At 46.0% G+C, this 230,686-nt stretch carries 182 protein-coding genes (2 of these 182 running past the window's edge); 100 read left to right on the plus strand and 82 right to left on the minus strand.

The features are described 5' to 3' along the window. The 18 genes from ACJJH9_RS03195 to ACJJH9_RS03280 form a co-directional block, all read left to right on the plus strand. Positions 1–3,641: the 3' portion of a glycosyltransferase gene (locus ACJJH9_RS03195; protein WP_444924283.1), read on the plus strand. The gene continues 193 nt to the left of window position 1, outside the view; the window shows 3,641 of its 3,834 coding nt (coding positions 194–3,834); the start codon falls outside the window, past its left edge; its stop codon occupies positions 3,639–3,641. Next, entirely contained in the window at positions 3,634–4,791 is a 1,158-nt protein-coding gene (locus ACJJH9_RS03200; RefSeq protein WP_444924284.1) for a glycosyltransferase, read from the plus strand. The genes ACJJH9_RS03195 and ACJJH9_RS03200 overlap by 8 nt, the downstream gene beginning before the upstream one ends. Before the next feature lie 3 nt (positions 4,792–4,794). Further along, positions 4,795–6,333 carry a heparinase II/III domain-containing protein gene (locus ACJJH9_RS03205; RefSeq protein ID WP_444924285.1) on the plus strand — a complete coding sequence of 513 codons (1,539 nt, stop codon included), beginning with the start codon at positions 4,795–4,797 and terminating at the stop codon, positions 6,331–6,333. A gap of 17 nt (positions 6,334–6,350) precedes the next feature. Further along, entirely contained in the window at positions 6,351–7,289 is a 939-nt protein-coding gene (locus ACJJH9_RS03210) for a hypothetical protein (RefSeq protein WP_444924286.1), read from the plus strand. A gap of 32 nt (positions 7,290–7,321) precedes the next feature. Beyond that, positions 7,322–8,926 carry a hypothetical protein gene (locus ACJJH9_RS03215; protein WP_444924287.1) on the plus strand — a complete coding sequence of 535 codons (1,605 nt, stop codon included), beginning with the start codon at positions 7,322–7,324 and terminating at the stop codon, positions 8,924–8,926. Between the two features lie 38 nt (positions 8,927–8,964). After that, positions 8,965–9,945 (plus strand): hypothetical protein, encoded by a 981-nt coding sequence (locus ACJJH9_RS03220; RefSeq protein ID WP_444924288.1) that lies wholly within the window; start codon positions 8,965–8,967, stop codon positions 9,943–9,945. A gap of 152 nt (positions 9,946–10,097) precedes the next feature. Next, on the plus strand, positions 10,098–11,900 hold the full coding sequence (locus ACJJH9_RS03225) for a hypothetical protein (RefSeq protein ID WP_444924289.1): 1,803 nt from the start codon (positions 10,098–10,100) through the stop codon (positions 11,898–11,900). 32 nt (positions 11,901–11,932) lie between these two features. Beyond that, positions 11,933–13,366 carry a mannose-1-phosphate guanylyltransferase/mannose-6-phosphate isomerase gene (locus ACJJH9_RS03230; protein WP_444924290.1) on the plus strand — a complete coding sequence of 478 codons (1,434 nt, stop codon included), beginning with the start codon at positions 11,933–11,935 and terminating at the stop codon, positions 13,364–13,366. Positions 13,367–13,582: 216 nt separating this feature from the next. Next, positions 13,583–14,347 carry a class I SAM-dependent methyltransferase gene (locus tag ACJJH9_RS03235; RefSeq protein WP_444924291.1) on the plus strand — a complete coding sequence of 255 codons (765 nt, stop codon included), beginning with the start codon at positions 13,583–13,585 and terminating at the stop codon, positions 14,345–14,347. A 512-nt stretch (positions 14,348–14,859) separates the two neighbouring features. Next, positions 14,860–19,323, plus strand: a complete 4,464-nt coding sequence (locus tag ACJJH9_RS03240) for a hypothetical protein (protein ID WP_444924292.1) — start codon at positions 14,860–14,862, stop codon at positions 19,321–19,323. A gap of 91 nt (positions 19,324–19,414) precedes the next feature. After that, a complete protein-coding gene (locus ACJJH9_RS03245; RefSeq protein WP_444924293.1) occupies positions 19,415–22,306 on the plus strand; it encodes a glycosyltransferase in 2,892 nt (963 codons plus the stop codon). 997 nt (positions 22,307–23,303) lie between these two features. After that, complete coding sequence (locus tag ACJJH9_RS03250) at positions 23,304–25,514, plus strand: glycosyltransferase family 2 protein (protein ID WP_444924294.1); 2,211 nt, start codon at positions 23,304–23,306, stop codon at positions 25,512–25,514. A 690-nt stretch (positions 25,515–26,204) separates the two neighbouring features. Continuing rightward, positions 26,205–27,977 (plus strand): SLC13 family permease, encoded by a 1,773-nt coding sequence (locus tag ACJJH9_RS03255; protein WP_444924295.1) that lies wholly within the window; start codon positions 26,205–26,207, stop codon positions 27,975–27,977. A gap of 34 nt (positions 27,978–28,011) precedes the next feature. After that, on the plus strand, positions 28,012–28,932 hold the full coding sequence (locus ACJJH9_RS03260) for a glycosyltransferase (RefSeq protein WP_444924296.1): 921 nt from the start codon (positions 28,012–28,014) through the stop codon (positions 28,930–28,932). A 29-nt stretch (positions 28,933–28,961) separates the two neighbouring features. Then, positions 28,962–30,974, plus strand: coding sequence for a capsule polysaccharide biogenesis protein (locus tag ACJJH9_RS03265; protein WP_444924297.1), 2,013 nt, complete (start codon positions 28,962–28,964; stop codon positions 30,972–30,974). A 136-nt stretch (positions 30,975–31,110) separates the two neighbouring features. Continuing rightward, positions 31,111–32,181, plus strand: a complete 1,071-nt coding sequence (locus tag ACJJH9_RS03270; RefSeq protein ID WP_444924298.1) for a phytanoyl-CoA dioxygenase family protein — start codon at positions 31,111–31,113, stop codon at positions 32,179–32,181. A gap of 690 nt (positions 32,182–32,871) precedes the next feature. Continuing rightward, positions 32,872–34,125 carry a capsule polysaccharide biogenesis protein gene (locus ACJJH9_RS03275; protein WP_444924299.1) on the plus strand — a complete coding sequence of 418 codons (1,254 nt, stop codon included), beginning with the start codon at positions 32,872–32,874 and terminating at the stop codon, positions 34,123–34,125. A 221-nt stretch (positions 34,126–34,346) separates the two neighbouring features. Beyond that, on the plus strand, positions 34,347–36,116 hold the full coding sequence (locus ACJJH9_RS03280; protein ID WP_444924300.1) for a DEAD/DEAH box helicase: 1,770 nt from the start codon (positions 34,347–34,349) through the stop codon (positions 36,114–36,116). Between the two features lie 81 nt (positions 36,117–36,197). On the opposite strand, the gene ACJJH9_RS03285 is transcribed toward ACJJH9_RS03280, so the two are convergent. After that, a complete protein-coding gene (locus ACJJH9_RS03285) occupies positions 36,198–36,737 on the minus strand; it encodes a cytochrome b (protein ID WP_444888162.1) in 540 nt (179 codons plus the stop codon). 101 nt (positions 36,738–36,838) lie between these two features. Then, a complete protein-coding gene (locus ACJJH9_RS03290) occupies positions 36,839–37,774 on the minus strand; it encodes a LysR family transcriptional regulator (RefSeq protein ID WP_444924301.1) in 936 nt (311 codons plus the stop codon). 181 nt (positions 37,775–37,955) lie between these two features. Between ACJJH9_RS03290 and metE the strand changes: the two genes are divergently transcribed. Further along, a complete protein-coding gene (gene metE / locus ACJJH9_RS03295; RefSeq protein WP_444924302.1) occupies positions 37,956–40,187 on the plus strand; it encodes a 5-methyltetrahydropteroyltriglutamate--homocysteine S-methyltransferase in 2,232 nt (743 codons plus the stop codon). A 79-nt stretch (positions 40,188–40,266) separates the two neighbouring features. Here the strand turns inward: metE and ACJJH9_RS03300 are convergent, their stop codons facing one another. Together ACJJH9_RS03300 and pepQ are read right to left on the minus strand one after the other, a co-directional pair. Further along, complete coding sequence (locus tag ACJJH9_RS03300; protein ID WP_444924303.1) at positions 40,267–42,318, minus strand: amidohydrolase family protein; 2,052 nt, start codon at positions 42,316–42,318, stop codon at positions 40,267–40,269. Positions 42,319–42,597: 279 nt separating this feature from the next. After that, positions 42,598–43,911 (minus strand): Xaa-Pro dipeptidase, encoded by a 1,314-nt coding sequence (pepQ, locus tag ACJJH9_RS03305; protein ID WP_444924304.1) that lies wholly within the window; start codon positions 43,909–43,911, stop codon positions 42,598–42,600. Between the two features lie 83 nt (positions 43,912–43,994). On the opposite strand from pepQ, the gene purU reads away from it, so the two are divergent. The 5 genes from purU to ACJJH9_RS03330 all read left to right on the plus strand — a co-directional run bounded on the left by purU (position 43,995) and on the right by ACJJH9_RS03330 (position 50,789). Continuing rightward, positions 43,995–44,831 (plus strand): formyltetrahydrofolate deformylase, encoded by an 837-nt coding sequence (purU, locus tag ACJJH9_RS03310; protein ID WP_444924305.1) that lies wholly within the window; start codon positions 43,995–43,997, stop codon positions 44,829–44,831. Positions 44,832–44,863: 32 nt separating this feature from the next. Further along, on the plus strand, positions 44,864–45,316 hold the full coding sequence (locus ACJJH9_RS03315) for a hypothetical protein (protein ID WP_444924306.1): 453 nt from the start codon (positions 44,864–44,866) through the stop codon (positions 45,314–45,316). 108 nt (positions 45,317–45,424) lie between these two features. Next, on the plus strand, positions 45,425–46,156 hold the full coding sequence (locus ACJJH9_RS03320) for a PAS domain-containing protein (protein WP_444882582.1): 732 nt from the start codon (positions 45,425–45,427) through the stop codon (positions 46,154–46,156). Between the two features lie 462 nt (positions 46,157–46,618). Beyond that, positions 46,619–49,357: a TonB-dependent receptor gene (locus tag ACJJH9_RS03325; protein WP_444924307.1), complete on the plus strand. Its 2,739-nt coding sequence runs from the start codon at positions 46,619–46,621 to the stop codon at positions 49,355–49,357. A gap of 112 nt (positions 49,358–49,469) precedes the next feature. After that, the gene (locus ACJJH9_RS03330; protein WP_444924308.1) at positions 49,470–50,789 is read left to right on the plus strand and encodes a glycosyl hydrolase family 18 protein; all 1,320 of its coding nucleotides are present in this window, start codon (positions 49,470–49,472) and stop codon (positions 50,787–50,789) included. A 252-nt stretch (positions 50,790–51,041) separates the two neighbouring features. Here ACJJH9_RS03330 and ACJJH9_RS03335 read toward each other — a convergent pair whose 3' ends face one another. Then, positions 51,042–51,386: a hypothetical protein gene (locus tag ACJJH9_RS03335; RefSeq protein WP_444924309.1), complete on the minus strand. Its 345-nt coding sequence runs from the start codon at positions 51,384–51,386 to the stop codon at positions 51,042–51,044. Positions 51,387–51,498: 112 nt separating this feature from the next. Beyond that, the gene (gene gcvP / locus ACJJH9_RS03340) at positions 51,499–54,390 is read right to left on the minus strand and encodes an aminomethyl-transferring glycine dehydrogenase (protein WP_444924310.1); all 2,892 of its coding nucleotides are present in this window, start codon (positions 54,388–54,390) and stop codon (positions 51,499–51,501) included. Between the two features lie 1,398 nt (positions 54,391–55,788). On the opposite strand from gcvP, the gene ACJJH9_RS03345 reads away from it, so the two are divergent. From ACJJH9_RS03345 to ACJJH9_RS03355, 3 genes are all read left to right on the plus strand, one after another. Beyond that, positions 55,789–57,000 (plus strand): hypothetical protein, encoded by a 1,212-nt coding sequence (locus tag ACJJH9_RS03345; RefSeq protein ID WP_444924311.1) that lies wholly within the window; start codon positions 55,789–55,791, stop codon positions 56,998–57,000. A 1,069-nt stretch (positions 57,001–58,069) separates the two neighbouring features. Beyond that, complete coding sequence (locus ACJJH9_RS03350) at positions 58,070–59,071, plus strand: helix-turn-helix domain-containing protein (protein WP_444882576.1); 1,002 nt, start codon at positions 58,070–58,072, stop codon at positions 59,069–59,071. Next, positions 59,058–60,287 (plus strand): MFS transporter, encoded by a 1,230-nt coding sequence (locus tag ACJJH9_RS03355; protein WP_444925202.1) that lies wholly within the window; start codon positions 59,058–59,060, stop codon positions 60,285–60,287. Before ACJJH9_RS03350 ends, ACJJH9_RS03355 begins: the two co-directional genes overlap by 14 nt. Positions 60,288–60,343: 56 nt before the next feature. Here the strand turns inward: ACJJH9_RS03355 and ACJJH9_RS03360 are convergent, their stop codons facing one another. The 10 genes from ACJJH9_RS03360 to moeB all read right to left on the minus strand — a co-directional run bounded on the left by ACJJH9_RS03360 (position 60,344) and on the right by moeB (position 74,600). Further along, entirely contained in the window at positions 60,344–61,510 is a 1,167-nt protein-coding gene (locus tag ACJJH9_RS03360) for an acyl-CoA dehydrogenase family protein (protein WP_444924312.1), read from the minus strand. 57 nt (positions 61,511–61,567) lie between these two features. Beyond that, the gene (gene pigE / locus ACJJH9_RS03365; RefSeq protein ID WP_444924313.1) at positions 61,568–64,072 is read right to left on the minus strand and encodes a prodigiosin MAP biosynthesis aminotransferase PigE; all 2,505 of its coding nucleotides are present in this window, start codon (positions 64,070–64,072) and stop codon (positions 61,568–61,570) included. A 16-nt stretch (positions 64,073–64,088) separates the two neighbouring features. After that, positions 64,089–66,506 (minus strand): hypothetical protein, encoded by a 2,418-nt coding sequence (locus ACJJH9_RS03370; protein WP_444924314.1) that lies wholly within the window; start codon positions 66,504–66,506, stop codon positions 64,089–64,091. A gap of 29 nt (positions 66,507–66,535) precedes the next feature. Then, positions 66,536–67,651, minus strand: a complete 1,116-nt coding sequence (locus tag ACJJH9_RS03375; RefSeq protein WP_444924315.1) for a hypothetical protein — start codon at positions 67,649–67,651, stop codon at positions 66,536–66,538. 1 nt (position 67,652) lies between these two features. Continuing rightward, positions 67,653–68,846 (minus strand): MFS transporter, encoded by a 1,194-nt coding sequence (locus ACJJH9_RS03380; protein WP_252084775.1) that lies wholly within the window; start codon positions 68,844–68,846, stop codon positions 67,653–67,655. 51 nt (positions 68,847–68,897) lie between these two features. Further along, positions 68,898–70,577: a class I adenylate-forming enzyme family protein gene (locus ACJJH9_RS03385; protein ID WP_444924316.1), complete on the minus strand. Its 1,680-nt coding sequence runs from the start codon at positions 70,575–70,577 to the stop codon at positions 68,898–68,900. Continuing rightward, entirely contained in the window at positions 70,574–72,487 is a 1,914-nt protein-coding gene (locus ACJJH9_RS03390) for a CoA transferase (RefSeq protein WP_444924317.1), read from the minus strand. Before ACJJH9_RS03390 ends, ACJJH9_RS03385 begins: the two co-directional genes overlap by 4 nt. A gap of 211 nt (positions 72,488–72,698) precedes the next feature. Next, complete coding sequence (locus tag ACJJH9_RS03395; RefSeq protein ID WP_252084778.1) at positions 72,699–72,971, minus strand: MoaD/ThiS family protein; 273 nt, start codon at positions 72,969–72,971, stop codon at positions 72,699–72,701. 21 nt (positions 72,972–72,992) lie between these two features. Then, complete coding sequence (locus ACJJH9_RS03400; protein ID WP_252084779.1) at positions 72,993–73,403, minus strand: M67 family metallopeptidase; 411 nt, start codon at positions 73,401–73,403, stop codon at positions 72,993–72,995. A 27-nt stretch (positions 73,404–73,430) separates the two neighbouring features. Beyond that, positions 73,431–74,600, minus strand: a complete 1,170-nt coding sequence (gene moeB / locus ACJJH9_RS03405; protein ID WP_444924318.1) for a molybdopterin-synthase adenylyltransferase MoeB — start codon at positions 74,598–74,600, stop codon at positions 73,431–73,433. 527 nt (positions 74,601–75,127) lie between these two features. Here moeB and ACJJH9_RS03410 point away from each other — a divergent pair. From ACJJH9_RS03410 to ACJJH9_RS03425, 4 genes are read left to right on the plus strand one after another with little or no spacing between them, the layout of a single operon-like run. Further along, positions 75,128–76,138 (plus strand): class I SAM-dependent methyltransferase, encoded by a 1,011-nt coding sequence (locus ACJJH9_RS03410; protein ID WP_444924319.1) that lies wholly within the window; start codon positions 75,128–75,130, stop codon positions 76,136–76,138. A gap of 52 nt (positions 76,139–76,190) precedes the next feature. Beyond that, positions 76,191–78,518, plus strand: coding sequence for an efflux RND transporter permease subunit (locus tag ACJJH9_RS03415; protein WP_444924320.1), 2,328 nt, complete (start codon positions 76,191–76,193; stop codon positions 78,516–78,518). Positions 78,519–78,538: 20 nt separating this feature from the next. After that, positions 78,539–79,315, plus strand: coding sequence for an outer membrane lipoprotein-sorting protein (locus ACJJH9_RS03420; protein ID WP_444924321.1), 777 nt, complete (start codon positions 78,539–78,541; stop codon positions 79,313–79,315). A gap of 9 nt (positions 79,316–79,324) precedes the next feature. Next, complete coding sequence (locus ACJJH9_RS03425) at positions 79,325–80,506, plus strand: hypothetical protein (RefSeq protein WP_444924322.1); 1,182 nt, start codon at positions 79,325–79,327, stop codon at positions 80,504–80,506. Between the two features lie 116 nt (positions 80,507–80,622). Here ACJJH9_RS03425 and ACJJH9_RS03430 read toward each other — a convergent pair whose 3' ends face one another. From ACJJH9_RS03430 to argS, 3 genes are all read right to left on the minus strand, one after another. Next, a complete protein-coding gene (locus ACJJH9_RS03430; RefSeq protein ID WP_444924323.1) occupies positions 80,623–82,092 on the minus strand; it encodes a nucleoside hydrolase in 1,470 nt (489 codons plus the stop codon). A gap of 205 nt (positions 82,093–82,297) precedes the next feature. Then, positions 82,298–83,185 carry a dTDP-4-dehydrorhamnose reductase family protein gene (locus ACJJH9_RS03435; RefSeq protein WP_444924324.1) on the minus strand — a complete coding sequence of 296 codons (888 nt, stop codon included), beginning with the start codon at positions 83,183–83,185 and terminating at the stop codon, positions 82,298–82,300. 163 nt (positions 83,186–83,348) lie between these two features. Continuing rightward, positions 83,349–85,085, minus strand: a complete 1,737-nt coding sequence (argS, locus tag ACJJH9_RS03440; protein WP_444924325.1) for an arginine--tRNA ligase — start codon at positions 85,083–85,085, stop codon at positions 83,349–83,351. 135 nt (positions 85,086–85,220) lie between these two features. Between argS and sbcB the strand changes: the two genes are divergently transcribed. The 4 genes from sbcB (at position 85,221) to ACJJH9_RS03460 (ending at position 90,201) form a co-directional block, all read left to right on the plus strand. Beyond that, on the plus strand, positions 85,221–86,672 hold the full coding sequence (gene sbcB / locus ACJJH9_RS03445) for an exodeoxyribonuclease I (protein WP_444925203.1): 1,452 nt from the start codon (positions 85,221–85,223) through the stop codon (positions 86,670–86,672). A gap of 110 nt (positions 86,673–86,782) precedes the next feature. Next, the gene (locus tag ACJJH9_RS03450; RefSeq protein ID WP_252084788.1) at positions 86,783–87,799 is read left to right on the plus strand and encodes an aspartate carbamoyltransferase; all 1,017 of its coding nucleotides are present in this window, start codon (positions 86,783–86,785) and stop codon (positions 87,797–87,799) included. A 118-nt stretch (positions 87,800–87,917) separates the two neighbouring features. Continuing rightward, positions 87,918–89,351: an NfeD family protein gene (locus ACJJH9_RS03455; RefSeq protein WP_444898924.1), complete on the plus strand. Its 1,434-nt coding sequence runs from the start codon at positions 87,918–87,920 to the stop codon at positions 89,349–89,351. A gap of 85 nt (positions 89,352–89,436) precedes the next feature. Beyond that, on the plus strand, positions 89,437–90,201 hold the full coding sequence (locus ACJJH9_RS03460; protein ID WP_252084790.1) for a slipin family protein: 765 nt from the start codon (positions 89,437–89,439) through the stop codon (positions 90,199–90,201). 82 nt (positions 90,202–90,283) lie between these two features. Here ACJJH9_RS03460 and pgi read toward each other — a convergent pair whose 3' ends face one another. From pgi to nhaC, 4 genes are all read right to left on the minus strand, one after another. Beyond that, on the minus strand, positions 90,284–91,906 hold the full coding sequence (gene pgi, locus ACJJH9_RS03465) for a glucose-6-phosphate isomerase (protein WP_444924326.1): 1,623 nt from the start codon (positions 91,904–91,906) through the stop codon (positions 90,284–90,286). 311 nt (positions 91,907–92,217) lie between these two features. Next, the gene (locus tag ACJJH9_RS03470; RefSeq protein WP_252084792.1) at positions 92,218–92,412 is read right to left on the minus strand and encodes a hypothetical protein; all 195 of its coding nucleotides are present in this window, start codon (positions 92,410–92,412) and stop codon (positions 92,218–92,220) included. Between the two features lie 489 nt (positions 92,413–92,901). After that, complete coding sequence (locus tag ACJJH9_RS03475; protein WP_444924327.1) at positions 92,902–93,978, minus strand: DUF3549 family protein; 1,077 nt, start codon at positions 93,976–93,978, stop codon at positions 92,902–92,904. Further along, on the minus strand, positions 93,971–95,476 hold the full coding sequence (gene nhaC, locus ACJJH9_RS03480) for a Na+/H+ antiporter NhaC (protein WP_444885882.1): 1,506 nt from the start codon (positions 95,474–95,476) through the stop codon (positions 93,971–93,973). The genes ACJJH9_RS03475 and nhaC overlap by 8 nt, the downstream gene beginning before the upstream one ends. Before the next feature lie 327 nt (positions 95,477–95,803). Here nhaC and ACJJH9_RS03485 point away from each other — a divergent pair, with 327 nt between their 5' ends. The 6 genes from ACJJH9_RS03485 to ACJJH9_RS03510 all read left to right on the plus strand — a co-directional run bounded on the left by ACJJH9_RS03485 (position 95,804) and on the right by ACJJH9_RS03510 (position 103,234). Next, the gene (locus ACJJH9_RS03485; RefSeq protein ID WP_444924328.1) at positions 95,804–96,973 is read left to right on the plus strand and encodes a 1-acyl-sn-glycerol-3-phosphate acyltransferase; all 1,170 of its coding nucleotides are present in this window, start codon (positions 95,804–95,806) and stop codon (positions 96,971–96,973) included. A gap of 115 nt (positions 96,974–97,088) precedes the next feature. Further along, positions 97,089–99,227: an ATP-dependent DNA helicase DinG gene (gene dinG / locus ACJJH9_RS03490; protein WP_444924329.1), complete on the plus strand. Its 2,139-nt coding sequence runs from the start codon at positions 97,089–97,091 to the stop codon at positions 99,225–99,227. Positions 99,228–99,332: 105 nt separating this feature from the next. After that, positions 99,333–99,656: a YqcC family protein gene (locus ACJJH9_RS03495; protein ID WP_444924330.1), complete on the plus strand. Its 324-nt coding sequence runs from the start codon at positions 99,333–99,335 to the stop codon at positions 99,654–99,656. 283 nt (positions 99,657–99,939) lie between these two features. After that, positions 99,940–100,632: an ATP-dependent zinc protease family protein gene (locus ACJJH9_RS03500; protein ID WP_252084798.1), complete on the plus strand. Its 693-nt coding sequence runs from the start codon at positions 99,940–99,942 to the stop codon at positions 100,630–100,632. A gap of 55 nt (positions 100,633–100,687) precedes the next feature. After that, a complete protein-coding gene (locus tag ACJJH9_RS03505; RefSeq protein ID WP_444924331.1) occupies positions 100,688–102,220 on the plus strand; it encodes an inactive transglutaminase family protein in 1,533 nt (510 codons plus the stop codon). Positions 102,221–102,229: 9 nt separating this feature from the next. Continuing rightward, on the plus strand, positions 102,230–103,234 hold the full coding sequence (locus ACJJH9_RS03510; RefSeq protein WP_444924332.1) for an alpha-L-glutamate ligase-like protein: 1,005 nt from the start codon (positions 102,230–102,232) through the stop codon (positions 103,232–103,234). 52 nt (positions 103,235–103,286) lie between these two features. Here ACJJH9_RS03510 and ACJJH9_RS03515 read toward each other — a convergent pair whose 3' ends face one another. Together ACJJH9_RS03515 and ACJJH9_RS03520 are read right to left on the minus strand one after the other, a co-directional pair. Then, positions 103,287–104,390 (minus strand): acyl-CoA desaturase, encoded by a 1,104-nt coding sequence (locus ACJJH9_RS03515; protein ID WP_444924333.1) that lies wholly within the window; start codon positions 104,388–104,390, stop codon positions 103,287–103,289. Positions 104,391–104,619: 229 nt separating this feature from the next. Beyond that, on the minus strand, positions 104,620–104,943 hold the full coding sequence (locus ACJJH9_RS03520) for a hypothetical protein (protein ID WP_444924334.1): 324 nt from the start codon (positions 104,941–104,943) through the stop codon (positions 104,620–104,622). Positions 104,944–105,505: 562 nt separating this feature from the next. On the opposite strand from ACJJH9_RS03520, the gene ACJJH9_RS03525 reads away from it, so the two are divergent. Then, a complete protein-coding gene (locus tag ACJJH9_RS03525; RefSeq protein WP_444924335.1) occupies positions 105,506–107,509 on the plus strand; it encodes a hybrid sensor histidine kinase/response regulator in 2,004 nt (667 codons plus the stop codon). Positions 107,510–107,561: 52 nt separating this feature from the next. On the opposite strand, the gene ACJJH9_RS03530 is transcribed toward ACJJH9_RS03525, so the two are convergent. Continuing rightward, positions 107,562–108,365: an inositol monophosphatase family protein gene (locus ACJJH9_RS03530; RefSeq protein WP_252084804.1), complete on the minus strand. Its 804-nt coding sequence runs from the start codon at positions 108,363–108,365 to the stop codon at positions 107,562–107,564. A gap of 135 nt (positions 108,366–108,500) precedes the next feature. On the opposite strand from ACJJH9_RS03530, the gene trmJ reads away from it, so the two are divergent. The 23 genes from trmJ to ACJJH9_RS03645 all read left to right on the plus strand — a co-directional run bounded on the left by trmJ (position 108,501) and on the right by ACJJH9_RS03645 (position 133,084). Further along, positions 108,501–109,292, plus strand: coding sequence for a tRNA (cytosine(32)/uridine(32)-2'-O)-methyltransferase TrmJ (gene trmJ / locus ACJJH9_RS03535; RefSeq protein ID WP_444924336.1), 792 nt, complete (start codon positions 108,501–108,503; stop codon positions 109,290–109,292). Positions 109,293–109,398: 106 nt separating this feature from the next. Further along, positions 109,399–109,875: a Fe-S cluster assembly transcriptional regulator IscR gene (iscR, locus tag ACJJH9_RS03540; RefSeq protein ID WP_252084806.1), complete on the plus strand. Its 477-nt coding sequence runs from the start codon at positions 109,399–109,401 to the stop codon at positions 109,873–109,875. A 64-nt stretch (positions 109,876–109,939) separates the two neighbouring features. Next, positions 109,940–111,154: an IscS subfamily cysteine desulfurase gene (locus ACJJH9_RS03545; protein WP_252085971.1), complete on the plus strand. Its 1,215-nt coding sequence runs from the start codon at positions 109,940–109,942 to the stop codon at positions 111,152–111,154. Positions 111,155–111,181: 27 nt separating this feature from the next. After that, positions 111,182–111,604, plus strand: a complete 423-nt coding sequence (gene iscU, locus ACJJH9_RS03550) for a Fe-S cluster assembly scaffold IscU (RefSeq protein WP_252084807.1) — start codon at positions 111,182–111,184, stop codon at positions 111,602–111,604. A gap of 51 nt (positions 111,605–111,655) precedes the next feature. After that, positions 111,656–111,967: an iron-sulfur cluster assembly protein IscA gene (iscA, locus tag ACJJH9_RS03555; RefSeq protein ID WP_435583629.1), complete on the plus strand. Its 312-nt coding sequence runs from the start codon at positions 111,656–111,658 to the stop codon at positions 111,965–111,967. Between the two features lie 122 nt (positions 111,968–112,089). Further along, positions 112,090–112,617, plus strand: coding sequence for a Fe-S protein assembly co-chaperone HscB (gene hscB, locus ACJJH9_RS03560; protein ID WP_444898918.1), 528 nt, complete (start codon positions 112,090–112,092; stop codon positions 112,615–112,617). A gap of 81 nt (positions 112,618–112,698) precedes the next feature. Beyond that, positions 112,699–114,570, plus strand: coding sequence for a Fe-S protein assembly chaperone HscA (hscA, locus tag ACJJH9_RS03565; RefSeq protein ID WP_444924337.1), 1,872 nt, complete (start codon positions 112,699–112,701; stop codon positions 114,568–114,570). Positions 114,571–114,647: 77 nt separating this feature from the next. Further along, positions 114,648–114,986, plus strand: coding sequence for an ISC system 2Fe-2S type ferredoxin (gene fdx / locus ACJJH9_RS03570; protein WP_152451921.1), 339 nt, complete (start codon positions 114,648–114,650; stop codon positions 114,984–114,986). Between the two features lie 29 nt (positions 114,987–115,015). Beyond that, complete coding sequence (gene iscX / locus ACJJH9_RS03575; protein ID WP_444885872.1) at positions 115,016–115,210, plus strand: Fe-S cluster assembly protein IscX; 195 nt, start codon at positions 115,016–115,018, stop codon at positions 115,208–115,210. A gap of 199 nt (positions 115,211–115,409) precedes the next feature. Continuing rightward, positions 115,410–115,838: a nucleoside-diphosphate kinase gene (ndk, locus tag ACJJH9_RS03580; RefSeq protein WP_108731991.1), complete on the plus strand. Its 429-nt coding sequence runs from the start codon at positions 115,410–115,412 to the stop codon at positions 115,836–115,838. Positions 115,839–115,901: 63 nt separating this feature from the next. After that, a complete protein-coding gene (rlmN, locus tag ACJJH9_RS03585) occupies positions 115,902–117,020 on the plus strand; it encodes a dual-specificity RNA methyltransferase RlmN (protein ID WP_252084812.1) in 1,119 nt (372 codons plus the stop codon). A gap of 211 nt (positions 117,021–117,231) precedes the next feature. Beyond that, positions 117,232–119,187: a cytochrome-c peroxidase gene (locus ACJJH9_RS03590; protein ID WP_444924338.1), complete on the plus strand. Its 1,956-nt coding sequence runs from the start codon at positions 117,232–117,234 to the stop codon at positions 119,185–119,187. A gap of 518 nt (positions 119,188–119,705) precedes the next feature. Beyond that, positions 119,706–121,640 carry a cytochrome-c peroxidase gene (locus ACJJH9_RS03595; protein WP_444924339.1) on the plus strand — a complete coding sequence of 645 codons (1,935 nt, stop codon included), beginning with the start codon at positions 119,706–119,708 and terminating at the stop codon, positions 121,638–121,640. Between the two features lie 358 nt (positions 121,641–121,998). Further along, a complete protein-coding gene (pilW, locus tag ACJJH9_RS03600) occupies positions 121,999–122,778 on the plus strand; it encodes a type IV pilus biogenesis/stability protein PilW (protein WP_444885869.1) in 780 nt (259 codons plus the stop codon). Beyond that, the gene (locus ACJJH9_RS03605) at positions 122,768–123,736 is read left to right on the plus strand and encodes a RodZ domain-containing protein (RefSeq protein WP_444924340.1); all 969 of its coding nucleotides are present in this window, start codon (positions 122,768–122,770) and stop codon (positions 123,734–123,736) included. The genes pilW and ACJJH9_RS03605 overlap by 11 nt, the downstream gene beginning before the upstream one ends. A 100-nt stretch (positions 123,737–123,836) precedes the next feature. After that, positions 123,837–124,949 (plus strand): flavodoxin-dependent (E)-4-hydroxy-3-methylbut-2-enyl-diphosphate synthase, encoded by a 1,113-nt coding sequence (gene ispG / locus ACJJH9_RS03610; protein WP_252084817.1) that lies wholly within the window; start codon positions 123,837–123,839, stop codon positions 124,947–124,949. Positions 124,950–125,012: 63 nt separating this feature from the next. Next, positions 125,013–126,281: a histidine--tRNA ligase gene (hisS, locus tag ACJJH9_RS03615; RefSeq protein ID WP_444924341.1), complete on the plus strand. Its 1,269-nt coding sequence runs from the start codon at positions 125,013–125,015 to the stop codon at positions 126,279–126,281. A gap of 69 nt (positions 126,282–126,350) precedes the next feature. After that, on the plus strand, positions 126,351–127,055 hold the full coding sequence (locus ACJJH9_RS03620; RefSeq protein ID WP_444924342.1) for a YfgM family protein: 705 nt from the start codon (positions 126,351–126,353) through the stop codon (positions 127,053–127,055). Next, positions 127,055–128,218 (plus strand): outer membrane protein assembly factor BamB, encoded by a 1,164-nt coding sequence (bamB, locus tag ACJJH9_RS03625; RefSeq protein ID WP_444924343.1) that lies wholly within the window; start codon positions 127,055–127,057, stop codon positions 128,216–128,218. Before ACJJH9_RS03620 ends, bamB begins: the two co-directional genes overlap by 1 nt. 139 nt (positions 128,219–128,357) lie before the next feature. After that, positions 128,358–129,752, plus strand: coding sequence for a ribosome biogenesis GTPase Der (gene der, locus ACJJH9_RS03630; RefSeq protein WP_252084821.1), 1,395 nt, complete (start codon positions 128,358–128,360; stop codon positions 129,750–129,752). 138 nt (positions 129,753–129,890) lie between these two features. After that, on the plus strand, positions 129,891–131,354 hold the full coding sequence (locus ACJJH9_RS03635; RefSeq protein ID WP_444885865.1) for an NAD-dependent succinate-semialdehyde dehydrogenase: 1,464 nt from the start codon (positions 129,891–129,893) through the stop codon (positions 131,352–131,354). A 53-nt stretch (positions 131,355–131,407) separates the two neighbouring features. Then, positions 131,408–132,097 (plus strand): tRNA (N6-threonylcarbamoyladenosine(37)-N6)-methyltransferase TrmO, encoded by a 690-nt coding sequence (tsaA, locus tag ACJJH9_RS03640; RefSeq protein WP_444924344.1) that lies wholly within the window; start codon positions 131,408–131,410, stop codon positions 132,095–132,097. A 165-nt stretch (positions 132,098–132,262) separates the two neighbouring features. Then, the gene (locus ACJJH9_RS03645) at positions 132,263–133,084 is read left to right on the plus strand and encodes an MBL fold metallo-hydrolase (RefSeq protein WP_444924345.1); all 822 of its coding nucleotides are present in this window, start codon (positions 132,263–132,265) and stop codon (positions 133,082–133,084) included. 115 nt (positions 133,085–133,199) lie between these two features. Here the strand turns inward: ACJJH9_RS03645 and ACJJH9_RS03650 are convergent, their stop codons facing one another. Further along, complete coding sequence (locus ACJJH9_RS03650) at positions 133,200–133,994, minus strand: class I SAM-dependent methyltransferase (RefSeq protein WP_444924346.1); 795 nt, start codon at positions 133,992–133,994, stop codon at positions 133,200–133,202. Between the two features lie 92 nt (positions 133,995–134,086). Between ACJJH9_RS03650 and ACJJH9_RS03655 the strand changes: the two genes are divergently transcribed. After that, positions 134,087–134,569: a GFA family protein gene (locus ACJJH9_RS03655; RefSeq protein WP_444924347.1), complete on the plus strand. Its 483-nt coding sequence runs from the start codon at positions 134,087–134,089 to the stop codon at positions 134,567–134,569. A 57-nt stretch (positions 134,570–134,626) separates the two neighbouring features. Here the strand turns inward: ACJJH9_RS03655 and ACJJH9_RS03660 are convergent, their stop codons facing one another. Next, the gene (locus ACJJH9_RS03660) at positions 134,627–136,255 is read right to left on the minus strand and encodes a di-heme oxidoredictase family protein (protein ID WP_444924348.1); all 1,629 of its coding nucleotides are present in this window, start codon (positions 136,253–136,255) and stop codon (positions 134,627–134,629) included. A gap of 1,088 nt (positions 136,256–137,343) precedes the next feature. Here ACJJH9_RS03660 and ACJJH9_RS03665 point away from each other — a divergent pair. From ACJJH9_RS03665 to ACJJH9_RS03695, 7 genes are all read left to right on the plus strand, one after another. Continuing rightward, on the plus strand, positions 137,344–138,501 hold the full coding sequence (locus tag ACJJH9_RS03665) for an NAD-dependent epimerase/dehydratase family protein (RefSeq protein WP_444924349.1): 1,158 nt from the start codon (positions 137,344–137,346) through the stop codon (positions 138,499–138,501). 93 nt (positions 138,502–138,594) lie between these two features. Further along, entirely contained in the window at positions 138,595–139,623 is a 1,029-nt protein-coding gene (locus tag ACJJH9_RS03670; protein ID WP_444908891.1) for a glycosyltransferase family 4 protein, read from the plus strand. A gap of 970 nt (positions 139,624–140,593) precedes the next feature. Further along, on the plus strand, positions 140,594–142,627 hold the full coding sequence (locus ACJJH9_RS03675) for a protein-disulfide reductase DsbD family protein (protein WP_444924350.1): 2,034 nt from the start codon (positions 140,594–140,596) through the stop codon (positions 142,625–142,627). An 82-nt stretch (positions 142,628–142,709) separates the two neighbouring features. Further along, on the plus strand, positions 142,710–143,213 hold the full coding sequence (locus ACJJH9_RS03680) for a protein disulfide oxidoreductase (RefSeq protein WP_444924351.1): 504 nt from the start codon (positions 142,710–142,712) through the stop codon (positions 143,211–143,213). 148 nt (positions 143,214–143,361) lie between these two features. Continuing rightward, positions 143,362–144,180, plus strand: coding sequence for an MBL fold metallo-hydrolase (locus tag ACJJH9_RS03685; RefSeq protein WP_444924352.1), 819 nt, complete (start codon positions 143,362–143,364; stop codon positions 144,178–144,180). A 112-nt stretch (positions 144,181–144,292) separates the two neighbouring features. Next, entirely contained in the window at positions 144,293–145,003 is a 711-nt protein-coding gene (locus ACJJH9_RS03690; RefSeq protein ID WP_444924353.1) for an aspartate/glutamate racemase family protein, read from the plus strand. 504 nt (positions 145,004–145,507) lie between these two features. Further along, entirely contained in the window at positions 145,508–148,030 is a 2,523-nt protein-coding gene (locus tag ACJJH9_RS03695) for a TonB-dependent receptor plug domain-containing protein (protein ID WP_444924354.1), read from the plus strand. 68 nt (positions 148,031–148,098) lie between these two features. On the opposite strand, the gene ACJJH9_RS03700 is transcribed toward ACJJH9_RS03695, so the two are convergent. The 15 genes from ACJJH9_RS03700 to ACJJH9_RS03770 all read right to left on the minus strand — a co-directional run bounded on the left by ACJJH9_RS03700 (position 148,099) and on the right by ACJJH9_RS03770 (position 165,109). Continuing rightward, the gene (locus ACJJH9_RS03700) at positions 148,099–148,557 is read right to left on the minus strand and encodes a hypothetical protein (RefSeq protein WP_252084835.1); all 459 of its coding nucleotides are present in this window, start codon (positions 148,555–148,557) and stop codon (positions 148,099–148,101) included. 82 nt (positions 148,558–148,639) lie between these two features. Further along, complete coding sequence (locus ACJJH9_RS03705; protein ID WP_252084836.1) at positions 148,640–150,181, minus strand: NADH-quinone oxidoreductase subunit N; 1,542 nt, start codon at positions 150,179–150,181, stop codon at positions 148,640–148,642. Continuing rightward, the gene (gene nuoM, locus ACJJH9_RS03710; RefSeq protein ID WP_444924355.1) at positions 150,178–151,770 is read right to left on the minus strand and encodes an NADH-quinone oxidoreductase subunit M; all 1,593 of its coding nucleotides are present in this window, start codon (positions 151,768–151,770) and stop codon (positions 150,178–150,180) included. Before nuoM ends, ACJJH9_RS03705 begins: the two co-directional genes overlap by 4 nt. Then, complete coding sequence (nuoL, locus tag ACJJH9_RS03715) at positions 151,767–153,605, minus strand: NADH-quinone oxidoreductase subunit L (RefSeq protein WP_444924356.1); 1,839 nt, start codon at positions 153,603–153,605, stop codon at positions 151,767–151,769. Before nuoL ends, nuoM begins: the two co-directional genes overlap by 4 nt. 1 nt (position 153,606) lies before the next feature. Then, on the minus strand, positions 153,607–153,924 hold the full coding sequence (gene nuoK / locus ACJJH9_RS03720; protein ID WP_435583630.1) for an NADH-quinone oxidoreductase subunit NuoK: 318 nt from the start codon (positions 153,922–153,924) through the stop codon (positions 153,607–153,609). Next, entirely contained in the window at positions 153,914–154,438 is a 525-nt protein-coding gene (nuoJ, locus tag ACJJH9_RS03725) for an NADH-quinone oxidoreductase subunit J (RefSeq protein WP_252084839.1), read from the minus strand. The genes nuoK and nuoJ overlap by 11 nt, the downstream gene beginning before the upstream one ends. 166 nt (positions 154,439–154,604) lie before the next feature. Further along, positions 154,605–155,123, minus strand: coding sequence for an NADH-quinone oxidoreductase subunit NuoI (gene nuoI, locus ACJJH9_RS03730; RefSeq protein WP_444885850.1), 519 nt, complete (start codon positions 155,121–155,123; stop codon positions 154,605–154,607). A gap of 40 nt (positions 155,124–155,163) precedes the next feature. Beyond that, on the minus strand, positions 155,164–156,120 hold the full coding sequence (gene nuoH / locus ACJJH9_RS03735) for an NADH-quinone oxidoreductase subunit NuoH (RefSeq protein ID WP_252084841.1): 957 nt from the start codon (positions 156,118–156,120) through the stop codon (positions 155,164–155,166). A 3-nt stretch (positions 156,121–156,123) separates the two neighbouring features. Next, entirely contained in the window at positions 156,124–158,964 is a 2,841-nt protein-coding gene (gene nuoG, locus ACJJH9_RS03740) for an NADH-quinone oxidoreductase subunit NuoG (RefSeq protein ID WP_444924357.1), read from the minus strand. A gap of 56 nt (positions 158,965–159,020) precedes the next feature. Then, positions 159,021–160,295 (minus strand): NADH-quinone oxidoreductase subunit NuoF, encoded by a 1,275-nt coding sequence (nuoF, locus tag ACJJH9_RS03745; RefSeq protein WP_444924358.1) that lies wholly within the window; start codon positions 160,293–160,295, stop codon positions 159,021–159,023. Further along, positions 160,273–160,839, minus strand: coding sequence for an NADH-quinone oxidoreductase subunit NuoE (gene nuoE / locus ACJJH9_RS03750; protein ID WP_444924359.1), 567 nt, complete (start codon positions 160,837–160,839; stop codon positions 160,273–160,275). The genes nuoF and nuoE overlap by 23 nt, the downstream gene beginning before the upstream one ends. A gap of 130 nt (positions 160,840–160,969) precedes the next feature. Further along, complete coding sequence (gene nuoC / locus ACJJH9_RS03755) at positions 160,970–162,775, minus strand: NADH-quinone oxidoreductase subunit C/D (RefSeq protein WP_252084845.1); 1,806 nt, start codon at positions 162,773–162,775, stop codon at positions 160,970–160,972. 41 nt (positions 162,776–162,816) lie between these two features. Continuing rightward, positions 162,817–163,464: a NuoB/complex I 20 kDa subunit family protein gene (locus tag ACJJH9_RS03760; RefSeq protein ID WP_444924360.1), complete on the minus strand. Its 648-nt coding sequence runs from the start codon at positions 163,462–163,464 to the stop codon at positions 162,817–162,819. Positions 163,465–163,482: 18 nt separating this feature from the next. Then, positions 163,483–163,896 carry an NADH-quinone oxidoreductase subunit A gene (ndhC, locus tag ACJJH9_RS03765; RefSeq protein ID WP_252084847.1) on the minus strand — a complete coding sequence of 138 codons (414 nt, stop codon included), beginning with the start codon at positions 163,894–163,896 and terminating at the stop codon, positions 163,483–163,485. 454 nt (positions 163,897–164,350) lie between these two features. Continuing rightward, complete coding sequence (locus tag ACJJH9_RS03770; RefSeq protein WP_444924361.1) at positions 164,351–165,109, minus strand: DUF3885 domain-containing protein; 759 nt, start codon at positions 165,107–165,109, stop codon at positions 164,351–164,353. Positions 165,110–165,630: 521 nt separating this feature from the next. Between ACJJH9_RS03770 and ACJJH9_RS03775 the strand changes: the two genes are divergently transcribed. Continuing rightward, positions 165,631–167,040 carry a YdgA family protein gene (locus ACJJH9_RS03775; RefSeq protein ID WP_444924362.1) on the plus strand — a complete coding sequence of 470 codons (1,410 nt, stop codon included), beginning with the start codon at positions 165,631–165,633 and terminating at the stop codon, positions 167,038–167,040. A gap of 259 nt (positions 167,041–167,299) precedes the next feature. On the opposite strand, the gene ACJJH9_RS03780 is transcribed toward ACJJH9_RS03775, so the two are convergent. After that, on the minus strand, positions 167,300–167,533 hold the full coding sequence (locus ACJJH9_RS03780) for a DUF5062 family protein (RefSeq protein WP_252084850.1): 234 nt from the start codon (positions 167,531–167,533) through the stop codon (positions 167,300–167,302). A 607-nt stretch (positions 167,534–168,140) separates the two neighbouring features. Here ACJJH9_RS03780 and ACJJH9_RS03785 point away from each other — a divergent pair. Genes ACJJH9_RS03785 through ACJJH9_RS03800 form a run of 4 tightly spaced genes read left to right on the plus strand, consistent with a single transcriptional unit; the run spans position 168,141 to position 168,923 of the window. After that, positions 168,141–168,449 (plus strand): hypothetical protein, encoded by a 309-nt coding sequence (locus ACJJH9_RS03785; protein WP_444924363.1) that lies wholly within the window; start codon positions 168,141–168,143, stop codon positions 168,447–168,449. Further along, positions 168,347–168,601 carry a reverse transcriptase domain-containing protein gene (locus tag ACJJH9_RS03790; RefSeq protein ID WP_444925204.1) on the plus strand — a complete coding sequence of 85 codons (255 nt, stop codon included), beginning with the start codon at positions 168,347–168,349 and terminating at the stop codon, positions 168,599–168,601. The genes ACJJH9_RS03785 and ACJJH9_RS03790 overlap by 103 nt, the downstream gene beginning before the upstream one ends. Further along, a complete protein-coding gene (locus tag ACJJH9_RS03795; RefSeq protein ID WP_444924364.1) occupies positions 168,531–168,686 on the plus strand; it encodes a hypothetical protein in 156 nt (51 codons plus the stop codon). The genes ACJJH9_RS03790 and ACJJH9_RS03795 overlap by 71 nt, the downstream gene beginning before the upstream one ends. Before the next feature lie 30 nt (positions 168,687–168,716). Further along, positions 168,717–168,923 carry a hypothetical protein gene (locus tag ACJJH9_RS03800; protein ID WP_444924365.1) on the plus strand — a complete coding sequence of 69 codons (207 nt, stop codon included), beginning with the start codon at positions 168,717–168,719 and terminating at the stop codon, positions 168,921–168,923. A 262-nt stretch (positions 168,924–169,185) separates the two neighbouring features. Here ACJJH9_RS03800 and ACJJH9_RS03805 read toward each other — a convergent pair whose 3' ends face one another. The 14 genes from ACJJH9_RS03805 to ACJJH9_RS03870 all read right to left on the minus strand — a co-directional run bounded on the left by ACJJH9_RS03805 (position 169,186) and on the right by ACJJH9_RS03870 (position 179,963). After that, positions 169,186–170,430 carry a cytochrome-c peroxidase gene (locus ACJJH9_RS03805; protein ID WP_444924366.1) on the minus strand — a complete coding sequence of 415 codons (1,245 nt, stop codon included), beginning with the start codon at positions 170,428–170,430 and terminating at the stop codon, positions 169,186–169,188. Further along, on the minus strand, positions 170,424–170,681 hold the full coding sequence (locus ACJJH9_RS03810) for a hypothetical protein (protein ID WP_444924367.1): 258 nt from the start codon (positions 170,679–170,681) through the stop codon (positions 170,424–170,426). Before ACJJH9_RS03810 ends, ACJJH9_RS03805 begins: the two co-directional genes overlap by 7 nt. Before the next feature lie 331 nt (positions 170,682–171,012). Continuing rightward, positions 171,013–171,297, minus strand: coding sequence for a transposase (locus tag ACJJH9_RS03815; RefSeq protein WP_444924368.1), 285 nt, complete (start codon positions 171,295–171,297; stop codon positions 171,013–171,015). Between the two features lie 268 nt (positions 171,298–171,565). Continuing rightward, a complete protein-coding gene (locus ACJJH9_RS03820; RefSeq protein WP_444924369.1) occupies positions 171,566–172,186 on the minus strand; it encodes a class I SAM-dependent methyltransferase in 621 nt (206 codons plus the stop codon). A 622-nt stretch (positions 172,187–172,808) separates the two neighbouring features. Continuing rightward, complete coding sequence (locus ACJJH9_RS03825) at positions 172,809–173,054, minus strand: VF530 family protein (RefSeq protein WP_444924370.1); 246 nt, start codon at positions 173,052–173,054, stop codon at positions 172,809–172,811. Positions 173,055–173,537: 483 nt separating this feature from the next. After that, complete coding sequence (locus ACJJH9_RS03830) at positions 173,538–174,020, minus strand: YcxB family protein (RefSeq protein ID WP_444924371.1); 483 nt, start codon at positions 174,018–174,020, stop codon at positions 173,538–173,540. 658 nt (positions 174,021–174,678) lie between these two features. Next, a complete protein-coding gene (locus ACJJH9_RS03835) occupies positions 174,679–175,101 on the minus strand; it encodes a GNAT family N-acetyltransferase (RefSeq protein ID WP_444924372.1) in 423 nt (140 codons plus the stop codon). An 18-nt stretch (positions 175,102–175,119) separates the two neighbouring features. Further along, on the minus strand, positions 175,120–175,608 hold the full coding sequence (locus tag ACJJH9_RS03840; protein WP_444924373.1) for a hypothetical protein: 489 nt from the start codon (positions 175,606–175,608) through the stop codon (positions 175,120–175,122). A gap of 568 nt (positions 175,609–176,176) precedes the next feature. After that, positions 176,177–176,353, minus strand: a complete 177-nt coding sequence (locus tag ACJJH9_RS03845) for a hypothetical protein (RefSeq protein WP_282933997.1) — start codon at positions 176,351–176,353, stop codon at positions 176,177–176,179. Continuing rightward, positions 176,350–176,892 carry a hypothetical protein gene (locus tag ACJJH9_RS03850; RefSeq protein WP_444924374.1) on the minus strand — a complete coding sequence of 181 codons (543 nt, stop codon included), beginning with the start codon at positions 176,890–176,892 and terminating at the stop codon, positions 176,350–176,352. Before ACJJH9_RS03850 ends, ACJJH9_RS03845 begins: the two co-directional genes overlap by 4 nt. 792 nt (positions 176,893–177,684) lie before the next feature. Further along, a complete protein-coding gene (locus tag ACJJH9_RS03855; RefSeq protein WP_444924375.1) occupies positions 177,685–178,023 on the minus strand; it encodes a hypothetical protein in 339 nt (112 codons plus the stop codon). After that, positions 178,014–178,424, minus strand: coding sequence for a hypothetical protein (locus ACJJH9_RS03860; protein ID WP_444924376.1), 411 nt, complete (start codon positions 178,422–178,424; stop codon positions 178,014–178,016). The genes ACJJH9_RS03855 and ACJJH9_RS03860 overlap by 10 nt, the downstream gene beginning before the upstream one ends. A gap of 1 nt (position 178,425) precedes the next feature. Then, a complete protein-coding gene (locus ACJJH9_RS03865; protein ID WP_444924377.1) occupies positions 178,426–179,043 on the minus strand; it encodes an HNH endonuclease signature motif containing protein in 618 nt (205 codons plus the stop codon). Between the two features lie 176 nt (positions 179,044–179,219). Beyond that, entirely contained in the window at positions 179,220–179,963 is a 744-nt protein-coding gene (locus ACJJH9_RS03870) for a hypothetical protein (protein WP_444924378.1), read from the minus strand. A 905-nt stretch (positions 179,964–180,868) separates the two neighbouring features. Here ACJJH9_RS03870 and csrA point away from each other — a divergent pair. After that, positions 180,869–181,057 (plus strand): carbon storage regulator CsrA, encoded by a 189-nt coding sequence (csrA, locus tag ACJJH9_RS03875; protein WP_444908923.1) that lies wholly within the window; start codon positions 180,869–180,871, stop codon positions 181,055–181,057. Positions 181,058–181,158: 101 nt separating this feature from the next. Here csrA and ACJJH9_RS03880 read toward each other — a convergent pair whose 3' ends face one another. From ACJJH9_RS03880 to ACJJH9_RS03905, 6 genes are all read right to left on the minus strand, one after another. Beyond that, positions 181,159–181,563 (minus strand): ABZJ_00895 family protein, encoded by a 405-nt coding sequence (locus ACJJH9_RS03880; RefSeq protein WP_444924379.1) that lies wholly within the window; start codon positions 181,561–181,563, stop codon positions 181,159–181,161. 96 nt (positions 181,564–181,659) lie between these two features. Further along, positions 181,660–182,283, minus strand: coding sequence for a suppressor of fused domain protein (locus tag ACJJH9_RS03885; protein WP_444924380.1), 624 nt, complete (start codon positions 182,281–182,283; stop codon positions 181,660–181,662). Positions 182,284–182,831: 548 nt separating this feature from the next. Continuing rightward, on the minus strand, positions 182,832–185,606 hold the full coding sequence (locus ACJJH9_RS03890; protein WP_444924381.1) for a valine--tRNA ligase: 2,775 nt from the start codon (positions 185,604–185,606) through the stop codon (positions 182,832–182,834). 148 nt (positions 185,607–185,754) lie between these two features. After that, positions 185,755–186,600, minus strand: coding sequence for a hypothetical protein (locus ACJJH9_RS03895; RefSeq protein ID WP_444924382.1), 846 nt, complete (start codon positions 186,598–186,600; stop codon positions 185,755–185,757). 15 nt (positions 186,601–186,615) lie between these two features. Next, positions 186,616–187,047, minus strand: a complete 432-nt coding sequence (locus ACJJH9_RS03900) for a DNA polymerase III subunit chi (protein ID WP_444924383.1) — start codon at positions 187,045–187,047, stop codon at positions 186,616–186,618. Positions 187,048–187,136: 89 nt separating this feature from the next. Continuing rightward, complete coding sequence (locus tag ACJJH9_RS03905) at positions 187,137–188,603, minus strand: leucyl aminopeptidase (RefSeq protein WP_444888249.1); 1,467 nt, start codon at positions 188,601–188,603, stop codon at positions 187,137–187,139. A 187-nt stretch (positions 188,604–188,790) separates the two neighbouring features. On the opposite strand from ACJJH9_RS03905, the gene lptF reads away from it, so the two are divergent. Together lptF and lptG are read left to right on the plus strand one after the other, a co-directional pair. After that, complete coding sequence (gene lptF, locus ACJJH9_RS03910) at positions 188,791–189,921, plus strand: LPS export ABC transporter permease LptF (RefSeq protein WP_444885814.1); 1,131 nt, start codon at positions 188,791–188,793, stop codon at positions 189,919–189,921. After that, positions 189,914–190,975, plus strand: coding sequence for an LPS export ABC transporter permease LptG (lptG, locus tag ACJJH9_RS03915; RefSeq protein WP_444888251.1), 1,062 nt, complete (start codon positions 189,914–189,916; stop codon positions 190,973–190,975). The genes lptF and lptG overlap by 8 nt, the downstream gene beginning before the upstream one ends. Positions 190,976–191,002: 27 nt before the next feature. Here lptG and ACJJH9_RS03920 read toward each other — a convergent pair whose 3' ends face one another. The 3 genes from ACJJH9_RS03920 to ACJJH9_RS03930 all read right to left on the minus strand — a co-directional run bounded on the left by ACJJH9_RS03920 (position 191,003) and on the right by ACJJH9_RS03930 (position 193,164). Next, a complete protein-coding gene (locus ACJJH9_RS03920) occupies positions 191,003–191,500 on the minus strand; it encodes an RDD family protein (protein WP_444888252.1) in 498 nt (165 codons plus the stop codon). Between the two features lie 76 nt (positions 191,501–191,576). Next, positions 191,577–191,924, minus strand: coding sequence for a hypothetical protein (locus ACJJH9_RS03925; protein WP_252084881.1), 348 nt, complete (start codon positions 191,922–191,924; stop codon positions 191,577–191,579). Positions 191,925–192,474: 550 nt separating this feature from the next. After that, entirely contained in the window at positions 192,475–193,164 is a 690-nt protein-coding gene (locus tag ACJJH9_RS03930) for a class I SAM-dependent methyltransferase (RefSeq protein WP_444924384.1), read from the minus strand. A gap of 83 nt (positions 193,165–193,247) precedes the next feature. On the opposite strand from ACJJH9_RS03930, the gene ACJJH9_RS03935 reads away from it, so the two are divergent. The 4 genes from ACJJH9_RS03935 to ACJJH9_RS03950 all read left to right on the plus strand — a co-directional run bounded on the left by ACJJH9_RS03935 (position 193,248) and on the right by ACJJH9_RS03950 (position 196,635). Further along, positions 193,248–194,882 (plus strand): GMC family oxidoreductase, encoded by a 1,635-nt coding sequence (locus ACJJH9_RS03935; protein ID WP_444924385.1) that lies wholly within the window; start codon positions 193,248–193,250, stop codon positions 194,880–194,882. Continuing rightward, positions 194,879–195,682 carry a putative RNA methyltransferase gene (locus tag ACJJH9_RS03940; protein ID WP_444924386.1) on the plus strand — a complete coding sequence of 268 codons (804 nt, stop codon included), beginning with the start codon at positions 194,879–194,881 and terminating at the stop codon, positions 195,680–195,682. Before ACJJH9_RS03935 ends, ACJJH9_RS03940 begins: the two co-directional genes overlap by 4 nt. Before the next feature lie 73 nt (positions 195,683–195,755). Next, positions 195,756–196,211 (plus strand): tRNA adenosine(34) deaminase TadA, encoded by a 456-nt coding sequence (tadA, locus tag ACJJH9_RS03945; protein ID WP_252084885.1) that lies wholly within the window; start codon positions 195,756–195,758, stop codon positions 196,209–196,211. Continuing rightward, positions 196,198–196,635, plus strand: a complete 438-nt coding sequence (locus ACJJH9_RS03950) for a potassium channel family protein (protein ID WP_252084886.1) — start codon at positions 196,198–196,200, stop codon at positions 196,633–196,635. Before tadA ends, ACJJH9_RS03950 begins: the two co-directional genes overlap by 14 nt. Positions 196,636–196,811: 176 nt before the next feature. Here ACJJH9_RS03950 and ACJJH9_RS03955 read toward each other — a convergent pair whose 3' ends face one another. Next, positions 196,812–197,861 (minus strand): glycosyltransferase family 25 protein, encoded by a 1,050-nt coding sequence (locus tag ACJJH9_RS03955; RefSeq protein WP_444924387.1) that lies wholly within the window; start codon positions 197,859–197,861, stop codon positions 196,812–196,814. Positions 197,862–198,344: 483 nt separating this feature from the next. Here ACJJH9_RS03955 and ACJJH9_RS03960 point away from each other — a divergent pair, with 483 nt between their 5' ends. After that, complete coding sequence (locus ACJJH9_RS03960) at positions 198,345–199,544, plus strand: multidrug effflux MFS transporter (protein WP_444924388.1); 1,200 nt, start codon at positions 198,345–198,347, stop codon at positions 199,542–199,544. 113 nt (positions 199,545–199,657) lie between these two features. Beyond that, positions 199,658–200,302, plus strand: a complete 645-nt coding sequence (locus tag ACJJH9_RS03965; RefSeq protein WP_252084889.1) for an SGNH/GDSL hydrolase family protein — start codon at positions 199,658–199,660, stop codon at positions 200,300–200,302. Positions 200,303–200,375: 73 nt separating this feature from the next. Here ACJJH9_RS03965 and ACJJH9_RS03970 read toward each other — a convergent pair whose 3' ends face one another. After that, positions 200,376–200,879 carry a lactoylglutathione lyase family protein gene (locus ACJJH9_RS03970; protein WP_252084890.1) on the minus strand — a complete coding sequence of 168 codons (504 nt, stop codon included), beginning with the start codon at positions 200,877–200,879 and terminating at the stop codon, positions 200,376–200,378. Positions 200,880–200,972: 93 nt separating this feature from the next. On the opposite strand from ACJJH9_RS03970, the gene ACJJH9_RS03975 reads away from it, so the two are divergent. Both ACJJH9_RS03975 and ACJJH9_RS03980 read left to right on the plus strand, forming a co-directional pair. After that, on the plus strand, positions 200,973–201,842 hold the full coding sequence (locus tag ACJJH9_RS03975; protein ID WP_444924389.1) for a LysR family transcriptional regulator: 870 nt from the start codon (positions 200,973–200,975) through the stop codon (positions 201,840–201,842). 25 nt (positions 201,843–201,867) lie between these two features. Continuing rightward, on the plus strand, positions 201,868–202,707 hold the full coding sequence (locus ACJJH9_RS03980; RefSeq protein ID WP_444924390.1) for a nucleoside deaminase: 840 nt from the start codon (positions 201,868–201,870) through the stop codon (positions 202,705–202,707). A gap of 398 nt (positions 202,708–203,105) precedes the next feature. On the opposite strand, the gene ACJJH9_RS03985 is transcribed toward ACJJH9_RS03980, so the two are convergent. Next, positions 203,106–204,107, minus strand: coding sequence for an AraC family transcriptional regulator ligand-binding domain-containing protein (locus ACJJH9_RS03985; RefSeq protein ID WP_444924391.1), 1,002 nt, complete (start codon positions 204,105–204,107; stop codon positions 203,106–203,108). An 860-nt stretch (positions 204,108–204,967) separates the two neighbouring features. On the opposite strand from ACJJH9_RS03985, the gene ACJJH9_RS03990 reads away from it, so the two are divergent. Further along, on the plus strand, positions 204,968–208,273 hold the full coding sequence (locus tag ACJJH9_RS03990; protein WP_444924392.1) for a DUF5060 domain-containing protein: 3,306 nt from the start codon (positions 204,968–204,970) through the stop codon (positions 208,271–208,273). A 155-nt stretch (positions 208,274–208,428) separates the two neighbouring features. Next, positions 208,429–209,433 carry a hypothetical protein gene (locus ACJJH9_RS03995; protein ID WP_444924393.1) on the plus strand — a complete coding sequence of 335 codons (1,005 nt, stop codon included), beginning with the start codon at positions 208,429–208,431 and terminating at the stop codon, positions 209,431–209,433. 626 nt (positions 209,434–210,059) lie between these two features. Here ACJJH9_RS03995 and ACJJH9_RS04000 read toward each other — a convergent pair. Together ACJJH9_RS04000 and ACJJH9_RS04005 are read right to left on the minus strand one after the other, a co-directional pair. Further along, on the minus strand, positions 210,060–210,320 hold the full coding sequence (locus ACJJH9_RS04000) for a hypothetical protein (RefSeq protein ID WP_444924394.1): 261 nt from the start codon (positions 210,318–210,320) through the stop codon (positions 210,060–210,062). Further along, positions 210,286–211,344 carry a CAP domain-containing protein gene (locus ACJJH9_RS04005; protein WP_444924395.1) on the minus strand — a complete coding sequence of 353 codons (1,059 nt, stop codon included), beginning with the start codon at positions 211,342–211,344 and terminating at the stop codon, positions 210,286–210,288. The genes ACJJH9_RS04000 and ACJJH9_RS04005 overlap by 35 nt, the downstream gene beginning before the upstream one ends. 793 nt (positions 211,345–212,137) lie before the next feature. Here ACJJH9_RS04005 and ACJJH9_RS04010 point away from each other — a divergent pair. Both ACJJH9_RS04010 and ACJJH9_RS04015 read left to right on the plus strand, forming a co-directional pair. Beyond that, positions 212,138–212,944, plus strand: coding sequence for a hypothetical protein (locus tag ACJJH9_RS04010; RefSeq protein WP_444924396.1), 807 nt, complete (start codon positions 212,138–212,140; stop codon positions 212,942–212,944). Between the two features lie 20 nt (positions 212,945–212,964). Then, entirely contained in the window at positions 212,965–213,861 is an 897-nt protein-coding gene (locus ACJJH9_RS04015) for a fatty acid desaturase family protein (RefSeq protein WP_444924397.1), read from the plus strand. A gap of 40 nt (positions 213,862–213,901) precedes the next feature. Here the strand turns inward: ACJJH9_RS04015 and ACJJH9_RS04020 are convergent, their stop codons facing one another. Next, positions 213,902–214,804, minus strand: a complete 903-nt coding sequence (locus tag ACJJH9_RS04020; RefSeq protein ID WP_444885796.1) for a LysR family transcriptional regulator ArgP — start codon at positions 214,802–214,804, stop codon at positions 213,902–213,904. Between the two features lie 119 nt (positions 214,805–214,923). On the opposite strand from ACJJH9_RS04020, the gene ACJJH9_RS04025 reads away from it, so the two are divergent. Then, entirely contained in the window at positions 214,924–215,544 is a 621-nt protein-coding gene (locus ACJJH9_RS04025) for a LysE/ArgO family amino acid transporter (protein ID WP_444908945.1), read from the plus strand. Between the two features lie 142 nt (positions 215,545–215,686). Here ACJJH9_RS04025 and ACJJH9_RS04030 read toward each other — a convergent pair whose 3' ends face one another. Then, entirely contained in the window at positions 215,687–216,778 is a 1,092-nt protein-coding gene (locus ACJJH9_RS04030) for an acyltransferase family protein (protein ID WP_444924398.1), read from the minus strand. A 312-nt stretch (positions 216,779–217,090) separates the two neighbouring features. Next, entirely contained in the window at positions 217,091–217,975 is an 885-nt protein-coding gene (locus ACJJH9_RS04035) for a DUF4396 domain-containing protein (RefSeq protein ID WP_444924399.1), read from the minus strand. Between the two features lie 489 nt (positions 217,976–218,464). Here ACJJH9_RS04035 and ACJJH9_RS04040 point away from each other — a divergent pair, with 489 nt between their 5' ends. Further along, entirely contained in the window at positions 218,465–219,115 is a 651-nt protein-coding gene (locus tag ACJJH9_RS04040; protein WP_444924400.1) for a class I SAM-dependent methyltransferase, read from the plus strand. 207 nt (positions 219,116–219,322) lie between these two features. Here ACJJH9_RS04040 and ACJJH9_RS04045 read toward each other — a convergent pair whose 3' ends face one another. Continuing rightward, positions 219,323–220,348, minus strand: coding sequence for a patatin-like phospholipase family protein (locus ACJJH9_RS04045; RefSeq protein ID WP_444924401.1), 1,026 nt, complete (start codon positions 220,346–220,348; stop codon positions 219,323–219,325). Positions 220,349–220,809: 461 nt separating this feature from the next. Here ACJJH9_RS04045 and ACJJH9_RS04050 point away from each other — a divergent pair, with 461 nt between their 5' ends. After that, on the plus strand, positions 220,810–222,756 hold the full coding sequence (locus ACJJH9_RS04050; protein WP_444924402.1) for an aconitate hydratase: 1,947 nt from the start codon (positions 220,810–220,812) through the stop codon (positions 222,754–222,756). A 72-nt stretch (positions 222,757–222,828) separates the two neighbouring features. Here the strand turns inward: ACJJH9_RS04050 and ACJJH9_RS04055 are convergent, their stop codons facing one another. After that, positions 222,829–223,773, minus strand: a complete 945-nt coding sequence (locus ACJJH9_RS04055; RefSeq protein ID WP_444924403.1) for an alpha/beta fold hydrolase — start codon at positions 223,771–223,773, stop codon at positions 222,829–222,831. A gap of 176 nt (positions 223,774–223,949) precedes the next feature. Between ACJJH9_RS04055 and ACJJH9_RS04060 the strand changes: the two genes are divergently transcribed. Beyond that, on the plus strand, positions 223,950–224,669 hold the full coding sequence (locus ACJJH9_RS04060) for a helix-turn-helix transcriptional regulator (RefSeq protein ID WP_444924404.1): 720 nt from the start codon (positions 223,950–223,952) through the stop codon (positions 224,667–224,669). An 868-nt stretch (positions 224,670–225,537) separates the two neighbouring features. Here ACJJH9_RS04060 and ACJJH9_RS04065 read toward each other — a convergent pair. Continuing rightward, positions 225,538–226,011 (minus strand): LabA-like NYN domain-containing protein, encoded by a 474-nt coding sequence (locus ACJJH9_RS04065; protein WP_444898857.1) that lies wholly within the window; start codon positions 226,009–226,011, stop codon positions 225,538–225,540. A gap of 760 nt (positions 226,012–226,771) precedes the next feature. Here ACJJH9_RS04065 and ACJJH9_RS04070 point away from each other — a divergent pair. Both ACJJH9_RS04070 and ACJJH9_RS04075 read left to right on the plus strand, forming a co-directional pair. Then, positions 226,772–226,906, plus strand: coding sequence for a hypothetical protein (locus ACJJH9_RS04070; RefSeq protein ID WP_444924405.1), 135 nt, complete (start codon positions 226,772–226,774; stop codon positions 226,904–226,906). Positions 226,907–226,949: 43 nt separating this feature from the next. Further along, positions 226,950–227,207 (plus strand): hypothetical protein, encoded by a 258-nt coding sequence (locus ACJJH9_RS04075; RefSeq protein ID WP_444885786.1) that lies wholly within the window; start codon positions 226,950–226,952, stop codon positions 227,205–227,207. Positions 227,208–227,563: 356 nt separating this feature from the next. Here ACJJH9_RS04075 and ACJJH9_RS04080 read toward each other — a convergent pair whose 3' ends face one another. From ACJJH9_RS04080 to ACJJH9_RS04090, 3 genes are all read right to left on the minus strand, one after another. Then, on the minus strand, positions 227,564–227,995 hold the full coding sequence (locus ACJJH9_RS04080) for a GFA family protein (RefSeq protein ID WP_444924406.1): 432 nt from the start codon (positions 227,993–227,995) through the stop codon (positions 227,564–227,566). A gap of 585 nt (positions 227,996–228,580) precedes the next feature. Next, positions 228,581–228,832 carry a hypothetical protein gene (locus tag ACJJH9_RS04085; protein WP_444924407.1) on the minus strand — a complete coding sequence of 84 codons (252 nt, stop codon included), beginning with the start codon at positions 228,830–228,832 and terminating at the stop codon, positions 228,581–228,583. Between the two features lie 93 nt (positions 228,833–228,925). Further along, positions 228,926–229,381, minus strand: a complete 456-nt coding sequence (locus tag ACJJH9_RS04090) for a hypothetical protein (RefSeq protein WP_444904082.1) — start codon at positions 229,379–229,381, stop codon at positions 228,926–228,928. Between the two features lie 388 nt (positions 229,382–229,769). Between ACJJH9_RS04090 and ACJJH9_RS04095 the strand changes: the two genes are divergently transcribed. Further along, positions 229,770–230,042, plus strand: a complete 273-nt coding sequence (locus ACJJH9_RS04095; protein WP_444904083.1) for a hypothetical protein — start codon at positions 229,770–229,772, stop codon at positions 230,040–230,042. Positions 230,043–230,233: 191 nt separating this feature from the next. On the opposite strand, the gene ACJJH9_RS04100 is transcribed toward ACJJH9_RS04095, so the two are convergent. Continuing rightward, a protein-coding gene (locus ACJJH9_RS04100; protein ID WP_444924408.1) for a hypothetical protein crosses the window boundary here: on the minus strand, positions 230,234–230,686 show its 3' portion. It continues 3 nt past the right edge of the window; the window shows 453 of its 456 coding nt (coding positions 4–456); its start codon lies beyond the right edge, outside the window; the stop codon is at positions 230,234–230,236.

A 230,686-nucleotide genomic window follows, 5' to 3' on the forward strand; every position in this document is an offset into this window, starting at 1 on the left:
GTCCTGGAAGACCATGGGAATTAGGTTCACTGAAGAATAAAGTTGACCCTGAAATAGTGATTGATGGAGTCCGCTATATACACAGCCGTTGGAAAAAAGATCAAGCTCCAAATGACGAAAGAGATCATCTCGAATCAAGTGTTGCTCGTTTTTGTGAGCTTTTTAAAATTTATAGACCCGAATTCGTATTAGCTGCGTCAGATTATATTGTGGGACTTCCAGCATGGGTTGCTGCTAAGCGCCTTGGTATACCTTTTTATTATGAGGTGCGTGGATTCTGGGAATTATCCCGAGCTGCTCGAGAACCAGGATTTGATAAAACCTCAATATTTAAAATAGAGGCAGAACGTAATACATTCGTTTGTAAGAAAGCTATAAAGGTATTTACACTTAATCATTTGATGAGAACAGAATTAAGTGTTCGTGGTATAGAAATTGAAAAGATTAATATTCTTCCTTTAGGAATTAATAGGTTACCTATCAAAAAGCATGCTGACCCCGAAGTAAAGAAAAGATTAGGTATAGATCCAGATGATATAGTGATAGGCTATATAGGTAGCTTCAATTCTTATGAGGGTATAGACACTCTTATAGAAGCTTGTAAAGAACTTAATAATCGGCGCGCTCATTATAAGCTTTTACTTGTGGGAGATGAGAACCCAACTAACCAACTAGTTCATTCACAACGTCAACTTGCAAACAAATCATGGATAATTCAGGTAGGCAGAGTAGAACATGAGAAAGTTGCAGATTATTATGCTCTAATTGACGTAATTGTAATTCCTAGAAAGAAATTTCAGGTATCTGAATTAGTATCACCAATGAAGGCTCTAGAGTCAATAGCGTTTGGTAAAAGGCTAGTCGTATCAGATGTGGAGCCACTATTAGAAATTTCTGCTAAGTATGATGGAGTTGTTTCATTTGAAGCAGCTAATGTGACTAGCCTAAGAAATGGGATTCAACAAGTATTAAGTATGCCGGTATCTTCTAACAGGATACCATCAATGAATGAACAATTGAGTGTACTGGTAAATTCTTTACGTGAGAAATTTACTGACAATGTAGAGAGTGTTTCCCAAAGTAGATCCTCAATTGATGTAACTGAACTTATTAATACTGCAAAAGAACTAATAGAACAACCTATAGATACCAAAATTGTTCCAGTTAATAAATGTGTAGCATTTGTAGGAAGTTATAACCCCGATAATGTAAAAGAGGGTTATGCTAAGCGAATTATAAAAATGGCAAAGCTACTCCAAATAAGAGGTTATAAAACTTTCTGCTTTATTAGATCAGAAAATAGATTGGATAAGGGGAAAAGGTCTGAGTTATATAAAAGAGAACTAACGATAGATGGAATACCACATATTCTATATGATGAAGTTGGTAACAGATATGTAAAGAATCATAAATCTTACCTACAAGCAGAAGTTGACGCTTATATAGAGATGTTCAAGATTCATCGTCCATCTATCCTAATCGCCTCAGGAAATTTCTCAACATCTTTACCAGCAATAATATCAGCAAGAAAAGTTTCCCTACCGGTAATTAAAGAGCATTTGTTTTATGCAGATGCATTTATTGATGAAAGTACTTGTTCATATTATTCGAATATTAATTTCACTGATAAATATAGAATCGAGAGAACTTGTGAAGAGTTTTCTGATTACAGCTATTATCTATTTCCAAATGATCCAGATAATAGAGATGCATTTTTAAAACTCATCAACAGAATTGAAGGGTCTTCAAATTACAATGACCCAATAAAGGTTCTTTCCCCAAAAACAATTTTTACAATAAGTCAAACAATCGATAGTAGCGGTCTTTACTATCTTGAATTAGAGGTTAATGATGAAACTGGTGGAAACTCAAAGGGTATAGTTGCCAGTTTTAGATTCTTCGATAAAAGTGGTAAACAGCTTAAAGGTAAAATATCTGGATTTGCTGCTTCAAAAGCATACCCTCACTATCAATACGTGGACACAACTAAAGAAAAAGGGGCTTTAAGGCTGCTAATATTTACTATTCCTGAGAACTCAAGTTATTCAAAGGTAGAGGCTGATATTGTTGCTTTTTCTACAACTGGAAAAATTCAAATACAAAAAGCAAACCTTGGAAAAGTACGCGTAGAGGATACTGCGCGTTGGCTTAGTCAAAAAATTCCAGGTACGCATTGGGTTAAGGCAATAGAACCATTTATTCATAAAGAGGGCGCTACGAGTTTAAGGCTTGCCCTATTAGGCTATAAATATAAGGTCTCAGGTCACCAAAATGATTTGAATCAGCTCAATAGTGCTATACAGGAAATGGTTGAGTTAGATCGAACCTGGGTACCAAATCTCATTCAAAATGACAGAATTTTAAAAATTAAAGAAAACGATAAATTAACAGTTGCTCATCTACACAAAACAGCCTACCCATATGAGAATACAGGTGGAGCTATCCGTTGCTTGAATACGGTTATTTCTCAAAAGAGAATTGGAATCGATCCTTTTATTATCTCTCCAGTAGGGTATCCAAGGTCTGCTGGTATCTCTGGTGTGAGGAATTATGAAAAAATAGAAGGAATAGAACATTTTCGTATTGGTGCAAATACAGACGGTCTTAGAGGCATTTCACTTGCCGATCGAAGCAGTTACTCAGCATTTCATATTGCTATGATCCTTAAAGCACGTGGTGCTCATTTAATACATGCTGCATCGGGTGTTCGAGGATATGAGTTGGCACTTCAAGCACTAGCTATAAAAAGAGCTACAGGATTACCTCTCCTGTACGAAGTCCGTTCATTTCATGAGCATACCTGGACTCCAGTTCGTGGTGACGTGATGGAGCTAGAGAAAACAAAGTTGAGAATAATTAAAGAAGACTTTTGTATGGCTCAGGCAGATTTCGTGACCACAATTTCATATAGTATGAAGAAAATTCTAATTGAGAGAGGTGTTGCACCAGAAAAGATTGGAGTGATACCAAATGCAATTGATGAGAGTAAATATCTCGAAAAAAAATATAAGCCTGTAGAAATACCTGAGTTGCAAGACGCCGATTACGTGGTTGGATACATTTCAAACATGTCCCGTCGAGAAGGACATCAATATTTAATTTTGGCAATTAAAAGACTACGCGAGATCTCTGGATTGAATATTAGAGGGCTTTTAGTTGGTGATGGTCCCGAACGACAAAATTTACAGAACTTAGCTGATCAATTGGAACTTTCTGGAATTATTCATTTTTCAGGTGAAGTTGATCATAGTTTGATTAATTCTTACTATAAAGCAATCGATCTATTTGTTATTCCACGTATACCAGATTATGCTGCGGATTGGGTTACCCCACTCAAACCCTACGAAGCAATGGCTCTAGAGAGACCAATCATAGTAACAGACCTGCCAGCTCTTAAGGAAGTAGTGGGAGAGAATGGAGATAGAGGATTAATTGCAAAACCTGCAGATGTGAATAGCCTAGTGGATCAACTACTAATTTATATTAACGATCCAGCTTTGAGGCAGAATAAAGTAAAAATAGCTAAGGACTGGGTCTTTTCTGAGCGTACCTGGAGTGCTAATGCTATTCGTTATAAAACAATATATAAAGGATTGATCTCACAGGTAAATATGATTGAAGAGGAAGTTCTTCATGCTTAAAGTTATTGATATACCAGAAAAACTATGGCAAAGCTGTGCTGAGCTTTCAAAAAAAAGTACTGTATTAGAATCGGAGCTGTTTAATACCAGTAATGATCACTGGATTTTAGCCTATGGGCCTGTAGCTCAGAGGAATCAATATCAGGCTTTATTATATTCTGCGCATACTGAATATAATGTTAGCCTTCTACCTATCCATAAACTAGATCTATGCGGCGAAATACCATGGCCCGGAAAAGTCATTTGTCATTTTCACTGGCTTCACGATAACACGAAGTGCGCTAAAACTGAAGATGATGCCAATAAGGCTGTAGTGTATTGGGAAAAACTCATCAGAAGAATTAAAGATAACGGTCATAAAATAGTGTGGACGGTACATAATGTAATGCCACATGAAACGGTTTGGATTGAGCAAGATAAAAAAATACATCAATTAGTTGCAGATGCCGCAGATTCTGTGCACATCATGGCAAGTGATAGTGTAAAGCAGACGAGTCATTACTATTCACTAAATGAGAAGAAAACCTTTTTAGTTCCACACCCCAGCTATGAGGGAGCCCAGCCTGATACAATTTCACGAGATCAAGCAAGAAACCAATTGGGAATTACTAGTGATGATTTTGTTTTTCTCTGCTTTGGGGCAGTTATGGAGTATAAAGGTTATGACCGATTGATGAAATCCTATGAGTTTGTCAGGAAAAGGGCAAAAATTAAAACTCGGTTAATTATTGCAGGACTTCCTACAGATGGTCGTTTGGTTGGAGAGATTAAGTATTGGGCTTCAGAGAAAAGTGATGTTATTTTGGACATGACACCTGTTCCTCATGATAAGTTACAGGTTTATTTTCGTTCAGCTGATTTAGCAGTATGCCCCTACTATCGGACAATGAATTCTGGTGCTGCTATGATGGCCATAACTTTTAATGTTCCTGTGCTTGGACCAAATAGTGGTGGCTTTCAAGATCTTGAGCAACGGGGATTTGGCATCACATTTGATAATCATGCTGAAGATTCACTTGCGAAACAAATGTTGTTATATACAGACAAAAAAAATATTTCATTAAATGTTTTTACTGAATCTAAGAGGTCTATTTCCCCTTCTTATGTTTCGCGATTATTTTTTGATAATATAAATAAAATGGTGATCTAGTTGGTGGAATATAAACCCTCTCCATACGTGTCCTGGATTAAACACCTGGACGATTATAATGATAAGAATAAAGTCATTTCTTTAATGAGTAACTGTACAGAGATTCTTGTCCATCCATGCCATAAACCATTATCGATTGAATCAGAAAGTGATGTTTATCAAGCTTTGGATAAAGAAGACAAGACAATACAGCTGTACTTCTACTCTCTTGCTTGGATAATTCCAGTATTAGAAAGTAGTGATTGTGAGAAAATTATAGCTGCTTTACAAATTATTCATAAGGTACTTGATATAACTCCCGAAGAAGAACGAATGGGAGCCTGGAATATGCTGTGGGATGATCATGCAATATGTGAGCGTTCATGCGTATTGCTTGAAATTAGAAAATACTGTGATGCGTTGAATTTAGACAATAATCTTTCCAAGAAAATTGACGCCCATATTGATGAAATTCAAAATCGGTTGAATAGTTTCATAAAAGATGACAAGTGGGCCAACAATAACCACAGAATATTTCATCTTTTAGCTGCGTTTATTAATTCAGATTCTAATGGAGATCTTAATAGAAAGGAAGAGTTAAGATTTTGTATAGCTGATTTTATAAATTCTCTGATGGACCGTGATACGGGTTTTGCCCTCGAACAATGTATTGCTTATTGTTTTTTTGACTTAATTGTTATTAAGAACGTAATTGAAACCATGTCCCTTCTGTCAGCCGAATTGGATTTTGATGTTGGATTAATTGAAAAAAATATGAATGCTCATATGGCTTCATTATCATTTCCTGATGGAACACTCCCCGCTTCCGGTGACACTACCCTTGGAAGAAATCTTAGCGGCCATCAAAAAAAATTCACCCCCGAACCAAATCAATTGGTCTCTTATTGGGAGCGACTTGATAAAATAGGATATTTTCGAGGTCGGGCGAATGATGACTCTGTGCATTTTTTGACACTATCTCATAATGCAGAAAGTGCTCACGGGCATTTTTCACCTCTTCATACAGATGTTTGGTTTCAGGATTTCGGATGTTTGATAGTTGATTCTGGCGGTCCTTATAAATATGGTTCCAAACTGAGATATAATTGGTTTAAAGCAGCTAATGGTCACAATTCATTAGCTATAAAAAACAATAATCATCAGGATATTGTCGATATATCCCTTGTAGCATTAATTAATCGTACAGGATTTGTAGGGCATTCAAAATCAAAATCATCGAATCATCTTAGATCCATTTTTACGTATAGTGACACAATAATTATTCATGAATCCATTACATCTGATAGTGATTGGTCACTGTATTATAATTTTTCAGAAAGTTGTGAATTAAGACAGGTTCAAGACGGTGTATTTGAAATAACTAAATCAGATTGTATAAATAAAATTATTATTCGACTTACGATAGATAATACGGATATTAATATCATTGAAACCGAACGCTGTGTAGGCCATTCTAAAATAGTTAAAGCACCATCATTGGTAGTTAGTTCGTCTATCAATGAGAGCAACTTTTTTTTCGTCTGCTCTAAAGTCTCTTGTTAGAAGCTATTGGTACTCTTATGGGTGTGAATAATTTTATTAATATTCTAAAAGGTTATCTCTTTAACCCTGAAGTTTTTTGGCCTGATGACACCCTGTTTCATAGGAGAAATCGTGAAAAAATTGCGAAAGCTATAGATAATGTGATGGGGTTTAGCAGGCAGGAGTTGGTCAATCAGCTTGTTGAAGATTTGCAGAAAAGATATGAAAACAAAAATAAAACTCTTTATGTAATAAGTTGTGGTTCTTCCGGGTGCCACTTACTTGGAGAGATTCTCTCATCCATCGGAAAATTTAATCTGATTAAAGAGGTTTATTACCCTCCTGCTTTACTATCTCTTTGTGCAGGAAGTGGAACAGGGTTGTCCAAAAAAGAAAGGAAGATGCTTTTTGATATGGTAAGCTACTTCCCTTCCTCAGGGCTGCGAGATAAAAATTATAATATCGTACCTGTGAATATTATGCACTTAAGGGATGATACGCCAACATCCTTAGTACAGGATATGGGTGAGCAACATTTAATTCTTTTGATGAGAAACCCATTTGATATAGCTTACTCAAGATCTTTTAGGAAAGACGTTTATAGAGTTGAAGCAGATCCAGATGCCTCGGATAGAGAATATTTAATTAAACAGGTGAATAATGTTAAACGCTTCTTCAAATTAGCTTTTGAAGAAGAAAATATTTTTGATGACATTGTACGATATGAAGACCTAATAAGTAATTCCTACACTGCCGTCTATGATTTGCTTTTCGCTGCTAAAGAAAAGTTCCCTGAAGCCTGGAAAGAAAGAAATGCATTAATAAAAGCTGGAGAGCATATTGGAAGTAGTTCCTCAATAAATTATAACTCGAGAAAAAAAGAAAAATTGTGCAATGATTATTCTTTAATCTTAAAGAGTAACCTACAGGATTTGTCTGATTTATTAGGGTATCAATGTCCAGATTATATTGCATGATAGAAATTCTGTAATTAATTGTGGAGGCGTGCGTGATTGTCCAAAGATTTAATCTCGGAACTCTTGGGTCGTTATATTTCTACTACTTAGGGAAAGAAGAACAATCGAAATTTAAATTAAATGATTTTATAATTTTACCTGATGAATCTGTACTATATTTTGATGATTTAAAGTTAAAATATAATTCTCTTTATATCGGTGGCGAATTGGCAGTTTCTTATAATGAAATAATGAATAGAATTGAGATTTTCGATTTCAATGATGATTTTAAAAATATTAATAACTTTAAAATTAATAATGTCTACACGATCTCTGATAAGGTTCAAGAAACTGTAAGCTCTTTAAATTTAGAAGGGGCAGCTTTTACAGAATTGAGAAAGATAGCTCTTGTAAAGGTTCCCGTCCTTACATGTTTTTTTGCGATAAAAATTTTAATTTCGAATGGAGTGAATGAGTTTTCTAATGCCAAAGTTTTACTTTTGGCATGTGATAATTTTCGCAGATTAAATCTTTTTTCCTTTACACGCCATATTGCACAGCCCTATATTAAAGAGGCTAAAGATTTAAAAGTTAAACTTAACCAAAAAATATTCGACTTGTACTGCGATGCCCAAAAATATGATAGTTCCATTTTAAAGGATATTTATTACTTTTTAAGACTGGTGGGTGACAATTATTATTTGCTTGTAAATTTAGGAACTATTTATTTCAATTTGGGTGAGCTTGAACTATGTGATCTATATTACAAAAAAGCACGTTTAGCATTGAGAAAGACAAAAATCGATGTTGATTCTATCACACCATTTAACAAGGGATTTATAAATTGGATATCTCTTAATGAATGGAACAAGGAATTGATGCCCCCAATACATAAGGAATATCAATTATTTCCCGTCAATAGAAATCAAGTTTCATGTGTGCATATGGTTAGTGCAGATGTATCATACTTTAATCTCTATGGAGAAAGTTTAATAAACTCTAGCTTAGATAATGCATTTGATGGCTTTGTAGTTCATATTAATGTTATTAATCCTAGTGATCAAATAATCACTAAGTTACAAACATTTCAAGATTTATATCCATCTATTTTTTCTTATTCTGTAGAAAGGATTCCGGATGAGAGATGTAGTAAAGCTTACTATGCATCAAGTAGATATATCCATCTGTATAAATTGATGAAGCTATATAAATCCGCAATATTTGTTACAGATATCGATATGAGAGTCAACACTCCCTGGGCAATAACATATCAAAAATATAGAAAATATGATATATGCTTACATAGTAAAAAAAATGTTGATTTAAAAAACTACTTATCAATACAAGGTCGTCCTTGGTCAATTCCAGCAGGTTATGTCTTTATCAATGCAAAAGAACCTGGTGTCAAATTTAGTAATTATATTGCATCATATATTCTATCTAATTATCGAGTTGAAAGTAAAAATCATACCAACTGGGTTATCGATCAAGTTGCAATACGTAGATCTTTAGACGCCCTAATTAATGAAAACCAAAATTTTTTAGTTGGGCGGTTGAGTTGTAATTTTATGAATGCACCAAGAAAGTCAGTTGAAACTAAATTATCATGGATTAATAATGTCAATGAAGATTTGATCTCAGATAAAACAAGTATCTAGAAGTGATATTTCCTACAAAATATCTAAAGTGAAAAAATGTGAGAAAAATATATTTGCATATCGGTACACATAAAACAGGAACCTCATCCATTCAGAAGTTCATGTCAGATAATTACTCAAATTTAATCAAATATGGTTTTCTGTATCCAAAAGTGGCAAGAGTAAGCCATGGGTCTCATCATAATTTACAGTTCCAAATAACAAATGATCCACGCTATAAAACTAAGTTAGGAGGGTGGGTTGAGTTACTGAAAGAAATTAATGAATCAAATTGTGAAAATGTAGTATTAAGTTGTGAAGCATTTTCAACTTTACAAGGGGGTGATCTTATGCCCCACTATATCTATAGCTTTGCACAAAAATTTAGATTTGATGTTGAGGTCATATGTTATCTAAGACCTCAATATGAGCTGATTGAGTCTTTGTGGTTGCAGGAAACAAAATCTGGACAGAATATTCTATCTTTCGATGATTATGTAATTAAGCAAATGCTCAAGCCAAGATTTAATTATTTGAAACTTTTCCAAGCTTGGTCAAACTACTTTAAAACTTCATTCTATATGTTCGATGAAAATGTAAAAGATAAAGGCATAATCCCCTGTTTTATTTCTGCAATTGGTGCATCTTTAATTCCTTCTTATGAGGAAGAACTTAATGTAAATAATAGAGTAAGTTATGAGCTTACAGAAATAATTAGGGGTCTTACGGCTAGACTTTGGAAAAAAGGGTTTACCAAGGCACAAACAGAGAGATGGGCACATAAATTTAGGTTCAAACATTCTGATTATGGTAGTAGGTATGGCGTCTTAACAAATAGAAATGCTATTAAAATTTTTGATTATTTTGAGAAATCAAACAAAGAATTATCCTACCAGTACCCAGAACTTCAGAAGTTGTCAAGGCCTCCGGTTGAAAAACTGAAAATACAAAAATTAGATAATTTAATCTTATCTGAAAGAGAATGTTTTTTTATGGATATCATTTCTGATTTATCATCTCCTGACCTTAAAGCAAAATAATTTTTATATAATGTAAAGGATAAACATATTAAATACTGCGTAAATTTAACCAGTTTTTATAACCAGTTGTAAATCAACAATGTTGATTGATGAACCATTAGGTAGTTGTTTCTTCATTATTTTAATATACATAATTTTTTTTGGAAAATGATATGATAAAGCCCCCATCTTTTTATCCACATCAGGGCGTACACAGAGATTTCTTTATTATATCAAAATCTAAAGAAACAAACAGAATTCGACTTGATTTAGAAGCGCTAGGAGGTATGCGTTTCGAAATCGGGAAATTCCTTTTATATATTTGGAATGTACAATTCTCAAATATAATGCTTTTTGGTTATGGTATTCTCGATGGCGTTTTTAAAGTTGGACCAGAATCGCTAGATAAAGCACCGAAATCTCCCGGCGCCGGTGCATACGTAGTTATAACTATCGATAATGATTTAATAAATATTAAAACGGACTTTGGCGGACTGCATGTATTATATTATTCAGACGATATTGTAACAAACAGGCTATATTTAAGCGCCTTGGCTGCTAATAGAATCGATTATAAAGCTATTGCATCTGTGTTCCATAGTAATCATATGTTTTGCCAGCAGTTCAACGTGTTGAATATGCCCATAAAAGGACTAAAGATCGCTCTCCCTGGGAAGCAAATTTGTATAAAAGAAAAAATAGACTTTGTTGATGATTATGCCAACTCAAATGTTGATCTAGGGAGCAGTTTAATAATAACTCCAGATGAATATCATTTCTTAATTCGTCAGGCGGCGACAGAAATTGTTAACAATGTAAATTCAATATTAGACTCTGGGTTACCTGTTATCTGTGACTTGACTGGTGGCCGTGATAGCAGAATTGTTCTTGCCGCTTTGATAGCCTCTGGACGGGTTAGAGATGTTATATTTAACACCAAGTTTTCACTACCTGATGCGAAACTAATTAGTACAGTATCTAAGTCTGAAGAATTTAAGAAGAAAACACTTGATCGAAATATTGCTACCGGTCTTGTAAAAAAATATGGTGGTGAATATGGCTGTAAAATTGAAGCAGAAACATTTTATCATTATTCGTTAAGCGATAAAATTAATGCAAGAAGAAGTCAGCTTTTTGGTGCTTATCATTTTGTACATCCATCTCAGTTGAATTCCGTTTCTGCAATTTTCCCTACTCCTAGAATAAGAATGATGGGAGGATGTGGCGAGGTTTACAGAGATTACTACCAGAATTTCTTTGGGCATAATCTATCTGAACATGATTATATTAATGTTCTCGATAGTGCTTTATTAAATAGATCTCTGATTAAAGATGGCAATTTAAGTTACGATGTTTCAAGGGAAAGTTTTTTTGAAACTTTTGAAAAACTACCAGGGGTCAGCTTTTCAGAAAAACTGGATAGTCATTATTTTGTTTTTAGAAATAGATTTCATTTTGGCTCTAACAACTCAACAGTATCAAAGGACGTTAATATAAGTCCGATATTGGTTCCATCATTATTTGCTGCATCAAGATTATTGCCCAGAAAAGAGAAAAGAACTAGTCGTATATTATTTGATATAACAAAGGAGCTTTGTGAGGAGCTGGCCTATTGTGAGTATGACAAGCCGAATGATTTTGATCTCATAAATTCTCAATATCATAAAAAATCAAAATATGATGGACATCTAATTCCAATTGACCCAGCGCCAGAATTACTGACAAATTTAAATAATAATTGGAAGTTAAGAAAGTTAAGGCCATCGGCTGAAAAATTTAATTATACAGATTTATGCAAAAAAGAAATTGATAAATCTTTATCATATATAGCATCACGAAGCAATTCAAGCTCGAGGCATATTGATAGAGAATTATCTTTATTCATGAATAATTTTCATAAAAACATTCCTACGAGACTTGGTTCGATTATGTCAAAGTTCCATGGACTAGAAGATTATTTCAAATTTTTGTATTAATTTTCTTAGAATTCCCTAAGATGGAGGATGCTATGCATATCGTGATAATAGCCGGTGGTTCGGGTTCTCGTTTATGGCCTGTATCAAGAGAGGCAAACCCTAAGCCATTTATAAAAATGAATGATGGGCTTTCACTTCTTCAGAAAACATTCCTTAGAGGAATTTCTATAGATTCCGTGGAAAGTGTTATCACAGTAGCAAATACGGAACTTTTTTTTCGTATTGAAGACGAGTATCGTGAACTATCACCCACCATACCACTTCATTATTTATTAGAACCCTGTGGCCGTAATACTGCACCTGCGATTTATTCTGCAGCTTTGGAGTTACAGCTTCGCTATGGTAGTGATGCATTGATGTTGGTCCTTCCAGCTGATCATTTGGTAAAAAATCAAGATGCCTTTATAAAAGCAGTTAATATTGCTTCCGAGGTAGCTAATGAGGGTCGACTTGTTACTTTTGGAATTCAACCAACATGTGAAGAAACAGGTTTTGGGTATATAGAAATAGCTGAGGGGTGTGACACTTCGGGCCGACATGCATTCAATGTAGAACGCTTTGTAGAAAAGCCAAATCATAGCTTGGCTAAGCAATACTTTTCGAGTGGGCGCTACTTATGGAACTCAGGGATGTTTTGTTTCCGTGTAGGTACATTATTGGAAGAGATGTCTACTCACTCACCAAGTCTTGCTGAGAGTGTAGATAGTGCCTTCGAATTCTGTCATCGCAGTGAGGGAAGAGGTTCTACGTTGGCTCGGTTTGACCCAGAAATTTTTGCCAGGGTAGAAGAGGATTCCATCGATTATGCACTGATGGAGAAATCTTCAAGAATATCTGTGGTTCCTTGTAGCCTGGGTTGGAGTGATATTGGCTGTTGGCAAGCCATGTCTAAACTGGTGGAATCTGACAGCAATGGAAATCGAGTAGTCGGTATTGCTGAACTTGAGGATTGCTCTAATATCTATATTCAAAGTTCATATCGACTAACGGCTGCGGTAGGTGTTGAAGATCTTATGATTATCGATACACCTGATGCCCTACTGGTAGCTAATCAAGATAGTAGTCAGAAAGTCAAGCAAATAGTAAAGCGTCTTAAGGATAGCGGTGGAGAATTGCATCATCAACATGTAACTGCTCATCGACCCTGGGGAACCTATACCGTACTAGAGGAAGGCGAAGGTTTTAAGATGAAGCGTATTGAGGTTAAGCCTGGAGCTTCTCTGTCTTTACAAATGCATCATCATCGAAGTGAGCATTGGATTGTTGTAAAAGGCACGGCTAAGGTAATCAATGGTGATAAAGATATTCTTCTGAGGACCAATGAATCTACCTACATCCCAGCTGGGCATCGACATAGATTAGAAAATCCTGGAATAATTCCACTCATTATGATTGAAGTGCAAAGTGGTGAATACTTGGGAGAAGACGACATTGTACGTTTCGAAGATAGTTATGGGCGATGTTAATTATGTCTAAAAAAGACAAACATAGAGAATTTAATTGTGTTATTGTCCAATGCAATTGTATTTAGCTAGATTGATTATTTTTTAAAATTTAAATGTTATTATTATCAATAAATTAAAAACCAAAGCTTTATGAATGCATGGCATTATCCAGTTCACCATTTGGGATAATATCATTAACCTTAATTCTCATGAAACTCTGAGGGGTTATCTACCATTATGTCTGAAACTCAAATGGATACCCTGAATGAGTTAATGGAAAAAATAGAAAGTAAGATCTGTGTGGTTGGTAACGAAAATTCTAATAAGTTCACCCGAGACCTTATTAGGGTTCAGGATCGGCTTTATATGCAATTAGAGGCCCTTAGCTGGCTACAGCAACGGTTATCTATTAAGGGACAGTTGCCACCACTGAGAGGTTGGGCTACATCTCCAGATATTTTACTAAAGCTCCATACTCATATTATGACACACCGTCCAAAAGTGATTGTTGAATTTGGTAGTGGAGCCTCTACATTAGTGATGGCAGACGCACTGCGTCAAAATGGACTTGGCAAGCTAATCTCTATTGAGCATAGTATTCACTATGGTAAGCAGACACAATCTGCTCTCGAAATAGAGTATCTGCAATCATGGGTAGATCTTCGCATTGGAGACTTAGAAGTCTGGAATGGGGAACATCTGCATAAAAATGATAAAATGACCATGCCTTTACTCTGGTATCCTCTATCACTATTACAAGGGATTGAATTTGTAGATCTAGTTTTGGTGGATGGGCCTCCCGGTGCAACATGTCGGCATAGCCGCTATCCTGCACTACCAGCTTTGTCAGATAAGCTATCGTCTAAGGCTGAAATATGGATGGATGATACTATCCGTAAAGAAGAGCGAGAGATCTGTGAACAGTGGTCGAAGAAATACGGTTTAATTTTGGAATACTATCCAATGGAAAAGGGCTTGGGCCGTCTTATTTCACCAAAATAAAATTACCCGCCAAAGGAAAATTTCCTTTTGTCATAAGTAAAACCAAGTGAGATACTTGCTACTTCCGTTTTTTAGTGGATATAAATATAAAATTTGAGTGTGCCATGCATTTACGGATGAGAGAAATTTAAAAATATATTGTTGTCGCATATTACATTCATAAGATTCATTTATTTTAATGAGAACAATAGCTAGAAAATTTAGTCTTCATGACATCTAAATTCATCTTTAGATTTATATATGTAGGGATATTAAAACTAACTTGACTGTTGGCGCTCGTTTGTTTTAATTATTTTGTGTGTTTTTATTAATTTCAAGAATTACACCATATTTAATTTTTTTATCTGAATATTTGTTAAGAATACAGCTTCAATAACAAAAATATTTTTGCTTGACATGCTGATTTTTATAATTTTTTCAATTGTATGTATTAGTCACCTATAAAGCATTTATTGTTACAAATCTAATGTATCTTTTAAGAAGTACACTAGGCCGATAAGGGAACTATTGAAATGCAATCTGATCTGGCGTTAAAACCCGCAATAAATAACTTGGCCCAAAGTTCAATGTTTTGGGCGCCAACTTTTCTTCGTAAATCCTTATGGTTAGAGCATGTTCCCTTTCTTTTTTGGTTGATGGAGGCACATCAGCCAAGGATTTCAATGACCTTAGGATTGGAAACTGGTGTTGCTCATCTTGCACTTTGTCAAGCAGTTCAAAGATTGAGAATGGAGACGCGTTGTTATGTGACTTATCCACAGGTTGTGAATGATCTAGAATCTTCAAGTTTTGAAGCTATAAATTTCAATGATCAGAACTATGATAGTTTCTCTCTTAGGTTAGATAGTAGCCTGCTAAAAGCTGCTAGTCAGTTTAAAGACAGAACTATTGATCTTCTCTTAGTGAATCCCACTGAGGAAGAGGATCTAGATGGCTTATTAACACGTTGGAAGTCAAAACTCTCTCCCTACGGAATACTGCTTATACCTGGTGTTTCAAAATTGGCACCAAACTGTGAAATTAATCATGTCTTTCAGGAATTTTCAAAAGAATATCCAACTTTTACATTTCATCATGGCGAAGGGTTGGGTGTTGTTTCTGTAGGTGGTGAATTAGGCCCTCTAATGACTAATTTGTTTGATAGGGTTGATTCAAATTCCTCCTTGCAAGTAGTCAGAGATGTGTTTGCCCGTCTAGGCAGGACTTGTAAAGATGCATTACAGGCTAAAGAATATCAACAAAAAGCTGAAATATTGGAGACTAATTTAGGCGAGCAAGAAAGTAAATTGAAGCGGTTGGGGGAAGATTATGGAGATGCTCAGATTCAACTGGATTCTAAAAAAAGAGAGTTGGAAAATTTTAGCTTGCGCATGGAGAAAATTGTTGAACAAAACGCTCATGAGCGTGGCCAATTGGCTGAGAGAGTCAGTGTTTTACAGGAGTTTCGTGATGATCTGAAAGTTGAAGTTGAAAAACTACGTCAGAGGCTAGATGAACAATACCAACAAGTAAATGAGCGTAATCAACAACTTTTACAGCTTCATGCAGAAGGTATTGAGCTGAGACAAGAGTTAGCAAAATATCAAGTACGCTCAGAATATAGCACTGAAGAAAAGAATAAAGTTCAGTCTGAGCATCAACGGTTGAAAGAGTTGTTAAAGCAGCAAAAAGATGAATCTGAAAAATTATCAACAAATATCAAGGATTTAGAGCATAGGCTTTCCTTAAAAGATGAGTTATTAAAACAATTAAAAGATGAAGGTACTAAAAATCTTGAAGAGATTAACTCACGAAAAGAGGAGTTAACTAAGCGGGATGAGAAGTTGCAAGCTATAAAACATGAATTAGCAAGTGAACGGGATTTCCACAAAAAAAAAGACAATGAGGTTGCAGCTTTAAAGCTAAAGCTTGAGGAGAATGAAAAGGCAAAAATAGAACTCCAAGACGTTATCTCTAAGAACGATGAAACATTAAATGCACAAAGATCTATAAATGATGTTCTAAAAACAGATTTATCAATACAGGAACAGCAGCAAAAAAAGGTTCAAACCAGAGCTGAAAAACTGGAGAAAGAGCTAGAGGAAGTTTTATGCCAATCTGTTAGTGCCGTAGCTTCTAAAACAGAACTTGAGCAAAAGTTGAAAAAATTACAGGCAGAAGAACAGATTAGAGTTCAGCTCCAGAAAAACTATTCGGAATTGGAAGCTAAATTTTCTGAAATTAAGGCTAAATACGATATTAATGTCCTGGACAAGAAAAAATTTGATGAGGAGCATCAAAAATTTCAGGAAGAAAAACGGATCAGGGAGAAAGCTGAAGAAAGTGTTTTGAAGCTTGAAAAGAATCTCGCTGAGGTTATCAACAAGTCTAAAATTATTGACTTAGATAAGAAGAAACTTGAAGAACAAGTTCTGAAGTTAAAGGGTGAAGAACAACTTAAGAAACAGGCACAAGATCAAGTATATCAACTAGAAAATAATCTATCTCAAGCTAAGAAAGATTCGGTCAGTATTGCTTTAGAGAAGAAGAAGCTTGAAGAAAAAATACAAAGTTTAGAAGGGGAGCAGAAGCTAAGAAAGCAAGTACAAGACTGTTTAGCTCAGTTAGAAAAAAATCATACTGAGCTTGTTAAAGAGTCAGAGAGAACGATTTTAGAAAACAAAAAGCTTCAGGATCAGATAAAGAAATTAAGTGAAGAGCAAAAGCTTAAACAAATAGCTCAAGATCGCGTTTCCAAGCTTGAAAAAAATATTGTTGAGTTCAAAAAGGCTTCTGATAATCATGCTCAAGAAAAGAAAATATTAGTAGAGCAGGTGAATTCCCTAAAAGGAGAGAAGCAGTTAAGAAAGCAGGCCCAAGATTGTGTGGTTCAACTTGAGAAGAGTCTCACCGAGATAGGTAAAAATTCTGAAAGCATTTTTGCCGACAATAAAAAACTTCAAGAACATCTGGCAAAATTAAAGCGCGAGAACCAGTTGCTTCTAGACTCGAAAGAGCAGTCGACGCAACTGAAGAAAAAAGTTTCTGACCTTGTGAGAGATTTAGAAAATGAATCCAGGGAAAAAGTTGCTTCTGAGTTTAAGGTTAAGAAATTAGAGGAGGAAAAGCTTCAGTGGAAGGAGGTAAAAAGCAATTCAGAAAAATTGCATAAAACTATAGAAGATATTGAGCTTAAGCTTAAAGTTTCTTATTCAGAGAATGCAAAGTTGTTGCAACGAACACAGAATCTAGTGCAAGAGCAAAGCAAATGGAAAGAGACCAGAACTCGTGCTGAGAAGCTAGAAAGTACTCTTGCTGAAATGGAATCTAACTATAAGAAAATTTCATCTGAAAAAAATCAACTTTTCACTCAGTTGGATTCTCTCAATAAGGAAAAAGAAATCTGGCACAAAGCACAAGAACAGGCTAAAAAAGTTGAATCAAATTTGATTGATCTACAAAGTAAGTTTAATGCTGTTGATCAAGAAAAAATAAAAATTGAACAAAAGCTCACAGTATTCGAGGAAGCTCAACAACAGTGGCTACAGACTCAGGAGTATGCAGAAGAACTTGAGCGTGATCTCGCGAAAGCTGAAAGTAAGTTAGAAGCCGTCTTAATTGAAGAAGGCGAGCTTGATGAGTGGATACAAGCTCTAGAAGAGGAAGAGGAGAGAAGAAAAACAGCACAGGATCTCACAAAAAAATTGGAACTGGATCTAGAGGAGCTCAAGGAAAAATCAAGTTTTACTTATGCTGAAAAAACTAAACTTGAAGATAGAGTCCTGCTATTAGAACAGGAAATCGTGGAGATCCAAAGAAAGTGTGAGAATAAAGACTTAGAAAAATCAGAGTTGGAAATTAGGGTAGGTGTACTCCATGATGAGTGGCAGAAAGCACAAAACATTGAAAAACAACATAGGAGTGAAATCGATCAACTCAAGACTAGGATTGATGAGGTTAAGTCAGGTAAAAGTTTATTTCAGAGTAAAAGCCAAAAACTGGCTCAGGAATTAATTGAAAAAGAGTCTTTGTTAAAGGATTGTTCTAATGAAATATCAAACCTTAATGAGTTGTTAACTATTTCTGAAAAACAGAAGACCGATTTAGAGTCTAATTATGAAGAAAAGAATCTTAATTTGAATAATAATATTAAACATCTTGAGAATGAGTTGATAGATCGAAATGAGGATCTCGTTGAGTTTAAGAAAATTCATGATCGACAACAGGCGGCCCTTGAACAATTGAAGAAAGATTTATTGACGAGAGATATGCACTCTCAAAAAGATCAGGACCGTGTACTTCAGCTAGAACAATCACTTAAGTCCACTGAAGAAAATCTAAGGCAATCTAGGCATGAAAGACAAGAGATAGAAAAATCATGTGAGGAACTTAGTTCTCGATGTAAGAGTTTAGACCAGGGACTGAAGTCAGTCGAAAATGAACGGGATACACTTTTGCAATCGAAACAACAGTTACAGCTCCGTATTCAATCCTTAAAGTCGGATTTAGCTGGTGCAAAAGGGGCTGTTGATGAACGTTTTAAAGAACTTGCATTACTGACTCGTTTATTGGAAGAAAAAGAAGAAGAAATGACTAGTCTTCGTATGAAGATAGATGGAAATCTTGAGAAGTGCCTAAGTGAGGTTGAGCAGGTGGGCAATAAAAAGGGTCTTCCAGTTGCTATTCCTTTTAGTAAACGTGCGAAGAAAATGCGCAAGCAGAAAAAAGACTTAGATCAAATTACTCATTCAGGCTTGTTCAATGCCGAATGGTACTTAAACTCCTATCCAGATGTAGCAGAAGATAAAAGCTCAGCAAGTAATCCAGCTTTACATTACCTAAATTTGGGTGCCTTCGAGGGACGTAATCCAGGGCCTGATTTTGATAGTCAGTGGTACCTTGATAGTAATCCTGATGTTAAAGATAGCGGATTTAATCCTTTGATTCACTACATCTCTATGGGAAAGGATGAGGGCCGACAGCCACTACCCTGTTGAGTTATTCTATCCTGTGTTTTGTATCAAGCGCCTATTTCGTATGCTAAAAGGCAAATTTTCAAAATCCTATTCTACAAGGAATGAGGATCTTTTGATTACTGCCGAACAGTTCGACTCGGATTGGTATCTCAATACCTACCCAGATGTTGCTGCTGCAGGAGTCAACCCTTGGATTCACTATATTAACCATGGTAGATTTGAGGGGCGACGCCCCTTTCAAAATCGAGTTATCGCATGGGAATATCATCTGTGGAGGGGAGGCGATAGAATACTTTTACCCAGACTAGAGCACTTTTTATTAGAGACCAATGCAATTGAGCAAGAGCGTCAATATGCAATCTGGACTATAGCACGCTGGTATGCAGTACATAATGAGTGGTTGAAGGTGTTGAACTCTCTTCAACTGCTTCTAACTTCTCATCATTTCTATCCCTCTCATGCCGGCCCCTATCTGCTTTTATTTGAAGCTGCATTGCAATGTAATAGATGCCATACAGCTAAGAAAACGTTTGAAATACTTTCTCGGCGTTTTGGAAGTCAGATTGATGTATCTCTTGCAGAGATTAATTTACTTTCTTCTAGAATCATTAACGGTTTTGGCGATAGAAACCTAGATGAATCACGTTTAACTATACTGAATAGAATTTTTTTACAGCATGGACTGTATACTCTAGATGCAAAAAGCAATGCGACTCTAAATCTCGATTCCCTCTATCTAAAAAAATCATTACCAGTTACTAAAGATTGTGAGGGAATAAAGGTATCGGTGATAGTTCCTGTTTATAATGCTGAACGGACTCTAATTACGGCACTTCGTTCATTGTGTGAACAAACTTGGCGAAATTTAGAAATTTTGATAATTGATGATGCCAGTGAAGATAACACTTGGCAATTAATACAAAATTACATAATAAATACTTCTTTACAGCCTGGTATAGCAATTAGATTGCTACGTCATAACAAAAATTTAGGAACCTATGCCGCTCGAAATACAGGACTTTCTGTTGCTGAAGGTGACCTGATTACAACTCATGATAGCGATGATTGGTCACACCCTCAAAAGATCGAATATCAGGCTAACGCCCTATTATCTAATCCTGATAAAGTTGCCTGTACCTCTCATTGGGTACGGACCACAGAAAATTTTCTTTTTTCGCACTGGAGGTTGGAGGATAGTTGGGTTTACCGCAATATTTCTTCTTTAATGTTTCGTCGCTCAGTTTTTAACGCACTGGGCTATTGGGATAGGGTATCTGTTAATAGTGATACTGAGTATTACCTAAGAATTATCAAATATTTTGGGGGCGATGCTTTAACCGAAATTTTACCCGGAGTACCTCTTAGCTTTGGTCGTATTCACAAGGATTCTTTAACTCTTTATGACGAGACTCACCTTATTACACGTTATTATGGTGTTAGAAAAGACTATGAGGATGCGGCTAGGCGCTGGCATTCAGAAATTAAGTCCCTAAATGATCTTTATTTACCTGAAATACCTAAGGTTAGGCCTTTCCAGGCTCCTTTCGCAATCTGTACTACCAGAAAAAATGAAAATATATCTAACCCTATGGATCTGGTACAACAGTCTGGTTATTTTGATCCTGCATGGTATCTGGAGCAGTACTCAGATTTGCAAGATGCAACGGTAGATCTATTTGAGCATTATTGGAAAGTGGGTTCTATGGAGGGGAAGGATCCAGGTCCATTGTTCAGTACCTCTTACTATGAGTATCGTTTTCCTCAGGCTAGGGCGGAAAATTTGCCCGTATTACATCATTTTTTAACTGTGGGATGTGTACAAGGATTAAAACCTCTGGATGTATTACCTGGAAATCAATTACAGCGTACTGGAGCACTGAATCTTTTAATATGTGCACACCAGGCTGGTAAGCACTTATATGGAGCTGAACGTAGCTTACTAGATGTGCTTAAAGTTTTAAATGAATTGGGAGTAAATCTATTTGTTGTACTGCCAAGCGCTATCAATGCTGAATACATTAAGTCTATTAGGTCTAAGGTGGTAGCACTTACAGTTATTCCTTATGGTTGGTGGAAGGCTGGGCGAATTATTAACTCCCTTACTCTGGAGATGTTTAAGTGCCTGATCAAGAGATTTGATATTCGGGCTGTCTATGCCAATACATTAGTACTTGATGAGCCATTGATAGCTGCTCGACTGTTGAATATTCTTAATATTGTACATGTGCGAGAGCTGCCATTCGCTGATGAGGCACTCTGCCGGATTTTGGGTGCAAGTCCTGAATTAATCACTGAACGAGTGCGCAAATTAGCTGACATTGTTTTGGTAAATTCTCTGGCTGCTGAGCGTGAAATTGCTTCAAGTAACACTGTTGTGGTGCCAAATATAGTCGATGTTTCCAAATTTGAGTCTATTCATTATCCAATTGCCCCTGAAAATAAGCTTATTACCATTGCCCTTATTAGCAGTAACTTACCCAAGAAGGGACTGGCAGATTTTGTAGAATTAGCTGATATACTTGAGCAACGAGAGGTACCCGTAATTTGTAAATTGATTGGCCCAGAGACTGAGTATATCAAGTCTTTACAAATCAAGAAGCGTAATGGTGAGGTATCAAAATATTTAGAATTTAATAACTATACAGCCTGCCCATGGCAAGCGTTAACTAATGTGGATATAGTGGTGAATTTATCAAACTTTCAGGAGTCATTCGGTCGTACTGTATTGGAGGCTATGGCTGCTGGGTTACCAGTTGTTGCATATCACTGGGGAGCTCTACCAGAGCTAATAGTCAATGGAAAGACTGGCTTCCTGGTTCCATTTAAAAATTTGAATTCTGTAGCTGACAGAATAATTGAATTAGTTCAGAGTAAAGACCTACGTCTGAATTTTGGTAAAGCAGGCCGTATACATGCGAGAAAATACTTTAGTGAAGCCGTATTGCGTGATCGATTAAATACAGTGCTATCGATGGTTGTTGATCAGACATTTTTGCCGCAATAAAATATTTGACCTTTCTTCCTGTTGTATCATGTTCGATGATATGGCTTGAATTTACTTCAAAGCAGTCTTTACATACTCTTCTAAAAATATAGAATCTTTGTAAGCTGAAGAAAATATTGCTTTGCAATAAATTTCTTTATTAGTTAGGTATAAACTAAAAAAATTTAAAAATAGTTCACTTCAAATCTAAGGAATTATGTCAAGATGGATTGTATTTAAATTAAACATTAAAAAATATGAGGGCCTAATTTTTATCTTATGCTTTATTATAAATAGAGAATCCTCATGAACTGTCAACATTAACTAGACACGTGTGCCCTGATCAAATTATTTCTTGAAAATGTTATTTCTTGACATCCTTCGCAGGCTGTTAACCTATCACTTATTTGTTAATTTCTAATTTAACTTTAAGTAAATTCAACTATGAGAGTTAACTATTGCACAGGCTCCTAATCCCTCTTTGCTTCTTTAATAAGCTAATATTATTGGGATATTTATTGATCGATTTGTGTGTTGACAGCGGTAATAGCTTCCATCACTAGTAGCACTCTCGTTTTTTTAGTTAAAAGCTCTTTAGAGTCGATTGTGACGTAAAATTCCTCACAAAGTTTTTATTGTGATTTATGTTTATACTTGATTGCTAGTCCATAGATGGTGATTGGTTTTATCGTGCTTTGTATTCAATCGATTACTCGCTTTATCTCTGATATTTGTTATGTCGGCACCATGTTATATTCAAAAAAATTATATAGTCAGTCTAAGTGTAATGAAAAAATTTTAAGATGGTATTTCTGTCATCTGTTTTTACCCCCTTTTTTTGTATCAATTTATAAATGATTGGAGTTATAAAATAATCCATAGAACTCTTCCAATAATTAATTCGTCTAAAAATTTAATTTCTACGGGTTTTATTTGTGAATAATTATTAATAATATTTAAAAGTTTATTCATAGTATTAGCCTGAGATGCAACGTACATATAATGGGAGCTTGTGGGGATGTATATGGAGGCTAAACATTTAAGAATTACTGTCCCTCATTTTACTAGATACGACCTACGACCATTGTTGCAGCCGCTTCAAGGCATCAAAATCAATAAAAGTGTTGATGGTTGTATTATTGGAAAATCTACCTCTTGTCAATCTAAATTTTCTATTACTAATGATGGGTTTTCTCGTGGTTGGTACATGGTAGAAGTTTTAATTGAGTCGGATCATAGCTATTTAGACTCTAGCTTTATACTTCAACATCAAGGCCGACGAAGGTCCCAGTATCTTCGTTTGCCTGTTCGTAATGCACGCATATCCAAGCGTTTGCTTTGGTTTGCCAGGGGAGGAGAGGAATTACAGTTTTCTCCGGCTCAAACTGAGTGCAAATTTACAATTCGTCAATTAACCCTTATTCGTGTGTCATTACTTTTTGCTCGTGATCGAATGCGTTCACGACTTAAGCGCCGCCAATTACAAGTGCCATTCAGGCTCACAAACCGCTGGGCTTGTTACGATGCCACATTTAGACCAGCTGGGGTACGGGTATCTTATAGAGATTGGGTGAATAAAATAGAACCAACTTTTTGGCCCGATTCGCTTGACTCCCCGGATAAAGTAAAATTTTTATTGTTAATGCCCATTAATAAAAGTGACTCCCTAGGCTCTATTAGAAGTACCATCGATTCTGTTCTGGACCAAGATTATAAAACTTGGCAACTTTTTATTTTACTTTCAGATGACATTAAAAAAGACACTTTTAATGTACTTGATAAAATTGTGAGTGAAAGTAATCAGATTAAATGGTTTGATAAAACTATATCTATAAATCAATTTGAAAATCTTATTTCTTTTGATACTTATCACCTTTTATGTCCCCCGCGTGCATCACTTGCTTTCAAAGCACTCACTTGTCTACAGCATGTCTTGCAGAGCAAGCCGCATGCAAAACTAATCTATGCGGATGAGGATTTTCTTAATGAAGCTGGGAAAAGATGCCTGCCTGATTTCAAGCCTGCCTGGAATCCTGATCTTTTCTTTTCAAGGAATTATATTGGTGAATTTGTCCTCTTTGCTCCCGGCTTGTTAGAACTCTCTGAAATTTATAAATTATTTTCTGAAGAGGCATGGGATTATTCGTTATTTCTCCTGGCTTTACGAAAGCTAAAGAAACCGCAACGGGAAATTATCCATGTTCCCAGAGTCCTTTTTCACAGGCAGAAATCCTTTGACAATACAAGATATCTACCAAAGAGTCAGCATATTTTAAAGGCGTATTTAAATGATGTAGGATGTAGGAATGTTGAAGTAAAGCCTGTTAAAAACCATAAGGTACTTAAAGTTCGTTGGCCTCTTCAAAAAGAAGAACCCCTGGTTTCTCTTTTGATCCCCACACGAGATATGTTATCGATACTTCGTCAATGTATCGAAAGTATTCTTTCTCGAACCATCTATAAAAACTACGAAATACTGGTTCTGGACAACCAAAGTGTTGATCCGAAAACACTAAAATATTTTTCTGCGTTGAAAAGATATCCCAATGTAAGAGTACTTAAGTACGATGCGCCTTTTAATTACTCGGCAATCAACAACTTTGGCGTCCAACATGTTCGTGGTGATATTATTGGCCTGATAAACAATGATATCGAAGTGATTTCTCCTGACTGGCTGAATGAAATGGTTTCCCACGCCTTAAGGCCAGATATAGGTTGTGTTGGCGCCAAACTGTATTATGGCGATGGCCGTATTCAACACGCCGGTGTTGTTGTTGGTCTTGGTAGATTAGCAGGTCATGCCCATAAGTTTTATCATCGCAACGAAGAAGGTTATATGAATCGTTTGATGTGCACACAAAATTTTTCTGCTGTTACAGCGGCTTGTTTAGTGGTCCGTAAGAGTATTTATGAATCTGTTGGGGGGCTAGATGAGGAACATTTTGAGGTGGCCTTTAATGATGTCGATTTCTGTTTGAAGGTTAAGGAAGCTGGTTATCGCAATCTATGGACACCTTGGGCAGAAATGTATCACCATGAATCCATCAGTCGCGGTATTGATAATACTCCAGAGAAACGGGCTCGATTTGATCGTGAGGCAATGAGTTTGAAGACACGGTGGTCTACAGATGAGGGAAAAGACCCTTACTACAGTCCATTTTTGACTCACACTAGAGAGGATTTTTCTCTAGGCCTTAATGAGAGAACAAAAGCCCCTTTGTGGCGTTGAGTAATCAAATTAGTCGACAAATGTCAGGGGTTATGGTTTGCTCGGTTGATGGTCTTTCAAAACGGTAATATTAACTCTGACTATAGCATTTGAGTAGCTATTCAGGATGCTAAGCGCTCCAGTTTAGGAGTACGAAAAAAAGCTGAAAGACAGCTCGATGAGGGTTAAACTAAAATTTAGGATTTGTTTTAAGCTTCTAAGTCTTTTGTAGATGTAATATCAGTTTGCCCGAATATGCCGGCTCTATAAAGCTGCCCCTCTAAATTACTCGATCGCGAGATGATTAAGTTCCCAGCTATCAATAAGATTTCGTATATACGATAGTATATAGATTTATAGCTGATACTCCCTATCATACAGCCGCTTTCATACTCATTGCCAAATTTCATATGAGGCTTTAATGAGTGTTCACGGGCGAAATCAATTTATCCTATGATGACCCTCTGGGTTGGTATATTGCTTTATGTGGTTATGTTTTAACCAGATTGTAACTTTCGCGGTGAGAATCATGTTTGCGGTATTGAGAACCGGCTCCCTCATTAGTCTCTCTAAGGAGTTCTCTGAAAAACATGACCGTATGAACTCCTTTGATAGAAGAGCTGAGTTAATCTTGAGGATGGGAGAAAAGCTAATCGTTGGGTGTTGGCAACAGATTTAGTATAGTTTGCCTTTGCCAAAGATATCTATCAGGTGAAGTATCTACCTAGGTTACCAGAGCGACACTCCAACTTTATGACTTTCTCCCAATTCTTTGTTGCCGGCACTTTCGTTCTAGTTATCTTTACTTTGATTTTTAGTCGCGTTCGTCCCTCTCTGGTTTTTGCCTCTGCTGCTACTGTATGTTTTTTGACCGGCTTGGTTCCTGTCGAGTCGGTTCTACAAAAAGCAGTTAATCCCGGCCTGGTGACATTGGTCGTGTTACTACTAATCTCTATTGGCTTGGAGAAAGCACGCTGGCTCAGGGCGATCTCTGATGGATTGATCGGTGGGAGGTTGAAATCCAGCTTACTAAGACTTACTAGTGCTACAGCCTTGAGTTCTGCTTTTTTAAATAATACAGCTATTGTCGCGGCGTTGGCATCCAGCGTTAAGGCTCAGAAGCGCCACCCCTCAGGTAAGCTGCTGTTGCCGTTATCTTATGCGGCTATTCTCGGTGGTACGCTGACACTGATAGGTACCTCCACAAATTTGATTGTGAATAGCTTTGTTCTGGATAGGGGGGAAGCGTCACTGGACTTTTTTGCTTTCCTACCTATTGGTAGTGCTGCGGTTGTGGTCGGGCTGGTAGTATTGTTTCTGTGCAATCGTCTGCTCCCCGAAGGAGGCGCTGTAGAGGAGGAGGCGGCTCAATATTTGTTGGAGGCTGAAGTCACTCCCGCTTCACCGTTGGATGGTCGTAGTGTCGAGCAAAACAATTTGCGCCAACTCGAAACACTTTACCTAATCGAGATTGTCCGTGGAGGGCAGAGTATTAGCCCTGTGGCCCCCACCGAACTTATTCGTAGTGGTGACAAGCTGATTTTTAGTGGTGATGTACGTGACATACAAAGGCTCCAGGCCATAGAGGGGCTGCATTTGTTTGCATTGGATGATGATACTCTGCATATGGACCTGACAGAGGTCGTTCTAACTCCCAATTCCAGTATCGTCGGTGAAACCTTAAAAAGTTGTCAGTTTCGAACTCGTTTCGATGCAGCCGTGGTGGCAATGCGCCGAGGCGGTGATCGCCTGTCCGGAAAGCTTGGTGAGATTGAGCTTCAACCTGGAGATGCCTTACTTTTGGCGGTAGGACAGGATTTTAAGCACCATCGTAATATTGATAAGAACTTCTATGTAATCAGTGGTACTGATGTACAGCGCCAACTAACTTCTAGGGACAGCTGGTTACTGGGGCTGGGGTTCGCCAGTGTTGTGGCAGGATCAGCTCTGGGGTTTTTTTCACTACTAAAAGGCTTGGTGGTATTGCTAGGTTTTATGGTGATATTGAACATCGTTACTACCACTGAACTACAGCGGCGCTTTCCATTCCAGATCTGGATCATTATTGCCAGTGCGTTAGTCTTAGCAGAAGCTTTCTCCGGTAGTGGACTGGCAGATAGTCTTGCTGTGTCAATGCGAGATTCACTCCAGGGGGCCGGGCCATTTGTTGGGGTTATTGGTATTTTTTTGTTAACTCTGTTGTTAACCGAATTGATGACCAATAATGCTGCAGCGGCGCTCACATTTCCATTAGCCTGGAGTTTAGCCGATAGCTTTGGCGTTAGTTGGATGCCGTTTGTGATGGCTGTAGCCTATGGGGCCAGTGCAAGCTTCCTGACACCTTTTGGCTATCAAACTAATTTAATTGTACAAAACTTGGGTGGTTACCATTTACGTGACTTCTTACGTGCAGGCTTACCCCTCACAATTGCCTATTCAATTACAGTTTTGATACTACTGCCAATCATATTTCCTTTTAAGTGATGACCCTATATTTACCTGAACTATTGGAGTATGAATGGAAGTAGTCAGCCGTTGGATCGTTGTAGAGGAGGGGCCTAATCCCTCGACCGATTACTTTGTTATTCCCTACTTACGCAAGCTTGGGGTAAATATCAAGCGCTTGAATTTCAATGAGCTTCCTTCTGAAGGTGAGCTCAAAGGGGCGCAGCTCATTTTTGTACGTTATATTTCTCGTTCCTGGCAATCACTGATACAACAGAATTTAAGCAAGTTATCTGGCGTTTCGGTATTTCTTGATGATGATTTGTTGGATTGGTCGGCCTTCGCGAGGATGCCAGTGCGCTATCAGGCCAAAATCCTGCGCTATAGCTGGTCCAAACAGCGTTGGCTAAAGTCTATAGGGGCGAAATTACTGGTCTCAACTCCATTTCTACAGAATAAATATCGGGATTGGTCCCCTGAATTATTGTCGGCAGAGCCACTGGATCTAGATAAAGGACAGCAACTTTCTGTTTTTTATCATGGATCAGCGTCCCACTATGAGGACATCAACTGGCTCTATCCAATTATCAAAGAAGTAATGGCGGAAAATCCGGATCTGAGCTTTGAAATTATTGGAGATAAACATGTAAATCGTTTATTTAGTGGTGTACCAAGAGTGCGGGTACTGTACCCCATGAAATGGACTACTTATTTATCCTTGCTACGGAGGCCGGGACGTTCTATAGGCTTGGCTCCTCTTTTGGACAGCCCCTTCAATAGGGCAAGATCCCATACCAAATTTTATGATATTACACAGGCAGGTGCGGTGGGTATTTATGCGGAAGGGGATATCTACGGTAAGGTGGTTCGACATCAGGAGAATGGGATTCTATTGCCTATGGAGCCATCACTCTGGATAGAAGGCATTTTACAATTGGCCGCTGATGATGCTTTGAGAGGAAAACTGCTGAGTGAGGCAAAAAGATGCCTGTAGTTGGGCACTGCTCTTTAGGGCTTAGCAGAATGCGTACCCTAGAGCGTTTTCTTGGTGCTAAGTGTCAATATGTATTTTCCAGGCCTAATAGAAACGTAAGCCAAATGGTGGGCTGGGGGCTTAAGGCTACGTCGATAAAGGCAAAGCGAATAGCCTCACGGAATGGACTCCCTTACTTCTGTATTGAGGATGGTTTTTTACGCTCCCTGGGATTGGGAGTGGAGGGAGCACAAGCACATAGTTTGGTCGTAGATTATACCGGTATTTATTACGACGCCTCTCGCCCCAGTGATCTTGAGGGCTTGATCAGTGCGAGTGATTTTAGCGTTGAAGAACTCAATAGGGCTGAAAATGGACTTCATCTTCTTCGTACCCACCGTTTGTGCAAATATAACAAATCGGTTGATATCCCTCTGGATTTAGAAGGTGAGCGTCAGGCGATCCTGGTGGTAGACCAGACTTATGGTGATATATCAATTACCGCTGGGTTGGCTTCCGAGAGGCACTTCCGGGAAATGCTGCGAAGTGCGATTACTGAAAATCCAGGTGCTGAGATTTGTGTCAAAGTGCATCCCGACGTTATTTCAGGCAGAAAACGTGGTTATTTGCAAGAGCTTGCAAAGCAAGAAGGCTGTAGGATTATTGGACAGGATTTATCTCCGTGGTCAATATTTGACCGCGTTGAAAAAGTCTATGTAGTTACCAGTCAGCTGGGTTTTGATGCATTGATCGCAGGTAAGGAAGTGCACTGTTTTGGTGTTCCTTTCTATGCAGGCTGGGGGCTCACAAAGGATCGCCAGCTTGTTAACAGACGCAATGTAAAACGAACACTGGCTGAAATTTTCTGTGCGGCCTATCTTCGCTATTGCCATTATATCAATCCTTATACGGGTGTTACATGCGAATTTGAAGATACGCTGTCATTGATTTTGGAACAAAAAAGACAGTGGCAACGTTTTCAGGGGACATGGTTAGGAATTGGATTTTCCCCATGGAAACGCAGTTTTATTCCCAATTTTTTGGGGGATAAATCTAGGATTACTTTCTTCAAATCTCTTGATAGGGCTGCAATAACCAGACCTAATACCAATATTTTGGTGTGGGCCAGTAAGGTTACAGATACTTTGGTTGAGCAGTGTCAACAAAATCAATTAAATTTATGGAGAATTGAAGATGGTTTTCTACGCTCAGCGGGTTTGGGTGCTGACCTGGTAAAACCAAGCTCATTGGTGCTGGATGCGTGTGGTATTTATTTTGATGCCCGCTATTCCAGTGATCTGGAAGTGTATCTCAATAGTGCTAGATTTCCATCGGAAAGTTTAATTCAAGCAAAAATATTGCGAGATAATTTAATAAATAAAAGAGTAACTAAATATAACATTGGTCGAGAATTGTCACCTTATGAGCTGGAGATTCCGAGGGGTAAAAAAATTATTCTAATTCCCGGTCAAGTTGAGAGTGATGCTTCCATTGCCACTGGATCGCCACTAATAAAAAGTAACTATGCCTTGTTGAAAGAGGTGAGGACGAGAAATCCTAGTGCCCATATTATCTATAAGCCCCACCCAGATGTTGTTGAAGGTGCAAGAGAAGGGGGGATGCCTGTAGGTGCAAAATCCCTTTACGACAGTTTAATTGAAAAAGGTGATATTTCTCTGCTTTTGGATAAAGTGGATGAAGTGCATACCATGAGTTCACTGTGTGGTTTTGAGGCTTTGTTGCGAGAAATCAAAGTGGTAACTTATGGGCTTCCTTTTTATGCTGGTTGGGGGCTTACAGAAGATATACTTCTCAGTGCGCCAGTATATGACGCTTTCGATTTTCAGTCTTTTAAACTTCGGCGGCAAAGAGCGTTAAGTTTGGAGCAATTAATCGCTGGTAGTCTGCTTTTTTATCCTGTATATGTGGATCCGGTGAGCGGTGAATTTATTGATGCAAAAACCAACATTGAGATCTTGCAAAAAAACCGCAAATCTGAACAATCGGCGAGCTTTTTCTTGCAGATGTTTCGTTGGTATCGGAGTCGATTTTTAAAGTATTGAATTTCAGCTCAATACTTTTTATCTATTGATGTGGCAACAAATATAGGTCGGTTTTGAGTGTTTGATTTTGTTGGGCCTCCCTCTTTTTTGTGGGGGTTAAAACCTGCTTAGAACATATTTTAATTTGGGGAGTGTTATGTGGCGTTCTATGGTTGGGCTAAGCTGGAAAGTACCAAAGTGGATTTTTGAGTTGCTCAGCTGGGGTAAAAGCTTTAAGAATAATCCCCTGCTGGGCAATAGCTTTTTAAATCGCTGTGGGTTACATGTGATCAGAGTTATTCTGGCCCACCTGCTTTTTCGATTTCGTCTTTTACTACTATCTCCTTTGGTCTCCTCAGAAGATCGACGTGAATTCATACGTAATGGTTTTTTACTTAAGAAAAATTTTCTTTCTCAGGCTGAGTTTCAGGACTTGACTAAAGAGTTGATTGAGCTGAAGGCCCCTGTCAGAGAGGTTATTGAGGGAACTACCATTACTCAACGGGTCTTTATGGACTCTACGGAGAGAGCTAAAACACCAAACTTTCAAAGGCTTTATTCCCATAAAGGTTTGGATAGATTGATGCGTTATTGCTCTTCAAAGAATCGACCACCACTCTTTTATATTGAAAATTTATGTAACCATGCGAACGTCACTCCACGTCCAGATCCTCAGCGGGATTTGCATGCAGACACCTTTCATCCATGTGTAAAAGCCTGGTTATACATAGATGATTCTTCAGATACTAATGGCTCATTTGTTTATGTTCCCGGTTCCCACCGGTTGACATGGAAGCGGCTCAAATGGGAATACAGGCAGAGTTTGGAAGCATGTAAGAAAGGAGCCGATCGTGCTCCAGGGCGCTATTGGGATGGCTCATTTCGCGTAAGTGCTCCGGAACTGGCTGAAATGGGTTTTAAAGTGGAGAAGCTATCCGTGCCGAAAAATACGCTTATCATTGGCAATGTTTATGGTTTCCATTGCCGTGGTAGGGCGCTACAAAAGTCACACCGAATGACGGTTTGGATGCAGGCGCGTGATAACCCATTTAACCCCTTGTTCACCCCTTTTCCGAGATCAACAGCGTTGCTATTTGAGTGGATATGGAAGAAGGCGTTGAGGAAGATTGATAGCCGGAAAACAGAGGGAGGAGAACAGAGTAACTATTTTGGTACCTTTAATCGTGCTAAAAGTGTGATGGCTTCCAAAATACTTGAGTCTGAATAATTCTGAGTGCAATCGATTGAAATACATTTTATTTTAAGTTGGGTCTGTAGTGCAGAGAAAAAGTTAGCTCTTGAAAAAGTGAGCGCGCATCAAGTTATTTGAAATATATTAGAGGATTTTAAACCTGCTAGAGACGAACATTGCTAGCGAATTCCTCGTGTAATAGGCTGTCTTGGCATTATTTTCTTTACTCTCTAGAATAGCCGTCCGTGAAGTACGCCACACTCTTCAAATGAGCAATCTCAGAGAGTCATCTGTTCTGCTATATATAAAGTGAAGGCTACTGGTGTCTATTCCGTTTCCTATAGAGCCTGCTTCCAACCCCATTACTGAAATGAATTTTGAATCTGCATCAATTTACCAGAGAAGTATCCACAGGCCCGCATCGTTTTTTAACGGGCAAACTTGTCTCTAAAGGTGGCTTTTCAGGCTATCGCCTGATGGATAAATTTGCAGTAATGTATCCTGAAGGCCTGTTTATGCCGCTAAATTAGTGCCTGTACAATCGATGTTCGTTTTTTGTTCAGAAATTCTTGGGCTATTGTATGACCAGCTTTGTGTTTCTTGTTGCGATGTTTATTGGTCTGCTATAGCAGTGGTTTGTATGTGATGAGTTATCGATCGTACCCTTGATGTTTCATTATTCAGTTTCAATGCCCCTAGTAGGGTGACTCCGGAGTAGGCCTATTCATGTCTGTGGCAGTATTTTTACAGGGACCGCATGGCCCGTTTTTTGCCCAGCTGGCAAAGCGGTTTTCGCAACTCGGTGTTGTTACCCACAAGATCAACTTCAATGGAGGCGATCGCTACTTTGGCTGGGGGAACTACCAAGTAGATTTCACCGGTAGAGAAGCTGACTGGCCATCTTTTTTTCGTCGTTATCTTTCTGAGCATGGCGCTGATACGGTTTTTGCATATGGCGACTGCAGAAGGCTGCATGAAAGCGCCAAAAAAGTATGCCAATCAATGGGAGTTGCTTTTATCGTTTTCGAGGAAGGCTATCTGCGCCCCGATTTTGTCACTATGGAGTGGGGTGGGGTTAATGCTTTTTCCTCAACTGACTGGTCCAGGCAGGCAATAGATCAATATCTACCTAGAGGCCGTACCCCGGCGGCGCCAGTTGGTCATACTTTTTGGCGGCGTGCCTACTTCGCATCTGCTTATTACTTGGCTATGCGTTTTGCCCAATCAGAGTTTGCCAGTTATCGCCATCACCGGAATCGCAGTTGGTTACAGGAAGGCGTCTGTTGGCTGAGAAGCTTTTATCGTAAGGGCCTCTATAAGTTCAACGAACGCGGCCTTATCCGCCAGATGACTGGGAAGTACAGTGGCCGTTTTTACCTGTTTCCTTTGCAGACCTGCGATGATTTTCAGTTGCGCAAGCATTCTGACCTGCTCTCGATTGAGAATGCGATAGATGTCGTGTGTAAATCTTTTGCACGAAATGCGCCTGAAGATACGGTTATTGTTTTTAAGCACCATCCGATGGACCGCGGCTTTTGCCACTATCAAAGGCTGATCAGTGTACTGGAAGCGCGTTATCGGATAAGTGGGCGGGTGATTTATTGTCATGATCTGCATTTACCGACCTTGTTGGACCATACAAGGGGTGTGGTAACTATCAACAGTACTGTGGGCATTTCCGCACTGCTTCACAAGGTGCCTACCAAGGTAATGGGGCGGTCCTTATATGATTTGCCGGGTTTGACGCACCAGGGCAGCCTTTCTAGTTTCTGGAAACAGCCAGAGCCGGTAGACATCAATTTTTTCCGGCGTTTTCATACTTATCTGTATGAGCGCACACAGGTGGATGGCAGCTTTTCCCGAGGGCTTAAGTCGACAGTGGACAGGGTTTGTGCCCGTTTGAAGGAAGTTGGTAGAAAAGACTCCATTTTGCCGCTATCAAAGCCTGTCGGCACTAATATCAGGACCGATGCAAAATGAGTGTTCAGTGGTTTTTTCACTAGATTGCGGCCCCTTCCTGGTCTTTTCTCTTCTATCATTCTCCCACTATGGGGCCGAGATTTCGCAGCTGTTGTGGCTTTCTTCTGATATCTGCTTAAAAAACAGGCTGATCTGGGACGCCTAACCTGTTAGACTGCGCGACCTTTTGACCCACCGCTCCGGTCCCACGACAGGGACTTAGGCTTCAAGTGAATTCCGAAATGACCGATACCCCAAAACCGGCCGGCTTCGACCAGCTGGGCCTGCCGCCTGAAATCCTAACTGCCATCGAAAAACTGGGCTATGAGACCCCCTCTCCGATTCAGGCACAGACAATCCCCTCCCTGTTGGAGAATCGCGATGTGCTGGGCCAGGCCCAGACCGGCACCGGCAAAACAGCTGCTTTTGCACTGCCTTTACTGTCCAAACTGGACCTGAAAAACCGTCGGCCGCAAGCTTTGGTACTAGCGCCGACTCGTGAATTGGCTATCCAGGTAGCTGAGGCTTGCCAGGCTTATGCTTCTAACCTGAAAGGCTTCCATGTGGCTCCAATTTATGGCGGTGCCGACTATCGTGGACAGATCCAACAATTAAAACGCGGTGTGCAGCTAGTGGTGGGTACCCCTGGCCGAGTGATGGATCATATGCGTCGCGGTTCCCTGGATCTCTCCAATCTGAGTACCTTGGTGCTGGATGAGGCCGATGAAATGTTGCGCATGGGTTTTATCGACGATGTGCAGTGGGTATTGGAACAGATTCCGGAAGAGCGCCAGATCGCGCTGTTCTCCGCCACCATGCCCAAAGAGATCGCTCGGATAGCTCGCGAGCATTTACACGAGCCAGTTGAAGTCAAAATCCGTGTCAAGCAAGAGACTGCGGAGACCATCCGCCAGCGCTACTGGCCCGTGGGCGGTTTGCATAAACTGGATGCCCTGACTCGTATCCTCGAAGCCGAGCCGGTAGATGCCACGATTATTTTCGTACGCACCAAAAACAGCACTGTTGAGCTTGCAGACAAGCTGGCCGCGCGCGGTTTTGCCAGTGCCGCCCTGAATGGCGATATGGCGCAGAACCTGCGCGAGCAGGTAATCGATAAGCTTAAGAACGGCAAGCTCGATATTGTTGTGGCCACTGATGTGGCAGCGCGCGGACTGGATGTGAAACGTATCAGCCACGTGATCAACTACGACATCCCTTACGATACCGAAGCCTATATTCATCGTATCGGTCGTACCGGCCGCGCCGGTCGTGAAGGGGATGCCATCTTGTTTGTGGCGCCGCGTGAACGCCGTATGCTACGTGTTATTGAGAAGGCCACCAAGAAACCCATTGAGAAGCTGGAGTTACCCAGTGCCGAGATGGTTAACAGTGCCCGTATGCAGCGCTTCCGCGAGCGTATTACCGCAACCCTGGAAGGCCAGACAGACCTGGCACCCTACCGCTTGCTGGTGGAGGAATTCCTCGCCCAGAATGAAGTGGACCCACTGGATGTCGCTGCTGCCTTGGCCTCCATGGCCCAGGGTGACCAGCCGCTGCTGATCAAAGAGCAGGAGTCCAAGCCGCGCAGGGAAAGGGAGCGCCGCGAGCGGGACGATGATTTTGAAGGGCGTCGCCGTAAGAAAGACAGTTATGAAAAAGACCGCAAGATGCCAGTACCCGATGAGGGGCTGGAGCGCTACCGTATCGAAGTTGGTCGCGAGCACGGTGTGCGTCCGGGTGGTATCGTTGGTGCCATTGCCAACGAGGTGGATCTGGATAGTTCCTATATAGGTCGTATTGAGATCTATGGAGACTTCACCACCGTGGACCTTCCGGAAGGTATGCCCAAGGAAATCTTCCAGCATCTGAAGAAGGTACGGGTGGCTGGTAAGCCCATGAAGATTTCCCGTTTCGATGAGTCGGCCGTTAAGGCGAAGGGCAAACCTAAAGGTAAGCCCAAGGGCAAACCCAAGGGCAAGCCCAAGTTCAAACGGGATAATGGCGGGGAGTAATCTTTTCCCAGCGAATCCCGAGGCATAAAAAACGGCGCTTATAGCGCCGTTTTTTATGCCGCAAATCTAGGGTAGCTGTGCTTAGCGCTGCGGTAGCATACGGGTCAGAGTGCTGTCGCGCATGACGAAGTGGTGCCAGAGCGCGGCAGCGATATGCAGTCCCACCAATATCAGCAGGGCCGGCCACAGAACATCCTTGTGCAGGAAACCGAGCTGCTTGCCCAGGTCTGAATTCTCTGCTAGTAGGCGCGGTAGGGCAAAAAGGCCAAAAAACTCTGTATCCCTGCCGAACAGCTGACGCATCGCAATACCCGAAACCGGCATTGCCAGTAAAACCAAGTAGAGAGCACCATGGGTCAGGTTGGATAAGGCCTTCTGCCAGGAGCGGCCCTGGATCTGCGGGCGCTTGTGGCGCGCACGCCAGTAGAGACGAACTGCCAGCAGCATTAACACCGCGACACCCAGAGAGAAGTGCAGGCGCATAAACCAGCCGCGCATTGGATCGTCGCGTTCAAAGAATTCGTGCAGCTCTACGGCGCCCCATACCGCCAGTAGTAGAATCACAAACAGCCAATGCAGGCCTTTACTCACTGAGTTCCAGCGATCATTCGTTGTGGACATAGAACGTCTCCTGTAAAGCAGCGCCCAGCGCGGGCGTTAGGTTGCGGCGGGCGTGTGCACCCGCTCCAGTTATCTGTTGCTGATAGTAGTGGCTAGTTCGCTTAACTCGCCGCGCGAATCCCGTTTAGATGGCTAAAACAGGTATCCCGGGCGGTCCGCAGAAAGTCAGCGGCATAGGCTTGCTCCAGCATTTCCTCGCGTACGGCGGCATAAAGAGTACTCCATAGACCCTTTTCCCCCAGACGCAGCTGCGCCACAAATCCTTTTTGCAGATATTCGTGCAAGGCCCAGTTGGGCAGGGCGCAGACACCGCGGCCACTGGCCACCAGCTGCACCATCATAACCGTCAACTCTGCCGTGCGTACACCCGCGGGCTCGATGCCAGCGGGCTCGAGGAAATTCTGGAAAATATCCAGCCGCTCCCGCTCCACCGGGTAAGTGATCTGTACCTCCCCGGCCAACTCCCCGGGAGTCACCCAGCGGCGTTTGGCATCATCTTGCAATAGTGGATGTTTGCGGCTGAGTGCCAGGCACATCTCAAAGCTAAATAGTGGCTGATAGTGGATGCCTTTCAAATCCTGGTCTGGATTAGAGGTGACCACCAGATCCAAGTCACCGCGGGTAAGGGCTGGCAGCGGTGCGAAGTGAAAGCCACTGCACAGATCCAGCTCCACCTCGGGCCAGTCGTCGCGATAAGTATTCAAAGCCGGCATCAACCACTGGTAACAGCTGTGGCATTCGATGGCGATATTCAAGCGTCCCGACTGGCCGGAGGCCAGCCGTGCCAAGTCTCGCTGGGCTAGAGCCGCGCGCGGCAATATGTCATCGGCCAGCTGCAGCAGGCGCAAGCCGGCGCTGGTAAAGCGCAGAGGGCGGGATTTACGCACAAATAGTGGCAGGTTGTGGCGCTCCTCCATTTCCCGGAACAGATGAGAGAGGGCCGATTGGGTCAGGTGTAGATGCTCAGCGGCGCGCACCAGGCTGCCAGTCTCGCGCAGAACAGAGAGGGCGCGCAGATGGCGCATTTCTATCATCATTAAAATTATTCATGTTCATTGCAAAAAATATGAAATTGATTGAATAACACTGCAGGCACACAATCAAGTCCTAAGCCTCACAAGTGGTGAAGCCGCAATCGGTAGACAAATAGCGCCGACATGTGTGGGCAGGAAAAAAGGGCTTGGCCCTCTCACAGGAACGGACTTGGGAAAGTAGAAAATGGTGCAAACGCATGTCCTCGGTTATCCGCGCATCGGCGCTGATCGCGAACTAAAGAAAGCTCAGGAAGCCTATTGGCGCGGTGAAATATCTCAGCAGCGGCTACTGGAGGTTGGTGAGAGTATTCGCCGGGAGAACTGGCAGGCCCAGGCAAGTGAGGGGCTCAATTTAGTGACGGTTGGCGATTTTGCCTGGTATGACCAGGTGCTCAATCATTCGCTGATGTTTGGTGTGGTTGCTGAGCGCTTTGCCGAAGGGGCTGCGAGCAATAAATTGGACCAGTACTTTCGTCTGGCCCGCGGCCGCGCGCCCTCCGGTCAACCGGTTGCGGCGAGTGCCATGACCAAGTGGTTCGATACCAATTATCACTATTTAGTGCCAGAGCTTCACGAGAAGCAAACTTTTACCCTGGATAGTAATTGGTTGCTGGAAGAAATACGTGAAGCACAATCCCTGGGTTATAAGGCCAAGCCGGTGGTTCTTGGGCCGCTCACTTACCTCTGGTTGGGGCGGGGTGTTGATGATGTTCTGGATTTGCTCGCCAATCTATTGCCTTCCTATGCCGAGCTGTTTTCTCAGTTTGAAAGCCTGGGGGTGGAGTGGGTGCAAATTGATGAGCCGATTCTCGGCTTGGATTTGCCAGAGCAGTGGCGCAAAGCGTTTCACGCTGTGTATGCCCAACTCAACCACACGGCAAATTTGCAATTGTTGCTGACGACCTATTTTTCCCCGTTGCGGGAAAACCTGCAGTTGGCTTTTTCCCTGCCGGTTGCGGGAGTACACATTGACTGCGTACGGGCGCCAGAGGAGCTTGCGGAAGCCGCGCAGTTGCTTGGGGAAGATCAGGTACTTTCCGCGGGGGTACTGAATGGCCGCAATGTTTGGCGAGCGGATTTGCAGAAGTGGCACTCACAGCTGAAACCTCTGGCGGATCGTTTGGGCGAGCGCCTATGGGTTTCGGCCAGCTGTTCACTACTGCACAGTCCGGTGGACTTGGATAACGAAACATCGTTGCCGGCTGAGCAAAAACAAAAGCTTGCCTTCAGTCGCCAGAAGTTAGCGGAGTTGGCCCAGTTGCAAAAACTATTGGCCGAGCCAGTTCCATCAACGGCCACTCCTGTAGAGAATCCTATCGCCGGCAACTCCGTCACCGAGCGCTTACAGGACAGCTGGCGTGCACAGCGCTATCAGGAGCGCGCGGTACTGCAGGAAAAACGCTGGCAGTTACCACTGTTGCCGACCACCACGATCGGTTCTTTTCCACAAACGGACCTATTGCGCAAGGTACGTCGCCAGCATCGCAGCGGTGAGATCAGTGAGTCGGATTACACCCAGCATTTGCGTGCGGAGATTGCCGAGGCGATCCGTCGCCAGGAAATTCTTGGCTTGGACGTGTTGGTACACGGTGAAGCCGAACGCAACGATATGGTGGAGTATTTTGGCGAGCAACTGCAGGGGTTTGTGCATACTGGCAATGGTTGGGTACAGAGCTATGGGTCCCGCTGTGTAAAACCGCCCATTATTTTCGGTGACATTTCTCGTCCACAGGCTATGACGGTGGAGTGGAGCCGCTATGCCCAGAGCCTGACCCAAAGGCCGGTAAAAGGCATGCTCACAGGTCCAGTGACGATTCTCAACTGGTCCTTCCCTCGTGAGGACATCCACCGAAGTGAAAGTTGCTTGCAGATTGCCGAGGCATTACGCCAGGAAGTATTGGATCTTGAGAATGCGGGTATAGGAATCATTCAGATTGATGAGCCGGCTTTGCGCGAAGGGGTTCCCCTGCGTGAATCCGAGCATGCTGATTATTTTGCCTGGGCGGTGGGATGTTTTCGTTTTACCTGCAGCGAGGTAAAAGCGGAAACCCAGATTCACACCCATATGTGTTATAGCAATTTCAATGCAATCATGGAGGCGATTGTCTCCTTAGATGCGGATGTCATTACTATCGAATCAGCCCGCTCAGACCTGCGTCTGCTCAGTGCTTTTGCCGATAGGAATGGCGGTTACCCCAATGAAATAGGGCCGGGAATTTATGATATCCACTCCCCTAATGTGCCTGAGCGGGAGGAACTGGTTGAGCGTCTAAAGAAAATTGCCGAAGTAGTGCCGATACAGCGGCTTTGGGTGAACCCAGATTGTGGCTTAAAAACCCGCAGCTGGGCCGAAGTGGGCTCCTCCCTATTGAACATGGTGGAAGCGGCGCGCACTGTGCGCAGCGAGTTGGCTTAATATTTGGCTTTAAAAAAAACCGGCAGTCTTTTTGACTGCCGGTTTTTACTTTTCTTTTTTTGCTTGCCGCTTTGTCTTTTTATTCAGACTTGGCTGCAATGGTAGTCGTACCATTTATTTCAAATGGTACCGAGGGGTGAAATGGTTTGATGCCCAGGGCTTGATACAGTTCATCAGGGCGATAGAGATTTTGCCCTTCAATAACCAATGCGGTGCGACGCAGTGCGCTGATGTCTTCCAGCGGATTACCTTCCAGTAAAACCAAGTCTGCATTTTTACCCACGGTGATACTGCCAGTATATTGATCCGCTCCCATTACCTGGGCAGGTACCAGTGTGGCAGTACGTAGTACATCCATAGCGGGTATACCGGATTTGGCATAGAGCTCCAACTCGCGCAGCAGGGTAAACCCGGGAATACCATCGGAACCCGCTACCATGGTCACCTTGTGCTCATGCAGTTTACGCATCATTTTCAGCAGGGCATCGGCGGAGAGGTCGTAGTCATCCCTGTGTTCCGGTTTTACATCCAGCTCGGCACCGACAAATGCGCGCTGAATATTCACCGGTAAATGGCCGGCGATATCTTCAAACTCCGGATCTATTTTGCCAGGTTGGCGCAGCAACATAGAGCTAAATACGGTAGTCGTGGCATCTACCACTGTACCTTTCTCAGCGAGTTTATCCAGGAATTCATCAACCTCTGCACTTTCCAAGTCCAGCTCGTGGGCATGTTCACCAATTTCGGTAAAACGTAGTTTTTTGCGGGTGTCGATCTTGCCCATAAAATTGAGGAACAGCATATTGATATGCTGGATTTCATCAAAGCCGGCATCCACCGCTTCCTCTGCGGTCATAAAGGCGGGGATATGCCCGGATAAGCGCATGCCGTTTTCGTGGATATGTTTGGCTAAGGGTGCGATCCACTCGGGCTCCATGGAGCTGTAGGTTTTTATCTGCTGGTAGCCATGTTCCGCATACCACTCGACAATTTCCTTGGCTTCTTCCAGGCTATCTGCCGTTTTACCCATGCGCATGGCATTTTCACTTTCCCTGTCCATAAAGCCCGCACGGAACAGGTCACCGCCGATAATCTGTTCGGATTCATACAGGCCGGAGATGCGCATAATATTTTCGTGGGTATTACCGATATCGCGCACATTAATAATACCGGCGGCCATATTCAGGGCACCATCAGTGGGTGATAGGTGTGCGTGCATATCCCACAGCCCGGGAATCAGGGTGTGGCCTTTGGCATCGATACGGGTGGCGTTTTGGACTTTGATTGGGCGGCGGCTAATCTTGGTGATTTTGCCGTTTTCCACCAGTAGGTGGCGACGCTTGCGAAGCTTGCCCGCTTCTACATCGACCAGATTGACGTTGCTAATCAGGATCGGTTGGGCGGAGGTATGGGTGTGCTTTTCGGCGATATCCAGTAAATACTGGTCGGAAGCGGCAACCTGGCGTTCTTTGAGCTGTTGCAGGTGGGATTTATCCCAGCCTTTGCGCAGTATGGCGAACCAGCCTCCTTCATCGGCAGCAAACAGATCACCGGATTCATCGTACCAGGCCAGGTCCGGAGTAAAACCCAGGCCACTCACACCGTAGAGATACACGGTTTTCTTCTCATCGCCCTGCTCAAGAGTGAGCTGATCCAGCTTGTTTAGCTGAGCTTGTCCTTGGGGTAGTAAACCTATGCTGTGATCCTTATCGGCAAGTAGCGCTTTTACCAGCTGGGTTTGTACGGCCAGAGTCGAGTTTTTGGGAATATAAAACTGCGCTTCGGAAGTCTTTGCGCTGCCGTGTTCATCGGTGCCTTGCCAAGTGGCCACACCATCTTTCAGTGTAAATTCTTCATTAACTGGCGCGCCAAAGGGGCTGATACCTTCAATGTGGACCTGCTCGGGCATTTTGGCAGCGCCGATCGTGAAGCTCTCCTTTAGATTGAGTCGGCGGTTATTCCAACCGAGCTTTAATTCTCCGGAAATTTTCGAGCCCTTTTGTTCGATCACCTCGCTGCCGGCGATACCCTCTTTATCGTAAAAGATATATTCGATTGATTTTGCATAGGCGCAATTGGCAGTGGTAAATACCGCTGCGGCGACCAGTGTCGCTAGCCTGGACTTATTCATAGGGTGAACCTTTCTTGTTGTTTTTGCGCAGGGGAGGTTGGCTGTTTTTTTCTATTCAGGCAAGAGATAGCAGTACAGAGAGTGATGGCTTTAGGAGTAATTTCGGCAGAAGGATGAATCAGGGCGACAGGGCGTTGGGATAAACCTCAGTGGTTTTTACTTTACCTGTTAAGGGTGAGGGAGAGCTTGAGGAGGTCCGGCAACCTGGAAGACAGCAAAACCTGCCAGATTGCCTTACTCTTGGCGAGAGCGAGTTAGAGTATCTGTTTACCTATGGCATTAATACTTTGCCTCGCAGGCGCGGGTGAGGTTCTCGTTCGCTTCGGCACCCACCACAATATTGTCTTCAATACGCACGCCGCCGTAGGGGCGGAACTCTTCAACCTTATTCCAATTAACTTCACTGGCAAGGGAGGAGGCTTTCAATTCTGCCAGCAGACTATCGATAAAGTAGAGCCCCGGCTCAATAGTAAACACTTGGTTTTCTTCAATAGTGCGGCTGGTGCGCAGGAAAGGGTACTCCGCAGGTGGGGGTGTGGTACCGCCATCGGGGCCACTTTGGTGACCACCCACATCATGTACCTGCAGACCGAGGAAGTGGCCCAGACCATGAGGCATAAATGGCCGGGTTAATCCGGACTCCACCGCACTCTCGGCAGAAGATTTGATGATATCGAACTGGGCCAGTAACTCGCCAACTTTCAAGTGGCACTGGCGGTGTAGATCCGGGTAGGGCAGGCCGGGTTTGAGGCCGTCCACCAGCTGCAGCTGCTTTTCATCCATTGCCGCCACTAGCTGAGCAAACTCGCTGTCGGCATAGCTATAGGTGCGGGTGATATCCGCACAATAGCCGTTGCAATCGGCCCCTGCGTCTATCAGAAAGGTCTTTAATTCTGTGCCGGGCAGGCGCTGGGTGGAGAGGTGGGTGTAGTGCAGTATCGCCGCGTGTTCATTGAGGGCCACGATATTGCCGTACGGCATGGTGTTCTCGCCCTGGCCGGTAGCACTCAAGTAGGCTTGGTTGATCTCGAACTCGCTGGCGCCACCGCGGAAAGCCAGTTCAGCGGCTCGATGTCCTGCTACAGCAATGCGATTGGCTTCACGCAGGCAGGCGACTTCATAGGGGGTCTTGTAGGCGCGCGCCCAATGTAGACGGTTGATCAGGGTTTCGGGGTTGATCTCGCCGAGTGGCCAGTCCTGGAACCTGTCGGCCTCACCAATGAAGGCGGCGTTATCCGCGTTTAGGAATTCCCGGGCATCTGCAGGCTTACTCAACAGCTCGATATCGTAGAGCTCACTCCAGAAGGTCTGTGGCGCGGGTGGGACATAGTGCCAGAAGTCCACCGGGCGGTAGAACAAGAGTTTGGGCTTCTGCCCACGCCTGTAGATCACCCAACTGTTGGGGTTGTCGGTGATTGGTACCAGGGCCTTGAACTGGGGATTGACCTTAAAAGGGTAGGGATTGTCATCCAGAAACTGCATCCTGGGTACACCGCTGAATACATTCAGGGTATCGAAGCCGCAGGACTCCAATATTTCATCGTAGCGGCGGCACAGGGTGGCCATATGATCTGCGTAAAGGTTTTTATCCATGTTCTCCCCGGAATGGATCGCTGAATCGATTAGACGGCATAGTGTATAGTCTGAACTCTGGATATTTGGCCTGAAATTCGACCATGGAAAAGAAGATACTGCTAACCGACTGCCCCGATGATAAGGGCCTGATCGCGAAGATTACCAATATTTGCTACAAGCACCAGCTCAATATCATCAAGAATGATGAATTTGTAGACCGCGCGGAGGGCCGCTTTTTTATGCGCACCGCCCTGGAAGGTATCTTCAACGACACTACCTTCCTGGAAGATTTGGATATGGCCTTACCGCAGGGGGCCGAGCGGCGCCTGGTGTCCACCAAACGCAAGCGCCTGGTGCTGATGGTGACACGCGAGCCTCACTGCCTGGGTGACATCTTGATGAAGTGCTATTCGGGCGCACTGGATGTTGAGATAGCCGCTGTGATTGGCAACCATCCAGACCTGGGTGGGTTGGTAGAGAAGTTTGATACTCCCTTCCACTGTGTACCGGCACAAGACCTGAAACGCAGCGAGCACGAGGAAAAAGTGGCTGCCCTGGTAGATGAGTACAATCCGGATTACCTGGTTCTGGCCAAGTATATGCGGGTACTCACCCCGGAGTTTGTCGCTCATTATGCTGGCCGAATTATTAATATTCACCACTCTTTCCTGCCGGCCTTTATCGGGGCCAAGCCTTATCAGCAGGCCTATGAGCGCGGAGTTAAAATTATTGGTGCCACCGCCCACTTTGTGACTGATGATCTGGATGAGGGCCCGATTATTGAACAGGATGTAATACATGTGGATCATGCCTACTCGGCGGAGTCCATGGCGGATGCGGGCCGCGATGTGGAAAAGTTGGTTTTGTCCCGCGCACTGCAGTTACTGTTGCAGGAACGGGTATTTATCCATGGCAATAAAACCGTGGTATTCAAATAATTGATAAAGTCTCCTGAGGCTAATAGCCTTTTATGGAAGCTATTGATGAGCCAAGAGGGCTTGCTGTGCTGAATAAAAATAAATTTAACTCCTCATTTTCCCCAATACGACTATTTGGGGGCTTGGCAATTGCCCTGATATTGACAGGTTGTACCAGTAACAGCCCGATACCAGGAATGAAAGAATCCTTTGAGACAGAAGTTGCTCCCAATGGCGCCAAGCGTTTTACTTTTACGTTAAAGGGAAAGCAGCGTGATATCCCTGCGCCAGTTGTGGCAGGTTCCAGTGCTCAGTCCCGTATGCCGAGAGGGCCAGTGGAGAGCGGAGGCCCTTCAAGTCGTCGGGTAGAAGCCTATTTTGATTGGGCTCTGGAGCAGAAGTTGATAGAAACCGGTTTCTGCGAGCGTGGTTATTTTGAAATTGAGCGAATTATCTCCCCATATGGGGGAGAAGTGCGGGGTGAGTGTAGAGAGGGGGCATTTTGATACTTTTAGTGTCTTGATTAGAATAACTTATTGAGTTTGTTAATTTTTAAGAGGTTAGTCAGTAAGCTCAGCTATATTCCAGTTTTATACAAAATGTAAATAAGAATAATGAAGTATAAATCAGTCTTGGAACAGGTCTCTACGCAGCAGATCATTGCAGTGTTTGACCTTATATCAGATATTATTTTCTGGGTAAAAGATGAATCCGGCTATGTGGTGCATTGTAACCGGGAATTTATTGAGCATGTCGGCTGCAGGTCATTACATCAGGTAGTTGGCCGTTCAGATATGGATTTTTCCCCTTCTTATCTCGCTAAAAACTATATACGTGATGACAAAAGGGTGATGTCAGGAGAGACGATTACAGATCGTCTGGAATTGAATATTGGTAAAACAGGCGAGTTAGTTTGGTTTACGACATCAAAGCGCCCATTAAAGAGTGCCAATGGAGAAATCATAGGAACCTATGGTGTAGCTCGAGACCTTAAAGAAACGGTTAAGACTCTCTCTAGAATGGATAAACTTAAAAGGCCAGTTGAATACATAAAAAATAACTATAGTCAGCCAATTGCCGTTGAAGATTTGGCAGAGGTCGCGAGTTTATCGGTTAGTGCACTAGAGCGGCGATTCAAAAAATATCTGGATAAAACACCCATGCAATTCGTTCGTGAAGTCAGATTAGAGAACTCTCGTCGTATGTTGGTGGAAACACAAAGCCCAATATCTGAAATTGCTTATCGGGTTGGCTTTACATCTCATAGTTACTTCAGTAGACACTTCAAAGGCATGTTTGGACAGCTTCCAGCAAATTATCGTAGTGAAGTTCAGTCCAATATATAAACACCGAACAAGCTGAGTGTCCTCAGCTACTTTAGAGAGAGCTGTGTGTTAACTTCCCCCGATGAGTTGACAGCCGCCCATTTCATTCATTTCCGGAAATTCTAGACCCCAGTTTGACTTGGGATTTTATTCCTTAAAACAGGTAGTTAGCCGATTCATTTTTGGCTTCCTGTGACTGCTTGTTTTTTCTTAAAAATCTAAAACGCCGATTTTGTTTCATTAGTATCCCAGTATTGATTACCTCTCCATCAAGGTTTTTTTTTAGGGTTTTAGTGCTCAACAAATGAACTGTCTTTTTGGGGTTTAGGGTCCCCTGACAGTTTTACGCCAGTCCTTTGAAAGGGGCTGGCATTTTTTGAACCGGTGAGAGAAAAAATAGAAAGTTGGGATGCTATGAAAATAATGAAGAATAATAGCCGAAAAAGGGTTAATACCTGGAGCAGAGGTTTCAGGCAGAAGTCTATGGTTACTGCTATCTCGCTGGTCGTAAGTAGCATGGCGATCGCGGAAGATACTTCGGACTCTGATGAGAGAATTGAAGAGGTTCAAGTCATTGGAATTCTTGAGAGTGCTACCAAAAACCTTGAAATCAAACGTGATTCCCTTGCTGTAGTAGATGCTATTACTGCAGAAGATATTGGTAAGTTCCCCGATAAAAATGTAGCTGATTCTCTCCAGCGTGTACCAGGTGTCACTATCGATCGCAGTGGTGGTGAAGGTAGCACGGTTAGTATTCGGGGAACCAGCTCAGAGTGGACTCTCACCCAGTTAAATGGAAATTACATTGCTACTTCCGGTAGTGGAGCTCCCTCCAGAAATTTTAACTACTTATTACTTCCCTCCAGTATGATCAGTAGGGCAGAGGTTTATAAAAGCCCCGAGGCAAGAATTGATGAAGGTGGTGTCGGTGGTACCGTTATCCTACATAGCCACAAACCTCTTGATCTTGATGCTGGACAAGGTGTAATCACCACAGAGGCGACTTATTCAGATACTACCGAAGAGTGGGACCCACAATATAATGCTTTCTACTCCTGGAAAAATGAGAGCGAAACTTTTGGTATTTTAGTGGGGTACACCAGCCAGGACCGTGGCGTAACCGGAGTTACCAATTATGCAAGTGGCTGGCGTTTGCACTCAGATACTGATGAAAATGCAGATTTGTCAGCTCTTGTTGACCAGACCACAGAAGAAGTTTTCAACAATGTGTGGGTGCCCACGCAGGTCAGTATTCACAACTCTAAGGAAGACCGAACCCGTGATGGATACCAGCTTGCCGCACAGTGGCGACCCACTGAACGCCTGGAGTTTGGTTTTGCTTATTTCGGTTCCAAGCTTGGCTATGACACTAATACTCAAAGCCTGACATTTGCGGAATGGAATGATCATGACGATGCATACTATGGCATTGAAGTGGATGGAGATACAGTCGTCACCTATGGTTTTAACGACAATGGTGACCTTAATGAAAATAACTGGGGCGATGGAGATGTAAATGGCGGTGTAGACGTATACCGTGGTTTGATGTCTCCCCAGCTGACCGGCTATACCCGCAAGGGTGAATCGGAATCTAATACTTATGATTTTGAAGTTATCTATGAAGGGGGCTTTTATACCGCAGCTATAAATGTTGGGCATACAGAAGCAGAGGGGGGAACTTCTGAACTCACATACGCTAATATGGATGCTCGTTATGGTTCCGTGGATAGCTGGCTTTGGTCAATTGCAGATGGTAAGCCGAGCTATGAAGTTTCCACAGATCTCACAAAAGATACTGAAGCTTATCCCTACTATGACTGGTTTGGCTCAGATGCTACGGAAAATAGCGATGAAGAGAGTTACTATCAGCTAGATTTGGCATTTGATACTAACTGGGGAATTGTTAATAAGTTTTATGTGGGCACAAAGTATAGGGATCATGAGGCTAGATCCTATAGAGATATCTATCGCTGGGATGACGAGACTGATGATAATGGCGGTTACCGAGGTTGGTTATCTGGCGATCAATGGTTCCACAATCCTGATTACCACCCAGATACTTCAACTTTAATTAGCGATAAGGTAGTTGATAATAGTGCTGGTAATACAGGTGCAATTGATTATCTGGCATTTGATACCGATGCCTTGATGGACTATGTGCGTGGAAACTTCAACCTCACTGTTATGCCAGTACTATCTGGCACTTATACAATTGATGAAGAAATATTCTCTACCTATGCCCAAGCTGATTTTATATGGCGAGACTTCCGCGGAAACTTGGGAGTTCGCTATGTCAGCACAAAATTATCTACTGAAACGTATGATGATATTACTGGAATGGAATCGGATGAAGTTATTGCTAACTCCCGCAGTAATACCACAAAAGAATTTTTGCCAAGTTTGAATGTTGCCTGGGATCTAACTGATGATCTGGTAATACGATTTACAGCCTCTAAAGCTATGTCAAGGGTGAGTTACGCTTATTTGGGGCAGGCTGAAACTTATGGTCCACCAGTTCATATTGTTTCTCCGGATGACTGGACGGGGCGAGGAAGTGGCTTCTTTGCGAATACGGATCTGGAGGCCATGACCTCCAAGCAGTTCGATCTGGGCCTAGAGTGGTATTACGCCGATGGTTCTGCATTGGGTGTAACTTTATTTGACAAAGATATTGACAATCTGCCAATCCAAGTAACTGAAATTGTTGAGCGTGAGCACGATTGTTGTAATGGCCCTATTGAAGTGGAAATGAAGGGGCAGATAGGGGGAGGAAACGCAACTTCTAGAGGGGTGGAGTTGTTTGCCCAGCATGCTTTCGAAAGTGGCTTCGGTCTTATGGCCAACTATACATTTACCGATACCGGCACATCCACCATCATTCTTGCAAATAAGTCAATCGAAGCTGAAATACCTGGTACCGCGAGACACCAATATAATTTATCTGCATTTTATGAGAATGAAAATTTCGGTGTTCGTGCCTCCTATAATTGGGTGGATGACAGGGTTACAAGTTTACATCGTGGGTATGCGGTATACGATAAGGACTACGGACAGTTGGATCTGAATGCAACCTATACCTTCACTGATAACTTTAATATCTCTGCCTCTATTATCAATTTAACTGAAGAAGTGGCGGAGGGATATTGGAAACAGGAAAATCGGATGACATACAACAACTACTCTGGGCGCCGATTTTATATTGGTGCAAACTATAAATTCTAACACCTCGTTGATCGTAGTATTGGGTGTAGAGCAAATGCACTACACCATTTTTTGACTTTAGATGTTAGATTGTAAAATTCACATAACTACATAATAAAAAATGAGCATAGATATGAAACAACCAACACTTAGAGCAATGCAAGCTGCTTGTGCCACCTTTTTATTTCAGGCTGGTGCCTACGCAGATATTGAAGTGGTCAGTTCAGGCGTATGTCCTTCTGATGCTACCAAAGTAAGCTATTCTGAAGCGCTTAATTATCCTGATGAATTTTGTGGTCTTCTCAATAGTGGTGATCTTGTCGGTCTATCAGGAGGGGCTTCAATAGAGCACCTGGGTGACAATTGCCAATTGACGGATAATGAAAGTCGCCAAATGTCCAAGACACTATGTAAGTCTGAACCTTCAGCACCACATGTTGTTAGTGGAAGCAGTTGTTCGTCCGATGCAGACCCGGTTACCTATCTTGAGGCACAAATTTATAAAGATGAGCTGTGCTCTGTTCTGGGAGATTGGGAAATTGCAAACCTTGCCGATAATGCCTCCATGGACGGCAGTGGCTATGGGTGTGGTTCACGCAAGAATGAAATCCGTGAGCTGGGCTCAACACTGTGTAAATCTGATACTCCTCAGGAAAGTGGATCTGCTCCCAAAGTTGCCTACGTAGAGGTTAACAGTAATAACCTGGGCAATGCGGGCTGTTTTACAGAGAGCGATGGCAGTCAGTTGTTCGATATAGCTGTGATCTTTGCGGCAAATATTAATTACGATGGTCAGAAAGCTGTACTGCATTTTAATGACCAAGTGTCAGACTTGCTCAATAACAATTTGAGTACAGTACAAGACTTGCAAGACAAGGGTACGAAAGTGGTACTCAGCGTTCTCGGAAATCACCAAAATGCAGGTTGGTCTTGTTTTGCCGATGAGCAATCCGCTGATGACTTTGCTCAGCAGTTGAAAGATGCAGTGGATCAATATGGTCTGGATGGTATTGATATTGATGATGAGTACTCACAGTGCAGCCAAACCTATTCTGACTCCCTGGTAAAAGTGACTAGTGCATTGCGAGAGAAAATGCCGAATAAAATTATTTCTAAAGCACTCTGGAGTGATACCGATGCTTTTCAGGCTGAATGGAATGGCAAGAAACTGGGCGATCAACTAACTTATGGATGGGAGATGAGCTATTGGAAGGGCGCAAATTGTAGTTCTCGAATTCAGGAGTACATTGACCTAGGAGTTGATAGATCAAAACTTGGTGTCGGTGCTTCCACTGTTATGAATGGTGCATCTACTGCAAGTGCTTTGGCCTCCTGTAACGAAAATAATAACCTTGGTGGCGGCACTATGATATTTAATGTGACTAAAGATTCTAGCAGCTACCTTTCTACAGTATGGCCAGGTACCTCAGAGGTCCCTAATTGCCTTAAGTGATTATATAAACCCAGGCTGAGAGCCCCGTGGGAATTGGCATTAGTCGATGAAGCGGGGTAGGTCTTAAAAAAATGGAGATTGAAAAGTAGTTCAAGGAAGTGAAAAAGGTGTACTCAATTATTGACTCTGGTATTTATTCTAAAATTACTATGTTGGGTCAATTTTCATTTCTTTGAGTCAAGCGGGGGTAGCCTGATATCTTTTTACGTTGGTAACAGCAGTGCTTCCCCTACTCAGTACTTAGAAACAACTTTACGAAGCCATTACAACCTTGCCTCCCTCACAGATGGCCCCATTGTTTGGCCGATCATACCAAAACTTAATTGGTTTTCGAGCAGCATGAGCAGCTAGAACTACACTTTGAATTTGTTTAATGGACTCGTGAGTTACGCCTTGGGAGTTCCCTACTTCAATATAAATACGTTTGCCACTTCCATCTGTACATGCGGAATTAAAAGCTTGCGGAAAATTAATTTCCAGCCTCCCATCGGGTAGAACACCAACAGTTTCTGGAATCTGGTAGCTGGGCATAGCTACGCTTGCTAATGATGGACTTGATATAGCCAGGAAGGATAGACCGATCACAGTTTTCTTCACTTCGACTCCTTTTCGTGTAGCTTTATAGATTAGTAATTTTTGATTGTGCTTAATGATATAGAAAAGCGGGCATTAAGCCCGCTTTTAAACCTTCCTGTGAGAGTGTTGGATTTTACTCAGCGTAGCTCTCAATCGGAGGGCAGGAGCAGATCAGGTTGCGGTCACCGTATACGTTGTCGATACGGTTGGCAGCTGGCCATACCTTATGCTCTTTTAACCACGCCGCCGGGCGCGCAGCGATATCGCGGGAGTAGCTGTGGGTCCACTCTTCGCTCATCACGTCCTCAAGGGTGTGGGGAGCGTTGTGCAGCGGGTTGTCTTCAGGAGTGTACTTACCGCTGGTGACGTCTTCCACTTCCTGGCGAATTGTTGCCATCGCTTCGATAAAGCGATCCAGCTCACCTTTAGATTCACTTTCGGTAGGCTCGATCATCAGGGTGCCGGCTACCGGGAAGGACATGGTGGGAGAGTGGAAGCCAAAGTCCATCAGGCGCTTGGCGATATCCTCTTCAGTGATACCGCTGGCCTCCTTGAGGGGACGCAGGTCAACCAAGCACTCGTGAGCAACAAAGCCATTGGTGCCGGTGTAGAGCAGGGAGTAGTGCTCACCCAGCTTCTTGGCTACGTAGTTGGCGTTCAGGATCGCCATCTCGGTAGCCTGCTTCATACCCTGCTTACCCATCATGCGGATATACATCCAGCTGATCGGCAGGATACTGGCGGAGCCCCAGGGAGCAGCGGAGATGGTGCCGTTATCCAGATTGGTTTCCGGTACTTCAGTCACCGGGTGGGCTGCCAGGTAGGGCTTCAGATGCTCGCCAACAGCGATCGGACCCATACCGGGGCCGCCGCCACCGTGAGGAATACAGAAAGTTTTGTGCAGGTTCAGGTGGGATACGTCACCACCGAACTGGCCCGGAGCGGCGACGCCGATCAGGGCGTTCATGTTGGCGCCATCAATATATACCTGGCCGCCAGCCTGGTGCACCAGGTCGCAAACTTCGCGGATACCTTCCTCGAACACCCCGTGGGTGGAGGGGTAGGTAACCATCAGTGCGGCAACGCGGTCGCCGTGCTCTTCGATTTTGGCTTTCAGGTCTTCGATATCCACATTGCCTTTATCATCACAGGCAACCATTACCACTTTCATGCTCACCATCATGGCGGAAGCCGGGTTGGTGCCGTGGGCAGAGGCGGGAATCAGGCAGATGTCGCGCTGGGTTTCGCCCTTCGCTTGGAAGTACTTTTTGATAGCAACCAGGCCTGCGTATTCACCCTGTGAACCGGCGTTGGGCTGCAGGCTCACCGCATCGTAACCGGTGCAGGCGGACAGCATTTGCTGTAGCTGGCGGAACATTTCTGCGTAGCCTTCCGCTTGATCTACGGGTGCGAAGGGGTGCAGCTTGCCGAACTCTGGCCAGGTGACCGGGATCATCTCGGCGGTGGCGTTCAGCTTCATAGTGCAGGAGCCCAGGGGAATCATGGAGTGATTCAGGGCGATATCCTTGGCTTCCAGAGACTTGAGGTAGCGCAGCATCTCGGTCTCGGAATGGTAAGTGTTGAACACCGGGTGAGTTAGGAATTCAGTATCGCGCGCTAGGGCGGCGGGTACACCCAGAGAGCCCTTGCTGGCAATTTCGCTGTCCAGAGTGTGCAGATCGATGCTGTTTTCGGTGCCGATAAAGGCATTGATCAGGTCGGACACATCCTGCAGGGTGGCGGTCTCACTCAGGCTCACACCCAGGGCGTCTTCACCAATTTTACGCAGGTTGATTTCCGTGGCCAGGGCGCGCTGGTAAATCTCTTCCTGCTTGGCGCCAACGGTGATATTCAGGGTATCGAACCAACTGTCGTGGGCCAGATTGAAGCCTTCCTGCTGCAGGGCGGAAGCGAGAATATCTGCTAAGCGCTGGATCCGGGCAGCGATGGTTTTCAGGCCTTCGGGGCCGTGGTAAATCGCATAGAAAGCGCTCATTACCGCTAGCAGTACCTGGGAAGTACAGATGTTGGAGTTGGCTTTCTCGCGGCGAATATGCTGTTCGCGGGTCTGCATAGCCATGCGCAGGGCACGCTTGCCTTTGCTGTCGACGGAAACACCGATAATACGACCCGGTGCGGAGCGTTTGTAAGCTTCGCGGAAGGCGAAGAAACCGGCGTGGGGACCACCGTAGCCCATGGGGATGCCGAAGCGTTGGTTACAGCCAACAACCACGTCTGCACCCATATCACCCGGTGCTCGCAGGGCTACCAGGCTCATCAGATCTGCGGCCACGGTTACCAGGGCGTTGGCTTCGTGCACCTTGGTGATGATGTCGGTCAGGTCGCGTACGCGACCGGTGCTGCCGGGGTATTGCAGCAGGGCACCGAACAGCTCGGCGGGAATATCTTTCTCCACATCGCCTACAACGACCTCGAAGCCGAAGTGCTCGGCGCGGGTCTTAACGACGGCGATGGTCTGCGGGTGGCAGTCCTGGTCCACAAAGTAGACGTTGGATTTGTTGCGTTTGACCTGGCGCTTACACATGGCCATGGCTTCAGCTGCTGCGGTACCTTCATCCAGCATGGAGGCGTTTGCCAGTTCCATACCGGTGAGGTCCATAATCATTTGCTGGAAGTTCAGCAGGCCTTCCAGGCGGCCCTGGGCAATTTCCGGCTGGTAAGGGGTATAGGCGGTGTACCAACCCGGGTTCTCCAGCACATTGCGCAGGATCACATTGGGGGTAATGGTGTCGTGGTAACCCATACCTATAAAGGTACGGTAGATCTTGTTGCGCGCCGCAATATCTTTTAGCTCTGCGAGGGCCTCCACTTCATTGATCGCATCGGCCAGATCCAGCTCATCGGTCTTGCGAATGGCTTCGGGCACGGTTTTCTCGATCAGCTCTTCGAGGCTGGCAACTCCGAGGGTTTCCAGCATGGCCTCTACCTGTTTGGCATCGGGGCCAATATGGCGATGGATAAAGGCGTCGTGTTGTTCCAACTGCTGCAGCGATGGTTGGGTCATAAACTTCGTTCCTGTAGTCGCAGGGAGTCGTCGCGGTGCGCTCGCGGTTAAAAATAGCACCTGGCCTCGGTACCGCTTTTCCTGTGGAAAGCCTCGGGCCTCCGCATTGCGGATAAGCGAGGGTAACGCTTGGGAGAATCGGTTTGCTGGCAGCCCCAGTGTTGCAATACGGAACCAGAGGGGAAGCCGGGCCATAGCGGCAGGCGCGCATCTTAGCAATCGGCGCGAGTAGGGGCAATCTGCGGGTTTTGGGCGGGGAAACTGCTAAATTTTGGCGCAAAAAGTGGGTTAAATCCTGTAATGTGGGATATTGAGGTATTTTGTTCTGGGTGAGCCGAAGAAGTTATGGTTTTAAGTGCGAACAAAGGGTATGAGTGAACATATAGTCCCAGACCCTACGGTAGCGAGTAGCCTTCTACTAGGGCATCGAGTATATGTATATTCAGTAACGGCTGGAAACTAGAGATCTCCTTAGATAGGTATAACCTAATTTTGTCTCCAAGCTCATTCATTTAGCTTTCATCTAAGGCGCCTGGCTAAATTTTAAATGAATGATATAAAAGTTAGTAATCTGTAAAAGTGTACTATTACAGCTGTTACTTAAATCTAGCAATATTATTAAATAGAAGAAATATTCTGAGCTGTTCCAATCAAATTTTGTGCTTCAATCAAAACAATCCTTTTCCAAGACCGACGTTACTGGACGGCTAAACTTTTAACTTCAAGAATAATTTCTAAGCACAAAAAGAAATTTTTGAATATATACGCGTTAGATATCTGACGTTCATCAACGCCAAATTCTTTGAGTTTTCATTTGATAGCATAGCTTTACTATTTAATGGCTTTATATGGTAAGAAGAGGTATTTAATTCATCTTTACCTGAAAGATGTAGTGTTAAATAAAGGTTGTCTTTTTGTGTAATCTCTATCTCTTTCAAAGTAATCCTTACTGCAATCGCCGTTTCATAATTACTATATATTCTAAGGGGTGGTACATCTAGTTATATCATGGGTTTCCTTTTGTGAAGCAGGTTTATTACGGGATCGACTTTTTTACAACCCCACTGCAGGCTTTAACTCTTCATAAAGTTGGTGGAGATAATCATTTAGACTGTTTTTTTAACCTGAAAATGGTGCAAGAGAATGGTTGGGAGGTTAGTAATTATCGATGCTAGTAATTTATGAAGCCGTATTTTTATGATGCTGAATCTGGAAAAATGACATGAGATGAATTTAAGGTTAATCTTGACTGGTTATTTATCTTATCGGTTCATGATTCGGGATCCGATAAGGTTGGTATCTAACTATTAGCAAGCTACCGTAGTTTGATAAGTAGGATGTTTGAGTTTTGATACTATCCGGTAGCGGAGCTTATTAAAATGTGCAAAGGATTAGCGAGTGAAAAATAATAATTTATACTTGGTAACAATACTCATCCTAAGTGTTTGCAATACTCAAAGAGTAGAGGCTAACGGTGGTAATACCAACAGAATAACAGAAGTTCTAAAGTCGGGTGAGGTTGGAGTGAACCTTCGATACCGTACAGAGTATGTCGAACAAGATAATTTGTATGAAGATGCTGTAGCCTCTACTTTAAGAACACGTATTAACTGGAGAAGTGGTAGCTTTCAGGGGGCGAACTTCTTCCTTGAGTTGGACAATGTGAGTGAGATTGGTGTAGATAAGTATAACTCTACGGTTAATGGCAAGACTGAATACCCGGTTGTGGCTGACCCCAAAGGTACAGAGATTAATCAGGTGTACTTGAGATATAATTTAGAACAATTGAAAGTTACGGTAGGTAATCAGCGTATTAACTTAAATAACCCACGCTTTGTTGGAGGCATGGAGGGTAAAGCAAGCTGGCGTCAGAACGAAAGAACATACGATGGTATACGCTATCAATATGGTAATCCGGGTCAATTACAGTTAGATCACAGCTATATCTACAACATCAATCGTGTTTATGGAGAAGATAGCAACTTTTCAGATTTCAAAGGGGATATCCACTTATTTCGAGCTAGCTACCCTGTTTTAACAAAACATCAACTATCTGTATTTTTATATAATCTAGACTTCGATAATGCCATAAATGATTCTAGTCGTACTTACGGTATGGATTATCTGGGAAATTTTGGTGCCTTTGAAACCCGTTTGAGTTTCGCACACCAGAAAAATATTAATAAAAACCTTAATGATTACTCAGCAAATTATTATCTAGCTGAGATTACAGGCACCTTAGGAAAAATGAAGGGGAAAATAGGTTACGAGATACTGGGAGCAAACAACGGTATTGGTTTCAGTACACCACTTGCAACTACCCATAAATTTCAAGGATTTACAGATAAATTCAGAAAAACACCAGCAAAAGGCGTTGAAGATTTGTATGTTACTGCCAACTTAAAACTGATCGGTGGGAATTTGGGTATTAGTTATCATAACTTTGAAGCCAATCAGGGAAACGCGTTTTATGGTAGTGAATGGAGTGTCAGATATAATCGCAAATTCAGTAAGAATTTGTCTGGTATGGTGAAATATGCAACCTATAACGCAAAAGATTATTTATCTGATACAAATAAATTTTGGTTGATGATTACTATGAATTTTTAATTTCAGGGGTGATGTATAGATATTGACAATGTATCTTAGATTTAAAATGTTTTGAATTGTGGTATTTAGCTTGTCAGGAATAGGACTTATATGAAAGGGCAAGCTAACCACCTAGCCTACATTGGCCTGTTGTTAAAAGTTTTGTATAGCATAAAGTAAATTATTTTTTCTCATCCAAAATAGGTAGAACTGCCGGTGTTTACAGTTGCCAAATGGGATTAAATGGCGAACATTATGCAACCATAAAATATCCACTGATTCTGCTGGAAAGTAGAAGTGATGTCTAAGAAATTTCGATTATCCGACAGATATAAAGGATAAGCTGTGAGTTCTTCAATTAGCGTATAGAAATATCTTCCTCTATGGTTCTTATCACTGAGTTCTTTCTTAAGTAGGCTTCAGTCTTGAGAAGAGCAGGTAGTATGATTGATTGCACGAACAAAACACCTCTCAAGAAGTCTGACAAGCAATTACCCTGAATAGATGAAAGGGCTTTCTAGAGGTTTGGCATAGGAAAACTGTAAACTAGATATGGGAAAATAAGAATGGAAAGATGCAGACTGCTGACGATATTCAAGTAACAAGTACCATAACAGCAACCTCAGTATAGAAATAGTGTTCCTCTCCTCCTCATGCGACATTGCATACAAAACACTTACTTTTTGTGTGGAAAATCGATAGTTCTTGAATCTCCTAAAGATAGCTTGGTGGGCCACAGTTTAGATAGTATCTGACGAGAAAGTTCAAGTAGAAGAATAGTTTCTAGTATGGATGGAAGAATGTTTCAAAAGTATCAATGGCATAAAGTAGAGTGAAATTTTGAAACTTTTGATATTTTCTGCCCCAGGCAGTTAAGCAGATGATTATTTAACCTCTCTTCAGATCTTATATAACTTTACTCAACAAATAATCAAGATAGATAAGTCACAAAATAACACTTTAGCTAAATAACATCCTATTTAGTTTCTTACCTGTAGAAAATAAAGGTAGTTAGTTTAATTTCCTTGAAATGAAGGCAATCTAATGTATTCTCATGTGAAAAATTTGATGGATAGATGGATTAGATCAAATGGAGTTGTGTGGGAAAAAGTCTGTAATTGATGGTTGCGTACCATTTATTGTCTCTGATAATTACTTACAAGAGACAGGTAGGGCCCAGGGCAAGTGGAGCCAAACTTCTCTGCCACCTGAAATTGGCGATACGGAGTTCACGACGTGTAGAATATGCGACGATATTACTTTGACTGGAAGTAGCTGTACGTTTAATGACCACTATCTTTCGTGTATTCGCTATCAAAAAAATACAACACTACTGATATTTGGATTTGAAGGAGTTAGTTCCATTGGGTTTTCCAAAAATGATATAAATTATTTGATTAGACCTGGTGATGTTTGGTTGGTGAATACCGGAGGCAGTAAGCTTTTTCGATATACACCTTCTAAGCAAAAGAATGAAATGGTTGTAATCAAATATGCAACAAAACGTGTCGGTTTTGCCTTTCCAAATAAATCTAGAATTTTTTCCGATAATGGAACACCTTGGCTTATGAGGCTGGGTTATCAAGAAGCAAATGAATCCTGGATTTCAGACTTAATGGGAAACCCTTTTAATACGGCTTTAGATTGTTTGAGTGCTGAGGCAAAAACGCTCGATGTATTGGCTCGATGGCTGAGACCTCTCGCTGAACTTGCACCTGATGATACTCCCGTCGCAAAAAAATCATCCGAAATGGACAAGATAATAAACTTGATGACGGCTGATTTAGCTAATGTCCCTTCGCTGGAGGAAATGTCAAGAATAGTAGGGATGAGCCATAGTCGATTAAATAGAACCTTCAAAAAGACTTTTGGCAAGACAGTATTTGGTTGGCTAAGAGATTATCGGTTGGCGAGAGCACGATCACTGTTAAAAGATAAGCAAAGAAGTATTACAGATATTGCTTTCTTATGTGGATTTAGCAGTGCAAGCCATTTTGCACAGACTTTTAAACAGAGATATAGCTGCACTCCTATTGAATTTAGGAATAATGAAAGACTACAGGAAGTGTACTGTGAGTATGGAATCAGTTAAGTCTTTTAAGAAAGCACAAAACATTAACTTATTACTTCTTATCCTGGTTGCCAATGGAGTAGCGCACAGTCTATTTGTTATAACATTTCCTTTACTTGGTAGAAATTTGGGGCTAACAGATATTCAAACCGGTTTTATATTAACGGTCTCCTCTCTCGCTATGATGATTTCGGCTCCATTTTGGGGGGTTAAAAGTGAAATTTATGGAAGAAAAAAAATTATATCTATTGGTATATTGGTCACGGGTTTATTTTTGATATTGACCGCAAGTACTATATATATAAAGCTAACTTTTGATATAGCTGTGGTGTCTGTCTTTTTAATTATACTTTGCTTAAGGTTATGCCAGGCAATCGGGGTTGGAGGCATTATGCCGGCAGCTCAGGCATTTATTGCTGATCTCACCTCTCGTGACTACCGCGCAAGAGGAATGGGTAAAATGGGTGCTGCATTCGGAGTTGGTACTGTTGTTGGTGGTTTCATAGCAATGCTTATTGGTAAGCATTCCATTGCAATAGGCTTCTCGATCGTTGGATTAAGTCTATTAATATTGTGGTGGTTAGGCTGCAATAATCTACAAGAATCAAAGGAAATTGGAAGTTCGTCATTAAATACAAAATTTAAATTATCTTATAAGAATCTGCTACCAATGTTGTTCATAACATTTTGTGGTCTGCTAATTTATGGAACATTACAGCAAGTTATTGGTTTGAGGTTACAAGATGAATTTGGTTATTCCTCGGGAGAGGCACTTAAAAGAACTGGTGCAGTAATGATGACCAGTATGACAGTTATGGTTATAACTCAGGGTGTGTTAATGAAATTACTTTCATGGTCCCCTGAGAAGTTACTAATAGGTGGTTGTATCATTCAAGTTGTAGCCTTAGTTATATCTGCTTCTGCAGATTCTTACCTGTGGTTATTTTTAGGTATGGCAATTCTGGGAGGTGGAATGGGTTTGCTTTTTCCCGGAAATCTCGCGTTATTAAGTCTCAGTGGTGATGAGAATACACAGGGGAAAATAGCTGGAATCAATGGCGTCAGTAAAGGCTTAGGATTGGCCCTGGGCCCATTGGTGGGAGCATTTCTTCACCAGTTTTCCCCTCTCTCACCTTTTATGTTTACTATATTATTAGGTGGGCTAATGGTCGCTGTTAGTTTTTGGAGAGTTAAAAATCATAAGTTAATCCTTCTAAAAGGAAATCAATCAATCTAATTTCTCTGGTGTAGCCAGAAACTGACTGAAATAGTAGTTCTGGCTTTCAAGGGAATTTAGCTGGCTACGAAACAAGGCCCAACTGATCTTTTTAGACCCTTCGCTATGATATTCATATGGATTTCTGATGTTCCATCTATAATACGATACAGTCTAGCATCGCGATAGAAACTTTCAATCACCTCTTCATCGTGACAGCCGGAGGCGCCAAAGACTTGGACAGCCCTATCTGCAACACGCCCCAAAGTTTCGGTTGCGAGTATCTTTACTTGGGAAATGGCAGCCCGAGAATCTAAGCCAGTATCAATTTCCTTAGCAGTTTGTAGAAGAAGTGCTCTTGCAGCTGCAATTTCAATATTACTATCAACAATCATTTGTTTTATTTGGCCAAAATCAATGAGAGCTTTACTAAATTGTTGACGATCTTGGGCGTGTTTCTTCATCAAATACAACAGACGATGGCACTTCCCAATTGCCCTGGCTCCGACTTTACTTAATCTCGCTTTTCCTAATGTATCGCCCAGAATTCTAAAGCCGTCATTCTCCTCTCCTAGCAGCGCATCTTTTCCCAGAATAAGATTGTTGAAAATTAGCTCACGATGCGTTGTACCCTTAAATCCGAGCATATTAAAACTTTTGCCATAGGAAAATCCCTGTTGACTCTTGTCAACCAAAAATAAAGAGATTCCACGTGGACCAAGATCTGGTTGAGTTACAGCTGCAACTATAAAGTAGTCACAGAAATCCGCATCACTAATGAAATATTTTCTTCCATTAAGTATCCAGCCGGCATCACAGCGTACGGCCCTAGTAGTAATAGATGCCGCATCAGAACCTGCCTCAGGCTCAGAGACAGCTAATGCTGAGTGCCGATCGCCTCTGATACTAGGAATCAAGAAACGCTCAATTTGTTCAGCTGTACCTTCCTTAATACACTCATAGATATTTCCTGCCGCTCGACGTGCAAGAATTTCTTTGGTGGCTCCGAACTGTTCTTGCAAGAGAACGTTATCTAATGTGGTGAGTCCCCCCCCTCCAAATCGGCGATCAATATTGGCCGCAAAAAGACCTTCTTGTCGAGATTTTCTTATGATTTCATTAGAAGATTCTGAACTTATTCCACCAGATTTTTCAACCTCCTTTTCAAGAGGAAGGAGTTCTGTTTGTACAAAATCACGTGCTCTCTGAACAAGCTTTTCTTGTTGTTTTGTTAATAATGACATGTTTATCTTTTAGCTGCTGGCTTCCATTAAAAATTAATTGCTTAACATGTATGATGGTTAGTCCATAAAAGTAGACATGTCTCGGCATACTGAATCGAAAGCAGAAATAAATCTTAATGCTTCTTGGGAATTCAAAACCAATGGAGGTTGAATGCGCATCACGCGACTATTGTTCGCAGTAAGAAAAGTTAAAATATTATGTTCTTGAGAAAGCTTTGTAACGAATCTTAGGGAAAACATATCTTCCAAATTGGACTCAATTGCATCAATGGCAGCAAGCATATGATGCTTGGCATTATCTGACAGCATTTTGTAAGTTTCACGAGAATTCCAGGGTAAGCGATGAGCAAGTTCCTGAGCAGTAGCATTAATACTGCCTTTGAAAGATTGAGAAAATTCAATTGCAAGCATAAGTCCCATTCCCCTTACAGACTTAATGAAGGGGTATTGACTGGCAATTTCTTCTAATGAGCTTTTAAGTTTTTCTCCCATAGCTATAGCATTAGCCGCTAAATTTTCTTCTACAATAACATTTAAAGTCGCAAGAGCCGTAGCAGCAGCCAGGTTTCCGCCTCCAAAAGTTGATGTATGCAAAATACAGCGATCCATACTACCGTAAGCGCTATCCCATAAACGAGGATTTGATATCGTAGCACCAATTGGAATAGTGCCACCGGAAAGTGACTTGGATAATATTAAAATGTCAGGTACCACATTCTCCCACTCACAACAAAAGAGTTTACCGGTTCGACCTAGTCCCGTTTGCACTTCATCGAGAATCATTATGACATTATATTTAGTACATAAGCGCCTGACTTCTTTTAAATATCCTTTAGGTGGTAATAGAACACCGCCTTCACCCTGTATAGGCTCAAGGATAAATGCCCTCACGTCACCTTTCTGTAATTCCTCCTCTAATGCGGTCAAGGAACCGAAAGGTATTTCATGGCATTCAGGTAATAGAGGTTCGAATTCTGATCTGTGTTTAGTGCGGCCAGTGATAGATAATGCCCCAAGGGTTTTTCCGTGATAGCCATTATCACAATATATCAAACGACCCGTTGAAGTTGCGGCAAGAGCCATTTTAATAGCAGCTTCCACAGCCTCTGTACCTGAGTTACTGAGGAAGACTCTTGATAAATCTCCAGGAGCAAGCTCAGCCAGCCTCTCTGCAAGTAGAGAGGCATGATATGGCATGGAGACATACTGAACAAAAGTAGGATTCTCCGATGATAAATAATCTGTGATAGCTTTTGTTACTTTAGGGTGATTATGGCCAGTATTAAGGCACCCATAACCGGCAACAAAATCTAAGTAAATTGTTCCATCCATATCAGTGAGTTGACATCCACTTCCGTGATGAAAAACACGTTCAATATGGTTAAATTGGTAAAAATCTGCCATCACAGGATTAATGTGATGTCGAAATCTACTAATGGTTTGAGTGCGCTGTAGGTGTTTTGAAGTATCAAGAGAGACCTGAATATCACGATGATGGCGAAGAAGCCCATAAAAATGGGAATCGGTAATCCACTCTCCGTCGGTGGCCATTGGTACAGTGGTAAAACCATGTTTTTCTGCTAGTTGGCCAATGTTTAATACACGCTCTGGCGGCAGTATTCTACCTAATGAATAGTCTTCTCTGCATTGCTCTAAAGTTAAAACGATAGTTTCTGCTAAGCAACCATTCATGAACTTCTTTGGAGCAAAATTTTTAGTGGCTTCCCCGAAGCTGACTTCAGGACCTGCAGATATCAGGCCACCATCTATAATCAGAATATCTTCTCTCGGCTGTAGTGTGGGCATTACATCCTTAGGTAAGGCTGCGTCAACCACTATTGAGCCAGAAAGAAGTCTGGCTGGATCTATTACACTGCCTGTAGAAGTTGCTGCAATATAAAATTTAATTCTACCGTAACAATCTTCAATATTATTAGTGAGCGTTACAGATGAATGCATCTGGCTAGGCAGGTAGTTCAGATATTTATCAGGATCGCTCTTACCTCGATGCACTAATGTTAGGTGACAACCTTTATCGATAAGCAGTTGAGCAATAGCGAGAGAAATAGAGCCTGGATAGCCTATAATGGCAACTTCTATACCTTGAGGTGATAGTTCGAGCCGCTCCATAGCTTGTAGAATGTTTCTTTGAGCAGCATAAGCTGTTAGAGAGTTACCTGTGGTGATTGGAATTGAGCATTTCTCTGCTGTCTGCAGGCCCCGATTTCCAACGATGCCAGTGAATCCACCTAACCCAACTAGTTCTGCTCCACGGCTTTGTAAGTCATTGATTCCCTCAATAACACGTTTTGTTACATTTCGATGTTCCGAAAGCATTTCCTCTGCGGTTAGAGGCATATAGTGAATAATTCCACTACATTGTGACCCTGCCTTACTGATAACGGAATCAAAAGTAGTAAATGGCACAAGGTTTTGCTTTTTCCAGTAGTCCTCATGATAACCATTACTTTGCTCATCAATATTTCGGTTGACCAAATCAATAAGTTTAACATGACGCTTCAGGGCAACTGATGTTGGGTGAGCGATAAATCCAAATTTCATTCTTTTAAGTCCAAATTCAAGCTGTAATTCGATTCCAGGAGGCTTCAGAGATTAGGCTTAGACCATCTCCATCAGAATTGTGGGATAGAAGCACCTCAGCAATATTTATTCTTCCCTTTTGATTCAAAAGATCTCCTATTTGCTGCTCCTGATAGCTACTAACCCTTGTTCGATTAACAATGATATTGCGGGAAGTAACAGGCTCTCTCTTATACTCGGTATGGTTCTCCTGAAGTGGTAAAGGCACCACTACCTGTCGACCACAGCCGGATGGTGTTCTTTTGTCCAAATATGTTTGAATCATTGATAAAACACCATTGCATAGATACAAAAGTGTAATATTAATTTTTGTCCCATTTGGGTTTTGAGATAAAGCATGGACAAGTTGACTCTCAATATTGGGAACCAGTGCTCGTGCACCATCGCCAATAAATGCCAATACATTTTTATCAGAAGTTCTAGCAATGTAGGGTAGGGCAGAAAGCGCATCTCCCATTAGTGCTCTTCCGTACCAGCCAGAAAAACTACGACAGGTCCTTGGTATATTACGTATTGCTGATAACCCACAGCGTCCTACATCATAAACACCAATGAATTCAAATGCATTGTTCTCAATTAATCTCCTAACCTGCTGCCCTAACTTCAACATGAAATAATTGGCTGACATTGGAAGGCTGGCCATATAATCCCCGGGTACACATTCGTCAAGATTTGTAGCCTCTGTCAAGTATGCTAAGCGATTTGCTTTGATGTGATCCTGTACGTCTAAGTGCGCCTTTATATACTCCAAGAGTTTTACAAGAGGCATATTAAGGGCAATATTGCTGTAAGGAGAGAGATGACGTTTATTTTTATTAACTTGGACGATATGGATATTACGCTTCAGTTTACCTTCTGAAAATGGGGTCGCAGCCTGATCAATTTTATGCTTTAAAAAAAATTGACTAAGAGTATCCGGTCCTCGTAGTTTTCCATTGTCATGTAGGTAGTGATAAACCCGTCGACTGAAAGCATAGACGCCGAAGGTTCCAAGATAGTTTTTATTAAGTTTTCCATTTCTATAAGCTTGAACCGTACCTGGATGAGTTAATGAATCGGTTAGAGCTATACCTGCATCTTGCGCAATTTGGGTTACCAACTCAAGCTCATACTTAGAAAGCGGACCACAGTTCCAGAGTAATCTGATATCAGAATTGTTAATTAAGTTCATAACAGTATCGAGATCATTCTGATGTATATCATCAGGTTCGGATACTTTAGATATGAATTCAGATGGGCTAAATGTATTCTCCCTAGACTCGAGTATATTAGGAGTGGCAAAAATGAAAACGGGACCAGGATTTTCATGCATGACTTGAAAAGCCTTATTCAGCTGTTCTGATAAGGTTTCCCGATCATGTAGGTATACGTGGGGTATCCTTCTGGCAGCTATGACCTCACGCCCATCAGTATCAACGTCAATTGTTCCCTGAAAAGCAAACCAAGAATCGGCTGGACTATCAGCACATATAATTAAGCCTGGGGCTTTTGCTCTTTGAAGGTTGGATAAAGTGCCACGAAATTCATCAATCATACCAGAAGTGACTGTAATAACGTATGAACGCTCGAATAGTTGCCATCCTGCTAATGCGCCAGCAGCTAAACAATGCTCATTATTACCAGTTAAACATCTGGGCGATGAATCATCCTGGGCATCCGTACATAATGCCTGTATTGAGCGAATTAAGTTGGCTACCATAGAGCCCGTATAATAGTGGAAATCCCATTGCTTCGGCCAGAATTCTTGCATGTGACTAAAGATTGCCTGGGCGAGTCCAATTGGTGATTTAGTGGTTGCTGCAGTTCTTGATAATAACTTATTGAGATAACCGTGCTCCATGTGATCAATCAATAGTTTTAGCAATTTCGCCCTAACTAAATCCGGATCGTCTTGTAGAACTTGAATCTGAGTACTGCCATCAACATATGATAAAATACTATTTAGACTCTCTTCTGGCACGTACATAACTTTAGAAAATGGAGTAAGTGTACGTACTTTACAAGATGATATTAATAAATCAAAAGGGCTTTCGGGTAAGCTAATGTTGGCCTCTTTGGAGTATTCGGGTAAATATTCAGTATCAACAATAAATATGTCAAAAACAGTATTTTCTCCAGGCAACACCTTAATTGCTTCATTTAAATCTCTAAATATATATGGAGTAAATGAGAATTCATGACGCTTGCCAGCATTCGTTAGATAGTGTTGAGCTTGTTTTATAGTGGCATTCAATATGTCCCTATTATTTTTCGGCGGTAGAGAAAATGGCTCTATCGTAAATGAGCAATCATCCTCAGGATTTTGAATGACATGGATAAGAGAAAAAATATAATCCAGCTCTTCAATAAGAGCAGGGTTCTCAGAAATAATGCATATCCCTATGTTGTGATTCATCTCTAAAGTTGAGCCTCTAATTCGTTTTGTTAAATATCGTTTGGATCAATAATTTTTTCTGATATAAGCAGAGCCTGCAGAAGAAAAAAATATCCCCATATTGTTTCACCTAAACTTTCTTCGCTAGAGTTAATACGAAAAAAGCAACCGTTAAAATATGCCTCATGGGACTGGTCGTTTATATTGAAGTAGTCAGACTCAATTATATTTTTAATAATAGAGTTGGCTTCTGCTCGCCAATCAATCATATTGTTTGGACATGCGGAAAGTTTATACATGGATAATGCCGCGATCAGTGATGCAGAGGGATCCAGGTGATTTCGATTTCCATTTTTAAGGTTCTTAGGGAATTTATCAGAATATTCATTAAGCCATTCAACGCACAATGATTCAGCCAATGTATGATAATCTCCGCCCCAAAGACGGGAAGCAGTAGCTAAGCCCAAAAGTCCCCAACTATGGCCTCGAGCCCAACCCTTGGAAGAATTGCTTATTTTTATTTTATTGCTTCCAAGTGTAGCATTTGCAGAAAAATTACCACTTGGGTCGAGCATAAACTTAATAATTGAATCGGTGTGTGATTTTGCAGTAGAGCGGGTTTCAGAGTCACCATACTGTAACAGTTGGATAAGAGCAGCAAGGCCATCTATATTTAGTGTGTTTTTTCCTTTTTCCCCTGCCCCCAAAGCGGTTCCCATAGGATAGCAATCCCACTTCGAATTGAAACTTTGAAAGATGGTTTTTGCTGCTTTTTCCGCAAATGAAATAGACTTAGTATCGTTAAATAAACGAATGCCGGGCGCTAATGCATACCAATAAATCATGCTGCGGAATATTGTGTCTGAATATAGTTTTGGTGTGAGACGTTCTAAAATAGAAGACGCGTAATTTCTATCAATATCCTTTCCACTGATTTTTGCCTTTAACCACCAGCTGCCACACCAAAATCCGCCCATCCAAGAACCTCCTGAAGAAAATTTCCACTGATTATCCTGGAGGGATGTAAATATTGGGAAATTATCATCACAAGAATAAGAAATTCTCTCTAAAGTATTGGTTATGGCATATATGGCAGTGTAATTTACACTTGTAGAAGAGTCTGAAAAAGAAGACTCTTTATTCTCTACCAACAAAGAATTATTCATTTTAAACAGCTTCTTGTTGAGTGAGAGAATGTTGGTTTGCAAGAATCAGGCAAGAACTCCCACTTATCAACAGGATTAAAATAGTAAATATCCATCCACTTGAAAAAGATTCAAAGAATGAAATGATCATTCCAAAAATAGATGATCCGACGGCTATACCAGCAAAAAAAGCAGCAGATATCATTCCAGATGCATAGGCAATAGGGCCAAATCTTGAATCCTTTACAACCATTCCCATAGCTATTGCATTAGTTGCCACAATACTTAATCCAATTCCAATGACTCCAATATAAATTGGCCAAGAGGCCTCAATATTTGATTTCATTGTGATAAATATGGCTAGAATAGCGAATCCAATCATCCCTACGATAAACATTGCTTGATTATCAAATGATGAGGCTATAGGTGTCATTATAATTCGAGAGGACATTCCTGTAATGCCAAACAATGTAATGAGAAGCCCTGCTTGCTCTGGGCTTAGGGATAAACTGATTGCAAAGCTTGGTATATAAGTGATGTATGCAGAAAGAACTGCTCCAATTCCTCCTTGGGTTAACATTAATAGCGCAAGCTTTCTATTTGGAATGTATTGTTGAGAGGATTTCCTTACTAGAGGCTTATTTGGAGATACTTTCCAACTTAGTATTGCCATTACTATTGCTATAGGTACTACAGCCAAGAAGGATACTCTCCAACCCCAATTATTTGCTATAAAAGGCAGAGTGAAACCGGCAAGTAATGCTGATAACTGCACTCCGGATTGCTTCATACCGACCATCATGGCCTTACTAGAGTCTGGGATTCTTAGTGCAATTAACTTATTAGTTAAGGGATTGGCTAAGGCTTGAGAAAGACCAACTATAGAAATTGCGCCAATGATTGTCCATAAGCTATCCGAGATACTAATTATAAAAAAAGATATTGCAATTGTTATGAAGTGAAGAACATATGATGCCCTAAGACCAAAATAGTCGACAGCATTTCCCGCAAATAGGGATAAAATTGATGCTAACCCAAAAGAAACCATCACAATATAGCTCAGGTCACTCTCTTGTACTTGTAGTGCTTTAATTAAATATGGGCTCAGCACACCAGTTGCATAAAGAATGAACATTGGTAATGCCATTGCAAGTAAAAGAACCAGTCCAATTTTTATTTTATCGAACGGATCTATATGAGTTGGAGGGGCACTCATGATCGATTTAATCCTTTTTAGGGAGATGGGGTATCCAAAATGGTAGCAAAATTATGTTACAGTATCGTATTCACTATTCCTTGATTGTTCTCTGCTCTTTCCCAATGAAGAGATATTTTCCACAAGCATTTTTTTATTAATTTTTCCGGCAGGGGTCATCGGTAGTTGCCGGTAAAATTGCAGATACTCTGGTAGTTTATTTACTTCCAGGCCTTGATCCCTAAGGTAATCATTAATTTCATTAAGTGAGAGAAGATCTGAACCTTCGCGCAGAGTGATACAGATACAAACTCTTTGGCCAAGATCTTCGTCTGGTACAGGAATACAGGCTGCACTTATAATCTCAGGATGAGAGGTTGCAATTTTTTCAATTTGAACAGGGCTAATATTCATTCCGCCCCGAATAATGATATCTTTTTTTCTCCCGAGAAGAATAAGATATCCATTATCATCAATACAACCCAGATCACCAGTATAAACCCAGCCTTCATGATCCCTGTAACGTTGGTCTAGATCTGGGGCATTTACATATTGCATCGGCGTCATCGGCCCTCGCCCAGCTATTTCTCCGATCTCCCCTTGAGCCAAAGGTTGCTTTTGATCATCTACAATTCGAATTTCACAAATACTAGGATTTGGACGTCCAACGGATCTACAAATAGAATCTAAAGAATCTTCCAATGTATTATGGCAATTAATACCATCGGCTGATCCATAAAGGCTAATAATTCTACAGTCAAAAGCACTAACACAGCGATAAATTGTCGCTTGATCAATAATGGCGCCACCACTGACAATGGCCGTAAGACACGATAAGTCAGTTTTTTGTAGTTCTGCAGCCGCCGCCATACGCTGAAACATGGTGGGAACACCAAAAATATGACTTGGTTTATGTTGCTGTATAGCCTCTATAGCAGTAGTTATATCAAACTTTGGAAGAAGTACTAATGAACCTCCCATCCAGGAAAGCACACCAAATGTCGCACTAGAGCCAAATGCAGTTCCCAAAGGCATAAGGTATAATGCACGAAAGTCTCTATTGGGCTTAGTAATTCTTTCTAAAAATCGTCCTCTTCCACCTAATATAGCATTGTGTGAATAAGCAACTAATTTGGGTTCTGATTCAGTACCTGAAGAAATAAGAAACCTTACAGGGCTATTAGGGCATACTTTGATCGGAGTTTTAAGCGGATCATTTTTAAATAATTCATCAAGATCATTCCAGTTAGTTTCACTGGATGCTGGTTTATCACCTTGGACGATAAATGTTCTCAATGATAATGCATTTGGACGAATCGATTGAATTATTTCACAGTAATCAATATCTGCATAAGATCTTTCAGTAATCAATGCTCTGGCATTAGTACGCTTGATAACAGATTTAATATCAAGGCTGCCTCGCCCAAGTGGAATCGGACAGACAACAGCACCGATTGCAGCACATGCAAGATCAATAGCACATGATCGCCAGGAGTTGACCAGCTGATAAACAACAACGTCCCCACTGACAATCCCCATTTTCAAAAAGCTATTAGCAAGCCGGGCTGCGGATTCAGATAATTGGCTATAAGTTGTTATTGTATCTTTCTCAAGTATTGCTGGTTTATTTGGTTGTTTTATAGCGTTTTCGCAAAATTTTTTATAAACAGTTTGCTCGGGATAATATCCTTTAGAAGTCCAATCCTGTCGCACCGAAATGGGCACTATATCAATCACACCTGTATTGTTCATTTGAATCTCCATGGCGTGGTTACACGAGAATAATTTGAGGTTTGAAAGTTTTCTTTAAAGCGAGGCTGCTTGGGTAGCTCTTCGAGTGACTCTATTACTTGACTACATGGGATGTTATGTTTCTCAAAAATAAATAACCACTCTTGAGCATTTTTGTCTTCAAGAATTTTCTCTAATTTTTCATCTATGTTAGAATGTTCTAAATCTCTGAGCGTCAAATTAATTTCATCTAGCAAAGGAATTAGTTCATTAGGTGAGGAGAACTCTAGGATGATATATCCATCTAAGGTCTTGAATAGCCTTCCTTTCTGAAATTCAGGCTTTTGATGTTTTTCCCTAATAGATTTAATAATTGGTTGGGTTAAAAGTGTCGCGCTTCCCAGTAATGAGGTATCTACACGACATCCCTGGTTATTAAAAAATTTACGGAATAGACCTAAGGTGGTTCCTTGAGCTGAAATTATCCCTCCAAGAACATCGAGGGCTGTATATAGGGTGCCTCCATTATTCTTATTATTATGTGAAAGCTCACTAGCTAGTCCAGAATAAGCCTGTACGGTGAAATCAGTACCAGGATAGTGCACATCGTTATCTAAAATTCCCCATCCACCGGCATAGTTATAAACAATATCAGGGTTTACCTTTTTCAAATGTTCGTGGTCGAGTTGTAGTTGCTTGGCTTTTCCTGGAGCCCAGTTATGAATAAAGACATCCGCAGTAGAAACTAATGAAAGAACTTCAGCGCGACCCGCAGGTGTTTTAATATCGATTTCCCGAACCTCTTTAAGATGGTTTAGTGCGTCAAATCGCGCTGAACAATCTCCAGCAAGAGGAGGCATTCCTCGTAATGGGTCACCACCAGGTGGCTCAATTCGTACTACCCTAGCTCCCAATAAGGCTAGTAAATGGCCAGCTATAGGCCCTTGAATCCGTCGGCAGGACTCGATAACAGTAAGTCCACTCAAAGGCTTACTTTGGTCAGTAATAAAGTTATTTGAAGTGTCTTGATTTAAAATATTTTTTGAAGAATCTTTGTATATTTCATTATTAATAACTTCAGGTCTAAGTTGCCATGGGCCTCGTTCCAATAAAATAGATATATCTCTATCAGTGGACCTTTCTAAAAGTGTTCTCTGACGACATACTGCGACCCCCGATTCACTTGCTAACAATTCAATATCTTTAAATTTACAAGAAGAAATTTTTGATATGAGGGTTCTTGGCAGATATGATGTTGCTTTCGCATACCGCTGCAGAAATGACTGCCAACCTTTGCTCATATCCTCCTGGCTGATCCCAAGAGCACTCCAGAATCGACGCCAAGGTTCTGGAGAAAGAGTTTCTAATTCAAAAAGCACACCATCTGCTGAACAGAAAGGTGGTCGTTGAGAATGATCGTGTACTCCGGGAGGAATATTCTCCGCATATTCATTTACAGTTGCACCAGCAAGGTATTGCCCAACACACAATAACCCTGCAGATACCATGGAGGTTTGAAATCCTCTCGAATTTAATCCGCGTCTATGGCCTATAGCGGTGGCTATACAGCCTAAAAGAGTTAAAACAGCTGATGCGCTAGATAGATAGGGAGCATTCAAGGCATCTATTCCACCAATGGAACGTCCATGAACCGACATCAAGCCAGTTGCGGCCTGAATCACAGACTCTGAGCCTTGCCGTAGGGGATCATCTGACCAAAAAGAGAAAAGGTTTTCCTGAGTTCGTCTATCTGAAGATATAAATTTGAATGAAAAATTTACATCACTATTTAAACTTAAATCATTTTCTACTTGAATTCCTAACGCATGGCACTGATACTGAAAAGTATTTATTGTTGACTGTAGGTGAACCGGAACTTCTTTAAAGTTACCAATAATTGTACAATCGCTAAGAAATTTATCCATTTCCATAATTTATATACCACCAAAATCTGTTGCCAGTAACACAATCAATCAATCAATTAAATTAATTGAGGTCGTTATTTAAGAGCAACAAGGTAACTCTGGTTATTTCTCTACCGGTTAGATTAGGTATCACTATATAATGTAAAAAGGTGAGTCGATAATGCCGACCACCTTTTTCAGATGTTAAGGTTTTTTACAGTTTTTTATTTGTTTTTAATTAACCACCTGCAACAGCTGGAAGTATAGTAATGACATCGCTTGATTTTATGTCTGTAGCTAATTGGTTTTTGAAGCGAATATCATCTTCATTTACATAAATGTTCATAAATTTGTGAACTTCCCCTTCTTTTAATAAGCGGTCTCTGATCCCTGGATATTGCGATTCTAGAGATTCTATTAACTCTTTGACTGTTTGTCCTTCAGACGTTACTTCTTTTTGATTGTTAGTTAGAGTTCGTAAAATAGTGGGAATTTTTACTTTCACTGACATGCTTTTATCTGCCTATTTGTTTTATTGCGATACTACGTTAATTGTTTCTTCGATGGCCTTTTTGTCTACTATGCGATAGCTACGCACTTCACCAGGTTTACCCCCAGTTGTTGAAACCAAAACATAACTGGCATCAGGATACCAAGCATGTTGAATATCTTCTTTACTTGGAAAGGCGCGGGAGTTTGTATGTGAGTGATAGAACACCATTGGCACTTCATTTTTTTCTTCCATTTCTTGCCAGACCTTAAACTGTTCTTTAGGGTCAAAAGCAAAAAAATTTTCAGAGCGTGCTGCATTTTGCATCGGCACTATTCTATGGGGTACTTGATTATCTTTTTTACCAAGAATAATGCCGCAAGCCTCTATAGGGTGCTCAGCAAGTGCTTGATTCATAATAGATTCTATATGTACATCTAAAATCTTCAGCATAGTAAATTTCCAGTCTGTGCTTTAGTGTTAATAAGCTGGAAGTTCAGGTTCAATATCTTTAATCCAGGCAAGAATGCCTCCATGGAGATTGTAAAGATTAGTGAACCCCTGATTTTCTAAAGCGGCCAGAGCTTGTCTGGATCTTCCACCAATTTTGCAGTGTAAAACTATGAAGGTGTTTTTATCTACCGACTCTAATCCACGCCCGGCTAGAATGTCAGCTTTAGGAATATGAATAGCACCTTCAATACAGCAGATGTCTCGCTCTCCGGACTCCCTTACATCAATCAGCAGATGCGATTTTCCTATCTGCCGAATTTTATGCAATTCAGTGGGTGTTAAAGTGGGAATTTCTTCTTGTGCTTGCGAAGGCTTAGTTAGTCCGCAAAAAAATTCATAGTCACAGAGTTCTGTAATTGGTTGTCTATCGGGATTACGATAAATGGGTAATTTACTGAAGGTCATATCCAGTGCATCATAGACCATCAATTTCCCAATAAGAGGACTCCCAATACCGGTGAGTAGTTTTATGGCTTCAGTCGCCATAATTGAGCCTATTGCTGCGCATAGGACTCCTAACACCCCTCCCTCCGAACAGGAAGGTGCATGCTCAGGGGGGGGCGGCTCTGGATATAGATCACGGTAGTTGATTCCTATATCGCCAGGAGCATTTTCCCAAAAAACAGAGGCTTGGCCTTCAAATCTGAATATTGAACCCCATACGTAAGGTTTTTTGGCCATTACGCAAGCATCATTGACTAGGTAACGAGTAGCAAAATTATCTGTTCCATCTAAAATAAGATCATAATCTGAAATTATTTCTAGAGCATTTGTCCTATCTAGACGTGTTTCATGCAGTTCAACATGAACGAAAGGGTTGACCTCTTGAACTGTTGCTTTTGCGCTATCGAGTTTATTTTCACCTATATTGGATTGGCCGTGGATAACTTGACGCTGAAGATTAGAGGCATCTACTGTATCAAAATCTACGATACCGAGTGTTCCTACTCCCGCTGCAGCCAGATACAGTAATGCCGGTGATCCGAGTCCGCCTGCACCAATAATCAAAACTTTACTGTTTTTTAACCGTTTCTGCCCATCGATTCCAATATCTGGCAACAGTAGGTGACGGCTATACCTCTCCATTTCTTGTTTACTGAGTTCGTGAACGGGGCTGACAAGCGGGGGCAGTGTCATTACGTAGTCCTTGTTATATCTTTTATCTATCGAATTTGATTATCAAACCGTTTTTTATTGAGGTTCGATATAAAATTAGGCTCAAGATTTTGTCATATCACGAACAGTCGAAAGGGTTAACGGCGTTCAGCAATTGATATTCCTTCGCTCCTGTAATGATAGGAAACGATTGCAGAGCAGCCTATTGTGTTCTCATAAAGCAAGTATCAAGGAGCGATGTGAATCCTGAAGCTAATTTTGTTTACAGGTTACTTTGAAGCAAATAGGAACTCTGGAATTAGATTTAGATCTGTTTTGTATCTATAGCTATTTATTGCGTTTTCTACTTAACCTTGTTACCAATTTGTCAATAAATGGCTTAAAGCTTTAGTTATTAGCTTTTAAATTTTATAAATAATTTAATCTGACTTTGTTTAGAAATCTCAATTGTTAATCGCTGGGTTTTCAGGTCATCTGTCTTATTGGGTAATCTTTGATTATAAAGTTTGTGATTAGATATCTATTGTCAGAAAATATTGGAATTATCAATGTTGTTTAATAAATCCTCCTTTGGGGATGATGCTCAATTTTTTTTATTTGATACTCTAGTGGCTCCTTTACGGTGGGAGATTCTATCAGCAGGGATAAAACTTAAAATATTTGATTATCTGCAGGATGCACGTACAGTTAAGGACGTTGCTCTTCACTTTGATTTTCTAGAGAACCGGGCTGAACTTTTCCTTAACTCAATGGTTTCAATAGGGTTGATTAATAAGTTTAAAGGAAAGTATCAAATAAGTAGCTCCTATCGTTCTTTATTAACTTCTGGTTCCGATTCTTCTTTGTGTGGGTTATTGCAACATCTCAGTCAGATAAAGCATGTAAGTGAATCTGAGATTATTGACCTCCTGAGCAGTAAGCATCAGAAGAAAAATGGCCCTACTATGAAAGATCCAGAATTTTGGAACGATATGATAGAAGGCCTTAGGTTATTTCATTTATCAGTTAGAAATTCAATAGTTTTAGATGTTCTAATGTCACAGCCTAACTGGTCTGATGTTAATCATATATTGGATCTCGGAGCAGGTTCAGAGCAGTTGGCTATAGATCTACTTTCGGTTAAGCCAGATCTTAAAGTAACAATTTTTGATTTGCCTGGTATTGCCTCTCTAATTAAAAATCAAGTTTTTCAAAAAGCACAGATAAATGTTTTAGAAGGTGATATGAACACAGCTTCTCTAGGGAGCGGATATGATTTAGTTTTTGCTTCGATGGTCTTATATTACGCCGATGATCTTATTCATACCTTAGAGAAAATACGTCAATCTCTTAATCCTGGTGGAATGTTCCTTAGCTTTCATGAAAAGCTGAACAGCGAAAGAACATCTCCTGAGTTTCACATTGTTGGTCGTATTCACGCAGAACTAAAGTTGGGTCCACTCTCTTTATCTGCTGGTTCAGTAGAAAAAGCTCTTGCTGAAGCTTGCTTTAAAGATATCTTTACTCAAGTCTTGAAGACACCGTTTGGTGATATCGAGCTGGTGAGTGGAATTGCTTAGTAATGGTTACTAATTTTTGTTAGAAAAATATTCTCTTGGGAGACCATATATAATGGAGCAACTATTTAGAGGGATTCTATCGCGTCCAAAATTGGTATTGTCTGTTTTTTTGCTTTTTTTTGTTGCCTGTACAGTTGGTGCTAAAAACCTTTTTTTTCGTGGTGATTATGCAATTTTTTTTGACGATTCGAATAAAGAGCTTCAGGCGTTTAATGAGATTGAAGGTACCTTTAACAAGACTGATAGTTTGGCGATAATTATAGCGCCAGAAACTGGCGATATTTATACTGAAAAATATCTCGAATTGATAATGCTCCTCACAGAAGATGCTTGGAATATTCCTTATTCCAGTAGAGTGGATTCCATTGCCAACTATCAGCATACTGAGGCTCAAGAAGATGATCTTTTAGTTGAAAATCTCGTATTCAAGAATTATCCGTTAAATACAGAATATATTAATAAAGTTAAGTTTGTTGCTGAGAATGCCCCAAGGCTTAAGGGGGCCTTGGTTTCAAAAACAGGTGATTCCGCAGTTATTAATATCACTTTTCAATTGCCGTCAGGCGATAAGACCGCTCGAGTAGCTGAAATCACGGACCATTCAGATAGGATGCTTGCTTCCTATCAAGAGTCATACCCTGATGTTTCATTTCATCAGGCTGGCATCGTTGCTATGAACTCTTCCTTTACCAAGGCTGCTCAAAAAGACATTCTCACTTTAGTGCCAGTAATGTTTGCGGTAATTAGTTTATTATTAATTATGACGCTAAGGTCGATCACCTATGTAATTTTAACCTTGGTTATTGTTGTTACAAGTGTAGTGGCAACTATGGGGATTTATGGTTGGGCAGGAATGTATTTGAGCATTGCCACAGTTAATGTTCCCACAATGATAATGACTTTGGCAGTGGCAGATTGTGTACACCTGATTACCTCTGTCAATGAAGGCAAAAGGCAGGGATTGGGGAATCGAGAAGCTGTTGTTCATAGTTTTAAACTGAACTTTATGGCTATTTTAATTACTTCTGTGACGACGGCTATCGGATTCCTAATAATGAATGTTTCTGATTCGCCTGTCTTACGGCATATGGGTAGTTTATCTGCTTTGGGAGTTATGCTGGCTTTTGTTTTTTCGATTTTCCTTTTGCCAGTGCTGTTATTATTGATGCCAGTAAAAGTATATAAGGAAAGAGGAGGTGTTTCTTCTAAATTATTTCAATTGCTACCAAATCTGATAATTCGTTACCATCGAAGTATCTTTTGTGTCTCCACTATTGTGGTTTTGATTGCTGGCTATATGGTGATGCAGAATCGAATAAATGATGATCCGATAGAGTACTTTGATTCCAGTCATAAATTTAGAATTGCTGCCGATTATATGGAGAACCATATTAGCGGCATGACTAATATTAGTATTGCTGTCAAGTCTGGTAAATCGCAGGGTGTAGTTGATCCTGATTTTATTTCTATGCTAGATGATTTTACAAATTGGCTTCGTATGCAGCCACAAATAGATCATGTTGCTAGTCTAGTGGATACCTATAAAAGGTTAAATAAAAACCTACATGGTGACAAGGAAGAATACTACAAGTTACCCAATGATAGAGAGTTGGCTGCACAATATCTTCTATTGTATGAACTTTCCTTGCCCTATGGATTAGATATTAATAATGAAGTCGATATTGATAAATCAGCGGTTAAACTGCAATTGACAACTAAAAATTTAGGTAGCGGTGAGCTTGTTGATTTTGAAAACAAAATATATGACTGGTTCAGTAGTAATGCTCCACAATATGAAATAGTTGCATCCAGTCCCTCTCTTATGTTCGCACATATTGGAGAGACAAACATGCATAGCATGCTTAAATCATTACCAATTATTTTAGTGTTAATTTCTACACTCTTAGTTATTGCATTAAAGTCTTTGAGGATTGGAATAATCAGCTTGTTACCTACATTGGTTCCAGTTTTATTGGGGTTTGGTTTATGGGCATTTATTTCAGGAGAGGTGAATCTAGGTTTGTCTGTTGTCGTGTCACTTACATTGGGTATTGTGGTGGATGATGCTGTTCATTTTTTGAGTAAATATCAATATTCTCGTCGGCAGGGAAACTCTGTGGAAGAAGCAATATCCTACTCTTTTAATACCGTGGGGCGTGCTCTCTGGGTTACTTCTCTCGTACTGGTTGCTGGATTTCTTGTTCTTGCATTATCTAGTTTTCGATTGAATTCAGATTTAGGTCTTTTAAGTGCTTTAGTGATTACAATTGCCCTAGTTGTCGATTTCTTACTTCTGCCAGCTGTGCTTTTAATTTTTGATAGAAGAACGGATATTGTGCAAGCCAAGGCCAACAATGAGCTTTTGTCTGCTGCCAATTAAAAATATCAATAGGAAAAATCATGATAAAGAATGGAATTTTAACTTGCCTGTTACTTCTTTTGGCTTCCCTCGCGATAGCGAATACCGAAATGGGGCTGGAAATTGCCAAAGAGAGAAAGGTAAGAGATGAAGGCTGGAGAGACTCAATTGCAACTGTCAGTATGTTGTTGAAAAATGCATTGGGTGAAACTAGCTCAAGAGAACTTAGGGTTAGAACTCTGGAAATTGAAGGTGATGGAGATAGAGGATTAACTGTATTTGATGAGCCTCGTGATGTAAAAGGAACTGCTTTTTTATCCTATTCTCACATAAATAGTCCTGATGATCAGTGGCTTTATCTACCTCGGTTAAAGAGAGTTAAGCGAATAGCCTCACGAAATAAATCAGGGCCTTTTATGAGTAGTGAATTTGCCTATGAAGACATGACTTCCTTTGAATTGCAGAAATATAAGTTCAGCTATCTAAGAGAGGAGCTAATAAAGGGAAGGGAAACCCTTGTTGTGGAACAAATACCTACTGATGAGTATTCTGGCTATACAAGGCAGGTAGTCTGGATTGATAAAGATCACTATCAACCAATTAGAACGGAATTTTACGATCGAAAGGGAGAGTTATTAAAAACACTACAATTGGAGGACTATCGCCAATATTTGGAGCAATATTGGCGGGCACATGTTTTGACAATGATAAACCATCAGACGGGCAAAAGTACTGTGCTCACCATTCATGATCTTAAATTTAAAGTAGGGTTGGGTGAAGATGATTTTAATGTAGCGACGCTTAAAAGAATACGTTGATTTTTTACAATGAAGCTACACATATTTAATTGTCTGTTTATTATATTTCTACTTGCTGCCGCCTCTAGTGCTAGTTGTGTCGAATTACGAGGGATTGCTGCAGTTGAGTATCGCCAATTCCTTGCTAGAGGCGAGGTTGGTCAGAAGACCTTTCAGCCTTCTGTTTTTGTTGAACCAGAACTCTATCAATCTTTTTTGAAAGACAGTGCTAGCATCACTGTAGTACCTTTTTTACGGTTAGATGTTTTAGATGATGAACGGTCTCACTGGGATATCCGTGAATTTATGCTGCGATATCACTTTAAAGAGGTAGATCTTGAGGTTGATCTTGGAATAGGTAAGGTATTTTGGGGTGTTACTGAGTCTCAGCATCTGGTGGATATAATTAATCAAACTGACAGTATCGAATCATTAGATAATGAGGATAAACTCGGTCAGCCGATGCTTCATGTTTCATGGATTAAGGAATGGGGAAGTGTTGAGGGTTTTCTACTCCCTTATTTTCGAGAACGTACATTTCCAGGTGAGGATGGGAGACTTAGTTTAGGCGTTGAAAATTCGTCTGCTCAGTATAAGTCCTCGAAAGGGAATAGGCATTTGGATTTTGCAGTTAGATACTCTACTAGTATGAATTCGGTTGATCTGGGGGTAAGCTATTTCCAGGGCACTGGTAGAGATCCTAATTTTATCTATAACCAGCAGCAATTGTTACCTTTTTACCGGCAGATTAGACAGGTTGGAATTGATGCCCAGTGGCTAAAAGGAGATTTTTCTTGGGTTTCCGAAGCTCTGTGGCGTGATACTGGTGAAAAAGAGTACTTTGCAATAACCGCAGGTTTTGAATACAGCCTTGTAGGGATCACTGATACAAATATGGATTTAGGTATTCTAACGGAAGTTTTGTATGATTCCCGTGGACAGAGTGCTACGACAGCATGGCAGCAAGATATTTTTATAGGAACTAGACTTGCAGTTAATGATATCGCAGGGACTGAGATATTGCTGGGGATAACCCAGGATCTTGATTATTTTAATTCCAGAGCTATAAAGCTTGAAGCATCGAGCAGGATTACAAATTCTTGGCTGTGGAGGGTGAATGGATGGATTTTTAATAGTTATGGTAAAGAGGATCCATTGAGTAGTTTCCAAAAAGATGATTATTTAGAGGTAGGTTTAGAATATTATTACTAGTACTTTAGGGTTGACTAATTTCTCAAAATTACCTTATTAAGGATCTTCGAATGCCCCCAATATCCCTCATAACGCTCTGTCAATAGAGTACGGGGGGCTAATTTCAATTTAGTAAATTACAGTCTACATCTAGATCCCTTACGAGCAGAATTAAAACGATCGCGCAGGCGCTCAATCATTGCAGTGCGGGCGGCATCGTGGTTGATACCCATTACGACATTCACTTCTAGGCCCTCGCCGTTTTCAGCAAAAGTGGTTTTACCTACGGTGGGGTCGAAGGTGATGGGGTCATAAGGCGTCATGCTGTCGGCCAGGCCGGCATTTAGCTGGTCGACTTCGATAAACCCAGGTACCAGATCCATCTCCAGAGTTTCAGGCTCCAACAGCACCAGTGCGGCGATAATATCCCACAGGCGAATAACGGCATCCATGGCGAAGTCGCCGTTACCCTGGAAATCTCCACCTTCAAATTCTCGGATGGAGCTGAGCAGTTGGGAGGTATAACAGGCTTCCGGCGTCGCGCGGCGTTCGGCCAGGGCTTCGATAGTGTTGCCCTGCACCTTGGCCATATCGGTGGAGTTGGTGGGCACCAGATAGGTTTCAATATTATTTTCGCTCAGGGCGTCAAAGGCCCACTGTGCACTCAGTGGGTCGAGCAGAATATTGAATTCCTGGTGGGTGCTGAAGTCGCTTTCACAGCCGAAGCTTGGGTGAGAAAAAATATTCCCGCCCAAGTTACGGGATTTATCGCCGAAGCAAGCAGCCTCGTGATTTGCGGTGAAGGGTTCGTAATTTTCAAAGCCGCCGCCCATCATTATCACACGGTCAATTTTAGACAGCTGTTCTTCATTGGCCTTGCCGAGTACACGGGCCAGGGTGGTCAGTTTGCCGGTATTGAAAACGACTGGAGACTGCTCCAGGTTATCCAGCGTTTCCAGGATAATGTCTTCAGCCAGCTCAAAGTTGAAAGAAACACCATTGTTGCCCTGATAGCGATAGTGATCCTGTTTTGCGCGGGGGATCAGATGGTCGGTGCCGTATAGGGTGGAGCCGTTGTCGCGCCAAGGGCCGGGTACATACTGGCCAAAGAGATTAATGCCCATGGCATTGCGGCGCTCCAGATTCCATGTGCCGGTGCTGAAATCGGAGGAGTTGGGTAGCTGGTAATCATCGCGGCCAGTTACAGCGTTGTCGTCATTTACCGGAGCGCTGGAAGCCTTACCGTTAGCCCCGTAAGCGACCTCCTCAGTGGCAAAGTAGGCACCGCGTATCACTTTGGTTTCGTTGTTACCCAACCACTCGAGGATGTTGTAAACCGTATTGGCTCCGTGCGCTACAGTATTGAAGGAGTCTTCAACCACTGCCAGCTCCAGGGTGTAGCGCGGGTCTTTGGCAATCAGCATCAATGCTACGGCATCGTCAAAGTTATTGAAGTCGCCGATCCAGATAATCGGTTGGGCATCTTCATTTTTGGTTGCCTGGTGCAGGCGCTTTCCATGGCGACCATTATCCGCATGGCAGGAGGCCAGGGTTGCAAAGGTACCCAGAATCAGAGCACCAGCAGAAAGCCAACGTTTTAATTTCATCTATATTTCCCTAAGGTTCGAGTGTTTTAAATTGGCATTTCATCAATTCTTCCTTGAGCTGATGGATGGCCACTTCTGTATTAATAGCCATTAGTACTTGTTAGCAACCAATGGTGTTCAACTACAAAAGTTAATGCCGGCTTATAGGCCGGCACAGGTATATCCCTATACCATTTAATTTCTTTTATTCGTTTTCCATTAGCTTTTAATTCTGGATAAAAGATTTCAGGTTGCGTGCCAGTTGCTGAGGCAATGGTTCGGTCCCTTTGATGCCCAGGTTTGTTAAGCGCGATTTATCCAGCTGACAATTGTAGGGGCGCGGTACTGAAAAATCGGGTTTGCTATCTGCGCTGATATGGTCAGCACTCAATTCGCACACTTTGGCAATAATATGCGCGAGTTCAAAGCGGGTGCAGGCAGTGTCGCCGCTCCATTGATAGATACCTTCAAACTGGGTGCCACCGTGAGTTTTCAAAAGGCATTGCTCCAATACTTCTGCTACTTCCTCCACGCTGGTGGGAAAGCGAATTGCCCAGTGATCCAGTGTGACCGGTTTTTGTTCTCGCAGTGTCTCTAATAGGGCGGTAACACCCGATTCCTCCAGGTAGGAGACGGGTCCAAACAGCCAGGGCAACCTTAATACCCAATGGTTACCGTTGTTCAGTACCGCTTCCTCTCCTGCCAATTTGCTGCGGCCATAGAAATTCACGGGATTGGGTGTGTCATCGGAAGTGTAGGGTGGGGCAGTACCATCAAAGACATAGTCGGTGCTGATATACACCAACTGAGCATTGATTTCGCTACAGTACTTTGCCAATAACTCAGTACTGCCGACATTGAGCTGCCAAGCGGTATCTGGATTATCGGCACAGCGGTCTGGCCAGCGCTCGGCGGCACAGTGGATTACCACATCCGGCTTAATTTCCAGCAGAGAAGCTTTTACCGCGCTGCTATCCGATAAGTCCAGGCGAATTAACTTTTCGCCTGCGCGAGAAAAAGCGGTTCCGGTTACAGAAAAAGTAGGGTTGTTGGAAAGTTGCTTAAATACACTACGGCCCAGCAGGCCGGAGGCGCCGGTAATCAGGATTTTCACGGGTTACTTTCCTTTAATTAGACCAGTGGGGAAGCGGTGGCCTATGTGGGGCAATGAATGGTGCAGGATAGTTTGGCTGGAGGCTAGGGAAGCCTGCCCGCCAGAGAGCCGCCCGGCCAGCCAGCCTGCAAATTTGCTGGAGGTATGGCCGGGCAAGAACAATTTACATCTGCTCCATAACTTCAATACCGAGCAAGCCGAGGCCAGTCGCGATAGTGCTGGCCACCAGGTTACACAGCTGCAGACGGCTGTGCTTCTGTTCTTCACTTACCCCTTCTTTCAATACCGGGCAGGCTTCGTAGAAGCTCATATAGGCACTGGCCAGCTCGTACAAATAAGTACAGAGCACGTGTGGGAAGGTGTCTTTGGCTACCTGATCCAGTACTTCACCAAATTGGTTCAGTTTTACTGCCAGTGCGCGCTCTTGGGGGCTTTCCAGATTAATATCGCCCTTGAGTTCACTCGCCTCAATACCGGCCTTGCGGAAAATACTGCGTACGCGGGTATAGGCATACTGTAGGTAAGGCGCAGTATTGCCTTCAAAGCTGAGCATGGATTCCCAGCTGAAGATGTAATCGTTAGTGCGGGTCTTGCTCAGGTCCGCATATTTCACCGCGCCGATGCCTACCTTGCGCGCGATTTCCGCACAGGTTTGTGCATCCAGCTCAGGGTTTTTCTCGGCTACCAGTTTCTCTGCGCGCTCCACCGCTTCATCCAGCAGGGCGGCCAGTTTTACCGTACCGCCGCTGCGGGTTTTAAACGGTTTGCCGTCGTCGCCCATCATGGTACCGAAGGTGCAGTGTTCCAGGCCCACAGAATCCTCCACAAAACCGGCTTTGCGTGAGGCGACAAAGGCCTGCTGCAGGTGCAGGGATTGACGGGCGTCCACTACGTAGAGGATACGGTCAGCTTTGAGCTGGCTGGCACGGTAGCGGATAGCGGCCAGGTCGGTGGTGGCGTACAAATAACCGCCGTCTTTTTTCTGAATAATCATCGGGCTTGGATTGCCCTCTTTATCGGCCATCTCTTCCAGGAACACCACGATAGCACCCTGATCTTCGACGGCGATGCCGCGGTCTAGCAGCTCTTTAACCAGCACCGGCAGATCGCTGTTGTAGCGGCTTTCGGCATAAATATCTCCAGGCTGAAGAGTGACATTGAGCTTGGAGTAAATCTCTTCACAGTGGCTGATGGAGATATCGATAAACTGTTTCCACAGTTTCAGGCACTGCTCATCGCCACCCTGTAGTTTTACAACGTATTCACGGGCGCGATCGGCAAAACCCTCTTCCTCGTCGAAGCGTACCTTGGCTTCGCGATAGAAAACTTCCAGGTCGGCCAACGCCACTTCGGCATCATTGTCTGCCAGCTTGTCGGAGAGGTGCGCCAGTAACATACCGAATTGGGTGCCCCAGTCGCCCATATGGTTTTGGCGAACCACCTTGTGACCCTGGAATTCCAATAAGCGCGCCAATGCATCACCGATAATGGTGGTGCGCAGATGGCCCACGTGCATTTCTTTTGCCAAGTTGGGGGAAGAGTAGTCGATGACTACGTTCTTCGGCTCTTCAACAGGGGAGATATTCAGACGTGTATCAGCCTTGGCTGCTAACAGTTGTTGGCTCAGCCATTGCTTACTCAGGTGGATATTAAGAAAGCCGGGACCCGCGATCTCGACCTTTTCGATCATATCGCCCTTGTCCAGCTGCTCAAGGATCTTGCTGGCCAGCTCACGCGGGTTGGTGCCCAGTCGCTTGGCGGCGCCCATAGCGCCATTGGCCTGGTAGTCGCCAAATCCGGCTTTCTTCGCAGGTGCCACAATCGGGCCGCATTCTTCGGGGATACCGGCGGCAAGCATGGCGGCCTGGAATTTGTCGGAGAGGAGTTGGCGAATATTCATAGAGGGTTATAGCTGTCTTAAATTCGTGGAAACGCCGAATTTTAATGGGCGGTGGCGGCTTTGCAACCAGCGAGGGCTGGAGAGCGACTCAAATCTGGGGTCAGGTGTCCAGATGGTGTGGTGCTCAGTGGTATGATGCCGCCAAATTATGGAGGTACCGTGAGTTCTACCACACTTTATTGGCACGATTATGAAACCTGGGGCACAGACCCGGGTGCCGACAAACCGGCGCAGTTTGCCGGTATCAGGACCGACGAAGCGCTGAATATCGTCGGCGAGCCATTGATGATTTACTGCCGTCCCTCGGCGGACTGCCTGCCGCAGCCCATGGCGAGTCTGGTGACCGGCATCAGCCCGCAAAAGGCCCTGGCTAACGGCGTGCCGGAAATTGAATTTATCCAGCGTATCCTCACCGAACTGGGTGCACCTGGTACCTGCGGAGTGGGCTACAACAGTTTGCGCTTTGATGACGAAGTAACCCGCTACACCCTGTACCGCAATCTGCTCGACCCCTATGAGCGCGAGTGGCGCTCCGGCAATAGCCGCTGGGACATTATCGACATGGTGCGCCTCACTTACGCTCTGCGCCCCGAGGGTATCCAGTGGCCGACACGCGAAGACGGTGCGCCGTCTTTCCGCCTGGAAGAACTGACCGCTGCCAATGGAATTTCCCACGAGGGCGCTCACGATGCACTCTCTGATGTCCACGCTACGATTGATATGGCGCGGCTGATCCGCAAGCAACAGCCGAAGCTTTACGATTATGTTTTCCGCCTGCGCCGGAAGCAGGAAGCCGCCAAGATGATTGATATGCGTGAGCGCCGCCCGCTGTTGCATATCTCCGGCAAGATTTCTGCCAATCATGGGCATTTGACCTACGTGATGCCGTTGGCCAGCCATCCGGTGAATCGCAATGCCGTAATTGTTGCCAATTTGGCGATGGACCCGGAGCCTTTACTCAACCTGGATGCGGATACGCTGCGTGAGCGCCTCTATACCGCTCGCGATCAGCTGGGTGAAAGCGAACTGCCGGTTGGGCTGAAATTGGTGCACTTGAACAAGTGCCCGATATTGGCCCCAGCCAACATGCTCGATGATAAACGTGCCAGTGAGCTGGGCATCGACCGGGCGGCTTGTGAGGCCAACTGGCAGAAGTTGAAAGGCGTTGATCTGACCGAGAAACTGCACAACATATATCTGGATCGGGAGTTTCCCCAGAAAGATGTAGAGGCGGATCTCTACGGCGGTTTCCTCAGCGATGCCGACCGCGATATCTGCCGTGAGCTGCACCGCGGCTTGGCAGCCCGCGGGCCCGAAGCCCTGGCTGGCGAAGTGCCATTCAGTGATAAGCGCCTGCCTGAACTGCTATTCCGCATGCGTGCGCGCAACTTCCCAGAGACCCTATCCGACGAGGAACATCAGCGCTGGCAGATCTGGTGTTTCCAGCGGTTAACCGATCCCACCGCAGGGGCCTCTATCACCCTCGAAGATTACTTCCGCCAGCTGTCCGAACTGCGAGTACAGCATCCAGAGCGGATATCGCTGATTACCGAGCTGGAAAACTGGGGCGATAGCCTACTCGCCTAATGTGTTGAATCGCGCCAGCGGCCATTCTTTCACTGGGCTCTATTGCGGTGCCCGAGTAGAATGCCGCTCGCGAACACCCGCGCCCACAAGGCGCAATCACTGGAGTAACCATGGACTTTATCGGAGCCAATATTCTGTCCGTCAGCCAGTTCGAACGTGCCGATATAGAGCGCGTATTCGATGTGGCTGACGCCATGACCCCTTATGCAAAGCGCGAAAAGGTAACGCGCGTGTTGGAGGGGGCGATTCTCGGCAATATGTTTATGGAGCCGAGCACCCGTACCCGCCTGAGTTTTGGGGCTGCTTTTAACTTATTGGGTGGCACGGTTCGGGAAACTGTGGGGATTACTGCCAGCGCAATGGCCAAGGGCGAATCCCTCTACGATACGGCACGGGTACTGTCGGGCTACAGCGATGTGATTTGTATGCGCCACCCGCAGGAGGGCTCTGTGGCAGAATTTGCCGCAGCGAGCCGCGTGCCGGTGGTCAACGGCGGTGATGGCGCTAATGAGCATCCCACCCAGGCGCTGTTGGATCTCTACACTATTCGCAAAGAGCTGGCCGCCCATGGCCGCACCCTGGATGATTTCCGCATTGCCATGATTGGCGACCTCAAACACGGTCGCACCGTGCATTCCCTGTGCAAGCTGCTGTGCTTATTTGGCAGTGTGCATATCACTCTGGTCTCCCCACCGGAGCTGGCAATGCCCGATGCGATTGTGGAGAAGCTGCGCGAGGTGGGGCACGAGGTAACGGTGACCGACCAGCTGGAATCCTCGATCGCCCATGTGGATATCGTCTATTCCACCCGTATCCAGGAAGAGCGCTTTGCCTCTCAGGATGAGGCCAACCGCTATCGCGGGCGTTTCCGCCTTAACCGGGCGATTTTTACTCGCTACGCAGAGCCCAATACGGTGATTATGCACCCCCTGCCGAGGGATTCACGCGCAGAGGCCAATGAACTGGATACCGACCTGAACGAACATCCTAGCCTGGCGATTTTCCGCCAGACCGATAACGGCCTGCTGGTGCGTATGGCTCTGTTCGCCCTGCTGTTAGGGGTGGAACGTCAAGTGGATAAATACGCCCGCGAAGTAAACTGGCATAGCCGTCGCAACCCTGTTTAACGTCACTTTCCTTGTTTTCGGATAACGCCGTTTTTTTCTGTTAATCTGATTGAGTTACCCCGGCCAGAAATACGATGGCTGGCCCGGGTTTCTCCGCAATCGCATCAGGGAAAGATGCATGTCGAATCAGATATCGTCAGCGGTATTCTTGCGCGGCGCGCTCATCCTGACGCTGCTTCTCGTCGTTTTGATTTCAAAAAGTGCCGCACAGGAAAGTACTTCCCCCCATGTGGCGCTGTTGACTATTGATGGCGCCATAGGTCCCTCTACGACGGATTACTTTAAGCGTGCCACTGAGAGTGCTGGTGAGCGCGGCGCTGAGTTAATCATTGTACATATCGATACTCCAGGCGGTCTGGATGCGGCTTCCCGAGATATTATTCAGCATATCCTTTCCTCTCCTATCCCTATTGCCATGTATGTGTACCCCTCGGGCGCCCGTGCAGCCAGTGCCGGCACCTATATCCTCTATGCCAGCCAGATAGCAGCCATGGCCCCGGCTACAACTCTGGGGGCCGCCACGCCGGTACAAATAGGCGGACCACCGGGAACGCCATCTCCAGGTGGCAACCCGAAAGAGAGCGACCAAAAAGAGGAAAAAGAAAAAGCGAATAAAGACGACGAAGAAGGTAAAGACGAGGACAAAAAGGAAAAGCCATTATCCGGCACCGCCATGGAGCGCAAGATGGTTAATGACTCCGTTGCTTTTATTCGAGGCTTGGCACAACGCAATGGACGCAATGCCGAGTGGGCGGAGAAGGCCGTTCGTGAAGCGGCAACTCTGACCGCTTCGGAAGCGCTAGAGATGAATGTTGTCGATATTGTTGCCAAGAATGACGAGGATTTACTGAAGCAAGTGGCCGGACGTAAAGTATCTCTTGATTCCGGTGAAATTACCATTTCGGCAGAGATTGCCCAACTCCCCATAGAAAATTACGAGCCAGATTGGCGTAATGAGTTACTGGCTCTGATTACCAATCCCCAGGTGGCTTATATTCTTTTATTGATCGGTATTTATGGGCTGATTTTCGAGGGGTATAGCCCCGGCGCTTTTGTGCCCGGCATTGTGGGGATTATCTGCCTGCTTTTGGCATTTTATGCTTTGCAGGTTTTGCCGATTAATTATGCCGGATTGGCGTTGATTATTGTTGGGGCGCTTTTGATTGTGGCGGAAGTCTTTATGCCCAGTTTTGGCGCCTTGGGAATTGGTGGGATTATTGCCTTGGTGATTGGTTCAGTAATGCTGATCGATACCGATGTGCCGGGCATGCAGGTGTCGCGAAAACTCATCGCGGCAATTGCTGGAGTGAGTGGTGTTTTTCTTTTGGGTCTTTTAATGGCGGTGGGCAGGAGTTTGCGCAAACCGCGACTTGCTTCCGATCAGGCCCTGGTGGGACGTGTGGCGGTGGTGAGCAATGTGAGCGAAGAAGAGGTGCTGGTGCACCTCGGTGGTGAAATATGGCGGGCGCACTGTGAGACGCCACTGGAGCCTGGGCAGCGAGTGCGTGTTATCGCCCAGCGTGGTTTGCTGCTCTATGTTGAGCCGGGCTAGTCATTGCGGTTGGCATTTAAATTGGCTTTTGCTGGTGCGAATTTACCCCAGCAAAATTTACAAGCAGTTATAGGGAGAGATAAGCATGGTCAGTTATTTTGTTGGGCTGTTGGTGCTCGCGGTATTACTGCTATTGATGTATGCCATCCGAATCTTGCGGGAATATGAGCGTGCGGTGGTCTTTTTTCTGGGGCGCTTTCAGACGGTGAAAGGACCTGGCCTGATTATCATCATCCCAATTATCCAGACCATGGAGCGTGTGGACTTGCGCACCGTAGTGATGGATGTCCCTACACAGGATGTGATAAGTCGCGATAATGTTTCAGTAAAAGTGAATGCGGTAGTTTATTACCGGGTTGTTAATTCACAGTCAGCGATTATCAATGTTGAATTTTATCATGAAGCTGTCAGTCAACTGGCCCAGACGACGCTTCGATCTGTACTGGGTAAGCATGAGTTAGATGAGATGCTTTCCGAGCGGGACAAACTCAATGTGGATATTCAAAAAATTCTTGATGAGCAAACTGATGCCTGGGGTGTTAAGGTCACTAATGTCGAAATTAAACATATTGACCTGGATGAGAGCATGGTGCGTGCTATTGCCCAGCAGGCTGAAGCAGAGCGGGCACGACGAGCCAAGGTAATTCATGCAGAAGGCGAAGCCCAGGCAGCCTTAAAGTTAACAGAAGCTGCCAATCAGCTATCTCAAAATGCTAACGCCATTACTTTGCGCTACATGCAGACCATGATTGATATTGCCGGAGCAAATAATAGCTCAACCATTGTGTTTCCACTTCCACTGGATTTGATTGAGCCTCTATTGAAACGTGGTGCTGAGGCGCAGAAATAAAGAATTCTCTTTCTCTGTGAAACATATCTAAAAAGGCCACATTTTGATGTGGCCTTTTTAGTGGAGCTCTCTGTAAATGGTCTTACAAGAGCTTTTCCATCAGAGAGTGAGTTGAACTATCCCAATCCTCGGGAACATTTCCATCTGCGGCATTATAAATCTGCGCACTTAACTGTTTGCCTAGCTCTACCCCCCATTGGTCAAATGGGTTAATTCCCATAAGGCAACCGCTAGTGAATACCTTGTGCTCGTAAAGCGCTAACAGAGCTCCCAGGTGATGCGGGTCTAACTTTTCCAGTATCAAAGTATTACTTGGGCGATTACCGGGAATGGCTTTATGTGGTGCCAGCGCATGGGCTTCGCGGTGGGTATAGCCGGCATCCTCCAGTTCCTGGCGGGCTTCGTGTAGGGATTTGCCGCGTAGTAGAGCCTGGCTCTGGCTGATACAGCAAGCCAGTAACCAGCGGTGTTGCTCGCTTAGCTCAGAGGTCGGTTGCTTGATGGCGATAAAATCCGCTGGAATCAGGTCGGTGCCCTGGTGCAATAGTTGATGGAAGGAGTGCTGTCCATTGGTCCCCTCGCTGCCCCAGATCACACTGCCGCTGGGATACTCCAGAGGCTTGCCCTCTTTATCCACGCTTTTACCCAGGCTCTCCATATCCAATTGCTGCATCCAGGCGGGAAATTTGGATAGACGCTGAGCATAGGGCAGAATCACTTGGCTGCAGGCACCCCAGCACTGGCGATACCAGAACTGAATAAGAGCCAGCAATACCGGCAGGTTTTCCTTCAGAGGGGCACTGGCAAAATGGGTGTCCATGCTATGGGCACCGGCCAATAGTTGCTCATAAACGTTGTAGCCGCAGGCCAGGATGATCGGCAGACCAATGGCCGACCACAGTGAGTAGCGGCCACCTACCCAGTCCCACATAGGGAAAATATTTTCTGGGGCAATACCAAAGTCTTGTGCGGCCACAATATTGCTGCTTACGGCAACAAAGTGTTGGGATAATTGTTTTTCAGTGGCACCCGCCGCTAATACCCATCGACGTGCACTCAGAGCATTCTCTCGGGTTTCCAGAGTGGAAAAAGATTTAGAGGCAATGATAAAGAGAGTCTCTTCGGGGTTGAGACCTTTGAGGGTATTACTGAGGTCGGCACCATCAATATTTGCTACGAAATGTACTCGAGTACTTTCCTTGTGCCATGAGCCGAGAGCCTCAACCACCATACGCGGACCGAGATCGGAGCCACCGATGCCGATATTGACGATATGGCGAATAGCTTTGCCGCTGAATCCGAGCCATTTTTGTTGATGGATGCCATCGGCAAATCGCTGCATCTGAACGCGGCAGTCGGCCACGGCGCGTTCGTGTTCGGTTTTTGCCGCTCCCTGAAAGCGAAGGGCGGTGTGTAGGGCTGGTCGATGTTCGGTATTATTGACATTGGCACCGTCAAGCAGGGCGGCAATCTGGCTGCCCAAATCCTGATCTTCGGCATAGTCGAGTAACAGTTGCAGAGTGTCCTGCCGCAGGTGATTTTTACTGAAGTCCAGATAGATACCAGAGGCTTCACAGCTAAAACTGGTTGTGCGCTGGGGATCGGTGGCGAAAAGTTCGCGTAAAGACCACTTTTGTTGTTTGAAATGAAATTGGAGTTGTCTGATTGCAGAGGCACGGCTCAGGGCCAGAGTTTCACTTGTCATGGTGGTCGTTAATAAACTCTCTTTTGAGTAATTTTTTTCGGTCTTCCCAAGCTGAACGGCGCTTGGTGTCGAAGGGCTGGCAATCCTAACTTATTACTTTCGTGGGACCAGTATCAGAGACGGTACAGTCTATTACAAGAAAAGAGTCTTCGCTAAGAATGGGGGAGAGAAAAAACAAATGCCGCTCGTTAAAGCGGCATTTGGTGGTGATCCATACTAAATAATGCTTTGTTACTTGTGTGTCTGTCAGTGTAAATTTAGTCAAAACCTCATTTAGTATGAATCACCACGCTGTTCTGCTTGAAAAGATTTTACTTCACCACTTTCATGCAGCGTACTCTGTCAGAAGCCATCCAGCAGTCAGCATCTGCAGGGCAGGCCATGGAAACTGGAATTTGTTCAGCACCTGGTGGGCAGTAAGCTGGCGGTGCCGGAGGGCTACAGCAACCTGCTAGAACCAGTGCACTGATAATACCGATTAAGTACTTGGCTGGAGTGAAATTCATCCCCTAACTCCTTTCCGTTGATGTTAGCCATTAGCATAGCCAATAAAACGTCACCTGTTGGTCAGCTTTGTAAAATGTGTTTTACAAAGAAGCCGCCTAATTGAGTGTAATAGGCGCAGGAAAAAAATAGCTGTCAGGTGCAAAGTCAGGGAGAAGTTTGCGCCAATTTGTGGGGTTTTAGGCTGTAAAAATAGCGTTTTCTTTCTGAGGCGCTGCTAAGTGTATTGTTTTTTGTGACGGCAGAAGGCGTTGGAATTTATTTTTTAATGTTTTTTGTTGCAGTTTTCTTTAGCGGGATTTTAGGTGAACTATTGCTGGAATAGAAGTTGGCGAATTTAAAAATGGCAGTCTTTTATTCGTTGCGCGGATGAGTACTTTTCTTATGAAGATGGCGAAATTCACTTATAGGTGAAATGTGTAAAGATAAGCAATGAAACATGGCAATGAGGTAGGCTGAAATTTTGCTACATCATTGCCAGATTGAAGACCCTAGTGAATGGGTTTGGGTCCATGAAGGAAATGACCGAAGGCCTGAGCTAGGGTTTCATTCCGTTCGGGGTCCCGTAATGTACTCAGTAGAGAAGTGCGCACCTTGGGCAGAAACATCAAGTCAGAGAGCAATAAGTTAAAGGTATCCTGGTTATTGCTATCTGCCAGTGCATTGAGCCAGAGTTTGGCTAATTGTGGATTTTCTAGGTCTTGGGGGCAGCGGCTGCCGATGGCAGCGAAAAGCTCTATAGACTTAGCGTTGATGCTCTGAGTGCTACTCGATGATTTTTGTGTCAGATGCTTTAAAACTTCTTGCAGTAAAGTGCTGCGCAACCCTTGCGCCGGCGAATGAGAGATACCACGCACTGCAGCGGCAATCAGGGTGAAATCTGGAGTGTCATTTTGTAACGAGTCACGTGCCCGAGTGGCGATGACTTCTACCAACTGGTGATCGACCGCTTCATTTTCCAGACAGTGGCACAGATTGACAAAAACTGGCGCAGCAATATGGGGCAACTGATTTAACAGAAGCTCTTTCTGGGAGTCCCAGCGGGCTGATAGATCGGCAATGCCCTGTAGGGCCAGGTTATCCCAGCGGGACTTCTGGGGGTTGTGAAAATAGTCGAGTACTGCTGCATAGTGCGCGCTAGGTGTACGCTTCAGAAGCCGTTGGGTGTGCGCGTGAAATGCAGCTTGGCGCTCGTTGGAAGGGGTATAAAGTAGACCGCTTTGTTGCAGTAATTGGTCCAGCTGCGCTGCGGATTCGGAAGCGGGCGCCTGCTTCAGCTCTTGGGCCAGGGCGCGCAGCAAGCCATCGCGGGCCTGTAGCTGTAGCTTGCCCTGCTCATCGAGGGGAAAACGCAGGAACCAAACCGCCGGTTCACCACCCTCAACGGGTTGCAGCAAGAGACCACTCCAGGCCTGGCGCAAATAGGGGTGAGGCCAGGCCTTTTGGCCCGCCTCGAAAGCCTCGGCTGTAGACTTTGGTACAGATTGAAGACGCCGGCCCAGATCGAACCAGCGTAATTTAAAGTCCGCCTCTTCTATCAGGGCGCTCAGGGTACCGCTTTCACTCATGACAGCTTTGTAGATTTCCTTCTTTTTTATCGGAGGGTGCTGTGGCCGCAACTGAGATCGGCATCTGCTTAAAGTGCAACCAGCCGTAGGCGATCGCTAGCAGCGGGCAGATGATGTTAAACAGGGCATAGGGTAGGTAAGAGAAGGTATAAATGCCAAGGGTAGCCGTCATATAGGCCCCACAGGTATTCCAGGGGATCAGTACGGAGGTGATGGTGCCGGAGTCCTCCAGTGTACGGGACAGGTTTAGCCCATGCAGGCCCTTCTCTTCAAAGGCTTCTCTGAACATACGGCCCGGAATAATAATTGCCATGTACTGGTCGCCAGCGGCGGCGTTCATGCCGAAACAGGTGAATACGGTGGAGGTCACCAAGCCGCCCACGGTTTTAATACGCGACAGAGTCCAGTTGACAATCACTTGTAGGAAGCCGGCGCGCTCCATGGCGCCACCGAAGGCCATGGCGGAGGTGATCAGCCACACGGTATTTAGCATGCTGCTCATACCGCCTTTCGAGAGGAGTGCGGCGACATTCTCATTCGTAGAGGTGGATTTATAGCCATCGAACAGGCTGTACCAGGCGCCTTTGAGCGCGGCCAGGGCACCTTCATCTCCCCCCAGACGGCGGGCAGTCTCCGGTTCGAAAATCAATGCGATGGCACAGCCCACCAGGGAGCCGACGATCAACGTGGGGAAGGCGGGGACTTTGCGCCAGGCCATAGCGAGTAGCAAGATCAGAGGCAGCAGGCTGATCAGGGAGATTTTGAATTCGCTCTTCAGGGCGGTAAGTAAAGACTCGATATCTGAGGCGGAGGCAGTGCTGGCTTCAGAAGTGAGGCCGAGATACGCGAACACCACCAAGGCGATAACGAAGGCTGGAATCGCGGTCGACATCATATGGCGAATGTGCTGGAACAGATCATTCGATGTTACCGCCGCAGCCACGTTAGTCGTGTCAGATAGCGGCGACATCTTATCGCCAAAGTAGGCGCCGGAAATTACCGCACCCGCAGTGATTTCCGGGGACAAGCCAAGAGCACCGGCAATCCCCATCAGAGCCACACCCAGTGTGCCGGCGGTGGTCCAGCTGGAGCCGATGCTAAGACCCACTACGGCACAGATAATACAACTGGCGGCGTAGAACCATTGGGGCGAGAGTATCTGTACCCCGTAATAAATCATCGACGGCACGGTACCGGCTAATATCCAACTGCCGATCAAAGCGCCCACCGCCAGTAGTATCAGAATCGCGCCGAATACCAGGCCGATGCCGTGCAGCATGCCGCCTTCCATATCACTCCAGCTGTGGCCATTTTTCATGCCCATCAGCGCAACTACACAGGCGCACAACAGCAGTGCAATTTGGTTGGGGCCGTAAGAGGAGTCGGCGCCATAGAAGTACACTGACAGCGATAAGAGAGCGACCAGGATCCCCAAGGGGATCAACGCATCCAGCAGGCTGGGCGTGCGCGGTTCATTGGTGGGGGTGGCTTGAGACAAGGTGGACTCCTGCTTGACTGCGTGGCTTGTGCCGTATTCGTTATCGTTGTTTTTGCCGTCGGCGGCGGTTGACCTTCCTATTCTCCCGGCTTGGGACGGCGAAGTCTACTTTGAATAGCAATTGGGACAGGAGGACCTTTTTGCTGACTGACCCGTCTAACGGTTATTTCATCGCCTTGGTCATCAATCTGGTCGGGTGAGGTGCTAGCAGTTCGGCGAGGCTTCCGGTATGTTCTGCGCCGATTTCTTATCCCGGCTACCCTGTGGCCGTACAATAAAATGAGCCCGGGCCACGGGTAGATAGTCGGTCCGGCAGGTAGTGATGTCATGAGAGCAAGTGAGTTAGACCCCGCTCAATTTGAGGATATGCGCCCTTATCGCGACGATGAGGTGCGTGCTGTATTGGACAGGCTGATCGCCGATCCGGAAATGTCCCACGCTGTAGCGCATTTCCTGATCCCCAAACTGGCGCGCCTGGAAGGCCCCCTGGCCTGGCTGGTACGCCAGTTCCTGCGTTTTGAATTCCGCAAAGTGAACGATGTACGTGGTGTACAGGCGATTGTAGAAAAATACATCGACAAGGTGGTGAGCCGCACCACCTCCGGGCTGACGATTTCCGGGCTAGATACCCTGCCGCGGGAGCGCGCCTGTCTCTTTGTAAGCAATCACCGGGATATCGCCATGGACCCGGCTTTTGCCATCGTGTCCATGTACAAGGAGGGGCATGAGACCTCCCGAATCGCCATCGGCGATAACCTGCTGGGCAAGCAGTTTGCCGGCGATATTATGAAGCTCAACAAGTGCTTTACGGTTAAGCGCAGTTCTGGCACCCGCAGGGAAAAGCTGCAGTCGGCGACAATGCTGTCTAACTACATCTACCATTCCATCGTGAATGACAATGAGCATGTGTGGATCGCGCAGCGCTCCGGGCGTGCGAAGGATGGTATGGATCGTACTAATCCGGCCTTGGCGGCCATGTTCGCCATGACGAAAGATCGGGATATGCCCTTTGCGGATTTCTGGCGCAAGTTGCACATAGTGCCGCTGTCCATCTCCTACGAGTGGGACCCCTGCGATGCCCAGAAAGCCAAGGAACTCTACATCACCGAACACAAGGACGAGTACAAGAAGGCCAAGAACGAGGATCTGGCCTCCATCGGCAAGGGTGTGATCGGCTTCAAAGGGCGGGTGCACACCGCATTTGGTACACCGATCGAGGCGGATTTCAATGACGTTAACAGCGTCGCTGAAGAGATTGATCGCCAGATTGTCGGCAATTACACCCTGCATCCCACGAATCTGATCGCCTACGAAATGATCTACGGCGAGGTGTCCGGATTGCCGGTGGGTTACCCGCACAAGCCCTGGGATGCCAGTGAACACTTGGAGACCCGTGAGAAGTTTGAAGCGCGCATGGCCAAGGTCGATGAGCGTTGGCGGGAAAAGGCGATCCAGGCCTATGCCAATCCGGTAGTTTCACGCCTCGCATTTGAATAACTTTTTTGGAATCAGTGTAAGAGGGGCACTCAGCCTCTGCGGTGCTGGTGAGGAGGGGGCGCTTAGTGGATAATAACGCCCCCTGCGCCACCCACTAGCGAATAGACTCTCCCCCGTGCTCAACGATAAACACAAAACTGCCATCCAGGCTGCCTACAGCCAATTCCTGTCCAGCCGTGGCCTCAAGGCCCGTTATGGGCAAAAACTGATGGTAGCAGCCATTGCCCGTACGCTGGGCTCGATTGTGCAAAGTGCCAGTGGCGAGCGCGACAACAGTAAGACAGATGGCGAGCATATCTGTGTGGTGGAAGCCGGTACCGGTACCGGTAAAACGGTCTCCTATTTACTTGCCGCCATTCCCCTGGCCCAGGCCCAGGACAAAACCCTGGTGATTTCCACCGCCACAGTTGCTTTGCAGGAACAGATTATCCACAAGGACCTGCCCGAAGTGGCGCGTCACAGTGGCCTCAACTTTGAGTTCACCCTGGCTAAGGGGCGCGGTCGCTACCTGTGCCTGTCAAAATTAGATCAACTACTCTCCAGTTTTTCCGCCAGCGGTACCGGCCTCTCTCTGGGACTCTATGAAGACGAGCTGCCCCAGGTGGGAGAGGACAGTGTTGCCCTCTACCAGAAGATGACTGACAGTCTGACCTCTGGCCGTTGGGATGGTGACCGCGACAACTGGCCGGAAACTATCGAGGCCGATGACTGGAGTCGGATCACTACAGATCACCGTCAGTGCAGCGGCCGTCGCTGCCCCCATGTCACCAATTGCAGTTTCTTTCGCGCGCGCGAGAGCTTGGGCAAGACCCAAGTGATTGTTGCCAATCACGATTTGTTACTGGCGGACCTGGCCCTGGGCGGCGGTGCCATATTGCCTCCCCCAGAAGAGACGATTTACGTGCTCGACGAGGCCCATCACCTGCCGGACAAGGCCCTCAATCACTTCTCCCATCACAGCCGTGTCGGCGCCTCCACCGGTTGGCTCGACCAAGCCAACAAGGCCCTTGGCCAGATGTTGGGAGAGATCGGCGATGGTGCCGAACTGGATCGCTCTGGTGAGCAGCTACCGGCGGTGCTCACCTCTGCCAAACAGGGCTTGGAGCAGATGTGGCCGCTGATTGAGGAATTGTGCGAATTTGAGGATGAGCGGGGTAATACCACCCGACACCGCTTCGAGGGTGGAGTGGTGCCGGATTCCATGATGCAGCTGGCGGAAAAGCTGCGCGAGGATTTTGACGAGCTGGAGGGGCTGTTCGGCAAAATGTTGCAAACGGCCCAGCGTATGCTTGAGGACGCTCACTCTCCGGTGCCTATTGTAGATCTGGAGCGTTGGTACCCGCAGCTAGGCAGCTGGTATGGGCGTGCCGAGGCCAATTTGTTGCTCTGGGCCAACTATGCCCGCGCAGATGCCGATGGCGCCTTGCCTCAGGCGCGCTGGATTACTCTGGTGGATTGGGGGGGGTCGACCGATTTCGAAGTGTGCAGCTCGCCCATTCTGGCCGGAAAGACCTTGGATTACAGCCTTTGGCGGCGCTGCTATGGTGCGGTGCTTACTTCAGCGACCCTCACCGCACTGGGCAAGTTTGACCGCCTGCGCATGCGTGCCGGTACCCCGGAAAATGCCAGCTACCAAGTGGTCCCCAGTCCCTTTGATTTTTCCCGAGCCACCCTGCAGGTTCCCGCTTGTGCCGTGGATGCAGGTAAGGCGGACCAGCACACCGATGCGGTGATTGATGCTCTACCGGAGTTGCTCAAGGACTCTGGTGGCTCCCTAGTACTCTTCTCCTCTCGCCGCCAGATGGAGACGGTCTACGAGGCACTGCCCGGTACCTGGCGCAACCGCATCCTGATGCAGGGGCAGCAGTCCCGTCAGCATTTACTCGACTCACACCGTGAAATCGTCGATGGTGGTGGCAGCAGTGTGTTGTTTGGTCTTGCCAGTTTTGCCGAGGGCCTGGATTTGCCTGGGGATTACTGCAGGCATGTGGTGATTGCCAAGTTGCCTTTCGCGGTGCCCGATGACCCAATTGAGGCGGCCTTGGCAGAATGGATTGAGGCCAAGGGTGGCAATCCATTTATGCAGATCACCGTGCCGGATGCAGCCCTGAAACTGGTACAGGCCTGCGGTCGTTTGTTGCGTGCGGAAGGGGATAGTGGAACAGTCACCCTGCTGGATCGCCGTGTAGTGAGTCGTCGCTACGGCCAGGCGATTCTCAATTCACTGCCGCCTTTTAACCGCCATATCGAATAACCTCTTACTCTTTGGTGTGCCCCATTTTCGTCTACAGGTTTGGAATTCCTGCCAGGGGCACTGGGATTACAAGCTGCCCGGCAGGGCGGTTTAGGGATTGGATCTATGCAAGCTATTTACTCTGAAGTCGCCGATCAATTGTTACAGCTCGAAGCCGAGTTGCGCCGCATGGCCCTGTGGCAGGAGGAGTCCCCAACAGCGGAAGCCTTAGCCAGCAGGGAACCTTTCTGTGTAGATACCCTGACTCTGCCGCAGTGGCTGCAATTCATCTTTTTGCCGCGTATGCGCCAGCTAATTGAGGGGCAGATGCCGCTACCGCAACAGTGTGGCATAGCGCCAATCGCGGAAGAGTTCTTCAAAGAAAGGGGAGGCGGTGAGCCTCTGATCAAGATTCTCAAGGGCATCGACGAGCGCCTGCAGCGCGGCTGAGTCCTCCTCTCTGGCGTCCACTGGGCGCCCCACCTCGCTTTCATCTACTTTGTTAGCTATAACGATTCACGGTTGGCCGTCAAATTCTCAAGATCTGGCGCGTGTCACATTGTGGCGCTTGCATCGCTCGACTCTAGGAACATCCCTGTTCACCAAGCTCTTTCATAGGCTAATATCGGCCTTTTGCTTGCGTTGGGAGGAATTTCTGCGCTTGCTACCGTGAACGCTGCGAAGACAGTGCGGTCGGATTGGAATGCTAATGGGGCTAGAGGTAATCGTTAGGATGCAGAAATTTTCCCTTCTGTGGTTATTGGTCGCGGTCCAGTTATTGCTGGGCTGTCAGTCGCTGATGTACCCCGCACAGAGCCAGCAAGGGGCAGAACCCGCTACTGCACAATCGGGCCAATCTCAGGGCGAAATACTCCAGTGCCCAGAGCCTGTGGAGGTGATCTGCGCAGAACCAGAGGTCAGGGTCGTTGAAAAAGTCATCGAACGAACCCTTGAAAAAGTAGTCGAAGTGCCCGTCGCCAAGGACAAACTGGTACTAGGAGCCGTGGAGAAAATCTCTATCGAGCCCTCCGGTCTGGTTGTTGAGTCTGTGGTGGATACCGGTGCGCCGACAACCACCTTGCGCGCCCAGACACTGACACGCTTTGAGCGCGATGGTGAGGACTGGATCAGAATTCAGCTGGCACTGCCGGAAGTGGATGGTAAGGCCGAAACTTCTACCATCGAACTGCCCATCAAACGCCATATCCGTGCGAACCGTATTGGTTTCCCTAGCCAGCGTCGCCCGGTAGTGGAGATGAATCTCACTGTGGGTGAGGTTACTCATATGGTTGAGGTCAGTCTGACGGATGAGGGCCGCAACGATATTGTGATGGTGCTGGGACGCAATTTCCTCAAAGATGCCGCGGTTGTCGATGTGAGCCGGCGCAATATCCAAGGGCAGCCTCGGGTGTTCGGGAATAAATAGGCCGCTTATTAAGATTAGGTTCCTTTTGGAACCCTAGAGTTACGGGGAAGGGCGAATGTCGCCGCGCGTTCAAGTTTATGTTATTGCGGCATTGCTCGCATTGATCGGGGCGGGTCTCACCGCTTACAAACATTTCGAATTAGGTTTTCCACTGCTGCCGGGTGAATACCGTACTGTCTGGACCATTGAGGCCAAAGTGGGTTTTGATGCGGAGGGCGGCCCGGTAAAAGCTGCGCTGACTTTGCCCCGTGAGCAACGCAATATGGAAATCCTCGGCGAGACTTTCAGTTCCTCCGGTTTTGGCTTTTTTATCGCCCGGGAAAATGATGAGTATCGGGCAGTTTGGACGCGCCGCTCCGCCGAGGGACCCCAGTCCCTGTTCTATCGCTTGGATGTGTACCAGACTCCCGGTGCGGCGCTCGAACAGCCTTTGAATCTCAGCACCCAGGTACAGAAACCTTTCCTCGGTGCACGGGAGCAAGAAGCTGTGCGCCTGGCGATTGATTCGTTAGTTAAGCAGGCCCGCGAGCGCTCCTCCGACGTGGAATCTTTCACCACTCAATTGCTGTTTGAGCTGAACGACGATGGTAACCAGGATCGCAACCTGGTCTTCCGTCACTACACCGATAAATCCCTGGTGGATGTCGTTCTGCTGATGCTGGCCACCGCCGATATTCCCGCGCATCGCATCCGCGGCCTCTACCTTGAGGACGACCGTCGCCGCCTTGCTCCAGAGGATCTGCTCGAAGTTTACGATGGTCAGCGCTGGATTGTTTTCGAGCCAAGCAGCGGCTTGCCCGGAATTCCAGAAAACTTCTTTATCTGGCAGCGCGGTGGCAAGAGTCTGCTGGACCTGGAGGGTGGCCGCAATTCGCAGGTGACTTTCTCGGTCATTTCCAATGACGTGCCTGCACGGGATGTCTCCATGCGCAGCACAAAGGGCGAAAGAGAGGCGCTGGTGGATTTCTCCATCTACAGCCTGCCCATTGAGCAACAGAGCATCTTTAAATTGATTTTACTAGTGCCGGTAGGTGCCCTGGTGGTGGTGCTGCTGCGCATCTTTGTCGGCTTGCGCACTTCCGGTACCTTTATGCCGGTACTCCTGGCAATAGCCTTTATTGAAACTCAGCTGCTCACAGGGCTATCAATTTTTGTATTGATCCTGGTGCTCGGATTGTGGGTGCGTTTCTACTTGAGTCGGCTCAATTTGCTCCTTGTGTCGAGGATCGCCGCCGTGGTAGTCACGGTGGTTCTCATTATGGGGGTGATCAGTGTGGTCAGTTATAAGCTCGGAATTGAGCAGGCACTGACGGTGACCTTCTTCCCGATGATTATTTTGGCCTGGACTATTGAGCGCATGTCCATCGTTTGGGAGGAAGATGGCCCCTACGAGGTAATTGTACAGGCCGGCGGCAGCCTGCTGGTGGCTGTTTTGGCCTGGTGGGTGATGACTAACCGCTATGTGGAACACTGGACCTTTAATTTCCCCGAGCTGCTGCTGGTGCTGCTGGCCTTTATCCTGGTTGTGGGTAACTACACCGGTTATCGCCTCAGCGAGCTGATGCGTTTTCGGCCTCTGATCAAGTAGGGGGTTGCGATGCTTCAATTTTCATTCAAGCACATCATCAACAAGGTTCGCGGTGGTATGGTTTCGCCGATGGCCCTGAATGAGATGGGCATACTCGGGATGAATGCACGTAATATCAATTACATTGCGCGCTACAACGATCGGGAAAAATTCCCAATTGTCGACGACAAGCTGAACACTAAGCGAGCGGCCAAGCGCGCAGGCATACCAGTGCCGGAATTGATCGCGGCCTTTGAAACTCCGGCCAGCCGCAAGCGCGTGATGGAAGTGATCGATCCCCTGTGGAAGTTTGTAATCAAGCCCGCACGCGGTTCGGGGGGCAAAGGTATCCTGGTCATTGCCGGGCGCGATGGGGATAAGTACAAGAAGATTTCCGGCTCTGAAGTTGAAGCCCTGGATATTCTGCGTCACGTTAACAATATCCACAGTGGCCTCTACAGTCTCGGCGGCAAGCCTGACCGGGTAATGGTGGAGGCTCTGGTGGATTTCGACCCGGTGTTTCAGGATTACTCTTTCGAGGGAGTACCGGATATTCGCGTGATTGTGTTTCGCGGTTTTCCGGTGATGGCAATGCTGCGCTGTTCTACCCATAGCTCCGATGGTAAAGCCAATCTGCACCAAGGCGCTGTAGGAGTGGGTATCGACCTGGCCACCGGCAAGAGCTGCCACGCTGTACAGCGCGGCTTACGCATCCAGCACCACCCGGATACCAAGATGTCTTTCGGTGAGCTGAAGGTTCCGGGTTGGTTCGATCTGGTGCGTCTGGCGGCGAGCTGTTATGAAATGACCGGTCTCGGCTATCTGGGTTGCGATATCGTTTTGGATCGCGAGCGCGGCCCGCTATTACTCGAAGCCAATGCTCGTCCCGGTCTCGCAATTCAGGTAGCTAACGGTGTGGGTCTGCGCCAGCGCCTGCGTTTTATCGAGGGGCTGGATGAAGAGATGCTCGAGAAAGGGGTGGACGAGCGGGTGGCGTATTCCATGCGTGAATTCGCTGCGGAAAAAACCCTTTAACCCACTCGAAGGCAGTTGCCTATTGCCACTTTCCAGTATTTTCGCAGCACTGTTAGGAGGATGTGGCTGAGTCCGTCTGGCACTGCTTTATCAGTTTACTCAGACGCCGGCTCTGCATTTTCAAGCCGAACTCTAACTCCTTAACCTTGTTTTGAATTGCCAGCGAACGCCACTTCTCCGCGATTTTATCCCCGCGGCACTGGGCGCGCTGTAACTGCAGGTTTTTCCAGTTTTCCAGGGCCCTGGCGAATTGTATGGCCTCGTTCTCCAATAGTTTTAACCAGTCCTCCCGGTGTGCGCTGCCTCCGAGCTTCTCCTCCGCCTGGCTGAACTGCACCGACAGTTTGGCTTTCTGTATTTGCACCGCTGAGGGGGTTTTTAGGTCGTTGGTAATACCGACCCAGCTGAACAGCTTGATCATCCATTTAGTCGGGTCGTACGCAAACCAGCCAACGCCATTGCGATAATCCGCAGGAAAGGCGTGGTGGTAGTTGTGGTATCCCTCACCGAAAACCAACAAGTTCAGGAAGATATTATCTCGCGCACTGATATCGTTTTTGTAGGGGCGTTTGCCCCACATGTGCGCCAGGGAGTTGACCAAAAAAGTTGTGTGGTGGTTGACTACGATACGGAGTATTCCTGCGAGCAATAGCATACCGATCACATCGCCGGTGAAAAGCCCAAGCACTAGAGGAATACCCAGGTTCATACTGAGGGTGATGGGGATATAGTGATTGTGTTGCCACATCACGATCTTGTCCCGCTTCAGGTCCCCGACATTTTTATAATCCAAGTGGCTGCTTGGATATTCGTGCATCATCCAGTCGATATGAGAAAACCAGAAGCCGCGCATTGCTGAGTAGGGGTCGCGATCATTGTCGTCAATATGGCGGTGGTGCAAGCGGTGCGCAGCGCTCCAGGTCAGGGTGGAGTTTTGTAGGGCAGCCGCGCTGAACAAGGCAAAGAACAGGCGTAGAGACCAGTGGGCTTTATAGCTTCTGTGGGACCAGAGCCGGTGATTGCCTGCTGTTACCGAGAGACTGCACAAGGCGGCTAATAGAGCGAAGGCGAGCCACTGGTACCAGTGATATCCAACCATCAGCCCGTAGATGGGCACGGCGGTCAGGGCCAGGAAACCTGTACTGGCAAACAGCATTGTGGGAACCCAAAAGCATTTGCGCTTAGTTGTGGATGTTGGTGAAGCAGTATTCATAATTCGAGCCTGTTTGTGAAACGGCCTCGGGAAGCCCCGTATAGTTAGTGGCGCAGTTTTTCTATGATGTTATTTGGCGGTGTATTTCTGGGGATAATTTCCAGTTACCAATACGACGCTACACAGAGAATATAGATAATTATTGTGAGGAGGCGCAGTGGGCTTTTTACCGTCATCCATACTGCCAAGTGCTGCCCAGCCAGCTGAGACCCTTTCGCGGGAAAGGCGTGATGGGAGTTGTGATAGCCCTCGCCAAAAGCAAAAGCATGGATAACAGAGTTGTCCCGGGCCGCAATATCGCCCTGAATTTTCTTTTGCCCCAGTGGTGCCCCATTGAATTGAGAGCGAAGGCGGCATGGTGATTGATTACCATGCGCAAAACACCTGCCAGCAAAAACATGGCGACAATATCTCCGGTAATCAGACCGAGGATTAGGCCGAAAGCAAAGTTCATACTGGCGGCGATCAGCAGAGAGTGGCGGTGTTGCCCCATCACAATGTTGTCCCACTGAAGGCCTTTGGCATTGTTCTACCTAAGGGATATTTGTGGATCATCCAATCTAGTGACGCACAGAATTCCTCAGAGGCATTTTTTGCATCAGACCTCTGCTGGTTGCTGTCTTTGGCAGATTGCGCCTCTTTTTGGTGCGATATTTAGGTTTTTTGGCACTTGTTGGTTCATATTACTTGGTCGGCAGAAGATAAAGAGGTCGGTCACCGCAAAATCCTACGAGAAAGTTGGCATACCGATTGCAGTATTAGAAACGTACGGGACGCATGACCCGTACTTCGGGGAGTTTGCATGGGGTTATGGCAAACCGTTTCCAATGAGGAACTTCCCGTTTTCTCTCATCATCGCTGATTATGGCCCCGCTCTGCGGGGCCTTTTTTATTCTTCTATCGCTCTTTCCAAGCGCTCCCGCTCGAAAAAAATTTTATTTTTGTGACTCTGTGTGGAATTCTGATTGGCACTAATGCTTGGTAAATAGACGCCCTTTTCGCGCCTAGGTATAAATGCCCCTTTTTTTTGCCAGCAATGCCAACGAATCGAGTTAAGCGTGTCCGAATTTCAGAACCCCGTTCCGCCCCATCTCCCTTTCCTGCTGGCAACTCCAGAGGAGTTGCACTCTCTGGATGTACTGGAGCTCACACACCAAACCGGTCGCCTGCAGGGGCTGATGATGGATGTGGATTGCGGCCTATGGGAGTGGCACCTAAATAGTGGCGCCCAGCGCGCTCAGGGAGATATCTGGCATTTGTTTGCCGATAGTGCTGATCGCGCCCTTCAGGGGCTGTGGTCTGGCGCCGAGTTGCACCCGGTGCATTCTGATGAGCGTCACCGCATTTTTGCGTTACGCAAAAGGATCGCCAGCGAGGGTGGCTACTTCGACATCGCTTTTCGTGCCTACGACATCTCCGGACAAATGCGCTGGCTGCGCTTTTGTGGCCGGGCTACCACCAGTGCTGATGGCAGCGAGGTGATCGCGATTGGCACTTGTGCCGATTATAGCGAGGCACTTTCGCAGCGCTATCTGACCAATCTACCCAGTGAGCGACCGCTGCAGGCATTGTCCGGGGTGGGAGATGGTTTGTGGGAATGGGATTTACGCGCCGATGAAATGGTACTCGATGACGCCTGTTGGGGGATTCTTGGCTACGAGGTGAGCCCGATTCGCAGTATTGGGCGCTCTGCTGCGGAGCAATGGAAAGCGCGTATTCTCACCGAGGATATAGCCAGGGTGGAACAATCCATGTTGGACCATGTGCGCGACCGGCTGCCCCTGGATGTGGAATTCCGCCTGTGGCGCTCCGATGGCAGCTTGGTTTGGGTTCGCTGTCGCGGCAAGGCCCAACTGGACAGCCGCGGTCAACCGGTGAGGGTGTTCGGGGTTTTGCAGGATGTTAGCGCTGGACGTGAGAGCCAGGCGCGGCTGGAACGGGAGTTGCACCAGCAGCGCGAGGAAAATGCTCATCGAGCCGATCTTTTATTCAGCCTGAGCCACGAGCTACGGACCCCTCTCAACGCCATTCTGGGATACAGCCAAATGGTGGAATTGGATCAGAGCTTGAACTCCGACCAACGCCAGCGGCTGGGTGAGATTCGACGAGCGGGTCAACACCTATTGCACCTGGTGGGAGATGTACTGGAGCTCGCCCGTATCGACAGTCGGCGGCTCGGCCCTTCAATGGAATCGGTGCGCCCGGTGGAATTAGTGGCCGAATGTAAGCGCCTGCTGGAACCTCTGGCGGAGACCCGCCGGGTCAGTCTGGTCTACGAGCCTCTCGGCTGGGAATCCGCCTATATCTGCGCTGATCCGGTACGTTACAAGCAAGTGGTTCTAAACCTCGCCGGCAATGCAGTGAAATACAACCGGGATAACGGCAGGGTCATTATTAATTTTACTCCCCAGGCAGAGGGTTGGCTGCGCTTGAGTATTCTCGATACCGGTAAGGGCATTTCTCCGGATCGGCGCAGCGAGGTGTTCGAGCCCTTTAATCGTTTGGGGGAGGAAAAGGGCCATATAGAGGGGACCGGCGTGGGTCTGGCAATTGCCAAGCGGCTCACCGAGGCTATGGGTGGGCGAATCGACTTTGATAGTCAGGAGGGGCAGGGCTCAGTTTTCTGGATCGAATTCCCTATGATCGATGCGCCCGATGCCCTTATGAGCTTTTCCGCTCATCCACAGGAGCCTCCGCAGTTGCCGGAGGGGCGCGTGTTACTTGTGGATAACCGCCCTGCTGCGGCCGACCAGCTAAAGGAAATGCTGAAGGAGAGTCCCCAGGTTCAGTGCCTGATTGCCACCGATGTGGTGGAGGCAATTTTTATCGCGCGAACGCAGCGTCCCGATGTACTTTTGTTTCACAGTGAGGTGCCGGGCATGTCCGCTGCGGACCTAATCTCTATTTTGCAGGAGGATATCGCCACCAGAGCCATGCGCTTTGTACTGGTTGGTGAAAAACCCAGTGGGGAGAACTATCCGGCACTGCCGGCAGAGTTTGACTTTATGCAGTTGTCGCGCGTGCTGGCGGAAACCCTTGGACGGGCGGGTCGGCCAGTTTAGCGGCACCGTAACAGCTGGCCCGGCAGTCGCCGGGCCAGTGAGCGAATAAAGCTTAGCGCACGGAGCCCAGGTGCTTACCGACGATCTGCACCAGCGGCTTGAAGACTTTGGGGGTGGCACAGACCAGATTGCCGGATTCCAGGTAGTCCTCTCCACCGCGGAAGTCGCTGATTAAACCGCCGGCCTCTTTGACCAGTAGCGAGCCTGCAGCGATATCCCAGGTATTCAGATACATCTCCCAGAACCCGTCGAAGCGCCCGGCCGCTACATAGGCCAGGTCCAGTGCGGCGGCGCCGGGGCGGCGGATGCCGGCGGTCTGCCCGGCGATCTCTTTCAAAGCGCCCAGGTAGGGGTCGATGTTTTCCAGAGCGGGGCCATTGAAGGGTAGGCCGGTGCCAATTAGAGCGCCGCGCAGGCCCTGGCGGGGGGAAACGCGGATGCGACGGCCGTTAAGGGCCGCGCCGCGACCGCGGCTCGCGGTGAATTCTTCGCGCTTAATCGGGTCGAGTACCACCGCGTGCTCAATGCGGCCGCGGTAGCGGCAGGCGATAGATACCGCAAACTGGGGTACGCCGTGGATAAAGTTGGTGGTGCCATCGAGAGGGTCGATAATCCACTCGTAGTCGGGCTCGGCGCCTTCGATCAGGCCGCTCTCTTCAGCGCGGATGCTGTGCTTGGGATAGGCTTTGCGCAGGTGATAAATAATCTCCTGTTCGCTGGCCTTGTCCACTTCGGTGACGAAATCGTTGCGCGCCTTTTCCTCGAATTTCATCAGGTCGCCGCGCTCCCAGGCCCGTTCGATCAATTCTCCGGCCTTGCGCGCCGCGCGCAGGGCAATATTTAGCATGGGTTCCATAACTATTCCGCACTAAGTGGTTGAAGTGGTTAAAAAGCAGACCGCGGGTTAACCGCAGCGGACGCGATTGTATGGATTCCCGCTCCTTTTTGCTACACTCGCGCGCCCCCATGACACCGAATTATTACTTTCAGTATGGCCAAGTCCCCTTTAGACACGACTCCGCTCAATGCGCTCGACAATGTGCGCGTGGTTCTGGTTAACAGTGCCCACCCAGGAAATATTGGCGGTGCGGCGCGCGCCCTGAAGAATATGGGCCTGAGCCAGCTCTATCTGGTTGCGCCGCGGGAATTCCCTGCGGCCAATGCCGTGTGGCGCGCCGCCGGTGCGGCCGAGCTGCTCGACAGTGCAGTAGTAGTGGACACTCTGGAAGAGGCGGTGGCAGATTGCGGCCTGGTGGTGGCTACCAGTGCCCGCGAGCGACGGATTCCCTGGCCTCTGCTGACACCACGCCAGTGCGGTGAGCGCGCAGTGGCCGAGGCCTCCAGCCACCCGGTGGCGCTGGTGTTTGGTCGCGAAGACCGCGGCCTGACCAATGAAGAGCTTCAGGCGTGCAATTACCATGTGCATATTCCGGCCAACCCCGAGTACAGCTCTCTAAACCTGGCGACCGCCGTACAGGTGCTTTCTTATGAGGTGCGAATGGCGGCGCTGGAAGCAGAGAAAGGCGAGCCTGTAAGTTATGCAGACTGGGATCGCCCGCCGTCCAAAGCCAGCGATATGGAGCTCTATTTTGAGCACCTCCAGCAAGCTTTAGGTGAACTGGGTTTTATCGATCCGGATAACCCTCGCCAGACTATGACCCGACTGCGCAGGCTGTACAGCCGTGTGCGCCCGGATGATATGGAGCTGGGTATCCTGCGTGGCATGCTCACCTCCATCCAGAACTATATTCACCGCTCTGGTGGCAAGGGGCGTCCAGACTAGTTGAGTACCCGAGTACTTTGCTTGGTTATATACTTGACTAAGGTGCTGGGTTATTTCATACTCGCGCCCCGATCGGAAAAGGGCTGTTCATCAGTTGGGAGCTGGTATGCGTTTAACAACCAAAGGCCGCTATGCGGTAACCGCCATGCTGGATCTGGCGTTGCATGCAGAGCGTGGGCCGATCAGCTTGGCAGATATTTCCAAACGGCAGGGCATCTCCCTGTCCTATCTGGAACAGTTATTTTCCCGCCTGCGGCAATCCGGACTGGTGTCCAGTGTGCGCGGCCCCGGCGGTGGTTATCGTCTAGCCCGCGATGGCGAAGAGATTTTTGTGGCTCAGATCATTGATGCAGTCAATGAATCGGTGGATGCCACCAGCTGTGGCGGCAACGCCGATTGCGCCAATGGCGAACAGTGTCTGACCCATTACCTCTGGTCAGACCTGAGTGATCAGATTCACGGTTTCCTGAGCGGAATCAGCCTGGCCAACTTGGTGTCTCGCGCCGAGGTACAGGAAGTGGCACGCCGCCAGGATATGCGCGAAGCGCCGGAAGAGCGGGTCGCCGTACTCGGTGGCTTGTAAATATCGGTCACAACTGTGGCCAAAGCGGAATATTTGAGAATTATTGAGCGGAAACGGTATGACTATGAAGCTTCCCATCTACCTGGATTATTCAGCTACCTGTCCGGTTGACCCGCGTGTCGCTGCAAAGATGGCAGAGCAGCTGACGATGGAAGGCAACTTCGGTAACCCGGCTTCAAGGTCCCACCTGTACGGCTGGAAAGCCGAAGAGGCGGTGGAAAATGCCCGTCGTCAGGTGGCTGAGCTGATTAATGCTGACCCCCGCGAGATCGTCTGGACCAGTGGTGCCACCGAGTCCGATAACCTGGCGATCAAAGGTGCGGCGCACTTCTATCAGGGCCGCGGCAAGCACATCATCACCTCCAAAATTGAGCACAAGGCGGTACTAGACACCTGTCGCCAGCTGGAGCGTGAAGGCTTCGAAGTAACCTATCTGAACCCCCGTGAAGACGGCATTGTGACCCCGCAACAGGTTGAGGAAGCGCTGCGTGAGGACACCATTCTGGTAAGCCTGATGCACGTGAACAACGAAATCGGTGTAATTAACGATATCGCCGCGATCGGTGAGCTGTGTCGCTCGCGCAAAATTATTTTCCATGTGGACGCGGCGCAAAGCGCAGGCAAACTGCCTATCGACCTGCAGGAGATGAAGGTCGATCTGATGTCCTTCTCCGCCCACAAAATCTACGGCCCCAAAGGTATCGGCGCACTGTATGTACGCCGCAAACCCCGCGTCCGTCTGGAAGCGCAGATACACGGTGGCGGCCACGAGCGCGGTATGCGTTCCGGCACTCTGCCGACTCACCAGATTGTCGGTATGGGTGAAGCCTTCCGCATCGCCAAAGAGGAAATGGTGCAAGAGGGCGAGCGTCTGGTTTCCCTGCGCAACCGCTTCTGGGATCAGATCAAAGATATGGAAGAAGTCCATATCAATGGTTCCGCCGAACAGCGTGTACCGGGCAACTTGAACGTGAGCTTTGCCTTTGTAGAGGGCGAGAGCCTGATTATGTCCCTGCGCGACCTGGCAATTTCCTCCGGTTCCGCCTGTACCTCCGCCAGTCTCGAGCCCAGCTACGTGCTGCGCGCCCTGGGTGTAAACGATGAGCTGGCGCACAGCTCCCTGCGTTTCAGCTTCGGCCGTTTCACCAGCGAGCAGGACGTGGACACCGCCGCGGCCGCCGTGCGCAAGGCAGTGGAGAAACTGCGTGAATTGTCGCCGCTTTGGGATATGTACAAAGACGGTGTGGACCTGAACAAGATTGAATGGGCCGCTCACTAAGCGCGCACAAGAGTTAGGAGAAAAGTCATGGCCTATAGCGATAAAGTAATTGACCACTACGAACACCCCCGCAATGTCGGGCGCATGGACGACAAGGCGGACAATGTAGGCACCGGTATGGTGGGTGCGCCCGCTTGTGGTGATGTGATGCGCTTGCAGATCCAGGTGAACGACGCGGGTGTGATTGAAGACGCCAAGTTCAAAACCTACGGTTGCGGTTCCGCTATCGCCTCCAGCTCCCTGCTCACCGAGTGGGTGAAGGGGAAGACGATCGATGAGGCGGAGCAGATCAAAAATACCGCTATCGCCGAGGAACTGGCGCTGCCACCGGTGAAAATTCACTGTTCCGTGCTGGCCGAAGATGCAATCAAGGCCGCTGTACGCAACATCCGTGAAAAGCGCGGTGAGTCTGCCGAAGCCGCTGACGCGCCGGAATCCGCCGCAGGTTAACCACCGGGCCCAGGGCCCAATAGCAGTGAAGGTATTGTTTTGGCTATTACTATGACCGAGGCCGCTGAGGCTCATATCAAGAGTCAGCTGGCCAAGCGCGGTAAGGGAATCGGCATTCGTGTGGGTGTTAAGACCGCCGGGTGTTCAGGCCTTGCCTATGTACTGGAGTTTGTCGATTCGGCAGAGGCCGAAGACGTGGTATTCGAGCAGGATGGAGTAAAGCTGATCGTAGACCCCAAGAGTTTGGTTTACCTGGATGGTACCCAGCTCGACTTCGTTAAGGAAGGGCTCAACGAAGGCTTCACCTTCACCAATCCCAACGTCAAAAACGAGTGTGGCTGCGGCGAGAGTTTCCACGTCTGAGCGTGGCCCGCTTCAGCGAGGCCGGATGCACTGCGCATGCCGGCCTTTTTATTGGCCCGGCAGTTGCCGGGTGGGGCGCCGCCGCCCAGTTTTTAAGGCCCAGTGCCGGCAGGTGAACTGAGATGGCAACCAACCTGACCCATTTTGAAATATTCGGGCTTGACCCCGCCTTTGAACTCGATCGCAGTGCTCTGTCCGCACGCTATCGGGAATTGCAGCGGGAATTCCACCCGGATAAATACGCTTCCAAATCCGAGCGCGAACAGTTGCTCGCTATTCAAATGGCTGCGCAGATCAATGAAGCCCACACGGTACTTCGCGATCCGGTGCAACGCGCTGCTTACCTGCTCAAGTTGGCTGGGGTGGAAGTGCCACCTGAGCAGACTACCGCCGATACAGAGTTCCTGATGCAGCAGATGGTGCTGCGCGAGCGCCTGGAGGAAGTGCGCGAGCAAGCAAATCCCACTGTTGCCCTGGAGGAACTCGCCGAAGAGGTGGATGGCCTCTACCGCGGTGCGCAGCGGCAATTTGCTGAGACCTATGCCGTGGGCAAGTTTAGCGAAGCAGAAGACGCCCTGCGCAAGCAGCAATTCCTGGTCAAGCTGCAGTCGCAAGTGGAAGAGCTGGAAGCTGATCTGTTCGGCGATTAAACAAGCGCTACCAGAAAATAAACCGGGATCAGGCACAGGCGGTGCCAACGCGATCAATCCCGCTGATAGAAGAGATAAGTAATGGCATTACTGCAGATTTCCGAGCCGGGACAGAGTCCCGACCCCCATCAGCGCAAATACGCGGTGGGCATCGACTTGGGCACCACCAACTCACTGGTGGCCACGGTGCGCAGCGGCTCGGCAGAGGCCATTGCGGCAGAGGATGGCAGTGTCATCCTGCCCTCGGCGGTGCACTACAGCCGCGACGGTATTACCGTTGGTAGCGAGGCGCGTCTGCGTGCTGCTGCTGATCCCTACAACACCATGTTGTCGATCAAGCGCTTGATGGGTCGTGGGGTCGCCGATGTAAAAAGCCTGGGCGAGCAGCTGCCCTATCATTTTTCCGATACCGATGGCGGCATGCCCACTATTGAAACTGCCGCCGGCCCGGTCAACCCGGTGCAGGTGTCTGCGGAAATCCTTAAGAAGCTGGCCCAGCGTGGCCGCGATGCACTCTACGGCAAAGTGGATGGCGAGCTCGACGGCGCAGTGATTACCGTGCCGGCCTATTTTGATGATGCCCAGCGCCAGGCGACCAAGGACGCGGCCAAGCTGGCCGGCCTGAAGGTGCTGCGCCTGCTCAATGAGCCGACTGCCGCGGCGGTAGCCTATGGCCTCGATCGGGGGGAAGAGGGCGTGATCGCTGTCTATGACCTGGGCGGCGGCACCTTTGATATTTCAATCCTGCGACTGTCCCGCGGTGTTTTTGAGGTAATGGCCACCGGTGGTGATACGGCTTTGGGTGGCGATGACTTTGATCGCATTATTGCGGCCTGGATTGCCGAGCAGGCGGGTTTGGGCACCGATCTGGATGCGTCGACTCAGCGGTTGTTACTGGATAGTGCCTGCGCTGCTAAGGAGTCCCTGAGTGGTGCCGAGCAGGTAGAAATACACCATGGGGACTGGCGTGGCGTGCTCGACCGGGCGACCATGGCCTCGTTACTGGACCCCATGATCGACAAGACCCTGCGCGCCTGTAAACGCGCCCTGCGCGATGCCGATATCGGTGTGGATGAAGTACAGGAAGTGGTCCTGGTGGGTGGTTCCACTCGGACTTTGCGGGTGCGTGAGCGGGTCGAAGACTATTTTGGCCGTGCGCCCCATGCGGAAATCGACCCGGATCAAGTGGTAGCCATTGGCGCCGCCCTGCAGGCCGATGTGTTGGTGGGCAATAAATCCGACGACGACCTGCTGCTGCTGGATGTAATCCCGTTGTCTCTGGGTATTGAGACCATGGGTGGACTCACCGAGAAGTTGATTGCGCGCAATACCACCATTCCGGTGTCTAAAGCTCAGGAATTCACCACTTTCAAAGATGGTCAGACCGCCATGGCGGTTCATGTGGTGCAGGGTGAGCGAGAGCTGGTTAGCGACTGCCGCTCGCTGGCACGTTTCGAATTGCGCGGAATTCCTCCAATGGTGGCGGGTGCCGCTCATATTCGCGTGACCTTCCAGGTGGATGCGGATGGCCTGCTATCGGTGACTGCCATGGAGAAGAGCAGTGGTGTTAGTGCAGATATCGTAGTGAAGCCTTCCTACGGCCTGGAGGATAAGGACATAGCGCGCATGCTGCAGGAATCCTATACCCACGCCGCCGAGGATATTGCCCTGCGTGCTTTGCGCGAGGCGCAGGTTGAGGCGGAGCGGACTTTAGAGAGCTTGCTGATGGCCCTGCGTGAAAACGGTGCCGAGCTGCTGGAAGAGCATGAGCTGAGTGAGTTGGAGCATGCAATGGAAGCTCTGCGCTTGGCCCATAACGGGGGCGATGCCGATGAGATTCGTCAGCGTATGGAGACCCTTAACCAGCTGTCAGAGCCCTTTGCGGCCAAACGTATGGATGCTTCTATCAAGCGCGCCATGCGCGGCCACAGCCTGGATGAATTTGATAAATAAGCGGTGGGCGCCTAGCCCGCACAACTTGCGGCCGGGGCTTGCCCCCGTCGGATTGAGACCATAGAGAGTCAGTACCCATGCCGAAGATAGTATTTTTACCCCACCCGGAAATGTGCCCTGAAGGTAAAGTGGTGGAAGCGGAGAGCGGTGTCAGTGTAATCGATGCGGCACTGGCCAACGATATCGAGATCGAGCACGCCTGCGAGAAGGCCTGTGCCTGTACTACCTGCCATGTGATTGTGCGCGAAGGCTTCTACTCCCTGGAGGAGCCCGATGAGCTGGAAGAAGACCTGCTGGACAAGGCTTGGGGCCTGGAGCCCGAGTCGCGCCTGTCTTGTCAGGCGATCGTTGAAGATGAAGATCTGGTGGTGGAAATTCCCAAATACACCATCAACCAGGTATCGGAAAAGCACTGAGTACCGCGGGTAGTGAGGAAGCCAAAACAATGAAGTGGACCGATATTCACGATATCGCTATTGAGCTCTGCGAAGCCCATGAAGATGTGGACCCGCTCACGGTCAATTTTGTCGACTTGCGCAACTGGGTGATGGCGTTACCTGAGTTTGATGACGAGCCGGGCCGTTGTGGTGAAAAGATTCTGGAGGCTATTCAGGCCGCCTGGATTGAGGAACGCGAGTAGTCAGAATGGGTTTAAGGGGGTATTGGTATTGGAGTACAAAAGTCGATCAATACCCCGTATAATCCGCCGGCCGCGAAATGCGGTGATCAAAAATTGAGTACCCCCGGTGGGTATGAAAGGAATACTAGGGAAGAGCAACTGTGTAGGTTGCTCTTTCTATATGTAAGTTAAGTTACAAAAAATCAATTTGGAGATAACCATGGCCCTGGAGCGTACCCTTTCCATCATCAAGCCGGACGCAGTAGCCAAGAATGTAATCGGTGAAATCGAGAGCCGTTTTGAGAAAGCTGGCCTGAGCATCGTTGCCATGAAAATGGTTCAACTGTCCCGTGAAAAGGCTGAAGGTTTCTACGCTGAGCACAAAGAGCGTCCTTTCTTCAAAGACCTGGTTGACTTCATGACTTCCGGTCCGGTTGTTGTACAGGTTCTGGAAGGCGAGAACGCTATCCTGGCAAACCGCGATCTGATGGGCGCTACCAACCCGAAAGAAGCGGCTGCTGGCACCATCCGCGCTGACTTCGCTGACAGCATCGACGCCAACGCTGTACACGGTTCCGACTCCGCAGAGTCCGCCGCCCGCGAAGTAAGCTACTTCTTCGCCGACGACGAAATCTGCGCGCGCGCTTAATTAGCGCCACAAATCGCACCGGTCTGTCCGGACCGGTGCAATTCTTCCCCCGAGGTGAAATGAATGACCACAGAGAAAACCAACCTGCTCGGCCTTTCAGTAGAAAAGCTGGCCGCCTTTTTTGAATCATTGGGCGAGAAGCGCTTCCGCGCAGTTCAGGTTTTAAAGTGGATTCACCAGAATGGGGTTGATGATTTTGCTGAGATGACCAATGTCAGCAAGGCCCTGCGTCAAAAGCTGGCGGAAGTGGCCGAAGTCCGTGCCCCGGAAGTATTGAATCAGTGGGATTCTGCCGACGGCACACGCAAGTGGCTAATTAAAGTCTCCGGTGGCAATGCTATCGAGACGGTTTATATCCCCGATGGCGATCGCGGCACTCTGTGTGTCTCCTCGCAGGTGGGCTGTTCCCTGGATTGCAGTTTCTGTGCAACTGGCAAGCAGGGCTTTAACCGCGATTTAACCGCGGCAGAAATTATCGGGCAGGTGTGGATCGCCTGTAAGTCTTTCGGCCAGCTGGACCCGAAAGGACCGCGCAAAGTCACCAACGTGGTGATGATGGGCATGGGTGAGCCATTGCTCAATTTCGACAATGTGGTCGATTCCATGAACCTGATGATGGAAGACAATGCCTACGGTATTTCCAAGCGTCGCGTCACCCTGTCAACTTCCGGTGTCGTGCCCGCACTGGACCGCCTAGCCGATGTGACCGATGTGAGCCTGGCGATTTCCCTGCACGCTCCCAACGACGAATTGCGTAACGAGTTGGTGCCGATCAATAAGAAATACCCCATTGCGGTGTTGTTGGATTCCGCTAAGCGCTATATCGAGCGTATGCCGGATACGCACCGTAAAATGACCATTGAATACACGCTGATGCGCGAGGTTAACGACCGCCCGGAGCACGCTGAGCAATTGGCGGAGCTGCTGAAAGAGATTCCGGTGAAAATTAACCTGATTCCCTTTAACCCGTTTGAGCTGTCCGACTACCAGCGTGTGAGCAACAATGCTCTGCGTCGCTTCCAGCAGATATTGCTTGATAAGGGTTATACGGTTACCGTGCGTACTACCCGCGGCGACGATATCGATGCAGCCTGTGGCCAGCTGGCCGGCAGTGTTAACGACCGCACCCGCCGCTCCGAGCGCTACCGCAACGCCGAACGCCCCGTCCGTATAGTCGGCTGATCACCCAATCCAGCCTGGATGATTTGCATAGCCACTTGCTAGCAGAGATCCGGGCTTGCCCTATCATTTCTGTAGGCCTTAGGGTCGTAACTGCTTTAAAGCCTCTCAATTTTTTTCTGATCTCCCTTTTATTGGTGTCAACCAAATCCCAGGATACTGCGTTAACAGTCCAGAACTTTACGAAAGTGGATGGAAAGGACTGTTAAATTTTATGCGTACTGAGAAATTGGATTTTAAGGTGTCTGCCAATGTCCTACTGCGATATTTATTTTTAATACTCTGTATATTCTTGGCAGCTTGCAGTTCAGGATCATCTGGAGGTGATGATGATACTTCGACACCGAATACTGTAGAGGGTGACTCAGACTCAGACTCAGACTCAGACTCAGACTCAGACTCAGACTCAGACTCAGGCCCAGGCCCAGGCCCAGACCCCGATCCGCAATCTGAGCGGGGTAGTGGGCCCGGTAAATTGATTGGCCATGCCTTTTCCGGGACCAGCATTGGCCTTGCTTGGGAGCGGGATGGTGAGACCTATTTTGTTTATCGCAATGGTGAAAGAGTCGCGCAAACCAGTAATAACTTTTTTGTCGATAAAAACCTCACGGTAGCGACTGAGTACAGCTACTTGCTAAATACGCTCGATACTGCCAGCGCCTCTGAGGCCGATCAGATTGTTGTTAAGACATTGGGAAATGACACGAATACTGGGCTAAATAACGGCACAGAAGACGATGTCTTAAACGAGCGTATAGCCACTTTTGCCGAGTGTAAAAATGTCTCCAGCGCCCTGGATTTACTCGAGGAAGATCTTGATAACTGCCTGGCAGCCATGCTTGAGCTCAATCGCATGGCCTCTCTTGTTGAGGATATACGTGCTTTTGCCGCGCGTGTTCGCAGCGAGCAGGAACCAGCCATGGTCGAGCTGGGTATGCGCCTGTTCCACAATAAATCCCTGAGTGCCAATCAAGATGCTTCCTGCTCCTCTTGTCACCACCCGGCGATTGGCTGTGGTGGGGATGATCTATCAATGCCGGTTGGCATTAATGCGGTAGATAGTACGTTGCTAGGGCCGGGGCGCTCTGACGGTATTAATGAAGTGCCGATAGTGCCGAGGAATTCACCAGCGACCTGCAACACTTCGCTCTGGTCTCGTGGCCTGTTTTGGGACAACCGGGTTTCATTGAGTCCTAATGGTGTGCTGCGCACAGATTCAACGGACGTTACCCGAAATACTTCCTCCGCGGTAGGTTCTGGTTCCCTGGCACTACTGATGGCACAGGCACACTTCCCTGTTACAGCACCACCTGAGATGGGGGATATCGTCGACTTTGGCTACGATGATTCTGTCGATGAAAACTTTACTGCATACCGCGAAGATATATTGGCGGCGAATCTGGATATCGAAGCTTGGGGGCCGCTATTTGCATCCGCTTTTGGTGATCCTGAGATTAACTTTAGCCGTATTGCCCAGGCTATTGCAGCTTATGAGGCGGTGCAGATATTTATAGATAATTCATTTTTTGCCTATGTCGAGGGCAATTTACAAGCGCTTAGCGCTGAAGAGAAGCGTGGTGCTATCACGTTCATGTCGAGAGATTCTGGCTGTACTTTCTGCCATAAGGGGGCCTTCTTTACTTCCGAGGCGCTGATGGCTGCCAACTATCCGCAGATTGGAATTGGTACTGATGAGAGTGGCAGTGGAGCTGATTTGGGTGGTGAGGGGTCTTTGGGTTTTGGAGCATTCCGAGCCCCAACTCTGTTAAATGTGGCGATTACCGGCCCCTGGGGACATAGCGGGCAGTTTGGCAGCTTGCGTAGAAATGTCGAGCATTACAGGGATCAGGGTGTCTCAATTGCCAGTTACTTTGCCAATAATGAAATGTGTGATCTTGAACAGTTTAAAGATTTACAGGATTGTCCCAGTAAAGTAGCGCCTAATGGTTTGGTTCTGTCTCAGGATATTCTTGCAGGGAATGATGGTGGTGGTGTCAACCGCCTGACTGATGATGAGATCGACCTTGTTGTCATTTTTCTGGGCACTCTCACTGACCCAGCCGCCGCCAATAGTAGCTCTAATGAGATTCAATTTTTGATTCCTCCCAGAGACGGTGGTCCGGATGGCAAACAGCTGGATGCTAGAAACCGGAATGGGGAGAGTTTGTAATTCCCTGTTTATCTTGTTTTATAGCCAAGTGAATAGTTAGAAAAAAGTCAAAAGTATAGAGGGTATAGTTTTTATACCCTCTATGCCTATCTTTGCGATTTGTGCAATTAATTTTTTAGGCTGGGTCGCAGTATGGGCAAACTTAGCTAGTAGCCTTCTCAATACCGTTTTCTCTATTTCTTTAAACCCAGAGACAATTCACAGTATTCAATATCACTGTACCAGCATCAGTGCTTTGCGACTCTCTCAACAGAATTAGCCAAGTAAAAGCTTTAGGGTCACTACCTCGGTATACCGTGAAATTGGCAAAAAAGTTCGGTTTCATGAAAAGTATTGTGAGGGCAGGCAACTCTTTCTGCTCCCCAAAAAACTACCTTTAAAAACATTGGATAGTTCCGAAAATATTAGCTTTTGGTGCCGTGCGGGGCACTAGTAGCTCCATTGTCTGTCCAGTGCTGTTCAAAACGATTTTTCAGTGGCGGAGTCGAGCTGTATTTATGAAAACCCAGAGCAATAATTTGCCGATATCATGCGCAGCACTGTTGCGATTAGTGCTACTGCCGCTTGTTTTGTTGGCAGTGGGCTGCAGCTCCGGTTCATCCGGTGGCGATGACAGCTCTGGCTCGGAAACGGTGGAAGCTGACACCGACGCTGGGGGAAATACCGATACAAACTCCGGTGGTGGTAATACGGGCATTGGTGGCGCTACAGATAATGACGATGATGCAGGCAATGGCACAGAGACCGGGCAAGGCAATGCGCCGAAGGCCTTGATCGCCAATGCTTTTTCAGGAACGAGTATCGGCCTTTCCTGGCGGCGCGATGGGGCAACCTATGCTATCTATCGTGGCGGAGAAAAAATTGCCGAGACAGATAATCATTTTTATGTTGACCAGGGTCTTTCGATAAATACCGAGTACAGCTACTCAGTGACCAGTGGCGATGTGAACATCGAAAGTGAAACGGCCCGGGTCAATGTGAAAACACTAATCAATAATACGAATAGCGGCCTTAATAATGGTGCGGTTGCGGTACCGGTCCTCGAGCGCCTTGTGAACATTAGTGAATGTAAAAATGTTCGCAGTGCATTGAATTTATTAGATGAAGATCTGGATACCTGCCTGGCGGCCATGCTGGAATCGAACAACATGGCTGGGCATCTGCAAGATATGCGCGCTTTTGCTGCCAGGGTGCGAAGTGAACAAGACCCAGCCATGGTCGAGCTGGGTATGCGCTTGTTCTACAGTCAATCCCTCAGTGCCAATGGCGATGTAGCCTGTGCCTCCTGTCACCACGCTGCTATCGGCTGTGGCGGTGACAATCTCTCTATGCCCGTGGGTGTGAATCCATTAGATCCTGCATTGGTTGGCCCAGGCCGCTCTGACGGTATCAATGAGGTACCCATAGTACCCAGAAACGCCCAGCCGATATGTAATGTGGCATTGTGGAGTAGTGGGCTCTTTTGGGATAACCGGGTGGCACTTACCGATCGCGGTATCCGCACCGACTCACGGGATGTCAGCTTCAATACCGAAGCGGCGGTGGGTACTGGCACCCTGGCCCTGATGATGGCGCAGGCGCATTTTCCCGTAACCAATCCTGCGGAAATGGGTGACGTTACTCAATTTGGTTACGATGCGAGTAGTGATAGCGGCACCACCGATTACCGCGAAGATATAGTGGCGGCCAATGTGGGACGGGAATCCTGGAGTGGGTTATTTAACGCAGCTTTTGGTGACGACGAGATTACTTTCAGCCGTATTGCGCAGGCTATAGCCGCTTTTGAAGCGGTGCAGCTCTTTATCGACAACCCTTTCTTCGACTATGTAGATGGCGACTTGAATTCGCTCGATAATGATGAGAAGCGCGGTGCCATTACTTTTATGTCAGGGAATTCCGGCTGTACTAATTGCCATGCGGGTGCATTTTTTACTACTGAAGGGCCACGGCCTGCGAATTATCCACAAATTGGTATAGGTACCGATGAGAATGGCAGTGGCGCGGATCTGGGGGCGAACGGTGCTGGTGCCTTCCGTCCCCCAACACTACTGAATGTCGCGCTCACTGGCCCTTGGGGGCACAGTGGTCAATTTGCGACGCTACGCAGAAATGTCGAACACTATCGCGACCGTGCGGCATCGGTTAACCAGTATTACACCAATAGCGAAATGTGCGACTTGTCACAATTTTCTGGGTTAACAGATTGTGCCAGTAAGGTGGCGCCCAATGGCCTTGCGCTCTCTCAGGCAATCCTTGCGACCACTGGTGGTGATGCTGGTAATAATCTCAGCGATGCCGAGATCGACCTGGTCGTACGTTTTCTTGAGACCCTGACCGACCCGGATGCGGCCAACACCTCTTCAAATTCCGTTCGCGCCCTGATCCCTACCCGCGACGGGGGTCCTGATGGCAAACAGCTGGATGCGAGGGATAGCTCCGGTAAGGAGCTCTAGTGGTGGTTTTATTACCGGTATTAACGAAATTTTCTGACTTTTGTTCGGGTTCCGCACTGCCCCGATTTTATTTTGTTATCAGAGAGAGATATCGCCGGGTCAATTGGAATTAATTAGGGGTACACAGCTGAAACTCACGGTGCTTTGCGGCACTATATGAGTCGGGAGGCAGGATCAGCGTCCGGGTCCAGTATCGGAAGAGGCATTGCAGACAGGTTATCTTGGGGATTGCTCTGCCATCACAGTGGGCACACCACTATTTTTTTACTTTGCCCCCGCCCTGGTGCTTGATCGATAGTGATTAATCACTGCGATCCCGCTTGATGGATAGATGAAAAATAAATGTACAGGTGATGTCGTGTCTGCAAATTCTTTTGGCCTGCGGTTCTTAGGCCTGATTCTCACTGTGTTACTGGGGGGGTGTGTAACCACTGGTTTGCCAGAGCGCCAGGAGGTCAATCTGGAGAAGGCTTTGGAAACCCATGTTCAACTGGGTATTCGCTATCTGCAGAGTGGAGAGAACCGCGAGCTGGCTCGCCGCCACTTCAACAAGGCGCTGGAGCTGGGCAAGAAGAATCCTATGGCCCACCATGGCCTGGCTCTGCTGTATCAGGCCGATGGCGAATTGAAGGTGGCCGAGTCCCATTTCAAAAAGGCCCTGCGCTACAGCGACAATTTCTCCATGGCGCGCACAAACTATGGTGTGTTCCTTTACCAGCAGGAGCGCTATGAGGATGCTTTAGAGCAATTTCGTCACGCCTCCAGTGACCTGACTTATAACCGCCGTTTCTTTGCCCTGGTTAACTATGGCCGTACTGCTAATCGCCTGGGCTTAGCAGATGAGGCAGAACGGGCCTACACGCGTGCGCTCGCTCTCAACAGCAATCTGCCGGTAGCGCTACTGGAGTTGGCGGAGCTTAAATATGAGGCCGGCGACTATTCTGCGGCCAAACAGTACCTTGATCGTTACAGTGAGAATAACCGCCAGACACCCCAATCCCTATGGTTGGGGATACGTATTGAGAAGGTGTTTGGCAACCGCGACAAGGAGCTGAGTTATGCTCTTGCGCTAAAAAATCTGTACCCGTACTCTGCGGAAACACTGAAATATCAGGAGTTGAGTGGTAATGACGGATAGTAACTCCGTGCACCGCGACAGCGGCCAAATCGAATCCAGTACACAGGCTTCTCCCGGTGCGCTACTGCACTCTGCGCGCGAGGCGGCCGGGCTGTCTCGCGAGGAGTTGTCCCGGCGCTTGTGTATTATCGACAATACGGTGGAGTGGTTAGAAGAAGACCTTTACGAGCGCCAGCCGGAAGCGGTTTATGCGCGGGGTTATATTCGCAATATTTGCCGGGAGCTGAGCATTGACTCCGCTCCTGTGCTTACCGCCTACGATGCCACACGTCCAAAACAGCAGGTGCGCAAAGAATCGCGGCGTATCGAGATGAAAGCCGACGCCCTGCGCCCGGCGCGCAAACACGGCTATGGTCTGTTGGCTCTCCTACCATTTGTGGTGGCGGGCGCTGTATTTTGGTGGCTCTATGTTGGCCCGGTAAATATTCCCGGTCTGCAGAACTCAGTAGAGCAAAATGCAGCCCCTGCCGAAACTGCTGAGCTATCCGTTGCTGAGCCATCCGTAAATATCAATGAAATAGCATTGGCGGAGCCTGGTTCAACCCAGTCGCAGGTTGCTGAGGCACCGGCGCAACAACTAGAGCCCGCTGGGGAAGCAGTCGCGGAGGAGGCTCAAACTCCCGAACATAATGCGCTTACTGAACCCCAGGTCAGCGTGCAAGCTGAAGACGCTACCGCCCAGCTACCCGCAACCGTTGCGCAGCTGGATGAACAGTTGCAAGGAGCGCTGCGTCTCAGTTTCGACGAGGATTCCTGGGTTGAAGTAAAGGATGCCGAGGGTGTTGTACTGCTCGCCGGTGTTCAGCAAGCCGGCAGTTCCAAGAACCTGAATGGGCGCGCGCCCTTCGAAGTGATGCTCGGTAATGCCCGTGCAACCAAGGTGGTTTATCGCGAGCAAACGATTGAAAGCGACCCCATTGGCAATCGCCGCACCCGCCGCCTGATTGTGGGCAATTAAAGGATCTCCGCCGTTTGGGCGCGAACTCTGTAGGTTTGCGCCCAATCTCTCTATAATCTCCCCCTCGAATTTTTAGCAGCAATACTGCCAGGTCAGCCCTATGCAATTTGAATCTCCCATTGTCCGCCGCAAGTCGCGCCAGATCATGGTGGGTAATGTACCAGTCGGTGGCGATGCGCCGATCTCGGTGCAGAGCATGACCAATACCGAAACCTGTGATGTGGCCGCCACTGTGGGCCAGATCCAGCGTCTGGAAAATGCCGGTGCGGATATCGTGCGGGTCTCAGTGCCCAGCATGGAGGCCGCTGAGGCTTTCGGGGAAATTAAAAAGCAGGTGAATGTTCCGCTGGTGGCGGATATTCACTTCGACTATCGCATTGCTCTGCGAGTGGCCGACCTGGGGGTGGATTGCCTGCGCATCAACCCCGGTAATATCGGCCGTGAGAAGCGTATTCGTGCGGTGGTGGACAAGGCCCGCGATCTGAATATCCCGATTCGTATCGGTGTAAACGCGGGCTCTCTGGAAAAAGACCTGCAAAAAAAATACGGTGAGCCCACGCCAGATGCACTGGTGGAGTCCGCACTGCGCCATGTTGAGATTCTTGATAGCCTGAATTTTCAGGACTTCAAGGTGAGCGTGAAAGCCTCGGACATCTTTATGGCTACCGCTGCCTATCGCAAACTGGCCCAGCAAATTGAGCAGCCCTTGCACCTGGGTATTACAGAGGCCGGCGGCCTGCGAGCCGGTACGGTGAAATCCGCAATTGGCCTCGGCGCCCTGTTGCTCGACGGTATTGGCGATACCCTGCGGGTATCCCTGGCGGCAGACCCGGTGGAAGAGGTGAAAGTAGGTTGGGATCTTCTGAAGAGCTTGCGCCTGCGCAGCAAGGGGATCAATTTTATCGCTTGTCCCAGCTGCTCACGCCAGAACTTCGATGTGGTAAAAACCATGAACGAGCTGGAGACGCGCCTTGAAGATGTCACCACGCCGTTGGATGTGGCGGTGATCGGCTGTATCGTCAATGGCCCGGGCGAAGCGAAGGAGGCGGATATTGGCCTCACCGGCGGTACACCGAGCCACGCGATTTATGTGGACGGCCAGCCAGACCGCAAATTCAAAAATGAGAATTTAGTGGATGATTTGGAACGCCTAATTCGCGAAAAGGCCGCTGCCAAGGCTGAGCGCGAGGCAGATATCATCGCCAAAGCGTAGCGGGCACGTCTATTGCACTGCCCTATTCGTTGATTTAAGTAATTAGAAATTTAAGGAACAGCGTTGAAACAACTTCGCGCAATTCGCGGCATGAACGACCTGCTGCCGGAACAGTCCCCGGTTTGGCAATATGTGGAAGCCACCCTCAGTGAACTCTTTGCCCGCTACGGCTACAGTGAAATCCGTACGCCCACTCTGGAGGCAACCCAGCTGTTCAGCCGCGCCGTGGGCGAGGCTACCGATATTGTCGAAAAGGAAATGTACACCTTCGAGGACAAGAGTGGAGACAGCGTTACCCTGCGCCCAGAGGGCACCGCAGGCACCGTGCGCGCAGCGATCCAAAACAACCTGCTGATTCAGCCCCAGCGCCTGTGGTATTTCGGCCCCATGTTCCGCTATGAGCGCCCACAGAAAGGCCGTCTGCGCCAGTTCCACCAGTTTGGAGTGGAAGTGTTCGGCATCGAAGGGCCGGATATCGACGCAGAAATTCTGATTATGACCGCGCGGCTGTGGCGTCAACTGGGTATCGGTGAACACGTCACCCTGCAGTTGAACTCCCTGGGCAACTCCGACAGCCGCGCAGCCTATCGTGAGGCCCTGGTGGCCTACCTCAGCGAGCGCCGCGAGCAGCTGGACGAGGACAGCCAGCGCCGCCTGGAGCGCAATCCCTTGCGTATTCTCGACAGTAAAAATACGCAAACCCAGGAACTGCTCGCCGAGGCGCCCTGTCTATTGGATTTCCTCGATGAGGAATCTGCCGCCCACTTTGCCCAGTTGCGCGAGCTACTGGATGCAGCAGGGGTGAAATACGAGATCAACCCCAAACTGGTGCGCGGTCTCGATTACTACGGTAAAACCGTTTTTGAATGGGTAACCGACAGTCTCGGTGCCCAGGGCACTGTCTGTGCCGGCGGCCGCTACGATGGTTTGGTAGAACAGATGGGTGGGAAGCCCACTCCAGCAGTTGGCTTTGGTCTAGGTGCCGAGCGCCTGGTATTGATGTTGGAAACCCTTGAAGTACTACCGGAGAGTCTGGCGCAGCAAGTAGATGCCTACCTGGTGGCGGTGGGTGATGTACAATCAGCCGCCTTGGCTGCCGCCGAACAATTGCGCGACGAGCTACCATGGTTGCGTCTACAGGCGCACTGCGGAGGTGGGAGCTTTAAGAGCCAAATGAAGAAAGCGGATAAAAGCGGTGCCGATTACGCACTGATTATCGGCGAGGATGAGGCTGCAAATGGTCAGATTACAGTGAAATATCTGCGCTCCGAGCAACAGCAACAGCAACAGACTCTCGCGCTCACGGAACTTGCGGCATTGCTGCAGGGCTGATTCAAATACTCAGGGTGGCGGTGGCCCCCGCCAGGATAGTTAGAAACCACAGGAAAGGCGATTTACCCAATGTCTGAGCATCTTACCGAACAAGAACAAATAGAAACGCTGAAGCGCTGGTGGGCGGAAAACGGCAGGGGCATTCTTACCGGCATAGTCCTGGCTCTGGCCGGCTACTTTGGTTATCAATGGTGGCAGGGTGACCAGCGCTCCAAGTCTGAGGCGGCCTCGGACCTTTACCAAGGTTTTATCCAGGCGGTATCCGCTAATGACAACCAGCCAGACAACAAACAGCTGACTACTGCGAAGTCACTCGCCGAGCAGCTGAAAAACGAGTACGGCAGCCGTATCTACGCTAGTCAGGCCTCTCTGCGCCTGGCCGCAATTGCCGTCGACAAGAATGACTTGGAAGTCGCGCAGACTCACTTGCAGTGGGTGCTCGACAACACCAAAGAAGATGCCATGAAGCTGTTGGCCAAGCGCCGCCTGGCCACGGTGATTGCCGCGCGCGGCAAACCAGATGAAGCTTTGAAGCTGATTGAGGGCAGTGTGCCCCCGGCCTTTGCCGCCCTCTATTCCGAGACGCGCGGTGATATTCTCCGACAGAAAGGCGATGACGCCGGCGCGCGCAGCGCCTACGAAAAGGCTTTAACCGAGCTGTTACCAGAGCAGGCGGGCAGTACCCAGCTGCTACAACTCAAAGTTGAGAGCCTAGCAGTGGCCTCTGGCGAAGAGCAGAAACCAAGTGAACCAGCACCTGAGGGAGGCGAATAATGGGATTTCTCAATCGCGCTGTGGGGCGCACCGCAGCGGTTGCCCTAGCGGTAGCTCTGGGTGCCTGCGCCTCCAACGAGAGTAAAGAGGATGTCGATCCGGTAGACCTGGTCGATTTTGCGCCTAGTGTTCAGCTGCGCGAAGTCTGGTCGGCGGATGTGGGCAGCATCGATGAGAAGCGTTACGCCATGCTGCAGCCGGGTCTGGCTGACGGTAAACTGATTGCCGCCAGCAGCGACGGTGAAGTGACCGCTTTTGATCGCAGCAGCGGTAGGCCCCAGTGGGAAACCGATCTGGATATTGAATTGAGCGGTGGTGTCGGTGTTGGATTGGGTATCGCTGTAGTTGTTGACTACCGCGGCCGTGCGGTGGCCCTGGACTTGCGAAATGGCGCTCAACTGTGGACCTATCAAGTCTCTGGTGAAGTGGTCTCCGCTCCGGCAATAGGATCCAGTGTTGTGGTCCTGCAAACCGTAGACGGTAAGTTGGTGGGCCTGGATGCCAGCAGCGGTGAAGAGTTGTGGAGCCAAACCACCACCTTGCCGGTACTGACTCTCCGCGGCACCGCGGCCCCCGTGATTAGCGGCGGTCTGGTAATTGCCGGTCTCGATAATGGCAAATTGGTTGCCCTGGACGCCCGCGACGGTATCACCCGCTGGGAACAGCGCGTTGCCATTCCGCAGGGTTCTGCTGAATTGGAGCGGGTTGTGGATATCGACGGGTCGCCGGTAGTGCGCGGTGATCTGGTGTTTGCCGCCAGCTACCAGGGTCGTGTTGTCGCTTTATCCAAGGAAAACGGTCGTGGCCTTTGGGCGCGTGATGCCTCTACCAACCACTCAGTGGCTGTTGGTGGAGGGCATGTGTACCTGAGCGGCGCCTCGGGCAGTGTATACGCTTACAATGTGGGCGCTGGCCAGATCGCCTGGAGTAACAATGAATTACTGCGCCGCGAACTGAGTGGCCCGGCTTATTTCCAGGATGTTGTGATTGTCGGTGACTTGGAAGGTTACCTGCATGTGCTTGACCCCAGTTCCGGTCAGTTTATCGGCCGCGAAGAGGTGGATAACGATTCGATTCGTATCCCCATGCTGGTGGATGGCGACCTGTTGTTTGTCCTGTCTGATGACGGCAAGTTGGTAGCCCTGACCCTCGCTCGGAGCTAAGCGCGCAATATTGCTGTGGCGGACAGGCAGTCCGCTTTTGGGCACCAGCCCGCAAAAGGAGCCTGCTTCGCAGGTGAATTGAAATCGCCCGCCTTGTGCGGGCGTTTGTATTTATTTATTAGGCTAAAGCCAGAATTCTATGCTGCCAGTTATCGCCCTGGTCGGGCGCCCCAACGTGGGCAAATCCACACTGTTTAATCGTCTAACCAAGAGCCGTGACGCCTTGGTGGCTAATTACGCCGGTCTTACTCGCGACCGCAAATATGGCGAGGCCGAAATCGATGGACGCAAAGTACTTCTCGTAGATACCGGCGGTATCACCGGCGGAGAAGAGGGCATTGATGCGGCCATGGCGCAGCAGTCTATGCAGGCTATCGAAGAAGCGGATATCGTGCTGTTCCTGGTGGATAGTCGCGATGGCCTGACCCCGGCGGATGAAATGATCGCAGACCGGCTGCGCACTCGCTCCAAGCCGACCTTCCTGGTTGCCAACAAGGTCGATGGTGTCAACCCGGATATCGCCCTGGCGCCCTTCTATGAGCTGGGTATCGGTGAACTCTTTCCCACCACTGCCACCCACGGTCGTGGTGTGCGCAGCCTGATGCAGCGCGTGGTTGAGGATCTTCCTGAGGTGGCGGCTGAAGAGGAGCCGGAAGAGGCCACTGGAATCAAGATTGCCATTGTTGGGCGCCCCAACGTGGGTAAATCTACCCTGGTCAACCGCCTGCTCGGCGAGGACCGCGTAGTGGTATACGACCAGCCTGGCACCACGCGCGACAGTGTCTATATCAATTACGAGCGCGATGAGAAGCCCTATACCTTGATCGACACTGCCGGTATTCGCCGACGCAAGAACATTAAGGAATCGGTGGAGAAGTTCTCTATCGTCAAAACCCTGCAGGCGGTGGAAGACGCCAATGTGGTGGTGCTGGTGATTGATGCTCGCGAGGGCCTGGTGGACCAGGATATGCACCTGATGGGCAGTGTGATTCAGGCCGGGCGAGCCTTGGTGGTGGCTCTGAACAAGTGGGATGGCCTGGAGGCAGATCACCGCGACTACGTGAAAACGGAGCTGGAGCGCCGCCTGCGTTTTGTCGAGTTTGCCGACGTGCACTTTATTTCCGCCCTGCACGGTACTGGCGTTGGCCATTTGTACGAGTCTATCGAGGCCGCCTATCAGAGTGCGACAGATAAACTCTCCACCAACCACCTCACGCGTATTCTGCAATGGGCAGTAAGTGAGCACCAACCACCGCTTGTGCACGGCCATCGTATCAAACTGCGTTACGCCCATGCGGGCGGCCAGAACCCGCCGGTGATCGTTATTCACGGCAATCAGACCGAACAGGTGCCTGCGCACTATGTACGTTATCTGGAAAAGACGTTCCGCAAGGCCTTGGAGCTACACGGGACACCGGTGAAAATCGAATTCCGTACCGGTGACAACCCCTACGCCGGTAAGAAAAACAAACTGAGTGATCGCCAGAAGGCCAAGAAGCGCCGCCTGATGAAGTTTGTGAAAAAGAAAAAATAAAGTTCCACACGCCTACAAGCCAGAGTGTCGCCAATCCCCCCCTTGTCTTGCACTGCGGGGGGCATTTTACGGGTTAATATCCTTAGCGGTAGATCGCGGGTCCGACCGGGATCAGGGACGACACCTAAGGAGATGGCGATGCTGGAGCTGAAAAAACCCGCGCTATTGCGCACCCAGTCCTATATTAACGGCCAGTGGGTCGATGCCGATTCTGGCGCTACATTCGACGTTAAAGATCCGGCCACCGGCAAGGTAGTGGCCAGCATAGCTGACCTCGGTGCCGATGAGACCCGTCGCGCTATTGAGGCGGCCAGTGTTGCCTGGCCAGACTGGGCCGCTACTCCGGTTAAGGAGCGGGCCAAGTTACTGCGGCATTGGTACAACTTGGTGATCGATAACACTGAGGACTTAGCCAGAATTCTTACCGCCGAACAGGGGAAGCCCCTCTCTGAGTCACGCACAGAGATAGTCTACGGTGCCAACTATATCGAGTGGTTTGCTGAGGAGGCTAAGCGCATTTATGGCGATGTCATAGCGCCCCCCGCCAACGACCGCCGCATCGTGGTGATCAAGCAACCTGTTGGGGTCACTTGTTCAGTCACGCCATGGAATTTCCCCAATGCCATGATCGCCCGCAAGATGGCGCCGGCCCTGGCGGCCGGTTGTCCATTTATCGCCAAGCCGGCCCATGAGACGCCATTATCCGCCCTGGCGCTGGCGGTACTGGCGGAGGAAGCGGGTATTCCCCCGGGTATCTTCAATATTGTGGTTGGTCAAAATGCGCCGGCCATCGGCACCGAGATGACGAAGAATCCTCTAGTGCGCAAGTTTACCTTTACCGGTTCCACTGCTGTGGGCAAGAAACTGCAGGCGCAGTGTGCTGAAACCATGAAGAAAACCTCCATGGAGCTGGGCGGCAACGCGCCATTTATTGTTTTTGATGATGCGGATCTGGATGAGGCAGTGAAAGGTGCCATTGTCTGTAAGTACCGCAACGCCGGGCAAACTTGTGTCTGCGCCAATCGTATTTTCGTACAGGAAGGGGTTTACGAGGCTTTCGCGGAGAAATTTGCCCAGGCAGTTAACGCGCTAACAATGGGGAATGGCTTTGCAGAGGGAACCGATATTGGCCCTATGATTACCGTCAAAGCGGTCGAAAAGGTGGAGGGGTTGGTAGAAGATGCCCTACAAAAAGGTGCGAAAACTCTGGTTGCTGGCGGACCCGATGCTATGGGAGATCAGTTCTATGCACCCATAATACTGGGAAATGCCACTGAGCAAATGAATCTGTTTAAAGAGGAAATCTTTGGTCCAGTGGCACCACTGTTTAAATTCTCCACGGAAGAAGAGGTGATTCGCATGGCTAATGATACCGAGTTTGGCCTCGCCTCTTATTTCTATTCCCGTGATATTGGACGGGTTTGCCGAGTGTCTGAAGCGCTGGAGTACGGCATGGTGGGTGTGAATGAAGGGATTATCTCCAATGAAATGGCGCCCTTTGGAGGTGTAAAGGAATCTGGTCAGGGACGGGAAGGTTCTAAATACGGTATTGAGGACTACATGGAAATAAAATATTTGTGTATTGCTGGTGTCGATAAATAATTCCCGCAATTGGTTTAAAATATCGGGCTCATTATTGGTTGTCTGGATTTTCCATGGTTGTTGAGCCCATTGCCCGTGTGCACTCCTGTTTTGGTGAAAAATTTGGTGTTCCCCGTCAGCCACTGCTCGCCGATGCCAGCCGGGCCAGTATCGAACTACTAGCGCCACTGAATGTGGCAGATGCGGTAGCGGGGCTGGAGGAAAACAGTCATATCTGGGTTGTTTTCCAGTTTCACCAGGCTGCCGGGCAATGGTCCGCCAAGGTCCGTCCTCCGCGTCTGGGTGGTAATAAAAAGCTCGGTGTACTCGCCACTCGTTCCCCCTTTAGGCCCAATAATATTGGTCTTTCCGTGGTGCGTTTACTGGAAGTGCGCACCTCCCCCAAAGTGGAATTGATTGTCGGTGGAGCCGACCTGGTAGACGGCACACCAGTGTTGGATATCAAACCCTATGTGCCCTATGCCGATGCCCTACAACATGCTGAAAGCGCTTTTGCCGATGCCGCCCCCGCATTGATCACTGTAAATATCCCGGAAGCGATTCTTCACCAAGCCAAGGCCTATAAAGATGACTGGGGCACCGATCTGCCGAAGTTAATTGAGCAGGTTCTGGCACAAGATCCCCGGCCGGCTTACCAAAAAAACGATCCACAGCGAATTTATGGCATGGCGCTGTGTGGGTTCAATTTGTGTTGGCGCTACACGGAAAGAGGGATTGAGGTGGTGTCGCTGGAAGCATTGTGAGAACAGTTTGCTACTGGGTTAGGGGATTTATGCCTCACTTGGGCCTTCTTGCTTGTCCCCTTCTAGAGATTAGTAGTGATATGTCACCTACATTCGAGGAAATTGCAATTTCTCCGCTTGTGCCACTTGCCTGAAAATACTCCAAAATCTGTAAGAGAGTTCCCCATGTCGGTAAGAGAAACGTTTAAATATCAGGGCCTGGAGGCAATCCGAGTTGGCCGCCTGAATATGGGGGTCAACACCACATTTGTCGTTTATAGGCTTAATGGCACAGTAATAGATACTGGCCCTAGTAACCAGTGGAAATATGTTAAGCCGTTTATTGAAAATACACCGCTAAAACAACTATTGCTAACTCACCACCACGAGGATCACAGCGGCAACGCCGGTGCTATCCAAAAGCTCACCGGCGTGCAGGCTTTTGCTCCGGACTTAACTATAGGGATATTAAAAAGGGGCTTTCGTATTCCCCCCATGCAAAAACTATTCTGGGGAACTGCTGGAAAAGCCGAAGTAGCGCCACTGCCAGAAGATATCCGCATTGGTACTGAAGAAGTTCGGCCCCTATTTAGCCCTGGTCATGCCAAAGATATGACCTGTTACCTGTTGCCTGAGCGTGGCTGGTTGTTCAGTGCGGATTTATATATTGCCAACTACTTAAAGTTTCTTCGCATCGATGAGGATATTCCGATCCTGTTAAACAGCATCAAAAGTGTATTGGAGCACTCCTTCGAAGTCATTCTCTGTCCCCATCGAGGAGTTGTAGAAAATGGCTGGCAGCAGTTAAAGCAGAAGTATGAGTTTCTGTTGAATTTATCTGCAGAGGCACAGCAGCTTGATCAGCAAGGGCTGCCATTAGAGCAAATCAGCGAGCGTTTGCTGGGAAAAGAGGGCTTGGTAAGTATTTTAACTGGCCACAACTTTTGTAAGAGAAACTTAATTGCCTCATGCTTGAAGGTGGATCTAGATATAATGGCCCGTTCGTGATTTTATTTTGTTGATACTTTTTCAAAAGTTTGCAGATAATGGTTAAGCCCTAAAAAGTTAGCAGCTAAGGGTGATTTGAGTTCACTAGTTTTAAAATTAATACATGGATGCCGATTCATTTGACGGCTTCAATAATAAATCGCTTGATGCGCACTCCAGCATGTTTATGCATTACTGGATGTGTTTTTTTGTAGTAGGCGTCCATCACTTGCTGGGCAAATTCTTGTCTTTGCGAGTTCTGCAGATGTCGAAATTGAGGCACCCAAGATAAGAAAAACGCTGTGAGCGTGTCTTGGGTGCCGAAATTTTCCACATGATGGATTTCATCGATCCTGGGCAGGTAAAACCCAGCTTCCTCGATATAATTGCGCATCGCATTCAAGGAATAATGGTTGTAAGGATCGAGAAAGTTCTCAAAATATGGCTGCCACTGATTGTTGTTTTGGAATTCGTACACCGTATCCCAGAAATTCTCATGGTCAACCTGAAAGCCGGCCACAATCTTGCCATCCTCTCGTAGGTGTTTGTAAAAGCCATTCCAGACCTTCTTCTGGTCTGCCACCCAGTGCAAGCAGCTGAAAGAAAAAATAATGTCGAACTGCTTATCAAACTGAATTTCATCGGCGCTCATTTGCTCGAAGGAGAGATTGGGTACGCCGGAGTGGGCTTTGCGGGCGTGGCGAATCATATCCTCAGTGAGGTCCACACCGACGATCTTGCCACTCTTGAGGTGTTCGGCTAGATAGCGGGTGATTCTGCCATCGCCACAGCCCACATCGAGGATAGTACTGGCGCCTTGATAGTTGCAGCGCTGGATAGCTTCCATGGCGTGCCGCCACTGCATGGAGGAGGCCTTTACATATTCCTGGGCCTGCCACTTATCGTGTCTGACGGGCTTATCGATTGCCATGGCGGCATAACCCTTGATTGTGGGACCGCTAACCAGTCTAGCCTAGATACAGACATTGGAGGTGTAAGCAAGACAAGTGGGGAGATTTTATATTGAAACTAAAAGGTTCCTGTCACTGCCAGTCGGTGCGATTCAATCTTAAATGTGCACAACCATACCCATTTAACCGCTGTTACTGTTCGATTTGCCGCAAGACGGCTGGGGGAGGGGGCTATGCCGTTAACCTGGGAGGGGATTACCAGTCGCTGACGGTAAAAGGGAGGGAGTTTATCTCAGTGTATCAGGCAATATTGCGAGATAAGTCTGGCAGCAATAGTGCCAGCCCGGCGCAGCGCCATTTTTGTTCCCGCTGTGGCAGTGCGCTTTGGTTGTGGGACCCCCGCTGGCCCGATCTGGTCCACCCATTTGCCTCTGCGATAGATAGTGAACTTCCCGTACCACCGGAACTTACCCATATGATGCTGGCCTTTGCCAAAACCTGGGTAGAGCCGGATATTCGAGCCGCGGACAAGCATTTCGATGAGTACCCAGATGAGTCACTGGCAGAGTGGCATCAACGCCATAATTTGTACTGAGATGTGAAAGGGGCGAGCCGATAGGCCGCCCCGGTTGGATTGTGGGTTTTTAGAGGCTTACTCTGGAGCCAGGTAAAGTACCAGGTTATCCAGGAAATTCAGCAGGTCGGCTTTGTCACCATCGCTAAGGGCTTCAAACTGCTCTTTACTGGGTTGTGCATCCCCTCCGTGAAACAGAATAGCTTCCGTCATGGTGGTGGCGCGGCCATCGTGTAGATAGGGTGGTGTGGAGCCAACTCCCCACAAGTTTTCGGTAAGGAATACCGAGGCACCCACGTTGCCCTCATCGAACTCCTCAGCCAGGGCTCGGCCCATATCGTGGCGTTTCAGGTCGCCATAGAGGCGTACAATTGCTCCGCCATTCTCGGACTCCTCGAACTGTCCCAGGGTCTGGCCGGAAGGTAGCTCCTGAGGGTTGTCGAGAATATCTGTCAGCAGGTTAAATTGCAGGGAGGTAGTGGGTAACCCGGCAATGTTGCCCGCTGGGTAGGTCTCATCGCGATAGCTGGCGTGTTTCGACGGTTCATAAAATATTGGTGAGCTGACTTCCATCTCGGGAGAGTGGCAGGAGGCGCAGCTGATAGAGGAGAAAATTTCCTCGCCATTTTGAATGCTAGCAATATCTGCCTCACTGAGAGGTAGTCCGTAGGTTTCCCTTTCCTCTTCATTCAGGGTATCAATCACGCTGTTCAATTCGAGCTTGGTGACTGGCCGTGGTTGTGCAGCGTTGTAGATTGCCAGTGCGGTGATATCCCCCACGCTCAGTTCGTTGCTGACAGAGTCGAAGTCGCTATCGGTATCACCGACCAGTTCGGTGGCCTGCATACCGAGTTCCTGGTGCGCAGCACCTCGCACAAAAGCACGTACGAAGCCGGTTAGTCCCTTCCACTCAAAGGGGCGCACAACGAGATCGGTATCAATACCAGCGAGATTGTCGTAGTTGACGTTTTCACAGGAAACGGATATTTCACCAAAATCCACCCCTTTGGCTACCATTTCCACAGTGGCACTGTCACCGGAGACACAACTGTCGTCGACAGCCTGATCCCTGAGGTTGTGTAATTCGGTGGTCATTTCCTCGGCCACCAACTGTACCGCGCCCATGCCGAACAGGTGCGGCGAGTTACGCTCAATAAAGCCTTTTTGTTTACGCTCTGGGTCCATACGGATCACGTTATCGTTCACACCACCGCCGCCATCGGCAACGGGAACATTGTGACAACTGATACAGGAATCACCGTTGGGGCCTGTAGCTCGATGGGGCAAAATATTGGCCCAGGCCCTTGGGCCTTTGAGATCAGGGCGCGGAAAACTGGTGAAGCGCTTACCGTTGCCGACATTGACACCTACCCCATCGAGCGCGTTGTAGTTCATTTCAAATAGCTCATCACCTTCTTCGAAAGCATGAACATAGGCCTCAATTGGCTCCATTGCTTCCAGTGTGGCCTGATCAATATGGCCACCGAGGTGTATTTCCACAGCGCCAGCTTCCAGAATCTGGACGGTGTTAAAGATTGAACTGAAATCGAAGGGTTGTTGCTTGGGTGGCCGCGGACCTTTTCTTGCGTTCTTAGGTACCCGATGCTTGTCATGTTTAGAACCAAAGTCCGCGAGGACTGGAGGTGCAATAAATGTTAGGGCCGATATTGCCAGGGAAATAGGCAATAAGTGTCTTCTGGAAATCATCAGCTATATCTCCCGGTACGAAATAGAATGCGGATGGAGCAGTATATTTATGAAAATGCACGGGTAGAAAGTGCGGCAATTTATCCAGGGGCTGATCAGTCAGTCTCAGGAAAAATTGCTAAATAGATTCTTGGTGAGGATATTTTTATTCCCACAAAGTGCATTTCAATAAAGCTTAAATGCATCCTTGCAAGCCGCTTACGGAAAACCGTTTGCGGAAGTAGGCTCAAAAAATAGGGAGATTTGCTGATAGTTGGCTTTTTAGAGAACTAACTTTCTGCTAGAGCTAATGCCCTAAGTACGACCCCAGATATTTATTTTTGCCCATAACCCTCTGCGCTGCTGCACAGACCTTTTGTATTTGTCTTACGTGTCTTAGTTGTCATCTCGGCGTGTGAAGTTCCCATTAATTTAGATAAATTAAAAAGTTGTTTTTCGATGACAGTTGGCCGCTTGGTAATGGTGGTCAGTACTTTAATCTGGCAGTCATAAGTTTTTGGTACAGCAAATAATAAAGCCCCGTGTTTTTATGAGTGCAGGTTTTCTTCAAAGTGAGGAATAGGTTTAGTCGCTCTGTTGGCTCTGCCTTGCGTGGATGGGCTCAGGTTTTCCTGATCATGATTGGAATGTGGAAGGAATGTGCAAATGTCTATTGCACATGAAATGGTGGTGATCTACGCCGGTGAAGATAATCAAAAATGATTGTAAATCTTGTCTGATTGGTTGGGACTTGCTTAGTAATTTGAAGGTTGTTCAAGGTAACGCTGAATTCCTGAATGATCTACTCTGTTCCCACAAAAGCCAAAGAAAGTGAAGATTGGCGCTATTTCCCTTTGATTGGCGCTTATTTTGTCTTTGACGCCATATATTTCACACTGCAAACAGTGAGATAGTTCTAGCAGAGATGCTTTGCTTTATCCGTGAGTTAAGTTTGAGTGGAAATTACTGATAAAGATAACCAATAAGCGAAAGGATTTTGCTCTTGGATTGGATATGCCGCTAGTGAAGATAATCTAGTTCGTTATCAATAGTTGATTCAGTGTATTCAAATAGAAGTCATTTTTCTGTCACTAATAAATGAGGTTAGGGTGAGAAAAGTACTGGTTCTTGGTGGGGATGGATTCTGCGGCTGGCCAACCGCCCTTCATCTTTCTGATGCAGGCTATGAAGTTATAATTGTCGATGATTTTTCAAGGAGAAAAACCGATATAGAGCTGGAAGTCGAGTCGCTCACGCCTATTCAGCCATTAGGAGAGAGACTGAGGGTTTGGCGAGAAGTGTCGGGCAAGAATATTCGGCATGTTGTAATCACTATCGGTAAAGAATATCACAGGCTGCTAGAGCTATTGGTTACCGAGAAACCGCACACAATTGTACACTTTGCCGAACAGCGATCAGCGCCTTATTCGATGAAGTCATCAAGCCATAGACGATTGACGGTTAATAATAATTTGAGTGCGACCAACGATATTCTTGCCGCGATTGTAGAGAGTAAGCTGGATATTCATCTTGTACACCTGGGAACTATGGGTGTTTATGGTTACGGCACTGCCGGCATGAGAATTCCAGAAGGATATCTGGAGGTGCAAGTGGAAGAGGAAGGTAGATTTATCAGTTCGGAAATTTTATATCCTCCGAATCCTGGTTCTATCTATCATATGACTAAGGCTCAGGATCAGTTATTGTTTGCTTTTTATAGTAAAAATGATGGGCTGCGTATTACTGATTTACATCAGGGTATTGTTTGGGGCACACAAACAAATCAAACCCGTAAGGATGAGTATCTTATCAATCGATTTGATTATGATGGAGATTATGGCACTGTATTGAATCGATTTTTAATGCAGGCTGCGATTAATTATCCCCTTACAGTTCATGGTACCGGTGGGCAGAAACGTGCTTTTATCCATATTCAGGATAGTTGCCGTTGTATACAGTTAGCGATAGAAAATCCTCCGGAAAAAGATGATCGGGTCAAAATATTGAACCAGATGACTGAAATACATCGAGTCAGGGATCTGGCGAAGTTGATTGCTGATAAAACAGACGTGGCTATTGCCTATGTGGATAACCCAAGAAAAGAGTCTCCAGAAAATGATTTACTGGCTGTTAATGACCAGTTGCTGGAGATGGGGCTACAGCCGATCACGCTGAGTGATAAGCTTTTATCAGAAGTGGAGCAGGTGGCAAAGAAATATTCCAGTCGCTGTGATCAGAGCAAAATACCCTGCTTGTCAAAATGGTAAGTGTCGGAATCGTCTCAGCTTTATTTAGTGGTTTCGTATTTTTGTTGGCGCTGCTTTGAAACGATTCTTCTCTTTAGATAAAGGTTTTATGGTATGAAAATATTGATTGCTACGGACACCTATCCGAAGCAGCTTAATGGCGTATCGCGGGTTCTAGAGAAAACCATAAAAGAATTGTCTGTTCGAGGGCATGAAGTCAAGCTTTTATCTGTTGATGACTTTAGGTATTTCCCCTGGCCTGGATATCATGAAATTAGAATTGCAGTATTCCCTGGTTCCCGTCTTGCTCGTATTGTTGATGATTTTTCCCCAGATACTATTCATATCATGACAGAGGGGCCAATTGGTATTTCCATGCGGAGATATTGTAAAAAGCGAGGTTTAAGATATACAACTTCATGGCTTTCAAGACTGTCTGAATATGTTTCCCTAAGATACAAAATACCTGTAAGTTGGTTGCATAGACTACTTGTGGATTTTCACCAGTCTGCAGCTCAAACGATGGTGACAACTACAAGTATGGAGACAGAAGCAAGAAATTTAGGTATTAGTAGGATTGTTCGCTGGCGTCGAGGAGTGGAGTTGGATAAATTTCACCCGGTTGAAACTGAAATTTTTTCAGGGCTGCCCAGGCCAATTATGTTAAATGTTGGTCGTATTGCTGTGGAGAAGTCACTAGATAGGTTTTTGTCTATTAATACTCCTGGAACCAAAGTGGTGGTAGGAGATGGTCCTCAATTAAATGCATTAAAGAAAGAGTTTCCAGAGGTAATTTATTTGGGGGTAAAAGAGGGAGAGGCATTAACCGAGTGTTATGCTGGAGCGGATGTTTTTGTATTTCCATCTTTGACAGATACTTTCGGTTTGGTGAATCTTGAGGCGTTAGCTTGTGGCCTGCCAATTGCGGCCTATCCGGTCACCGGACCAAGAGATATCATTGGCGATGCACCGGTTGGTGCTATGGATGAAGATCTTGGGGTGGCTATTCAAAAAGCTCTTACATTCAAATCAGAGGATTGTATCGCACGAGCGAGAACTTTCTGCTGGGATTTGGCTACTGAGGACTTTTTGGAGAATTTGGTTCCTGTTAATGTTGAGCATCCTTTATTGGCTGAATATTGAAAAGATAAATTATATAAATATTGATAGTGTGGATAAAAAGGGTTAAGTTCAGCTTGTATTTTATAAGTATATGTAATGACCCATTTCAGATTAAAGATGAAAGTATGTGTTGGGGGGCGAACTCGCGCAAGGGTATTATATATATCAATGATATCATTAAAACTTTCATAGAAAATTGAGGTTGAATTTTACAGGTTTTCACGCCCAAAGACTCAATTCCAGAGTGCCATTTTTATTTTATAAATACTTTATCCACTCTTTATGAGTCCAGAAATAAAAGAAATCTTAAACATTGCGTTGAAAGATAAGTGCTCACTAGAATTATTGCTTCTGATTGTTTTTCTCTACAGTCTGTCAGATTAAATTACCTACCTCTTTGAGGCACTATTCGCCGTAAAAGCGCAGATACATTAAATCAGAAAACATATTCTGGCGGATTTTGCTGATAAATTTCAGATGGTTGCCTTTTTCTTAGGCGTCACTCCCTTTTCCATAAGATTGATACTGAATAAGCGAGAGACCAATATGGAAAGCAATGAGCGCTGGAAAGGGCATAAGGAACGCCGTCATAATATTCAACGACTGACAAGTGGTTGATCTGTAAGCGGTCTGCCAGAGTCTCGATATCTATTTCCAATCAATTATTTTTCTACTATGTGCTGATGAGTATCTAAATACCAGGCTAATCGGCGGCTATTTTTTGTGCCAAGATGAGCTGTGAGTAAGTTTTAGGTCTCTGACCAGCCTGGAGCCTAAGGAGCGATGGTTATAGATTATTGAAAAACTTAAAGGGCTGACGAAGATCTCAAACGAGAACCTGCGTCTAATTACAAAAGTTAGTAAGGGGATATTGACGGGGTAATCTGCGTCCAATTTATTGATCTTAAGTGGTTATCTCTCAGTATAGTGTTCATAGATAACCAGTATTGCATTTTTAAATTTCCCAGGCATAAGGCCCAAGGAAAAGAGTGTGTTTAAAATCAAGTTTGTCTTGATAATCATCATTAGTGGATTGGCTTTTTTTTATGGTTCATTCCTTTATGCAGAGGAAGAGACTTCCGGCGATCATGTGCGTATACGTTGGTTAGCTCCTTCTAGCTTTGAAGAAGTACGCACCGAAAAAATTGGTATCTACTTCGAGGTGGACCCTGAGTGGCACGTGTATTGGCGAAATCCGGGAGATTCCGGAGCCGCGCCCCGTTTTAATATACAGGCTTCGGGGGCAAGCATAGGAAATATTGAATGGCCTTTTCCAACTCGTTTGAAGGTGGAACACCTTACAAACCTGGGTTATGAGAGCAGTGTTGCCTATCTTTTTGACCTCAAACCCAAGTCAGGAGCTGAGCAAGTCGCTTTGAAAGCGGATCTTGAATGGCTTGTGTGTAAGATCGAGTGCATTCCAGGACGTGGCACCATAACCTTAACCCGCCCTGTTGGGAAGCAGCCCAAGTGGACAGGAGATGACTTGATAATAAGGGATTACTTTGCAGAGAGAGTGCCTATCTCGAGTGAAAGCAGCCCTTGGATGATAAAATCGCTGGTTCCTCAAGGAAAAGACCGCATACGCTTGTTGATTGAAGCACGTGAGAAAGGTCAGGTACCACAGGTTTTTCCACTGGATGGAAAAGTCATCTCTCCCGCCAAGCCAAGGGTCCGACGAGATGGTTGGTCACTCATCTATCTCTTCCAGCGCCAGCCTGAGGCGACTACTCCCGCGGTAACTAGTTTTGTCATCAGTGATGGAAAACAGGCCTGGAATTTTGATGATGTCTCCTTCGGTAGCCCTCTACCTACTGAGAAGTGGCGTCCCATTTGGCTGATCATCCTCACGGCATTTATTGGCGGGGTCATATTGAATCTGATGCCCTGTGTCTTCCCTGTTCTTTCAATTAAGCTGCTTGGCTTAATAGGGGAGGGCTATAGCGGTGGTTCTCGCCCTTTGGAAGGGCTCATTTATGCTGCTGGCGTGGTTAGCACCTTTACGATCCTAGGCTTGTTACTTTTACTACTTCGAGCAGGAGGGGCATCTATAGGGTGGGGCTTTCAACTTCAGTCCCCTGAAGTGGTGTTGAGCCTGATTGTATTATTTTGGGTGATGGCCATGTCTTTTCATGGAGTCTTTGAATTTGGTCAACACTTGGTGAAGGTTGCAGGCCTGAGTAAAGGGGGAACCTTTGGTACAGGTGCCCTTGCAGTGTTTGTTGCTGCACCCTGTACTGGACCATTTATGGGCGTAGCGTTGGGCTCTGCAACAATATTACCTCCACTGGAGGCCATGCTTATCTTTATCTCTATGGGGATTGGTTTAGCAGCTCCATTCTTAATTCTCTGTGTTAGCCCATCACTCCTAAGAAGGCTTCCATCTCCGGGACCATGGATGGAAAAACTTCGCCAATTTCTGGCTTTTCCACTCTACGCTACAGTAATTTGGCTCCTTTGGATTCTGGGGCGAATGGAAGGAGAGATGGGTTGGCTAATGGGTACCTCTATGGTACTGATAGCAACGATTATCCTCTGGATGATACATAACTCCACAGGTTTAGTTAGGGGAATTTCCTGGGGGCTCTTATTTATCAGTTTGCCGTTAGCTTTTAAGGTTATGGAGCGAGCAGATCAGAAAATGATACAAACTTTAGTTTCATGGCAAAAGTATGATCCTGAACTGCTTAAACAGGCGCAACAGGAAAAGCGTTCAGTGTTTGTCGACTACACAGCTGCTTGGTGTGTTACCTGTCAGGTAAATAAAAAGCGAGTGCTTGATAAAGAGGAAACATTAAAACTTTTTCAGGATAATAATGTTTTGTTACTGCGTGCCGATTGGACTCGAGAAGACCCAGAAATTACTGAATCCCTGGCCGCATTAGGGCGCAACTCAATCCCTGTTTATGCTTGGTATCCTGCTGGAGCAAAGAGACCCAAGCTTCTACCTCAGGTATTGCAGGAATTTATGATTGTCGATTTGTTCGAAGATAGTAATAACAACGAAGAGGATGAGGAGCGATAGAGTTGAGCCACTCTTAGTTGTACAGAGTGAGATGGATATCAAAAATTGGCTAGAAAAATTTAAAATATAGGAAAAGTTTACGGTGCAAATTCAATGGTACCGGGCGGCGGTAAAAATAGTAGCCTTTTCTATACTAGCTATATTGGTAATGGCTGCGGTTGGCTATTACCAGCAACGAGACCTTCCCAAAGACACAGCTCCACCACTAGAAGGTAAAACCATAAATGGAAACTTGTTAAACCTTAAAGAGATGACAACTCATGGACCAGTCCTTATTTACTTTTGGGGCTCCTGGTGCCCTTATTGCCGTATAGTATCTCCCAAAATATCTGAGCTGGCGCGGGAATATCAGGTTTTGGGAATTGCCATGCAATCTGGTGATAAGGATGAGGTAGAGAAATATATGCTCCGGCACAATCTGAAGTTTCCTACAATCAATGACCCCGTGGGCAGAATAAGTTCCCGTTGGGGAATCAAAGTAACGCCAACGATGATTATTGTGGGGAGTGACGGAAAGATTGCCTGGACTACCAGTGGTGCTACCACCAAGCTTGGCTTGAAATTGCGTATGGAACTCACGGAATAGTCTTTTTAGCAGATTAATGACTCAATAGGTCGATGCTGTCACCAATTTTATCCCTACTTTATCAGATATCTAGACCTTCTCACTGAGGTATAACTATCTTAAATCTCTAGTCTTCTCAATTTTTCGGTCTCAGGCATGGGAGGCTTGTGTGTCGGTCATTGATTCATTTGACTACAAAGATCTTGATGCGCAGAGAGTTGGCAGATTTGATTTTGGGATCAATACCACATTTATTGTTTATCGCTTAAAAGATACCATTATTGATACAGGGCCTAGCAATCAATGGAAGTATGTCAAGTGGTTTGTGAAAAACAAGCCGTTTCGTCAGCTTCTACTTACTCACCATCATGAGGATCATAGCGGCAATGCCGGCGCTATCTATAAGTTGACAGGAGTTCAACCTCGTGCCCCCAAAGCCACTATAGAAATTCTTAAACGGGGTTTTCGTATACCGCCAATTCAAAGGTTAATTTGGGGGGCTGCCGGGCTGGCTGAAGCAGCCGAATTGCCAAAAGATCTGCGTATAGCCGGCGAGAAAACAATACCTATCGCCGCACCAGGCCATGCTAAGGATATGACCTGTTACCTGATGGAAGACCGGGGCTGGATTTTTACTGCTGACCTCTATGTGGCCAGTCATCTAAAAATGTTGCGTAAGGATGAAAGTATTCCGGTTTTGATGAAAAGCATGCGCAAAGTACTTCAATATGAATTTGATCTTATCTTATGTCCCCATCGGGGTTTGGTAGAGAATGGTAAGAAAAGGCTTCAAGAAAAGTATGATTACTTACTTAGCCTGTCGAGTTCTGCTCAGGAGTTGGGGCGCCAGGGAGTATCACTTAAAGAAATTACTCGTCGCCTTTTGGGGAGGGAGAATATGATGGCTCTTCTTTCAGGTTATAACTTCAGTAAAAGAAACTTGATTGCTTCTTGTATGTCCATGGATCCATCAAAGTACACCGAGTAGCCATATTTTATATTTTTATTTCTTTTATCTGATTGTTTTTCTATTGGTTGTTTTTACTGCTGGGTTACTTTAAATTTGTTGCTTAATTTTATAAAAGTTAGGTGAGCAAGTAGTGAAGCGTGAAGTTAGAAAAGTTGGCCTAATTGGCGGTATGAGCTGGGAGAGTACACAGCTTTATTACAGGTTAATTAACCAGGGGTTCAATCGATGTCTTGGAGGATTACACTCAGCAGAGATTATTTTATACAGTGTCGATTTTTATAAAGTGGAGAAGCTACAGCGATCCGGCAACTGGGATGAGGCAGGCTGCCTTTTAGCACAAGCCGCCAAAGCGTTGGAAGCTGCTGGGGCAGATTGCATTCTAATTTGTACCAATACCATGCATAAAGTCGCGGATCAGGTGACGGCTTCCGTAGGTATTCCTCTCTTACATATTGCCGATGCTGTAGCTGAAGTTTTGCTTAGAGATAAAGTCAATAAGGTAGGGTTGCTGGGTACTGCTTTCACCATGGAACAGGATTTTTATCGTAAATACATTCAGGAAAAGTACGGAATAAACCTGATAGTTCCCGCAGCCCCAGATAGGGAAATTGTTCATCGGATAATTTATGAGGAGCTTTGTAAGGGCAAGGTTGAAGTTGCATCAAAGCAGCAATATCTGCGTATTATCCACTCGTTGTCGGCTCAAGGGGCGGATGGTGTGATTCTTGGCTGTACCGAGATTGGTATGCTGGTTTCACAAGAGGATGTGACTATCCCACTGTTGGATACTACTCAAATTCATGCGAATAAAGCTGTGGAATTTTCCTTGAACGCTTCCTAGTCAGTTTTTGGGGCCTATAGGAATATATTGGGGTCCAATACCTTTATGTGGATGTTGGTCCCTACTTATTTTACCTTTTTAGGATGGGCTATTTCACTCTGGAGTAAAAATCAGTTACTATTTCGCATATCCTTTGTTTGTATGACAGTTGCCTACCTAGTACTCTGAAAATTACTTCCTATTAATCTCCTTTAGTTCGTTTTGCTGTGAATTCTCACAGTGACATGAATGTCATTATCACCTCAATAGACATGATTTAAATTGTAAATACCTGTTATTTAGGTATTTTAATTTTCCATTTTTGCTGGCATTTTTTACCTGTGTCACGCTTCTTGCAGTGATGAAGAATGATGATGTCCATCATTGGAGGGGCGGGCTATATCAGTACGCTATTCGGCACGTACTGTTCCAATCAGGATAGATTGCTTCGTACCCGGTACCACACTGCCGAAAAATGATCGATTAGCATTGGAAGATAAAACCAATAATTGACAGGGTAATTACATGAAAGAAAATAAGAAGCGTTGGCTAGCGGCCTGTGGCGCGCCATCGCTATTGGCAATGGCGGTTGCCGCTGTGTCCAGCCCCGCAGTTGCCGAGGATGCACTTCTGGAGGAAGTCATCACTATCGGTACCCGTGTTGAGGGGCGTTCGGCTACGGATTCCTCCGCACCTATCGACATCGTTACTGGTGACGAATTTGTTAACCAAGGTGATGGTGACCTCAACAACCTGCTGCGCAATGTTGTGCCTTCCTACAATGTCAATGCCAAGCCGATCTCTGATGCCGCATCAATTGTACGCCCGGCCAACCTGCGTGGACTGCCGCCCGATAGCACCCTGGTTCTAGTAAACGGTAAGCGCCGCCACCGTGCTTCTGTGATTGCTTTCCTTGGTAGTGGCGTATCGGATGGTGCCCAAGGACCTGATATCTCTGCTATTCCAGCGATTGCACTGAAGCAAGTAGAAGTACTCCGTGACGGTGCGGCCGCTCAGTACGGCTCTGATGCCATTGCCGGGGTGATTAACTTCCAGCTTAAAGATGCTGCTGAGGGTGGCACCGTTGAGGTGAAGCATGCTACCACTGCCGAGGGTGATGGCGACCAGAGTATGGTTGCTGCCAACTTTGGCCTGCCGTTGACCGATTCTGGTTTTGTAAACTTCAGTATGGAGTATCGCGAGCAGGACTCCACAAGCCGCAGTACCCAGCGGGACGATGCTACGCAGCTGATCGCCGATGGCAATACTCATGTTGCTAATCCAGCGCAAATTTGGGGTCAGCCCGAAGTTGATGATGACACTAAGTTCTTTATTAACAGTGCCATTGAGCTGAACGATACTGTTGAGCTATATGCCTTTGGTAACTACGCCAGCCGTTCAACCGATGGGGGATTCTATTTCCGTAATCCAGAAAATCGAGATGGGGTTTTTACCTATAAGGATGAGATTGACACAAATGGTGATGGGGTCCCTGACAAGGAGGTTGTTTTACCTCTGATAGGTGATTTAGATCCCAGCAATGGTATTGATAATTGTCAGAATGTCAGTGTCTCTGAAGCCCATGATCTCGATGAATGTTTCTCCTTTACCGAGATGTTCCCTGGCGGGTTTACTCCGCGCTTTGGTGGTGATCTAGAAGATTACTCCATGGTCTTCGGGTTGCGTGGTGAATTGGCCAATGGTATTGGTTACGATGTCAGTGCCAGTAGGGGCCAGAACAAAGTAGATTTCCATATCTACAATACCATTAATGCCACAATGGGCCCAAATACCCCAACCAGCTTTAGCCCTGGTGGTTATGCGCAAACTGAGACTAACTTTAATATTGACCTGACCAAGGCTACTGAAATTTCCGGTAAGGCATTGTATATGGCCGGGGGCTTTGAGTGGCGTGAGGAAGAGTTCGAAGTCAATATGGGGGATGAAGCCTCATGGACTCAAGGTCCATTGACAGAACAAGAATTCCTTATTGGTTCTAATGGTTTTTCTGGGTTCGGACCTGAAGTTATTGGTACTTTCGACCGCGATAATATTGCGCTCTATACCGACTTTGAACTGGAAGCGACTGATAATCTTCGCTTGGGCACAGCCCTACGCTGGGAAGATTTCTCAGACTTCGGCAGTACTTTCAACTATAAGGTTTCCGGACATTGGGCAATTAATGATGTAATCGCCTTGCGCTCTACATACAGTACCGGCTTTCGTGCACCTACACCAGCTCAGTCAAATATAAGTAATGTGACTACGGCTTTTGCAGATGGTCAGCTAGAGAATAAAGGTACTATCCCACCGACAAACCCTGTTGCGGTATTAAAAGGTGGGAAACAACTACAACCTGAAGAGTCGAAAAACTTTACTATTGGCGCCATTATTGCTGCCGGTGACTGGGATATTACCCTCGATTATTTCCAAATTTCCGTAAGTGATCGTATCACCCAGTCTGCCGATCAGGAACTTAGTGAAGCGGAAAAAGCGCAACTGGTGGCCGATGGTATTAGCGGAGCTGATTCACTAACATCGATTCGCTTTTATACCAACGACTTCGACACCAAGACCCGTGGAATTGATGTGGTGGCAACCTATCCGCTCGGAGATGCCACTGACTTAAGTTTCGCAGCAAACTGGACTGATACAGAAGTCACCAAGTATCGGGAAGAAACCATCAGTGATATGCGTCTTGGGCAGTTGGAAGATGGTCTGCCCAACATTCGTGGTAATGCAACCATTTCTCATGCGGGTGAAGGATGGCGTGGTCTAGTTCGTTTGAATTACTATGGCAGCTACTGGGAAGCGCACCTGGATGATTACAGCCTACCCATTGATGCCGGTGATGAGTGGACTGTGGATATAGAGGGTGCCTATGACTTTAGCGATTCGCTGTCGCTGATCGCAGGGGCTGAAAATCTGTTTAATAACTACCCAGATAAGAACCCCTGGTCAGGTGTTGCAGGCGCTGAATACCCCGAGACAGCACCAATGGGCTTTAATGGTGCGCTCTACTATGTACGTGCACAGTATGAGTTTTAAGCCCTCAGTGAATAGCTTTACTTAAAAGCTATCGTTACTGTAAAAAAGCCCGCTTTATGCGGGCTTTTTTACATGTCCCAGAGAGAGTTAGTTGCCATAGATAAGGTGATACGTTCTTTGTCTTGTATCTGCTTCAAGTCCTCAAAGACTTCTTTTACTTCCATGGACTCAATAGCGCCGTACACCGCTTCATAAAGACTGGAAAAATATCGGTCTACTTCCCTTCCAATATTATTGACCTCTTTGATAGTGGGCGGGTCACTAAGTGGCAGTTGGCGAATAAAATCATGGGCGGATTCTTCATGGGTGTACTGTAACCAGGTCTGCATGACCTTTTGCTGGGCGATTTCTCCATAGTTTGAGAGGTTTCTCGCCATACGTTGTTCATGCTCTAACATATGCCTTAATAACAGTTGAGTTCGATAATCCTCAGATTTTTCAAGTAAATTCTCGTAAAGGTCTGCCATATCCAGGTGAAACTTTTCTGCATCCTGAATGATTTCAAATGCCTGCTTGAAAGTCTTCATAGGTCTGCCCTTTGATACCCAGGAAATTGTTATTGGGCGGAAAACAGGTCGTATCTTCTTGCGGCCATACCCTAATTAATCTTTATAGTGCATTTATCCAGTTGATCAAGATCTGAGGAAAAATACCGAATACTAACAGAGCCCCCGTCAGTGCCAGTAGTAACAACTGGCCAGATGCAGCAATTTGTACTGTGCCGTTAGAGGTTGTATCCAGGGAGCTATCACGTTGTACTAGGGTAAGAAGTAGTCTTAGATAATAGAAAAGTCCCAGAGCACTACCGATAACCACACCCGCTAGAAGCCCCCACATTTCACCCTCAACCCCTGCTGTAAACACGTAGAACTTGCCAATGAAGCCAATAGTTAGCGGTATGCCGGCAAGGGAGAGGAGCATGGCAGCGAAACAGCTGGCCAACCAGGGGGAGCGCCAGAGCAACCCCTGATAAAATGCACGCTGATAGGGATTCTGGCTATCTGAAGTGGGATTTTCAGGGTACTCTCCACTGAGCACTTTTTCTTCAACCGAATCGGCGACCAAGCCCACTATCGCAAAAGCACCTAGGGTAGTAATTATGTAAGCTATCAAGTAATAAATAACGGCCTCTGTGCCAAAGGTGCTTTTTCCTATGATAAAAGCCACAATCAAATAACCGATATGTGCAATTGAAGAGTAGGCTAAAAGGCGTTTGATATTCGACTGCATTAATGCGAGAAGATTTCCTACAATCATACTGGCTATGGCTGCAATAGAAAGCATATCGATTAAAGTTTTGCTGCTGTATAGGTCCAGAGTATTAAAGAAACGTAATAGGAAGCCAATAACCGCTCCTTTGGCTACGGTTGCAATCAAGGCTGTTGTTGGCGTGGGGGCCCCTTGGTAAACATCAGGTGTCCAAATATGAAAGGGCACAAGTGATAATTTAAAAGCCACAGAGATAAGAAATAAAGTAACTCCAGTCGCAAATAGCGTGGAGGTCTGGGATAACTCAGTAATTCGAGAAGCTATGCCGGTAAAGTCTAGCGCGCCAGAAGCGCTATAAATAAGCGCAATACCGAACAGGCCTAATGCAGTGGATAGTGCTGATAGAATTAAATATTTAATGGCTGATTCAAGGGACTGAAGCTGCTCTCTTTTTGGGGATAGATCGCCAGTTAAGGAAAAACCTAGCATGGGGTAAAGAGAGAGGCTAATTAACTCAAGTCCCAGGAAAAATGTTGCAAAATGGCTGGAGAAAATCAGAGTGCAGGCACCAAGCATTGCCAGAAGCAATAAAATATAATATTCCTCTGGATAACTACCAGCTACTCCTTTTGGGTCACAGCGTAGACGTAGGTAGTTGAACCCCATAATACTGACGGCAAAGGCGGTTACCAGTAATATAAGTGTGAAAAATAATGCAGTGTAGTCGATCAGGATGAGCTCAGTTACCTGAAGCGAGCTTGTCGCACCAGTCAGTTCATCGGCAACCCAAAAGCAAGAAGCCATGGCAAGTAGTAGAGTGATTAGGGTGGTTACCAATGCACCCAGGTGCCCACGCCAAAAAGATACCTGTAACAATAGAATAACTATGCCTGCACTAAGTATCAGTAGTGGCAGTATTCCAAAAAGTTCCTGTGCACTCATGGGGTGTTATCCTCAACTGAGGTCGGTTTAAGCTTGGGTGAGAGAGTCTGAGATGATAATTGTTCATTTGATATTTTTTGATCATTTAAAACAGCATCAATTCTTGTTGCGGACCGTTGAACAGTTGGATCGGCAATATCAAAAACTGGTTGTGGGCGTAAACCGATAAAGACTAATAGGACGGCGAGAGTGAGAAGGGCGCTAGATTCCCGTATACTCAGATCTGTAGCCTCGTGTTCCTGAATCGGCTTTTCCAGTCGCTTGTTCAGTTTTCCAAAGAATACCTTTTGCATCATAAGTAAGGCATAGAGCGCTGCACCAATAAGCCCAATTGCAGCCAGGGCTGTAAGCCAGTGATTACTTCGGAAACTACCTACAAGTACGGTGAACTCAGCAACAAAATTGCCTAAACCAGGTAGGCCCAGAGATGCTACTGCGAAGAAAAGCGCAACGGCGGATAACTTTGGCAATCTGGCCCAAAGACCGCCCAACTGGTGCATATCTCTGGTGTGAAAGCGGTGCTGAATAGCACCCACCAGGGCAAATAAAGCTGCAGTACTCAAGCCGTGAGCGATCATTTGCATAACAGCTCCTTGAATAGCAATAGTATCAAGGGCATACAAGCCAAGTAACACAAACCCCATATGGCTAACACTGGAATAGGCTACCAACCTCTTCATGTCTCTTTGAGCAAAGGCGAGCATTGCTCCGTAAATAATACTGAGTGCTCCAATAGTCATTGCTACCGGTGCAAATGCTACTGAGCTTTCAGGAAATAGCGGTAGGTTGAAGCGCAATAAGCCATAAGCACCCGTTTTAAGGAGAATGGCGGCCAGTAGGATACTCCCTGCTGTAGGTGCCTGAGTATGTGCGTCTGGTAACCAAGTATGGAAAGGTAAAGCTGGTAATTTGACTATGAAAGCAACAAAAAAACCTAACATTATCCAGTAGGCAATTCCGGGTGATAGACGGGCATCTAGTAGGGCATTGTAATTAAAAGTGAGCTGCCCGGTGTTGGTGTAGTGGATATAAACAAGAGCAACTATCGCAATAAGCATTAGAAGACTGCTTGCTTGAGTAAAAATAAAGAACTTGATTGCGGCGTAAATACGTTGCTCATAACCCCATACTGCGATTAAGAACAGCATGGGTATCAGCATGACTTCCCAGAAAAAGAAGAAAAGGAAAAGATCAATAGCGGTAAAGACACCAACAACACCGGCTAAAGTCCATAGGTAATTGAAATAGAAGAAACCTCTGCGAAAATTAATATCATTCCAGGTCATTACTATCCCAAAAATTCCCATTGCCAGTGTCAGTACCAGCATGAGAAAACTTAAGCCATCAATGGCTAAATGGAAGTCAATTCCAAATCTGGGAATCCAGGGTATTTGTAAACTCTCCCACCAAGGCTCCGATGTGCCAACTTCTGTTGAATGAATAAATGTTGAGTAGTTTGTGAGTAATAAGGCGGCAAGTAATAAGCTGATCATACTGATCCAGCGCCCACCAGTTTTAAAATAGCGCTCAGCTAGCCAGGCTAGCACGCCGCCGGCGAACAATATAATAATGATCGTTAAAAGGGTCATAACGCCACCAGAAGTGCGAGGAATAGAATGGAACCAACGGCGAAGGTAGTTAGGTACCAACGCACTTGTCCATTTTGCGAGGTACTTAGAAGAGCATGCATTTGTCGGCTAATTGTTGCGGTGCCTTTGTAAATACTATCAATAATATCATTGTGGTTTATTTGAGTAAGAAACTTGAAAGGTCGCATCAGTAGATGATCGTATATCCAATCGAATCCCCAGCCGGAGAACCAGAACTGCAATAGACTTGAACGTTGTTCTCCTGTTCTTTGCTCATGACGGAATAACTTCCAGGCAATGGCAAGGCCTATTAATGGCATTGCAATAGCAGTGCCTTCGATCCAGGGGGAGTGGGCTTCGTCTGGGCGAACACCAAATACGGATTGCAGCGGCGGGGCCAATAAGCCACCAAATAATGCCAACACTGCGAGAATACAGAGAGGTATGCTCATTACAGGGATATTGGCATCTTTACAATGAGTGGAAGCTTGACCCTCTCTTCCCAAAAACACGAGAAATAATACACGGAAACTGTAAATTCCAGTTACGAGTGCTCCGAGTATGCCGGCGAGCCACAAGATGTTAATGCCTTGGTGATATTCCCAGGCGCTCAATAATATATGGTCTTTACTATAGAATCCTGAGGTGAAGGGAAGTGCAGCAAGGCATGCACATCCAATGGTAAAACAAATAAAAGTGAGTGGTATTTTTCGATAGAGTCCACCCATTGAAAAAACATTTTGTTCATGATGCAGGCTTAAAATTACTGATCCTGCAGATAGGAATAGCAGGGCCTTAAAAAATGCATGAGTCATTAAGTGAAAAATAGCACCAGACCAAGCACCAACGCCTAAAGCAAGAAACATGTAACCGATCTGACTAATTGTGGAGTAGGCGAGTACTCTTTTTATGTCACTTTGAGCTATTGCACTGAAGCCAGCCAGAAGTAGTGTGAGAGCGCCAACGGCTGCCACAGCGGTCATTGTCACTTCCGATAACATATAAAGAGGATGCATACGGGCAATTAAATATACACCTGCGGTAACCATAGTGGCAGCATGTATCAGGGCACTCACTGGTGTTGGACCAGCCATGGCATCAGGTAGCCAGGTTTGCAGTGGTAATTGTGCCGACTTACCCACGGCACCACCCAGTAAGAGAAGGCACGCTAAAGTGACTATGTCATTGTTTACATCTGGACCGTTTATGGTCGAGACAAGCTCAGGAATGTTTAGTGTTGAGAATTCATAGAAAAGCAGAAACAAGCCGATAGCCATTGCCGTATCACCAATACGGGTGACGATAAAAGCTTTTTGGGCAGCTGCTCCATTGGCTGGATCCTTATACCAAAAACCAATCAGAAGATAGCTGCAGAGTCCAACACCCTCCCAGCCAAGATAAAGTAAGACCAGATTATCAGCCAAAACCAGAATCAACATGGCACAGACAAACAGGTTTAGGTAAGCGAAGTAACGGCGGAAATCCAGGTCCTCCCGCATATAGCCCACTGAATAGAGGTGGATAAGAAATCCAACACCAGTGATAATCAGTAACATCACCATGGTTAGCCAGTCCACGTGGAAATTGAAACCTAGTTTCAGGTTGTCCACCAACATCCACGACCATAGAGAAATATTGACTGATTCAGAGGGATTCCCCCAAAATAAAACAATGGCCACAATTATCGTAAATAGAGCAGCCAAGCCAACACTGCCTACGCCGATATAGGCAATCATTTTTTGCGAAGGCTCATCCCGATGAAATAGTGGGATAGCTACCAATGTGAGGAAGCCAATCAGTGGTAAAAGTGGCACCCAAGCCAATAGGCCCTGCATGTTAGCCTCTCAATTCATTTAATTGATCAATATCAACAGTATGCTTGCGATGATAAAATTGCAGAACTAAGGCAAGCGCAATTGCTACTTCAGCTGCCGCAAGAGTGACGACAAATAAGAACATTACCTGGCCATCAGCATTTCCCCAATGTGCACCAGCGACTACGAACATCAGTGCTGCAGCATTTGTGCAAATCTCCACACACATCAGCATGAAAATGACATTTCTTCGCATCATTAATCCTGCCAGTCCCAAGCAAAAGAGGATGGCTGCAAGTAAAACACCTGCCTCAAGACCTGGTGCGGTTTCAATTGGCATTATTAGATCCCTCTGAATCAATATTTCTACGACGAGCTAAGTGAAATGCACCAACTAATCCAGCCAGCAATAACATTGAAGCCAACTCTACAGCGAGAACATAGTGGCTAAATAGCGCGATACCTACTTGTTTGGGGCCTATGTAGTGATAGGTTTGACTTGAAGAGATTTGTCCATTACTCACCAATATAATAAGTTGAGCTAATAATAAGGCAGACAATAAAGCCGGGCCGATCCAGGTTCTGGGCTGGAGCCACGCTTGTTCCTGAGCTACAGTGGAATCTCCCTGGTTGAGCATCATAATGACAAAAATAATCAATACCATAATTGCCCCGGCATAAATAATCACTTCTAGAGCAGCAGCGAGAGGGGCTCCAAATTGATAAAAGATTACAGCCACTGCGAGTAGCGATGTCACTAGATAAAGAAGGGCATGTACAGCATTTTTATGAAAAATAACCATGGTTGTGGACGCTACGGCTATGGCAGCTGTCAAATAGAAGATAAGATTCATGCCTTTCGGCTCCCTGGTATTGTGTTAGTCGGTTGAGTGATTTTTTCTCAGCGACTTTTTCTTGTTTAGTGAATTATTTTTGTTGTTTTTAATTATTGTTTTCTTTGCCGGCGACTGTTGGCCTGTTGATGATTGTTGGGGCTAATAATGATGTGTATTTTTAAAGCTATAGATTCAGGCCCTTAACATTAATTGGCTCTGCTTCATTATCTGCCTGGCCCTTATCTTTTCCTTTTATGGCTTTGCCTGCGACCTGATAAAAACTATAGTCGTGATATTTTCCTGGTCCATCAATCAATAGATCTTCCTTTTCATACACCATGTTTTGACGATCGTATTCACACATTTCAAAATCAGGTGTTAATTGGATCGCATAAGTTGGGCATGCATCTTCACAGAGTCCACACATGATGCAGCGGGAAAAATTAATACGGAAATATTCTGGACGCCAACGACCATCAGGATCTTCGGTTTTCTGTAAAGAAATACAATCTGGCGGGCAGGCAACTGCACAGAGATTACAGGCTACGCAGCGCTCGTCGCCATTGGGATCCCGGCTTAAAATAATTCTCCCACGGTAGCGTGGTGCCAGGTAAGGTTTCTCCTCTGGATACTGAACGGTGACATTACGCCGGAATAGATGTTTAAATATTAACCACATACTGCGAATTTGACTGGCGATCATTTCCGTCCTCCGGCAATACTGTGGGGATGTGATTGAATGCCTAGGCGATCCATAACAGTACTCCAGCGGTTGCGAGCAGATTAAACAGAGACAAGGGCAACATGACCTTCCAGCCAAATTTCATCAACTGGTCGTATCGAGGACGAGGAAGGGCTGCACGCAATAGAATGAAAATGGCAACCAGAAAAGCTGTTTTGAGGCAGAACCAGATAATAGGAGGGAGTAGAGGGCCATGCCACCCTCCTAGAAATAAAGTGGTGATTAGTGCGGATATCAGAATTACAGCAAGGTATTCACCAACAAAAAACATTCCAAACTTCATACCTGAATACTCAGTATGAAACCCTGCTGTTAATTCATGTTCTGCCTCGGGGAGGTCAAAGGGTGTCCTGCGACTCTCGGCGATACCGGCAATAAAGAAAACAATAAAACCCAGAAACTGGGGCACAATAAACCAAGTGTCCGCCTGGGCATTGACAATATCCCTCAAATTGAAACTACCGGACATCATCACTACACCCATCAGGCTCAATCCCATAAAGACTTCATAGGAGACTGTCTGTGCAGCGGCTCGGAGACCACCTAGTAGCGCATACTTATTATTAGAGGCATAGCCACCAAGGATTATGCTGTAAACGGCAATGGAGCTCATTGCAAGCACAAACAGTAGACCAATATTAAGATCGGCAACCCCAATACTTGGTGACATGGGCACTACGGCAAAAGCAATCAGCATGGTTGCCATAACGACTGTAGGCGCTAGAACAAAGACAGGAATATCGGCAAACCGAGGAATGAAGTCTTCTTTAAAGAACAGCTTAATCATATCGGCAAGAACTTGTAATGTGCCGAAGGGACCCACCCGATTTGGACCTGGCCGATCCTGCCAAAATCCAAGAAGTCGTCTCTCTCCCCAAGTGAGGATAGCTGCGAGTAACACGGTAACGATAAGTACACCGAAAATATTGAGCAGAGTAATCCAGATTGGTGTACTCATGGCTTATTGATCCTCGCTAATCATAGGTGCCACTGCCGGACGTAGAGAGGCATAGCCAGGAATCTGAGGAGCCAGGGTCTCCATTCCCGGTAATCCAAAAGGCACACCAATACACCCATGGGGTATGGTGTTGCAGGGTCTTATTTCTGCTCTATGGGTGTCATTGCTAGTTTCTATATCTACCAGTTCTCCCATAGTCAGAGTGTAGTGAGCTAGGGTATCTGGATGTATCAATATAAATGGACCGTCAATAATCTCAGAGAGAGACATTGATTGGTTACTGAGTTCCTCACTACCAAAGAGGCGATAAATGGGAAGCATCTGTACTTTATTGGAGGTTTCTGATGGATGCTCTAATTCACCACTAGAGGGGAGGTATTCAGAGATAGGTCGTGGAGCTCGTTCAATTCTTTTGCCTGACGGCCCCCCTTTACGCTCACCACCAACTTGTTGTTGAAACTTAAAGATAGATTGATTGGAGTTCCATCCTGGTGACCAAATATTTGCCTGGAGTGGAGTTTTATTGGGATTGTGTATGCCTTCCATACTGAAGCTCATGGGAGCATCAGGATCTTTAATGGGAGGTGTTTCTGAAACATGTTGTTGGGCGTGGATAGCGGTACGCCCACTATAACGGGCACTTTGTCGAGCGACCTTAAGACCATCTATGCGATAGTCTTCATTGGGGCCGAGATCAGCGAGAACCCCCAGCGTCGTGAACTCCTTCGCTATGGCATTACTGAGATCTGTACTGTGCTTCCAGCTGTTGATCACTGAGAGGTTAGCGGACTTCTCAGTACAAAAATCTACAGCATCCACAAGCCAGCGCCAGCTCTCCTGAATGTACCCTTTGCCTTCATAGACTGCATAAAACCGCTGGGCTAAACCATTATTATTTATATAAGTACCTTGTGATTCGGCCGTTGTAGATGCTGGGAAGATCCAGTTGGCTCTCTTGGCGGTAGGCGTAAGTAGAGAATCCATTAGAATAACTTCATCCACTAGAGAAAAAATCTTCTCTGCAGATGGTGTATCCAGTCGCCGATATAGATCATTTTCCAGCACAACAAGACTGGTTGGAATAGTATTCTTTGTTGTTGTCAGTGACTCTAAGAGCTGATCCAGATTGTTATCACTTTCATTAACAAGCTGAATTAATCCCAAGCTGTTAACTTCGCCACAGTTTAAATACAGATTAGTGGGTGACTTTTTGCGATCGCTTATTACGCAAGCCAGCTTGGCTACGGCGCTTAAAGTGTCGGGATGCCTGCTGGATACTCCGGATATAATCAGTGGATTAATCGCGTTTTCCAGTATTTGAGCCACGTGTCTAATCTGTTTCTGTAGTTCTGAGGTATTTTCAGTTCCCTGGTTGTTAGAATTTCTGATTTCCTCAGTGAGTTCATTAGTAAACTGTACAACTTTTTCTGGTGACTCAAACAGGGTAGTTTTGGCTATATCTGTGAGGTCGGTAAGCTCTGTTCCTATAAAAATAATCGGGCTGGGATCACCCTCTAGTTGTCTTACTGAGGCATCTTGCCACAAAGGAATTTTTAAATTTTGTGCCCGATTTTTTTGACGATTACGTGCTGCTTGACGCACAGCCAAGGCAATACGGGGCGCCGTGTTATAGATATCTTCACCGACTATCAGAACCGCATCTGCGGATTCTATTTCTGGAGTAGTGGGACTTTTTATTCGTTCGTCAGTCTGTATAGCGTTGATCTGTTGCAATAATTGCTGATCGAGACGGTTTAGCCCAGAAAAGAAATTGTCGGCTCCAACTAGTTGCTGTAGAGCAAAATTATTTTCTATTGATGCTCGGGGAGAGCCAACGCCAATGATCCGGCGAAGTTGGCGTTGAGCTGCGGTGACTTGTACCGATAGGTGTAGAACACCATCGCGGGGGTTTACTTTACAGTGAAGTTTATCTTTTGAATCTGCAGTGGAGCTAATAAGCTCCTCATTATGTACACTTAATACCTGATCAATGCGTGTTGAGCCATTGACATATTCGTACCCGAAACGACCTCGATCGCAGAGAAAGTAACCGTTTATATCGTGATGGAAGAGATTGGTAATACGCCTTAGTACAGGGTCGTTACCATTGCTGGATTCTCTTGCACCAGGTGCAGTGTTACACCCTACTGCACAGTGTTCACAAACCGAAGGCGCTGTTTGTAGATCCCATTTTCTAACAAAATGTGCACTGAATGTTTTATCAGTGAAAACACCAGTAGGGCAGACTTCAACCAAATTTCCGCTGAAGCCATTTTGTAGGCGACCTTCTTCTTGACGACCAAAATAAACCTGATGATTACGACCGAGTGCCTGTAAATCACTCCCTCCAGCATAATCGTTGTAAAACCGTACACAGCGATAGCAAGTAATACACCGATTCATTTCATGATTGATAAATGGACCAAGATATTGATTGCGATGTGTGCGCTTGGTGCCCCTATAGCGGCGCATGGTGTGACCTGACATTTCAGTCATATCCTGCAAGTGACACTCACCACCTTCCTCACAAACTGGACAGTCGTGGGGATGATTGGTCATCAGGTCTTCAATGATACTACCGCGAAATTCTTTTGCTGCCTCGGCATTGACACTGTAGATACCACCATCTCGAACTGGTGTCATACAGCTCATAATTAATCGACCCGATTGGTCTTCACTGTCTTTATATTCGATCATGGCACATTGCCGGCAAGCACCTACCGAGCCCATTTCAGGGTGCCAGCAAAAATAGGGGACATTTAGACCTACAGTCAGACAGCTGCTGAGAAGATTTTGATCGCCATCAACCTGATACTTCTCGCCATCGATCGTTATGGTTGGCATCGTTAATCCATTATTTATTTGATATTATTGGGAGTCCGGCCAATCTCTTTCGCTAGTTATTTATAGGGGCAACAGCCTTTCTTGATATGATCTATATAGTCCTGTTCAAATAGTTTGAGGGAACTCTGAATGGGTTCTGCTGCCCCAGGAGCCAATGCACAGAAAGTTTTACCTGGGGCAATACGCTTACATTGCTCATGTAGCAATTCTAGGTCTTCGGGCAGACCTTCCCCACTCTCGATTCTTTGTAGAACTTTCACAATCCAGGGCAAGCCATCTCGGCAAGGAGTACACCATCCACAGGATTCACGCGCAAAAAACTGTGTAAGATTTAGTACCAGCCCAATAGGACAGGTTTTATCATCTAACACAATAATTGTACCGGTCCCCATACGGCTACCAGCCTTGCCGATCACGTCATAATCCATAGGGAGATCGAGGTGATCGGGCCCCAGGAAATCAGTAGATCCTCCGCCTGGTAGGAAGCCTTTTAGCCGAAGTCCATCTCGCATGCCACCGGCATACTGTTCAATAATTTCGCGAATAGGGGTACCCATTGGCAATTCCCAAGTGCCGGGATTTTTGACTTTGCCGCTGACGCCAAATATTTTACTGCCAGCATCCTGTCCGACGCCCAAGCCACGGTACCAGTTGACTCCATATGCTACCAAATGGGGTATATTGCAGAAGGTTTCTACATTATTTACAACTGTAGGTTTACCCCATAAGCCACTTACTTGAGGGAATGGTGGTTTAGCTCTGGGGATTGCACGTTGCCCTTCGAGAGCATTGAGAAGCGCTGTCTCTTCACCGCAGATATAATTACCTGCACTGCGATGCACAAAAATTTCCAATGAAAAATCACTATCAAAAATATTTTTTCCGATAAGACCTTGAGATTTTGCTTCCTCTATTGCTCGCTCCAGGCGTTCTGCTGCCAGGTGATATTCCCCGCGAATGAATATGTAACCAATGGATGCGCCTATGGCGTAGGCAGCAATTGCCATCCCTTCTAATAATAAATGTGGATCACGCTCCATAAGGAGGCGGTCTTTGAATGTGCCCGGCTCCATTTCATCTGCGTTGCAGACAACAAACTTTTGCTCAGGGGATCCTTCGCCTCGGGGAACAAAGCTCCACTTCAATCCAGTGTTAAATCCCGCCCCACCGCGTCCACGTAACCCGCCATCTTTAACAAGATTGATAATGTCATCCGGTACCATAGAGTGCGCTTTGCGCCATCCTTGGTAACCATCATTATCCAGGTACCGGGTGATATCTGCTGCGGTATTTTCTTTGGTGATATTTTTAGTGAGAGGATTTGTCAGCATGGATTTGTTTCTTTTTATCGATTAGTGCGTCGATAGCTGATTCATCGAGGTTTCTATACATTTCCTCTCCCAGCATAAGTACAGGCGCTTTATCACAATCGCCTAAGCAGGGAGCCTCCAATAGAGTAAATATTCCATCATTTGTTGTCTGCCCTGGTTCAATTTGTAGACTCTGGCTTATGTGTTTTTGTAATTGATCACAGCCCATAACCCAGCAGCTGGCACTTTTACAAAGCAAGATCACTTCTTTCCCAACGGGCTGACGAAAAATCAGTTGAAAATAAGTGGCTACGCTCTCCAGTTGGGCTACAGGCATCTCCAAGTAGTTTGCAATGGCCCGTAGACTACCGTCTGAAATCCAGCCCCGATACTTTTGTACGATTCTAAGTGCTTCTAAACCCACAGAAGATTTTCCCTCATAGTGAGAGGCCTCTTCATCAATTTCTCGCTTTTCCTCATCGGTGAGGGTTTCGGAGATTTCTTCTGGATTCTTGTTACTTTGCTCCATTACTTCGATCAGTTCCGGTTCTAGTACGCTGGACATTTTCGCCTCCTATAGTCGAATCACGGAGGCATCTAGAAGATGCTACTGCCGCCGGTGGTTACTGCGACATAAGAGCATCGAATCCTGTATTTCATAAATCTCCCCATAATCTAAACTGAATTTATTGTTGTTATCGGTCAACATCTGCCATAACAAAATCAATACTGGCAATGATTGCAATAAGATCCGCAATTAACAGCCCCCGTGACATAAGTGGAATCATTTGTAAATGTGGGAATGAGGGGGTACGTATTCTTGTGCGGTATGATGTCGTCCCTCCATCGCTGACAATTTGATAACTGTTGAGACCTTTAGTGGCTTCGATTGGGAAACACACTTCACCGGCGGGCATTACTGGTCCCCAACTGTTATTTACAAAGTGTTGGATGAGGGTTTCTATATCCTGCATAGTGCGCCCCTTTCGTGGAGGCGTCGTCAATGGGTGATCGGATTTATAGGGCCCAGCTGGCATATTTTCCAGGCACTGACGGATAATGCGCAGGCTCTGCCACATTTCATCCACTCGCACACGACACCGATCAAAACAATCACCACCATCATAGCTGGGAATATCGAATTCAAATTGGTCATAGCCACTGTAAGGGCGTTTTTTACGTAAATCCCATTCAAGCCCGGTTGCGCGCAGACCGGGACCCGTCACTCCCCACTCCAGTGCTTCAGCGGTATTGTAGACGCCGATGCCCCGTGTACGTTTTTGTAGCAGTTTATTTTTGATTACCATCCCGTCGTAATCGCGCAAGCGTTGTGGCATATAGTCGAGAAATTCCCGGACCATCTTTTCCCAACCCTCTGGCAGATCCTGGGCTACACCGCCGATCCGAAACCAGGCCGGATGCATACGCCCACCAGTGATGGCCTCGACTATGCCAAAAAGTTTCTCTCGGTCGATAAACATGTAAAAGACAGGGGACATCTGTCCGACGTCCTGAGCAAAGGTGCCGAAAAAGACGAGATGGCTGGAAATGCGGAAAAACTCGCACATCATTACACGAATAACTTGGGCACGTTCGGGCACCTGAATTCCGGCGAGTTGCTCCAGAGCCAATACGTAGGGCAGGTTATTCATAACGCCACCCAGGTAATCAATACGATCTGTATAGGGCACATAGGTGTGCCAGGCTTGGCGTTCTGCCATTTTTTCTGCGCCGCGATGGTGATAACCGATATCCGGTACCGCATCCACTATTTGTTCACCATCGAGTTGCAGGGCGATGCGAAAAACGCCATGCACACTGGGGTGGTTTGGCCCCAAATTTAGAAACATAAATTCTGAGTCTTCATTGGCACGAGCCATGCCCCAATCTTCAGGACGAAATAATAGTGCCTCTTGCTCCTTACGCTCTTTTTCTTCAGAAAGACTGAAAGGGTCTACTTCTGTGGCGCGTGCATGATGATCCTTACGCAGGGGATGTCCTTTCCAGGTAGTGGGCATCATAATCCGACGCAAATGTGGATGCCCTTCGAAATTAATCCCAAAGAGGTCCCAAACCTCCCGCTCATACCAGTTGGCGTTTTGCCAAATGTCATCAATTGATGGCACTGAAAGCTTGGATTCGGCCAGAGCGACCTTAATGCGGATAAATAAATTGCGAGTGAAAGATAGGAGTTGGTAGACCAGCGTAAAATCACTAGCTGGCTGCTTTTCTGGTCCTTCTCCGCGGTTTACTCGCAAGCGCTCATCTATTGCGCTGAGGTCGTAAAGCATGGCGAATGGACGAGAAATATCTACCTTTAGAAATTGCAATATGGGAATCAGGGACTGGGCATCTACCCATAGAGTGGGCATATCTCCACAATTTGGTTGTAACCAGTAATTGTGCAAATGATATTCCTGGTCGAGATCACGCAGGAATAGCTCAGCCTCCTTGCTATAGGCAGTCTCACTGTGAATACTTTTTGCTATAACGCCTGTCATGAGGGTCCCATTGTTATTGTTTTATTAGAGCGCTTTAAGCTTTAAACCGTATCTGGAGAGCGCAATATTTCCGTACGCATCCGTTCTTCTCGATGCAAATCCCGCTGGCTTGGTTTGGCTACTTTTCTGGTTCCCTGTTCGTCCACTACCCAACTGAAATTTCTGCGCTCGGCAGCAACGGATTTTTGTAGCAGAGTGAGACCCTGCAGTAATGCTTCTGGGCGTGGGGGGCACCCGGGGACATAGACATCAACAGGCAAAAATTTATCGACACCTTGCACCACGCTGTAAATGTCGTACATGCCGCCAGAGTTGGCACAAGAGCCCATGGATATCACCCAGCGAGGCTCGATCATTTGTTCGTAGAGCCGCTGTACCACAGGCGCCATTTTTAGGAATACGGTGCCAGAAATTACAATAAGATCAGCTTGCCGTGGCGTTGCACGAATGACTTCTGCGCCGAAACGGGAGATATCATGGCGGCTGGTAAATGCAGTGGCCATTTCCACATAGCAGCAGGAAAGCCCGAAGTTAAATGGCCAAAGTGAATTAGAGCGTCCCCAGGCGACTAACTCTTCCAACTTGGCGAGTAGAACATTTTTTTGCAGGTCTTCTTCGAATTCCTCGCCACTTGACTTACGGGAGTCAGAGGCGATGACATCATCTGCCTTACTCAGCTGCCAGCGCATGGTGTTTTCCTGGTTTCTTTATTGATTATTTTTGCGGCCAATCAAACTTTTTTGTTGTCCGCCCCACTCCAATGCACCCAGGCGCCATAGGTAGATCAGCCCTACCAGTAGGATGACAATAAAGATTGTGGCTTCGATAAAGCCGAGAAGTCCGGTCTCAAAGAAGGCAATTGACCAGCTAAACAGATAAACCGCTTCCAGGTCGAATACAATGAATAAAATGGCAACCAAATAGTAGGCAACTGAAATTCGCAGGCGAGCACTGCCCTGGGAGATAATCCCGGATTCAAAAGGTTCATCTGTTGCGGGATCTCTTCTCTTCTGCCCGAGAAAATAGGAAAGGCTCAGCATCAGGACAATTAGTGCGAGTACAGCTAGGCAATAAACGACAAGAGGCCAGACTTCCGGGTTGAGCTGCTCTGGGTAGTTCAACTTCTTTCTCCCCGTTTTTCTTATGGGTCACGCCCGAATTGATTCTTAGTACCGCCGCGAAAATACTTGGTATTTTTTTGATAGGAACGATTTCTGGTACAGAAAACGAATGGAATACTTTTGAGTTGCCCTCTACTTCAATGAGGTGCCTGCTAGCTCCCAAAATCCTTGTTTGCTTGTTCACTGTTTATAAGGCTTAGTCCAAGATTACGCCAGTATCACTAAGGAACGTTTAATTCTTATACCTTTGCTTTTTATTAGATGGAATTCTGTGATAATTAACGTCAGTGATCGGAAAACTTAATTTTGTGTCAATAAATGGAGATATTTAAGACATGTATGGCGCAATAAAATAGGTGAAAAGGCGATGCAAGATAGAGAGAGCTGGGATTGGGATTCGTATGGGGAGTGGTGCGGAGATAAATCAGGGGACTGTGCCCCCCGATTTAAGGCGTTAGCCAAAATTCGTGTCCATCATCTCTCTATCGTAGTCGAGAAGGTATGAGTCGAATTTCTTGTATAGCTGAGACAGTATGGCCTTGTTGCCAATAACGTCCATGCCTCGAACATCATAAGGCCAAGCTTCAACTCCTTTAGTTAGATCAAAGAGGTAGATGTTTACTAGCGGACATGGCTTGACGCCTAAGTCTTGTGCCATGCTGCACCAAAGTAGCTTCTTCAGACTTGATTTGGGTAGTTTTATCGCAATTGTATGCCAGTAATCTTCAGTTTCCCCCTCAATCCAGCCTTCATCTACCGCTACACGCTCAAGCCAGTGCTCTTTCTCTTTCTCTTTCACTTTCTTGGGAAATAATCCAATGTTTCTAAGCTCACGAAAAATGGAGATAGAAGAAGCTAGGGGTTCGTTACTAAAGATACGGTAACAGGCAACAATCTCCTTATCGAATATTTCTTCACATATTTCGTGAGATTTACGTAATGCTAAATCAAATTGATCGAGCCAATCTCCACCTAAGGAAAGCTCAAAACGAAGACCTCCTTTGTGGGTATAGAACAAAGGTCTTTCGAAAGCTTTTCCGGAAAATTGAGACTGGATAGATTCTCGAATATGCATTGTAGCCTTAACGCCGTCATAACCAGCTGGAGCACATAGTGCAGAGGTCCAGGCAGCTTTGCTGGCAATGGTTGATGGCTTTGGTACACCCAACATGGGCGTGGACGAATGGGGTGAAAGCCCCTGTAGGAAGATCACCGTTTAATGGATTCCATTAAATGCTAACTAATAATGAATGGCAACTGTAATACCGCAAGGTCTTGTGGGGAGGAGGTCGATAGAAAAACTACGAGCTGGCCAAGGATACAGATGCCGGGAGATCTAACGGGTAAAGTAAGTGATGCACTTTAAAGATGAATGCAGGCAATAATTACAATCACAAATACATGAATTTATACTTTCCGGTGGCCCAGCAAACTGAATCTCAACTTACCAATGGTTACATTTACGCGATCCCTTATAGAATATAAAAGCTTGTACCAATTACAACTAATTACAGCGTTCGCATTTTCGGCGAACAAGGCTTCCCGCCTCCAATATTAAGGATTAGATGTGGTGATTTTTATTGAGTCCACTTTACATATTGTTGTTATAGGGGCGTCCGTTTGTAGTTTACACCAAGAAAGAATAAGTATTTATATTTTAGCTTACAGCTGCCTGTAAATATGAGATAATAATAGACTTACTTCTCAGCCAATTTGTAGTTTGGATTTGTTTTAATGAAGAAATTATTGAGTGTATTGCTTCCAGCAGCAGTGCTTACTGGTGTTGTTGCACCGAAAATTGCCGGCATTCAACTTGAGTCATCCATTGATGAAATAGTCACTGCCGCAAATGAAAATTCGGCATACACGGTTGAAATAAAAAGCATGGATTCATCCTGGTTTTCAACCCAGACTACCTTTTTGGTAAGCATGGATTTCAATGCTTTCTCGGATGTGTCAGATACCCCTGAACTTGAATCTTTTTCTGTAGAAGTAGATTTCAGTGCTTCCCACGGCCCCTTTCGCTTCGGTGAACATGCCGGTTTCGGATGGCTTGGCTGGACACTAGAAGCTGCCGGTGATCAATTACGTGAACATTTGGTGTGGGCTGAGCAAACTCCTTTTTACCAGCTTCATGGCAATATGAATGTTCTAGGTGGTTATTACTATAACGACAGCATTACGCCATTTACTACTGATATTGAAGATCATAAAGCTCAGTTAACTTTCAGCGGTTTCCAGGGTAAAGGGCAATATCAGGATGGGCAGCTAACTTACCAGGGGGGTGCCGATAGCCTTACTGTCACTTCTGAGTTAAGGGACGTCAAGGCTGAAAGTTTGACTATGGATATGACCATGGCTTCCTCCTTTAAGGCAATCTTTGAAAGTGCTTTTTATGATTCTGATATAACAATTAACCTTGGTGCCATCAGTTTAAATGATAGAGAACAAAACGAAAATATTGACATTGCTGACCTATATGTGAAGGGCAGTACTGAATTCAACCAAGAAAAACAACTGGGAAATATGCAGGTTTCCTACGGCTCTAAAAAGGTCGACATAGCTGAATTCCATGGTGAAGATCTGGCTCTTGAGATTGAGGTCGCCAATATCAGCCAAGAATTTTTGAAGTCTTATCAGGATTTTGCGAACTCACTCAATACGCTGCCTGCTGAAGAGGCAGGAGCCAAGGTTATGGAGTTTATGAACGCTAATCTGTTATCTTTAGTGGCTGGCGAACCTCAAGTGAATGTTACCAGCTTACGTGGTACTTTCCCGCAAGGCAGCTTTAACAGTAACCTGCATACTAGCTTAGTTGGCATTAGCGTGTTACCGGAGCAACCACTAGATCCGGCTTTTTGGCTGTCACATGCCTTAGTTGACGGCAAGCTAAGCGGCGATAAAGCCCTGATTGAATTTATGGCCGTACAAGTGATGAAAGCTCAATTGAAAAATAACCCGCAAACCCAAGGCATGAGTGAAGAGCAGCTGGAGCAAGTAGCTGCTCAACAAGTACCAACCATATTAGCGTCTCTTGAGCAACAAGGTTTGTTAGTATCAAGCAATGACGGCTACAGTTCCAATATCAGCCTGAAAGACAGCGAGTTTAAGGTGAATGAAAAACCTATGCCGTTGCCCCTTTAACGGATATTAGCTGTTTGTGATTGAAGTGGCTTATCTTAAGCCACTTTATACTCCTCTTCTAAGGCTGACGATTTATCGGTTTTTTTGTGTTAACGGTGTTTACCTAAGCTATAAACAAAGCCGGATATGGTTTTGTTTTTATTTGTGGTGAAACGTAGGAATATCGGCGCTAATGGCTGCTAATCCATGACTATGACTTTTTAAGCCCTTTTAGTATGGCTACCAAATACTTCCTGGTCTTACGATAAAACCCCTCTCTTCACTGCTTTGAGGCCCATATTGCTAACCTATGCATGATAGCTTTCTGTGATATTTTGTCTTCTGGAAGCGGTTGAATTAATTTATCGTGAACTAAAAGACGATAAATATATTCGAGTTTCTCGTGAGCTGAATCGGTAGCTTCGAATTCGACAACGCCTCGCTTGGTGCCATATGCAGTACCGAGTGCTATAGCCTTTTTCACCATCTCTTTTTCGTTTTTGAGTTTCTTCATTATCATCTCTCAAAGAGGTCGTCGATATTACGCACCTAACGCCCGCCTCAACTGCCGGAGGCTACTGTCACCTTATTTATTAAGGTTTTGGCAAAAAAGATGACAATGGCTGGAGGTCAATTTACAGACGCTTGGTGCACTCAGCATGGGCCTGGACTAATAGGGCGAAAGTCCCCAGTAGGAAGATCACCGCTAATGGATTCCATTAAATGCTAACTACTAGCGAATGGCAACTGCAATACCACGAGGTCTTTTGGGGAGACAGCCGTCAGCAAAACTTCGAGCTTACGAACAGAAACATTCAATAAGGTTTAGCTGGGTGATCTAACAGGTAAAGTCAATGATGCAGCTGTGCAGTGAAAGTTCACGTTCTTATCTAGGGAGATCTGTTTAGCTGTCAGCGTGGGCGCTGACTCATAAGTAGGTCCACCACTATCGTGGAGTAGAAAAAATGGTGGAACATAGCCAGCGCCTCGGTCAGAAATGACCAGGGTGATTTAACGGAACTCAGCCGACGGCCTAGTAGCCAAATGCCAAGATTAATACCTTGGACACGGTGAAGGCCTCAACCAAACTCCAGGGTTAAAAGACAGGGCAGCCTACCGATATGTTGCCATCCGGCAATAAAGGTGCCGCAGGCATTGATGGGATTACCATCGATGAGTTTGTTCAGCACTTCAAGGTAATTGGCGATGCATTGTTGAAATTATTCGGCAAGGCCATTATCAACCGCTTCCCGTTAGGCGAGTCTACATTCGCTAGCCAGATGGTGGTCAGCGAGGTCTTGGGATACCTACAATCTTTGATCGTGTTATTCAGCAAGCTGTTGCCCAAGTTATCCACCCAATCTTCGATAAAACTTTTTCGGAGTTTAGCTATGGCTTCCGTCCAAAGCGATCACAGTATCATGCAGTGAGCAAGCTTAGAAAATATATCGAGGAAGGGAAACGAATAGCGGAGGATGTCGATTTATCTAAATTTTTTGATCGAGTAAATCATGATTTCCTTGATCGCAAGCTACTTGCGCGCAGGATGTGTAGAAGATGGATATTGGAAAGCCTGTCATGAGGGGGCGCCACAAGGTGGCCCTTTATCGCCGCTGCTCTCCAATATTGTACTCGACCTACTAGACAAAGAACTGGAAAAACGTTGATATAATTTTATCCGCTATGTGGACGATTTTGTGATTGTAGTTTCCTCTAAACGCGCGGGTGGACGGGTTATGGCGAGTATTAAACGCTTTGTTGAGCGCAAGCTTAAGCTCAAGGTGAACGATACTAAAAGCCAAGTAATCCCCGATTGTTTTGAAACCCGCAGGCAGCAAGTTGCGTCGATCAGTGCTCTCGAACTTGCGTCGAAACCTCTCCCCGATATCCCTACTATCCGGTAGTTTCTAATTCATCAGGCGTTGATAGGGATAAAGTCTAGAAGTCAGATTCAAGGTTGATTGACTCTCGTAACCAGTCCCTGATGTTGGATTCAAAGCTATCTGGGTATGGGAGGCATTTTTCATCGAGAATGAGGTCGGGATGTTTAGTGACACGGGCTACCATCCAGCTGAGCGAGATGTCCGAAAGTCTACTACCTGAATAGGATTCAGTGATATTGAATGGACTCCAGACATCCAAACATGCTCGACAATTTGATTATCGTCAGCGGCGCAGCGGCGCCTCGCCTTCGGGGTGTTCGAGGTCCTTTTCGTCGAACGCGTCGTCGGTCAACGTCTTCAGGAACGCCACGACCGCGGCTTCCTCTTCGTCTGTCAGCCCGAGGTTGCCCAGCTCGGCCCGGTTGACGTTCTTAGGGACTTCGGGTTTAGGCCAGCCGGTGATTCCGAAGTTCGGGTCGGTTGCGTCGGGCACTTCACCGAGCGTATCACGGGTGTTGTAGAAATGGACGATTTGCTCGAGCGTGGCGAACACGCCGTTGTGCCCGTAGGGTGGGGTGATCTCAATGTTGCGGAGAGTGGGGACCTTGAATTTACCATTCTGCGATCCGTCGGGGTGCTTGGCGGCGATCTCTGGCCGACCGCCCAGGCCCAAGTCGAGTGGCAGGCTGTCGACGCCGTGCAGGCCGGCGATTCGCGGGTTCACAGGGAGTCCCAGGTTATCGTAGGTGAAGTCGGTGAACAGGGCGTGCGGGTAGTTCGCCGGCGGCTTGCTACTATGGCAGTTGCTGCATTTTGCTTTGCCGTTGAACAGTTGGAGTCCCAACTGTTCCTGCGGGGTCAGGTCGATCTTGCCTGCAACGTAGTAGTCGTACTTGGAGTTGAACTCGGCGAACTCGTCAGTGGGCTCGAAGGACCCGATTGCGGCGCCGAACTTGGGGTAGACCATCTCGACCTGTGGCCACTTGAGGTCTACGCCGTAGAGCCGCCGGAAGGCCTCGAGATAGACCGGATTCTCCGCGAGGCGCGCGAGGACCGCCTCTTTGTTCGGCATGGCCATCTCCAGTGGGTTGAGTGGCGGTCCGATTGCTTGGTCTTTCAGCGAGTTGGCCCGGCCATCCCAGAACTGCCCGCCGACATAGGTCTGGTTCTGCTCATCCCAGTGGAATGGGGGGCTAAACGTCGCGTAAGCGGCGGTCTGGGCGTTGCGCGTGCCAAATTTCCCGGGCTCGGACCCGGGGGAGACCGGCATGTTTACGGGATCGGCGGCGCTGCGTGGATCGGCGAAACCGGCCGAGTGCGCGTGACAGGTGACGCAGCCGGTGTTACGCCTGGCCGAGATGTTCAGGTCGTTGTAAAGAAGGAATCCCAGCTTAACCCGATCGGGGAGTGGGGTGTTCTGCAGCGGCGGAAGCGCCGCGGGTGTCGTGTCTGATGTGGTGGCCGTTTCCCCCGTCAAAGGGAGGACGAAGACCGAGAAGGCAATCATGGTGCTGGCCACGATCAACATACCCAGCCTCCGCGCCTATTAGCTTTAATTATCTTGCTGTAATCCTCGTACTTTGCATACTGCTTTACAGCAAATTCTTTCGCTGAAGCTACAATTTCGCTTCTTCCCTTTCTTTCAGAGACAGGGAACATTTTAATCTTATCCGCTGTATACATTGTCGTTACATTACATAGCGCCAGCTTCCACTGCTCCTTGGAAAGATCAGCGTATTTTGAAAAAACACTATAAAAAAATCTTGTATCTTTACTCATGAGTTAAGAGACCTGATTTCATGTAATAGTTGACCAGGGGACCAGTGGTTCACTATCTATCTTTCTATTAAAAACTCTTTAAGCCCCAAAGCGAATCTATTAGCTACCTTAGATTATAGATTTCCTATAAACTGGCAATCAGATATATTTATTTGCAATTCAATAATCTACGGTAGCCTAGCCTCTTTAAAAAAATAGCTCAGGGGCGTGGCGCACATAAGCCAGATTGCCAGACTCTAACCACCGTTAGTAAATTTAAACGCCTATTTCAGTCCTTCCACCCCAGTCTGTTGTGCTCAATTCCAACCGAACGCTTCTCTAAGCACATTTCTCAAATTCGATAGAGGCTAGGTCCACCAGTAATGTATGTATTCTGCGTGAGTTGTAAAAAAGTAATATAGGCTCTTACATCTGCTATCGCCTCCTCCCTTGTCGGATAGAGATTTCCCATTAACCACTCTCGCTTCAGGCCCTTTATCCAGCGTCGCAGGTTATTGGCAGTTGTTCCTGCAGCCTCTGATACCTTAGAAATCGAATCTCCTTGTTCAGAGATAAGAGTTTTTACGTCTTTCTTAAATGCCGGATTGAAATGCCGACGTGTACCTTTTGTTTTCATACTTCACCTTGCTCGGTAGTTTTACCATCTTCTCGAAGTGTCTGGATGGATTAGATCACTACACTGAACCTAAAATCCATAAGCTACAAGGCAGGGCTAGACCACCGATATGTTTCCAGTTAGATATGGTTGAGGTAGCGCACTGCCATGACATTCAACTCGATTGAAGAGCTGCTCGACAGTATCGTTGGGTAGAGATTTACTACGGATAGGGAACCGCCCATTGCGGACATGCATGATGGGTGGTGTGGGGGCCAGTAGCTAGAAACTACCGGTTACCCAGTTTAGATTTTTTTCTCGCTACGATGGAGAATATATGCCAATGGTGCGGTGTACCATCTGCAGTTTCTCCTAAAAAGTCATGTTCATTCCACTTTAATAGCTCAAAGTTACTAAGGTGTTTTTTAATCTTCGATTCATTCATAATTAGAGTATCACTCCAAAATGCTTCCTTATCATACTCAGGCCCAGCCATTGTGTCTTTCGGCCCCAGGAATGAACCGCAAAATATTCCACCCTCTGTCAAAGAGTTAGTTATTTTCAACCAAACTGACTCAAAATCTTTTTCAGGGCAAAAGAAAAGACTGGCATCAGCAACTACCAGCGAGGACTCAGGATAATGGAAAGTATTAAAGCTATCCCTTGATAGAATAACCTGCTCATCATCTTTGAATCGTTTACGACATCTAGATATAGATTCATTCTCGATATCAAAGGCATGAACCGTGAAATTATTACTGCGCAAATAAGCTATATCTGATCCTGCTCCACAGCCACAATCAACAGCAACCCCTTTTCCTTTTACTTTGCTAAGAGCAAAAATTAAATCTTCACGAGTATCACTATGTTCTGTTGAGTCATAATAGTTTGAGATTTCTTTCGTTGACATTCCCTATCTCCGATGAGTAGAAAATCTAACGCCGCGAACAGTAGCCGAGCGTAGCGAGGTCCAGCCCCGAAGGGGCGATGCTGTCTTTACTTGGTATGCCCAGCATGGGCGTAGCCTAATGGAGTGAAAGTCCCCTGTAGGAAGATCACCGTTTAATAGGTCCATTAAATGCTAACTACTAGCGGATGGCAACTGCAGCACCGCGAGGTTTTGTGGGGAGGAAGCCGCTAGTAAAATACGAATTGATGAAAAGAAAAATCCTATAAGCCTGGAGGCGCGGTGCCCAGGGACACCGAAGCCATGTGGTCTACCGGGTAGAGTAAATGGTGTAGTTGGATAGTGAAAGTTAACGTTCTTATCTGGGGAGATAGGTTTAGCTTGCTGCAGTAAAGTTGTCTGCGTGGCCGCTGACTCAGAAGTAGCGCACTGCCATGATACTCTACTCAAATGAAGAGCTGCTCGATACTATCGTTGGGTAGGGATTCAACGGATAGGAAACCGGCCATTGCGGACTGGCACGACGGGTGGTGTGGGGGCCGGTAGCTAGAAACTACCGGCTATCCGATTTATGCGCCTGTCCCGGCCTAATCACAGCGACATCTATGTGGTTACCCAATAGTGCTTATTTACGATTACCCCACGGAGATTTATTTTCAAAAGTTGAGATATACAGATTCTCGACTTTATCTCGCGCCCACTGGGTTTTGCGTAAAAACTTGAGCGAAGACTTAATTGATGGGTCGCTCTTAAAGCAATTGATATTAATCCTATCTGCCAAACCATCCCAGCCATAATGCTCCTGCAATCGTGTAACAACTTTCTCAAGAGTAATACCATGTAGCGGATTATTTGGTTGTTCTTTATTCATTCTTCAATCAATACCCTATGTTTAATGACGCATAATGCCGCGAGCATGGGCGTGAACTAATGGGGTGAAAGTCCCCTATAGGGAAATCACCATTTAATGGTCGCCATTAAATGTTAACTACTGGCGAATGGCAACTGCAACACCAGGAAGTCTTGTGGGGGAGGGAGCTACTGGCAAAACTACGAGCTGACGAATAGAAACATCCTGTAAGGCTTAGCCAGGGGGGGGTGGTCTAAGGGTAGAGTCAATGGTGCAGCTGCCAGTCTGGCCGCTGACTCAGAAGTAGCGTACTGCCATGATACTCTACTCAAATGAAGAGCTGCTCGACACTATCGTTGGGTAGAGATTCAATACGGATAGGGAACCGCCCATTGCGGACCCGTACGATGGGTGGTGTGGGGGCCGGTAGCTAGAAACTACCGGTTACCCGATTTATGTATTGTATAAGCTGCATTGTAGGCACAATTTTAATTTTTATTGAAATCAATGTTTACCCTTAATCTTGGCAACTATCTCATTAATTAATTCAGCAGGTAATAACGATTTAGACAAGTACTGCTGCCCCCCGGATTTAGCCACCAAAATAAGCCCTAAATCGGTTTCAATAATACGCTCGATATCTGTCCACAACAGAGCTGTTATCGTATAAGGATTCTGTGTCTGGATTCCATCCTTATCTATGGTTAATTTCACTTCACTACCGGCACTTTTCCCAAGCATCTGCCGTGCTAACCACCAAGCTCTTCGATATCGAATGTGAATCAGTTCCAGCACGCCTAATGCAATTAACGTGCAACTTGCGATCTTAGGTTGCTCAGTAAATAACAGTAATCCCGCCCCAGAAGATAATAATAATGTAGGAAGAAGATAATTGGGCTTGACATTTCTCCCATGGGGTAGAGACTGATCATAGCATTCGGCAAGGTATTCTCTAGATAAGGTAAATTGAGTATTAAAAGGCTGCATAAAAACAACTTATTGTGTCTGGTAAATTTGTCGTAGCACTACAATGAGTGTCAGGATGATTCTTTAAGCTAATGTCAATTACGCCACATCTCTCAATAAGCCCCGACTTAGCCCCACATAACGCCTTTAGCAACGGCAAATTACGAAATCTAAGGCGTAGTAATTTGTCCACTTGCCTAAATTTGGCACACCCAGCATGGACGTGAACTAATGGGGTGAAAGTCCCCTGTAGGAAGATCACCGTTTAATGGGCGCCATTAAATGCTAACTACCAGCGAATGGCAACTGCAATACCGTTGGGTCTTGTGGGGAGGAATTCGTTAGCAAAACTACGAGCTGGCGAACAGAAGCATCTTATATGGCCTGGAGGCAAGGTGGCCAAGGACACCGAAGCTGGGTGATCTAACGGGGAGAGTCAATGATGCAATTGTGTAGTGACTGTTCACGTTCTTATCAGGGGAAATCTGTTTAGCCTGCTGCTGTGGAGCTGTCAGAGTGATCGGTGACTCAGAAGTAGCGCACTGCCATGACACTCAACTCAAGTGAAGCGCTGCTCGACACTATCGTTGGGCAGAGATTACGGATAGGAACTGCCCATTGCAGACCCGCACGATGGTGGGTGTGGGGGCCGGTGGCTAGAAACCACCGGCTACCCGATTTATATGACTGTAAGCGTCATTTGGTAAAATTTATCATCTTCGTTTTCTATGACAAACCCTAGGCGACCATAAAGTCTATATGCTGGACTACGTTTAAATACTCGTAGATCAATGAACCCTAGTTGTTTTTGCCTCGCAAGCTCGGTTACCTTAGAGATAACTAAAGTGCCTAACCCTTTGTTTTGTTGATTAGATACAACTTGAATATCTCGTAGTTGACAGCGATTGTTTTCAAATGAGAGTCTAACAATCCCAAAAACTCCATCATCATTCACTACATCATAATTCTCAAGATTTTCAATTGCACTGCGTACATCTGATAAAGTCCAGTCAACGCCATACATGTCATAGTACTCCTGCATGTTGGCAAGAGTAAGTTTTGCAGATTTATCTAAGTCTTTGGTTTTAATAAATTGTATCATTGGTCAAGTCATAACGTCTCAAACACCGGGCGTCGCGACAGTGGCGTCCGAATGATTTGACTTATTGGAAGTGAAGTGGTCAGCAATTTGAGCTTCCACTTCTTTTCTACAAATCTCAATTACTTTATCGCCCACCTCGTCATTTAATGAAGATTTAAATATGCATTGAATAAAAACGCCTTTTTCACCAGAACTAAAAGACACATTTTTGTAGCGAAGACCTAAAAGATTACTTAAATCTTGATCTTGGAGCTCTACAACTTCTTTTTGAATTTGATGATGTAAATTGCCATTCCAGACAAGGTTTGCTATGACAGGGGCGGCCTTGAGGTTCTCCTCATGATTCTGGCCTCCCTCAACTTGAATAGTATAATTCTTTGAAGTGGATACTTCGCAAGCACCAAGAAAAAGAACGGTTATTAATAAAATGGCCCTCATTTGAAACTCCTTACCTCTAACGCCTAAAGCACCTGTGGCAAAACCAGAGCGAAGCAGCGGTTTTGACATCGGGTGCCTTTACTTGATGAGCCCAACATGGGCGTGAACTAATGGGGTGAAAGTCCCCTGTAGGAGGATCACCATTTAATGGATTCCATTAAATGCTAACTACTGGCGAATGGCAACTGCAATACCACGAGGTCTTGTGGGGAGGAAGCGGCTAGTAAAGCTATGAACTGACGGACCGAAACATCCTATAAGGTCAAACCGGGTGCTCTAACGGGTAGAGTCAATGATGGAGCTGTGTAGTGAAAGTTGACGTTCTTATCTGGGGAGATCTGTTTAGCTTTCTGCTGTGAAGTTGTCGGCGTTGCTGCTGACTCAGAAGTAGCTCACTGCCATGATACTCAACTCAAATGAAGACTTGCTCGAGACTTTCGTTGGGTAGGGATTCATTACGGATAGGGAACCGCCCATTGCGGACCCGTACGATGGGTGGTGTGGGGGCCGGTAGCTAGAAACTACCGGCTATCCGATTTAGCGCTGGGGTGGGCCCTGCGGTTTTGATTTAATCGGTAAAGAATGCAGTTTTTGGGCGATCTTTCTTTTTGCTTCTTCTTCCGATTTAGCCTCTTTATCACTTTTTGTCGTTTGTTGGTTCATCATCATCCTCAATCTCTTCAGTTAGTGTCTCTGGTGATCCGACAACCGATGGTTCATCATTTATGTATGTTGGGTTATCTTGAAGAATCTTCTTAGCTCTCTTTCTAAGCTCTTCAGGAGTTAATGGTTTTTTTCTTTCGTTCTTGCTCATGAGATGGCCTTCACAAGATAGTGCTTGTGATTCTTTTCACTAGCAGCTTTGCTGTATGTATATCCGAATGACGAATAGTATTCGATCAATTTTTCATCAATTGGGTCAATTATGCGTAATTCATCAGCTCCAATAACATTTGCATACAGCTCGGCAACTGAGATGGTTATAGGAACAATCCGCCCTCTAAGAGGACATGAAGACGGCCTAGATTCGATAAATTCTAGGCGAAGTCGTGTGCCTGCGTAGCTAGGTCTACCTAAGCTTAGGCCTGCAAGGGTATTTCCATACCAGGTGGCCAGTTCAAATCGCTTGGGATTTCTATATGAATAATCCTGATAGCCGCTATCCCAAGGCCAATCAACTCGCCTATTAGGGTCTTCATCCCATAGCTTTGCCTGCATTAGGGCCTTTTGACAAATGTTACTGAGACGAATGTTGTTTCTATCGGTATAGTGAAGCTCTTTCAATATGGCGTCTCTAGCCATTTCTCTAAATGATTCATATCGCCTTTCGGCATCCTGATGTGTTGCTAACATGTTTCTTCCTTGTGATATTCGCTAGCGGCCCTTCAACTGTCGGAGGCTATTGGCACCTATTGTGCAGTTTTTTTTGCAAAAAAGGTGACAGTGGCCGGAGGTCAAATTGCAGGCCCTTGGTACCCCCAGTACGGGCGTGGGCTAAAAGTCCCAGGAAGGATCACCATTTAATGGATTCCATTAAATGCTAACTACTAGCGAATGGCAACTGCAAGACCGTGAGGTCTTGTGGGGAGGAAGCCGCTGGCAAAACTACGAGCTGACGAACAGGAATATTCTATAAGGCTTAGCCAGGAGGGGAGGTGGCCAAGGGCACCGAAGCCGGGTGATCTAACGGGTAGAGTAAATGATGCAGTTGTGTAGTGAAAGTCCACGTTCTTATTTGGGGAGATTTGTTTAGCTTGCTGCTGTGAAGCTGTCAGCGTGACCGCTGGCTCATTAGTAGGCTCAATCCGCTAGCCACCATTACGGGGGTGAGAAACAGCGGTGAAACACAGCAGCGCTTCGGTCAGCAATGATCAAGGTGATTAAATAGAAGTCAGCCGACGATATAGTAGCCAAATGCCAAGATGAATACCTTGGGCATGGTGAAGGCCTGAACCTAAATCCACGAGTTAAGGGGCAGAGCTAGCCTACCGATATGTTTCCAGTTGGATAAAGTTGAGGTGGCACACTGCCATGACACTCAGCTCAAATAAAGAGCTTCTCGGCACTATCGGTGGATAGAAGTTTATTACCGATAGGTAACCGCCCATTGCGGATCCAAATAATAGGTGCTATGGGGGGGCGCAGTTAGAAAGTACCGGATACCCGATTTATGTTTTTGAAAAAAAGGACAGCCTTTGATATTTCACTAAACATTGACTTCCTATACTCACCTTCAAACTCAAATATAAATGTTGCTTTTGACTTCATAATAAAATCAAACTCTAGCTCTGCTGATTTCGATAAAATCGATATATCTGCAAATCTAATCTCTTGTGCTATGTGCTTTTTTAATGAAATAGCATTAAGGCAAGATTTGCGATCAATTGAATCATGTACGATTAGCAGGTCTATGTCATTGTAGCTTTGTGAGTCGTTGAAATAGGAGCCAAAGCCATATAAAGTAGTTCTCAAATTTAGAGCCATCCATTCTCTTGAAAGTGATCTCTTTCATGCTGCGTCATATATGTCCAATACTTTTTTCTATTTATTGCAGCCATAAACCCTGAAATATCGAAAATACCCACATTTTCAGACATACAGTATCGTTTAACATCTAAGGAGTAGTCACACCAGTTTGAGCTTATTACGACAGCATCCAGCGAACCATAATTTTCACAAGCCTCAATATATTCAGCCACATCAAATGAATAACATTCGCAAATAAATACTCTTAACACACTTCCACTGTGCAAGCTAATACTATACAAGCCAGGCTCGATATTTTCTAAAGAATCTACTTTACTGTGCTCATGCATTCGCTGCTCAAAGAACTTGTAATTCCGGTAATAACTCATCCAAGGGAATTCTTCGTTGTGTGCTGTCATCTCAATTTCCAAAAATCAATTCATCAAAATCCGAAGGAAAGCGCAGAACTGCCTGATATGGGATCTCATCATTAACCCATTTTTCATAACTTTCTACGTGAGTTATAAATTTACTAACAACCCTTTGCTCTAACTTTGAGAAAAGAGTTCGATTTTCCTGAAGAACTTTTGCAATTTCACGATTGTTAGGAATAATCGTTGAAAGGCGAGCTGATATCCATAGAGCATAAACCTGATCGTTGTTTGGGTTCCTCTGAGCATTATCTGATAAGGGCCCATATTGTTCCCATGCTTGTCGATTTTCAGATAGATAGATTGATAACCTGTTTTTTAATTGCTCGACATTTTCAAACTTTTCCTGTGAAAGCCTGTTTGAAATATATCTTTCGTGCTCAGCCTTCATTTCGTGAAGAAGATCTACTGTAAATTCAAACTCGTTTTCTGCTTTGTCTATTAATGTATGATGATTTGGGCACAATAAAATTAGATTCTCATAACTATCACGCTCAATATCTGGCTGCGATGGATCGTAACGGCTTGAACCCGCTTTATTTCCCTTTATATGTGCCATTTCACCTAGTGTATAAGGTGCTGCTCCCCCCGCATCTTCAACTGACAATTTCTCTGAACACCTCCTAAAAGAGCAAATTCCAGCTGAATTTGACCATAGCAACTTAATTGATTTGCTTGTAATAGTCACTTGACTTCCTATGATATAAGTATTGAAAACATAACTCCCGCATTTGCGGCTAGATTGAAGCGCAGGTGAAAACCAGTCTGACAACATACGTGTTGTTAAGCATTGTCCACAGTTACAGTTGCGAAACTCTTTAGTTCAAAGGTAGTTCCAGGCTTGACGTATGTATACCTTCCTGGAAGTCCTTTTTTAATCCCCATGTGACATAAACTTTCAATAACGGAGCTCAATACAGAGTGGAATCTTTGAAGGTCATCAATATCCAGTGAGGGCAGATATTTTTCATGGACTATCCTATTTCTGATCTCCTGCATTTCCTTAATGCCATCGAAAATAGTTTCAGCCTGATTATACTTGCAAATGCTTACAGCTCTTTTTAATGATTCTTTGTATTTTCCTTTTGATGCTACTGAAGAAGCTTTCTCGGCAAGGCTTGATATAAAACCCATATAATCACCAGAATCCACCAATTCCTTAAGCTGTACTGTTCCCCTTCCATCCTTACTACCAACGTAGTCGTGCATATAATTTGGGTGCTTTATAAAAAGACACTTGAAAAACTGCTTCAAGGCTACTTCGTAAGTAGTGCACAAGCTGACAAGTGTTTGGGCCGCAAAGTGATTAAGAGAGCTTTTTAAGCTTTTTTCAGCATGATTCCTTAAGTCTGAAGCAGAATCAGGATGATGAAGGTTAGGATCAATCGTAAAATAGGTCATTGAGTCCTTGTGCGAATCCATCGCAGACTGATTGGTTACATATCCGTACATATCTTTAAACGCAACAAAATCTTCTAGTGCCTTCCACGCCCAATGGTCACCATCAAATTTCTCTTCGATCATCATTGTCCCTTTCTTGCCTATCAGTTAACTCAAAAGCAGCCTCATTATATCATCAGTTAATATATCCCAAGAGTAGAAAAACCCTCTAGCCAGGAAAAACAAATGAATCAGTATGCTAGCCAACATTGGTGGAAAATTGCTCTGGTAGATATATTGCGGCTTTTGATCATAGGCTTAAACCATTCAAATCAATAAGTTAACGTTCTTTTTACTGTGGATATGTGCAGCTGCTCTTGATCCTCGAAATGGAGAGATTGGAAAAGCAACAGGATGTATATAAAAGCAGCAGTGTGAGGCAGTTATGGATGATCTATTGCTTCAGGGTTCCTAGTTGAAAGGCAGTGAAGAGTATCAGTCTTAACTGCCATTTTTATACGCAACCGAAATTTTCAAAGCCTGAGTAATCAAAAATATAGGCACAAAAATAATCTTATTGAATTTTATTCAGTTTGTTTTAGTGTCAAAGCTGCGTAAAATCGGTGGATATTTATCGGTATTTGGGTCGTCATTAAGCAGCCTTCTAAAGGCCGATGACCAAAGAGCTTCAAGAAACCCAAGAATTTTCTAAAAGAACCATTCCCTCAAAGGAGAACGGTAGCGTGACGTAAGAGTAAGTAAAAGGCGCTGACCCAAGGTGCGCTAACACCTGGGGCCAGCTAACCAAATTGATATCATCACTATCAAAATGGCTATATGGATCATACGCTAGAAACCCGCTCGTCTTCAATAAAGTGGAGTCCATTCAGCAGTTTGGGGCATGTCCCTTGGCTCTGGAAGCGTTGCGTCTGCCTTTTCTACCTCTATGCCTATCGTTCTCGCGCCCCACCTAACACTTCCTTAACAGTTACTTTCAAATCCTTCCATTAAGGGAGGTCTACGCATGGTTTGAGTACTCATAGGAAGCAAATATGTTGATCTTAAAGCGCCGGACGGGTGAAAACTTACGGATTGGAGCGAACGTCTCAATTACGGTTTTGGAAGTTAAGGGTAATCAGGTAAAGATAGGTATACGTGCTCCCAAATCTCTGCCCGTTCACCGTGAGGAAATCTATAGACGTTTACAAAAGGAGAGGGTGTTGGGGGATGGAGTTGGTTGAGATTACGGAGCGCACGAAGCAGCGGCGCGCGTTGGTGTGTCCAGTAGGGAAGGCAAAACCAAAGCGAAGCGGCGGTTTTGGCGTCCCTCTGGCTGGTCTTCTTAACTCTCTATGATGCCTTGCTTAATTAGTGTTTTTTTCGCAAACCCTACGAAGAAATAGATAGCGACTGCATGAATAGCGCCGATAATCGCAACTGAGAACAAAAGAACTGAGCCGCTTACTTCATGGCCAGATTCGGAAAGTGCGATAGCTCCGAAAATAGCTTGAATAAGCATGTTAATTGTGATGAGGCCAATCACTACCCTGGTTTTTTCACTTTTATTGAAATAGCGACGATTCTTATTAGCAAAAGAAGAACATACCCAAAATATCGTGCCTAATAATATTCCGATATTTACACCGCTATTACTGTCAATGCCAAAGTAGTTAAGTGTAAACCCTATGATGAAAATCAGTGTTATATAAGTTAAAGTGAACCGGGTTAATACTCCTCGAATGCTCATTACCTCTCCTTGTGTAGTTAATGCCCTCAGTATAAGCGAGGAGCGCGGCGACGAGTCTAGCTGGATGGGCGTTTATGACTGAGCTCGTTATATGATTTATGCCACACTTTCTCGTTCCTTATTTGTGACCAAACCACCTGCGTTACTAATTATTTTTTGTCTTATCTCATCAGATGATGTTTCTTTTGCAGCCTCTAATTCTGATGGTGTGATACCTACAACCTGAATAAGATTAACTGCTCCAGATTTAATGGCAAAGTTTTCTGGGAAATTCACAGGGTGAGTAAACATCATCGTTTTTATGGAAGTAGAAAGTGCAAGGGGAACACGGTGCCCATAATAAAGGGGCGGAAAATTGCCCATCTGACCGGAAATGAGAAGTAAATTATAAGCCATTAAGGTTTGTAAAACTCCAATTGCCCAATCCGCCTCTTCGTCTGTTTCCATGACAAACTCTACGCCCAATCCAGAAAACTTTTCCGGTTCCTCAGTCTCCCAAGGGTTGGACATACCAGATGTAACATAAGCCCAGGTATTCCTTGTTTCGGATGGCTGACTCTTGAAAACTCCATGCGTTAACCAGCGAGGATCAACAGCCTTAGCATTCATGCGATCAAAGGTTTCGTTTGATAAAGTATAAATTCCGGGCCCTAGATCACCAAATATTCCCCTGTATATTGTTTCTTCTCGTTCTTTCCAGGAGTCTTCAAGGAAGCTCATACTTTTTCCTTCACATAATATTTATATGGTAATCAATTTGACCACTATTATCATGATTATCATCCTGGAATCAATCTAGCGAAGAAATGCGTAAAACCTTGAGGAATTAATAAATCACACACAAGCTTGAACTCTTGTCCCAAATACAAAAATGATCACTTTGCCCACTATCCCCACTGAATAGACTTTCTCTAACTCCCTAGACCTTTCAATCTATCAGGATCTTTATAAAAAATAGCAGTCGAACCGATTGAAAATCATATTGATTTCTTATCAGGTACTTAGGAGGGTTGAAAAATTGAGAGGTGCTCGAAGCGTTTTAGCGCCCTTTAAAGTGTATACTTATTCGTAAAGCTGATTTTGGAGCTGACAAACCCATGGACGATGCAGGTACCTTGAGCACATACTCGGATTCTGAAGTTGATAGAAAATCGAAAGGCACTAGTTCAAGAAGGGGTTGCCTGATTTATATCAAAAAAAGAAAAGGGGGCAGAGCCCCCCTTTTTTAAATCAGATCCGCTTTTTAATGGAGCGGATTACCAGAACCATTAAAGGTTGCTGATTTCTTCAAGCTGCTGTTGCAGACGCTCGTGAGCACCTTTCATTTCTGCAAGCTTATCCTTCTCCTTGGCAACAACGGCTTCGGGGGCTTTGTCTACAAACTTGGGATTGTTGAGTTTGCCTTCAACTCGTGCGAGTTCTTTGGAAAGTTTATCAATCTCTTTTTGTAGACGAGCGCTTTCGGCTTTAACGTCGATCAGGCCGGCCATGGGTACCAGCAATTCCATATCGCCTACCAGGGCGGTGGCGGAGGCTGGTGCAGCTTCTCCACTTTCCAGCCAGGTGATTTCTTCGAGGCTCGCCAGTTTGATCAGCAGGCTGCGGGCTTGCTCCAGCAGTTCTTTGTCACGGTTGGAACCGCCGCGCAGGAGCAGTGGGATTTTCTTGGCTGGGGAAATGTTCATTTCACCGCGAATATTGCGCACCCCTTCAATAACCTGCTTCAACCAGGCAACAGCCGCTTCCGCTTCCTCGTCGATCTTGCTTTTATCGGCCTCTGGGTACTGCTGCAGCATAATGGTGTCACCGTTGGCACCGGCGAGGGTTTTTACACGCTGCCAGATTTCTTCGGTGATAAACGGCATCAGCGGGTGGGCCAGACGCAAAATGGTTTCCAGTACGCGGATCAGGGTGCGGCGGGTGCCTTTCTTCACTGCGTTGGAGGCGTTGTCGTCCCACAGTACCGGTTTGGACAGTTCCAGGTACCAACTGCAGTACTCGCTCCAGATAAAGTCGTACAGGGCCTGGGAGGCGAGGTCGAAGCGGTAGGTGTCCATGGCTTCGCGTACGGTAATTTCGGTGCGCTGTAACTGGGAAATAATCCAGCGGTCAGCGATGGTCAGTTCATAGTCGCTACTGTTGTCCTGGCCACAGTCCTGCCCTTCGCAGTTTTGCAGCACGTAGCGGGAGGCATTCCAGATCTTGTTACAGAAATTGCGGAAGCCTTCGATACGGCCCACATCAAACTTGATGTCGCGGCCGGTGGATGCCAGTGAGTAGTAGGTGTAGCGCAGGGCATCGGTACCAAAAGCAGAGAAACCTTCGGGGAAGTCCTTGCGGGTTTGCTTCTCGATCTTTTCGCGCAGGTGCGGTTGCATCAGACCAGAGGTACGCTTCTCTACCAGGGTCTCCAGGTCGATACCGTCGATCAAATCGATGGGATCGATTACGTTGCCCTTGGATTTGGACATCTTCTGGCCGTGGTTGTCGCGCACCAGGCCGTGCACGTACACGGTGTTAAACGGTACTTCTTTTTTGAAGTAGAGGGTCAGCATCATCATGCGTGCAACCCAGAAGAAAATAATATCGAAGCCGGTAACCAGTACGGAGCTGGGGTGGAAGGCTTTCAGTTCTTCGGTATCTTCTGGCCAGCCCAGGGTGCCGAAGGTCCACAGGCCGGAGGAGAACCAGGTGTCGAGTACGTCGTCGTCCTGGCGCAGGCTGATATCGGCGCCCAGGTTGTGCTTCTCGCGGACTTCCTCTTCGCTGCGGCCAACGTAGACTTTGCCGTCGTTGTCGTACCAGGCGGGGATGCGGTGACCCCACCACAGCTGGCGGGAGATACACCAGTCCTGGATATCGCGCATCCAGGAGAAGTACATGTTTTCGTAGTTTTTCGGTACGAACTCAACGCGGCCATCTTCAACAGCGGCGATGGCTTCATCGGCCAGGGGCTGGGTTTTTACGTACCATTGATCGGTGAGCCAGGGCTCGATGACGGCGCCGGAGCGGTCTCCGTGAGGTACCTTGAGGGTGTGGGGCTCTACTTTTTCCAGCAGGCCGAGGGCGTCCAGGTCATCGACAATCTGGGTGCGCGCGGCAAAGCGCTCCATGCCCCGGTATTTTTCCGGCACTGCGTCGTTCAGGTGGGCGTCGGCATCGAGGATGTTGATCATCTCGAGGTTGTGGCGCTGGCCCATTTCGTAGTCGTTGAAGTCGTGGGCTGGGGTGATTTTTACACAGCCGGTGCCGAATTCACGATCGACGTATTCGTCGGCAATAATCGGGATTTCGCGGTCGGTCAGTGGCAGCTTGATGGTTTTGCCAATCAGCTGCTGGTAGCGCTCGTCTTCCGGGTGTACGGCTACGGCGGTATCGCCGAGCATGGTTTCCGGGCGGGTAGTGGCAACGACCAAGTGGCCGGAGCCATCGGAGAGTGGGTAGCGGAAGTGCCACAGGTGGCCCTGCTTCTCTTCGTTTAATACTTCCAGGTCGGAGATTGCAGTGTGGAATTTCGGGTCCCAGTTCACCAGGCGCTTGCCGCGATAAATCAGGCCGTCTTCATAGAGTTTGATAAAGACTTCCTGCACCGCTTTGTAGAAGCCGTCGTCCATGGTGAAGCGTTCGCGGGACCAGTCGGGGCTGGCGCCCAGGCGGCGCAGCTGGCGGGTAATGGTGCCGCCGGACTCTTCCTTCCACTCCCAGACTTTCTCAATAAACTTGTCGCGGCCCAGGTCGTGGCGGGATACGCCTTCGGCGCCCAGCAGGCGCTCTACCACCATCTGGGTGGCGATACCGGCATGGTCGGTGCCCACTTGCCACAGGGTGTTGTCTCCCTGCATGCGGTGGTAGCGAATCAGGGCGTCCATGATGGACTCCTGGAAACCGTGGCCCATATGCAGGCTGCCGGTGACGTTCGGCGGCGGAATCATAATGCTGTAGGGCTTGGCCTCAGTATCCCCGGAAGGCTTGAAGTAGCCGTTCTCCTCCCAGGTTTTGTACCACTGCTGTTCGATGGCGTTGGGCTGGTATGTTTTGTCCATGCGGGCGGGAAACCTTGTGTTTAACTGACTGCGTGCACAGCGTTTTGGCTCAGGATAGTCTGGTGCTTGCTCGGGCTGCGCGGAAAAGGCGGCAATTATACCGCCGGGGGTAGGGTGGGCAAAAGGCAGCTTTGGGGCTAAATCGCACTCAGTCCCAGATCTCTAGTTCGTCGACCACTTTTTCTATCTGGGCACGCAGCTGTTTTTCCAGTTGAGGAAGCTGTTGGGCTACCAGTTCTTCAATGAGGTCGCTGCGCTGGCGATCCTTTTCCGAGGGCTCCAATTTTTCTGTCGGGCCCTCCCGCTCAGCGATCGCCTGGGCCATTACCAGTGCCTGGGTGCGGGTACCCGCGCTGGCGGTTTCTATGGCCTCGGGTTTGGTTTGGGGCTGCCTTTCATGGGATGGAATACGCCCCCCGGTAAGCCGCGAGCGAATATGGGCTGGCAAGAAGGGATTATCGGGTGCCGGTACAGGAGCCTCCGCGGCTGTATCCGTTGCGGTTGTATGATCCGTGTCAGTCCCCTCACTATTCGATTGAGCGTTATTGCCAGGCTGGTCATCATCGTCATGGGCTGACGCTTCCTGGGAAACCTGGATTTGGGGCTCTGCCGTTGTTTTGCTGGGCAGGCTTTGTAAGGGGCGCAATAGGGCTAGATCCGATTCGGCCAACTGCACCTTATGTTCTCCGCCCAGTGTCTCCTCGATTGGGGAAAACAATATGGGCAGGTCCTCTTCTAAGGCGTCATCCATTGGGGAAGGGGGCGGGGCTTCTGGTTCAGGGGACAACATTGGAGGCTCTATAGGAGGTGCAGCGGTTAGGGTTTTTGGCTCATCCTTCCCCGTTACTTGGCCCGCTACCTGGTTGAGCAGTGGGATTTCATCGAGATCGTCACTGTTGAGTAGGTCGTGCAGTGAGTTCAGCTCATCGAGCAGCTCGCTGGAAGGTTTGCGTGGTTGTCCGCGCTGCTTGTGCTTGTTCTTTCGACCGGACATGGCGGTAGTTAGTGATTACATGCTCTGGTTGATCTTATGGGATTGTAACGGATATCCGCGATCGCGGAAGTGACCAAATCGCGATCGTGAGCGTTGCAGGGCATTGGCTTCTTGAACGACGATCTCGGCGAGACGTTCGAAGCGGCTGAACCAGTTGGGGACTTTGCTGCACAGGTTGATCAGTAGGCCGTGGTGTGCCTGCGGATCTTCACCGCAGTTGATTTCGATAGCTGCCTGCTCGCCATTCTCTTGGTTGGCATGAGGCAGGAAACTGTCTTCACGGAAGGTCCACAACAGCTGGTTGAGTTGCTCGGCCCGTTCCTGATTATCCACGGCAAGCAGAACCCGAAGACCGTTGCGATAGGCCTTTTCCGCCAGGCGGCAGGCGAAGATATCCGCTTGCTGGGGCTGATCGGAGGAGAGGATGTAAAAGTCGATACGGGTCATGCTGGCTTTTATTTGTACAGAGACGACAACGGCCCGCGAGGGGCCGTTACGGCTGCCGCTCGGGGGCGGCTATTGTGCGCTTTTGCCAGTTATTTTCCCAGCAGGTATTCCACCAGAAGCGGTACCGGACGTCCGGTGGCCCCTTTGGCGGCACCGGATTTCCACGCGCTACCGGCGATGTCCATATGTGCCCAAGTGTACTCTTCGGCAAAGCGGGACAAGAAACAGGCGGCGGTTACAGAGCCGGCATCGCGGCCGCCGATGTTTTGCATATCGGCAAAGTTGGAGTCCAGGGCGGGCTGGTACTCATCCCAAAGCGGCATTTGCCAGGCGCGGTCGCCACTGGTTTCGCCGGCCTTGAGCAGGTCTTGGGCGAGTTCTTCGTTATTGGCATAGAGGCCAGTGGCGTGGTGGCCGAGAGCGATTACACAGGCACCGGTGAGAGTGGCGATATCGATGACCGCGCGCGGCTTGTACTTGCTGGCATAGGTGAGTGCGTCGCAAAGTACCAGGCGGCCTTCGGCATCGGTGTTCAGAATCTCGATAGTCTTTCCGGACATGGAGGTGACGATATCACCAGGCTTGCTGGCGCGGCCGCTGGGCATATTTTCTGCGGCGGCGACCAGGCCCACCACATTGATAGATGGTTGCAGCTCCACCAGGGCGTTCATTACACCGAAAACACTGGCCGCACCGCCCATATCGTATTTCATTTCATCCATAGCTTGGCCGGGCTTGATGCTGATACCACCGCTATCGAAGGTAATGCCTTTGCCCACCAGCACAATGGGTTTTTCGCTGGTTTTGCCACCCTTGTAGTTCATGGCGATCAGGGCGGGGGGCTGGTCACTGCCTTTTGCTACGCTGAGAAGTGCGCCCATTCCAAGCGCTTTCATTTTTTTCTCGTCGAGCACAGTTGTGGAGAGCTTTGTGTGTTTTTTGGCCAGTGTGCGGGCCTGAGCTGCCAGATAGTTGGGTGTACAGATATTGCCAGGCAGATCACCCAGTTCCCGTGCTACATTGCTTCCCAGTGCTTGGCCGGCACCAATCTCCATCCCTTTTTGGATGGTTTTTAGCTGCTTGCGATCAATGGCATGCAGGGTGAATTTGGTGAGAGGGTAGGGTTTAGCATCAGTGAGGCACTGGGTGAAGCGGTAGGTGGCCAGACCTGTGGCCAGCGCAATCTGCTGGGCCTGCCAGGTTTTATCAGCCCCTTTTACTTCGAGCTCGCACAGGTAGCTGGTAGCGTCTTTGAACTTTTTCACCACTGCGGCACTGGCGCTGGCCAGCTTGCGGAACTCTGCCTGGCTGATGTCTCCCTTGCCGGTGCGAACGACCAGCACTCGCTCACTGGGTCCGTCCAGCAGGTCGATTAACTGGGTGCTGCCGGGTTTTACGCCCAGGTCACCACGCTTGAGAATTTTGCCAATAGTTCCTTTTGCGAGTTGATCGAGGTTTTTACCGCTGGGGCTTAAGCCATTTTTAGCATCAGCTGAAATAACGGAACAGGCTGCGCGCTGTTTGGAGATATCCGAGACCTTTGCGGAGAACTGCATTTTTCGCTTTCCTTAAAATCTGACAATAGATTGCATAGCTCTGAACCGAGACATAGCAAGAATTTTTAGTGATAATGCGTCGCACAAGTTTAACCTGCTCGTCTATGGATTGCTGTACCTAGTGGGCAACTTGTTCGACTGAAGTCCAATTCATCACACCGCTGTCACCAAGGAATTCGTTCGCCCTGTGATTATTTTCCGCTATCTCTGCCGCGAGCTGCTGTTTGCCACGCTGGCGGTCAGCGCAGTTTTGCTATTAATGGTGATGAGTGGCCGATTTGTGAAATACCTTGCGGAAGCCGCCGCAGGGGACCTTTCGGCTAATATCCTTTTCTCCTTAATGGCCTACCGCTTACCGGGATTCCTGGAATTGATATTGCCACTGGGATTATTCGTCGGGATTCTTTTGGCCTATGGGCGCCTCTATATAGAGAGCGAAATGACAGTGCTGCACGCCTGTGGTTTCAGCGAATGGCGTTTGCTGTTTTACACCCTGGCACCGGCTCTGGCAGTGGCTTTGTTTGTGGCATCAATGAGTTTGTACCTCACCCCCGCTGGTGCCGAGCGTTCCAACCTGATGCTCAACGCGGAAAAATCCCGCAATGAGTTTGATCACCTGATACCGAAGAAATTTATATCCACCAGTGGCGGCCAGGCAGTGTATTACGCAGAGGCCCTGAGTGAGGATAAGTCCACCATGCTGGGAGTGTTCCTCGCCGAGTTGAGGGCCACGGAAGCTGAGACTGAGGCGAATCGCCAGGTGGTTACTCGCGCCAAGGAAGGGGTCCAACAAATCGACCCCGAGACAGGGCTGCGCTACCTGGTACTGCGCGATGGCTACCGTTATGAGGGCGTGCCGGGTGAGCGGGAATACCGGCAGATGGAGTTCTCCAGCTATGAAGTGTTGATGGAGGCGCCACGGTTGCGCAGTCGTTGGCGCGACCAAATTGAGTCGGCCCCCACTACGCAGCTGATTGGCAGTGACAACCCCAGGGAGACGGCCTACCTCTACTGGCGCTTGAGTTTGCCGGTATTGGTGTTGGTGGTTGCGGTGCTGGCAGTACCGCTATCGCGTACTAATCCCCGCCAGGGACGCTTTATCAAGATGTTCCCCGCGATACTCCTATACCTCATTTACCTGGTGGTTCTGCAGGGGGTTCGCGGGGCTGTAGAGGATGGCAAGTTCGCCAACCCCGCGGTGATCTGGTTGGTACACCCGCCCTTCCTACTAATTGGGTTATTGCTTCTGGCGGCGAGGAATTGGCGCCCTAAACCCAAACCATTGCCGGAAGGTGTTAAGGAGTCGGCCGATGTATAAGTTGGATATGTATATTGGCCGCACCATTGCCCTAGCAGTTTTCGTGGTGCTACTGATTATTCTCGGCCTGGATATTATTTCCGCCATTATCGACCAATTGGGAGACCTCAAGCGCGATTACGGCTTTAGCCAGGCAATACAATATGTCCTGTGGAGATTGCCAGGGCGTATCTACGAGCAGTTGGGTTTCTCCGCCCTCGTGGGATGTATGGTGGGGCTGGGAACACTGGCCGGCACCAGTGAACTGACCGTTATGCGCGCGGCTGGTGTCTCTATTGGTCGTATTGCCTGGGCGGTAATGAAACCAATCATTCTGTTGATTTTTATCGGTTTGGCCCTGGCGGAGTTTGTGATTCCCAAGACCAATGTAATCGCCGAGAACAACAAAGCGCGCGCCCTGGGTGAACTCGAAGCGAGCGGTCTTGAAAGCGGTTTGTGGTTAAAAGACAGTGGCGAATTTGTGCACTTTAATGCTGCCCTGCCAGATGGTGAACTCTATGGCGTAACCCGTTATCACTTTGCGGATAACCGGGAGCTGCAATGGGTGGAGTTCTCTGAACGGGGGCAGTTTCAGAATGAGCAGTGGCTGCTTAAGAACAGTCGCAGCACCCAGTTCCTGGGGGAAGATACGCAGAGTAAAGACCTGCCAACCAGTGTATGGAAAGCGGAGGTCTCGCCGGAGTTGTTTGCCCTGATTGTGCCGCTGCCCTCAGACCTTTCCCCGCGCAACCTCTGGGATTACGGTACTTACCTGGATCGTAAGGGTGAAGATTCCGGGCGCTACTGGCTGGAGTTTTGGAAGAAAATACTGCAACCACTGACCATTGCCAGTTTGGTTATGGTGGCAATTTCTTTCATCTTTGGCCCACTGCGTGAAGTAACCACCGGGTTGAGAGTGTTTACCGGGATTATGGTGGGGATCATCTTCCAAACTGTGCAGGGGATACTCGGCCCCTCTTCACTGGTTTTTGGTTTTCCACCACTGCTGGCTGTACTGCTACCGGTTCTTCTTTGTTTTGGTGCGGGCTGGCTATTACTCAAGCGGGCCCGATAGGGCCCCTTGAGCTTAATTTATTGGCAGTTACCCTTTTTTCTTCTTTTTGGGTAAAAGGCGCACTTGAGACTCTGAAATCAAGTCGTGCCAAGTAGCCTTGTCGGAGCGGGCCCAGGCGGAAAAGTAGCCGAGGCCCAGGCAGGCGATAGAGAGAGGGGCGACAATGGCTCGCAGGATACATTGGCGCCAAGTAAGCTGTACGCCATCTGGATTCGCCACGATCAAGCGCCACGCGCGCATTCCCACAGTTTGTCCGGCTACCCGCCAAGACCAAAAGAAGTAGCCGGCGATTACCGCTAGAGCGCCCAGTTGATAAATTGGTCCGCCGACACATGGGCTGTAATCCATAGCTTCTGGTTGGCAGCTTAACCCACCAAATACCGAGGCCACTGGCAGGGCGATAAAGCCGTACACCATCATCAGTCCCATCAGGATTAGCAGGTCGTACATCAGGGCCGCCAAGCGCCGGCCGACGCTGGCGATTGGAAGTTCGGGAAATGAAGAAGGGGTACTTGAGCTGCTCACGGCTATCTCCGCCAAAATCGATTGGCGGAGATTCTAACAAAACTAGGGGAGGGCAAGGGCAAGTCGTCTGCCAGGTCTAAAATTCGTACTCGAAAGAAATCTTGAATTTGTCGTCAGAAAGGTTGATGCCATAATCTACCGAGTTGCCTATCTTGCCCCGGTTGGTGGTGTAACGCAGAAGACTTTTTTGCACCGTGCTCTTGTTGCGCTGCTTGTAGGTATCTAAACCAATCTTAACAATTTTGAATAGTGCCTTACCGCCAGTGGTTGGTCGAAACTCACTGGGGTAGGTATGCATTTGTAGCCACTGGTAGTTGAGGCGTCGTTGCGTACTATTCATGGAATTACTGCGAAGATAATCTGCGGCTTGGAATAGTGCAGCATTGTCCATGGCGAAGGCACTGTCGGAGAAAAACAGGTTCACGGATTGTATATTTAGGGCTTGTTGAGAATCGGGGATAAAAAGTTCGTCCGCTGAGCAGATACAACAGGTGGGAAATAGCAGTAATCCAACTGTTTTGGGTAAGGATTTGCCCGGTCTGATTCTGAAACTGCAGAGTGCCATTCTATCTACCCCAGGTGTTGCATCTCATTTCGGAAGGCCGCAAGCGGTCGTTGAATTTATTATGGGATACCCACCTCGAAGCGTTTTCCCATAGAAAATAGGCGGCTTCTGCTACTTCACTTACTGGACAGTCGCAAATTGTCGGAAACATCCCTGAAAGCCGCATGGATTGGACCCTTTTCCATTTTTGTCCAAGCAGTCCTAGCTGTGATCAGGAGAGCGCCAATGTTTTTTTATTATTTTTTTGATATTGGTGCGCCATGATTGATGAAAAAACGGTCTTGCTTTGAGCGCTGTATTTGAGGGGAGCTTGTGGGTTTTCAGTAGACTTGAGCGCGAAAGTGTCGCTGAAAGCGACTACGCTGATAACCGGGCATTCAAAAACTGGCGCCAGTAACTGCTTTAGGGGTTAAGGGCAAACTTGTCCTGCCAGGATTAATGAGGCAGGTTTTCCGGTCGTTGGGTTGAGGGGTTCTTGCAGGGTGGTGAGCATCAATCCATGTTCGATGAATAATTGGGTCCAGCTTGATAGCGTACGGAAATACCAGGGCGCTGCCTCCTGAAAATCACCCTCTACACCTTGCCAGGAACCCGGTCGCCATCCATCCAGGTACTTTTCATCGCCACAGGAGAGTAGGGGATGTAAAGTTTGGAGGAGTAGATACCCTTGTGGGTTGAGCAGGGAGCAAGCCCTGTGAAAAATGGCATTGGTGGCTTCCTCCCCAATCAGAGAGAAGTTGCATACAATCAAATCAAATTTACGCTCAAATGCCTGCGGATCTAGCTCTTCATAACAAACGGTACGGAATTGTTGCCGTTCTTGCCCTCGGCGCTTGGCTTCATTAATTAACTCGTCCACGCCATCAATCCCCCAGACATCCATGCCCTCTGCTGCCAGGCGGCGGGATAGCCATCCTTCACCACAGCCAATATCCAGCACGCTGGAGGGATTATGCACAAGGACAGCCTCAAAAATTGCCTGGTCGGTGATCAGCCTGCGGCTGGGTATTGCCCCCCGATCTACCACCTTCACCCACTCGCCGGCATTATTGTGCCAGCTGCGTAGGACTTTATTGTCACTAAATTCGCAATCCCTCATCTTTGCGTTCCTTCATCCCTGTAATTTTGACGAGGTTGAGTGTACCGTCGAGGAAAATCCAGCTGCAAAGGTGCTGAGGTCCCATGTCCACTCAAATGGTGTTTGATTATGTGATCGTAGGTGCCGGCTCTGCCGGCTGTGTATTGGCCAACCGGCTGAGTGCTGATGAGCAGCATCGTGTTTGCCTGCTCGAGGCAGGGCCCCCGGATCGCAGTCCGTTGATATCCATGCCCCTGGGTATCGGGATGTTGATGTCAGGCACAGACTATAACCTCCACCATTACACGGAACCACAGCAAAGCCTGAACAAGCGTCGATTGTTCTGGCCGAGAGGCCGTACCCTCGGGGGCAGTAGCGCGATTAACGCGATGGTTTATATCCGTGGTCAAAGTGAGGACTATGATGCCTGGGAAACCGCAGGTAATGCAGGCTGGGGATGGCGTAGTTTATTGCCTTACTTTCTTCTCTCGGAGGGCAATGAGCGTGGCAGTGATGCGCACCATAGTGGCTATGGACCGCTCACGGTAAGTGATCTGAAATGGAAAACTGAGTCTGGGCAGGCTTTCCTGCGCGCAGCTCAGTCTGCTGGACACCGGGCAAACAGTGATTTTAATGGCAGCCAGCAGAATGGAGTGGGCTTTTACCAGGTAACACAGCGCAGAGGTCGGCGGTGCTCTGCTGCTGCAGCCTATTTACATCCGATAAAAAAGCGTCCCAATTTACGAGTACTCACGCGTAGTCCAGTCGCTCGGCTGATATTGAGAGGTGACAGGGCTGTGGGGGTGGAATTACTCAATGGTAAAAAAATATTGGCCAATAAGGAGGTATTGCTCTGCGCAGGCGCAATACAGACCCCGCACTTACTATTACTCTCAGGCATTGGCCCACAAGAGGAGCTGCGTAAGTTTGATATTCTGCCGCAGAACCACCTGCCAGGGGTGGGTAAAAACCTTCAGGACCACCTCGATATCTCTCAGGTGGTGGAGACCTCAGACCCAATCACTTTTTCGAATGACTTGTGGGCGAGAGTGAAGCACGCCATGCGTGCGCCTGAATGGTTCTTCCTGAATCGGGGCCCATTGACCAGTAATGTTGCCGAAGCGGGGGGATTCGCGAGTTCAACCTTGGCCAACGGCCGCCCGGACATACAATTCCACTTCACGGCAGTGCCATCCTTTGAACACGGTTTCAATAAACAGTCGGGGTATGGTTACACCTTGCATGCATGTGCATTGCGTCCCAAAAGCCGTGGTGAAATAACTCTCAATACAGAGGATCCCAAGGCCCTGCCGAGTATCCAACCCAATTATCTTAGCGAGCCTGAAGATATGCAGGTGATGCTGGAGTCATTCGAAATGGCTCGGGACATCATCCACCAGGAAGATTTACAACGCTACCAGAAGCGCCTCTGGCTGCCGGAGCATAAGCTCAGCAGCAAGGCTTCCATCAAACACTATATTCGTCAGCATGCCGAGACAATTTATCACCCGGTGGGCACTTGTAAGATGGGCAATGATGATCTCGCAGTAGTCGACGCGGAGTTAAAAGTACATGGAGTAGATGGACTGAGGGTTGTGGACGCCTCCATAATGCCGGCCCTGATCAGCGGTAATACCAATGCACCGGTGATCGCAATTGCGGAGAAGGCAGCGGATCTTATTTTACAGCGCACCCCTCCCTCAATGATGAAGAATACACAAGTTCAGGAAGTTGAATGATTTGGCAATGTCCCCTCTGCGCAACGCCATTGACGCTGGGTAAAGATACCTGGCACTGCAGTAACCGGCACAGTTTTGATCGCGCGCGGGAGGGTTACGTTAATTTGTTACCCGTCTATCGCAAGCGGCGCAAGGATCCGGGAGATTCCACAGAAATGCTGCATGCCCGTCGCCGCTTTCTCAAGGCGGGCTATTATCGCCCACTAGTGGACACGATTACCGCGCTGCTGCCCTACCAGTCTGGGCGCCGGCTTTTGGATATCGGTTGTGGCGAAGGTTACTATTTACGCCAGTTGGAGTCTGCCGGATGGCACGGCCATGCCTTGGCCGGGGTAGATATTTCCAAGTCAGGCGTCCGTATGGCGGCTAAAGCCGACAGTGGTGCTCAGTTTGTTGTATCCAGTAATACCAACCTGCCAGTGGCTTCAAATAGCGTGGATCACCTCTTACGTATTTTTGCGCCTGCACCGGATACTGAGATGCTTAGGGTAATAAAGGAGGGGGGGCATTTGCTGGATGTTTCTCCCGGTCCAGATCACTTGTGGAGTTTGAAGGGACACCTCTACCGGGAGCCTCGTAAACACCCAGCCCCAAAATTGATTGAGGGGCTGTATCCCGAGGTCGATTTACGCTGCTGTTTTCCTTTTGAATTGCGCGGGCACGAAGCGATTGCGGATTTTCTCGCGATGACGCCTTTTGCCTGGAAGGGCAATCGAGAGGCTCGCGCGAAGCTTGAAGGACAGGAAAGCCTGGTTCTCGAGGCGGATTTTATTGTTCGTCGTTTCATCAAGAGAAAATAATCTAGTAGAAATGACAGCGAAATACTTTGTGTATGCGTTGGTACTCCCTGTAGTAGAGGTCTAAGAAAGAGTTATGGCGACACCTAAAGACTATGCGTTTATGCGCAGAGCCCTGGAATTAGCCGAGCTTGCCGCAGAGCGGGGAGAAGTACCGGTTGGGGCCGTATTGGTGCGGGAAGGTAAAATCATTGGCGAGGGCAGTAATCGCCCTATTGGCAACTGTGACCCCAGTGCTCATGCGGAAATTGTCGCATTACGTCACGCGGCGGAGGCAGAGCAAAACTACCGCCTGCCAAATACCACGCTTTACGTCACCATCGAGCCCTGCACAATGTGTTTTGGAACCTTGATGCATGCGCGTGTTGGTCGTTTGGTTTTTGGTGCCAAAGAGCCACGTGCCGGCGTGGTGGAAAGCCAGCTGAAGCTTGGTGAAGCTGGTTTCTTCAATCACAAAATTTCTGTGGAGTCTGGTGTGATGGCTGAAGAGGCCGGGAGGCTGGTGCGCGAGTTTTTCCATGATCGACGCTGAATTGGCTTTTGCCTTTGCGGTGAACAGCATCATTGTTGCTATTGTGGTGCTGATTCATCATGAAGTCCTCAATGCTTTGGTACACCTGGGGCGCTGGCTACCGGTGCGGCACAACTTTGCCATAGTGCTGGGGGTGTTTGGTGCCCTTTTGGCTCATGTAGCGGAAATCTGGCTCTTCGCCTATGGCTATTACTTTATGGTGAATTCGCCTTACTTCGGCACACTAGAAGGTAATTTCAACGGCAGCCTGCTTGATTGTGCGTATTTCTCATTTACCACTTATACCTCCCTTGGCTTTGGCGATATTGAGCCTTTGGGGCATCTACGCTTCACTGCTGGCTTAGAGGCTTTAACGGGGTTGGTCATGATTACCTGGACGGCCTCTTTCATGTTTTTAAAAATGCAGCGCTATTGGGATATCTAGGGAGCCACTGAATAATTCCATAAGATCTATGCGGGCCTTGTGGAGTGTTCACACTATGCGTTGTGCTCTCTTGAAAGGTCTTAGATATTTGTGCAAAGCCACTTTTTGATAGAGAACGGCTCTGAAACCCAGAGGCATCACGGAATTATTCAGAGGCGCCCTGGTTATCTCTTGAATTAGAGTTTCATTCGGGCAGTGCGCCCTGGGCGTTTCTTTGGTTTCTCTGCTGGGTAAAAATCGCCTTTAAAACGATATAGGTAGCTATGTCTTTCAATACTGCGCCACAACTTGCCAAAAGGGTGTAGCCAATAAAGCCAACGGGCCACCTTGGCCTTGTGGACGTTAGATTTTTCGATACTGGAAATGTGTTCGGTTTCCCATAGTAGATGGGGCTCGATACCATAAAGCTTCAGATCAAACTGCCAAAAGTGATCAAAGACCTTATCGATAGGCTCGAAAATCCGCCTGGCATACCTCAGAACCTTTTCCATTCCACTGCGATTGATCAAATAACCCTGGGCCCCGCACCAACCCCGCTCTGGGCGAACTAGCTTGTGCACACCATCATTGAGGGATCTGATGATCTTGCGCTTGCGTACTTTCAGGCCCATCAAACGGATCATTTCCACTTCTGGGGGCAATCGCTCCAGCTCCGCCAATACTCTGGCAAAGTCACCTTCCACTTGAACGTCATCCTCAAGGATACATACCCTTTGTAGACCAGCCTGATAAGCCTGACGAATAGCGCGAAGGTGAGCCAGATAACAACCAATCTCAGAACTTTTCAGCTCACATAAGTGACGCCAACGCGTGATAGCGTTACAGAGAACCTCATCTTCCTCAAGCTTGGGTATACCATTGCGCCCTTCAACGCCAGCGACTTGGCTGGCACGAAGGCGCTGAGATTTCAGGGTTCCCAGTAACCGATTTACAGTTTCGCCCTCTGGATACATTGTGATTACCCAACAGGGCGTGTGGGCAATAAACAAAGGGGTTTTTTGCTGCCGCCGGTTGAGTGCAGGCCGAGTGCGTAGAGGAATTTGTGGGGCAAAGCGGTGGCGAGAGCGCAGGGGCAAACGTTCGGCTTTTGCAGCCGCTAATGACCAACTGGGTACAGAGTGATTCCTGCGGCGTTTTTCTAGTGCCACAATTTCTGATTTCTCTGTAAATGGATAAAACCACCGATAGGAAACTGCAGTCTGGCTAGTGAGATATAGGATTCGCACATATTTCTATTCCATCAGCAGGAGGGCTAAAAAGGCAATTCAACAGGGTCAGTAGGGGAGTGAATGCATAATTTCATCTATTTTTACCTAACCCCCAGCGTCTTGAACGCTATCCTCCTAGATCATCGCCATCCAAAATTTTGCCTTGGCTAATCTTAAGGTCCGACTATCCAGTCGGTATAGGCTTTTAGGAAATGGTCAGTACTTCTGGGCGATAGAGCTTTTAGTTGCCACTGAATAACTGTGGGAATTGGGGAGTAAAAAGATTGCGAGGTTGAGCTGGCTTTTGCTGTGTGAGCAATGAGCCGACTTTTAGGCTGTATACGTTTGTGTTCGCATTTCTTATACCTAGGCAGGTATTCTGTACTGCAAGAGCGCTAGCTTGAATGAAATAAGAGAATTTACTCTGTAAGCATCAAGTTATTTCTTGATAGCGACATTTCGATTTTTTTGTATTTCCGAGCCTGATTTATTGGACATTCTATGAAGTTGAATTTTATTAAGATGGCACTCATTCTGGGCTTATTGAGCTGTGTTGGGCCTGTTGCTATCGATATGTATCTGCCGGCCCTACCGGATATCGCCCAGGATTTGGGAGCGCCTATCGAGGCTGCTCAATACACCCTAATATCTTACTTTGTTGCTTTTGGGGTATGCCAACTATTTTATGGCCCCGCTTCGGACATGTTTGGTAGAAAGCCACCGCTGTATTTTGGATTGGCTCTTTTTACCCTGGCTTCTATCGGTTGTGCTCTGGCGCCCTCTATAGAGGCGCTGATCGCTCTAAGGTTTTTACAGGGCGTTGGTGCCGCTTCGGTGATGTCGATCCCCAGGGCAGTGATTCGAGATTATTACACTGGTACCCAGGCCACTCGCTTAATGACTACGGTGATGTTGGTGATTTCTATATCGCCGATGCTCGCCCCGCTGATAGGCAGTACCTTGATAGTCCCTTTTGGGTGGCGCAGTGTATTTTTACTGATTGCTTTGCTGACCCTGGCCAGCTTATTACTGGCAGTAACCAGCTTGCCGGAGACCTTACATCATCATCACCGTGTACCATTTCGTTTAAATGCCATGCTTGGCGCTTTCTCGACATTGCTGCGCGACCCTGTGTATGTGGGTCTGACTAGCATCGGTGGTCTGGGTATCGCCAGCTTTTTTTCTTTCCTTGCCACGGCCTCTTTCCTGTACACCGATTTTTATGGACTGACACCAACGGAGTTCAGCCTTGCTTTTGCCTTAAATGCACTGGGTTTCTTTATCTCTAGTCAGTTTGCTGCAAACCTGGGGGCCCGTTTTGGTTCAGTGGCGGTGGTGAAGTGGGCTACTGCTGGTTTTGCCATCAGCTCTCTGGTGATGTGTATGGTTGTGTATTGGGGGAATGATCAATTTTTATTACTGGTGGCAATGTTGTTGACCTGTAATATATTCCTTGGTCTGGTTATTCCCACTTCCATGGTGTTATCTCTTGAAGAACATGGCCCCATTGCTGGTACTGCCGCAGCCTTGGGTGGCGCTTTACAAATGTTGCTCGGAGCATTGGCTATTGTTTTAACCAGTCTGGTTTTTGATGGCACGCCTTTGCCGTTAACGGCAGCTATTGCTGTTTGTGGTGTCAGTTCGTTGATTATTTCACGACTAACTTTGCGGGGAATAGCGCATTTGGCGGTGCCATACTAGAGTTTAAATTTAGCTTGGGCTTACATTTCCTTAGGAGTTGGCCCCTTTGTCCATAAAGTTCGGGAATCTCTTTGTAAGTGAGTTCCCCAAGTATAAGGAAGGAGGTCGGCAAGATGGATAATATTCTGGTTTATTCCGATAGTGTTTCCTGGGGCATCATTCCGGATACCCGACAGCGCATGACATTTGCCCAGCGTTGGCCTGGAGTTATGGAGTTTCACTTAAACGAAAATAAGCATAATGTACGAGTGATTGAAAATTGCCTGAATGGTCGCAAGACCGTTTGGGACGATCCATTTCGTGAGGGCCGGCGGGGTGTTGAAGGATTGGCACAGGTGATTGAAATGCACTCCCCATTGCATTGTGTAATCTTAATGTTGGGCACCAATGATTTCCAGGATACTCACGATAATAAAGCCAGTATGTCTGCCCAGGGGGTGGCTAAGCTAGTCTCCGTAATTCGCAGTGCACCTATCGAGCCGGGTATGCCAGTACCTAAGGTTCTAATTGTTGCTCCCTTAACGATCAACAATCCTTGCGGTATTATTGGCTATAAATTTGCTGGTGCGAAAAAACGCTGCGAAGGTTTCCCGCAGGAGCTGGAAAAAGTCTCTAACGATCTGGGTACCTTATTTCTGGATGCAAATAGGTGGGTCAAAGTCAGTGAACGGGATGGTATTCATTTAGACGAGGATCAACACTCGGTTCTAGGCAAGGTGATTGCCGATTTCCTCTCAGACAATAAAGTCTTGCACTAGCAATACAAACTGCTAGCGATCAACCAATTGTTGACTATGGCACCGGAAGTACCGGTGCCGGTTCACTGTAGAATCAGTTGTAGGCACCGCTACTATAAATCAGTTCGTAACTGTGGCTGTATATTTCCAGAATATTGCCAAACGGATCTTCCATATAAATCATGCGATATGGCTTTTCTCCTGGATAGTAATATCTGGGTTTTGGCATACGCTTTTTACCACCAGCTGCGACAATTTTCTCTGCCAGTTCTTCCAGGTTCGGGTCCTGAACACAGAAGTGGAATACGCCGGTTTTCCAGTATTCGAAATTATCCTTGGGGTTTTCCTGGTTGGGAAACTGGAATAGCTCCACACCGATACGATCGCCGGTGGAAAGGTGAGCGATGCGGAAACTACCCCACTTGGCTCCAAAGACATCGGTACACATCTCACCAATGGCGCTGTGATCTTCACTGATTTCCGTTGGTGGCATAATCAGGTACCAGCCCATGACCTCTGTGTAGAACTTAACGGCAGCTTCCAAGTCTGGCACTGAAATACCGATATGAGAAAAGTTTCTTGGATAAACACTCTTCATTAGTCACTCTCCAACAATTACTTTCGCATAAGTTACTGTGCCCAGATCATTACGTATAATTATGATTTGTGATTTTTTTGAGTAACTTTTGTAATGATTAATCCTGTGTGGCTGCGTAGTTTCTGTACTTTGGTGGAGCAGGGTGGCTTTACCAAAACGGCGCAGCACCTGCATATGACCCAATCTGGCGTTAGTCAACACTTACGCCGCCTGGAAGACTTCCTTGGGTTGGCGCTGATCCATCGACAGGGGAAACAATTCACCCTGACCGAGGCAGGCGAAAAGCTATACCTAGAGGCTCAAGATATCGTCGAATCCCTCTCTACACTGGGTCAACGACTTGGCGAAGATCCAGCTTATGAGGGACAAGTGAGTATTCAATCCCCAGGTAGTGTGGGTCTAAAGCTCTATCCAAAATTACTGGACCTGCAAAGAGAATACCCGAAACTGACCATAGACTATCGTTTTGCCCCAAATCAGGCTGTGGAAGAATCCATACTTGGATATAAGGCAGACATTGGGTTTGTAACTAATCCGTCAACAATAGCGGAGATAGCGAGTCAGCCAGTAGGCAGTGAAGAATTACTGCTTGTGACCCCTGCGTCAGTCAAGAAGTTGAGCTGGAGGGTGTTGCTAGAGTTGGGTTATATCGGTCATCCAGATGGTGCTCATCAAGCGGGCTTGTTACTGGGGGCAAATTTCCCAGAATTCCAGCATGTAGATATGTTTAAACTCGAGGGATTTTGTAATCAAATTGGCCTGATCTTGGAACCGGTCAGTATGGGCTTGGGTTTTACGGTATTACCCGCTCATGCAGTCAACGCTTTTCAGAATTTTACGCAAATTAAGCCTCATCGCTTGGCGAACTCTATCACTGAGACTTTATTTCTAATTACACGTCGCCACAAGGCGTTACCGGCGCGGGTAAATACTGTGGTTGCTCTAGCTAGGGAGTGGCTTTAAACCGTTAGAATACTTCGGACATTTTATGTTGCGTTTTATTTGCTGGTTATATCTTGGGATTATTGCCATGGGTGCTCAGGCTGAATTGCCGCCCAGCTCAGCTGTTCAGCAGGAGAAAGACGAGATACTCATGCTACTTGCTTACTCGGTAGCTTACCTTGATTGGGTTGGGCCAAAAGAAAAACAGAAGCGCGGCTACAATATTGCAGCAGTCCTGTATGACAATGCGCAGGAAAAAATTATAGGTGTGCAGCGTAATGCAGTTGGTTTGTGTCGAGATAAAACCCAGCATGCTGAAGTGCGATTAATGCAGCAATGTATCGGCAGTAAATGTAGGGGGAAAGAGACTAATTACCTGAATGATACTTCGATCTACAGCACTCTGGAGCCCTGTATGATGTGTGGAGGTATGATGATTTTTCTTGAGGTCTCTAGAGTTATATATGGCCAATCAGATCCGGATTTTGGGAAGAATATAGAAAGGCTGAAGCAGAGTTTTAAGTCTGATTGTAGATATAAATTTGAGTCGAAACCGCATGTGGAAAATGTTTGTAAAATAGATATTCCTGCAAATTATCGAGCTAGAAATATTTCTTCAGAGCCATCTAGTTTACTTCAGAGGGCTCAGCTTGAAGGGGCGTTTTACAATCATCGCTTGTTGTTTAGTAGCACGATTACAGATTTTCTGATGAGTGCTGAAGCGAAGAATATTTATCGTGCTGCTTACCAGCGGCTTATGGGTTTTAAGCCTAAATATCAGGCTAACAATAATCTTCTGCTGGAGAGCCAAAAGCAATTGAAGCAATTAGAAAGTGCTCCAGGAGATATAGGTCGGTGTTTAGTGGGGGAGATACATCGCCACTAATTTTGTTAAATGTGAGCCTTTATATTTTGGGGTGATTGATTTGCTTTATTGATGGCAATCATTAGTGGTTTAAAAATTCCTGATTTTTATTGCTTCTAGGTGGCTTATTTTTGTTTGATTCGACTTATGAAGATACTGACGTTCTCCAGAGTTTCAAAAATAGAAGATTAGTCCCAGGCCCACTCTTAAAATTTCAGTTGTGAAAGCATGATCTGAAAAGTTCCATAGGAGTTGTCGGAGAATAGATGGTTGAATTTCTGGGGGCGAGCAATATAGATCGAATGACATCTATATGCTCGCTGGCAGTATTTTCTTGGGCTGTAGAACTAACAGTTAGAGTTTAAATAAGATTATCTTGGTTGGTAGTGTGTTGATTTTTTTTTATTTGACAGGCTTGCTCAAATGTTTTTCCAGCGTTTGTAGGATTCTTCGTACGCTATAATTGTGGAGAACCCTAATTCTTTTGCGACTTGTAACTTGTCCATGGACTGGATGTCCAGTGAATTCAGTTTTTCTCTCCGGGCTAAATCCAATAAACGTCTAAAAGATGTATTTTGTGCATTTAGGCGAATCTGTAAGGAACGCTTATTAATTTGCAGTATGTCTGCCAAGAAATCCAGGTTGGCTGCACCCTCTGATAAATAATCTTTGATAATATCTTTACATCGATTGGGTAATGATTCATCTGACTTCATCTTCTGGAGCTGCTTCTTTGCGGTTAGCTTATTAAAGTCAAGGGAGGATTTTCCTGGGCTACATAGTTGTTTATCAAGAATGGAGTTATCAAAGCTAATGCAATTTTTTTGATGTCCAAACTCAATGGGAATATTAATTAAGGAGGAGGCATTATTCATTAATTCGGAATTATGATGAGCAAAGTGAATAACCGGATGGCAGCTTTCATAATCGACAACAATATCTGAAATTAGCTTAAAGATGACTCCAATATTCAATTCAACTTGTTGTGTAGTGAGAGGCGAAAAGCTAGGAATTAAAATATCAAAGCTGGAGCGTTCATTCCCCTCACTGAATAACCCTTGATAGCCTTGCGTGCCCAGTTGTTGGAATTGCGTACCGAGGCTAACAAGATGTCTGACAGTAGGGCAAGCCATTAGGACATGAGCAAATGCTTGAATGCTGGAAATTGACACATCTAGACCAGTACGAAACGCTATGGTGTTATCACTGAAGTAGTCGGATACCTCTTGAAGTGCTTGTCCAGTCAGCCTTACTGGTACACGATGTTGTAGGTTTTGAAACTGAGAGTAATGATCACCATATATATTCTTTAACTTATCTTTTGGAAACCCCAGGTGTTGCCAGTATAGTACGTGACGATAAGTGGAAGTTGCCAAGCCTGTTGGCTCAGAAGCATAAAGTTCCTGGTTATTGGTAGTCATACTGATTTTTTTTGTACTGCTAATAATCTATGAAATTGGTCGCCAAATGACAAATAAATTATTTTAGTGAATTTCTTAAGTTAATGTATAAAGCAACGCCATTATAGTATGAGTTTAACACTTAAAGTGTGATTTTGAACCAGTTTTTTTGACTGGCGATTTGGATTTGGTGAGATTAAATACCTCCAGTACTTACAAGGTATAATTTTTACTACGCTGGCGGTAACGCTTCCAGTTTTAGCTAATCCTTGCGGAGCAGTTGGTGTTCCAATTTGTCTAGTCCGCGGAGATATAAATTAAAAATGGTTTAATATATATCAGGATTGAAAATAAAAGCGCTATCGTAATATCGCACGAAAGCTTTTAATATGATCTGAAGCTATAAAATATCGGGTTAAGTAATCTCTTCTATCGTAATAGATAGCTTTCTCGCAGGTGTATATTTTGAGTGAGGTATAGCATCGTCCAGGTTTCCCGCTCCGTCGAATAATTTCTTAGCACTGTTCATCTTTTTCTCACTATTTTATTTTGTTGGAGCCAATGGTTCTTTTGGTTCTATTCGGAATCTTTTTGTCGGTTTGTTGGTTAGCTTAAGGATTTGATAAGGGTAATTCTAATGCTATTAAAGTGAAGGTAGATCAAAACCTTCTTGTTTGAGAAAAATGAAAAAAAATAGTTTTTTTCGCCAATCTATAAGCTGTGGAACTAGTCCTGATTGCATGTGACTGAATTCACGGTAGGTATGTATCTGAGCGATTTAGTATCTGGCCAGTGCTGCATGCTGTAGCCAATTTCTATATGCCCATTAAATCCTGTAATTAGTAAATAATTGTTTACTTCTAAAGTAGAGAAAACTGGAAATGAATAACAGTAGCTTGCCTTTGGCACTTCTGATTACCGCCACATTGGCTGGTTGTGGTGGCGACTCGTCATCTGGGGAATCTGATAATGAGAGCCCGCCTCCTTCGACAGGTTCTGATATAACGGACCCTGGGAATGGATTAGCAATATCGTCTTTCACTCTGGTCAATTCACAGGGCAACTCGGATATTTTTTCACTTACCGATGGTGCAGAGATATATCTAAGCCAGGTTGGAAGCCAGTTAAATATTAGGGCAAATAGTGATCAGGCAGAGAGTGTAATATTTGAGTTGGCAGGGGCTCAGACGCACAATATGACTGAAAATGTCTCGCCCTATGCTCTATTTGGTGATGATCAGGGTGATTTTAATCATTGGACCCCCGCAGTTGGAACTTACACCCTTACCGCAACACCTTATTCTCTGGATGATGGGGCAGGCACTGCCGGAACCAGTGCCTCAATTACATTTACTGTAAAGCAGAATGATGGAACCGATCCTACAGATCCAGACCCAGATCCAACAGATCCTCCGGGTCCAGTTGACCCGGATGATATCGGCCATAGTGAACATTGTACTGTTTCCGGTACGCTGGAAAAGTGGCACCGTATAACGATCACTTGTGATGATTTGTATGCATCAGAAAATGATGATGCTACGTTTACCGATTATCGATATAACGTGATATTTACACAAGGTGACTTGTCTTACACAGTGCCTGGACATTTCGCCGCTGATGGCAATTCAGCAAATACAGGTGCAACTGAAGGAACTAAGTGGCGTGCCTACTTTTCACCGCCAACTTCAGGTAAATGGTTCTTCGATATATCTATGAGACAAGGAAGCCAGGTTGCGGTTGATCTAGATACAAATGCAGGTAATGCTATTTCATTTGATGGTGAAAGTGGTTATTTCCCAGTATTACAATCCACAGCACCTGAGCTTGATATGAGGAGTAAGGGATTACTGGTACATAAAAAAGGAACCCGCTACTTGCAGCATCTGGGGGATAAGTCGGTATATATAGAAGGTGGAATGGATAGCCCTGAAAATATTTTTGGTTATTCAGGCTTTGATAATACAGAAAAACACTATAACGTAAATTCCTGCAAAGGCATATTACACAGTTTTGAGCCCCACCTTGGTGATTGGAATAATGGAGACCCTACCTGGAAAGATGGTAAAGGAAAAAGCCTTATTGGTTTAGTGAACTATATAGCTGAAAAAAATGTCAACGCAATTTATATCATGGCAAACACCGAGAGTGGTGATGGTTGCGATGCCCATCCTTGGACGGTATATGATGGTAACCATCGGGCTTTTGATGTCAGCAAATTAGACCAGTGGGAAGTCGCAATGGATCACATGACCAGTAAAGGCATGCTGATTCACTTTATGACCCAGGAAACAGAGAATAATAAAGTTCTCAATAACGGTAATTTAGGGCTTGAACGTAAACTATATTACCGGGAGATGATTTCCCGCTTTGGACATCACCCGGCGCTACAATGGAATATGGGTGAGGAGAGCACTCTTAGCCAAGAGCAACACAAGGCAATCGCTAAATATTTAAAGGATGTAGACCCCTACGATCATCCCACCCTGCTCCATACGTATGGTGGCCAATGGGATCAGCACTATCGGCCATTGTTGGGAAATAGTCATTTTAATGGACCGAGTATTCAAATTGATAATATTCCTAGCGATGCGAACCATCGCAATGCCCCTTATCAGATGAGTAGAAAGTGGCTGACTGAATCCCAGAATAATAACCATCTTTGGTATGTTACTTTCACTGAAGCTTCCGGCGGGCAAGCGCCTGTGCCCCATTCTGAGGTTACCCAAGTTCAGAGGGTCAACTGGATGTGGGGCAGTGTTATGGGAGGTGGTGCAGGATTTGAGTGGTATTTAAAAAATCCTAATTCCGGCCACGCGTATGACTTAGCGGTAGAGAACTTAAGGGAGTTTGACAACCATTGGGAGCAAACTGGTCACTTTGTTAAATTCTTTAACGATATTTTGCAAAATCAACTTGAAGTTAATCTACACAGTTTGAATGTGGATAATGAAGTAACTTCAACCAATAACGATTGGGTGCTTTCAGATAGCGGTAATGTTTATCTAGTTTACTTGCGTGAAGGTGGCACAACGAATATAGAGATTCCAAATGAGGATACCTATAAGGTTTACTGGTTCAATCCAAGAAGCGGCCAGTTGACAACGGGTAATCAACTTGACGGAATAGGTACTCATAGTATTGGCACTGCCCCAACAGAAGCTAATCAGGACTGGGCAGTAGTCATCAAAGCGGAAGGTATAAATAGCAATGTTCACCCAGATATTGTAAAAGTTCTACCAATTAACCCTAATGATGTTTTACTCGAACCTCAAACTAATTGGATGGATAGTTATTCTATTGGGGATCAATGTTTTTGTGAGTCAACTTTTGACCACAATATTGCCGATATTATGGTTTCGACCGACCATGGAACAATAACGGTTAAAGAAGCTTGTGACCTAATTGGCCCGGGCCCAGGATCGGCTGGCCGTCCCAAATACAATGATATTCAGTGTGGTAACGGCCCGGCAAATGATGCCGGTGATGAAAACTACTGTCCCGGCCGTGTGGATATAGGTAAAGAAGGATGTGGTCATATCGGTCCGATTTGGAATTTTGATAAGTTAAATCCAGATCAACCTGAAGGTGACTACACGGAACAAAACGGCCTGGTAATTATGGAGGCTGAAAATACCTACTCAAATCTAGGTGAGTGGATCAAGAAAAATGATATTGGCGGCCATACAGGGAGCAGTTATCTTGAGTTTAATGGTAATACGCCACTAAACGGCCCACCTAAATCTCCCTTGGAGTACACTTTCAATATAACAAGAAGTGGTTTGTACTATTTGCATCTGCACGCTGCGAAAGAAAACTTGGTGTATGAGGGTGAGTTTCGTACAGACCTAGCAAATGACGCTTACTTTCGACTTGAAGGAAATTATGAGGCGGGACCTAATGCTGGGAATAGTCATGGTAAAGATGCTCCTCTGGAACTATTAAAAAAAGATACAAAGTTCTTTGGTGGAGAACATAATAAATTCATCTGGGAATCTGGCAATAAATTTGATCCTGGTGGTCATGATAATAAACGTGTCGCCGTTTATAAGCTAAAAGCAGGCGAATCGTATAAGCTGGTGATGTCAGGCCGTTCACAGAAATTTAAGGTAGATAGAATAGTTTTCCGGCATATTGATGTTTCTAAATCTGATGCCGAGAATATAAATAATCCAGAAACCGTTGAGTAGTAACTGCCTCAGTGAGAGCCATGGATGGCTCTTTCGCTTGGAGTAGAATAGTTTTCAATTGCGGTCTACTTCATTGCTAAAGGCAGTAATTAGGGCTATATGAGGTTTGGCTCCCCATGGATCATTAGATTGTTAAAGTACACTATTGGTGAATAATGAAATTTCAAATAATAAAAAAATTATTTTGGCTGTCGATTGCTTTTAATTCTGCCCAGGTTCAAGCTTTCGAGCCAAAGTCGGATTTTTCGGTGAATTTGGAGCGGGTTCGGTATTGCCAGGAATTTTGGTGCCTCAAACAAGACACCCTATCTGAGTATCGAGCCTGGGAGATAGAGGGCGTTAGTAATAGCCGTCAGCTTCATACTCAGATTGCTAGAGTGCAAAACCCAGCACGCGATGATGTAAAAAACTTAGTATTTATTGCTGCAGGACAACAGCCACCAGGAAATGGTGCAGAAAGTTCTGTGACAGGCCAGATGTCTGGCTATAAAAAAGACTGTGGAGTACTAAAGATATCTTGCTCTCGCAGTATAGATGGACGTTCACTTGCTCGACAGTTGCTAGATTCAGAGCATTTTCCAACAGATGAGACCTTCTTGGCGATTGCTTTTGATACACAATTTAACCAGATGATTAGTGGTAATGAGAAGTCTCGTATAGAAAAGGCATACCTCAGTTGGCTAAAGTCAAAGGCTTATGCCTCCAACCTAGAGACTATTTACTTGGCGGGTTCTTCTCGTGGTGGTTGTCTCGTTATGAGATTGGCGAAAGCTATGCGAGCTGATCCCGATTTTCGCAATATACGAACTGTTGTACACAGTTTTGATGGTGTTTGTAAATGGACCCAAAATGAGTTGGGAGTAACTTCTTCATTCCATCGTAACCCCATGAATTCTAGTTACTTAAGCTATTACACTGATCTCAATACACAATTTCCTTACAAAGATAATTTATATCTTAGGCAGTTGACTGGTGGGGCTGAGGTCATTGAATTATCTGGGGTTCACTCTTTTGCTTATACAGCTCAAGATACTGACCTAGGGTGGTATTCACAGAGATGGGTAAATTTGGATCATACGAGTATCGGTCGAGATATGAGTCAGGATGTGAGGAATCAAACAATAGTACCTTTCTTACAGCACTTAGATGACGTGCTTTAGTTTATTTTATCCTCTTATCTTAAAGTGTTAGTAGGCGCTAAACCCCTGCCATGATAACTACATTGAGGTAGTTATCATGGAGGCTACCTTCTTATCTAAGGGACCTCAATAATTTGAATCAAATCCAATAGTATTCGGTTGTCAGTCAAGGCTATGATAGATCATGCATCAAGTCACCTTTGCCGAAGCAGGATACCGTTTGAAGCACCCTAAAACCCGCCTGGAAAATTCCTTTCTCAAATGGATGACCTGCTCCCTTGGCACAGGCTGGAAGCCCATATAGCTCCCCCTTACCCATCGGGTAAGGAATACTACCGTACTTTTCAGAGCCCCTTTAGAGCCGCCATAAAGAGTTCTGACTATGGAAAAGCTAAAACTATGGTCCTCTATGACAGATAAAATAGTTATTAGTAGTTAGAGATCGGTGAGTTAATAAGTCATATCATCAAGGTACGCATTGAGCCAATTTATATTGGCTGCAATTTTTATTACGAAGAACAACTCTTGAGACTCTTACTAGGGCCTGCCTACACTCATTATTCTATCTACGATAATTGAAGTAGGTAGACCCTAATAACCTTCTTGGTCCCTTGATTCATCAAGTGCTATATTAGGACCTTGTAAACTTAATCAATAATTATATCCAGAAATGCTGGCTGACTTCTTTGATCAGCATGATCCACAGCAATTATTTTATATCTATAATTTTTTTCCTGACCTAAATCAGAGTCACTGTAGGTCAAGTGGCGAGTTTTACCTACAAACTCCTCATCGCGGAAAATCTTATAGTGATGTGTGCCACCATTTTTAATGGCTTCATTCCATGTTAATATTACTTTTCCTTCAGAGTATTTATATTTGAACCCTGTTACCTGGGGGGGGAACACCCTCATTATCGTAAAAGCTACAAGGTACTATATCTCTGCCCAAGCCATCGGTACACTGATCTACATTCTTGTTTCTTTTTTCTGAGGCATTCCAATCTTTGGCTATCCCTCCTGTACACATGTTATCAACACAGTAGGGAAGGTCGTAGTTTTGGCACGTTCTACAGGTTTCATATCCCCAGCCGTTGGTGAAAGGAATACGTCGGCTCTTATCTAATGAGGGGAAGTAATTACATACCACCACATGTGCGCCATCGTTATAGGCAGGGTTACTAGAGCCAATAATGCTATCGCATTCCGCTACAGCACAGCCAACATAACGGGTTTCTCCATGGCATACCTGGGCCCAATGGCCACATGTTTCCGCATGACAGAATTCATTATCCCAGTCATACCCATAGCTTTCATCATACCAAGATTTAACTGAGCCGGCCCAGGTCTCGGCAGCATACTGCGATGCCGGTGGATTAAAAATATTAATTGAAACATTTTCTCCGATTTCAATACTACCAGCGGGCAATACAAAAGATACTTCACCTTTAACTTTTTCAAATGCCTCTCTAATACCGGTTGCCTCATTTAAGTGACCAAAATAGCAGGCTGATGCTCTTTCTTTGGCCATTTTTGCCAAAGCATCATCCCAAAAAAGGGTCTGCATATTACCGGCAGATTCTGGGCCGTTACCTTCTCCAGATTCACCCTTCGCGCATCTCTCCCGGTACTCATTATGAGTGTCTAACATGATACGTTTTTGTTCCAAAGAGAGTTCAAAGGAACCATCTTCACCGGGACCGGGACCGGGATCGGGATCGGGATCAGGGTCGGGATCGGGATCAGGGTCGGGATCGGGATCAGGGTCGGGATCAGGGTCGGGATCAGGACTGGGATTTTGGTTCATCCCTCCATCATCACTAACCTCAGGAGTGCCTTTATTGTCATTGTCGGAACCACCCCCGCCACCTGAACAGGCAGCCAGGAGGGCGGATAAACAGATAGCTGTTATTAGTTTGAAGGAATCATTCATATCAGACCCACTTTACACGTTGTACTTTTATAAAATCGAGCGAATTATAGAGAGGCATTTCCGTTATTCTGTGAAGCGTGACATGTATTTTATTGCAATATGATTGATGGTTTATGGACTGTTGAGAAGGTAAATTAATTAGTGAAAAATTTATTTATTTTTCGTTTTTTAATCTTGATGCTTGATTTTTTGTAATAGTGGAAAGTGAAGCAGCATGATATTTATTGAATGGTGCTCTAGAGTAAACTTACTTTAAGTAGCCCGGATTTCTCTTGAGGCTGTTGGGCCGGAATCTCAAGGTGAGTTGTAGCTGCGATTAAAACAAATATGGACTAATAGCGATCACTCAGTAAAAGTTTCAGTCGGTTTTCAATGAAAGTTGCTCCAGATCTTCTGTAGGTTAATTTTAACCTTGCCATTTTTGGAGGTGCTAATTTATTGGTCAATATATTTTATTTGGTTGGTCGTTTATATGGGTGGCCTCTTTTTGTGTACATTAGATCAACAATTAAAGGAGTTTAGTAGTGGTAAGCGATTTGTATAGTGCTTGTCTAAGTAGGGTGTGGGGAAATGTGTCATCCTATGGGTATGTTTAGGGTGTTTTATTAATCGCAATGCTATTAGGTGGCAATAAGTGAGAGTGCGATCTGAATACCTGTAGTAATCTCCAGGTAATGTTTATGTTGATTTAAATGACTTTTTCTAAAATCAAAATTACAAAGTGTTGTGTGTTGGGTCTGGTTCTGTAATATTACACAAAAGGTATCTCAAGACTAATGACGTAATATTCACTATGTATCAGTTTACCTATGAGCCTACCCCCAAAAATATTCTATTGGATTTGATGGGTGTTAATAAGCGACATGAACTGGCAACCAATCAGCTGGGTTTTATATCTGATGCATTTGATGTTTCCACAAATAATTTACGGGTGACACTTAATAGATTGGTGGGCACCGGCCTGATCACTCAAAATCGGCGTGGTATCTACAGTTTGACAGAAAAAGCACTGTCCAAACGCGCTTTTATAAACCGTTGGAAAAACAAAACCTTTCTATACGATAACTGGGATTTTAGGTGGATAGCCTGCCACTTACCTAAAAGAGCAGCACGTGCAGTTCGTAAGAAATCATTAATGGTACTTGAGTGGTATGGATTTGCCGAAGGTCTGGATCACCTGCTGGTGCGACCCAATAATCTCACACTGAGTCATGCAAAAATAACCGACATGCTGATTACACTAGGTCTCGAAACCAATGCGCACTGCTTTGTCTTGCAGGATGTATCGGACACACTGGTTAATCAATGGGGAGACGATTTGTGGGATATTGAACGTTTAGATCGAGAGTATGATGCCTTGATAGATGCTCTTGAGAGCAGTCTTACAAACCTGGCATCAAAGCCTGCCAAAGCTTCGTTATCTGAAACATGCCGCTTGGGTGGCGAGGCTATCCATCGTTTAGCGACTGACCCTTTACTACCAAAAGTAATCAGGCCACAAAATAAATACCAGGAACTTAAAAGTATTGTACGTAAGTATGACCGTACAGGTCGCAATATTTGGTTGGAACAATTGCAGCAGTTAGGCGTTGACACATAATCACAAAATGGTGACTTGCAATGAATATCCCCCTTAGTAAAGAAGAGGTTAAGCCGTTCCTACAGCGCAGTGATGCCAAGGCCTGGTGGATAGTGGTCAGTACTTGGCTCGGTATTATGGGAATTTTTACCATAGCAGCGTTATTGCCACACTGGGCAATTTATATTGTTGCAGTATTTTTACTTGCTGGACGGCAGCAGGCCCTGGCAGCCATTATGCACGAAACTGGTCATAAAACACTTTTCGCAACTCGAGCCTATAACAATTTTGTTTGTAAGTGGTTGTCTTCACCGTTTTTGTTAATGGATGGAGAAACCTATATAAAAAGTCATATGATGCATCACCGCAAAGCCGGTACAGATCAAGATCCAGACCTACAAAACTATAAGGATTATCCTGTCAGTAAAAAGAGTTTGGTTAGGAAGTTTTCCAGAGATTTTTTGGGGTTAACTGGTTTAAAAGCGAATTTATATTTATTTTTGAGTGGGCGAGACTTACTAAGCCGTAAAAAGCGAGTGAATTTTCAGTTAACCCGAGGTTTATTCGTTAATAGTGTAATGTTTGCCATACTGTGGGCTTTTGGTGTCCCGCAGTTATATCTATTGTGGATTGTGGCTTATCTTACTGTGTATATGGCTATTATTCGGATGCGTCAGATCGCCGAACACGCTGGGGTCAAAGATCTTTACCACTTGGAACCAAAATACAATACGCGTTCGGTGCCTAGGGGTATTTTAGGGCTTCTGTTTGTCAGTCCCACAGAAGGTTTGAGTTACCACTGTGAACACCATGCCTTCATGGCGGTGCCCACATATAACCTCAGGGCGTTGCATAAGTTGCTAAAGGATCGTGGTTATTACGATGATGTTGAGCTGGCTAGTAACTACTTCGGTGTTTTGAAACAGGTAGTGAGATGAGGCGTAGCTGAGGTCAAGTATTTATTTGCACCAGTGCTGCTTACTGGTGCAATGCTTTATGGGCATACTCAGCCAAAGTATGCGTGATTTCTTTAATTAACTTGGATTTCAAATTCCAAACATGCCAGTACAAGGGGATTTTCAGATGCTGATCTGGAGTCAGCTTGATCAGTTTCTCTTGTCTTAACAAATCCTCCACTTGTATATCTGGTGCCATTCCCCAGCCCAAGCCCAATGTTAGAAAATTGAGGAATCCCTTAGAGGAGGGGATTTCGTGAGACGGGTATTGGCCGGCCTCTATTCCCCAAAACTGCTTTAAGTATCGGCTTTGCAGCTGGTCCTTATAGTTGAATTCAACTGCAGGGGCATAGCGAAATTCATCCACATCGACTGGGTCCGAGAAGTAGTGTGCCTTAAAAGCCGGAGTGCATACCGGGTAGTAAGCCATGTGTCCCAATAGAATGGACTGGCAGCCCTGTAGGTTACTGGTTACCGAACTAATACAGCCAATGACTTCTCCGTTCTTGAGCAACTCTAAGGTGGCTTCCTGGTCATCGACCTTCAAGTCAACAAGTAGGTGATGGGAACGAATGATGGGGGTAACGGCTTTAAGGAACCAAGTATCCAGGCTGTCCGAGTTAAGAGCGATACGCACCTTATTTTGGTTGCTATAACGGGTTTTGCTGCCCTCCGGGTCTATGTCTGCTAGCAGCTCGTGTTGCAAAAGGTGCATCTGTTGGAAATAACCCAGCACTTTAAGACCGGCCTCAGTAGGGCGCAGTGGTGTTGATCGGATGAGTAGGGCCTGCCCGACTTGTCCCTCAAGCGCTTTGATTCGCTGAGATACTGCAGATTGACTGACGTGAAGCAAAGCGGCGGCCTTGTCAAAACTCTGCTCCTCTACCACGAAAGCAAAGGCCTGAAGCTGTTTGAGATCTAACATAAGATATTCTTATGAGGTATCAATATAATTAAATTTACTTATTCTAGCTCGCCTCTTAATCTCCCGCCACTTTCCGACCCGCACACCGCGGGCAGACCCCAATGACCATAGGAGGCAACGTGATTTCGGGTTTGCTGCTAGCCCCTCTGACTAAGGGCTTTATCACTACTATCAGCTTGATCATGGCAATTGGCGCGCAGAATGCTTATCTATTGACGCAGAGTATTCGCCGTCAGTATCACTACAGTATCGCTGCGTTGTGTGTTCTGATGGATATTGTCCTGATCACCAGTGGTGTCTACCTGGTATCACACTTGGCCCAAGCAGAAGGAAACTGGATGGTCTGGTTGACCTGGTTGGGCGTGGCCTTCCTGATTGGCTATGGTGCTATGGCGTTTCGTTCAGCTTTTACCAATAAGGGGCTAGAGGATAAGAAAGAGTGGGTTAAATCCAGGCGCTCTGCCCTGATTACCGCTGTGGCGCTTACCCTGTTAAACCCCCATGCCTATGTGGATACGGTTGTCCTGATTGGCTCGGTCGGTGCCCAGTACGCAGGGGAAGGTACTTTATTCTTTGTGATTGGTGCCTGCAGTGCTTCGGTACTTTGGTTCGCGCTGCTATCGGTTGGTGGCAGTATGATGCAGCCGCTGTTTAAGAACCCAAAAACCTGGCGAGTACTGGATGTATTGGTGGGTATTATGATGTGGTCGATTGCTGCCAGCCTTCTCTGGGCACAGTAGTAAGTTCACTTAATAAGGAGTGGTGGCAGGTAAATTTTATTGGCTCACTGCTCTGATGCATACATGCCTGGGTAAAACACGTTTATCCAGGCATTTCTCAATACCCTCAAGTTAAAAAACACTAACTGGTGGCAGCTTCCTCTTAGGCAATGGCCATCTCTTTATTTTCTGTGTTTCTGCTTAAGTGGCGACCCATATTGATAGCCGGCTTCTCAATCAGCTTGTACACCAAAGTTCCCAGGGCAATACTTACAAGAGTCGTGGCCAACATATAGACCTCTACAGAATAAGCAGAAAATGACTGTGCCCACGACTGCTGTATGGTCCAATTCAGCCCACGCATCACAATGGGGTGGAATAGATAAACGGAATAACTGATGGTTCCCAATGCTACCAGACTGCGCCATGGCCTAAAGGGTACTAGCAGAACTACAAAGAAAATAGCCAAAGCAATGAGATGCGGTAGGGCAAAGCGCAAAGGATCTTCGGTGACCGGTTTACCGAGGAAATAAAGAAACAAAACCATCAGCGGAATAGAGAAGGTGCCTGCTACTGCGAGAATGGCATACCAGTAGTTTTTCTTACGCACATAACTATGTCGGATCAAGGTTCCGCAGAACATAATGGCGATACAGAAAGGAATATAAGTAATGGTGGGAGCCATCTCTGGCAGCTTAATGGGTAATTGTTCTAATAATTGCCAACCTATAAATAGGGACAACCCTCCCCAACAGAAGAGTAGTAGGACCCGAGGGTTAGCAAGTTGCCGTTTGGCAAAAATCAATGCACATAAGCAGTAAAAAATTAATTCAACTGTCAAGGTCCAGTAAAGCCCTTGCACATTATCAAACCCCATTAACCCCTGTAGCATAGTTGTGTTTGCGGCAATAGTGGCTGCAGGATACATCCAGTCGCTGATAAGCCAAGTTAGGCCAAGTGCCATAAATAGCGATGTCCAGTAGGCTGGATACAGGCGGAAGAAACGACGAATGGCAAAGTTCTTTAAAGAGCTTTGAGCACTAGAGAGGCTAAAAGGAATAACAAAGCCCGAAATTAAAAAGAAACAGATTACTCCTATTCGGCCAAAATCTAGTTGGTTCACAAACTCAGCCAGCTCGGTGCCATGTTGGGCGATACTGGAATTACGAATAAAAACTTCACTACTGTGTTGCCAAACAACAAGAATTGCTGCAAGCCCCCGCAGTGCATCAAGATTAAGTAAACGGCTATTCATAGATTTGCTGTATTCCTTTAATCAGCAGAGGAAAACCCATAGGTTTTAGAATTTATTTCGCTGCTACGGGCAAGTTTGAAATGCTATAAATAGCATTTAAGGCGAGCCGTAATTAAGTACAATGATAAGCCTTTACAAGGCAATTTATACTTAAAATCAGGTCAAGGAAATGAGCCTTATTGCTTAAAGCGAACGGTTCTTAGCTTCCAGAGGACACTGATGAATGAGCAGAATCCTACCATTAATCCTCGAATCAGAGGATAATTCAATCTTACTTGCTGATCTTTTCGAGACTGATTATTAAATAAACAGTCAAAACTTCAACGGCACAAACTGATTAGTCACTAGTATCGCAAATAAGAGAAACAGAAAAGTTCCCACTACCCAAAAACTGGATGCAATAAAAGGCAATGTTTGCATTGTCATGGTATGCCCCTCATGTTCGGATTGTGAATCATGGGTGGATGAAGGGATTGGCTGGCTATTCTTGATATCAGGATCAGTTTCCGGTGAACAGAACCCTAGACAGGGCGCAGGGCCATCCAGTCCTGGTAGGGTCATGCATCCGTGTTTTAGGTGGTTTTTTACCAGCCAGTAGTTGATGGGATAAGCGATAAAGCCACCGACAATGCTTGCAAGGCTCATTCGAAACCAAAATGTGGCATTGGTGGGATCTTCCGATTCTGGCCATAGTGAAGCCAGTATCACCATGGTAGGAATCATTCCCCCCATTACCATATTCATAGAAACCGTTTCAGCAAAAAATGTCTTGCGCACCGCTTTCAAATAGTTGCCCTGGTACATACCCAGCATCATCAACGCCTGAAAAATGAACAGCCCGCAAATGAAGCCAGCAATATACTCAATGGTGGCATCCCAGCCATTGGTGAGTCCAAAGAAGGGTACAATGGATGCGGCAATAACAATACCGGTGGCATCACCGGCCAGGCAGTGCATCTCACTATTGACACTCTGTTTCCAAGTGGCGCGCGTAAATGCATCGTGGCCACCGGGAAAGGGGCGCCGGCAAGTCAGTAAATACAGAATCAACCCAACAACACCTGTATATACAACAACCAGTATCCACGCCATGCGCTGTACCCAGCTGGTCGGTGCGTTGGTGATAGAATCCCAAACGACAAAGACCACACTTATAGCCGCGAAAATAAACCAGACAAGCATAGCGCCATTTAGCATGCTAGATTCTCTTTAAGGATTATGCCGGTATCTAGTAGTTTAATTGATAGGGGCTGGTTTTTGAGAATCCGAATGAGCATTAGCTGCTATCTACCCACCGCTACATAGTTGTATATGTACGTACTTTTGCTGAGCTATGGCGTATGCAGGAGTAATACCTTTAGTCTTTATTTTAATCGACATTTAAAATTTCCTGATGATCCCGCTTAACGTTATATATTGAAATTGCTTAGGGTAATCTATCTTGCACTCTAGGGTTTTCTATAAAAGTATTTGGTTGTTTTGGGTGTATTTTGCTAAATTTAATGATGAGCTTTATAAGCTAAGTAGTAAAAGATAGTAATTTATTTGTGGCGGCTAAACACTAAGGCAAAACCACCTCGAGAGGACTATTTTTAATCTCTGAATGAATGTCAATTTGTAAGTATCATAAATAATATATTTTGGATATTAATATACATTTTATGATGAATACTAAATGGAGATACAATGTCTAAAAATCCTCAACTAGTTGCCGAACAACTAAGGAAGCCATCTGGCGCCTTAGCTTCAGATACTGCACTGCAGATGAATAAGGCTAATAAAGCAACGAACCTGGCCGCACTAGAATTACTTCGTGTGGTGGATCATGACCATATTCTTGAGATTGGGCCTGGCAATGGTAAATTTGCAGTCGATGTACTTCGAAAGGGTTCCAGCATTCGCTATACCGGAATTGATTGGTCTAGTGAAATGGTTTCGAGCGCGAAAACTCTCAACTCTAAACACATTGAATCGGGACAGATGGACTTTAAAGTTGGAACATCGGAGAGATTACCGTTTGCTGACAGTCAATTCGAGAAGGCGATTACTGTCCACACTATCTACTTTTGGGAATCTATCAAAACGCATTTGTCTGAAATACGCAGAGTATTGGTGCCTGAAGGAAAGTTTTGCTTAGCTTTTGGTGATAAGTCCTTTATGCAGAATTTATCATTTACATCGTTTGGGTTTCAGCTTTTTGATGAAAGCGATATTCGAACTCAATTAATTGAAACTGGCTTTAGGGTTCTATGCTGTGAAAGGCATATTGAATATGGAGAGAGTAATACCGGAGATCGAGTAGAAAAGTTAATAAACATTGTTTTATGTGAGGCCTGAACAAAGGATCATATGAGCTTAACAAGCTTAGTGTTGCTACCGATTGTTTCTGGTATTATTTCAATTAAAAATACCGTATGAAAGCTCAAGAACAGATATGGTTTGAGTATTGGTAAACTCTATAGAAAGTTTTTAATGTGTGGTCTCTGTTTGGCGAGATGCTTGAATGATTAATTGTTAATATAGCTAATTTGGTATTGATAGGTATCAGTATCTTTGCACATATTGATGGTTATCTTGTGTATTTGTCAGTGTCCGAGCAATGTCATCTAATAACTTATCATAGTACTTTGCATTTCTTTCACCAGACTTCTTCAGTTTTTTCAAATTTTTGGGAGATGCATCATCTAATGCAGAATTCGCATCATAGAGATCTGGCTGAATTCGGTAGTACTTTGTGTTTTCTACGGTTGATGAAATTTGTTTCAGGTAATAATGGGTCATTTGAGCTCCGCCACTTAATGCAATATCTATAGCTGGCCTTGCCCAGTTGAAAATACCCCAATTTTTCGTTTCTTTGTATTTGTAACTTGTTAGCTGCTTACCAGTACCAAGAGACACAATAATCATATCCTTGATCCCACTCACACCGCTAAACTTAATGGCTTCTGAGTAAGCACATAAAGCGGGGTCACTGGCAACCATACCACCGTCTACCAGGATATATTTTTTGTTAATTGGCGATAGTGAGTAAATACGTGCGGGTTCAAAGTAGGTTGGTGCGGCGGTGCTGCCTCGTAGTAAATCTCTAACTAGAAAGTCTTCATTTCTCACTAATGCGCAGTGTTGCCTAAAGATAACTTGCTCGCGCTTTTTAATGTCATAGGAAATAAAACAGGTGGGTTTTAATAGTTCACTAAGCTTTGTTTTCCCAAAATATTTCTTCAATATCTTTTCTAGTTCATGTGTAGAGTATTTTTCTTCCTTGAGTAGTCTCAGCTTGTCCAGGTAAGGCCAGATTCCACCATTAAATACCTTGTCTCCTTCTTTAAAATAAATATTAACGGCTTCCTGGGCTGAAAATTTTGGCCTTCCCTCTTCATTAGGGAAAATATAGGCCGCGCCTAATACGGCGCCAGTGCTTGTTCCTGCAATGAGGTCAAAAAAATCTCCTATTCTGGCGTCGGGGTTGCCTGATTGCACTTTTAGCTTATGTTCAAGAGAGACCAATATTTCACCGGACAGTATACCTCTTATTCCCCCTCCATCAATAGATAGGATTCGGATCGCCACTGTTAACTCTCCCTGGATTCATTCATTGAGTGCAATTGTAGAAAGATAGCACTAGGCTCAATGGTTAATGCCTTCAATGTGAGCGGTGATTAATGCATGTAAAAATAAGTTTCTGGTATTAAAAAATACATGTTGAGCAGTACGGCCGTATTCATAAAATGAATAAGTTAATTTTAAAGAAAATTCACATAAGCACTGGGCGTGAGTTTTGTTGGGTTTGATCACTGGTTTGTCAAAAGGAAAAAGAGAAGGCCATTTTTAATGGCATATTGAGGCTAGCGTGTTTTCGAATTGTCTAGGATCTTAGGTTGTCGGCCCGGCGCTTAATTAATCATGCCAATACAGAAGGGCACTTAGACACACATAGTAACTATCTTGACCCGGACTACAATGAATCAGGTTCAAGAGGCGCCGAAAGTGGAGCTTCTCAGATTAAGGAAATTTGCTCAAGAGTACCCATTATGGCTATGAACCTCGCACAGAAACTGATTAAGAGTCATCTCGTGAGCGGTTCATTGGAACCCGGTAGCCCAATAGAGATAAAGATTGACCAGACACTGGCTCAGGATGGTACCGGCACTCTGGTGATGTTAGAGCTAGAGGCGCTTGGTTTATCACAAATCAAAACTGAGCTTTCCGCCCAGTATGTAGACCACAACCTTCTACAGACGGACTTCAAAAATGCGGATGATCACTTGTTCCTGCAAAGCGCCTGTCGCAAGTTTGGACTTTGGTTTTCACGTCCTGGAAACGGTGTAAGCCACCCGGTACATATGGCTTGCTTTGATGTTCCCGGAAAGACGTTACTTGGCGCCGATAGCCATACCTGTGCAGCCGGCTCTATGGGTATGCTGGCCATTGGTGCTGGTGGTCTACAGGTGGCCATGGCTATAGCTGGCGTTCCCTTCGCGCTGAAAATGCCGAAAGTGCTCGGCGTAAAGCTTGAGGGTGAATTGCCGCCATGGGTCAGTGCCAAAGACATCATCCTGGAAATGTTGCGTCGGCAAACGGTCAAAGGGTGTGTGAATAAAATTGTCGAGTACCACGGCCCAGGCCTCACCAATCTTACTGCTATGGACCGCCATGTAATCGCCAATATGGGGCAGGAGATGGGTACCACGGCCAGTGTCTTTCCTGCCGATCACGCTGTGAAGGCCTTCCTCAAGCAACAGCATCGGGAAAGCGATTATGTAGAAATGAAAGCCGATGAGGGTGCAAGCTATGACGAAGAGGACACCATTAATTTATCTGATCTTGAGCCGCTGATCGCCTGCCCATCCAGTCCAGACAAAGTGGTAACCGTACGTGAAGTGGCTGGTCGCCCTATTTACCAGAGCTATATTGGCTCTTCTGCTAACCCTGGGCTGAGGGATTTCGCCATACCAGCGCGTATTGTCGCAGGTCGTCGATTAGCCGACGATGTCTCTTTTGATATCAACCCAACCTCGCGCCAATTGCTAGAGGAGCTTAGCCGGAGTGGCGATCTCACAAAACTACTTGAAGTGGGTGCGCGCTTGCACCAAACAGGTTGTGGCGGTTGTATTGGTATGGGGCAGGCTCCGGCCACTGGCCGTATCAGCCTACGTACTGTGCCACGTAATTTCCCCGGTCGATCCGGCACAGCAGATGACCAAGTCTATTTATGCAGCCCTGAAACCGCCACTGCCAGTGCACTGAAGGGCGTGATCACCGATCCTCGTGATCTGGACATGGACTATCCCAGCTTTAGTGAGCCGGAATATCTGCCAGATATAAGACCTTTACTTCAGCCACCCCAAGAAATCCCTGTAGCCGTTGAGCTGATTAAAGGTCCGAATATCAAACCGTTGCCAAACTTTGAAAAGCTTCCAAACACCTTAACGGGTCCGCTATTACTGAAAGCGGGTGACAACGTTTCGACAGATGAAATACTGCCTGCTGGAGCGGAGATTTTACCTTTACGCTCAAATATCCCCGCCATTAGTCGCTATACATTTTCCCGTATTGATGAAAACTTTTACCAGCGGGCGATAAAATTGAATGGTGACTGTTTTGTTGTTGGTGGTGAAAATTATGGGCAAGGCTCCAGCCGTGAACATGCAGCGGTATCATCACGATTTCTTGGGGTAAGGTGCATAATTGCAAAAAGCATGGCTCGTATCCATCGCCGCAATCTCATTAACTTTGGTGTTCTGCCACTACTTTTTGAGAGCTTCGATGATTACGACCGACTGGAGCAGGATTCAATCCTTGAGATTGACAAGCCAATAGCACAACTGAAATCAAACAATTCTGTAAAGCTTTTGATTAAGTCATCCGGCGAGAGTATTAATCTGCGCAGTGACTTGTCAGCAGATGAAATCGAAGTGCTAGAGGCTGGTGGCATGATTAATCAAGTACGAGAAAAGTATCTGAGTAACGAGAAATAGTGGGTTTTAGTGTACCCGTAAATTACTCAAATGCTTTAATTAAATACTTTTTATATCGAATAGCCTTTTACGCTAAGTGGCATCCTGTTTTTCTAACCACTTTAGAATGATCTGATTTGTCTCTTCCGGTTTTTCCTGTTGAATCCAATGGCCGCAGTTGAGACTGACTATATCAACATTGGGAACGAACTCTTTTAAGTTTGGAGCCTTAGGGATCAAGTCTCGATCGCCGTAAATCATAAGTGCTGGCTTTTGGATGGTTGGCTCTACATCTGCAAAGATCTGCCAATTTCGGTCAAGGTTTCTATACCAATTAATACTGCTCATGAACCCTGTTTTCTCAAATGCGGAAACAAAAACTGCCAGTTCGCTATCACTCATTAAGGGCTCGCCAAGTGGCGCCTCTGCTTTGGCGAGATCGATCATCATCATTCCAGGCTCTGGTGGTGCTGGAGGTACGTTCTTGCGGAATATATTGCGAAGGAATTGTGAAGTATTTGCATCTAACACAGTGTCCGCGATGCCTGGCTGTCGGTTAAAGTGAACAATGTAGTAGTCGCTTCCTAGGAATTCCTCCATAAACTCGACCCAAGGCTTTTCTGTGCGAGCCTGGTAGGGTAGGGCCATATTTATAACTTTGTTGACCCGGTTTGGATGTAATAGCGCAAGCCCCCAAACTACCATTGCGCCCCAATCATGGCCGACAAAGGTGGCATCTTTGTATCCGTAGTGATCAAGAAGTGCGACGAGGTCACCCGACAAGTTTTCAATGCCATAGTCAGTTATATCGGCAGGACGGGATGAATTGCCATAACCACGCTGGTTTGGAACGATAACATGGTAGCCGGCTGCGGCAAGTACAGGCAGCTGGTGGCGCCAAGAATAGGCATGCTCTGGCCAGCCGTGACAAAGCACAATAGGTTTTCCCGTATTCTGTTGACCTGCTTCAAAGACTTCTAACTCAACACCGTTGACTGGAATAAGAGTGGGCTTGGGGAATTCGGTTAGATTAAACAATGTATTTCTCCTTTTTTGAGGCTCAACAATGCCTTATTTGCCGGACAGCCCCTTTTCTTCGACTTGGGGCTACGGATGTGCGTTGCAATTTCAGAACTCCTTTGCTGAAAAGAACAGACATAGGCTAAAATCAAATAGTGCCAAATAATGTCACCATTTAATAATATCCTTACAAAATGAGTGTTCGCCTTCGACAAGACGCCATCGTGCGCAGCCTTCGCCGAAATGGTACTTCTACGATTGCTGACTTAGCAAAAGAGGTCAGTGTATCCAGGCGTACAGTGTTGCGTGATATTAGCGCACTGCGCGATGAGGGCTTTGTTATCCATTCTGACCCTGGTCCTGGGGGCGGTCTGCAATTAGACCCGCAATCGGTCCAAACCACAGCGCGCCTCTCGGTTGCCGAGGTCTTTGCACTCCTTATCAGCGTTGCATCAATGCGTGCAGCCGGGAATTTACCTTTTTCGGGGCTTGCAGATACTGGGCTTGCCAAAATAGAGAAGGCTTTGCCACCGGACAAAGTACGTGATTTACGCCGGTTTTTAGACTGCTTATATATAGGTAAGCTTTCACCACACGTAGACGTATCAAATATTCAGGAAATGGAGCCCGCGTTGCTCCCCACTTTCGAGACAGCTTTTCTCCAACGGTTACAACTAAGCTTCCAATACCGTGATGCAAAGGGGTCTGTAACCAGTAGGGTTGTTGAACCTCAGGCGATGCTGATTTTACCACCTCTATGGTATTTGGTAGCTTGGGATCCCGCACGCAAAGACTTTCGTCATTTTCGAATGGACAGAATTAGTAACCCGGAATACCTTAAGGGCAAAACATTTCGACGGCGACATATTTTATTCGAAGATAGTGTTTCTCCAATTCAGGATTTATCTCGTTAATCTTTACGAGCTTACAAAGGCTAATATTTCGGTTTTTTTCGTTTTTAGAGTAAAATACTGTATTTATTCAGGCTTTTTAATAAGAGTTATGAGTGCGTCATTACGAAATAAGTCAACAATCCATACTAAGCCTTTAAAAGTTTCTGACTGTTTTCACTTAAGCTTATATCTTTCCCATTGATATAGTCTGAATAATCTTTACAAGGTTTGTGACATCATACTTCTATTGATCGTTCAAGTAATCGTATAGATATGATTATGTCAGTACGGAGATATATTCCTGTTCTATTTCTGTAACTCGTTATTGACGGCACACTCCTTTAGTCTCTATTACATACTGGGCAACTCTCAAGCTGTTTTTATAGGTTATACTTGCGACACAAACAGTATCACCTATGCTTAGGTTCAAATCACTAACTACCTGAATTACACTCCTATTATTCAGCTCTACATTATATGAATACTCTAGCGTCCCCTTTCTACCTGCACTAGAAAAACCATGGTGATATTTTGATGTAATTCTGCCGTTCTGTTCTATTATCTTTTCAGTATTACTCGCCAGGTTGATTACGTGTAGCAGAACTAATAAAAAAAAGAGAGTTATTAAAGCAAATCCTTTCCATTCATCATAATAAAACTTCAAAAGTTTGATTCTTCGCATTAGCTAGCCGTATAATTTTCGAAGTTTTTATTTGTTTAATTGAATTGTAGTCACAGAGAGTCAAGTGTATCGAGAATCAAACTTCCTGTATAAAACTTTCAAGTTAGCACCAGGCTCCTTTTTTGATGTTTGGCTTTGGAGTTTATGCTGGGTTCCTATAGATGCATATTAGCCTATAAAAGAGCCGTATACTTAGATAGATTGTTGTTAAAGTAAAAGCTTGTTATCAATTGGAATAAATTTACTTGCCGCGTTGAATAATGTGGCAGCGGTCAACTCTGGTACGCCATATACTTCAACCTTTTTGTCTCTATCTAATCTGAGCTTATGCACAAGAATATCAAAGTCACCATCACCTGAAACTAAAACTATAGTGTCTACTAAGCTTGAATATTCCATCGCATCTATCGTTATCCCCACATCCCAATCACCTTTGGCGGAACCATCGGACCGTTGAGTGAAGGGTTTTAGTTTCACCTCAAAACCGATAGATCTTAAGATATTTTGAAATTGATACTGTTTTCTATCGCCGCGGTCGATAGCATAGGCCACGGCTTTTACGACTTTTCTTCCATTAGTTGCTTCAGACCAAAACTTATTATAATCAAAGTTTCGTTTATGGATTTGCCTGCATGTGTAATAAACATTCTGCACGTCAACAAGAATGGCAACCTTTTCCATTTGATAATCCAATGATGTTAAAAACCTGATACTAAAAATAGCGATATTAAGTGTTATTACTTAAGCGGGTACTTTATGTTGCTCGCCTTTCAATTTCAAGTGAGAATTGTTAGTCAATACTAAATTTTGAATGCTCTGGATTATAAAAACAGGATATTAAAAATGACAGCATGTATTGGCAAAGTGATGGTATATAAATTCAATGCTGTGCAAACTGAACGATTGGAATGCCTTCTACCATTAGTGAATAATTTTGCTGATTGATCAATTTGGCGCTATCTACTCAACGATATAAACCAAGATAAGCTAGTGAGCGCTTAAATCGGTTATTCAGGTCGTATTTCAGAAAATCTGTTTCTCTTAATAAGTAGAGTAGCGTTGAATGGAGTTCAGTCTCCCTTGACTACTTGCAATTGGTACAGGGCTACCTTTCTGAACGACCAATTTTTAGTAATGTTATTTAGCGGTTTTTCGTCGTTTTGACAGATCCCAGTATATTCCGTAACTCATTTAGACCTCAAAAATCTTCAAGCCCCCACTTTGTAATAACAGATTGATTTTCAGCCTATTCAGGGCTCATTAAGGGTGTTGAGTTCATTGTGGGTTGACAAAGCAGGATCACCATATCTTATACTGTATGCATGTACAGTGGTTTGATAAGGGTAGTCATGGGAACCAGAAGCATCATTTTCGACGGAGAGCCTGTCCGGATTTGCCGGTATCGTTCGGATTATGACACCGAGCAATGTATGCTATCTGTATGCTGAATTATACGAAGTACGTGCGCAGCTTTTCAGTTTCTGTAGGTGTAAATCTGCGCAAGGAGTTGGATCTGACATTGACGCAGATACGGGAGGTCGAGCGCAGTATGGATTGGCTGGCAGCCCCTGCATAAGGATGTAAGGGCTTAAGCAGTTTTATCGAAAAGGAGATAGATCATGGGAAGAAAGATCAATCGATTCGCAATTTTTGCCGAACGAATTCATTTGATGAATGGCGGTGCAAAAAGTTTTAGGGATTCTGCACCCACAGAAGAAGCCGCCATGGATCTGGCAGAAGAAATTGCTAAGTCTGAAAAAGCGGTGTTTTATTCTTGGCTGCAAATTCTCGATATTATGACTGGTAACTATACCGAGTATTCAATCAAGACCGGTGGGGTGTTGGAGGAAAGAGAGTGTCCGGATAGTAAAAACTGAATAGCTAATTAATGACACCCTCTGGTTTCAGTCAAGTTCGATAAAAGTGAAGAGGGCATCATAGAAGAAGGTATCATAGAAGGGAGCCTAAACCGTTGCGAGAGTGGCCAGGAAACCCCCTTTCCTGAAAGGTTGTTTTACTGCCAAAAGGCTATTAGCTATGTTGTTTTGCACTGTTCCAATTTTAATTTTAGCTGTCACTAAAGTCGATATTTTCACTTAGGTGACAGCTCACTTGCTATTTAAATTGATTACTTTCGGTCAGATAGGGGTTGAGCCTATGACCGAAAGATTAATTTTATGTTTCTTTTCTTCGTTTAGACCTGTGGTTTTCTCTCAGTCAAAAAAATAATAATTTATTTGTAGTCATTGACAAGCTGCCCATTTGATGATCCCTTGAATTGAGGATGTTCGTCATCAATTTCGTAAAAATCAGATTTTTCGCCGGTGAAAATATGCCCCATTGTTTTCAACCCAGTTGGGCCATCTAGTGATCCTGCAATAATTCCAGTAGCATCGAGATTAAATGGTTCCCAGAATAGGCTTGATCCACATTGCTGGCAGAAACCTCTGCGGGCTACTTCTGATGTTTTATACCACGCCAGCCCGTCATCTTTTGTTCTCTTAATATTGACCTTGCGAGCCTTTGTGTGAGGGCCGAAACTTCCATGTAGCTTTTGACACATACTACAATGACAGTTAACTACGTTGCGTAGTGGCCCTTTAACCTCATACCGCACAGCTCCACATAAGCAACCACCGGAAGTAATTGAATTATTACTGTTCATATAATGAGCCTGTAGATGCAAAAATTTACTTGAATTTAGAGCTTAAATTAAGTATGCCTTTTTATTTTCAGTAATAATGATTCTTTTAAATGGAAAATGCCATTCTAATTTTACGATATAAAAATTGATGGCCTAGATAGCTATTTATTTGTTTTATCCTGAATTACAAGATGATAGCGGTTCCTAATTGTATATGTTATGAAGTCAATAGTTAAATTTAAAGTAAGATTGTGTGTTCTAGATTTAATTTATCTGAGGTGATGCTCATAGTTTTTACCAGATTCTATATCTCTGGCACATAAAAATATTATCCATGCACAGCGGGAGGTGCGGTGGTAATAAGGGGTGCCCTCAAGTGAGATTTGAGACTAGATGGAAGGGGCATTGGTTATCCCAATATGTATGGCTATTTATACAGCATTTGATCCGGTATTTTATGTGGTGTCAATATGGATGGCGCTTGAAGCTACTAATTTTGTGGGTGTCCAGAATCTCTGAACCTTATCTTTCTAGAGTCATGAGATCAGAATCTTGCTCTAACCTCATAATTAGATCCTGGCTAGTATCTACAGTTTGGTTATATATTTAAAGTAAGAGTTGTTGGCGAACAAGGTTGGCTCCGCACACATTTTGGATGAAAACCTCTATTTTGCTTTGCTTGGTGATATTTTGAAATGTTTTACCCCCCATAGAATAGAAGTTTGCATGAATTATCTCATCACCCAAATCAGGCTCGTCCGTGTCGAGTAGTTCAAATATAACATATGATCCATCATTGTGTATTTTAGCGGCATACATTCCTCTGTTTGGGTTTATAGCTTTTATCGTGGCTCTCATTTCTTATCCTTAGTGTTTTTTTGAACTCATCCGGTGTTTTATGCGGTGTCAATATGGGGCAGCTTGAAATATAACTTTTGTGGGTGTCCAGAATCACAGCAATAGATTGTTTGCGGAAGAAAATGAGGTTCTAACTATCAATGCTAGAACGATTGGTAAAAGTATTGACACAAATAGTAATTCTAAAAACACTATGAGCCGCGTTTTTAGTATGGCCAAAGCGAAAAACCATAGTTTTGAGAGTCCCGTCCGTTCAGAAATATTTGCCTTGAAAAATATTTTCTTGCTCCAGCGGTCTATGTCAGAGTAGCAACCTGTGTATAGTTGTCTGAAGTTTCCAATGAATGCTAGAAGAAATGCAATAAGCAACACATAAAATATAAGCGTCATCTCCCAGTTGCTTAAATCAATTTTGGTAAAATCAAGTTTGCCACCGATGATTAGCACAAACGCAAAAAGTAATATTTTGGGTGCTAAATTTCTCAAAAATTCCAAATAATATTTGCTTCCTTTGCCAGGGAGTCGGAGTGAATTTATTTTTCTGGGCATAATTGATTCCTTTGGGATAGGTTTTATTGAGGGGGGCTTTATTTTTATTGTTTGATATATGTACTATGCATAATGTTGTCATCAAATGGCGCTATTTCTATGGATGTCCATGATTATATTTTTTGCTACGCAGCAATGTTCTTCGTACGCAGGGGGAAGCGCTGTGATAATAGGGCGTGGTCTCTATGAAGATTTGAGCACTGGGCAGAAGAGATAATAATTACCCCCTATTTGTCTGGCTATTTATACAGTATTTGGCCCGGTATTTTATGTGGTGTCAATATGGGTGGCACTTAATGCTACCCCTTTTATGGGTTTGCAGAATAGGGGACATTGGGTCACATTAGTTAGAGGTGATTGTTACAGACCAACAATAAAGGAATCCATCATGACTATCAGCAATGCTCAAAGGCCACTTCCCAACACGCTGTTCATTGTTGGTGAAGCCCGAGACATAGCCTCCGAAAGTATGGAAGGCTTCGAGATGCTGCGAAACCTATACCACGCTATTGCCCAAGCCCCTGATGTTCCTAGCGTGATAAAAGGGCTGGCTAGAATTGGCGATTCCATAGTGCACGATTATCATAACTCGATGGATTGCCAGCGGGAGGATATGGAGGAGCTGGAGGGGCGAATAAGAAAGGAGGCTCCAGTTTTATAAGGTTCATCTAGTGAGGCTTGCTTAAGTGCTGTTAGGAGCATACTTATTGGGTGCTGTGCGCAAATATCGGTTTACTATTAGGGGCTTAAAATCAACTCATTAAGGTTATGGCGCTCCCTGCCTTAATGAGCAGAATAAACATGAACGTATCGCTCAGATTAATTTTAAAGTAATACAATAAGTTCGGATTTTTAATCTTTAGGAGGGTCTTGGATTCCGTATTTTTCACAAAGTGCATCAATTGTAGCTTGTGGTATGTTTTCGCTAACTTTAGATTTAAGAAGGTCTTCTACTGTTGCCTTCCCTTTTTCGTGGGAATAATCAAGGTTAGTCTCTTCCTTTAGGTCGAAATTTGTATTGGAAGCTATCAAAGCCATCTCATAAATATCACTTTCTTTGTGATATCTTAGCTCTTTGTTTAGATGGTTTTTAACTGCTTGGACCCATTCGATGACATCATTTATTACATTGTGTAAATAGCTGAAGAATCGATAAAGATCTTCCTTTCTTGAAAGGTCAATTTCTCTATCAAGTGTTTTTTTGCCGCCGCATGCACTAATTGCTGAGTTAATTCCAGACTCTACTACAGTTTTGTGCGCATCAAAAATCCTGTCAATTTCTCTCTCTTTGCCTGTATCAAAAAA

This window comes from Microbulbifer mixtoriginis (SeqCode) (assembly GCF_052466715.1).

Coding starts and splice junctions, on each gene's coding strand:
- ACJJH9_RS03695 (WP_444924354.1), top strand. CDS start 145,508: ATGAAAGAAAATAAGAAGCGTTGGCTAGCGGCCTGTGGCGCGCCATCG.
- ACJJH9_RS03705 (WP_252084836.1), bottom strand. CDS start 150,181: ATGAGTGCACAGGAACTTTTTGGAATACTGCCACTACTGATACTTAGT.
- purU (WP_444924305.1), top strand. CDS start 43,995: ATGGAAAAGAAGATACTGCTAACCGACTGCCCCGATGATAAGGGCCTG.
- iscU (WP_252084807.1), top strand. CDS start 111,182: ATGGCCTATAGCGATAAAGTAATTGACCACTACGAACACCCCCGCAAT.
- ACJJH9_RS03840 (WP_444924373.1), bottom strand. CDS start 175,608: ATGTCAAAACCGCTGCTTCGCTCTGGTTTTGCCACAGGTGCTTTAGGC.
- ACJJH9_RS03660 (WP_444924348.1), bottom strand. CDS start 136,255: ATGATTTCCAGAAGACACTTATTGCCTATTTCCCTGGCAATATCGGCC.
- iscR (WP_252084806.1), top strand. CDS start 109,399: ATGCGTTTAACAACCAAAGGCCGCTATGCGGTAACCGCCATGCTGGAT.
- ACJJH9_RS03315 (WP_444924306.1), top strand. CDS start 44,864: ATGGAAGCTATTGATGAGCCAAGAGGGCTTGCTGTGCTGAATAAAAAT.
- argS (WP_444924325.1), bottom strand. CDS start 85,085: ATGAATATTCGCCAACTCCTCTCCGACAAATTCCAGGCCGCCATGCTT.
- ACJJH9_RS03990 (WP_444924392.1), top strand. CDS start 204,968: ATGAATAACAGTAGCTTGCCTTTGGCACTTCTGATTACCGCCACATTG.
- ACJJH9_RS03895 (WP_444924382.1), bottom strand. CDS start 186,600: ATGTCCGGTCGAAAGAACAAGCACAAGCAGCGCGGACAACCACGCAAA.
- ACJJH9_RS03300 (WP_444924303.1), bottom strand. CDS start 42,318: ATGAATAAGTCCAGGCTAGCGACACTGGTCGCCGCAGCGGTATTTACC.
- ACJJH9_RS03230 (WP_444924290.1), top strand. CDS start 11,933: ATGCATATCGTGATAATAGCCGGTGGTTCGGGTTCTCGTTTATGGCCT.
- ACJJH9_RS04070 (WP_444924405.1), top strand. CDS start 226,772: ATGCTGAATTATACGAAGTACGTGCGCAGCTTTTCAGTTTCTGTAGGT.
- ACJJH9_RS03825 (WP_444924370.1), bottom strand. CDS start 173,054: ATGAATAAAGAACAACCAAATAATCCGCTACATGGTATTACTCTTGAG.
- iscA (WP_435583629.1), top strand. CDS start 111,656: ATGACCGAGGCCGCTGAGGCTCATATCAAGAGTCAGCTGGCCAAGCGC.
- nuoH (WP_252084841.1), bottom strand. CDS start 156,120: ATGAGTACACCAATCTGGATTACTCTGCTCAATATTTTCGGTGTACTT.
- lptG (WP_444888251.1), top strand. CDS start 189,914: ATGTATAAGTTGGATATGTATATTGGCCGCACCATTGCCCTAGCAGTT.
- ACJJH9_RS03200 (WP_444924284.1), top strand. CDS start 3,634: ATGCTTAAAGTTATTGATATACCAGAAAAACTATGGCAAAGCTGTGCT.
- nuoE (WP_444924359.1), bottom strand. CDS start 160,839: ATGTCCAGCGTACTAGAACCGGAACTGATCGAAGTAATGGAGCAAAGT.
- ACJJH9_RS03940 (WP_444924386.1), top strand. CDS start 194,879: ATGATTTGGCAATGTCCCCTCTGCGCAACGCCATTGACGCTGGGTAAA.
- ACJJH9_RS03890 (WP_444924381.1), bottom strand. CDS start 185,606: ATGGACAAAACATACCAGCCCAACGCCATCGAACAGCAGTGGTACAAA.
- ACJJH9_RS03870 (WP_444924378.1), bottom strand. CDS start 179,963: ATGATGATCGAAGAGAAATTTGATGGTGACCATTGGGCGTGGAAGGCA.
- ACJJH9_RS03485 (WP_444924328.1), top strand. CDS start 95,804: ATGAGAGCAAGTGAGTTAGACCCCGCTCAATTTGAGGATATGCGCCCT.
- ACJJH9_RS03815 (WP_444924368.1), bottom strand. CDS start 171,297: ATGAAAACAAAAGGTACACGTCGGCATTTCAATCCGGCATTTAAGAAA.
- ACJJH9_RS04005 (WP_444924395.1), bottom strand. CDS start 211,344: ATGAATGATTCCTTCAAACTAATAACAGCTATCTGTTTATCCGCCCTC.
- ACJJH9_RS04080 (WP_444924406.1), bottom strand. CDS start 227,995: ATGAACAGTAATAATTCAATTACTTCCGGTGGTTGCTTATGTGGAGCT.
- ACJJH9_RS03350 (WP_444882576.1), top strand. CDS start 58,070: ATGGAGTTGTGTGGGAAAAAGTCTGTAATTGATGGTTGCGTACCATTT.
- ACJJH9_RS03235 (WP_444924291.1), top strand. CDS start 13,583: ATGTCTGAAACTCAAATGGATACCCTGAATGAGTTAATGGAAAAAATA.
- ACJJH9_RS03935 (WP_444924385.1), top strand. CDS start 193,248: ATGTCCACTCAAATGGTGTTTGATTATGTGATCGTAGGTGCCGGCTCT.
- ACJJH9_RS03430 (WP_444924323.1), bottom strand. CDS start 82,092: ATGAAATTAAAACGTTGGCTTTCTGCTGGTGCTCTGATTCTGGGTACC.
- ACJJH9_RS04060 (WP_444924404.1), top strand. CDS start 223,950: ATGAGTGTTCGCCTTCGACAAGACGCCATCGTGCGCAGCCTTCGCCGA.
- ACJJH9_RS03810 (WP_444924367.1), bottom strand. CDS start 170,681: ATGAGTAAAGATACAAGATTTTTTTATAGTGTTTTTTCAAAATACGCT.
- nuoG (WP_444924357.1), bottom strand. CDS start 158,964: ATGCCAACCATAACGATCGATGGCGAGAAGTATCAGGTTGATGGCGAT.
- ACJJH9_RS03635 (WP_444885865.1), top strand. CDS start 129,891: ATGCTGGAGCTGAAAAAACCCGCGCTATTGCGCACCCAGTCCTATATT.
- ACJJH9_RS03855 (WP_444924375.1), bottom strand. CDS start 178,023: ATGGCTCTAAATTTGAGAACTACTTTATATGGCTTTGGCTCCTATTTC.
- ACJJH9_RS03530 (WP_252084804.1), bottom strand. CDS start 108,365: ATGGAACCCATGCTAAATATTGCCCTGCGCGCGGCGCGCAAGGCCGGA.
- ACJJH9_RS03495 (WP_444924330.1), top strand. CDS start 99,333: ATGCAAGCTATTTACTCTGAAGTCGCCGATCAATTGTTACAGCTCGAA.
- trmJ (WP_444924336.1), top strand. CDS start 108,501: ATGGCCAAGTCCCCTTTAGACACGACTCCGCTCAATGCGCTCGACAAT.
- nuoL (WP_444924356.1), bottom strand. CDS start 153,605: ATGCAGGGCCTATTGGCTTGGGTGCCACTTTTACCACTGATTGGCTTC.
- ACJJH9_RS03835 (WP_444924372.1), bottom strand. CDS start 175,101: ATGATACAATTTATTAAAACCAAAGACTTAGATAAATCTGCAAAACTT.
- ACJJH9_RS03370 (WP_444924314.1), bottom strand. CDS start 66,506: ATGAATCACAACATAGGGATATGCATTATTTCTGAGAACCCTGCTCTT.
- ACJJH9_RS03460 (WP_252084790.1), top strand. CDS start 89,437: ATGGTCAGTTATTTTGTTGGGCTGTTGGTGCTCGCGGTATTACTGCTA.
- fdx (WP_152451921.1), top strand. CDS start 114,648: ATGCCGAAGATAGTATTTTTACCCCACCCGGAAATGTGCCCTGAAGGT.
- ACJJH9_RS03860 (WP_444924376.1), bottom strand. CDS start 178,424: ATGACAGCACACAACGAAGAATTCCCTTGGATGAGTTATTACCGGAAT.
- ACJJH9_RS03985 (WP_444924391.1), bottom strand. CDS start 204,107: ATGACTACCAATAACCAGGAACTTTATGCTTCTGAGCCAACAGGCTTG.
- ACJJH9_RS03420 (WP_444924321.1), top strand. CDS start 78,539: ATGATAAAGAATGGAATTTTAACTTGCCTGTTACTTCTTTTGGCTTCC.
- nuoJ (WP_252084839.1), bottom strand. CDS start 154,438: ATGAATCTTATCTTCTATTTGACAGCTGCCATAGCCGTAGCGTCCACA.
- ACJJH9_RS03795 (WP_444924364.1), top strand. CDS start 168,531: ATGATTTCCTTGATCGCAAGCTACTTGCGCGCAGGATGTGTAGAAGAT.
- ACJJH9_RS03250 (WP_444924294.1), top strand. CDS start 23,304: ATGTATATGGAGGCTAAACATTTAAGAATTACTGTCCCTCATTTTACT.
- ACJJH9_RS04015 (WP_444924397.1), top strand. CDS start 212,965: ATGAATATCCCCCTTAGTAAAGAAGAGGTTAAGCCGTTCCTACAGCGC.
- ACJJH9_RS03415 (WP_444924320.1), top strand. CDS start 76,191: ATGGAGCAACTATTTAGAGGGATTCTATCGCGTCCAAAATTGGTATTG.
- pgi (WP_444924326.1), bottom strand. CDS start 91,906: ATGACAAGTGAAACTCTGGCCCTGAGCCGTGCCTCTGCAATCAGACAA.
- iscX (WP_444885872.1), top strand. CDS start 115,016: ATGAAGTGGACCGATATTCACGATATCGCTATTGAGCTCTGCGAAGCC.
- ACJJH9_RS03280 (WP_444924300.1), top strand. CDS start 34,347: ATGACCGATACCCCAAAACCGGCCGGCTTCGACCAGCTGGGCCTGCCG.
- moeB (WP_444924318.1), bottom strand. CDS start 74,600: ATGACACTGCCCCCGCTTGTCAGCCCCGTTCACGAACTCAGTAAACAA.
- ACJJH9_RS03700 (WP_252084835.1), bottom strand. CDS start 148,557: ATGAAGACTTTCAAGCAGGCATTTGAAATCATTCAGGATGCAGAAAAG.
- ACJJH9_RS03620 (WP_444924342.1), top strand. CDS start 126,351: ATGTCTGAGCATCTTACCGAACAAGAACAAATAGAAACGCTGAAGCGC.
- ACJJH9_RS03960 (WP_444924388.1), top strand. CDS start 198,345: ATGAAGTTGAATTTTATTAAGATGGCACTCATTCTGGGCTTATTGAGC.
- ACJJH9_RS03360 (WP_444924312.1), bottom strand. CDS start 61,510: ATGTCATTATTAACAAAACAACAAGAAAAGCTTGTTCAGAGAGCACGT.
- ACJJH9_RS03385 (WP_444924316.1), bottom strand. CDS start 70,577: ATGAACAATACAGGTGTGATTGATATAGTGCCCATTTCGGTGCGACAG.
- rlmN (WP_252084812.1), top strand. CDS start 115,902: ATGACCACAGAGAAAACCAACCTGCTCGGCCTTTCAGTAGAAAAGCTG.
- gcvP (WP_444924310.1), bottom strand. CDS start 54,390: ATGACCCAACCATCGCTGCAGCAGTTGGAACAACACGACGCCTTTATC.
- ACJJH9_RS03475 (WP_444924327.1), bottom strand. CDS start 93,978: ATGAGTGAAAGCGGTACCCTGAGCGCCCTGATAGAAGAGGCGGACTTT.
- ACJJH9_RS03885 (WP_444924380.1), bottom strand. CDS start 182,283: ATGAGCTTCCTTGAAGACTCCTGGAAAGAACGAGAAGAAACAATATAC.
- ACJJH9_RS03880 (WP_444924379.1), bottom strand. CDS start 181,563: ATGAGCATTCGAGGAGTATTAACCCGGTTCACTTTAACTTATATAACA.
- ACJJH9_RS03450 (WP_252084788.1), top strand. CDS start 86,783: ATGGACTTTATCGGAGCCAATATTCTGTCCGTCAGCCAGTTCGAACGT.
- nuoC (WP_252084845.1), bottom strand. CDS start 162,775: ATGACAGGCGTTATAGCAAAAAGTATTCACAGTGAGACTGCCTATAGC.
- ACJJH9_RS04035 (WP_444924399.1), bottom strand. CDS start 217,975: ATGCTAAATGGCGCTATGCTTGTCTGGTTTATTTTCGCGGCTATAAGT.
- ACJJH9_RS03805 (WP_444924366.1), bottom strand. CDS start 170,430: ATGTTGATCGTGGCCAGCACCATGATTGCCTTCTCGGTCTTCGTCCTC.
- ACJJH9_RS04095 (WP_444904083.1), top strand. CDS start 229,770: ATGACTATCAGCAATGCTCAAAGGCCACTTCCCAACACGCTGTTCATT.
- metE (WP_444924302.1), top strand. CDS start 37,956: ATGGTGCAAACGCATGTCCTCGGTTATCCGCGCATCGGCGCTGATCGC.
- ACJJH9_RS04020 (WP_444885796.1), bottom strand. CDS start 214,804: ATGTTAGATCTCAAACAGCTTCAGGCCTTTGCTTTCGTGGTAGAGGAG.
- nuoM (WP_444924355.1), bottom strand. CDS start 151,770: ATGACCCTTTTAACGATCATTATTATATTGTTCGCCGGCGGCGTGCTA.
- ACJJH9_RS03975 (WP_444924389.1), top strand. CDS start 200,973: ATGATTAATCCTGTGTGGCTGCGTAGTTTCTGTACTTTGGTGGAGCAG.
- ACJJH9_RS03970 (WP_252084890.1), bottom strand. CDS start 200,879: ATGAAGAGTGTTTATCCAAGAAACTTTTCTCATATCGGTATTTCAGTG.
- ACJJH9_RS03320 (WP_444882582.1), top strand. CDS start 45,425: ATGAAGTATAAATCAGTCTTGGAACAGGTCTCTACGCAGCAGATCATT.
- ACJJH9_RS04075 (WP_444885786.1), top strand. CDS start 226,950: ATGGGAAGAAAGATCAATCGATTCGCAATTTTTGCCGAACGAATTCAT.
- ACJJH9_RS04050 (WP_444924402.1), top strand. CDS start 220,810: ATGGCTATGAACCTCGCACAGAAACTGATTAAGAGTCATCTCGTGAGC.
- ACJJH9_RS03645 (WP_444924345.1), top strand. CDS start 132,263: ATGTCGGTAAGAGAAACGTTTAAATATCAGGGCCTGGAGGCAATCCGA.
- ACJJH9_RS03760 (WP_444924360.1), bottom strand. CDS start 163,464: ATGCGCTGGCAGCTGAGTAAGGCAGATGATGTCATCGCCTCTGACTCC.
- nuoK (WP_435583630.1), bottom strand. CDS start 153,924: ATGCCAATTGAAACCGCACCAGGTCTTGAGGCAGGTGTTTTACTTGCA.
- ACJJH9_RS03650 (WP_444924346.1), bottom strand. CDS start 133,994: ATGGCAATCGATAAGCCCGTCAGACACGATAAGTGGCAGGCCCAGGAA.
- ACJJH9_RS03980 (WP_444924390.1), top strand. CDS start 201,868: ATGTTGCGTTTTATTTGCTGGTTATATCTTGGGATTATTGCCATGGGT.
- tsaA (WP_444924344.1), top strand. CDS start 131,408: ATGGTTGTTGAGCCCATTGCCCGTGTGCACTCCTGTTTTGGTGAAAAA.
- ACJJH9_RS03545 (WP_252085971.1), top strand. CDS start 109,940: ATGAAGCTTCCCATCTACCTGGATTATTCAGCTACCTGTCCGGTTGAC.
- ACJJH9_RS03845 (WP_282933997.1), bottom strand. CDS start 176,353: ATGAGCAAGAACGAAAGAAAAAAACCATTAACTCCTGAAGAGCTTAGA.
- ACJJH9_RS03995 (WP_444924393.1), top strand. CDS start 208,429: ATGAAATTTCAAATAATAAAAAAATTATTTTGGCTGTCGATTGCTTTT.
- ACJJH9_RS03330 (WP_444924308.1), top strand. CDS start 49,470: ATGAAACAACCAACACTTAGAGCAATGCAAGCTGCTTGTGCCACCTTT.
- ACJJH9_RS03775 (WP_444924362.1), top strand. CDS start 165,631: ATGAAGAAATTATTGAGTGTATTGCTTCCAGCAGCAGTGCTTACTGGT.
- der (WP_252084821.1), top strand. CDS start 128,358: ATGCTGCCAGTTATCGCCCTGGTCGGGCGCCCCAACGTGGGCAAATCC.
- ACJJH9_RS04085 (WP_444924407.1), bottom strand. CDS start 228,832: ATGAGAGCCACGATAAAAGCTATAAACCCAAACAGAGGAATGTATGCC.
- ACJJH9_RS03240 (WP_444924292.1), top strand. CDS start 14,860: ATGCAATCTGATCTGGCGTTAAAACCCGCAATAAATAACTTGGCCCAA.
- ACJJH9_RS04040 (WP_444924400.1), top strand. CDS start 218,465: ATGTCTAAAAATCCTCAACTAGTTGCCGAACAACTAAGGAAGCCATCT.
- ACJJH9_RS03590 (WP_444924338.1), top strand. CDS start 117,232: ATGCGTACTGAGAAATTGGATTTTAAGGTGTCTGCCAATGTCCTACTG.
- ACJJH9_RS03820 (WP_444924369.1), bottom strand. CDS start 172,186: ATGTCAACGAAAGAAATCTCAAACTATTATGACTCAACAGAACATAGT.
- ACJJH9_RS03500 (WP_252084798.1), top strand. CDS start 99,940: ATGCAGAAATTTTCCCTTCTGTGGTTATTGGTCGCGGTCCAGTTATTG.
- hscA (WP_444924337.1), top strand. CDS start 112,699: ATGGCATTACTGCAGATTTCCGAGCCGGGACAGAGTCCCGACCCCCAT.
- ACJJH9_RS03850 (WP_444924374.1), bottom strand. CDS start 176,892: ATGTTAGCAACACATCAGGATGCCGAAAGGCGATATGAATCATTTAGA.
- ACJJH9_RS03210 (WP_444924286.1), top strand. CDS start 6,351: ATGGGTGTGAATAATTTTATTAATATTCTAAAAGGTTATCTCTTTAAC.
- ACJJH9_RS03505 (WP_444924331.1), top strand. CDS start 100,688: ATGTCGCCGCGCGTTCAAGTTTATGTTATTGCGGCATTGCTCGCATTG.
- ACJJH9_RS03470 (WP_252084792.1), bottom strand. CDS start 92,412: ATGAATTTCACTCCAGCCAAGTACTTAATCGGTATTATCAGTGCACTG.
- ACJJH9_RS04090 (WP_444904082.1), bottom strand. CDS start 229,381: ATGCCCAGAAAAATAAATTCACTCCGACTCCCTGGCAAAGGAAGCAAA.
- csrA (WP_444908923.1), top strand. CDS start 180,869: ATGTTGATCTTAAAGCGCCGGACGGGTGAAAACTTACGGATTGGAGCG.
- ACJJH9_RS03900 (WP_444924383.1), bottom strand. CDS start 187,047: ATGACCCGTATCGACTTTTACATCCTCTCCTCCGATCAGCCCCAGCAA.
- ACJJH9_RS03390 (WP_444924317.1), bottom strand. CDS start 72,487: ATGGAAATGGATAAATTTCTTAGCGATTGTACAATTATTGGTAACTTT.
- tadA (WP_252084885.1), top strand. CDS start 195,756: ATGGCGACACCTAAAGACTATGCGTTTATGCGCAGAGCCCTGGAATTA.
- ACJJH9_RS03930 (WP_444924384.1), bottom strand. CDS start 193,164: ATGAGGGATTGCGAATTTAGTGACAATAAAGTCCTACGCAGCTGGCAC.
- ACJJH9_RS03905 (WP_444888249.1), bottom strand. CDS start 188,603: ATGCAGTTCTCCGCAAAGGTCTCGGATATCTCCAAACAGCGCGCAGCC.
- pepQ (WP_444924304.1), bottom strand. CDS start 43,911: ATGGATAAAAACCTTTACGCAGATCATATGGCCACCCTGTGCCGCCGC.
- nuoF (WP_444924358.1), bottom strand. CDS start 160,295: ATGCTGACAAATCCTCTCACTAAAAATATCACCAAAGAAAATACCGCA.
- ACJJH9_RS03950 (WP_252084886.1), top strand. CDS start 196,198: ATGATCGACGCTGAATTGGCTTTTGCCTTTGCGGTGAACAGCATCATT.
- ACJJH9_RS03510 (WP_444924332.1), top strand. CDS start 102,230: ATGCTTCAATTTTCATTCAAGCACATCATCAACAAGGTTCGCGGTGGT.
- ACJJH9_RS03410 (WP_444924319.1), top strand. CDS start 75,128: ATGTTGTTTAATAAATCCTCCTTTGGGGATGATGCTCAATTTTTTTTA.
- ACJJH9_RS03225 (WP_444924289.1), top strand. CDS start 10,098: ATGATAAAGCCCCCATCTTTTTATCCACATCAGGGCGTACACAGAGAT.
- ACJJH9_RS03830 (WP_444924371.1), bottom strand. CDS start 174,020: ATGCAGCCTTTTAATACTCAATTTACCTTATCTAGAGAATACCTTGCC.
- ACJJH9_RS03670 (WP_444908891.1), top strand. CDS start 138,595: ATGAAAATATTGATTGCTACGGACACCTATCCGAAGCAGCTTAATGGC.
- ACJJH9_RS03285 (WP_444888162.1), bottom strand. CDS start 36,737: ATGTCCACAACGAATGATCGCTGGAACTCAGTGAGTAAAGGCCTGCAT.
- ACJJH9_RS03455 (WP_444898924.1), top strand. CDS start 87,918: ATGTCGAATCAGATATCGTCAGCGGTATTCTTGCGCGGCGCGCTCATC.
- ACJJH9_RS04065 (WP_444898857.1), bottom strand. CDS start 226,011: ATGGAAAAGGTTGCCATTCTTGTTGACGTGCAGAATGTTTATTACACA.
- ACJJH9_RS03275 (WP_444924299.1), top strand. CDS start 32,872: ATGTCTGTGGCAGTATTTTTACAGGGACCGCATGGCCCGTTTTTTGCC.
- ACJJH9_RS03325 (WP_444924307.1), top strand. CDS start 46,619: ATGGTTACTGCTATCTCGCTGGTCGTAAGTAGCATGGCGATCGCGGAA.
- ACJJH9_RS03425 (WP_444924322.1), top strand. CDS start 79,325: ATGAAGCTACACATATTTAATTGTCTGTTTATTATATTTCTACTTGCT.
- ACJJH9_RS03260 (WP_444924296.1), top strand. CDS start 28,012: ATGGAAGTAGTCAGCCGTTGGATCGTTGTAGAGGAGGGGCCTAATCCC.
- ACJJH9_RS03780 (WP_252084850.1), bottom strand. CDS start 167,533: ATGAAGAAACTCAAAAACGAAAAAGAGATGGTGAAAAAGGCTATAGCA.
- ndk (WP_108731991.1), top strand. CDS start 115,410: ATGGCCCTGGAGCGTACCCTTTCCATCATCAAGCCGGACGCAGTAGCC.
- ACJJH9_RS03395 (WP_252084778.1), bottom strand. CDS start 72,971: ATGTCAGTGAAAGTAAAAATTCCCACTATTTTACGAACTCTAACTAAC.
- ispG (WP_252084817.1), top strand. CDS start 123,837: ATGCAATTTGAATCTCCCATTGTCCGCCGCAAGTCGCGCCAGATCATG.
- ACJJH9_RS03605 (WP_444924340.1), top strand. CDS start 122,768: ATGACGGATAGTAACTCCGTGCACCGCGACAGCGGCCAAATCGAATCC.
- nuoI (WP_444885850.1), bottom strand. CDS start 155,123: ATGATCGCCAGTCAAATTCGCAGTATGTGGTTAATATTTAAACATCTA.
- ACJJH9_RS03515 (WP_444924333.1), bottom strand. CDS start 104,390: ATGCTGTTTGCCAGTACAGGTTTCCTGGCCCTGACCGCCGTGCCCATC.
- ACJJH9_RS03375 (WP_444924315.1), bottom strand. CDS start 67,651: ATGAATAATTCTTTGTTGGTAGAGAATAAAGAGTCTTCTTTTTCAGAC.
- ACJJH9_RS04010 (WP_444924396.1), top strand. CDS start 212,138: ATGTATCAGTTTACCTATGAGCCTACCCCCAAAAATATTCTATTGGAT.
- ACJJH9_RS03265 (WP_444924297.1), top strand. CDS start 28,962: ATGCGTACCCTAGAGCGTTTTCTTGGTGCTAAGTGTCAATATGTATTT.
- ACJJH9_RS04030 (WP_444924398.1), bottom strand. CDS start 216,778: ATGAATAGCCGTTTACTTAATCTTGATGCACTGCGGGGGCTTGCAGCA.
- pigE (WP_444924313.1), bottom strand. CDS start 64,072: ATGAAATTTGGATTTATCGCTCACCCAACATCAGTTGCCCTGAAGCGT.
- sbcB (WP_444925203.1), top strand. CDS start 85,221: ATGCCGCCAAATTATGGAGGTACCGTGAGTTCTACCACACTTTATTGG.
- ACJJH9_RS03355 (WP_444925202.1), top strand. CDS start 59,058: ATGGAATCAGTTAAGTCTTTTAAGAAAGCACAAAACATTAACTTATTA.
- ACJJH9_RS03400 (WP_252084779.1), bottom strand. CDS start 73,403: ATGCTGAAGATTTTAGATGTACATATAGAATCTATTATGAATCAAGCA.
- bamB (WP_444924343.1), top strand. CDS start 127,055: ATGGGATTTCTCAATCGCGCTGTGGGGCGCACCGCAGCGGTTGCCCTA.
- ACJJH9_RS03290 (WP_444924301.1), bottom strand. CDS start 37,774: ATGATGATAGAAATGCGCCATCTGCGCGCCCTCTCTGTTCTGCGCGAG.
- ACJJH9_RS03965 (WP_252084889.1), top strand. CDS start 199,658: ATGGATAATATTCTGGTTTATTCCGATAGTGTTTCCTGGGGCATCATT.
- ACJJH9_RS03270 (WP_444924298.1), top strand. CDS start 31,111: ATGTGGCGTTCTATGGTTGGGCTAAGCTGGAAAGTACCAAAGTGGATT.
- ACJJH9_RS03785 (WP_444924363.1), top strand. CDS start 168,141: ATGTTGCCATCCGGCAATAAAGGTGCCGCAGGCATTGATGGGATTACC.
- hscB (WP_444898918.1), top strand. CDS start 112,090: ATGGCAACCAACCTGACCCATTTTGAAATATTCGGGCTTGACCCCGCC.
- ACJJH9_RS03380 (WP_252084775.1), bottom strand. CDS start 68,846: ATGAGTGCCCCTCCAACTCATATAGATCCGTTCGATAAAATAAAAATT.